Annotated in this window: 215 protein-coding genes, 5 tRNA genes, 1 other RNA gene, 3 pseudogenes and 1 riboswitch (2 of these 225 only partly in view); of the genes and pseudogenes, 127 read left to right on the forward strand and 97 right to left on the reverse strand. The window is 44.7% G+C overall.

Annotation, left to right across the window (positions count from 1 at the left end):
- Positions 1–155: the beginning of a molecular chaperone DnaJ gene (gene dnaJ / locus E3D00_RS05135; RefSeq protein WP_141460542.1), read on the reverse strand. The gene continues 982 nt to the left of window position 1, outside the view; the window shows 155 of its 1,137 coding nt (coding positions 1–155); it begins with the start codon at positions 153–155; its stop codon lies beyond the left edge, outside the window.
- A 120-nt stretch (positions 156–275) separates the two neighbouring features.
- A complete protein-coding gene (gene dnaK / locus E3D00_RS05140; protein ID WP_141460545.1) occupies positions 276–2,171 on the reverse strand; it encodes a molecular chaperone DnaK in 1,896 nt (631 codons plus the stop codon).
- 293 nt (positions 2,172–2,464) lie between these two features.
- Between dnaK and E3D00_RS05145 the strand changes: the two genes are divergently transcribed.
- The 5 genes from E3D00_RS05145 (at position 2,465) to E3D00_RS05165 (ending at position 7,746) form a co-directional block, all read left to right on the forward strand.
- On the forward strand, positions 2,465–3,550 hold the full coding sequence (locus E3D00_RS05145) for a hypothetical protein (RefSeq protein ID WP_246091360.1): 1,086 nt from the start codon (positions 2,465–2,467) through the stop codon (positions 3,548–3,550).
- Between the two features lie 135 nt (positions 3,551–3,685).
- On the forward strand, positions 3,686–4,066 hold the full coding sequence (locus E3D00_RS05150; RefSeq protein WP_141460546.1) for a glycerol dehydrogenase: 381 nt from the start codon (positions 3,686–3,688) through the stop codon (positions 4,064–4,066).
- Complete coding sequence (locus E3D00_RS05155; protein ID WP_141460548.1) at positions 4,066–6,261, forward strand: pyrroloquinoline quinone-dependent dehydrogenase; 2,196 nt, start codon at positions 4,066–4,068, stop codon at positions 6,259–6,261. The genes E3D00_RS05150 and E3D00_RS05155 overlap by 1 nt, the downstream gene beginning before the upstream one ends.
- Positions 6,262–6,389: 128 nt before the next feature.
- On the forward strand, positions 6,390–7,586 hold the full coding sequence (locus E3D00_RS05160; RefSeq protein ID WP_141460550.1) for a glycosyltransferase family 4 protein: 1,197 nt from the start codon (positions 6,390–6,392) through the stop codon (positions 7,584–7,586).
- Positions 7,567–7,746: a hypothetical protein gene (locus E3D00_RS05165; protein ID WP_141460552.1), complete on the forward strand. Its 180-nt coding sequence runs from the start codon at positions 7,567–7,569 to the stop codon at positions 7,744–7,746. The genes E3D00_RS05160 and E3D00_RS05165 overlap by 20 nt, the downstream gene beginning before the upstream one ends.
- Before the next feature lie 6 nt (positions 7,747–7,752).
- Here the strand turns inward: E3D00_RS05165 and E3D00_RS05170 are convergent, their stop codons facing one another.
- Complete coding sequence (locus E3D00_RS05170) at positions 7,753–8,538, reverse strand: alpha/beta hydrolase (RefSeq protein WP_141460554.1); 786 nt, start codon at positions 8,536–8,538, stop codon at positions 7,753–7,755.
- A gap of 195 nt (positions 8,539–8,733) precedes the next feature.
- Here E3D00_RS05170 and dcd point away from each other — a divergent pair, with 195 nt between their 5' ends.
- Both dcd and murA read left to right on the forward strand, forming a co-directional pair.
- Positions 8,734–9,285: a dCTP deaminase gene (gene dcd, locus E3D00_RS05175; protein ID WP_141460556.1), complete on the forward strand. Its 552-nt coding sequence runs from the start codon at positions 8,734–8,736 to the stop codon at positions 9,283–9,285.
- 12 nt (positions 9,286–9,297) lie between these two features.
- Positions 9,298–10,554: a UDP-N-acetylglucosamine 1-carboxyvinyltransferase gene (gene murA / locus E3D00_RS05180; RefSeq protein ID WP_141460558.1), complete on the forward strand. Its 1,257-nt coding sequence runs from the start codon at positions 9,298–9,300 to the stop codon at positions 10,552–10,554.
- 18 nt (positions 10,555–10,572) lie between these two features.
- Here murA and E3D00_RS05185 read toward each other — a convergent pair whose 3' ends face one another.
- Complete coding sequence (locus E3D00_RS05185; protein WP_141460560.1) at positions 10,573–11,319, reverse strand: dienelactone hydrolase family protein; 747 nt, start codon at positions 11,317–11,319, stop codon at positions 10,573–10,575.
- Between the two features lie 172 nt (positions 11,320–11,491).
- Here E3D00_RS05185 and E3D00_RS05190 point away from each other — a divergent pair, with 172 nt between their 5' ends.
- The 3 genes from E3D00_RS05190 to dld all read left to right on the forward strand — a co-directional run bounded on the left by E3D00_RS05190 (position 11,492) and on the right by dld (position 15,980).
- Entirely contained in the window at positions 11,492–11,887 is a 396-nt protein-coding gene (locus tag E3D00_RS05190) for a hypothetical protein (RefSeq protein ID WP_141460562.1), read from the forward strand.
- A gap of 73 nt (positions 11,888–11,960) precedes the next feature.
- The gene (locus E3D00_RS05195) at positions 11,961–14,267 is read left to right on the forward strand and encodes a TonB-dependent receptor family protein (RefSeq protein WP_141460564.1); all 2,307 of its coding nucleotides are present in this window, start codon (positions 11,961–11,963) and stop codon (positions 14,265–14,267) included.
- A gap of 12 nt (positions 14,268–14,279) precedes the next feature.
- Positions 14,280–15,980: a D-lactate dehydrogenase gene (gene dld, locus E3D00_RS05200; RefSeq protein WP_141460566.1), complete on the forward strand. Its 1,701-nt coding sequence runs from the start codon at positions 14,280–14,282 to the stop codon at positions 15,978–15,980.
- 13 nt (positions 15,981–15,993) lie between these two features.
- Here dld and E3D00_RS05205 read toward each other — a convergent pair whose 3' ends face one another.
- Positions 15,994–16,617, reverse strand: a complete 624-nt coding sequence (locus tag E3D00_RS05205) for an SCO family protein (RefSeq protein ID WP_141460568.1) — start codon at positions 16,615–16,617, stop codon at positions 15,994–15,996.
- Between the two features lie 103 nt (positions 16,618–16,720).
- Here E3D00_RS05205 and E3D00_RS05210 point away from each other — a divergent pair, with 103 nt between their 5' ends.
- Positions 16,721–17,191: a GAF domain-containing protein gene (locus E3D00_RS05210; RefSeq protein WP_141460570.1), complete on the forward strand. Its 471-nt coding sequence runs from the start codon at positions 16,721–16,723 to the stop codon at positions 17,189–17,191.
- Between the two features lie 9 nt (positions 17,192–17,200).
- Here the strand turns inward: E3D00_RS05210 and E3D00_RS05215 are convergent, their stop codons facing one another.
- From E3D00_RS05215 to dinB, 3 genes are all read right to left on the reverse strand, one after another.
- Positions 17,201–17,755, reverse strand: coding sequence for an LOG family protein (locus tag E3D00_RS05215; RefSeq protein ID WP_141460572.1), 555 nt, complete (start codon positions 17,753–17,755; stop codon positions 17,201–17,203).
- A gap of 33 nt (positions 17,756–17,788) precedes the next feature.
- On the reverse strand, positions 17,789–19,012 hold the full coding sequence (locus tag E3D00_RS05220) for an MFS transporter (protein ID WP_141460574.1): 1,224 nt from the start codon (positions 19,010–19,012) through the stop codon (positions 17,789–17,791).
- A gap of 155 nt (positions 19,013–19,167) precedes the next feature.
- The gene (gene dinB / locus E3D00_RS05225; protein ID WP_141460576.1) at positions 19,168–20,262 is read right to left on the reverse strand and encodes a DNA polymerase IV; all 1,095 of its coding nucleotides are present in this window, start codon (positions 20,260–20,262) and stop codon (positions 19,168–19,170) included.
- Between the two features lie 51 nt (positions 20,263–20,313).
- On the opposite strand from dinB, the gene E3D00_RS05230 reads away from it, so the two are divergent.
- Positions 20,314–20,880, forward strand: a complete 567-nt coding sequence (locus tag E3D00_RS05230) for an NUDIX domain-containing protein (protein ID WP_141460578.1) — start codon at positions 20,314–20,316, stop codon at positions 20,878–20,880.
- A 7-nt stretch (positions 20,881–20,887) separates the two neighbouring features.
- On the opposite strand, the gene E3D00_RS05235 is transcribed toward E3D00_RS05230, so the two are convergent.
- The gene (locus tag E3D00_RS05235; protein ID WP_181441933.1) at positions 20,888–21,181 is read right to left on the reverse strand and encodes a putative quinol monooxygenase; all 294 of its coding nucleotides are present in this window, start codon (positions 21,179–21,181) and stop codon (positions 20,888–20,890) included.
- 135 nt (positions 21,182–21,316) lie between these two features.
- Here E3D00_RS05235 and E3D00_RS05240 point away from each other — a divergent pair, with 135 nt between their 5' ends.
- The 6 genes from E3D00_RS05240 to hrpB all read left to right on the forward strand — a co-directional run bounded on the left by E3D00_RS05240 (position 21,317) and on the right by hrpB (position 27,663).
- Positions 21,317–22,009 carry a TVP38/TMEM64 family protein gene (locus E3D00_RS05240; protein ID WP_141460580.1) on the forward strand — a complete coding sequence of 231 codons (693 nt, stop codon included), beginning with the start codon at positions 21,317–21,319 and terminating at the stop codon, positions 22,007–22,009.
- A 111-nt stretch (positions 22,010–22,120) separates the two neighbouring features.
- Positions 22,121–23,362, forward strand: coding sequence for a multidrug effflux MFS transporter (locus E3D00_RS05245; RefSeq protein ID WP_141460582.1), 1,242 nt, complete (start codon positions 22,121–22,123; stop codon positions 23,360–23,362).
- 31 nt (positions 23,363–23,393) lie between these two features.
- Complete coding sequence (locus tag E3D00_RS05250) at positions 23,394–23,744, forward strand: response regulator (RefSeq protein ID WP_141460584.1); 351 nt, start codon at positions 23,394–23,396, stop codon at positions 23,742–23,744.
- Between the two features lie 59 nt (positions 23,745–23,803).
- Entirely contained in the window at positions 23,804–24,343 is a 540-nt protein-coding gene (locus tag E3D00_RS05255; RefSeq protein ID WP_141460586.1) for an adenine phosphoribosyltransferase, read from the forward strand.
- Between the two features lie 9 nt (positions 24,344–24,352).
- Positions 24,353–25,168, forward strand: coding sequence for an NADPH-dependent oxidoreductase (locus E3D00_RS05260; RefSeq protein WP_141460588.1), 816 nt, complete (start codon positions 24,353–24,355; stop codon positions 25,166–25,168).
- A 29-nt stretch (positions 25,169–25,197) separates the two neighbouring features.
- A complete protein-coding gene (gene hrpB, locus E3D00_RS05265) occupies positions 25,198–27,663 on the forward strand; it encodes an ATP-dependent helicase HrpB (RefSeq protein WP_246091361.1) in 2,466 nt (821 codons plus the stop codon).
- A gap of 49 nt (positions 27,664–27,712) precedes the next feature.
- Here the strand turns inward: hrpB and E3D00_RS05270 are convergent, their stop codons facing one another.
- Positions 27,713–28,120, reverse strand: coding sequence for a DoxX family protein (locus E3D00_RS05270; protein WP_141460590.1), 408 nt, complete (start codon positions 28,118–28,120; stop codon positions 27,713–27,715).
- Positions 28,121–28,525: 405 nt separating this feature from the next.
- Between E3D00_RS05270 and E3D00_RS05275 the strand changes: the two genes are divergently transcribed.
- The 5 genes from E3D00_RS05275 (at position 28,526) to E3D00_RS05295 (ending at position 32,884) form a co-directional block, all read left to right on the forward strand.
- Positions 28,526–29,605 (forward strand): S1C family serine protease, encoded by a 1,080-nt coding sequence (locus tag E3D00_RS05275; RefSeq protein WP_456316390.1) that lies wholly within the window; start codon positions 28,526–28,528, stop codon positions 29,603–29,605.
- Positions 29,606–29,684: 79 nt separating this feature from the next.
- Positions 29,685–30,365, forward strand: coding sequence for a winged helix-turn-helix domain-containing protein (locus E3D00_RS05280; RefSeq protein ID WP_141460594.1), 681 nt, complete (start codon positions 29,685–29,687; stop codon positions 30,363–30,365).
- 3 nt (positions 30,366–30,368) lie between these two features.
- The gene (locus tag E3D00_RS05285; RefSeq protein WP_246091362.1) at positions 30,369–31,781 is read left to right on the forward strand and encodes a sensor histidine kinase; all 1,413 of its coding nucleotides are present in this window, start codon (positions 30,369–30,371) and stop codon (positions 31,779–31,781) included.
- A gap of 93 nt (positions 31,782–31,874) precedes the next feature.
- A complete protein-coding gene (locus E3D00_RS05290) occupies positions 31,875–32,183 on the forward strand; it encodes a hypothetical protein (RefSeq protein ID WP_246091363.1) in 309 nt (102 codons plus the stop codon).
- Positions 32,180–32,884: an SIMPL domain-containing protein gene (locus E3D00_RS05295; RefSeq protein ID WP_141460598.1), complete on the forward strand. Its 705-nt coding sequence runs from the start codon at positions 32,180–32,182 to the stop codon at positions 32,882–32,884. The genes E3D00_RS05290 and E3D00_RS05295 overlap by 4 nt, the downstream gene beginning before the upstream one ends.
- A gap of 38 nt (positions 32,885–32,922) precedes the next feature.
- Here the strand turns inward: E3D00_RS05295 and putA are convergent, their stop codons facing one another.
- The 6 genes from putA to E3D00_RS05325 form a co-directional block, all read right to left on the reverse strand.
- Complete coding sequence (gene putA / locus E3D00_RS05300; RefSeq protein WP_141460600.1) at positions 32,923–36,567, reverse strand: bifunctional proline dehydrogenase/L-glutamate gamma-semialdehyde dehydrogenase PutA; 3,645 nt, start codon at positions 36,565–36,567, stop codon at positions 32,923–32,925.
- 186 nt (positions 36,568–36,753) lie between these two features.
- Positions 36,754–37,275, reverse strand: a complete 522-nt coding sequence (infC, locus tag E3D00_RS05305) for a translation initiation factor IF-3 (RefSeq protein WP_141460602.1) — start codon at positions 37,273–37,275, stop codon at positions 36,754–36,756.
- 140 nt (positions 37,276–37,415) lie between these two features.
- Positions 37,416–39,356 (reverse strand): threonine--tRNA ligase, encoded by a 1,941-nt coding sequence (thrS, locus tag E3D00_RS05310; protein WP_141460604.1) that lies wholly within the window; start codon positions 39,354–39,356, stop codon positions 37,416–37,418.
- A 120-nt stretch (positions 39,357–39,476) separates the two neighbouring features.
- Positions 39,477–40,553: a glycosyltransferase family 2 protein gene (locus E3D00_RS05315; protein WP_141460606.1), complete on the reverse strand. Its 1,077-nt coding sequence runs from the start codon at positions 40,551–40,553 to the stop codon at positions 39,477–39,479.
- The gene (locus E3D00_RS05320; protein WP_141460608.1) at positions 40,550–41,458 is read right to left on the reverse strand and encodes a glycosyltransferase family 9 protein; all 909 of its coding nucleotides are present in this window, start codon (positions 41,456–41,458) and stop codon (positions 40,550–40,552) included. Before E3D00_RS05320 ends, E3D00_RS05315 begins: the two co-directional genes overlap by 4 nt.
- A gap of 83 nt (positions 41,459–41,541) precedes the next feature.
- Positions 41,542–42,138: a nucleotide exchange factor GrpE gene (locus E3D00_RS05325; RefSeq protein WP_141460610.1), complete on the reverse strand. Its 597-nt coding sequence runs from the start codon at positions 42,136–42,138 to the stop codon at positions 41,542–41,544.
- Between the two features lie 304 nt (positions 42,139–42,442).
- On the opposite strand from E3D00_RS05325, the gene E3D00_RS05330 reads away from it, so the two are divergent.
- The 6 genes from E3D00_RS05330 (at position 42,443) to E3D00_RS05355 (ending at position 49,197) form a co-directional block, all read left to right on the forward strand.
- Complete coding sequence (locus tag E3D00_RS05330) at positions 42,443–43,090, forward strand: response regulator transcription factor (protein ID WP_246091522.1); 648 nt, start codon at positions 42,443–42,445, stop codon at positions 43,088–43,090.
- A gap of 50 nt (positions 43,091–43,140) precedes the next feature.
- Positions 43,141–44,913, forward strand: coding sequence for a stimulus-sensing domain-containing protein (locus E3D00_RS05335; RefSeq protein ID WP_141460614.1), 1,773 nt, complete (start codon positions 43,141–43,143; stop codon positions 44,911–44,913).
- 126 nt (positions 44,914–45,039) lie between these two features.
- A complete protein-coding gene (gene rapZ, locus E3D00_RS05340) occupies positions 45,040–45,960 on the forward strand; it encodes an RNase adapter RapZ (RefSeq protein ID WP_246091364.1) in 921 nt (306 codons plus the stop codon).
- 67 nt (positions 45,961–46,027) lie between these two features.
- A complete protein-coding gene (locus E3D00_RS05345) occupies positions 46,028–46,564 on the forward strand; it encodes a Fur family transcriptional regulator (protein ID WP_141460618.1) in 537 nt (178 codons plus the stop codon).
- Between the two features lie 101 nt (positions 46,565–46,665).
- Positions 46,666–47,691 (forward strand): asparaginase, encoded by a 1,026-nt coding sequence (locus tag E3D00_RS05350; protein WP_141460620.1) that lies wholly within the window; start codon positions 46,666–46,668, stop codon positions 47,689–47,691.
- Positions 47,692–47,769: 78 nt separating this feature from the next.
- On the forward strand, positions 47,770–49,197 hold the full coding sequence (locus E3D00_RS05355) for a sugar porter family MFS transporter (protein WP_141460622.1): 1,428 nt from the start codon (positions 47,770–47,772) through the stop codon (positions 49,195–49,197).
- A gap of 73 nt (positions 49,198–49,270) precedes the next feature.
- Here the strand turns inward: E3D00_RS05355 and E3D00_RS05360 are convergent, their stop codons facing one another.
- The 5 genes from E3D00_RS05360 to E3D00_RS05380 all read right to left on the reverse strand — a co-directional run bounded on the left by E3D00_RS05360 (position 49,271) and on the right by E3D00_RS05380 (position 54,864).
- Positions 49,271–49,966 (reverse strand): RluA family pseudouridine synthase, encoded by a 696-nt coding sequence (locus E3D00_RS05360; RefSeq protein WP_246091365.1) that lies wholly within the window; start codon positions 49,964–49,966, stop codon positions 49,271–49,273.
- Complete coding sequence (locus tag E3D00_RS05365) at positions 49,953–52,652, reverse strand: DNA translocase FtsK (protein ID WP_141462386.1); 2,700 nt, start codon at positions 52,650–52,652, stop codon at positions 49,953–49,955. The genes E3D00_RS05360 and E3D00_RS05365 overlap by 14 nt, the downstream gene beginning before the upstream one ends.
- A gap of 114 nt (positions 52,653–52,766) precedes the next feature.
- Positions 52,767–53,366 carry a 16S rRNA (guanine(966)-N(2))-methyltransferase RsmD gene (gene rsmD, locus E3D00_RS05370; RefSeq protein WP_141460626.1) on the reverse strand — a complete coding sequence of 200 codons (600 nt, stop codon included), beginning with the start codon at positions 53,364–53,366 and terminating at the stop codon, positions 52,767–52,769.
- A gap of 2 nt (positions 53,367–53,368) precedes the next feature.
- Positions 53,369–54,145 (reverse strand): pseudouridine synthase, encoded by a 777-nt coding sequence (locus tag E3D00_RS05375; RefSeq protein WP_141460628.1) that lies wholly within the window; start codon positions 54,143–54,145, stop codon positions 53,369–53,371.
- The gene (locus E3D00_RS05380) at positions 54,142–54,864 is read right to left on the reverse strand and encodes a gamma-glutamyl-gamma-aminobutyrate hydrolase family protein (protein ID WP_141460630.1); all 723 of its coding nucleotides are present in this window, start codon (positions 54,862–54,864) and stop codon (positions 54,142–54,144) included. Before E3D00_RS05380 ends, E3D00_RS05375 begins: the two co-directional genes overlap by 4 nt.
- A gap of 6 nt (positions 54,865–54,870) precedes the next feature.
- On the opposite strand from E3D00_RS05380, the gene E3D00_RS05385 reads away from it, so the two are divergent.
- From E3D00_RS05385 to pgm, 3 genes are all read left to right on the forward strand, one after another.
- Entirely contained in the window at positions 54,871–55,329 is a 459-nt protein-coding gene (locus E3D00_RS05385; protein WP_141460632.1) for a nucleoside deaminase, read from the forward strand.
- Positions 55,330–55,450: 121 nt separating this feature from the next.
- Complete coding sequence (locus tag E3D00_RS05390) at positions 55,451–56,980, forward strand: Do family serine endopeptidase (RefSeq protein ID WP_141460634.1); 1,530 nt, start codon at positions 55,451–55,453, stop codon at positions 56,978–56,980.
- Positions 56,981–57,158: 178 nt separating this feature from the next.
- A complete protein-coding gene (pgm, locus tag E3D00_RS05395; protein ID WP_141460636.1) occupies positions 57,159–58,805 on the forward strand; it encodes a phosphoglucomutase (alpha-D-glucose-1,6-bisphosphate-dependent) in 1,647 nt (548 codons plus the stop codon).
- A gap of 54 nt (positions 58,806–58,859) precedes the next feature.
- Here the strand turns inward: pgm and E3D00_RS05400 are convergent, their stop codons facing one another.
- Positions 58,860–60,014, reverse strand: a complete 1,155-nt coding sequence (locus E3D00_RS05400) for a threonine aldolase family protein (protein ID WP_456316388.1) — start codon at positions 60,012–60,014, stop codon at positions 58,860–58,862.
- On the opposite strand from E3D00_RS05400, the gene folD reads away from it, so the two are divergent.
- Together folD and E3D00_RS05410 are read left to right on the forward strand one after the other, a co-directional pair.
- A complete protein-coding gene (gene folD, locus E3D00_RS05405; RefSeq protein ID WP_141460640.1) occupies positions 60,007–60,897 on the forward strand; it encodes a bifunctional methylenetetrahydrofolate dehydrogenase/methenyltetrahydrofolate cyclohydrolase FolD in 891 nt (296 codons plus the stop codon). The genes E3D00_RS05400 and folD overlap by 8 nt on opposite strands.
- 17 nt (positions 60,898–60,914) lie before the next feature.
- Entirely contained in the window at positions 60,915–61,664 is a 750-nt protein-coding gene (locus E3D00_RS05410) for a methylenetetrahydrofolate reductase (protein ID WP_141460642.1), read from the forward strand.
- On the opposite strand, the gene E3D00_RS05415 is transcribed toward E3D00_RS05410, so the two are convergent.
- Both E3D00_RS05415 and E3D00_RS05420 read right to left on the reverse strand, forming a co-directional pair.
- Entirely contained in the window at positions 61,665–62,027 is a 363-nt protein-coding gene (locus E3D00_RS05415; protein ID WP_141460644.1) for a flagellar biosynthesis regulator FlaF, read from the reverse strand.
- Between the two features lie 70 nt (positions 62,028–62,097).
- Positions 62,098–63,570, reverse strand: a complete 1,473-nt coding sequence (locus E3D00_RS05420) for a flagellin N-terminal helical domain-containing protein (RefSeq protein WP_141460646.1) — start codon at positions 63,568–63,570, stop codon at positions 62,098–62,100.
- Positions 63,571–63,796: 226 nt separating this feature from the next.
- Between E3D00_RS05420 and E3D00_RS05425 the strand changes: the two genes are divergently transcribed.
- On the forward strand, positions 63,797–64,888 hold the full coding sequence (locus E3D00_RS05425; RefSeq protein WP_141460648.1) for an HlyD family secretion protein: 1,092 nt from the start codon (positions 63,797–63,799) through the stop codon (positions 64,886–64,888).
- Positions 64,885–66,465, forward strand: coding sequence for a DHA2 family efflux MFS transporter permease subunit (locus E3D00_RS05430; protein ID WP_141460650.1), 1,581 nt, complete (start codon positions 64,885–64,887; stop codon positions 66,463–66,465). The genes E3D00_RS05425 and E3D00_RS05430 overlap by 4 nt, the downstream gene beginning before the upstream one ends.
- Here E3D00_RS05430 and E3D00_RS05435 read toward each other — a convergent pair.
- Positions 66,462–67,127: a TetR/AcrR family transcriptional regulator gene (locus tag E3D00_RS05435; RefSeq protein WP_141460652.1), complete on the reverse strand. Its 666-nt coding sequence runs from the start codon at positions 67,125–67,127 to the stop codon at positions 66,462–66,464. The genes E3D00_RS05430 and E3D00_RS05435 overlap by 4 nt on opposite strands.
- A gap of 101 nt (positions 67,128–67,228) precedes the next feature.
- Here E3D00_RS05435 and E3D00_RS05440 point away from each other — a divergent pair, with 101 nt between their 5' ends.
- From E3D00_RS05440 to E3D00_RS05470, 7 genes are all read left to right on the forward strand, one after another.
- Entirely contained in the window at positions 67,229–68,788 is a 1,560-nt protein-coding gene (locus E3D00_RS05440; protein ID WP_141460653.1) for an efflux transporter outer membrane subunit, read from the forward strand.
- Between the two features lie 408 nt (positions 68,789–69,196).
- Entirely contained in the window at positions 69,197–69,955 is a 759-nt protein-coding gene (locus E3D00_RS05445; RefSeq protein ID WP_141460655.1) for a response regulator transcription factor, read from the forward strand.
- 29 nt (positions 69,956–69,984) lie between these two features.
- A complete protein-coding gene (locus tag E3D00_RS05450; protein WP_246091367.1) occupies positions 69,985–71,325 on the forward strand; it encodes an ATP-binding protein in 1,341 nt (446 codons plus the stop codon).
- Between the two features lie 98 nt (positions 71,326–71,423).
- On the forward strand, positions 71,424–71,987 hold the full coding sequence (locus E3D00_RS05455) for a NifU family protein (protein WP_141460658.1): 564 nt from the start codon (positions 71,424–71,426) through the stop codon (positions 71,985–71,987).
- Between the two features lie 8 nt (positions 71,988–71,995).
- Positions 71,996–72,622 carry a malonic semialdehyde reductase gene (locus E3D00_RS05460; RefSeq protein ID WP_141460661.1) on the forward strand — a complete coding sequence of 209 codons (627 nt, stop codon included), beginning with the start codon at positions 71,996–71,998 and terminating at the stop codon, positions 72,620–72,622.
- Entirely contained in the window at positions 72,619–73,245 is a 627-nt protein-coding gene (tsaB, locus tag E3D00_RS05465) for a tRNA (adenosine(37)-N6)-threonylcarbamoyltransferase complex dimerization subunit type 1 TsaB (RefSeq protein WP_246091368.1), read from the forward strand. The genes E3D00_RS05460 and tsaB overlap by 4 nt, the downstream gene beginning before the upstream one ends.
- Before the next feature lie 17 nt (positions 73,246–73,262).
- Positions 73,263–73,682 carry a GNAT family N-acetyltransferase gene (locus E3D00_RS05470; protein WP_246091369.1) on the forward strand — a complete coding sequence of 140 codons (420 nt, stop codon included), beginning with the start codon at positions 73,263–73,265 and terminating at the stop codon, positions 73,680–73,682.
- On the opposite strand, the gene E3D00_RS05475 is transcribed toward E3D00_RS05470, so the two are convergent.
- Positions 73,663–73,914, reverse strand: coding sequence for a sulfurtransferase TusA family protein (locus tag E3D00_RS05475; protein WP_141460667.1), 252 nt, complete (start codon positions 73,912–73,914; stop codon positions 73,663–73,665). The genes E3D00_RS05470 and E3D00_RS05475 overlap by 20 nt on opposite strands.
- 85 nt (positions 73,915–73,999) lie before the next feature.
- Between E3D00_RS05475 and E3D00_RS05480 the strand changes: the two genes are divergently transcribed.
- From E3D00_RS05480 to E3D00_RS05500, 5 genes are all read left to right on the forward strand, one after another.
- Complete coding sequence (locus E3D00_RS05480; protein ID WP_141460669.1) at positions 74,000–74,413, forward strand: MucR family transcriptional regulator; 414 nt, start codon at positions 74,000–74,002, stop codon at positions 74,411–74,413.
- Between the two features lie 106 nt (positions 74,414–74,519).
- Positions 74,520–75,047, forward strand: coding sequence for a Fur family transcriptional regulator (locus E3D00_RS05485; protein WP_141462387.1), 528 nt, complete (start codon positions 74,520–74,522; stop codon positions 75,045–75,047).
- A gap of 47 nt (positions 75,048–75,094) precedes the next feature.
- Positions 75,095–75,955, forward strand: coding sequence for a GNAT family N-acetyltransferase (locus E3D00_RS05490; RefSeq protein ID WP_141462388.1), 861 nt, complete (start codon positions 75,095–75,097; stop codon positions 75,953–75,955).
- 32 nt (positions 75,956–75,987) lie between these two features.
- Positions 75,988–77,493, forward strand: coding sequence for an apolipoprotein N-acyltransferase (lnt, locus tag E3D00_RS05495; protein ID WP_141460671.1), 1,506 nt, complete (start codon positions 75,988–75,990; stop codon positions 77,491–77,493).
- Positions 77,494–77,571: 78 nt separating this feature from the next.
- Positions 77,572–78,120, forward strand: a complete 549-nt coding sequence (locus tag E3D00_RS05500) for a helix-turn-helix domain-containing protein (protein ID WP_141460673.1) — start codon at positions 77,572–77,574, stop codon at positions 78,118–78,120.
- Position 78,121: 1 nt separating this feature from the next.
- On the opposite strand, the gene E3D00_RS05505 is transcribed toward E3D00_RS05500, so the two are convergent.
- Positions 78,122–78,784, reverse strand: coding sequence for a protein-tyrosine phosphatase family protein (locus tag E3D00_RS05505; RefSeq protein WP_141460675.1), 663 nt, complete (start codon positions 78,782–78,784; stop codon positions 78,122–78,124).
- Between the two features lie 101 nt (positions 78,785–78,885).
- Here E3D00_RS05505 and E3D00_RS05510 point away from each other — a divergent pair, with 101 nt between their 5' ends.
- Positions 78,886–79,197: a hypothetical protein gene (locus E3D00_RS05510; RefSeq protein WP_141460677.1), complete on the forward strand. Its 312-nt coding sequence runs from the start codon at positions 78,886–78,888 to the stop codon at positions 79,195–79,197.
- Between the two features lie 37 nt (positions 79,198–79,234).
- Here the strand turns inward: E3D00_RS05510 and E3D00_RS05515 are convergent, their stop codons facing one another.
- Both E3D00_RS05515 and E3D00_RS05520 read right to left on the reverse strand, forming a co-directional pair.
- Positions 79,235–79,411 carry a Trm112 family protein gene (locus E3D00_RS05515; protein ID WP_141460679.1) on the reverse strand — a complete coding sequence of 59 codons (177 nt, stop codon included), beginning with the start codon at positions 79,409–79,411 and terminating at the stop codon, positions 79,235–79,237.
- Positions 79,412–79,549: 138 nt separating this feature from the next.
- The gene (locus E3D00_RS05520; RefSeq protein WP_141460681.1) at positions 79,550–80,491 is read right to left on the reverse strand and encodes a tetratricopeptide repeat protein; all 942 of its coding nucleotides are present in this window, start codon (positions 80,489–80,491) and stop codon (positions 79,550–79,552) included.
- 169 nt (positions 80,492–80,660) lie between these two features.
- Here E3D00_RS05520 and E3D00_RS05525 point away from each other — a divergent pair.
- Positions 80,661–80,735, forward strand: a tRNA-Gly gene (locus E3D00_RS05525).
- 111 nt (positions 80,736–80,846) lie between these two features.
- Positions 80,847–80,921 (forward strand) — tRNA-Gly (locus E3D00_RS05530).
- Between the two features lie 40 nt (positions 80,922–80,961).
- On the opposite strand, the gene E3D00_RS05535 is transcribed toward E3D00_RS05530, so the two are convergent.
- Positions 80,962–82,479, reverse strand: a complete 1,518-nt coding sequence (locus E3D00_RS05535) for a carbohydrate porin (protein WP_141460683.1) — start codon at positions 82,477–82,479, stop codon at positions 80,962–80,964.
- Between the two features lie 154 nt (positions 82,480–82,633).
- On the reverse strand, positions 82,634–83,158 hold the full coding sequence (gene ppa, locus E3D00_RS05540; RefSeq protein ID WP_141460685.1) for an inorganic diphosphatase: 525 nt from the start codon (positions 83,156–83,158) through the stop codon (positions 82,634–82,636).
- 184 nt (positions 83,159–83,342) lie between these two features.
- Here ppa and E3D00_RS05545 point away from each other — a divergent pair.
- The 3 genes from E3D00_RS05545 (at position 83,343) to E3D00_RS05555 (ending at position 85,731) form a co-directional block, all read left to right on the forward strand.
- A tRNA-Ile gene (locus tag E3D00_RS05545) sits at positions 83,343–83,416 on the forward strand.
- A gap of 65 nt (positions 83,417–83,481) precedes the next feature.
- Positions 83,482–85,161 (forward strand): energy-dependent translational throttle protein EttA, encoded by a 1,680-nt coding sequence (ettA, locus tag E3D00_RS05550; protein WP_141460687.1) that lies wholly within the window; start codon positions 83,482–83,484, stop codon positions 85,159–85,161.
- A gap of 75 nt (positions 85,162–85,236) precedes the next feature.
- Positions 85,237–85,731, forward strand: coding sequence for a GNAT family N-acetyltransferase (locus E3D00_RS05555; protein ID WP_141460689.1), 495 nt, complete (start codon positions 85,237–85,239; stop codon positions 85,729–85,731).
- A 41-nt stretch (positions 85,732–85,772) separates the two neighbouring features.
- Here the strand turns inward: E3D00_RS05555 and E3D00_RS05560 are convergent, their stop codons facing one another.
- On the reverse strand, positions 85,773–86,369 hold the full coding sequence (locus E3D00_RS05560) for an MlaC/ttg2D family ABC transporter substrate-binding protein (protein ID WP_141460691.1): 597 nt from the start codon (positions 86,367–86,369) through the stop codon (positions 85,773–85,775).
- A gap of 11 nt (positions 86,370–86,380) precedes the next feature.
- On the reverse strand, positions 86,381–87,187 hold the full coding sequence (locus tag E3D00_RS05565) for an MlaA family lipoprotein (protein WP_141460693.1): 807 nt from the start codon (positions 87,185–87,187) through the stop codon (positions 86,381–86,383).
- A gap of 332 nt (positions 87,188–87,519) precedes the next feature.
- Here E3D00_RS05565 and E3D00_RS05570 point away from each other — a divergent pair, with 332 nt between their 5' ends.
- Positions 87,520–88,677: an aldose epimerase family protein gene (locus E3D00_RS05570; protein WP_141460695.1), complete on the forward strand. Its 1,158-nt coding sequence runs from the start codon at positions 87,520–87,522 to the stop codon at positions 88,675–88,677.
- A gap of 61 nt (positions 88,678–88,738) precedes the next feature.
- On the opposite strand, the gene cysE is transcribed toward E3D00_RS05570, so the two are convergent.
- Complete coding sequence (gene cysE, locus E3D00_RS05575; protein ID WP_141460697.1) at positions 88,739–89,506, reverse strand: serine O-acetyltransferase; 768 nt, start codon at positions 89,504–89,506, stop codon at positions 88,739–88,741.
- Positions 89,503–90,720, reverse strand: a complete 1,218-nt coding sequence (locus tag E3D00_RS05580; protein WP_141460699.1) for a UbiH/UbiF/VisC/COQ6 family ubiquinone biosynthesis hydroxylase — start codon at positions 90,718–90,720, stop codon at positions 89,503–89,505. The genes cysE and E3D00_RS05580 overlap by 4 nt, the downstream gene beginning before the upstream one ends.
- Before the next feature lie 168 nt (positions 90,721–90,888).
- Here E3D00_RS05580 and E3D00_RS05585 point away from each other — a divergent pair, with 168 nt between their 5' ends.
- From E3D00_RS05585 to E3D00_RS05600, 4 genes are all read left to right on the forward strand, one after another.
- On the forward strand, positions 90,889–92,109 hold the full coding sequence (locus tag E3D00_RS05585) for a mechanosensitive ion channel family protein (protein WP_141460701.1): 1,221 nt from the start codon (positions 90,889–90,891) through the stop codon (positions 92,107–92,109).
- Positions 92,110–92,285: 176 nt separating this feature from the next.
- Positions 92,286–92,624, forward strand: coding sequence for a P-II family nitrogen regulator (locus E3D00_RS05590; protein ID WP_141460703.1), 339 nt, complete (start codon positions 92,286–92,288; stop codon positions 92,622–92,624).
- Positions 92,624–93,967 carry an ammonium transporter gene (locus E3D00_RS05595; protein WP_141462389.1) on the forward strand — a complete coding sequence of 448 codons (1,344 nt, stop codon included), beginning with the start codon at positions 92,624–92,626 and terminating at the stop codon, positions 93,965–93,967. Before E3D00_RS05590 ends, E3D00_RS05595 begins: the two co-directional genes overlap by 1 nt.
- A gap of 75 nt (positions 93,968–94,042) precedes the next feature.
- On the forward strand, positions 94,043–94,591 hold the full coding sequence (locus E3D00_RS05600) for a hypothetical protein (RefSeq protein WP_181441934.1): 549 nt from the start codon (positions 94,043–94,045) through the stop codon (positions 94,589–94,591).
- A gap of 50 nt (positions 94,592–94,641) precedes the next feature.
- Here the strand turns inward: E3D00_RS05600 and E3D00_RS05605 are convergent, their stop codons facing one another.
- Both E3D00_RS05605 and E3D00_RS05610 read right to left on the reverse strand, forming a co-directional pair.
- Entirely contained in the window at positions 94,642–95,568 is a 927-nt protein-coding gene (locus E3D00_RS05605) for a retroviral-like aspartic protease family protein (RefSeq protein WP_141460707.1), read from the reverse strand.
- Positions 95,565–96,515: a tyrosine recombinase XerC gene (locus E3D00_RS05610; protein ID WP_141460709.1), complete on the reverse strand. Its 951-nt coding sequence runs from the start codon at positions 96,513–96,515 to the stop codon at positions 95,565–95,567. Before E3D00_RS05610 ends, E3D00_RS05605 begins: the two co-directional genes overlap by 4 nt.
- Positions 96,516–96,548: 33 nt before the next feature.
- Between E3D00_RS05610 and E3D00_RS05615 the strand changes: the two genes are divergently transcribed.
- On the forward strand, positions 96,549–98,786 hold the full coding sequence (locus E3D00_RS05615; RefSeq protein WP_141460711.1) for a primosomal protein N': 2,238 nt from the start codon (positions 96,549–96,551) through the stop codon (positions 98,784–98,786).
- A gap of 52 nt (positions 98,787–98,838) precedes the next feature.
- Here the strand turns inward: E3D00_RS05615 and E3D00_RS05620 are convergent, their stop codons facing one another.
- The 3 genes from E3D00_RS05620 to ykgO form a co-directional block, all read right to left on the reverse strand.
- A complete protein-coding gene (locus E3D00_RS05620) occupies positions 98,839–99,072 on the reverse strand; it encodes a hypothetical protein (RefSeq protein WP_141460713.1) in 234 nt (77 codons plus the stop codon).
- A 90-nt stretch (positions 99,073–99,162) separates the two neighbouring features.
- The gene (locus tag E3D00_RS05625) at positions 99,163–99,786 is read right to left on the reverse strand and encodes a tetratricopeptide repeat protein (protein ID WP_141460715.1); all 624 of its coding nucleotides are present in this window, start codon (positions 99,784–99,786) and stop codon (positions 99,163–99,165) included.
- Between the two features lie 5 nt (positions 99,787–99,791).
- Positions 99,792–99,917 (reverse strand): type B 50S ribosomal protein L36, encoded by a 126-nt coding sequence (gene ykgO, locus E3D00_RS05630; protein WP_003625637.1) that lies wholly within the window; start codon positions 99,915–99,917, stop codon positions 99,792–99,794.
- A gap of 218 nt (positions 99,918–100,135) precedes the next feature.
- Between ykgO and E3D00_RS05635 the strand changes: the two genes are divergently transcribed.
- From E3D00_RS05635 to E3D00_RS05650, 4 genes are all read left to right on the forward strand, one after another.
- Positions 100,136–100,546, forward strand: a complete 411-nt coding sequence (locus tag E3D00_RS05635; RefSeq protein ID WP_141460717.1) for a hypothetical protein — start codon at positions 100,136–100,138, stop codon at positions 100,544–100,546.
- 135 nt (positions 100,547–100,681) lie between these two features.
- A complete protein-coding gene (locus tag E3D00_RS05640; RefSeq protein WP_141460719.1) occupies positions 100,682–102,691 on the forward strand; it encodes an FUSC family protein in 2,010 nt (669 codons plus the stop codon).
- 68 nt (positions 102,692–102,759) lie between these two features.
- A complete protein-coding gene (locus E3D00_RS10625; RefSeq protein WP_246091525.1) occupies positions 102,760–102,885 on the forward strand; it encodes a DUF1656 domain-containing protein in 126 nt (41 codons plus the stop codon).
- Positions 102,886–102,901: 16 nt separating this feature from the next.
- Positions 102,902–103,852, forward strand: coding sequence for an efflux RND transporter periplasmic adaptor subunit (locus tag E3D00_RS05650; RefSeq protein WP_141460723.1), 951 nt, complete (start codon positions 102,902–102,904; stop codon positions 103,850–103,852).
- A gap of 107 nt (positions 103,853–103,959) precedes the next feature.
- Here the strand turns inward: E3D00_RS05650 and E3D00_RS05655 are convergent, their stop codons facing one another.
- Positions 103,960–106,062 (reverse strand): S9 family peptidase, encoded by a 2,103-nt coding sequence (locus E3D00_RS05655; RefSeq protein ID WP_141460725.1) that lies wholly within the window; start codon positions 106,060–106,062, stop codon positions 103,960–103,962.
- Positions 106,063–106,272: 210 nt separating this feature from the next.
- Here E3D00_RS05655 and E3D00_RS05660 point away from each other — a divergent pair, with 210 nt between their 5' ends.
- Entirely contained in the window at positions 106,273–106,800 is a 528-nt protein-coding gene (locus tag E3D00_RS05660; protein WP_246091370.1) for a DUF2501 domain-containing protein, read from the forward strand.
- A 53-nt stretch (positions 106,801–106,853) separates the two neighbouring features.
- On the opposite strand, the gene mdoH is transcribed toward E3D00_RS05660, so the two are convergent.
- The 7 genes from mdoH to E3D00_RS05695 all read right to left on the reverse strand — a co-directional run bounded on the left by mdoH (position 106,854) and on the right by E3D00_RS05695 (position 115,182).
- On the reverse strand, positions 106,854–109,028 hold the full coding sequence (gene mdoH, locus E3D00_RS05665) for a glucans biosynthesis glucosyltransferase MdoH (protein WP_141460727.1): 2,175 nt from the start codon (positions 109,026–109,028) through the stop codon (positions 106,854–106,856).
- Positions 109,004–110,554 carry a glucan biosynthesis protein gene (locus tag E3D00_RS05670; protein ID WP_141460729.1) on the reverse strand — a complete coding sequence of 517 codons (1,551 nt, stop codon included), beginning with the start codon at positions 110,552–110,554 and terminating at the stop codon, positions 109,004–109,006. Before E3D00_RS05670 ends, mdoH begins: the two co-directional genes overlap by 25 nt.
- 170 nt (positions 110,555–110,724) lie before the next feature.
- On the reverse strand, positions 110,725–111,357 hold the full coding sequence (gene bioD, locus E3D00_RS05675; protein ID WP_141460731.1) for a dethiobiotin synthase: 633 nt from the start codon (positions 111,355–111,357) through the stop codon (positions 110,725–110,727).
- A complete protein-coding gene (locus E3D00_RS05680; protein ID WP_141460733.1) occupies positions 111,350–112,132 on the reverse strand; it encodes a methyltransferase domain-containing protein in 783 nt (260 codons plus the stop codon). The genes bioD and E3D00_RS05680 overlap by 8 nt, the downstream gene beginning before the upstream one ends.
- A complete protein-coding gene (locus tag E3D00_RS05685; protein WP_141460735.1) occupies positions 112,113–112,754 on the reverse strand; it encodes an alpha/beta hydrolase in 642 nt (213 codons plus the stop codon). The genes E3D00_RS05680 and E3D00_RS05685 overlap by 20 nt, the downstream gene beginning before the upstream one ends.
- Entirely contained in the window at positions 112,751–113,926 is a 1,176-nt protein-coding gene (locus E3D00_RS05690; protein ID WP_141460736.1) for an aminotransferase class I/II-fold pyridoxal phosphate-dependent enzyme, read from the reverse strand. The genes E3D00_RS05685 and E3D00_RS05690 overlap by 4 nt, the downstream gene beginning before the upstream one ends.
- Complete coding sequence (locus E3D00_RS05695) at positions 113,923–115,182, reverse strand: adenosylmethionine--8-amino-7-oxononanoate transaminase (RefSeq protein WP_141460738.1); 1,260 nt, start codon at positions 115,180–115,182, stop codon at positions 113,923–113,925. The genes E3D00_RS05690 and E3D00_RS05695 overlap by 4 nt, the downstream gene beginning before the upstream one ends.
- 196 nt (positions 115,183–115,378) lie before the next feature.
- Between E3D00_RS05695 and E3D00_RS05700 the strand changes: the two genes are divergently transcribed.
- Complete coding sequence (locus E3D00_RS05700; RefSeq protein WP_141460740.1) at positions 115,379–115,582, forward strand: hypothetical protein; 204 nt, start codon at positions 115,379–115,381, stop codon at positions 115,580–115,582.
- Between the two features lie 3 nt (positions 115,583–115,585).
- Here E3D00_RS05700 and E3D00_RS05705 read toward each other — a convergent pair whose 3' ends face one another.
- Complete coding sequence (locus E3D00_RS05705; RefSeq protein ID WP_141460742.1) at positions 115,586–117,043, reverse strand: protein adenylyltransferase SelO; 1,458 nt, start codon at positions 117,041–117,043, stop codon at positions 115,586–115,588.
- 371 nt (positions 117,044–117,414) lie between these two features.
- Here E3D00_RS05705 and E3D00_RS05710 point away from each other — a divergent pair, with 371 nt between their 5' ends.
- From E3D00_RS05710 to E3D00_RS05740, 7 genes are all read left to right on the forward strand, one after another.
- Positions 117,415–119,562 carry a peptidase domain-containing ABC transporter gene (locus E3D00_RS05710; RefSeq protein ID WP_141462391.1) on the forward strand — a complete coding sequence of 716 codons (2,148 nt, stop codon included), beginning with the start codon at positions 117,415–117,417 and terminating at the stop codon, positions 119,560–119,562.
- A gap of 2 nt (positions 119,563–119,564) precedes the next feature.
- The gene (locus tag E3D00_RS05715; protein ID WP_181441935.1) at positions 119,565–121,028 is read left to right on the forward strand and encodes an HlyD family type I secretion periplasmic adaptor subunit; all 1,464 of its coding nucleotides are present in this window, start codon (positions 119,565–119,567) and stop codon (positions 121,026–121,028) included.
- A gap of 65 nt (positions 121,029–121,093) precedes the next feature.
- A complete protein-coding gene (locus E3D00_RS05720) occupies positions 121,094–122,842 on the forward strand; it encodes a tetratricopeptide repeat protein (RefSeq protein ID WP_141460744.1) in 1,749 nt (582 codons plus the stop codon).
- 24 nt (positions 122,843–122,866) lie between these two features.
- Positions 122,867–125,818, forward strand: coding sequence for a glycosyltransferase (locus E3D00_RS05725; RefSeq protein ID WP_141460746.1), 2,952 nt, complete (start codon positions 122,867–122,869; stop codon positions 125,816–125,818).
- 157 nt (positions 125,819–125,975) lie between these two features.
- The gene (locus E3D00_RS05730; protein WP_141460748.1) at positions 125,976–126,875 is read left to right on the forward strand and encodes a hypothetical protein; all 900 of its coding nucleotides are present in this window, start codon (positions 125,976–125,978) and stop codon (positions 126,873–126,875) included.
- Positions 126,876–126,975: 100 nt separating this feature from the next.
- On the forward strand, positions 126,976–128,214 hold the full coding sequence (locus E3D00_RS05735; protein ID WP_141460750.1) for a glycosyltransferase family 4 protein: 1,239 nt from the start codon (positions 126,976–126,978) through the stop codon (positions 128,212–128,214).
- A gap of 16 nt (positions 128,215–128,230) precedes the next feature.
- Positions 128,231–128,656, forward strand: a complete 426-nt coding sequence (locus E3D00_RS05740; protein WP_141460752.1) for a hypothetical protein — start codon at positions 128,231–128,233, stop codon at positions 128,654–128,656.
- Positions 128,657–128,714: 58 nt separating this feature from the next.
- On the opposite strand, the gene E3D00_RS05745 is transcribed toward E3D00_RS05740, so the two are convergent.
- Positions 128,715–131,219 carry a glycosyltransferase family 2 protein gene (locus E3D00_RS05745; protein ID WP_141460754.1) on the reverse strand — a complete coding sequence of 835 codons (2,505 nt, stop codon included), beginning with the start codon at positions 131,217–131,219 and terminating at the stop codon, positions 128,715–128,717.
- Between the two features lie 201 nt (positions 131,220–131,420).
- Between E3D00_RS05745 and pstC the strand changes: the two genes are divergently transcribed.
- The 6 genes from pstC (at position 131,421) to E3D00_RS05775 (ending at position 136,741) form a co-directional block, all read left to right on the forward strand.
- A complete protein-coding gene (gene pstC, locus E3D00_RS05750) occupies positions 131,421–132,380 on the forward strand; it encodes a phosphate ABC transporter permease subunit PstC (RefSeq protein ID WP_141460757.1) in 960 nt (319 codons plus the stop codon).
- Entirely contained in the window at positions 132,377–133,246 is an 870-nt protein-coding gene (gene pstA, locus E3D00_RS05755; protein ID WP_141460759.1) for a phosphate ABC transporter permease PstA, read from the forward strand. Before pstC ends, pstA begins: the two co-directional genes overlap by 4 nt.
- 13 nt (positions 133,247–133,259) lie before the next feature.
- Positions 133,260–134,030, forward strand: a complete 771-nt coding sequence (pstB, locus tag E3D00_RS05760; RefSeq protein WP_141460761.1) for a phosphate ABC transporter ATP-binding protein PstB — start codon at positions 133,260–133,262, stop codon at positions 134,028–134,030.
- A 4-nt stretch (positions 134,031–134,034) separates the two neighbouring features.
- The gene (gene phoU, locus E3D00_RS05765; protein ID WP_141460763.1) at positions 134,035–134,751 is read left to right on the forward strand and encodes a phosphate signaling complex protein PhoU; all 717 of its coding nucleotides are present in this window, start codon (positions 134,035–134,037) and stop codon (positions 134,749–134,751) included.
- 68 nt (positions 134,752–134,819) lie between these two features.
- A complete protein-coding gene (locus tag E3D00_RS05770; RefSeq protein WP_141462393.1) occupies positions 134,820–135,470 on the forward strand; it encodes a response regulator in 651 nt (216 codons plus the stop codon).
- Positions 135,471–135,472: 2 nt separating this feature from the next.
- Entirely contained in the window at positions 135,473–136,741 is a 1,269-nt protein-coding gene (locus tag E3D00_RS05775) for a sensor histidine kinase (RefSeq protein ID WP_141460765.1), read from the forward strand.
- 22 nt (positions 136,742–136,763) lie between these two features.
- Here the strand turns inward: E3D00_RS05775 and E3D00_RS05780 are convergent, their stop codons facing one another.
- From E3D00_RS05780 to E3D00_RS05800, 5 genes are all read right to left on the reverse strand, one after another.
- A complete protein-coding gene (locus tag E3D00_RS05780; RefSeq protein WP_141460767.1) occupies positions 136,764–137,120 on the reverse strand; it encodes a response regulator in 357 nt (118 codons plus the stop codon).
- Positions 137,113–140,514 carry a chemotaxis protein CheB gene (locus E3D00_RS05785; protein WP_141460769.1) on the reverse strand — a complete coding sequence of 1,134 codons (3,402 nt, stop codon included), beginning with the start codon at positions 140,512–140,514 and terminating at the stop codon, positions 137,113–137,115. The genes E3D00_RS05780 and E3D00_RS05785 overlap by 8 nt, the downstream gene beginning before the upstream one ends.
- 11 nt (positions 140,515–140,525) lie before the next feature.
- Positions 140,526–141,095 (reverse strand): PAS domain-containing protein, encoded by a 570-nt coding sequence (locus E3D00_RS05790; protein ID WP_220093241.1) that lies wholly within the window; start codon positions 141,093–141,095, stop codon positions 140,526–140,528.
- 236 nt (positions 141,096–141,331) lie between these two features.
- A complete protein-coding gene (locus tag E3D00_RS05795) occupies positions 141,332–142,738 on the reverse strand; it encodes an amino acid permease (protein ID WP_141460771.1) in 1,407 nt (468 codons plus the stop codon).
- 167 nt (positions 142,739–142,905) lie between these two features.
- On the reverse strand, positions 142,906–143,967 hold the full coding sequence (locus E3D00_RS05800; RefSeq protein WP_246091371.1) for a lytic transglycosylase domain-containing protein: 1,062 nt from the start codon (positions 143,965–143,967) through the stop codon (positions 142,906–142,908).
- A 171-nt stretch (positions 143,968–144,138) separates the two neighbouring features.
- Here E3D00_RS05800 and E3D00_RS05805 point away from each other — a divergent pair, with 171 nt between their 5' ends.
- The 9 genes from E3D00_RS05805 (at position 144,139) to E3D00_RS05845 (ending at position 155,332) form a co-directional block, all read left to right on the forward strand.
- Positions 144,139–144,609 carry a flagellar basal body-associated FliL family protein gene (locus E3D00_RS05805; RefSeq protein ID WP_246091372.1) on the forward strand — a complete coding sequence of 157 codons (471 nt, stop codon included), beginning with the start codon at positions 144,139–144,141 and terminating at the stop codon, positions 144,607–144,609.
- On the forward strand, positions 144,606–145,598 hold the full coding sequence (fliM, locus tag E3D00_RS05810; protein WP_141460775.1) for a flagellar motor switch protein FliM: 993 nt from the start codon (positions 144,606–144,608) through the stop codon (positions 145,596–145,598). The genes E3D00_RS05805 and fliM overlap by 4 nt, the downstream gene beginning before the upstream one ends.
- Before the next feature lie 15 nt (positions 145,599–145,613).
- Positions 145,614–146,072 carry a hypothetical protein gene (locus E3D00_RS05815; protein WP_141460777.1) on the forward strand — a complete coding sequence of 153 codons (459 nt, stop codon included), beginning with the start codon at positions 145,614–145,616 and terminating at the stop codon, positions 146,070–146,072.
- 3 nt (positions 146,073–146,075) lie between these two features.
- Complete coding sequence (locus E3D00_RS05820; protein WP_141460779.1) at positions 146,076–146,729, forward strand: MotE family protein; 654 nt, start codon at positions 146,076–146,078, stop codon at positions 146,727–146,729.
- 21 nt (positions 146,730–146,750) lie between these two features.
- A complete protein-coding gene (locus tag E3D00_RS05825) occupies positions 146,751–148,886 on the forward strand; it encodes a hypothetical protein (protein WP_141460781.1) in 2,136 nt (711 codons plus the stop codon).
- Between the two features lie 244 nt (positions 148,887–149,130).
- Positions 149,131–150,333: an efflux RND transporter periplasmic adaptor subunit gene (locus E3D00_RS05830; protein WP_141460783.1), complete on the forward strand. Its 1,203-nt coding sequence runs from the start codon at positions 149,131–149,133 to the stop codon at positions 150,331–150,333.
- A 5-nt stretch (positions 150,334–150,338) separates the two neighbouring features.
- Positions 150,339–153,515, forward strand: coding sequence for an efflux RND transporter permease subunit (locus E3D00_RS05835; protein ID WP_141460785.1), 3,177 nt, complete (start codon positions 150,339–150,341; stop codon positions 153,513–153,515).
- Positions 153,512–154,966, forward strand: a complete 1,455-nt coding sequence (locus tag E3D00_RS05840; RefSeq protein WP_141460787.1) for an efflux transporter outer membrane subunit — start codon at positions 153,512–153,514, stop codon at positions 154,964–154,966. The genes E3D00_RS05835 and E3D00_RS05840 overlap by 4 nt, the downstream gene beginning before the upstream one ends.
- A 12-nt stretch (positions 154,967–154,978) precedes the next feature.
- Complete coding sequence (locus E3D00_RS05845) at positions 154,979–155,332, forward strand: hypothetical protein (protein WP_141460789.1); 354 nt, start codon at positions 154,979–154,981, stop codon at positions 155,330–155,332.
- Here the strand turns inward: E3D00_RS05845 and pnuC are convergent.
- From pnuC to E3D00_RS05860, 3 genes are all read right to left on the reverse strand, one after another.
- Complete coding sequence (pnuC, locus tag E3D00_RS05850; protein WP_141460791.1) at positions 155,326–155,892, reverse strand: nicotinamide riboside transporter PnuC; 567 nt, start codon at positions 155,890–155,892, stop codon at positions 155,326–155,328. The genes E3D00_RS05845 and pnuC overlap by 7 nt on opposite strands.
- A complete protein-coding gene (locus tag E3D00_RS05855) occupies positions 155,879–157,033 on the reverse strand; it encodes a phosphotransferase enzyme family protein (protein ID WP_141460793.1) in 1,155 nt (384 codons plus the stop codon). The genes pnuC and E3D00_RS05855 overlap by 14 nt, the downstream gene beginning before the upstream one ends.
- 2 nt (positions 157,034–157,035) lie before the next feature.
- On the reverse strand, positions 157,036–159,429 hold the full coding sequence (locus E3D00_RS05860) for a TonB-dependent receptor (protein WP_141460795.1): 2,394 nt from the start codon (positions 159,427–159,429) through the stop codon (positions 157,036–157,038).
- Positions 159,423–159,550, reverse strand: a riboswitch (TPP riboswitch). (Overlaps the previous gene by 7 nt.)
- A gap of 101 nt (positions 159,551–159,651) precedes the next feature.
- On the opposite strand from E3D00_RS05860, the gene E3D00_RS05865 reads away from it, so the two are divergent.
- Entirely contained in the window at positions 159,652–160,209 is a 558-nt protein-coding gene (locus tag E3D00_RS05865; RefSeq protein ID WP_246091373.1) for a YdcF family protein, read from the forward strand.
- Between the two features lie 42 nt (positions 160,210–160,251).
- Here E3D00_RS05865 and E3D00_RS05870 read toward each other — a convergent pair whose 3' ends face one another.
- Positions 160,252–161,511 (reverse strand): AGE family epimerase/isomerase, encoded by a 1,260-nt coding sequence (locus E3D00_RS05870; protein ID WP_141460797.1) that lies wholly within the window; start codon positions 161,509–161,511, stop codon positions 160,252–160,254.
- Between the two features lie 161 nt (positions 161,512–161,672).
- On the opposite strand from E3D00_RS05870, the gene rpe reads away from it, so the two are divergent.
- The 4 genes from rpe to E3D00_RS05890 all read left to right on the forward strand — a co-directional run bounded on the left by rpe (position 161,673) and on the right by E3D00_RS05890 (position 166,646).
- A complete protein-coding gene (gene rpe / locus E3D00_RS05875; RefSeq protein ID WP_141460799.1) occupies positions 161,673–162,332 on the forward strand; it encodes a ribulose-phosphate 3-epimerase in 660 nt (219 codons plus the stop codon).
- A 15-nt stretch (positions 162,333–162,347) separates the two neighbouring features.
- The gene (locus E3D00_RS05880) at positions 162,348–164,012 is read left to right on the forward strand and encodes a heparinase II/III family protein (RefSeq protein ID WP_141460801.1); all 1,665 of its coding nucleotides are present in this window, start codon (positions 162,348–162,350) and stop codon (positions 164,010–164,012) included.
- A 9-nt stretch (positions 164,013–164,021) separates the two neighbouring features.
- Positions 164,022–165,140, forward strand: a complete 1,119-nt coding sequence (locus tag E3D00_RS05885; protein ID WP_141460803.1) for a glycosyltransferase family 4 protein — start codon at positions 164,022–164,024, stop codon at positions 165,138–165,140.
- 171 nt (positions 165,141–165,311) lie between these two features.
- Positions 165,312–166,646 (forward strand): retropepsin-like aspartic protease, encoded by a 1,335-nt coding sequence (locus E3D00_RS05890; protein WP_181441936.1) that lies wholly within the window; start codon positions 165,312–165,314, stop codon positions 166,644–166,646.
- 83 nt (positions 166,647–166,729) lie between these two features.
- On the opposite strand, the gene tyrS is transcribed toward E3D00_RS05890, so the two are convergent.
- Both tyrS and E3D00_RS05900 read right to left on the reverse strand, forming a co-directional pair.
- Positions 166,730–167,980 (reverse strand): tyrosine--tRNA ligase, encoded by a 1,251-nt coding sequence (tyrS, locus tag E3D00_RS05895; protein ID WP_141460814.1) that lies wholly within the window; start codon positions 167,978–167,980, stop codon positions 166,730–166,732.
- A 138-nt stretch (positions 167,981–168,118) separates the two neighbouring features.
- Positions 168,119–168,784 carry an alpha/beta hydrolase gene (locus E3D00_RS05900; protein ID WP_141460816.1) on the reverse strand — a complete coding sequence of 222 codons (666 nt, stop codon included), beginning with the start codon at positions 168,782–168,784 and terminating at the stop codon, positions 168,119–168,121.
- Between the two features lie 138 nt (positions 168,785–168,922).
- Here E3D00_RS05900 and E3D00_RS05905 point away from each other — a divergent pair, with 138 nt between their 5' ends.
- Genes E3D00_RS05905 through E3D00_RS05925 form a run of 5 tightly spaced genes read left to right on the forward strand, consistent with a single transcriptional unit; the run spans position 168,923 to position 173,235 of the window.
- Complete coding sequence (locus tag E3D00_RS05905; protein WP_141460818.1) at positions 168,923–170,020, forward strand: cysteine desulfurase family protein; 1,098 nt, start codon at positions 168,923–168,925, stop codon at positions 170,018–170,020.
- Entirely contained in the window at positions 170,017–171,150 is a 1,134-nt protein-coding gene (locus tag E3D00_RS05910; RefSeq protein WP_141460820.1) for a cysteine desulfurase family protein, read from the forward strand. Before E3D00_RS05905 ends, E3D00_RS05910 begins: the two co-directional genes overlap by 4 nt.
- Before the next feature lie 30 nt (positions 171,151–171,180).
- Complete coding sequence (locus E3D00_RS05915; RefSeq protein WP_141460821.1) at positions 171,181–171,495, forward strand: ferredoxin family 2Fe-2S iron-sulfur cluster binding protein; 315 nt, start codon at positions 171,181–171,183, stop codon at positions 171,493–171,495.
- A 2-nt stretch (positions 171,496–171,497) separates the two neighbouring features.
- Positions 171,498–172,580 carry a tRNA 2-thiouridine(34) synthase MnmA gene (mnmA, locus tag E3D00_RS05920; protein ID WP_141460823.1) on the forward strand — a complete coding sequence of 361 codons (1,083 nt, stop codon included), beginning with the start codon at positions 171,498–171,500 and terminating at the stop codon, positions 172,578–172,580.
- Positions 172,581–172,584: 4 nt separating this feature from the next.
- Entirely contained in the window at positions 172,585–173,235 is a 651-nt protein-coding gene (locus E3D00_RS05925) for a glutathione S-transferase family protein (RefSeq protein ID WP_141460825.1), read from the forward strand.
- A 12-nt stretch (positions 173,236–173,247) separates the two neighbouring features.
- Here the strand turns inward: E3D00_RS05925 and E3D00_RS05930 are convergent, their stop codons facing one another.
- The gene (locus E3D00_RS05930; protein WP_141460827.1) at positions 173,248–174,180 is read right to left on the reverse strand and encodes a hydrogen peroxide-inducible genes activator; all 933 of its coding nucleotides are present in this window, start codon (positions 174,178–174,180) and stop codon (positions 173,248–173,250) included.
- 350 nt (positions 174,181–174,530) lie between these two features.
- Positions 174,531–175,226: a LysE family translocator gene (locus E3D00_RS05935; protein WP_246091374.1), complete on the reverse strand. Its 696-nt coding sequence runs from the start codon at positions 175,224–175,226 to the stop codon at positions 174,531–174,533.
- 30 nt (positions 175,227–175,256) lie between these two features.
- Between E3D00_RS05935 and E3D00_RS05940 the strand changes: the two genes are divergently transcribed.
- The gene (locus tag E3D00_RS05940; protein ID WP_246091375.1) at positions 175,257–176,696 is read left to right on the forward strand and encodes an aminotransferase-like domain-containing protein; all 1,440 of its coding nucleotides are present in this window, start codon (positions 175,257–175,259) and stop codon (positions 176,694–176,696) included.
- A 133-nt stretch (positions 176,697–176,829) separates the two neighbouring features.
- Here E3D00_RS05940 and E3D00_RS05945 read toward each other — a convergent pair.
- The 6 genes from E3D00_RS05945 to E3D00_RS05970 all read right to left on the reverse strand — a co-directional run bounded on the left by E3D00_RS05945 (position 176,830) and on the right by E3D00_RS05970 (position 180,954).
- Positions 176,830–176,915 (reverse strand) — tRNA-Leu (locus tag E3D00_RS05945).
- A 15-nt stretch (positions 176,916–176,930) separates the two neighbouring features.
- Positions 176,931–177,617: a M48 family metallopeptidase gene (locus tag E3D00_RS05950; RefSeq protein WP_141460831.1), complete on the reverse strand. Its 687-nt coding sequence runs from the start codon at positions 177,615–177,617 to the stop codon at positions 176,931–176,933.
- Positions 177,618–177,624: 7 nt separating this feature from the next.
- The gene (locus E3D00_RS05955) at positions 177,625–178,116 is read right to left on the reverse strand and encodes a YcgN family cysteine cluster protein (protein WP_141460833.1); all 492 of its coding nucleotides are present in this window, start codon (positions 178,114–178,116) and stop codon (positions 177,625–177,627) included.
- Positions 178,113–178,541, reverse strand: coding sequence for a hypothetical protein (locus E3D00_RS05960; protein WP_141460835.1), 429 nt, complete (start codon positions 178,539–178,541; stop codon positions 178,113–178,115). The genes E3D00_RS05955 and E3D00_RS05960 overlap by 4 nt, the downstream gene beginning before the upstream one ends.
- Positions 178,541–179,632 (reverse strand): extracellular solute-binding protein, encoded by a 1,092-nt coding sequence (locus E3D00_RS05965; RefSeq protein WP_141462398.1) that lies wholly within the window; start codon positions 179,630–179,632, stop codon positions 178,541–178,543. The genes E3D00_RS05960 and E3D00_RS05965 overlap by 1 nt, the downstream gene beginning before the upstream one ends.
- Positions 179,633–179,805: 173 nt before the next feature.
- Positions 179,806–180,954 (reverse strand): ABC transporter ATP-binding protein, encoded by a 1,149-nt coding sequence (locus E3D00_RS05970; RefSeq protein ID WP_141460837.1) that lies wholly within the window; start codon positions 180,952–180,954, stop codon positions 179,806–179,808.
- Between the two features lie 81 nt (positions 180,955–181,035).
- Between E3D00_RS05970 and E3D00_RS05975 the strand changes: the two genes are divergently transcribed.
- From E3D00_RS05975 to E3D00_RS06015, 10 genes are all read left to right on the forward strand, one after another.
- Positions 181,036–181,314: a hypothetical protein gene (locus E3D00_RS05975; RefSeq protein WP_141460839.1), complete on the forward strand. Its 279-nt coding sequence runs from the start codon at positions 181,036–181,038 to the stop codon at positions 181,312–181,314.
- 80 nt (positions 181,315–181,394) lie between these two features.
- On the forward strand, positions 181,395–181,835 hold the full coding sequence (locus tag E3D00_RS05980; RefSeq protein WP_141460841.1) for a hypothetical protein: 441 nt from the start codon (positions 181,395–181,397) through the stop codon (positions 181,833–181,835).
- Between the two features lie 161 nt (positions 181,836–181,996).
- Positions 181,997–182,191 (forward strand): DUF1656 domain-containing protein, encoded by a 195-nt coding sequence (locus E3D00_RS05985; RefSeq protein ID WP_141460843.1) that lies wholly within the window; start codon positions 181,997–181,999, stop codon positions 182,189–182,191.
- A gap of 15 nt (positions 182,192–182,206) precedes the next feature.
- Complete coding sequence (locus E3D00_RS05990; protein ID WP_141460845.1) at positions 182,207–183,118, forward strand: HlyD family efflux transporter periplasmic adaptor subunit; 912 nt, start codon at positions 182,207–182,209, stop codon at positions 183,116–183,118.
- Between the two features lies 1 nt (position 183,119).
- Positions 183,120–184,625 (forward strand): efflux transporter outer membrane subunit, encoded by a 1,506-nt coding sequence (locus E3D00_RS05995; protein ID WP_141460847.1) that lies wholly within the window; start codon positions 183,120–183,122, stop codon positions 184,623–184,625.
- A 115-nt stretch (positions 184,626–184,740) separates the two neighbouring features.
- Positions 184,741–184,902, forward strand: coding sequence for a hypothetical protein (locus tag E3D00_RS10530; protein WP_181441937.1), 162 nt, complete (start codon positions 184,741–184,743; stop codon positions 184,900–184,902).
- Positions 184,899–185,831, forward strand: coding sequence for a DnaJ C-terminal domain-containing protein (locus E3D00_RS06000; protein WP_141460849.1), 933 nt, complete (start codon positions 184,899–184,901; stop codon positions 185,829–185,831). The genes E3D00_RS10530 and E3D00_RS06000 overlap by 4 nt, the downstream gene beginning before the upstream one ends.
- A 2-nt stretch (positions 185,832–185,833) precedes the next feature.
- Positions 185,834–186,025: a hypothetical protein gene (locus E3D00_RS06005; RefSeq protein WP_141460851.1), complete on the forward strand. Its 192-nt coding sequence runs from the start codon at positions 185,834–185,836 to the stop codon at positions 186,023–186,025.
- Positions 186,015–187,511, forward strand: coding sequence for a peptide MFS transporter (locus E3D00_RS06010; protein ID WP_141460853.1), 1,497 nt, complete (start codon positions 186,015–186,017; stop codon positions 187,509–187,511). Before E3D00_RS06005 ends, E3D00_RS06010 begins: the two co-directional genes overlap by 11 nt.
- A 199-nt stretch (positions 187,512–187,710) precedes the next feature.
- Entirely contained in the window at positions 187,711–189,387 is a 1,677-nt protein-coding gene (locus tag E3D00_RS06015; RefSeq protein ID WP_246091376.1) for a carbohydrate porin, read from the forward strand.
- Positions 189,388–189,457: 70 nt separating this feature from the next.
- On the opposite strand, the gene E3D00_RS06020 is transcribed toward E3D00_RS06015, so the two are convergent.
- From E3D00_RS06020 to E3D00_RS06035, 4 genes are all read right to left on the reverse strand, one after another.
- Complete coding sequence (locus tag E3D00_RS06020; protein ID WP_246091377.1) at positions 189,458–191,029, reverse strand: carbohydrate porin; 1,572 nt, start codon at positions 191,027–191,029, stop codon at positions 189,458–189,460.
- Positions 191,030–191,205: 176 nt separating this feature from the next.
- Entirely contained in the window at positions 191,206–191,763 is a 558-nt protein-coding gene (locus E3D00_RS06025) for a DUF1643 domain-containing protein (RefSeq protein WP_141460857.1), read from the reverse strand.
- 5 nt (positions 191,764–191,768) lie between these two features.
- On the reverse strand, positions 191,769–192,317 hold the full coding sequence (locus E3D00_RS06030; protein WP_246091527.1) for a peroxiredoxin: 549 nt from the start codon (positions 192,315–192,317) through the stop codon (positions 191,769–191,771).
- A 9-nt stretch (positions 192,318–192,326) separates the two neighbouring features.
- Positions 192,327–193,775 carry a lytic transglycosylase domain-containing protein gene (locus tag E3D00_RS06035; protein ID WP_141460859.1) on the reverse strand — a complete coding sequence of 483 codons (1,449 nt, stop codon included), beginning with the start codon at positions 193,773–193,775 and terminating at the stop codon, positions 192,327–192,329.
- A 195-nt stretch (positions 193,776–193,970) separates the two neighbouring features.
- Between E3D00_RS06035 and E3D00_RS06040 the strand changes: the two genes are divergently transcribed.
- The 3 genes from E3D00_RS06040 to E3D00_RS06050 all read left to right on the forward strand — a co-directional run bounded on the left by E3D00_RS06040 (position 193,971) and on the right by E3D00_RS06050 (position 195,914).
- The gene (locus E3D00_RS06040; protein ID WP_141460861.1) at positions 193,971–194,843 is read left to right on the forward strand and encodes an ABC transporter permease; all 873 of its coding nucleotides are present in this window, start codon (positions 193,971–193,973) and stop codon (positions 194,841–194,843) included.
- 1 nt (position 194,844) lies between these two features.
- Positions 194,845–195,627 (forward strand): ABC transporter ATP-binding protein, encoded by a 783-nt coding sequence (locus tag E3D00_RS06045; protein ID WP_141460863.1) that lies wholly within the window; start codon positions 194,845–194,847, stop codon positions 195,625–195,627.
- Positions 195,628–195,695: 68 nt separating this feature from the next.
- A complete protein-coding gene (locus tag E3D00_RS06050) occupies positions 195,696–195,914 on the forward strand; it encodes a hypothetical protein (RefSeq protein WP_141460865.1) in 219 nt (72 codons plus the stop codon).
- Positions 195,915–195,939: 25 nt separating this feature from the next.
- Here E3D00_RS06050 and E3D00_RS06055 read toward each other — a convergent pair whose 3' ends face one another.
- From E3D00_RS06055 to ssrA, 3 genes are all read right to left on the reverse strand, one after another.
- Complete coding sequence (locus E3D00_RS06055; protein ID WP_141460867.1) at positions 195,940–196,332, reverse strand: VOC family protein; 393 nt, start codon at positions 196,330–196,332, stop codon at positions 195,940–195,942.
- A 119-nt stretch (positions 196,333–196,451) separates the two neighbouring features.
- Positions 196,452–197,006 (reverse strand): SspB family protein, encoded by a 555-nt coding sequence (locus tag E3D00_RS06060; protein ID WP_141460869.1) that lies wholly within the window; start codon positions 197,004–197,006, stop codon positions 196,452–196,454.
- A gap of 84 nt (positions 197,007–197,090) precedes the next feature.
- Positions 197,091–197,408: a transfer-messenger RNA gene (ssrA, locus tag E3D00_RS06065) on the reverse strand.
- A gap of 46 nt (positions 197,409–197,454) precedes the next feature.
- On the opposite strand from ssrA, the gene thyX reads away from it, so the two are divergent.
- Positions 197,455–198,366, forward strand: coding sequence for an FAD-dependent thymidylate synthase (gene thyX / locus E3D00_RS06070; RefSeq protein WP_141460871.1), 912 nt, complete (start codon positions 197,455–197,457; stop codon positions 198,364–198,366).
- Positions 198,367–198,385: 19 nt separating this feature from the next.
- On the forward strand, positions 198,386–198,547 hold the full coding sequence (locus E3D00_RS10535) for a hypothetical protein (protein WP_181441938.1): 162 nt from the start codon (positions 198,386–198,388) through the stop codon (positions 198,545–198,547).
- A 300-nt stretch (positions 198,548–198,847) separates the two neighbouring features.
- Here E3D00_RS10535 and E3D00_RS06075 read toward each other — a convergent pair whose 3' ends face one another.
- From E3D00_RS06075 to E3D00_RS06105, 7 genes are all read right to left on the reverse strand, one after another.
- Positions 198,848–200,401, reverse strand: a complete 1,554-nt coding sequence (locus E3D00_RS06075) for a TolC family protein (protein ID WP_141460873.1) — start codon at positions 200,399–200,401, stop codon at positions 198,848–198,850.
- Positions 200,398–201,963, reverse strand: coding sequence for an FUSC family protein (locus E3D00_RS06080; RefSeq protein WP_181441939.1), 1,566 nt, complete (start codon positions 201,961–201,963; stop codon positions 200,398–200,400). The genes E3D00_RS06075 and E3D00_RS06080 overlap by 4 nt, the downstream gene beginning before the upstream one ends.
- A 223-nt stretch (positions 201,964–202,186) precedes the next feature.
- Positions 202,187–203,236 (reverse strand): multidrug transporter subunit MdtN, encoded by a 1,050-nt coding sequence (gene mdtN, locus E3D00_RS06085; RefSeq protein ID WP_141460877.1) that lies wholly within the window; start codon positions 203,234–203,236, stop codon positions 202,187–202,189.
- A 3-nt stretch (positions 203,237–203,239) separates the two neighbouring features.
- On the reverse strand, positions 203,240–203,491 hold the full coding sequence (locus E3D00_RS10675) for a YtcA family lipoprotein (protein ID WP_141460879.1): 252 nt from the start codon (positions 203,489–203,491) through the stop codon (positions 203,240–203,242).
- Positions 203,492–203,663: 172 nt separating this feature from the next.
- Complete coding sequence (locus tag E3D00_RS06095) at positions 203,664–206,036, reverse strand: hypothetical protein (RefSeq protein ID WP_141460881.1); 2,373 nt, start codon at positions 206,034–206,036, stop codon at positions 203,664–203,666.
- Positions 206,033–206,686, reverse strand: coding sequence for a hypothetical protein (locus tag E3D00_RS06100; protein WP_141460883.1), 654 nt, complete (start codon positions 206,684–206,686; stop codon positions 206,033–206,035). Before E3D00_RS06100 ends, E3D00_RS06095 begins: the two co-directional genes overlap by 4 nt.
- Before the next feature lie 134 nt (positions 206,687–206,820).
- Complete coding sequence (locus tag E3D00_RS06105) at positions 206,821–207,114, reverse strand: hypothetical protein (protein ID WP_141460885.1); 294 nt, start codon at positions 207,112–207,114, stop codon at positions 206,821–206,823.
- 568 nt (positions 207,115–207,682) lie between these two features.
- Between E3D00_RS06105 and E3D00_RS06110 the strand changes: the two genes are divergently transcribed.
- Positions 207,683–208,570 carry a glycosyltransferase family 2 protein gene (locus E3D00_RS06110; RefSeq protein ID WP_141460887.1) on the forward strand — a complete coding sequence of 296 codons (888 nt, stop codon included), beginning with the start codon at positions 207,683–207,685 and terminating at the stop codon, positions 208,568–208,570.
- Positions 208,571–208,574: 4 nt separating this feature from the next.
- Positions 208,575–209,927: a hypothetical protein gene (locus E3D00_RS06115; RefSeq protein WP_141460889.1), complete on the forward strand. Its 1,353-nt coding sequence runs from the start codon at positions 208,575–208,577 to the stop codon at positions 209,925–209,927.
- Between the two features lie 305 nt (positions 209,928–210,232).
- Here the strand turns inward: E3D00_RS06115 and E3D00_RS06120 are convergent, their stop codons facing one another.
- Positions 210,233–211,210, reverse strand: a complete 978-nt coding sequence (locus tag E3D00_RS06120) for an alpha/beta hydrolase (RefSeq protein WP_141460891.1) — start codon at positions 211,208–211,210, stop codon at positions 210,233–210,235.
- 29 nt (positions 211,211–211,239) lie between these two features.
- A complete protein-coding gene (locus E3D00_RS06125) occupies positions 211,240–212,157 on the reverse strand; it encodes an alpha/beta hydrolase (RefSeq protein ID WP_141460893.1) in 918 nt (305 codons plus the stop codon).
- Between the two features lie 92 nt (positions 212,158–212,249).
- Between E3D00_RS06125 and E3D00_RS06130 the strand changes: the two genes are divergently transcribed.
- The gene (locus E3D00_RS06130; RefSeq protein ID WP_141460895.1) at positions 212,250–213,140 is read left to right on the forward strand and encodes a LysR family transcriptional regulator; all 891 of its coding nucleotides are present in this window, start codon (positions 212,250–212,252) and stop codon (positions 213,138–213,140) included.
- A 496-nt stretch (positions 213,141–213,636) separates the two neighbouring features.
- On the opposite strand, the pseudogene E3D00_RS06140 reads toward E3D00_RS06130, so the two are convergent.
- Positions 213,637–214,343, reverse strand: a pseudogene (locus E3D00_RS06140) (IS6 family transposase).
- Between the two features lie 55 nt (positions 214,344–214,398).
- Between E3D00_RS06140 and E3D00_RS06145 the strand changes: the two are divergent.
- Entirely contained in the window at positions 214,399–214,644 is a 246-nt protein-coding gene (locus E3D00_RS06145; protein ID WP_141462401.1) for a type II toxin-antitoxin system Phd/YefM family antitoxin, read from the forward strand.
- Positions 214,641–215,027 carry a type II toxin-antitoxin system VapC family toxin gene (locus tag E3D00_RS06150; protein WP_141460897.1) on the forward strand — a complete coding sequence of 129 codons (387 nt, stop codon included), beginning with the start codon at positions 214,641–214,643 and terminating at the stop codon, positions 215,025–215,027. Before E3D00_RS06145 ends, E3D00_RS06150 begins: the two co-directional genes overlap by 4 nt.
- Positions 215,028–215,100: 73 nt before the next feature.
- On the opposite strand, the pseudogene E3D00_RS06155 reads toward E3D00_RS06150, so the two are convergent.
- From E3D00_RS06155 to E3D00_RS10715, 6 genes and pseudogenes are all read right to left on the reverse strand, one after another.
- A pseudogene (locus tag E3D00_RS06155) lies at positions 215,101–215,328 on the reverse strand (DDE-type integrase/transposase/recombinase); the annotation flags it as partial.
- 182 nt (positions 215,329–215,510) lie between these two features.
- Positions 215,511–215,864, reverse strand: coding sequence for a hypothetical protein (locus tag E3D00_RS06160; RefSeq protein WP_141460899.1), 354 nt, complete (start codon positions 215,862–215,864; stop codon positions 215,511–215,513).
- A gap of 25 nt (positions 215,865–215,889) precedes the next feature.
- Positions 215,890–217,200, reverse strand: coding sequence for a PAAR domain-containing protein (locus E3D00_RS06165; RefSeq protein WP_141460901.1), 1,311 nt, complete (start codon positions 217,198–217,200; stop codon positions 215,890–215,892).
- A gap of 3 nt (positions 217,201–217,203) precedes the next feature.
- Positions 217,204–217,674 carry a DcrB-related protein gene (locus tag E3D00_RS06170; protein ID WP_141460903.1) on the reverse strand — a complete coding sequence of 157 codons (471 nt, stop codon included), beginning with the start codon at positions 217,672–217,674 and terminating at the stop codon, positions 217,204–217,206.
- Positions 217,675–217,823: 149 nt separating this feature from the next.
- On the reverse strand, positions 217,824–218,519 hold the full coding sequence (locus E3D00_RS06175) for a tyrosine-type recombinase/integrase (protein ID WP_246091378.1): 696 nt from the start codon (positions 218,517–218,519) through the stop codon (positions 217,824–217,826).
- A complete protein-coding gene (locus E3D00_RS10715) occupies positions 218,516–218,782 on the reverse strand; it encodes a WGR domain-containing protein (RefSeq protein ID WP_141460905.1) in 267 nt (88 codons plus the stop codon). Before E3D00_RS10715 ends, E3D00_RS06175 begins: the two co-directional genes overlap by 4 nt.
- Positions 218,783–219,171: 389 nt before the next feature.
- Here E3D00_RS10715 and vapB point away from each other — a divergent pair, with 389 nt between their 5' ends.
- From vapB to E3D00_RS06205, 5 genes and pseudogenes are all read left to right on the forward strand, one after another.
- Positions 219,172–219,396 (forward strand): type II toxin-antitoxin system VapB family antitoxin, encoded by a 225-nt coding sequence (gene vapB / locus E3D00_RS06185; protein ID WP_141460907.1) that lies wholly within the window; start codon positions 219,172–219,174, stop codon positions 219,394–219,396.
- Positions 219,396–219,827 carry a type II toxin-antitoxin system tRNA(fMet)-specific endonuclease VapC gene (vapC, locus tag E3D00_RS06190; RefSeq protein WP_141460909.1) on the forward strand — a complete coding sequence of 144 codons (432 nt, stop codon included), beginning with the start codon at positions 219,396–219,398 and terminating at the stop codon, positions 219,825–219,827. The genes vapB and vapC overlap by 1 nt, the downstream gene beginning before the upstream one ends.
- 815 nt (positions 219,828–220,642) lie before the next feature.
- Positions 220,643–221,348: pseudogene (locus E3D00_RS06195) on the forward strand (IS6 family transposase).
- A gap of 225 nt (positions 221,349–221,573) precedes the next feature.
- Entirely contained in the window at positions 221,574–222,386 is an 813-nt protein-coding gene (locus E3D00_RS10720) for an aminoglycoside phosphotransferase family protein (protein WP_141460911.1), read from the forward strand.
- A 163-nt stretch (positions 222,387–222,549) separates the two neighbouring features.
- On the forward strand, positions 222,550–222,903 hold the full coding sequence (locus tag E3D00_RS06205; protein WP_246091529.1) for a site-specific integrase: 354 nt from the start codon (positions 222,550–222,552) through the stop codon (positions 222,901–222,903).
- A gap of 101 nt (positions 222,904–223,004) precedes the next feature.
- On the opposite strand, the gene E3D00_RS06210 is transcribed toward E3D00_RS06205, so the two are convergent.
- Together E3D00_RS06210 and E3D00_RS06215 are read right to left on the reverse strand one after the other, a co-directional pair.
- Positions 223,005–223,079, reverse strand: a tRNA-Thr gene (locus E3D00_RS06210).
- Between the two features lie 248 nt (positions 223,080–223,327).
- Positions 223,328–224,446, reverse strand: a complete 1,119-nt coding sequence (locus E3D00_RS06215; RefSeq protein WP_141460915.1) for an Mrp/NBP35 family ATP-binding protein — start codon at positions 224,444–224,446, stop codon at positions 223,328–223,330.
- Between the two features lie 137 nt (positions 224,447–224,583).
- Here E3D00_RS06215 and E3D00_RS06220 point away from each other — a divergent pair, with 137 nt between their 5' ends.
- From E3D00_RS06220 to E3D00_RS06230, 3 genes are all read left to right on the forward strand, one after another.
- Entirely contained in the window at positions 224,584–226,116 is a 1,533-nt protein-coding gene (locus E3D00_RS06220) for a Do family serine endopeptidase (protein ID WP_141462403.1), read from the forward strand.
- A 30-nt stretch (positions 226,117–226,146) separates the two neighbouring features.
- On the forward strand, positions 226,147–227,190 hold the full coding sequence (locus E3D00_RS06225; RefSeq protein WP_246091380.1) for an FUSC family protein: 1,044 nt from the start codon (positions 226,147–226,149) through the stop codon (positions 227,188–227,190).
- Between the two features lie 102 nt (positions 227,191–227,292).
- The gene (locus E3D00_RS06230) at positions 227,293–228,750 is read left to right on the forward strand and encodes a mannitol dehydrogenase family protein (RefSeq protein WP_141460919.1); all 1,458 of its coding nucleotides are present in this window, start codon (positions 227,293–227,295) and stop codon (positions 228,748–228,750) included.
- 53 nt (positions 228,751–228,803) lie between these two features.
- On the opposite strand, the gene E3D00_RS06235 is transcribed toward E3D00_RS06230, so the two are convergent.
- The 3 genes in view from E3D00_RS06235 to queG are tightly spaced (at most 51 nt apart) and all read right to left on the reverse strand, a layout consistent with a single transcriptional unit that may run on beyond the window.
- Positions 228,804–229,634: a TerB family tellurite resistance protein gene (locus tag E3D00_RS06235; protein WP_141460921.1), complete on the reverse strand. Its 831-nt coding sequence runs from the start codon at positions 229,632–229,634 to the stop codon at positions 228,804–228,806.
- A 51-nt stretch (positions 229,635–229,685) separates the two neighbouring features.
- A complete protein-coding gene (locus E3D00_RS06240) occupies positions 229,686–229,910 on the reverse strand; it encodes a ribbon-helix-helix domain-containing protein (protein ID WP_141460923.1) in 225 nt (74 codons plus the stop codon).
- Positions 229,907–230,686: the 3' portion of a tRNA epoxyqueuosine(34) reductase QueG gene (queG, locus tag E3D00_RS06245; protein ID WP_141460925.1), read on the reverse strand. It continues 276 nt past the right edge of the window; the window shows 780 of its 1,056 coding nt (coding positions 277–1,056); its start codon lies beyond the right edge, outside the window; it ends in the stop codon at positions 229,907–229,909. Before queG ends, E3D00_RS06240 begins: the two co-directional genes overlap by 4 nt.

The raw sequence follows: 230,686 nt of genomic DNA on the forward strand, positions 1-230,686 counted from the left end.
TTGATTTCTTTGAATTTTTGTTCAGCTGTTTCATCCCCTTGGTTACGGTCAGGATGATAACGCATCGCTTGCTTACGATATGCTTTTTTGAGGTCTCCTGAGGAGACTGTACGAGAAACCTCAAGGATTTCGTAATAATCAATTTTGATAGACATGTGTCGGTCCTTATCTGAGGGCCGGAAATAAAAATGGCGCCCATTCCGGATGGGAACGGGCGCCCGTTAAAGGTTACCGAGCAAGGGGCTTATGCACCTTGTTCGAAGAAGTCACCCGACTTAGTGCTTCTTATGGTCGTCAACATCTTCGAAGTCTGCATCGACGATGTCTTCTTCCTTGTGGCCGCCTTCAGAGGCTTCTGCACTAGGTTGAGCTTGTTGTTGCGCAGCTTGGCCAACCTTCATCGCAGCTTGTGTCAGTTTCTCACTCGCTGATTTGATGGCTTCAGCATTGTCGCCCGCAATCGCTTCACGTGCGGCAGAAATTGCTGCTTCAGCTTCAGATTTATCAGCAGCAGGAACCTTATCACCAGCTTCCGTTAGAGATTTCTCTGTCTGATGGATGAGGCTCTCTGTGCTGTTGCGAAGTTCAACCAGTTCACGTTTCGCTTTGTCAGCAGAAGCATTTGCTTCAGCTTCTTTAACCATACGATCAATATCAGAGTCGGATAGACCGCCAGAAGCCTGAATCTTGATCTGTTGTTCTTTGCCTGTTGCTTTGTCTTTTGCTGAAACGTTGACGATACCGTTTGCATCAATATCAAATGTAACTTCGATCTGAGGGACACCGCGTGGGGCAGGTGCAATTCCTTGCAAGTCAAAGTTACCAAGCAGCTTGTTATCCGCTGCCATCTCACGTTCACCCTGATAGACCTTAATGGTCACAGCGCTTTGGTTGTCTTCAGCAGTGGAGAATGTCTGGCTTTTCTTGGTCGGAATAGTTGTATTCCGGTCAATCAAGCGTGTGAAGACACCGCCAAGCGTTTCGATACCAAGGGAAAGTGGGGTAACGTCAAGAAGAAGAACGTCTTTAACATCACCTTGAAGAACCGCACCCTGAACAGCTGCACCAATAGCTACAACTTCGTCTGGGTTAACGTTACGAGCTGGCTCTTTACCGAAGAATTCCTTAACGGTTTCGATGACCTTTGGCATACGGGTCATACCACCAACCAAGATGACCTCATCGATCTCTTTGTTGGAAATGTCAGCATCTTTAAGAGCTGCACGACATGGGCCCAATGTGCGTTGGATCAGATCTTCGACAAGGCTTTCGAGCTTTGCGCGTGTCAATTTAACGACAAGGTGCTTTGGCCCAGAAGCGTCAGCTGTGATGAACGGCAGATTGATTTCTGTTTCCATGGAGGAAGAGAGTTCAATCTTCGCTTTTTCAGCAGCTTCTTTTAGGCGTTGCAGAGCAAGCTTGTCGCTACGTAGGTCGATGCCTTGATCTTTTTTGAATTCATCAGCGAGGTAGCCGATGATGCGGTTATCGAAGTCTTCACCACCAAGGAATGTATCACCGTTTGTGGATTTAACTTCGATCACGCCGTCAGAGATTTCAAGGATGGAAACGTCGAACGTACCACCACCCAAGTCATAAACAGCAACCGTACCAGAATCACGCTTACCAAGACCGTAAGCAAGAGCGGCTGCTGTTGGCTCATTGATAATTCTTAGAACTTCAAGACCAGCAATTTTACCAGCATCACGGGTAGCCTGACGCTGAGCATCATTGAAGTATGCTGGAACAGTGATAACAGCCTGAGTTACCTTTTCACCGAGGTAAGATTCAGCTGTTTCCTTCATTTTACCAAGAACGAAGGCAGAAATCTGGGCAGGTGAGTAATCTTTTCCGCGTGCGCGAACCCAAGCATCTCCGTTATCGCCTTTTACGATTTCGTAAGGGACCATTTTCTGGTCTTTGGCAACGGTCGGATCGTCAAAACGACGGCCAATAAGACGCTTTACTGCATAAAGTGTGTTTGTAGGGTTGGTAACAGCCTGACGTTTTGCTGCTTGCCCGACAAGGCGCTCACCGCTCTCGGTGAAAGCGACCATAGATGGCGTGGTACGTGCGCCTTCGCTGTTTTCGATAACCCGGTTTTCATCTCCTTCGCGGATCGCGACGCAGGAGTTGGTTGTACCAAGGTCAATACCAATAACTTTTGCCATAATATTATGTCCTTTTCAGCGGTTTTCTTCAGCCCTGTTAGGCACTAAACAAAACCCTTGCGACTTAAGATTTGGGAAACTTTCTTTAGAATCCCATACTCTAGGTAGCAATTTAAGCAGACTATCTTCTTCTTTCAAGGGCTTTAATTAATTTCTGCTCGAATGAAGAAGGTGTGTTGTGAAATTATAGGGAAACGATCATAAATTAAGTTCTCCAAAGCGAAGGCCCTTCATTTATCTTTATGAAAAGACACGTAATTATAATTATTAGAGCTGTGATCAGCGCTGCTATCATGAGTGCTTCAGCATGTGGGCCTATTGGCCCTTCTCATTTGCAGCATGATCCGTTGGAGTATTCCAGTGCTTTGGGGGATACGCAAAAGCACGAGATGTTACTGAATATTGTACGTATTCGTTATGCTGATCCGCCGACATTTTTGGATACGACGCAGGTTATTGCAGGGTATAGCGTTTCTAAAAGTGTAAGTGGCGGTTTTTACGCTTATCCAGCATCGGCAATAGGAAATTATTTGTTTGGTACTGGAACCGTAACAGCGGGGGAAAACCCAACTTTTACGTATCAGCCCGTGACAGGCGAGCAATATGCTGAAAATATTGTTCGGCCTATTTCGCCAACGGTCATTATGCCGTTAAGCCTTGGGGGAATGCCGATTGATACGCTTTTGCGGCTTACCGCCCAATCAATTGATGGTTTGTCGAATGTTCGTGGCTTAGGGGCAGGGCCATTTGGTGGAGGCTCTGTCCGGTTTTATTTGCTTTTGCATGATCTGCGGCAATTACAGATTGCAGGGGCGATGACTATTCGTATTACGACAGATGGGGATGATACGGGTTCCAGCTTAGGGGCATCAAAAGATGCGCATAAAGAAGATCATCACAGTGATAAGAAGGAGCGCTCCTTCCTTGTTTTATCAAGTACGTCAGATAATAACTTATTAGCTATTCAGGCGGAGGTGCGTCGCCTTCTTCATTTGGATCCACACGCAACAGAAGCAGAAATTGTGTATGGCCCGTCTCCTAAAAGGCCGGGGCAAATAGCGATCTTAACACGCTCTATGTTAGCGATGCTTACTCAGTTGGCCTATGAGGTGGAAGTTCCAGATGAAGATGTTCGAGTTGGTCGAACCCCTCCGACGATTGATCAGGTTGGAATTGAAAACAGACCAGAAGTGGTCATTCATGCAGGTAAGCGTCCCCCTACGCGTCGGTATGCTGCCGTGCGTTATAATGATGTATGGTTCTGGATTGATGAAAAAGACTTTCAGAGTAAGTTGGCCTTTACTCTTGTTCAGGTTTTAAGTGCTTTGGCGGCGACAAATCATAGCCCAGGGGCTGTTGTAACAATCCCCGCGGGCTAAAATAGAGCAGAAGTAAAAACAAAGTTTCGTGATAAAGGAACACGTTTTTTTTATCACTATACTACTATATTGTAATGGACTTTTTTGGCTGAAAAAATATAGCGTCTCTTTACTATAAAAAGAGGGGGCATTTCTATGCCAGAGAAGGGAAGTTCAAAAACACTTGGTTGGTGGCTAGTGCTACTTTTGGGTGTTTTTATTTTTGTAACAAGCGTGTTCTTTATCAGGCTAGGCGGTGAGTTAGCCTATGAGGGTGGGACAACATATTACATTATCTGCGGTGTTTTATTGCTTGTTTCATCTGTTTTGACCGTTTTAGGCCGTGTGAGCGGTGCATTATTATACTTTATAGCGCTTATTTATACATGGATATGGGCATTTTATGAGATTGGGTTGGATGCCAATCAACTCATGCCGCGTGTTTTTGGGCCTACATTAATCGGTATTCTTTTTGTGTTTGCTCTTCCCGCATTACGGCGCATGCAAGCGCGTCGTGCAGTTAAAGGGACTGTCTGATGAAACGGTTTTATCTTCTCGCAACGGTTGCTGGTCTTTCTGTTGCGTCTATGACGGGGGCGGCTTACGCACAGGTACAACCCTCTGATACTGTTCCAGATGTCAGCAATAGTGAGCCAACGGATAAAACAGATGCTCCATCTGGGAAGTTTGCTGCACCTTCTCCGTATGCTCCGCAAGCGCCCGGCGTAAATGCAGCGAATTTGCCAGATATTGATTCGATTGATCCGTCTCAGCTTCCTGCAATGGTTCCTCAGCAAAGCGCGCATCCCGCCTCAGGTGATTGGGCTGCCTATGGGCATGATGATACGCAGCAAAGATATTCATCTCTTTCTGAAATTACACCTGAGAATGTCGGCCAGTTGAAGGTTGCATTTGTTTACCATACGGGAAGTTATCCCCGCCCTGGTCAGGTGAATAAATGGGCAGCGGAAACAACTCCCATTAAGGTGGGGGATGGTCTTTATACCTGCTCTGCCATGAATGACTTGATTAAGCTGGATCCTGCAACGGGTAAGCAAATCTGGCGCAGAGATGTGGATGTGAAATATCACTCCATTCCTTATACAGCCGCCTGTAAAGGTGTAACGTATTTTACATCTTCTCAGGTTCCGGAAGGCCAGCCTTGCCACAACCGTATTATTGAGGGGACGCTGGATATGCGTCTTATTGCGGTTGATGCAGCAACGGGACAGTTCTGTCCTAATTTTGGACATAACGGCCAAGTGAACTTGATGCAGGGAATGGGTGAGTCTGTTCCCGGGTTTGTAGCAACGACAGCTCCTCCACCTGTTATTAATGGTGTGGTCGTTGTTAATCATGAAGTGTTGGATGGCCAGCGTCGTTGGGCGCCATCGGGTGTTATTCGTGGGTATGATGCTGAAACAGGCAAGTTTGTTTGGGCATGGGATGTCAATAACCCCAATGATCATAGTCAACCTACAGGGGATCATCATTACAGCCGCGGCACACCCAATTCTTGGGCGGCGATGACGGGTGATAATGAACTTGGTCTGGTTTACGTCCCTACAGGGAACTCCGCGGCGGATTATTATAGTGCATTGCGGAGCAGTGAAGAAAACAAGGTATCCTCCGCAGTTGTGGCGATTGATGTAAAAACGGGTTCACCAAGGTGGGTTTTCCAAACGACTCATAAAGATGTTTGGGATTATGATATTGGCTCTCAAGCAACTCTTATCGATATGCCGGGGCCAGACGGGAAAACAATTCCTGCTTTGATTATGCCAACCAAGCGTGGTGAGACGTTTGTTCTTGATCGCCGTACAGGCAAGCCTGTTCTTCCTGTAGAAGAGCGTAAAGCGCCATCTCCCGGTATGATCCCAGATGATCCAAGAGCGCCGACACAACCTTGGTCTGTCGCAATGCCTCAACTCAAAATGCCGGATCTGAAAGAGACGGATATGTGGGGGATGACACCGATTGATCAGTTGTTTTGTCGTGTAAAGTTCCGTCGTGCGCATTATGTGGGTGAATTCACCCCGCCGAGCCTTGATAAACCATGGATTGAATATCCAAGCTATAATGGTGGTAGCGATTGGGGGTCTATGTCTTATGATCCACAATCAGGGATCTTGATCGCCAACTGGAATAATATGGCGATGTATGATCAGTTGGTAACCAGAAAACAGGCAGATAAGCTTGGTTTGATGCCGATTGATGATCCTAACTTCAAACCCGGCGGTGGTGGTGCTGAAGGGAATGGCGCCATGGCTGATACACCTTATGCCATTGTGGTCTCACCTTTTTGGAACCAGTATACAAAAATGCTGTGCACCAAGCCTCCTTATGGGATGATCACGGCAATTGATATGAAGCATGGTCACAAGGTGTTGTGGCAACATCCGCTGGGAACAGCGCGCGCTAATGGACCATGGGGCTTGCCAACGGGTCTTCCTTGGGAAATTGGAACACCGAATAACGGTGGATCTGTTGTGACCGCTGGTGGATTGATTTTCATTGCTGCGGCAACGGATAATATGATCCGTGCTATTGATGAGAAAACAGGGAAAGTGCTTTGGAGTGCTGTGCTTCCAGGCGGCGGCCAAGCTAATCCTATGACGTATGAAGCCAATGGTCACCAATATGTAGCGATCATGGCAGGGGGGCATCACTTCATGGCTACTCCTGTAACAGATCAGTTGGTTGTTTTTGCTTTGCCTGACGCAAAGAAATAAAAGAACCTTATAAAAGAAAGCCCGTTTTTCTTAGCCAGTAAGAAAGACGGGCTTTTTTTTGTTTAGAAATCATTTTAAATGACGAAGGCTTCAGGACTCAGACCTTAACATGATTGGCCTTGTCATCAATGTTTCAACAACAAGAGACAATTCTTCAGGTTTTGCCTGCTTTGGAAACAGGAGGGCTGGAGCGTGGCGCGATAGAGATTGCTGGGGCAGTTAAACAGGCCGGTGGGAGAGCGCTTATTGCATCGCGGGGCGGCGCGCTTTTACCTCAATTAAGATATGTCGGCGGTCAACATATTCCTCTGGATTTAAAGAAAAAGTCACTTTTTTCTATTTTTCGACGAGCGCGTGATTTACAGAAAATTATACTAAAAGAGAACGTAATGTTGGTGCATGCGCGATCACGGATTCCTGCATGGTCTGCATGGTTGGCGTGTCGTCGGACGGGGGTGCCTCTTGTGACGACGTGGCATGGCGTTCATCACGCATCGTGGTGGGGAAAAAAGCTTTACAATTCATCACTTGTTAAAGGCCAGCGTGTTATAGCAATTTCAGAGTTTATTGCTGAGCGTTTGCGTAGAGAATATCATGTAAGTGAAGAGCGTTTGCGGGTTATTCCAAGAGGTGCGGATGCTTTGTATTTTAACCCAGAAGCGATTTCTGGTGAGAGAATTCAAAAGGTAGCAGAGGCGTGGTCCCTCCCTTTGGACTATCGTGTTATTTTGATGCCTGCCCGTTTGACACGATGGAAGGGGCAGGGTGTTCTGTTGGAGGCGCTTACTCTTTTAAAGAAGAAACAAGTTGATCATCCATGGATTTGTGTTTTTGTTGGTCCTGTAACAGACAAGAAATTTGCTAAGTATTTATTGCATCGTATCCGGGAGCTGGATTTAAGTAACGATGTTTATTTTGCAGGCAATTGTCAGGATATGCCTGCGGCTTATGCGTTATCTTCTGTTGTTGTTACACCGTCCTTACGACCTGAACCCTTTGGGCGAACGGTTGTTGAAGCTCAGATGATGGGCAAACCGGTGATTGGGACAGCGCAGGGAGGGATGATGGAGACCATTATTCCCGAACAGACAGGGCTGGTTGTTCCTCCGAATGATCCAGAGGCATTATCAGATGCACTTTGTGCTGTGTTGGGGCTTGGAAGTGAAAGTTCTCAACAAATATCTGAAAACGCCCGCCAAAATGCTTTGGATCATTATACAACTCAATCAATGCAGGCGATGACACTTGCTGTTTATGATGAAATATTAGGAACGCAGTTAAGCGGGACATTTCTTGGGAGGGATTATGGCAGACCAGAAGAATAAAAAGCCAGTCGTTTCAACAAAGCAGAAAGATGAGGCCTTGGCAGCTAAAGAAGCGCGTTTGGAGAGAGAGGCAAAAGCGCTTCGGGCTAATTTACTGCGTCGGAAACAGCAACAACGGGCACGCCAATCAAGCGACCCATTATCACCAAGAGAAGAATAATAGGAATTACTGCGCTGCTTGGACAGCGTTTACGGCATCCATAATCTCAGCTGCAACAGCCTCTGGATGGCTGATCATGGCGACGTGGCTGGATGGAAGGCGTAGGATATGCGCGTTGATGCGAGAAGCCATGATTTCTTGTAGCGCAGGGGAAATCATATGGTCATTTTGTGTGATGATGTCCCAAGAAGGTTTTTGTTTCCATGCGACTGCGGTCACAGGTTGAGAAAGAGTGGCAGCGGCCCAGTGCCCTTGAATTGCAGCAAGGACATCAGCTTGATCGGGAGGGATATCCCCTGCAAAATCTTGCTCTACACTTTTTTCTGTCAGTGAAAGAAAGTTCTGATTGTCTTTTTCGATCTGAGGTTTGAATTTATTTTTAGGCCCTATTTTTTCTAAATTGATAATGTTTTCACTTTTGTCTGGTGCAAAAGCTGCAACATAGACAAGAGCTTTTACTTTCGGGTCGATTCCTGCTTGAGTAATGACCATACCAGCCCAGCTATGCCCAACTAATACGACAGGCCTTTGCGCTTGAGAAATTGCATTTTGAGTGGCTGTGACATCTGCATTTAAGGATGTCAGAGGGTTTTGAACGGCTACCGTTTTAATTCCTTCTTTTTGAAGGATATGAATGACTTTGCTCCAGCTTGAGCCATCAGCAAAAGCACCGTGTACTAAAATAACGGTTGGTTTAAGAGAGTGAGGGGCTGCAGTATTTGCCGTCGCTGTAAAAGAGCAGAACAATCCTATAATCATTGCGGGATATATGAATTTTCGAAAAAGATTCATGGTGGTAACCTTGAATATCTAAAGGGAAAATCATATCAACTTAAGTTAAGAATAATGATAAACAAAAAATTTCGTGATGTTTATATTGTTCGTTATTTATTAAAAAATACGCTCTATCGGTTAACACGTTTATTGCGCGATTGATCAGCTATCGCTAGAGCTGATGAAATTCCCGAGTGTAGTAGGAGTAACGTAGTGTCTATCATGCCTGATACCTGGATCCGTCAAATGGCCAAAGAACATGGCATGATTGAACCTTTTGTTGAGAGCCAAAAGCGAGAAGGCATTATTTCTTATGGTTTATCATCCTATGGATATGATGCGCGCGTAGCAGAAGATTTCAAGATTTTTACAGACGTTGATAATGCGGTTGTTGACCCTAAAAATTTTGTTGAAAACAGCTTTGTAACGCGAACGGGTGATATTACGATCCCACCGAATAGCTTCGCTTTGGCGCATACTGTTGAATATTTTCGCATTCCGCGTGATACGCTCGTGGTTTGCTTGGGGAAATCGACATATGCGCGTTGTGGGATCATTGTGAATGTGACGCCCCTAGAGCCTGAATGGGAAGGGCAAGTTACGATTGAAATTAGTAACACCACACCATTGCCTGCTCGTATTTATGCAAATGAAGGTATTTGCCAGTTCTTGTTCTTTCAAGGGGCTGGTCCGTGTGAAGTCAGCTATGCGGATCGTGCTGGGAAATATATGCGTCAATCCGGTGTAACAACCCCTCGCCTCTAAGGAGCTTTGAACGTGGATCGCTTTATTATTCGTGGTGGCCGTCGCTTAAGTGGTGAGATTGAGATTGGGGGGGCTAAGAATTCCGGCTTGAAACTGATGGTCGCCGGGCTTCTTACGTCCGAGCGCTTGCGGCTGTCGAATGTTCCCAAGATTGCAGATATTCAGACGATGCGTGATCTTTTGTTACGTTTGGGGATCTCCGTCGATGAGGTTGATGAGCGGACATTTTCGATCGGTGGGGACATCGCTTCCATTGAGGCTCCTTACGACATCGTATCGAAAATGCGGGCCTCTATCTTGGTTTTAGGTCCTTTATTGGCGCGTGCTCGCGAAGCGAAGGTTTCTTTGCCCGGAGGTTGTGCCATTGGAACGCGACCAGTGGACATGCATCTGAAGGGGTTAGAAGCATTAGGCGCTGAGATTCGGCTGGAAAACGGCTATATTAATGCGCGGGCGCCTAATGGGTTAAAGGGTGATCGGGTTATATTACCTTTTGCAAGTGTGGGGGCGACAGAGAATTTGTTGATGGCGTCCACTTTGGCAAAAGGACGCACAGAGATTGTTAATGCCGCGCGAGAACCAGAGATTACCGATCTTGTGAATTGCTTGAATGCAATGGGTGCAAACATCACAGGGGCTGGGTCTGGGACGTTAGTCATTGAAGGTGTTGAAGCCTTACATGGTGCGGATTATGCGGTTATGCCAGATCGGATTGAGTGTGGCACGTATGCTTGCGCTGCGGCTATTACCCAAGGAGATCTGCTGTTGATTGGAGGGCAGGCCGATAGCTTGGGTTCTGTTATTCGCACACTGAACGAAACGGGTGTTGACGTTACAGAAGAGCAAAGAGGCTTACGTGTTCGTTGTTCTACAAAGCTCCGCGGTATTGATATTATGACGGAGCCTTACCCCGGCTTCCCGACGGATATGCAAGCGCAATTTATGGCGATGCTTTCTGTTGCTGAGGGTGCTTCCATGATTACGGAAACGATCTTTGAAAACCGTTTTATGCATGTCCCCGAATTGAATCGCATGGGGGCGCGCATTAATCCGCATGGGCGATCCGCTATTATCCGGGGAGTGGAAAAGCTTTCAGGTGCGCCGGTTATGGCAACAGACTTACGGGCATCTTTTTCTTTGATCTTGGCTGGGTTGGTTGCAGAAGGTGAAACCGAACTTAGCCGGATATATCATCTGGACCGCGGGTATGAAGGCGTAGACCGCAAGCTTGCTGCTTGCGGTGCTGATATTGCGCGCGTTCACGAGTAAGGTTTAGGCTTTTTGATGCTAAACTCTTGTCAGTGAGCGTTGAAAAAGGGCGTTCGTCCAACTCATCGCTTGCAGAAAGAGTGCTGCATCAAAGCGTGGGGCTCCATCGCGTAAGAAAGCATGTTGTCCATCGACTTCGTGCCATTCGAGGGTGAGGTTCGCTTTTTCTAAGCGGTCACGAATGGTACGACGGCCTTCATAAGGCACATGTGGATCTGATTGTCCCCATACCATCATAAGCTCTCCTTTAATTTCAGAAGCGCGGGCCAGAGAGTCGTCTGATTTGTCTTTTCCTAGAGACGCTGAGTGTAAATCGGTGGCGTAGAAACAAGCGGTTGCCTTGATGTCCGGATGGAGTGCTGCTCTGAACGCGAGATGCCCTCCGAGGCATACTCCAAAAGCGCCGATAGCGCCTGAGCAGGAAGGAAAGTGTTTTAACCACTCTATAAGAGCGGCTGTATCACTATCGAACGCGGCAACTGGTTTGGTATATTTTAATTCATTCCCGCGGTCTGTTCCGGCTTGGTCGTAGTGTAGAACGGTGCCTGCGGGTTCATATTCGTGATAAACTTCAGGGACGGCAACAATGTAGCCTTGTCCGGCAATCATGGCTGCTAGCCGTTCGATTGGGGCAGTAACCTGATAGATTTCAGAAAAAAGAATAATCGCTGGGAAATGACCATCTTGGGTCGGGCGTAAGAGATGTACGCGCATATCTCCTGTTGGTGTTGAAATATCAATTTTTTCATCTGTGCGAATGAGCATGGAGTAGATTGCCTTAAAGGGAAAAAGAGAACTGATATCAGGATGGCAGAAAATAACAGGGTGCGAAAAGCCAACTCACACCGTTGTGACAAGTTTTTTTAATGGAGAAAGGTATGCAGCATGCTTGAGAATATACTGGTGAAGATTTTTGTTTTGAGGTAGTTCTTCCTGCATGAGAGATCTTCGCCAGAGCAAAGGATATTGGGGTATTTTTATCCCTTTGTTTTTACTTGCTCTTGTGGTGCGTCTGTCTTTTGGAGGGCTAGTTTCTCCCCAAAGTGTTTTTGATGATCCTCTTCAAGAATTAGATCAATTAACTGTTTTCTGTGACCATGCGGTTCTTCATGGTCAGGATATACCTGTTCCCCATCATACATCACATGATGATCAAAAAGACGGTCTTTTTCTGCTGGCAGATAGCTTAGAGTTATTATCTTTAAGTGTTATTTTCGTCTTGTTCTTTGCTTATGTGGTTTTTGAGCTTTCGAGGAAATGGGTTTTTCCTACTATACGTGGGCCTCCCTTTCGGCAGAAATCGGCTTTTTGCCCGCAAGGGCCACCTGTTTAACCTGAAAAGAAAATTCAGTTTGCCTTGAGCTGAAAAGCTTAACGGCTGTTTGTTATCTTTCGGGTATGTGAAAATGATCTGTTGGTTTCATCCCACTCGTCGGGTGTGTGGGTGCATAGCTATTACGAGTGTTTTTGTATTTTATTCTGCATCTGCACAGCCAAGTCATTTGCAAGCAAAAGATTTAAAGCATCCTCTTTCGTCTCAAAAAGTTGAGAGTATTCACGTTAAGGGGCAAAGGAACCTTGGGCCAGCAACCCTGCATCCTGCTGGTCAAACTGTTTATAGTGCGCAGCGCAGCTCTTATGCGAACCATGTTGCACAATCTGTTTCAGATATGTTGGTTACCGTTCCTGGTGTGAGTTTTACGCAAGGGAATGGACCGCGAGACCCGGTTATTTCGGTTCGGGGGTCTGGGAACCGTCAGTCCTATGGGATGAAAAATTTACAAATTTTGGAGGATGGTTTTCCTCTTACCCAGCCAGACGGCATGGCGCGTGCTGATTTGATAGACCCTCATGCCTATGCGGGGGTGGATGTTTTTGAAGGGCCTGCTTCTACAGTTTATGGCAACTACGCCATTAATGGCGCAATTAGTTTTAAGACGAGAAAGGGCACAGATCTTCATGGTGTAGAGATCGGCTCAGATTTCGGCAGCTTTGGCATGTTTAATAATTATATGACGATAGGAATGGGGAACCGTCATTATGATTTTATGCTGTTTGGCAGTGATGTGCGGGGAAATGGTTATACGGCAAACAGCCGCTATAATACCTCAACAGAGAATATGAGGTTACGCGTTAATCTTACAGCAAAAGATCGTTTGGTTCTGAAGTTTATTAATAATGTAACCGACACGTTCCTGCCTTTGCGTTTATCGTATAATCAATTTCTGACGAACCCTTTTCAGCATGGATGTACCGATATAGAGCACGGAGCAGTAGGGTGTGCGTCGGTTAATATGTTGGTGAATGGGCGCTATGGTGCATCGCAGACTATTAGCCCGGAAGCGGCAGGGTTAGGGCGTTTTGACCGACGGACGTTGGTCGGTTTGCGTTGGGAGCATGATTTTAATGCGCATACCCAGTGGCGGAATCAATTTACTTACGATCAGCGCCATTTTGACCAGCCGGCTGCGGCTGTTGGATGGGTTGGACCTTATAACTCTTATACCGTGAGTAGTGATATTACGAATTATACCCATTGGGGCCGAACGCCGCTTACATCCTTTGGCGGTGTTGACTTTGGGTATATCGATTTTTCAATGCCAGTATATAATTTGATGCCGCTTGGAGGGGCAACGCGCGGGGCGTGGAATAGCTACCTTGCTGGGCATCATTGGAATTTGGGAGCTCGTTTTCAGGAAGATTGGCAGTTTCTTCCCCAATGGCATGCTGTTGTTGGATTAGGTGGTACGTATTCAGATCTGGGGGCTACGCAGAATTTATATAGCTATACAGCAACTGCCACGCAGATGAGATCAATCATGGCGCAGCGTTATTTCTTTAATCTCGCGCCAGAAGGTTCTTTGGTTTACACGCCATCTTCCGCATGGAAGCTTCATACGCGTGTAGGAACAGCTTACGCAACACCTACAGTCTCGAACCTGTTTATTACGCCCCAAGGGACTTACGGAAATAATACAGACCTGAAGAGTGAGACCAGTGTTGGTATTGATTTAGGGGCAGAGTGGCACCCATCCTCAAACGTGACGTTACAGGCGACAGGGTTTTATGAGTTTTATAAAAATGAGTTTGTTAGTCAGTCAGCGGGAGTGAATACGGTTGGGGCCTATACATTTAACGTTCCATCGTCGCAGCATCGTGGGATTATTCTTGGAGTAAACTGGCGGCCATTACCCGTGTCTTTATACGGTGCTCGCATGATGCTGAGTTATACGTATGATAATCAGATTTATACCCATTATAACGAAGCTCTTGCTAATACACAGCAGTATAAAACTTTTGATCGTTCTGGAAACAAAATCCCTGGTGTTATTCCACACTTTTTGAATGCTCGTTTTTTGTATGATCAGCCGCAAGGGATCTTAGAAGGTCTGGGGGGATATTTTGAACTGACCTGGAGAGATAAATATTGGCTTGATAATGCTAATTTCTTAAAAGCCCCTGGATATACATTGCTGAATTTGGAAGTTCACTATGATCCTCCTAAACGAATGGGTTGGGCACATCGGTTGCATTGGTACTTTGAGGTTCAGAATTTAACGAATAAAACTTACGTCGGCGGGGCTACAAATATTAGTGATAAGTTGATGATGAGTGGTCAGCAAGCAAATGCACGTGCTTTAATGAATAGTACTGGCTCCATCTATGCAGGTTCTCCACGGGCATATTTTGGAGGGGTAAAGATAAGGTTCTGAAAGTAATCTGTTATGGCTTCTATTCTGCTTGATTTAAGGAAAGTTGTTTCTTCAAAATATGTTTTAACCTCTGAGAGTGCGACATATGCTTATCGGAAAGGGTTTCGTTTTGGAGAGGGGCGCGTAGAAGCTGTTGTTCAACCGGGCTCTTTGGTTGAGTTATGGCGTGTGGCATCCATTGCAGTAAATGCAAACCGTATTGTTTTGATGCAAGCCTCTAATACAGGTTTGACAGGTGGATCATCCCCTGATGGGAATAATTACGATCGTCCGATTATTCTTATCAATACGAAAAGATTGAAAGGGATTCAGCTGTTGGGGGATGGTCGTCAGGTTGTGTGCTTGCCTGGCGCTGAACTTTATGAACTTGAAAAGATCTTATCTCCTTTGGGGCGGGAGCCACATTCTGTTATTGGATCATCGTGTATTGGGGCTTCTGTTTTAGGAGGAATTAGTAATAATTCAGGAGGAGCGTTAATTCAGCGCGGGCCTGCCTTTACTCAAATGGCCTTATTTGGTCAGGTCGATCAGAATGGCAAACTTCAACTGGTGAATCACCTTGGAATAAAGTTAAGGGGTGAACCTGAAGAGGTTTTGGAGCAACTTCAAAAAGGTCTCTACTTCTCTGATGATGTCAATTGGGCGGCTGGACAAGGCCATGATGCAGATTATGTAAATCGTATCAGAGATGTGGAAGCGCATACACCAGGACGTTACAATGCGGATCCAGAACGACTGTATGAAGCCTCAGGATGTGCCGGGAAATTGGTAGTTTTTGCTGTGCGGCTGGATACGTTTCCAGCTGCTCAAGAAACCGTCGTTTTTTATGTTGGGACGAATGAAACGCAGAAACTAGAGGAATTGCGGCGCGGGTTACTAACACAGTTTGAAGAGTTACCGATTGCTGGTGAGTACATTCATCGGGATGCATTTGCAATTGCTGATCGTTATGGGCGTGATACGGTTGCATCAATTCGTTATATGGGAACGAAAAACCTTCCTTTCTTTTTCAGAATAAAAGCGCGTATCGACCAATTTGGGCAACGTTTTTCATGGCTGCCAGAGGCTATAAGTGAGCATGCCCTTCAGTGGTTAAGTTATGTTTTGCCGTGTCAAATTCCATCACGAATTATGGATTACCATAAACGTTACGAACATCACCTTATGCTGAAAGTGACAGGGAGTATGGCTGTCAAAATACGGCCATGGCTAGAACAGTTTTTTCAAGGCGAAGCGCATAAAGGAGCATCTTTTGAATGTTCTGAGAAAGAGGGAAAACTGGCTTTTTTGCATCGTTTTGCTGCAGCCGGAGCAGCTAATAGGTATAATATAATCCATCGTAAAGAAACTGGAGGTATGCTTGCGCTGGATGTAGCTTTACGCAGGAATGATAAAGAATGGTTTGAAAGCTTACCAAAAGAAATTGATGATCAGTTGGTGGTCAAGCTCTATTATGGGCATTTTCTTTGCCATGTTCTTCATCAGGATTATGTGGTTAAGGCTGGTCTGGATCCAATGGCTGTAGAAAAAAGTATGTGGCCTGAATTGGATAAACGTGGGGCACGCTATCCTGCCGAGCATAATGTTGGGCATTTATATTATGCCCCTAAAGATATGGTAGCGCATTATCAGAAACTTGATCCATGTAATTGTATGAATCCAGGGATTGGGCATACAACGAAATCAAGAAACTGGGTTGCGGAAAGCGTTTGATATATCCGTAGTTTTACAGTTGGTTTTCTGACAGAAGGCGCTTTAACTCGGTTGAAATTTGATGGGCGCTGGAATCAACAGGGATAAGGCCAATAAGGTTGTTGTGTGGTCCCATGAGGTAAAGCAAAGAACTATGATTTAAGAGCTCTTCTTTGCTTTTTCCTAAATAGCGGTGAACTGTAACGTGGAATTCGTTCAGGACAGGTTGAATTTGTTGAGCAGACCCTGTCAGCCCAATAATGTGTGGTGAAAAATGGGAGACATATTCCTCAACATTCTCGGGTGTATCCCGCGTGGGATCAACGGAAATAAAGAGCGGGATTATGGGCGTTTTTTGTAACTCGAGCTCTTTAAGAGCTTCTGAAACGGTTGCTAATGTTAAAGGGCAAACATCAATACAATGCGTATATCCAAAATAGATTAAGGTAAAATGACCTTTAAAATTATTTTGAGTGATCAGGTTACGATGCCCATCGAGTAAAGAGTACGGGCCGCCAATTTGTCTCGTATTTTCAGCATGAAGAATGAAATTACGGAATATAATCGCCCCTATTAAGAGAAGGCAGGTAAAGACGATAATAAAAATGACAGGTGAGGTATGAGAGTTTGTTTTATGTTTTTGGGGCGATGAAGGCATAAAAACGATTTATCAAAATATGGGCGAGAAACCTAATAGATAATTCAGGATGAAAGGTGTTAGTTTTTCTGGGACGTTCAATGTGAAGGATAAGTATTTTCTGATGAGTGCTCCCCATACCCCTGTGACCCTGAATGATTTGTATTCTGCTGTTGAAGCTATCGTATCTTCAGAAAGCGATATGATTGCAAATATGGCCAATATAGCGGCTTTGATTTTTGAAGCGCTCCCACAGATAAACTGGGCTGGGTTTTATGTGTGGAAAGAAGACCAGCTTGTGTTAGGCCCTTTCCAGGGCCGAGTAGCGTGTACGCGGATCGCTTTAGGAAGAGGGGTATGTGGCACGGTTGCAAAAACGAAAGAAACTTTGGTTGTTCCGGATGTGCATTTGTTTCCGGGGCATATTGCCTGTGATGCAGCTTCTCAATCAGAAATTGTTATACCTATTTTAAAAAGAGAGAACCTGGTGGGCGTATTAGATATTGATAGCCCTGTAAAAGAGCGATTTTCTGTAGTTGAGCGTGATCTTTTACAGGGAATAGTCCGTCTTTTAGAGCAAACGTTAAGAGAGTGATCGACTTTTTTAATTAGAATCACTTTTTGTGAGATACTGCATAAGTTCTGCTACGTTTGATACGATTGTTAATAAATCAAGAGTATCTGGTGCTGCAAAGCCTTGCTCTGACGTTGTTTTAATCATGTCGATTACGGCTTGAGCCCAGTTGTTGATGTTAACAATGTAAATAGGCTTTTGATGCAGGTTGAGTTGTTTCCAAGTTAGGATTTCGATTAGCTCATCAAACGTGCCTAAGCCACCAGGAAGGGTCACATAGGCATCGGCCATTTTATACATAAGAGCTTTTCGTGTATGCATGTCAGGGGTGATTTCTAACTTTGTGACACCTTCATGCATCACTTCCCGACTATGGAGAAACTCTGGGATAATCCCTGTGACATCTCCCCCAGCTTTGAGGGCAGCATCGGCGACGGTGCCCATAAGGCCCACATCTCCGCCGCCATAGATGAGATTGATGTGATGTTCACCAAGCTTTGTTCCGAGTTCTTGGGCTGTTTTTTTGTAAAGATCAGACTTACCGAAGCGAGAGCCACAGAAGACAGCACAAGAACGAATTTTCATATGTTTTACCTCATCATGTAAAGAAAGAGATTATCAGGGCCGTGGATGTTTCTTTGTAAGGAATTGGCTAATGATAACGCCTCCCAAAGAGAAAGCCATCGTCGTTGCAAACATAATGGTATAACTTTGGGTGAGCTGAACGATTTTCCCTAAAATGACACCACTGCTTGCAATTGCGAGGTCAACACAGATGGAATAGGCGCTTAGGGCTGCACCACGGTTGCGTGGACCAACACTATTAACGGCGAGAACGCCCAGTGCAGGGAAAAGAAGAGAGAAACCCGCACCTGTAAAAGCCGCCCCTATAGTGGCAGCTAAAGAGCTTGGGAAGAACGTTAAAATCCCGAGGCCAATGGTTTCTACCGCTAAAGAGATGAGTGCCACGAAAGCCCCTCCACGTTTCTCAATTTGTGAAGAAAAGAGGAAGCGAACAATGACAAAAACAGCGCCAAAAGCAGAAAGCGCATTACCGACATTATTCCAATGATGGTAGGCATAATATAGGGGAAGGAGTGAGGATATGGCCGCAAATCCGATAGCACCGCACGCTAGTCCCCCTCCATAGGCTTTTACGAGGTTTAGAGCACGGGGGAAGGAAATCAGGTTTCCTGATGTGTTTGCTTCTTTCTCAGGCTTAATTGCTTGATAATATCCTAGCCAGCTAAACCCAAAAAGGATGCCTAAGGCAGAGAATATTAAAATACAGGCACATAGACCGATTGAGACAAGGCCATCAAAAGGATGGTGGAACCGAGAGAGTTGAACCCCAATAGGAGCTCCTAAAGCCATGCCGCCATAGGAGCAAATACCATTCCAAGAGATGGCTACGGAAGTATTTTTAGCGCCAACTTTTTCAATATTCCAGACGGTTACACTGGTAGCAGTCCAACTTTCTGCCCATCCCAAGAAAGGCCGACTAATACATAAAAGCGCAAGTGAGAGATAAGGAATATAAGTAAAAACCCCCGCCAAAGTGACGAGAATGCTTGAAATGGCACAGACTGTTAGCCCAACGATTACAATAGGTTTGGGACCAATATTATCGGTAAGGCGCCCAGCCGAAGGGCGGCCAGAGGCTGTTGCGACATATTGCAAGGCAAAGACACACCCTGCAACGGTAGCACTAAAGCCTAGAGTATTATGAACAAAAACAGTGAGAACGCCACTGAGAAGACCAATAATGATATAAACAATGAGATTAAAAAGAACTACGGGGAGAACGATGATATTGGGTGAAGTTTGAGATTTTTCTTCCATGATCCTCTCCGAGTTGCAGATATGTTTGTTGTCTGTAAACAAGTAACATGGCTTATGGTTCATGTGATACTTGTGTAGCCTTCTAAGACTAAAATCAGAATTGTAAAACGATTTTGATCGTTTGTGGCGCAGACATGTATGAGTTTTTCTCTGGATTAAAGAGATTTTAGATCAGGAAATAAAAGCATCTGGCTTTGTTGTTGATCCGACTCAGCGAGTGTTGGAATAAAATTGGATAGAGTTACCCCTAACAAACGCACTCCTTCCTGAAGAGGGAGAAGGGGTTGGAGTAAAGACTGGCACGTATCAGTAAGTATTGTCAGGGATGATATTGGCTTTAAAAGAGTATTTGCGCGCGTTATTTGTTTGAAATTAGTGTATTTTACTTTCAGTGTGATGGTACGAGCTGAAATATTCTTTTCGAGTGAAAGAAGCCAGAGCTTCTTTGTAAGGTCATGTAAAGCATTTATTGCATCATGATCTTGCTTTAAATCTGTCAGATACGTTTGTTCGGTTCCTAAAGATTTTCGTTCCCGGTGAGGGGTCACAGGTCTTTCATCAACCCCATGTGCAATATCGTGATAGAATTGTGCGGCTTTACCAAAATGGTGTTTTAATAAAGAAAAGTCTGTGTTTTTGAGGTCTTGTCCCGTCTGAATTCCTAAGGCCCGCATACGCTGGGCAGTTGCAGGACCAATTCCATGGAATTGATCGACCGTTAGATTAAGAACAAATTCAGGCCCCATGTGGGGGGGAATAACAAAGAGGCCGTCAGGTTTATTATAATCGGAGGCTAATTTAGCTAAAAATCGATTATATGAGACCCCGGCAGATGCCGTCAGGTTGGTTTGTTGCTTAATATCCTCCCGGATACTCTCGGCAATAAGAGTTGCAGAGCCGTAGGCGCCAAGGTGATCCGTAACATCTAAAAACGCTTCATCAAGAGAGAGGGGCTGTATAAGAGGCGTATACCGTGCGAAGATTTCATGGATCTGTTCTGAAACGGCACGATAAACGTGAAAGCGTGGAGGTGTAAAAATGAGTTTTGGGCAAAGCCGTTGAGCTTTTGTGGAAGGCATTGCGGAACGAACACCAAATTGGCGCGCTTCATAGCTAGCAGCGGCAACGACACCGCGTGCGGCACCACGTCCGACAGCGATCGGGCGCCCTCGGAAGGATGGATTATCGCGCTGTTCGACAGAAGCATAAAACGCATCCATGTCGATATGAACAATTCGGCGGCAATTCATTAAGCTATTGTGCGAGTTTAATAAGAACAAAACAAGATCGGAATTAAAACAATGAGCATTGAAGAAGAAAGAAAAAAAGCTGGTTTTACAACCGTTTCAACACGGATGGCGTATAGTAACCCGTGGACGGCCTTAAGAGAGGATGTGATTATCCATCCGAATGGTAAAAAAGGGCTTTATGGAATTGTGGAAAGAGGAGAGTTTGTCGTTATTCTCCCAATGCATGCCGATGGACGGATTACACTTATTCGACAGTTTCGTTACCCGGTAGGGGAGCGGTTGTGGGAATTGCCCATGGGTATGTGGGAAACCAAACCTGATGCAGATCCGATTGAGTTGGCTCTTGGAGAGTTACGCGAAGAGACGGGGTTACGTGCAGGTGAAATGATACATGTCGGAACAATGTATCAAGGAGCCGGGTATTCCAACCAGAAAGGGCATGTCTTTTTAGCAAAGAACCTGACGCGAGGGGAAAATGCGCTTGAAGAGACAGAGCAGGACATTACAACACACGACATGTCCTTAGCAGAGTTTGAGGCGCTGATCGAACAGGGCGAGATGAAATGTATGGTGTCTCTTGCGGCGTTTGGTTTAATCAGATCAAAAGGTTTGATCTGATTAAGGTTTAAATAACTTTATTTAGAAAAACGACATGGGACGCGCCACCTTCGACGAGGGTTTTAATGGCTTGGTTGAAGGTTTTCCCATGTTCTGTGCCCATGTGGGCTTTAAAAGCGGCTTCATCTTTGTAAGATTCTTCAACGTGGAACAAATTTTGATCGTTCTCGAGCGTATACACAACAAAACGTTCGCATCCGGGCTCAGCACGAACATCTGCAGCAAGTTTTGTTAGTAGTTCTTGAACCTTTGTGCGATGTTCAGGAAGAGCTTTCATTGTAGCATATAGGGATTTTGACATTTTCGATATCCAATTAAAAAAGATAGAATCTACATTTCATCAATGTTCCTATATGCTCGGCAGGGCAAGTAATTGCTTCGTGAAGGTGTGAATTGAATAAATCATTCCTGTCATATGAGGTCATCATTTAAGCCAATGGATAAAAATTATTCTTCATCCATTGGTGAGAAAATACGCGACGGATTGTATAATATTATTCCGTGGCGTGCTCTGTTGAGTGTAGTGGCCATGTTGATGATTGTTTCGGCTTTAGAGCGCCTGCCCGTTGTCCACAGAACGTTAGAAAACGCACCGCACTGGCATGAAAACCCACATGCTTATGCATGGTTTATGGTTTTTGCTGTGCCTTACTGTGCTTTTGGATTGCCGCGGCAAGCGTTGTGTATTGCGGCTGGTATGGCATTTGGTCTGTGGTCTGGTTTGAGCTTATGCTCATTAGCGTATGTGTTGGGTGCATTGTGTGCTTATGGATGGGCACGAGTATGTGCCCCGAAAAGGTTCAGAAAGAAAATATTGGATCGGTTGAATAAGAGTTATTCTTGGCTTGCTCGCATTTTACATCAAAAGCCTTTTCGAGCGGTTTTAACCTTGCGTCTTATGCCCATAGGTTCGGCTCTCTTGGTTTCTACCGCGGCAGGTTTGTTTGAATTGCCTATTCTTTCATTTGGTGTCGCAACTTTTTTGGGAGGTATTCCTCAGAACCTCGTTTTTTCCTTGATTGGTTCAGGGGTGCGCATTGGGCATATAGCGCAACTTGGACTGGCGGGATCTCTGTTTATTATATCCGGCATTTTAGGAGCCGTTCTATTACGCCGCGCTGAAGCGTAAATTAAAAAACGACGTGGTTAAAAGATCGTTTTTAAACGCAATGCCCTCTTTGTTAGTTATTGGTTACATGAGCGCAGAATAGCTCTGATAGCATATCGTAAGTGAGGATGAATGAGCAGACAAAGTGTGGCGTTTCGGCGGGGAGATGCCATTCCTGGTTGGTTGCCAATAATGCTTGGTGTTATTACTGCTGTAGGCCCTGTTTCGACGGACGTTTACCTTCCTGCTCTTCCAGAAATGGAGCAGCAGCTGCATGCTCCTATTGGTTCTGGAAGTATGACGATGTCTGCTTGGGTTATTGGTTTAGCTATCGGGCAAATCAGTATCGGGCCTTTATCGGATCGATTTGGGCGTCGCTTACCACTTCTTATCGGGATGCTTGGTTATACCATAGGTGAAATTGGGTGTGCTTTAGCACCGAATATGACCGTTTTATGTATGTGGCGTTTGTTTGCTGCGCTTATGGCATCCGCTGGTCTTGTTATTCCTAATGCATGTATTCGAGACATTACCGAAGGGGAGCAATCTTCACGTTTGATGTCTCGATTGATTGTTATTCAAGGAGTGGTGCCTATCTTGGCGCCCACGCTGGGAGGTTATGCATTACAATTTGTAGATTGGCGGATGATCTTCTGGGCGACAGCGGTATATGGCGCCCTGTGTTCTTTTTTACTCCTCACGATTTTCCCAGAAACCTTACCTTTGAATGAACGCCGTGATTTACACCCTGTCTCTATCATGCGCCGATATAGTCAGATTTTAAGAAATCGTAGCTTTATCACGAATGGGTTGGTGTGGGCTTTTCTTGGTGTGATTACGTTCACCTATTTGAGTGGCGCTCCAATGTTGTTTGAGGTTGGATTCGGCCTGTCCCCTTTTGCGTACGGAATGCTCTTTGGTCTTTTTGCGGTTTGTATGATTGGTGCATCTGCTTTGAATGGTATTTTCGTACCTAAGGTCGGTGCGTCGAAAATGTTATTTAATGCTTTGATTGTTGGTCTGCTGGGAAGCTTGGTTTTTTTAGGAATTTCAGTTGTTGCTGGTGCGTCTGTTTCTTCGTCGGGACATTTTTCACCTGCTTATTTGTGGCCATTCATCATCGCATTAATGATCACAATGTCGCCAACTGGTATCATTGGTCCGAATTCTATGGTTGGTATTCTGTCAGAACAGTCTGAACGTGCTGGATCTGCTTCTGCTTTGGCGGGAACGATGCAGTATTTGTTTGGTGCTGTTGCGAGTGCGCTGTTTGGGTTTATGCCATCGGGGACATCGGTTTATCTAGCAGGTTTTCTTGTGTTTGCTTTTGGAGCAGCTCTGATATTTGCTTTGTTGAGACCTAAAACCACCTGATTTGCAGCGCTTTAGGACGGAGAATGAAGCGATGCAAGTGTTACTTGTTGAAGATGATGTAGCCATAGCTCTGGTTGTGAAGACGGTTCTTATGCAGCAAGGGTGGTCTGTTCATCTTGAGGATAATGCAGAGAACGCATTAGAGTGGGATGGAAGACCCACCCTGTTGGTAACGGACTATAATTTGGCCGGCGTGTTAAATGGATTTATTTTAGGGCAACGTTTAAGAGAACGCTGCCCACATTTGGCAATTGTCGTGATGTCCGGTGATTTTACGGATGGTCAGATTATAGATGACAGCATGGTCGTCTTATCAAAACCGTTTCGTAAGCAGATGTTGTTGGAAAAAATATCTCAAGCCCAAAAAGTAATTCAGGCTTGAGTTTTTAAGGCTTAGTCCTCTACATGCCTCTGTATTCATTAAGATGAAAGCAGGGCGGTATGTCATTTCAGGAACCTAAGCCATTAAACCTTAAAGATTATATTCGTGAGGTCCCAGATTTTCCAAAACCAGGGATCTTGTTTTATGATATTTCAACGTTGATTCGTTCTGCAGATGCTTGGCAGGTAGCAACTGGCCGGTTGGCACGTATTATATCGGCTTGGCAGCCAGATATATTAGCGGGAATTGAAAGTCGTGGCTTTTTAACCGCAGCGCCTCTTGCTCAGCGTTTAGGGTGCGGTTTTACGATGCTGCGTAAACCTGGGAAATTACCAGGAAAAACGATTTCGTTGAAATACGGCCTTGAGTATGGTGAAGATGAGCTTCACATTCAGGAAGATGCCATTAAATCTGGGCAACGTGTTGTTGTGTTGGATGATTTGTTAGCCACTGGAGGGACATTGGCGGCTTCTGTTAATCTTTTGCGAAAGGTGGGAGCAGAGGTTGTTGGAGCGAGTGTTCTTATTGAGCTTGCGGCTTTAAAAGGGCGTGAGAAGCTTGATATTCCATTGAATTCATTAATTACATACGAAGATTAAGGAAAAAAAATGTCTGGTATTTCTTCTCTATGGCGCACACGCTACCGTCACGACGCTCCGCAAGATTTACCAGACAATCCCACGTTGCAGCTTTTGATGAAGCATCATTCTGTACGTTCTTATTTACCGGATGAGTTGCCCGCAGGTGCACTGGAAGCTGGGATAGCGGCTGCATCTTCTGCTGCGACATCCAGCAATTTGCAGGCATGGTCTGTCGTGGCTGTGCAAGATAAAGAAACACGTAAGAGGCTTGCAGAGTTAGCGGGTGGCCAAAAACACATTGAAGTGGCCCCTGTATTTTTGGCATGGATTGTTGATCTGTCTCGGTTAGAGAGAATTGCGGCTCGTCGTGGTCTTGAAAGTGAAGCTTTGGATTACGAAGAAATGTTTCTCATGGGGACGCTCGACACAGGAATTGCAGCCCAAAATGCGGTAACAGCTTTTGAATCCATGGGCTTGGGAACCGTCTATATTGGCGGCCTGCGTAACCATTCGGAAGAGGTGGCTCAGTTGTTGAAACTACCACCCAAAACTGTCGCAGTTGTGGGTTTGTGTGTTGGCCGGCCAGAGCCTTCAAAACAAAATGGGTATAAGCCTCGCTTGTCTCAAAAGGTTGTTCTGCACCGTGAAGTTTATGACACCACTCAAGAGGTTGATGGTATTGCCGAGTATGATCGTGCTGATAGTGCGTATCAGCATGAGCAGGGTTTGCCGCAGCGTGCATGGTCAGAAACGGTGGCAAAGAGAGTGGAGAGTTACCGTGGTTTAAGTGGACGGCATGTGATGAAAGCTGTCCTGAATCGGTTAGGCTTTTCACTAAAGTAATGTTGCAACATGTATCGTGAAAAAAGAGCGTGGGTCTGACATCATTGTTTTTTCCAGAACTACCAATTCAGAACGTTCTGCCATCATTTTTGCAGGCTCTTGCAGAACAGCCTAATGTTGTTCTGGTTGCGCCGCCTGGAGCAGGAAAAACCACGGTTACGCCTTTGGCTCTTTTAGATGCGGTGTGGCTACAAGCACAAAAGATCATTCTTGTAGAGCCTCGGCGTGTTGCTGTCCGTGCCGCTGCAGCGCGTATGGCGTCTTCTTTACATGAAAAAGTAGGGGAAAGAGTTGGCTTTCGAACCCGTACAGAAAGTGCGGTTTCTGATAAAACTCAGATTGAGGTTTTAACGGAAGGGCTGTTTGTTCGTAGAATATTGGCCGACCCAACCTTCGATGGAGTGGGCATTGTTCTTTTTGATGAGGTGCATGAACGCTCTTTGGATTTAGACCTTGCATTAGCTTTTTGTTTGGATGTGCAAAAAGAGTTTCGGCCCGATCTGCGTATCGTGGCTATGTCAGCAACACCAGATGGCCGTGCGTTTACAACGTTAATGAATGCTGCCTTAATCGAAAGTGAAGGGCGTCAATATCCTGTGGAAATTCGCCATGGTCGAGACATTCCGCATTTGCGGGACCTGCCGTTGGTGTGTGCGAATACAATTCGAGATGTATGGGAGCATGAGGAAGGGGATATTTTAGCGTTTTTACCTGGTGTTGGAGAGATAAAAAGAACCCAGGCTCTTTTAGAAAAAGACTACCCTGTCTTTCCGTTGCATGGAGAACAGACGGCCCAAGAGCAGGATCAAGCAATTGCCCCCTCCTCAAAGAGGCGTATTGTTTTAGCGACATCTATTGCAGAAACATCAGTTACGGTTTCGGGTGTACGCATTGTAATTGATGGAGGTGTCCGGCGGGCTCCAAGGTTGAATCCGAATACAGGATTAGCACGTCTGGAAACGATCAAAATTTCTAAAGCAACAGCAACGCAACGGGCCGGTCGAGCGGGACGCCAATCGGATGGAGTTGCAATTCGCTTGTGGTCAGAAGCAACACAACGCGCCTTACGACCGCAGGAAGAGCCTGAAATTTTAGTTGTTGAATTAGCAGAGTTTGCGCTTTTGGCTGCATCGTGGCGGGAGATAATGGGAACAGAAGTGGAAGATCTTCCGTTACTAACCGTCCCGCCCGCAGGAGTTTTGGCCGCTGGGTATGAGTTGTTACGAGAGCTGGGGGCGCTTGACCAGAATAATGAGATTACAGATCTTGGGAAGAAAATGGCAGCGCTTGGCACTCATCCAAGGCTGGCTGCCATCTTGTGTTCAGCCCAAACTCAGGAAGAGCAGGTAACGGCGGCATGCTTGGCGGCATTACTTGAAGAACGAGATCCATTACGTACGAAAACGGGTGTTCCTCGTGCAGTTGGGATTGATATTCGAAAGCGTCTTTTACTTTTTTGGCATGAGGATACATCCGCGCATAGGAGTATGTTTCATATTCGCCAAGCCGCTAAACGCTTTTTGTGGAGAATGCGGCTTAAAAATGCTTCCTTAAAACCTGAGCCATCTTACGCTGGGGCTTTGCTTGCTGCGGGTTTTCCTGATCGTGTGGCAATGGCTGCAGGAGGTATTGGACGCTTTCGATTATCAGGAGGAAGCAGTGCTCGTGTGGGAGCAGATGATCCTCTCGCACGTGAAAAACTGTTGGCTGCCGTTGCTTTTCATACGAGGACAGCAACGGAAGTTACTTTGGCGGCTCCCATTGATTTTGATAATATTCCCCAAACACTTTTAGCCCGTACGACGGAACAGGTAGAGACGAGTTTAGACCCCGTATCAGGGCGTGTTATTGCACGCAGAAGGTTACGTCTGGGTAAGTTGATTTTGCGAGATCGTAATTCAGAGGTCGCGGCAGAAGAAGTTCAGGAATTGCTTCTGAAACAGGCGATGTCTGATTTGAAACGTTTTTTAGAGTGGGGAGATGCGGTTGAGCAGTTTCAAGCACGTGTCGGTTTAGCACGACAAACCTATGCTCCTCATGTGCCAGATTTATCGATAGAGGCACTTTCAGAAGATTCTGAGTGGTTGGCACCTTATCTTGCTGGGATTAATCAGCTGCATGAACTGAAAGGGATAGATGTTCTATCCGTGCTTAAAACATTATTGACTTACGAAGATAGGCAAATTTTAGAGCAAAAACTTCCTGCCCATATTCAGTTGAAAACATCTCACCAAAAGATTGACTATACAACGCCCACCCCAACGGTTTCCGCTAAAGCACAGTTGTTTTTTGGAATGGAGCATTTACCCGTCTTGGCTGATGGCAAGCTCAAATTACAATGTGCATTATTATCCCCAGCGGGTCGCCCACAGGCAATTACGTCGGACTTGGCTGGGTTTTGGAAGGGGGGATGGCGTGAAATGCGGCGTGAAATGCGTGGGAGATACCCCAAACACCAATGGCCAGAAGACCCATCGTTAAATGATGGGTCTTAAAGTTATGAGTGGCACCATTAATGGATTTTAAGGCGCCACAAACTATGTCTTATTGACGAGATTGAACAGCGTACTTGCCTGGTCCAGCAACAGCTAGAGCAAGAAGGCCGCCTGTGATGCTGATGTTTTTGTAGAAATGGATCATCATATCATAACGCATCATGCCATCCATGGTCCAGAAATGGTGACCAATGATACCTGTGATGATGGTGTAAATGCCAAGAAGGATAGCAATTGGTTCCAAGAAAACACCAAGAACGATCGCAATTGCTGAGCCAAGCTCCACAATAATAGCAAGGATAGCAGATGCTTCTGGCACAGGAGCACCTGTTTGCTGCATGTAAGCGACTGCAGCATTAAAGCCCATAAGTTTTGTCCAGCCCATAACGAAGAAAAGAATAGACATTAAAACTCGGCTGATGAGGAGGAGCTCATGACGAGGGATGAATGAAAGCATAAAAAGTTCCCTAAATAATAAATTATTTTTGGGACCTTACAGAGGATGGGTTTTTCACACAATATGGAAAAGTGTAAAGTTCGATATCTGGCTATAATTTGCTACAATAAGAGGCATAAAAAACGCATCTCGCTCAAGATTCGAGATTATATTTTTGGGAAAGAATAGTTTTTGTGCTAGCTGCAAGAGTGTGATGTTTTTTTTAATTTGGGGCTTATGAATCGTTCTGCACAAGCTGCGGTGATTGGAGCTGGAACAGCAACAGTAGTAACAGTTGTTGTGATGCTAACACTGGGGACCCACCGGGTAGCAGTTCAAGCCCCTTCTGTGATTAAACAGTCTTCCTCCGAGGCTAATATTCAGCCGTCCAATGCCTCGCCTGTTGTTATCAAGAAACATTTCATAATGATGCCTGAGGCCCCTGTAGCGGGAGAAAGTACAGACAAGCATGGTCTCCCGATACAGCCGGCTGTTCCTGCGGCAGCACCTGCGTTGCCTCCTGTATTAGTTAAATATGGGCCTCTCACTTTTTCGCCGTTAGTGCGTCAGGTTATTCCTGCGGTGGTTAACATCGCGATTACCGAACATAGTGCATCTTCTGGCAAAGAACGTGTCCCGCCCCAAATTAAAGGTACACCATTAGAAAAACGCTACCATGATCGGATGAAACAGCGCCAAGAAGAGATGATTGGCGCTGGTTCTGGGTTTATTGTTGATCCTTCAGGAATTATCGTAACCAATCGGCACGTTGTGGGTGGCGCTGATAAGGTTGAAGTGTCTTTGTCAAATGGTCGCGAAATGCCGGCTCGTTTGCTCGGAAGTGATGAGTTGACGGATATAGCGGTAATTAAGGTTGATAGTGCTCAACCTCTCCCGCATGTAACATGGGGAAATAGCCGGCAGACTGAAATTGGGGATTGGATTTTAGTCGCTGGGAATCCATTCGGGTTTGGGTCGTCCGTAACGGCGGGTATTGTGTCCGCGGTTGGGCGAGATTTGGGAATTGGCTCTTTAGACGATTTTATTCAGTTAGATGCTCCCATTAATCCGGGAAATTCAGGAGGTCCCGCTTTTAATATGCGGGGGCAAGTGATTGCTGTGAATGCAGCCATTGTGACTCCGGCAGGAGGATCTGTCGGTATTGGGTTTGGGATTCCGTCAGAAATTGTGGCTCCTATTGTTGCTGAGATTGAAGCCACAGGGCATGCAGAGCACGGGTGGCTGGGCATTACCCTTGATGATGGTGAAACCGATATCGGGATTGCAAGTGTTGATAATGGTGGCCCAGGGCAAAAAAGTGGGTTGCGCCGTGGGGATTTAGTTAAAAAAGTAGATGATATATCGGTTACAAGTGCGCGCATGTTATTGCGTTGTATTGCCGCAGCAAAACCGGGGATGACATTAAATTTTGTTGTGCAGCGCTCAGGAAAGAACTTAACACTTCCGGTCCATATTGGTCCTAGGCCGATGGATGCAGATAATTGATAAAATGATAGGTTGTTCTTTAAGAACAACAGCGTATTTTAGACAAAATTTTCCTAAGGGGTCGTAAGGAAAGAGAACGATGAGAATCTTGTTGGTTGAAGACGATTCCACTGTACGGTCATTTATTCTCAAAGGGTTGCGTGAGGCTGGCCATGTTGTGGATGAAGCAGGCAACGGCAAAGATGGATTGTTCCTTGCTGTCAGTGAAAATTATGATGTGGTTATTTTGGACCGCATGCTCCCCGGGGGGATTGATGGCGTCCGCATTTTAGAGACTTTGCGTAGTCAACAAAATGCAACTCCCGTCTTGTTGCTTTCTGCTTTGGCAGATGTTGATGAGCGTGTTGCTGGCCTAAAAGCGGGGGGGGATGATTATATGACCAAGCCCTATGCTTTTTCGGAGCTATTAGCGCGTGTGGAAGCGTTGGGACGACGAGGACGCCCTGAGACAACGCCTCAGACAAAGCTGGCAATTGGAGATCTGGAAATGGATCTCTTATCGCGTACCGTGAAACGTGGGAATGAAAAGATAGACTTACAGCCACGTGAATTTCGTTTGTTAGAGTTTCTTATTCGGCATGCAGGGCAGGTCGTAACGCGAACAATGCTTTTGGAACGAGTCTGGGATTATCATTTTGACCCTCAGACGAATGTTATTGATGTGCATGTTTCACGGCTAAGACAAAAAGTAGATAAACCTTTTTCGACCTCTTTAATTCATACGATTCGGAATGCAGGCTATATCCTGCGGGCGGATTAACTTGTGAAGGCTAATGGATCATTCTCATTTAAAAAGGTGATGCATTGGCCTATCCGGTCGGCAGGGCTGAATTTTGCCTTTGGCTATGGTGTGGTTTTTGTTCTGTCAGCCATATTTTGTTTATCTTTTATTTGGTGGAATACGACAGGCCAGCTGGATCGATCTGTACAGGCAGCGGTTCAGATTGATGCACGCGATCTTCAACAACGTTGGCTTCATGGTGGCGTAGAGGATTTAACGATCGCAATACAAGATCGTCTGGATCAAAACGTTGAAGATGATGAATTATATTTGTTAACGGGGCCTGATGGCCGAAAATATGCAGGAAATCTACCTGGATGGCCTGTGGTTATTGGGAATACCAACAAGTTTTATGAGTTAACCATTCGACGGGACGGATTACGCTCACAGGCAAAATTGCATGCGTATCATTTGTCGGCAGGGTATCAACTCATTGTTGGGCGGGATATTAAGGGACGGCAGCTTGTTCGGCATGTTCTGACAGATACATTAATATGGGCTGGGGTGATGATCACATTGTTTGCCGTAGGGGGCGCACTGGTGATCAGGAGAATTTTTCGACAAGTTGTTCATTCTATTGTGCGCACAACCTCTGCGGTTGCTCAGGGTGATTTAGGCCAACGGATTCCTCTTGTGGGGAATGAAACAGATCTAGTGGCTCATACCATCAATACGATGTTGGAGCGTATTAATCGGTTGATGGATGGTGTGAAACAGGTGTCGAATGCCATAGCGCATGATTTAAGAACACCGATCACACGCGCTCGGACACGTTTGGAAGATGCAAGCCTGCACGCCTTCTCTGATGGAGAGTTACGAGCAGCGATTGACCGAGCAATTTCAGATCTCGATCATATAACATCAATTTTTGAAGCTTTATTAAGAATTGCCCAGCTAGAAGCCGGAGCAAGACGGTCTGCCTTTACGGTTGTAGAACTTAAACCGCTACTGGAGAATTTGTACGAATTTTATGACCTTCTGTCAGAGGAGAAAGGCATAAAACTCAATCTTCGGATAAAAGAGAATGGATGTGTAAAAGGAGACCCACAGCTTATCCAACAGGCTGTTGCGAATATGTTGGATAACGCAATAAAATTTTCGCCTTCTAATACAGAAATTACGTTAACGTCTTGGGTCGAGAGAGAAAAAGTTCGTATTGCTGTAATCGATCAAGGGGCGGGGATGCCTCCTGAAGATATCAAAAGAGCATCAGAACGTTTTTTTCGTGCAGAATCTTCCCGTCATACACAAGGGTCTGGTTTGGGGCTATCTTTGGTTCAGGCTGTTGTAAACTTACATGGTGGCACTATGGAATTAAGTAATTGCTCACCAGGTTTTCAGGTTGTTTTATCTTTTTTAGTTATGAATAAAAAAGAAAGAAAAGAAGTTGTATGACATAAAAATTATGTATTTTTTATTTTTATATAAAAATAATTGATGTATAAAAATAGAATGAGAAATTTATTTATTCTTTTTTTATGCGTTTTAATGTTAGGAATTTTTAATAATTCCAAGGCAGCAGCAATTTCTCATGAAAATACAAAAAAAAATATAGTAAATAAATCGGATGGTACGATTTCTGTAACATCTGAAAGCATGGATTATTGTCAAAAATTAGTAAAAAATGTGGATAAATATTTGATTCAGCCGCATGAAATTCCTGTGGGAGCGATGGAAGATGCTCTGCGTTTAAGACAAGAGGGCGAGAAGTTTTGTCAGCATCATCGCATTCGAGGCGGGATAGCAAGGCTTCGGCGTGCTTTGGTTTTAATTAGGTCAAGTCAGGAACATAAATGAAACGCTTATTCGGGGTGGCTGCTTCTGTCGTGGCCGTAGCGTCTTGTCTGTCAACACAGATTGCGAGAGCAGCAGACAACAATGCCTCCTCCAATACAGAATTGACTTTTTCTGTTTCTGGGGAAGTTCGCTCGGCTCCAACACTATTAACGGCTCATTTGTTTGCGCAAGCACAGCGTTTGTCTGCTGTTGATGCACAAAAAATATTGAATGCGACGATCGCCGATGCCATGAAAATGGCTTCGAAACAGGCCGGTATAGATGTTAAGGCGGGTAGCTACTCTATTTCTGACTATACCCCCGAGCATGGCCATACTCAGTGGACAGCGCGTCAAAACATTAAGCTGAGTGGGAAAGACGCTGTTTCTATTCTTGATCTATCAGGAAAGTTACAGAGCCATGGCTTAATGCTGGAGGGACTGGACTGGTCTTTAGACGCTAAAACGCGAGACACACTTACTCAGCAGGCCCGAACGCAAGCGTTGAGCAAAGTAAAAGCTCAAGCTGAAGAAAGTGCAAAAGCATTGGGACTGCACCTTATTCGGCTAGAAAAGGTGGATATTTCCTCATTTCAACCTGAACAGCCTTATGAGATGTTACAAGCACGAGTAGGCGGCTCTGCTATGGAGGCGCCTCAAAGTAGTCCAGAAAGCCAGGTTGTGAAGGTTACTGTAAACGTGAAAGCAATTTTGGCACCATAATATAAGAGGTTTCCTGAGGAGCTTTGGGCAAGAGCTCTTCAGGAAAGAGACATGGCAACAGGATCACCACAGAGGGATGCTGTATTTGTTGTTATAACACGTTCGTTAAGAAGCCATTCAGGGCGCAGGGCATCGAGCATATGAATGGGAACAATTTTCCCTTCACGAGCCGTTAAGGTGGCTGCGGCTTCAAGGGCGTATTGTGAGTTGCGTTCCATAATCATGATAGAACATTCAGGTAGAGCTCCGGGATAAATACGCTCAATACGGTCTGTTAAACTCTTTGGTAGAAGGCGGATCCATTCAAGAGCATGATCAGGTCCAAGAACTTGAACATTGTTTCCTGTGCCAAGTGCCAAGCCTACGGCTCGCAAGATTTGAGGCCAGTTATTGCCTGCACATAAAATTGGACCGGCAGGAATAAGAGTGAGGGTATTTGTCTCCCCAGAAGGGCTGGGAAGAGCCATCTTCCAATTCAGAAGCGTATGAGCGATATCTTGGCGAATTTGTCGGGCAGAGACGGCATCGCGGCTTTCAAGGAATGTAACCAAATTCTGAGCCGCACGGGAAACATTTCCTTGAGTGACGTGCTCTAGTTTGATCCATGGAAGAGGTGGCGGCCCTGCAATCATACGGCGTAAGGCAAAGGGGCCGCCTGCTTTTGCCCCACAACCAGACATGCCGTGACCACCAAAAGGTTGAGCATGTGGCAGAGTATCGATCATATTGCGGTTAATATAAATATTATCCGCTTCGATACGGTTTATGGCGCGTTCGATTGTGGAGGGAATGCGAGAATGAATACCAAAGCTTAAAGCAAAACCCATAGAATTGACCGCATCAATGACACCATCAAATTCCTGTCGTGAAAAACGACGAATATGGAGGACAGGCCCGAAAACTTCATTGGGAATATCAGCGACACGTCCAATTTCAATGAGTGTTGGTGGAAGAAAGCAACCATATCGACAGTTTTCATCCAGTTCTGGGGACCAGACGCTCCTCCCAGCACGTCTCATCATATCAAGATGATCAATGATCTCTGTCCGTGCTTCATTGGAAATAATTGGGCCGATATCGGTTTGTAAACGGGATGGATCTCCAATGATGAGATCTTGTATCGCTTTTTTTAGAAGAGTGATGATCTGATCCGCACATTCCTCTTGAATAAGAAGAATACGTAATGAGGAGCAATGTTGGCCTGCATTTGTAAATGCTGATTTTAGAATATCTTGTACGGCTTGCTCAGGGTGGGTGGAGCTATCAACAAGGAGAGCATTTTGGCCTCCTGTTCGCGCTACAAAAATAGTCGGGCTTCCCGTGCGGCCTTGTCTGTTAAATGTATGCCGTGAAATCGTTTTTCCTGTCTGTGTTGACCCCGTAAACATGACCGCATCAATACGCGGGTCAGAAACAAGTCGCTCTCCAACGGTTTCATTTCCCAGAAGAAGGTAAAGGACATTTTCAGGGACGCCGGCGGCATAGAGGAGTTGTATCGCTTTATAGGCAGAGAAAGGAACTTGCTCAGCAGGTTTGGCGATAACAATATTGCCAGCAGCTAAGGAAATAGAGATTTGATGGATGAAGGCTGCAAGAGGACTACTCCACGGGCTAATGCAGGCAATGAGCCCGAGCGGATACATATTTTTGTGGAATGGTTGATTGTTTAAGCTGCTGGCATTGTAGCGTAAAAAATTAACAGCTTGGCGCACTTCTTGTTGAGCAGAAAGAATCGTTTTTCCTGCTTCTTTTATCAGTAAGGCAATAAATTCATTGCTGTGCTCTTCAAAAAGGTCTGCTGCTTTTTTAAGCATCTCTCCACGTAAGGCGGGGGTGGTTTGTCCCCATTCTGGTAAGGCTTCCTCTGCAGATTTGATAGCATGAAGTAAAACAGCTCCATCGGCTTCAATCACTTCGCCTAATGGTTCTTGGTGGTCTGCAGGATTGTAAATAATTCGAGAAGAATTTGATGAGTTTTTTTGACGATAAGTCAGAGAAGTTGCGTGGAAAAAAGAAGGTAATGCTTGAAGACTGTCTTCAAAGTTCCGGAGAGCATGTTCAGTTGTGAAATCAAGACCAATTGAATTTTTATAAGCTGGCATAAAGAGGTCAGACGGAAGAACAACAGAAGGAGTGACATTTTCTTCTTCTGGAATTGCATCTGCTGCCGCTATGGGGTTTTCGGTTAAGGTTTCAATCGTTGTAACATTTGGGTTGTGATCTTCTTCCTGTGTAAAGGGAGAAAGAATATTGGCTTCAAGTGTTTGACGTACAAAGCGTGGTAACCACGCTTGAGCCGCTCCAATTGGCGCATGAATCCGGCATGACGATTGAAAGAGGTCTTTAAACTTTTGAGGCCACGCTAGACCCGCTGCATAAGGAAAAGAAAATTCATATTTTTCTGGTGAAGGTTTACCTGCGACAGTAAGAATATGACCGATAATGCGTGGATTTTCGGTGGCAAATTGTGTGTAGAGATGCGGGGATGTGATTAATTTTTGTGCACAGGCAAGATAGCTGATGTCTGTATGGCATCGATGTGTAAAAATAGGGAAATCAATGAGCCCTGATTGTTGGGCTTGCCGTATTTCTGAGTTCCAAGATGAGCCGTGCGTTAAGCGCACAATTATTTTGCGAGCTGTGCGGTCTGCCAGATCAGTTAGGAAATCAATTGTTTTATGCGCACGCTTATCATAAGCGTTGAGAGTAATCCCTAAACCATTCCAGTTTTGTAGTTCAGGTGTTGAGCATAAACTCTCAAACAGATCCAGAGTAGATTCAAGGTGCTGACTATTTTCAACACTAAAGATCAAGCCAATATCGAGTTGCTTTGAACGGTTGGCTAAGCGTTGCAAGGCAGGAAGTAGTTCGTTGATCAGCCTGTCACGTCGAAAGCGCCCAAAATGCGTGATAAGCGCTGGCAGGCGAACGTAAAGAAATGGCCTTTCATACAGAGAGCCCGTAATACCTGCATGTTGACCAAGGGTCTCAAGTGCATTTTCGTAGGATGTAAGGGCTTTGAAAGCTTGGTCAGCGGTAAGGGCTGTCTCAGCTTGGAGGTCATATATGTAATTAAAGTTATGTTTTTCATAACTTTTGATGGTTTTGAATGCGGCAGGTAAATGGTTACCTATAATAAAAGATTGGGCAGCGGCAAGTAAGGTTTTTTCTAACCCTTTGCGAATCATCGGTGTAGAGGTTTGGAGCGTGAGTCTTTGTAAACTAAAGCCTTTGCTCGCCTTGAGCTGTCCCATTAAGGACATATTGAGAGCAAAAGAATTGGCAAGTGACTGGTTTTGTTTCTTAATATGGCGCGCCCAATTCGTCTTATTGAATTGAGAGCGAATAAGAGCGTCTTTAGTTGTTGCGTCTGGGATACGAAGGAACGTTTCAGCGAGGGAAATAAAAGACTGCCCTTCAGGAGAAGAAAGAGGAAAAGTCTTTAAAAGCTGTTCAAGATTATTAAGAGGAGTTTTTTGCTTTGCTTCAAGAATAATGCGAGCAAACCGCTCTGTTTGCTTGTTTTGCTCAGAATTTAAACGCGCATACGGTAACAAATCTTCAATACAAACTTTTTCAGAACGAAAATGTGTGTCCGCTATCGCCTCTCGCAATTCAGATTGCGGTGCCTGAGAGAATGAAAATTTGAAAGATGACGAAGGAGGAGTGGTGAGTTGTTGCATGCTGATCTAGGAGAAAGAAAGTCCAAGAGGGCTTTAATTATGAAATGTTTCTTGCTCTTGGAAGATTTACAATAAAGACATTTTATAGTGATTATGGGAAGAGCTTTATCTTAAATATTCTCTTAAAAATAAAGAAGCCAGCCAAAATAATAATGGCTGGCTTTTTAAATGGTATAGAAATTAAACTTAGCGTGGAGCTAAAACCATCAACATTTGGCGGTTTTCCAGCTTTGGCATTTGTTCAATTTTGGCTTTTTCTTCGACTTCAGCGCGAATGCGCTCCATCATTTTGATACCAAGTTCTTGGTGAGCCATTTCACGGCCTTTGAAGCGGAGGGAAATTTTCACCTTATCACCGTCTTCTAAAAAGGACTGAATCGCTTTGAGCTTGGTTTGGAAGTCATGCTCACCTGTTCCAGGACGAACTTTAACTTCTTTAATCTCAATAACTTTTTGCTTTTTACGGGCTTCGTTCTTTTTCTTTTGCTGTTCGTATTTGAACTTGCCGTAATCTAGAATTTTGACAACGGGAGGAACAGCTGTCGGGCTAATTTCTAATAAATCAAGCCCAGCCGAGAAAGCCTTATTTAAGGCATCACGCGTTGACATGATTCCAATCATTTCACCAGCTTCGTCAATAAGACGAACTTGTGGCACACGGATTTCCTCGTTGACACGCGGCCCTTCACGAGTGGGCGCGGACGGCATCGGCGGTCTAGATATGGTCAGCTCCTGTTACAGTCTCTCAATTAGATAACATTGTCATACTCATATAATGAAATACGAATATGACGTTCTCTCTATTATGCACATAGTCCTAGAGCGGGCGATACGCAAGAGGATTTGGATCAATCCTTTGCTATCACGCGCGCTAAATCTGGAGGTGTTGCTTCTGCAGCAAGTTCCTTCACAGCTTCATCAAGGCTGAGGATTGTTTGCTGAGCTCCTCCTAAACGGCGCATAGCCACTTTGCGCTCTTCTGCTTCACGTCGTCCAACAACAAGTATAACTGGAACGCGGGCTAAACTATGCTCACGTATCTTTGCATTGATTTTATCATTTCGAACGTCCGTCTCAACTTGTAGACCTGCATCTTTAAGCTGCTTCGCTACCTCATGAGCATAATCGGCTGCGTCAGAAACAATGCTGGCCACCACAACCTGCGTTGGCGCTAACCATAAAGGGAATTTGCCAGCATATTGCTCGATCAAAATACCAATAAAGCGTTCAAAACTTCCCAAGATGGCACGATGTAGCATAACTGGGCGGTGACGTTGGCTATCTTCCCCAATATATGAGGCATCTAAACGTTCTGGTAGAACATAATCGACTTGCAGGGTACCGCATTGCCAATCACGGCCGATGGCATCTGTAAGGACAAATTCAAGCTTGGGACCATAGAACGCGCCATCACCGGGGTTGAGTTCATACTCTACACCGACAAGCTCACATGCAGTTTTTAAGGCTGTTTCAGCACGATCCCATGTTGCATCATCGCCAGCGCGTGTTTCAGGGCGATCTGAGAATTTAATTTTGAAGTTTTCAAAGCCCAGATCTTTGTAAACTTCATCCAACATACGGACAAACTTTGCCGTTTCATCCGCAATTTGTTCTTCCGTGCAGAAGATATGCGCATCGTCCTGAGTAAACCCACGAACACGCATAATGCCATGCAACGCGCCAGAAGGCTCATACCGATGGCAAGCACCAAACTCGGCCATACGCAATGGAAGTTCACGGTACGAACGTAAGCCATGACGGAAAATCTGCACATGGCACGGGCAGTTCATAGGCTTTAAGGCGAGGGTTTTATCTTCGTCTTCAACACGGGCGATAAACATGTGCTCACGATATTTGTCCCAATGTCCAGACGCTTCCCACAACGCCCGGTCAACAAGCTGAGGGGTTCGAACTTCTTCATAATTATGTTTGTTTTGGATCCGGCGCATATAATCCTGCAACACGGAATAGATGCGCCACCCTTTGCGATGCCAGAAAATCTGCCCGACTGCTTCTTCCTGCAAATGGAACAGGTCCATCTCCCGGCCAATACGCCGATGGTCGCGCTTTTCGGCTTCTTCCAGACGGAGAAGGTAGGCATCCAATTCTTTTTTATCACGCCATGCGGTGCCGTAAATACGTGTGAGCATCGGGTTACGATGGTCTCCACGCCAGTAAGCCCCAGCAACACGCATCAGTTTAAAAGCGGTACCGACGTCAGCTGTTCCACGAAGGTGAGGGCCGCGGCATAAATCCAGCCACTCTCCTTGGCGATAAATTGAAATATCCTCGCTTTCGGGGAGATCACGAATCAGTTCAGCTTTGAAGTGTTCGCCTTTTTCTTCAAAAAAGCGAATAGCTTCGTTGCGATCCCAAACTTCACGCGTGAAGGCTGCATTGCCTGCAATAATGTCACGCATTTTAGTTTCGATCGCTTCGAAGTCTTCTGGTGTGAAGGGCTTTTCCCGAGAGAAGTCGTAGTAAAAGCCGTCTTTGATGCTTGGCCCAATGGTGACTTGCGTTTCTGGCCAGAGAGTTTGCACGGCTTCTGCAAGTACATGTGCCGCATCATGGCGGATCATGGGGAGTATAGCATCATCTTTTTTGGTGATGAATTTAATGGAAGCATCCGCAGAAATTTCTGTGGCAAGGTCAACCAGCTTACCATCAATTTCCATAGCAAGGGCTGCTTTGGCGAGGCCCGGTCCAATGCTTGCTGCAATTGTCGTACCCGTCACGGCCCCGTCGAAGGTACGAACGCTTCCGTCGGGGAGGGAGATGGCGGGCATAGACACGTGCTCCTATAAAAAATTGCTCTCACAATGAGAGGGATATGATGATCCTTGTAATGACCTTAATCATACCAAGGTCGCAAGCCCTTGTAAGCAAAGTAATAGAGTTTTTTAGCGTTAAAGATCATTTTTTAGAATAAAAGATGGAATGTTGAAGGGGTTAGAAAGACGGTTTTCGTGCCACCCAGCATCCATGTAGTGCAGAATGGGCCATTTCCCATAAAATGTGTCTTTTGTCACATCTGGGTTTTCATAGGCATAAAAAAGCGGGTCGAATACGGAATATTCATGGAGTGCATCATCTTGAAGACGGCGGTGCGCTAAAAAATTATGTTGGGTTTGAATAGGAGGTTGTGGGAAAGCTTGGGTTCCTAAAATAGGAGTAGGGTCAACGCCGAGTTTTTTGAAATGCTCAGCGATAATAGGTGCATAAAGATCAGGGGTGAAACGATAACCTTGGAGAAACTCTTCTTCACTATGAAGAAAGTAATATTTGAGGTGATAGCTTTCATCGGGATTTTGAGGCGTTATCTGGCCCGGTTTTACCGCTTCTCCGGGAATAGCGCCTGCAATATGGGATATTTTTTCACGCGCGAACCGTCGGATTTCTTCGTAATTTGGTCGATTGTGAAGGTGAATATGAATAAAGGGAGTACGAATATATTTTTCGGTATGAATGGTTTGCGGGGCATGTAATCCCCGATCAAGATCAACAATCGTCTGTGATTGAAACAAGGCGCGAGGAACAGACTGAGGGCGATAATAATTGGGCGCGTTGGGAATATTGAGTAAAAGCCGATCCGTAAGAAAGGTGGCTTTGACATCTTTCATGTTTTCAAAATGGCTGCGGATTTCAACAGGGTCCACAGAAAGACGTTCTAAAAAATAAGCAATAAATTCATCGCAATCCATGGGAATGACAAAGTCATAATTTTTTTCTTTATCCCATTGTTGAATAATTTTTTTAAAAATTTGGCCTTTGTTTAAAAAGTCATCATGGGAATTATATTTTCTAATAATTTCAACGCCTTGGGATTCATAATAGGCTTGAATATTTTCCACCCTTGGGTCTGTAGAGCCATTATCAACGATGGTGAGGTTGGAAAAACCACAAATAGCACCGTGCCATAGGATCCAAGGCTCAAGAAGCTTAGATTCATTCTTTTGCATGGTGAGACAGCGAATAACCGTCATGTTGGAAGCAGTGCGGCGATTCGAGATGTCGGAAGTAATGCTAGGTCCGGCACATCAATAATGGTGGTTCGTCCAGGAGTGATCGTCAGAGGAGATGTAAGGCGAGGGTCACTATCTTGGGAAAAGAGAGCAATAATGGGGGTGTCCATAATAGCTGCTAGATGAATCGGGCCTGTATCATTTCCTATAACGACACAAGCGCGTCCCAGTACGCCAGCCAATTCTAGGAGAGAGGTTTGACCAGTTAAGTCTAGGGCGTCTGGGCATGTGTGTTGAATATATGTGGCAAGAGGGGTTTCTTCTTTTGTTCCTACGATAACAGGTCTTATTTTCTTTTCAGAAAGAAGGTTTCCAACTTCAGCGAATCTTGAAATTGGCCAACGTTTTTGGGGGCGGTGGGGAGCTGCCCCGGGGATAAGCACAGCATAACGCTCTTGTAGCGTAGGGCCGTGATCTTTGAGCCATGTTGGAACGGTTCTGTTTTGAGGTATTATTCCCGCGTGGATAAGCTGATCATCCATACGGGCGAGGGTATGCATATCATTCCGTGACGGGTTAGCATGAGGGTGGCAGCATCCTTTTGAAATGCCAGACCAATGTTTAGGGCGCCCTGCGATATGGAAGATTTTTTTTGAGCGGTTGGAGGTTTGAAGATCAAAAACGCGATCAAAATCTTTAATTTTCTGGCATGTTTTAAATAATGAAACTGGGCGTTTTAAGGTAGGCCTTGGTTGGGCGATAATCGCATCAAACCATGGCGACGCAAGAGCGAGGTCGTAAAAAGCAGGAGTCGTTAGGAGGGTGATATGAGCGTGAGGATATGCTTCTCGAATGGAGGAGAAGGCACCAAAAGATTGGATGAAATCACCCAATGCTCCAAGTTTAATAACAAGAATACGGCTCATATATTGTGTTTAGCAGGCTCTGACGGAAGTCCAAACACATAGAAGTGTGAAAAATGTTCCGTAGAACATTTTTCACGGTAAACTTAGGTTGCGCTCGGTCCTTTGGAGACAACAACCATAGCTGGCTTTAGAAGGCGTCCCTTTAGAAGCCATGCGGGTGTCCACGCTTGAATAACATGGCCACTTTCATGTTGGTCAGAAGGTTGTTCTGCCATTGCTTGGTGAAGGTTGGCGTCAAAAGGTTTGCCAGTAGGGTCTTCGCTCGTGATACCGTGGCGCTCTAAAATGTTGAGGAAAGAACGTTCAGTTCCTTCAATTCCTTCTCTCAACTTTGAAATGAGCTCATCTTCGCCGTCTGTTTTTGCAGGCAATGAAGCGAGACCGCGTTTCAGGTTTTCAGCAGCCTCAACAACGTCTTTGGCAAATTTCTGAATTGTGTATTGCCGCGCATCTTCAAGATCGCGCTTGGCACGGTTGCGAACATTCTGATTTTCGGCTTCAGAACGTACCCAGCGGTCTTTAAGATCCGCTACTTCAGCTTCGAGTGCTTTTATACGATCTTCCGCAGAAACGTTTTCAGGTGTTTCAGTATTGGATGTCTGTTCGTTCATAGCCGGATTCTCGACGCCCTGTTCAGGCGCGTCATGGGAATGCTCCGGATGTGTATTCTGGTCTGGCATATCACGACCTTATTGTTAGCAAGTGACGGGCTCTTATGTAGCCCCGTTCTCTTACACAGAGATAACGCTGATTATCTTAAAGACAAGAGGTGTGTTATGATAGAATGTCATTGAAAAGTCTATTTCATAACATAAACTTGCTTAACCTATCGGGTTTTGGCCCTTAATTTTAGCCGACGGACTGTTTATGGAGATCTCACGCTCACCCTACCAGGGGCAATCCTCAGGAACGCAGACAGGGTCTGCTGTTGCGCCAATTATTGCGCTGGTGGATGATGATCGCAATATTCTGGCATCCGTTCAAATGACTTTGGAAGCAGAAGGATTCACTGTTCATACCTACACAGACGGTGAAAGTGCTTTGCAGGGAATTATTACCCGCCCCGTTAGTTTGGCTGTTTTGGATATCAAAATGCCACGGATGGACGGCATGGAGCTTCTTCAACGTTTACGTGCGCGTTCTAATTTACCTGTTATCTTTTTAACATCCAAAGATGAAGAGCTTGATCAGTTGATGGGTCTACGCCTAGGGGCTGACGATTATATTACAAAACCTTTTTCACAACGTCTTTTAATCGAACGGATTCGGGCTTTGTTGCGTCGGCAGGATGCTAGTCGTGCAGAGGCTTCGGGTAGTACATCAGTCGGTGCCGCAATTGTGCGGGGTAAACTGTCATTGGATGAAACACGGCATCAGTGTTTGTGGGATGGTAAAGATATTCCTTTGACGGTAACGGAGTTTTTGCTTGTAAAAGCCCTAGCCATGCGTTCGGGAATGGTTAAATCACGTGATCAACTGATCGATGCTGCGTATGGGGATAATATTTATGTTGATGACCGGACGATTGATAGTCATATCAAGCGTGTAAGAAAAAAATTTAGACAAGTAGATGATACGTTTAATCAGATCGAAACATTATATGGGATTGGATATCGCTATCGTGATGAATAAACGAAAAGGCATCCGTTAAGTCTTTTTGTGCATTGGGGTAAGTATATTTTATGAAGAGAGAGAGCCTTACCCCTGCTACATCTTATAATTCGAACGCTGCTCGACTGGAGCAGGGGAGAGAAAAGAAGGGAAGAGCGGCTGTCCCTTCTCAATTTAATAAATTTTTTCGCAAACGATTAGCGTCTCCCTTACTTATTCGGATATTATTGCTGAATATTCTTCCGCTGGCTTTGCTCGCGGTGACGTTATTGTTTCTGGATCAATTTCAGAATGGTTTATTAGAAGCCGATGTAAATGCTTTACGTGAGCAAGCTCATATTTATGCTGCGGCTTTAGGCCAGTCGGCTGTTAATCCTGCACCACATTCCGTTGAGCGTGTTGTGCCGGGAGGGCAGTATGTTTTGGATGCCTTGCGGGCTCGTCCATTGTTGGGACGGTTAACAGAACCAAGCCCTAATGTGCACGCATTGTTGTTTGACCCTGATGGAAAGTTGGTCGCGGATAGTCGTTCTGAGGCGCATCGTGCGGCGTGGCATAGTCAGCATCAGGGGCATGATTATTCGTGGGTACCGCCTAGAAATAATACGGTGGAAGAGGTATATGATTGGTTGTTATCGTTATTTCCGTCAACGTCTTCCGATGGAATTGTTACATTAACAACGGATGATGCCTTTGACGGCCCTCATGATGCTCAAGTTCTTAATCCAAGAGCAGAGTTACCTCCCTTTATTCGGAGAACTAAAGATCATCAGTTGGTGATTACCGTTGTTGAACCCGTGATTCACGATGGTTTGACGGTTGGAGAAATACAGCTGACACGGCATGCGCCAGAAGTTGACCGATCTTTATTTTCTGTCCGGTCTTCTATTTTATCTCTTGTGCTTGTGGCCTTGATCGTAACCATCTTTTTGTCTTGGTATTTGTCGCTGATCATAGCGCGCCCCTTACTTACGTTAGCGAGAGCCTCCCATGAGATGAGAGAGACGGATGGGCGGGAGGATTTGGTTCCTGAACCATTATTGGCCCGTCGTGATGAGATTGGCGTATTGGCGCGATCTTTGCGAGGCAGTGCGCTCGCATTATGGGCGCGCATGGATGATATTGAGCGGTTTGCTGCGGATGTTAGCCATGAGATTAAAAATCCGCTTTCCTCGATTCGGTCGGCGATTGAAACCTTGCCAAGGATTGTTGATCCAGAAAGGCGAGAACGTCTTCTTGGGATTATGACCAATGATGTGAAGCGTTTGGATCGGTTAATCACGGATATTTCAGATGCGAGCCGAATTGATGCAGAATTATCGCGTGTGCGCCCAGAACCGGTTTCTGTTGTCGCGCTTTTATCGATTCTGGTTGAAATGCATCAAACGACACGAAAAGCAGAAGACCCCATTTTAAGGTTAGATGTAAAAGACCCCGCCGTTGCGCTATATGCTCTCGCAGTGGAAGATCGTTTGGTGCAGGTTTTACGGAATTTAATTGGAAATGCGGTGTCTTTCTCTCCTACGCGTGGGGAGATTGTGCTTCAAGCTCAATTAGCTGAAAATTTTGTAAATGGCAGAATGATGGGACATTTCATTGAAATAACCATTAGTGATCAAGGCCCCGGTATTCCTCCGGGGAAACTGGAAAGTATTTTTGATCGGTTTTATTCAGAACGTCCTCAAACCGAGCATTTTGGTCAACATTCCGGGTTGGGGCTTGCAATTAGTCGACAAATTATTCTTGCTCTAAGAGGGAGTCTTTTTGCACGGAATATTGTGGACGAAAGCGGCAAAATAGTAGGGGCGTGTTTTGTAATTCGTTTGCCTGGAGTTATGTCCTAGGACGAGAAAATATGAGTAGGAATAAAAATGAAACATTCCCCATATTATTTAAAAATGCTTAGAATAAAGATATGGTAAAATAGGAATCTACCGAGGCTGGTTTTAATACAAGAAGGAAGATCCTCTTTGAAAGTTCGGCAAGTCCTCATTGTTACAGGCCTATCTGGCGCTGGAAAATCATCGATTCTTCGAGTGTTGGAAGATTTGGGATATGAGGTGGTTGACAATCCCCCTCTTCATTTACTGGAAGCTTTAGCGTTTAAAGCAGGTGAACGCCTTGCGATTGGAATTGATGTAAGAAGCCGTGGCTTTGAAGCACATCAAGTCGTTGAAGAAACAGAAAAATTGAAAAGGTTGTCGAATATTAATCTACAGGTTTTATATGCAACAGCAGAGCCTGAGATTTTATTGAGACGCTTTACGGCGACCCGCAGACGGCACCCGTTGGTAACAAGTGGGACCATTCTTCCTGGAATTGAACAAGAAATGGCACTTCTTGTTCCTTTACGCGCATGTGCAGATTTTGTTATTGATACGTCTGATCTTCCTGCTCCAGAATTACGGCAATTGATTGAAACGCGTTTTGGGAGTGGTGCAGAAGAAGGGTTAACCGTTGCGTTAATGTCTTTCGCCTATCCTGCCGGGCTTCCTCGTGAAGCGGATATGGTCTTTGATGCACGTTTTTTGAGAAATCCGCATTACGATCCTGATTTGCAACCCATGACGGGGCTTGATCCTGCTGTGGTCAATTATGTGAAGTCAGATCCTGCTTATGATATCTTTTTTGGATATTTAACAGACATTCTTAATTTGGTTTTGCCGAGGTTTGTTGAAGAAGGTAAGAAATACGCAACCGTTGCAGTCGGGTGCAGTGGTGGAAAACACCGCTCCGTTACGATTATTGAAGAATTGGCGCGGCTACTTCCTGAAACAGCACCTGTTGGTCCAATGATGGTTCTTCATAGGGAGCTTGCAAGGAAGGGGTTCTCTTCTTGGCGCTGGGCTGTCCCTCCTCACATGGAAGGATCACACCAAGAGGATATATAGCGTGATGAAACGCAGGCTTTTGGTGTTACTGTTTTTGTAAGAAAGAAGGTTATAAAGCCTAACGAATATGCCTCAATCATCTTCTCATAATATAATTGCTAAAGAGCTGACCTTTATACCAGACATTCACAGCCGTTTAAAAAAGGTGGAACAATGGTGCAAAGAGCGAGGGCAGCGTTTAACAGAAACACGAAAACAGGTTTTGGGATTAATTTTAAATTCTGAAAAACCCATAGGGGCTTATGATCTGTTGTCTCAGATAAGGCCATTTCATCCGAATGCTGCTCCCCCTACAATCTATCGTGCGCTTGATTTTTTATTAGAGCAAGGTTTGGTGCACCGTTTGGAACGGTTGAGTGCTTTCGTTGCTTGCTCGCACGCGGTTGAATGCCATCATGGATGTGAACATGAAGAGTGGGGCGTACATCGTGCACAGTTTTTAATTTGTCGGTCTTGTGGCCGTGCATGGGAACTGGAGCAAGAGGCTATTGTTCCAGCGGTTATGTATGCCGCTAAGCGTGTGGGGTTTAAAGCAGAAGCCGCTACGGTTGAGGTGGAAGGTATATGTGCAGACTGTCAGAAAAAGAGACTTCAAGATGTTTGAGGCTTACGTTCAAAACGATTGAATAAAATAAATATTTTATACAGAGCCCTTTCGTAGTGTAAGGCAGAGCTACGATCATGAAATAAATAAGGGCAGCTATAATGACGACTGGTCCTCACGTTGGATTGTTGGCAGAAGTAACGCGCGGTAATCGTGTCGAATCACGGCATTATGGAAGAGCCGTCGTTGTCGATGCGCATGGAAAAGTTGTCTGGTCATGTGGGGCTGTGGATGAGTCTGTTTATCCTCGTTCAACTGTCAAAGCCCTTTTGGCTCTAGAGCTTGTTGCAAGCGGAGCAGCCGAGCGGTTAAATCTTTCCAATCAAGCGTTAGCTTTGGCATGTGCGTCACATGGGGGAGAACCTCAGCACGTTGAAGTTGCACAGAATATGCTCAGTAAGGTTGGTTTGGGTGTCAATGCTTTAGAGTGTGGAGCGCATTGGCCAACTTACGAGCCGGCTGCGCGTGCCTTAGCTGCACATTCACAAGAAGCCTGTGCATTTCACAATAATTGCTCCGGGAAACATGCTGGTTTGATTTGCTTGGCGTGCGATCAAGGGGTGGATATCAAAAATTATATAGATCCGTCGCATGAAATACAGCGTCGTGTAACCAATGTTCTCGAAATGATGACAAAGACCCCTCATGGTTCTGAAAATCGAGGAACAGATGGCTGTTCAATGCCGACCTATGCCGTTCCACTGACAGCATTGGCACATGCCTTTGCTCGTTTTGGAACAGGGCAAAGTATGCCAGAGCAGTATGCAAAAGCATCTGAGGTTTTGCGGGAAGCTGTGGCACAAAACCCGTTTCTAGTGGCAGGTTCGTCACGTTATGACACAATTATTATGAACAATTTCAAAACTCGCGCGTTTGTTAAAATGGGCGCCGAAGGTGTGATGGTTGCATCTCTTCCAGAGTTGGGGCTGGGAATCGCAATTAAGATTGATGATGGTGCAAATAGGGCTGCGGAAGTAGCTATGTCGAGCCTTCTGAGCCATTTTGGCGCAGAGTCTCTACGGAAGACAGCAGAAGATGATGCGGTTCTTCAGAAGACGTCTGCCCAAATCTTAAAAAACTGGCGTGGTGTAACAGTGGGAGAAATTCGACCAGCTCAATGGGTTTGATCCCTTTTATACCATAGATGGAAATTATGGTTTTTATCATAAAAATAGGAACCATTTTAAGAAGGATATCGCCATACAATGACTGAGCAAGTCAACGCTGAAAAGGCTTTGTCACAACAGAATGAAGACGAAACATCAGGGTTTGATGTTACTCGTTTTAAAATCATGGCTATAGGTTTGATTGCAGGCCTTGCAGGCTTGTTGTCTGGCCTAGACGTTGGTGTTGTGGCGGGGGCGTTAAAATTTATTGGCAAAGAATATCATGCATCAACTTTACAGCTGGGCTGGATTGTAAGTGCCATGATGGCAGGTGCATCTGTTGGTGCCCTAAGTGCTGGGTGGTTGTCTCATACCATTGGGCGTAAGCGCTCCCTGTTTTTAGGGGCTGCGGTATTTGCGATTGGGACGACAGGATGTGCTTTTGCTTGGTCTATCCCATCTCTCATGTTTTTTAGACTTTTTATGGGGTTTGCGATTGGTTTGTCGGCTTTTACAGCTCCAATTTATTTGGCTGAAATTGCGACAGAAAATACGCGTGGCGCCATGGTCTCCATTTATCAGTTGATGGTGACGATAGGCATTTTTATCGCCTTTTTATCGGATACCTATTTTTCATATAGTGGCAATTGGAGGTGGATGTTTGGCGTCGCTGCAATTCCAGCTGTTTTTTTCTTGATTGGCGTTGTTTTCGTGCCTTACAGCCCGCGTTGGCTGATTATGCAAGGACGACACAAAGAAGCACGTGAAATATTGGTTGACTTAAGAAACGACACCATGGAAGCAACGAAAGAAATTCGTGAAATCCGTAAACAGCTTGAAACCAAGCAAGAAGGGTGGAAGTTATTTAAGACCAATAATAATTTCCGTCGATCCGTTGCTTTGGGTATTATGCTGATGGTGATGCAGCAGCTCGCGGGTATTAATATTGTTATGTATTATGCCCCCAAAATTTTAGAAACAGCACATTTTGATGCGCATGCCCAAATGTGGTGCACTGCGATTATTGGTATGGTGAATATGGTGGCAACGTTTGCTGCCTTGGGTCTTGTCGATCGTTTGGGGCGTAAGCCTATTTTATATGGTGGCTTTACGGTTATGGCCATTGCGATGGGTGTATTAGGTGCGCTTTTAAATACAGGGATGACGTCTCACACATCTCAATTATTGGCTGTTGGGATGCTTTTGATCTTTTGTGCAGGCTTTGCAATGTCAGCAGGTCCACTGATGTGGGTTCTGTGTTCTGAGATTCAGCCGGTTGAAGGCCGGGATTTTGGGATTGCGATTTCAACCTTTACAAACTGGATGACGAATTTGGTAATTGGTGTTGGCTTTTTGTCAGTTTTGCAGACGCTCGGGTCAGCAAAAACGTTTTGGCTTATCGCCGGCGTTAATGCTCTTTTCATTGTGTTGACGTTCTTGTTTATTCCAGAGACAAAGGGAATGTCTTTGACTGTGATTGAAGAGCGGCTCATGAAAGGCGTGAAGTTGCGTAATCTTGGTCGTTAATTTTTCTTTTTAAATAGGTTAAACAAGATGGCGTCTGATCTTATGATCAGGCGCTTTTTTATTTAAAAGTATTTTAGGATTGAAAGCCTAGTTTAACGAAGGCTGGAAGCATATTGGGCGCTGGAGGCGCAAGCGCGGTAAGTGTTTCGGTATCAAGCGATATTTCTAGCTGCCGTGCGAGAAGGTGTAACCCAGTGGAATGTCTGTCCCCATAAACTGGGTCCCCTAAAATAGGCGTACCAAGTGCTGCGCAATGGGCACGGGCTTGATGAGTTCTGCCTGTTAAGAGCGTAAGCTCTACCCAACTAAGGTTGTTTTGAGTGTGAATAACGCGCCACTTGCTATGGGCTGGATCACCCTTGGGATGAGGGATCATTTTCCAACCTTTAGGGGTGGATTGCCTGAGGAGCGGAAGTGTTATTTCACCAGACGTTTGTGGCAGCATTCCAGAAAGAATAGCCCAATAACGCTTCGTTACTTTTCGTTTTTGAAAGGCTGTTTGCGCATCTATCAGTGCTGTCTTTCGACGCGCTATCAGGAGGCATCCAGCTGTGTCGGTATCAAGCCTATGGGCGAGCCAAGGCCCCCCTCGTGTATGAGTAATGAGACGACTTTCAACAGAATCCTGAGTGGATGGGCCCGGGTGAACCGCAAGACCAGGAGGTTTGTTAATGATTAGAAATCGTGGTGTTGTAACAAGAAGTGGAAGTTCCTGCCCCGATTTAAAGATACGTTGAGGGGCAGGAGAACCATTCCTATTCGTCGTCATAAGAAGAGGGGCGACGCATGAGTATTTCACGTTTACCAACATGATTTGCTGGTCCAATAATGCGCTCTTTCTCCATTTGGTCGATCAGCTTGGCAGCACGATTATAGCCAATTGAAAGATGGCGTTGAATAAAGCTGGTTGAGGCACGTCCTTCTGTCATGACAATCTCAACGGCCTTGTCATAGAGGTTATTTTCATTATCTCCACTGCTGTTCCCACCGTAGCTGCTACTGGAGGATGCTTTTTCTTCGTCGTCGTCAGCGGTAACGTCATCATTATAAATAGGGTCACCTTTAGAGCGCAGATCTGCCACGACAGCTTCGACCTCTTCATCAGCAACAAAAGGACCGTGAACACGGGTAATACGTCCGCCACCTTGCATGAACAACATATCGCCCTGTCCAAGAAGTTGCTCTGCTCCCTGTTCTTGTAAGATCGTACGGCTGTCAAACTTACTAATGACTTGGAAAGAAATACGGGTAGGGAAATTTGCCTTAATGGTACCCGTGATCACATCAACGGATGGACGCTGGGTCGCCATAATAACGTGGATTCCTGCTGCACGGGCTTTTTGTGCTAATCTCTGAACAGCTGTTTCAATTTCCTTACCTGCGACCATCATAAGATCAGCCATTTCGTCAATGACAACGACAATGTAAGGTAACGTTTCTAGAGGAACTTGCTGCTCATCGAAGGTAGGTTTGCCTGTTTCAGGGTCAAAACCTGTCTGCACGCGTTTGGTGACCATCTCACCAGATGCTCGAAGTTGTTTTACACGCTCGTTATAGCCGTTGATATTACGGACTTGCAGTTGTGCCATGAGCCGATATCGACGATCCATTTCCTGAACCGTCCATTTAAGTGCACTGACTGCCTTGCTCGGTTCCGTAACAACGGGTGTTAGCAGGTGCGGGATGCCATCATAAATTGAAAGTTCCAGAATTTTAGGATCAATCATGATTAAACGACACTCTTCCGGGCTTAAGCGGTAGAGGAGGGATAAAATCATGGCATTAACGCCCACAGATTTACCCGAGCCAGTGGTTCCCGCAACGAGAAGATGAGGCATCTTGGCAAGGTCTGTATAGACAGGGGTGCCAGAAATATCTTTCCCTAAAGCAATTTGTAGACGGCCCGTACCGGAGACCCATTCTGGAGAACGTAGAAGTTCTGAGAAGTAAACGGTTTCTCGTTTTGCATTGGGGACTTCAATACCAATGACATTGCGGCCTGGAACGGTAGCAATTCGAACGCTTAAAACGGATAGGGAGCGTGCAATATCATCGGAAAGACCAATAATCCGCGAAGAGCGAATTCCTGGAGCGGGTTCAAGCTCATAGAGTGTAACAACTGGGCCTGCATGAATATCCCCAATAGTTCCTTGCACTCCGTAGTCAGACAAGACCGTCTCCAAAAGTCTGGCTTTTGATTGGAGAGTTTCTTGTGAAGGCCCTGTCGAGGCATGTGGTGGCGGAGGGTTAAGGAGAGAAAGAGAGGGCAAATTCCAGCCAGCAGGTGCAGGGGGCTGTGGTTTGGGAGCCGGCCTTACCTCTTGTTGAGGAGTTGAAGGCGTTTTTAGCATACCAAAGAGACCACGTTTTTGTGGCTCTGAAGGAGGAGCGGCTAGGCTATTGGTTGGAATGACGTCATCAATATCATCTTCAATCGGTGTTTGATGTTGTGCTGCCTCTTCACGTTGGCGAGAAATCTGAGCGAGTTTTTCAGCGTAACGATTGGAAGGGGCCTCTTGCTCAGGATAATTACTATCATCATGTGCAGGGAGAGTCTCTTTAATCGGCTGAGGCGCTGGGTGCTCGTAAAGGTCTTCAGATGTTTCAACAGGCGGTTGCATCCATCCTGTATTTTGAGGAATAAAAGGTGCTGGTTGAGTGCGCGGATCACTTTTTCCGAAGTTGCGCCGTAGAAAACTAAGAGGAGTTGCATACGGTGCAGGAGCCGTGTTGAGCGATCCGGGATGAAATTCATAATCACGATGGTCAGGAGCAGGCCGATCGGACGTTTGAGGGCCATTTAAACGTCTGATTAAAAGAATGGGCTGACGACCAAGGATCAGGAAACCTTGGCCAATAGCGCGCCATTCACGCCATTGAAGTCCCATGGCTAAAGGCATTAAAATACCCATTAACAAAAGGACAAGTAAGACGGCTAAAGTGCTTCCAGCAGCTCCTGCCTCGGCATTTGCTGCATCTAAAAGGCGTTGTGCACAATTACGCCCCAGTTGCCCCCCTAGGCCACTGGCCGTAGGCCATGAGACTTGAAGCCCGGGAATAAGAAGTTCCAAAGTGCCAATAAATGTAGCGCCAGCGGGAAGAACAGCCAGTGCCGCTAGAATGCGGATAATGGGAGAAGTCATTCCATGGTAACGAACCATTCTCCAAGCCCATGCGAGCAAAACAGCAATCGGAAGACCACTTCCCAAGCCAAGCCACTGAACCAGAGCATCAGAAATTGTGGCGCCAGTCCGCCCCAGTAGATTAGTGGGTTGTGTTCCGGTGGCCGTGTTGAACGAAGGATCGTGTGGGTTAAAGCTCCATAAGGCGATTCCGATTGCAACGGCTGCAAGAAGAAAAGCGAGACCCAGCAATTCCATCAGACGTGCATGGAAGGCACTTTTGAGTTTAGGGCTTATATGCTGGGCGTGTGCCTCACGGACAATGTTGCGCACTGTACTGGTCGATCGGCTAAACACGGCCAAAATTTACCACCTTGTTAGTTTCGGATTACAGATTATGAATATCAGTGAAATAAACTGAATATCTGGTTAAATATAGCAGAAAAATTATGGAAGGGTGGAGAGGTATTTCCAAATAGTCACTTTTGCGGCCCCAAATTTACGGATTGATAAAGGTTCCAACTCTGTGCCGGGTGGAACGTTGCGCGTGTGCGGAAAAAAAGGTTTAAAATCTTCCGTTGCACCCGTTTCGGCGACAATGAGTGCATTTTCTGCGATCCACCCTGAACGGGATAATGCCGTCAAACCAGATTCGACCAATCCTTTACCATAAGGGGGGTCAAGGAAAATGAGGTTGTGCGCTTCTGACGCTTTGGGTGGGTGGGTAACGCTACAACTTAAAACACGAGAATGCTCACGTGCGTGGCATGTGTCGAGGTTCTGTCGCAGCGCCTGAAGAGCACTTCGGTCCCGTTCAATAAATGAAACACGTTGAGCGCCACGCGATAAAGCTTCTAAGCCCATTGCGCCTGTCCCAGCAAAAGCATCCAAAACAACCGCATTTTCTAAGAACTCTCGTCCATACCACGGTGCATGTGCAAGCATATCAAAAATGGCTTGTCGTGTTCGGTCAGAGGTTGGGCGTGTCCGGCCTCCTTGAGGAGCTATGAGAGTGCGGCCTTTATATTCTCCCCCGACAATACGCATTTTTAACGAGCCTTGTTTTTGGATTGCGTTGGAAAATCGGGGATTTGTTCACGGAGGATTTTTCCATTCACTTCCTCAATTTCTCTTGCTTTTAAGGACCCAAGCTGAAAAGGGCCGTATGATAAGCGGATAAGGCGGCTTACATGAAGGTTAAGCCCCCGCATGACTTTACGGATTTCACGGTTTTTGCCTTCTTTGAGGCTGACCGTTAGCCACGAATTATCGCCTTTTGTAGAGTCGAGCGCTGCTTCGATTGAACCATAGCGAACGCCTTCATACTCAAAGCCATCAATGAGAGAGGCAAGACGTTTTTCGTCAACAACACCAAAAACTCGTACTCGATAACGCCGGATCCATGCATTGCTAGGGAGCTCGAGGCGCCGAGCCAACTCTCCATCATTTGTAAGGAGGAGAAGCCCTTCGGAATTAATATCCAATCGTCCAACGCTGATGACGCGGGGCATTCCTTCAGGAAGAGATTCGAAAACAGTTTGCCTGCCTTGTGGGTCTTTGTGGGTGGTGAGTAGGCCATCGGGTTTATGATAGCGCCACACGCGTGTTCGATCTGGGTTTTCGATAAGTTTTCCATCGACTTGGATCATATCGCCAGATTGAACAAATGTTGCAGGGTGGGTCACGGGATGGCCGCCGAGTTTGATTCGCCCCTCTTCGATCATGCGTTCAATGTCACGGCGGCTAGCAACGCCTGCACGTGCAAGAAATTTGGCGATGCGCTCGCCTTTGGGTTCATCAGAGTTGGATGTGGAGTGTGTGGTCATGGGGCAGCTGCTTCTATCAGGGCCGTGTATAAACGACGGTCCCCGGGATCAAGGGTAAATTCAGGGTGCCACTGAACACCAATGGCAAAACGTTTTTCGATAAGCTCAATTGCTTCAATAGTCCCATCAGGTGCAAGGGCTGAAATACGGGCTGAACCAGAATTTTTTACAGCCTGATGATGAGATGAGTTTACACTCATTTGTGAGGATTGCACAATTTTAGATAAATATGTGTTGGGAAGAACAGAAATGGGGTGCCCCACTTCATGGCGGGGGTTAGGTTGTTCATGCCCAAGGGCAGGGTCAAGATGTTGGATGAGGGAGCCTCCAGCTTCAACGGCAAGAAGTTGCATTCCCCCGCAGATTCCTAAAATGGGAATGTCTTTGTGCAAGGCATGTTGCAACAGAGCGCGTTCAGCGGTTGTTCGTTTGGGAAAAGGTTTTGTTCGTGGATGGGGTGCTTCATTATAAAGCTGAGGGTCCACATCAAAATCGCCGCCAGTAATAATAAGCCCATCTAAATGTTGTATAATATGATTTATGTTTTTCGTGTCATATCCAAGGCAAACGGGAATGCCGCCTGCTTCAGAAACGGCTGTGAGGTAATTTTCACGTAAAGCATGATAAGGATAACGAGAGAATTTTCCTTCTCCTCCAGAATCCAGATCAAGGGTAAGGCCAATCAGGGGCGGACGTATAGCAGACATGCATCTTATCATCGCATTATGATCAAGTTTGATACAAGCCACGCTATGGAAAAAGCTTTTAAAGCCGCTCAAGAAGCCGCGTTAAAAGGTGAGGTGCCTGTTGGCGCTGTCGTGTTGTCTCCTGACGGAGAGACGCTTTCGATTGCACATAACCGCGTGGAAGAGACGTATGATGCATCAGCGCATGCGGAGTTGCTTGCGATGCGTTTAGCGGCGCAGAAGGTAGGTTCTCCGCGATTAGTGGGATGTACAGTGGTCGTGACGTTAGAGCCCTGTGCTATGTGCGCTGCTGCTATTTCTCATTTTCGGTGTGAGCGATTGGTTTTTGGAGCTTATGACCCAAAAGGGGGAGGGGTTGAGCATGGGGCACGGGTGTTTGAGAAGAGGAGCTGCTTTCATAAACCAGAAATAATTGGTGGAGTGAGAGGAAGAGAAATATCGCAGTTACTCAAGGGTTTTTTCCAACAATTGAGATAAAAACACGATAAGAATATCTCATCTTACGAATGTTTCACCTTCTCGTCAGATTGTAGAATGAAAGCATAGTTCATACTGCAAAAATTACGTAGAATCTGTTTCCTTATTATGTGGGACTTATATGACTTCACGCTTTCGTTCTGTGCTCGTTGCTTTTACGGCTGCGACAGCTCTTGCTACCGCTCCTATTGCTTGGGCAGATAATGGAGCCATTAAACCACAGACTAATGTTCAGGCTCTTCCAAATTTTGTAAATCTTGTGAAGCAGGTGAAGCCAGCTGTCGTTTCTATTACAGCGCATATAAAAGCTGATGTTGCTGAACAAGAGGAAGGTGGCCCAGAGGGAGGTGAAGGGGCGCAAGGGATGCCGTTTCCTTTCCCATTCCCGTTTCAAATGATGCCACAACAACCCGCTAACCGGACGGTGGAAGCCCGTGGGTCAGGGTTTATAATTTCGTCGGATGGTTACGTTGTAACCAACAACCATGTTGTAAATGGTGCGACAAAAGTTACCGTTACGTTGGATGATGGCACACGCTTGCCTGCCAAAGTTATAGGAAAAGACTCCAAGACAGATGTGGCTTTACTGAAGGTTAAACCGACGGGAAAGCTGCCTTTTATTGAGTTAGGTGATTCGGATGAGGTTCAGCCGGGTGAATGGGTGATCGCTGTTGGGAATCCGTATGGCCTTGGAGGAACGGTAACGGCCGGGATTGTGTCTGCTCTTGGACGTGATCTGCATTCTGGTGCGTATAACGACTTTATCCAAATTGATGCGCCAATTAATCATGGTAATTCTGGTGGACCGCTCTTTACGCAAGATGGAAAAGTTGTCGGCATTAATTCTATGATTTTCTCTCCTAATGGAGGGGGGTCAATTGGAATTGGTTTTGCCATTCCTTCGAATACAGTACGCTCTGTCGTAACCCAGTTGGAAAAAACAGGTCATGTAACGCGTGGCTATCTGGGGATTGAGGGGCAAGATATTTCATCAACGATGGCCCAAGCGCTGAACTTAAAATCTGCTGAGCCTGGAAGCCCTCCTCACGGAACGCTTGTTGCGTCAGTGGCTAAGAGTAGTCCAGCAGAAAAGGCTGGTATTAAGAGCGGGGATGTTATCCTAAAGTTAAATGGGCAACCGATTAAGAACGCTCATGATTTGGCCGTTAAGGTTGTGATGATTGCTCCGGGCGCTCAAGCAAAACTTGGTATTTTGCGGGATAGCCAGCCTTTGGATGTTCCGTTTGTTGTTGGGAACTTATCCAGTCAAGATCATGGGCATAATAAAGATGGTGGTGAAACGCCTCAGTCCTCTGGTCCTGGGAAATTAGGTGTCTCTCTTGCTTCTTTAACCCCGCGAGCACGTCAAGAACTAGGATTGGATGATACGGTACAAGGTGCCGTGGTGGCGGATGTTGCTCAAGGGTCTCCAGCTGATCAGGCTGGTATTCGTCCAGGCGATATTATTGTTGCAGTGAGTAACCACATGACCACAACACCGAAAGCGGTTGTTGCGCAAGTGAAGGATGCTCTGTCACGTAAACAGCCGCCTTTGCTGAGAATATTGAGGGATGGTCAACAGCTTTTTGTTGCGGTGTCCCCTAATGGGACGGATGATGACAATTCTGGTGATGAAGATGATATGCCTTAAGAACTAAGTGTTTAGTATGACATATTGTAAGCGAGGGAACGTTTCCCTCGCTTTTTATTTATATGGGTAGAGAAAAAGTACAACTAGACAGGAAAGTGCAGATCCGCTCTTGTGTTCTGGTGAAAGGCAATCGTTTTACGGTGGCTTATAGTACAATTGTATGAAGGATTTTGGATCAATGGCTCATATCAGTCCACTTGCTGGAAAAACATTAGATCAGTCTCAATTGACCGATATTCCAGCTCTGGTTGCTGCCTATTATGATCGTAAACCAGATGTTTCCATAGGGACGCAGCGTGTTTCATTTGGCACATCTGGGCATAGAGGTTCTTCTTTACATACAAGTTTTAATGAAGGGCATATTCTTGCGATTTGTGAAGCGATTTGTCGCCATCGCAAGGCAGAAGGTATTGATGGGCCGTTATTTATGGGGATGGACACCCATGCTTTATCCGAGCCTGCTCAGAAATCGGCTATAGAAGTTTTTGCTGCACATGGCGTTGATGTGCGGATTGATGAACATGATGGTTATACGCCAACACCTGTTATTTCACATGCTATTTTAACGTATAATAAAGGTCGTAAAACAGGTTTGGCAGATGGTGTGGTGATTACGCCTTCGCATAATCCGCCAACAGATGGTGGTTTTAAATATAACCCACCGAATGGTGGCCCAGCGGATACATCTGTTACAAAAAACATTCAGGATATGGCCAATTCATTTTTGGAAAATGGCCTGAAGGATGTGAAGCGCTTACCGTACGAAGAAGCAAAGAAAGCGCCGAACATCCATAAATATGATTTTGTAACACCCTACGTAAATGATCTTGAAAATGTGCTTGATATGCAAGCTATTCGGGATTCAGGAATTAAGATCGGAATTGATCCTTTAGGTGGAGCTGCGGTTCGGTATTGGCAGCCAATTATCGATCGTTATGGCTTGAATGCAACGGTAGTGAGTGATGCTGTTGATCTGACTTTCTCGTTCATGACGGCTGATTGGGACGGGCAAATCCGGATGGACTGTTCATCCCCCTATGCCATGGCAAGATTGATTGAGATGGGCGGGCGGTTCGATGTTGCCTTTGCCAATGATACAGATGCTGATCGGCATGGAATTGTAGCCATGCCAGATGGCTTGATGAACCCTAATCATTTTCTTGCGGTTGCCGTATCTTATTTATTTCAAAACCGTCCCCAATGGAAAGATGGCCTTGGCATTGGCAAAACGTTGGTGAGTAGTAGTTTGATTGACCGCGTTGCTAAAGAAATGGGTCGTAAACTCGTTGAAGTTCCTGTCGGTTTGAAATGGTTTGTTCCAGGGCTGATGGATGGTTCTTTGGGCTTTGGCGGAGAAGAAAGCGCTGGAGCGACGTTCTTAAGACGTGATGGCTCGGTCTGGACGACGGATAAAGATGGCATTGTTCTTGGCTTATTAGCTGCTGAAATTACGGCCAAGACAGGAAAGAACCCAAGTGCGCATTATCATGAATTGATCGGGCGTTTAGGTACGCCATATTATGAACGTATTGATGCTGCGGCGAATGCAGAACAAAAAGCAAAGCTTTCTAAGCTTGCGCCAGAACAGTTCCCGCTGGATGTTTTGGCGGGTGAGCCTATTCTTGCCAAATTAACAAAAGCACCGGGGAATGGAGCAGCCATCGGTGGTTTGAAGGTTGTGACAGAGAATGGATGGTTTGCAGCACGCCCATCCGGAACTGAAGATGTGTATAAAATTTATGCAGAAAGCTTCAAAGGCCCAGAGCATTTGAAAGCGATACAAAAAGAGGCTCAAGAAGCTATTTCTAAAGTTTTTGCATCTTAATTTTGTAGGATGTGATTTCCCCCTGCTGAGAGAGCCTCGGCAGGGGAAACGGATTTATGAAGAGATTTCAGCAAGCAATGCGTCTACATCTTCAGGGCGTGTGTAAAAGCTGGTAACAAAACGCACGAGTTGGCCTGAAACACCTTCTGGGGTAGGCCAGTGGTAGAAATGGAAACCGGCTTCTTGCAGGTTTTGCACCATAAGTTCTGGCAAAATAACGAAGACTTCATTGCTTTGGCGCTCATATGGCATTTGCGCGGCAGCATGTTTGCGGAGCCCTTCGGCTATGCGCTGGGCCATAGCGTTTGCATGTGTTGCATTTTTAATCCAGACATTATCGTGAAGCAGCGCAAGTAATTGCGTGCTAAGATAGCGATGCTTAGACCATAAGTGCCCACTGCGTTTTAGGCGGCGGCGGAAGTCTTCTATAAGGGGGCGTGTTCGCTCATTAAGAAAAAAGACGACAGCATCAGCGGCCATAGCGCCGTTTTTTGTTCCACCAAAAGAAAGAACATCTATTCCAGCTTTCCATGTAATATCAGCGGGAGAGCAATGGAGGTGGGCTAAGGCATTTCCTATTCTGGCTCCATCCATATGAACATAAGCGTTATGATCATGGCTGATTTTGGAAAGTTCAGTCAGGGTGTTTAGATCATAAACGAGCCCCCATTCATTTGCTTGAGTGATGGATAAAGCTTGAATCGGAGGTGCTAAAACGTCTTTTTGGGCATTTGATTCAAAAAGAGCAGGAAGAGCGTCGGCGGGTACTCGTCCATCTGCTGAAGGAATGCAGATGAGTTTAGCGCCATGTGTAAAAAATTCTGGGGCACCACCTTCATCTGTATGGATATGTGCACTTTGATCACACACGATGGCAGCATAAGGTTTTACAAGGGCTGATAACGCAATGCTGTTTGCTGCTGTCCCTGTAGCAATAGGGAAAACGGCAACTTCTGTTTCAAAAGTTTTTCCAAAATGGTGATCGAGAGATAAACTTAATTCATCCGCACCATAAGAAGCGACATTCTGATCGTTTGCCGCTATAATAGCAGACATCACTTCAGGACATGCAGGGGTAACATTGTCACTGGCGAAGTTCTTGCGTATTTCCTCTAACACGAAATTATCCTTATACATGCGATGATCGCGTACTGTATTAAAGCCTAACTGAAGGTTCAGTTTGTTGCCATCCGGAGAGCCCATGAGCATTTTGTCCCCAGAATTGGCTGGTAAACTCATTGACGGGAAAGGTATCGCCCGTAAATTAACTGATCATATAGGTCAGGAAGTCAGTCACTTTATTGAACAGGGTAATATTTTACCTGGTTTGGCTGTTGTGCTTGTTGGGAATGATCCTGCTTCAGAAGTATATGTAAAGAACAAAGCGATACAGACGCACCGCGCTGGGATGCGTTCTTTTATGCATATGCTGCCTCAGAGCACATCTCAAACTGAATTATTGGAATTGATAGCGCAATTAAACGAAAATTCACAAATCCACGGAATTTTGGTACAGTTACCATTACCAGAACAGATTGATCCTGTTGTGGTTACCAATGCCATTGCTCCCCATAAAGACGTAGATGGTTTGGGAGAAGTGAACGCCGGGCGCCTTGCTTTGGGTATTGATGGAATTATACCGTGCACACCCTTAGGGTGTTTAATGCTGTTGCAATCCGTTCACAAAGATATGACGGGAAAGCATGCGGTTGTTATTGGGGCCTCTAACCTTGTTGGAAAACCAATGGCACAGCTTTTATTGAAGCAAAACTGTACAGTTTCTATGGGGCATATTCATACGCGTGATACGCGAGCTCTGGCTCGGGAGGGAGATATTCTTGTTGTCGCAACAGGAAAACATGGCCTTGTAAAAGGAGATTGGATTAAGCCCGGTGCTACCGTTATTGATGTGGGGATTACACGTGTTCCAACAGATGAGGGAAAAACCCGTCTAGTGGGTGATGTCGCTTTTGATGAAGCATTGCCAATTGCGGGCCACATTACCCCTGTCCCTGGAGGTGTTGGTCCTATGACGATAGCTTGTTTGTTGCATAATACCTTACAAGCAGCGCGTCTTACACAATCTTTATAAGAGAGTAACCATCACTAATGTTAGTTTCTATCGAGCTTGTGCCCCGCTCAAAAGAAGACCTTTTACGAGACATTACGATTGTTGAGAATATTCTTCCACAGATTAATGTTTTGAATGTGCCGGACCTTTTGCGGTTTGATTTGAGAAGCTATGAAGCGGCTTCTTTTGCATATTCCGAAAAAAAAGATTTTAACGTTATTCCTCATATACGGGCCATAGATATTGCTCCGGATGCTCCATTGCCTTGTGTGGACCGACCAGAGATTAAAGAGGTTTTGGTCGTCGCGGGCGATCCTCCGCCAACAGAACAGCATGAGGTTTATCCTAATACGTCAGTTGATATTATAAAGAGATACCAGAAAGAAGCACCGCACCTTAGGGTATATGCGGTGTTTGATCCGTATCGTAGATCGCCAAAAGAAGAGTTGGAGGAATTAGAACGAAAAAAAGAGGCGGGAGCTTCAGGTTTTTTCACACAACCGATTTTTGATACAAACTTATTGCAGTTGTCGATGGATTGGTTACGTGATGAAACCGTGTTTTGGGGCATTTCTCCTGTATTGGGTGAAAAATCACGCCGATATTGGGAACGTGTGAATAATATTGTGTTTCCGAAAGAATATGATTTCTCTCTTGAGGGGAATATTCACTTTGCCCAACGTATGTTGCAGCTTGTAAAGCAGCAGAATGATAATGCATACCTGATGCCTTTACGTGTTGATTTAGGTGCTTATTTGACTGAGCTTCAGAGTTTTATAGTGTATTGATTACGAGAGTGGAGAGAGGCTTGAAGCAGATGGGGCTGAAAGGCCTGCAATCATATCATTGTTGATATCAATGAGAGGTTGTAGGCTTAAAGAGTTACTCAGAGAAAGGTTTGAGTGTTTTAAAGACCAGATTCCCAGAGAGATAATATCTTTTTTGAGTATTTCTGATAACGGACTTTGCTCGACATCTCGCAGAAGACTCGTCCATAGCTTTTTGTTGTTTGATATTGCTAGGATTCTGTCTGAAGGGCTGTTTGCATTATTCAGTAAGTTGTTGACATAGCGAAAGGCCATCGCTTCGACCTCGCGTGAGGATAAATAATTTCCTGACTGCTTTTGGTATTGTTGAGCTGCGTAACTCACATTTAATTGCTTTCATATTGAAAAGATGATTGTAAAAAAGTGCCTGCTTTTCACAGGCACTTTAGAAAAACTAGCTACGGAACAAGCTCATGATGTTTGAAGATTGTGAGTTTGCGATTGATAAAGACTGAATCGCAAGTTGTTGCTTCGTTTGAAGAGACGTTAGTTTCGCACTTTCAGCCGCTAAATCAGCATCTGTTAAAGCGCCGACACCCGTTGTTAGAGCATCTGACAAAGCGCTATTGGATGTTTGAAGCTGACTGATCGTATTGGTAGCCACACCAAGATTATCGGAAACAGAATTCATCGTGTTAATCGCTGCTTTAACTGCGAGCTGAACAACTGCTGTTCCTGATGTTGTGCTGGCTGCTACCGTGCCAGTAATGTTGGATAGGCTACTTGCTGAAACAGAAGCAGCATCTAGGTTTCCACCAGCAATTGTTAAAACGTTACTGTTGGAGCGTGAAACGCCGAAACCCGCATTGTCCATAGCATTCATGAGAGAGGAGGTTTCATCGTTTAGTTTTTGAGAGCCTGTTTCGGTAGCTGAACTACTTGTATTAACATCAACAATTTTTGTGATGTTTGTAGCATTCCCATTGCTATCAATTGCGGTGGATACGCTATAGGTCATGTTGCCACTAGCATCCGTTGAGGCAATGATATTTTTGCCACCACCAATATCATATGTGACCGTACCGTCAGAAGCTGTGCTTTGGGACTTAATGGCTGTAGATGCTAAAGATCCATCAGGGTTAACAGTAACAGTACCTTTAGTGCCTGTCGCTGCACTGACAGCTGTTCCCAGAGCTGCTGCAAGAGCGTCTGTAGATGCTAAATTTCCGCCAGTTTGATCATCCAGGACGAAGCTGCTTGTGACAGATGGATTTCCACCTGTGCCGTTACCTGATGTTGCTGAGTAGTTTTGAAGGGTAAGGGTCGTTGCTTTTGCACCAGTCGTTGTAAACGCTGTTACTTTGGAGAAATCGAGCGTAGCTCCCTTCGTCTTGGTGCTTAGGTTTTGTAAACCTAAGCCAATAGCTGTGGCATTACTTCCTGCTTGTGTGAAAAGATTGCCGTTTGCATCTTGGGCAGCAGAGATGTTGGTGTATTGGATATTGCTGTCTGTTGATCCTGCAAGAAGGTTTACACCTTGGAAGGTAGCATTTTGTGCAGATGTATTGATTTGTGTCAGATAGCTGGAAATCTGGTGATTAAGAGTGCCTTCATCTTCAGCTTTGTTTGCTGAGTTTGTAACTGTTGATGCAATATTTGCAAGAATGCTGGAGATTTGCTGGGTTTGTTTTGTCGCTGTGTTAACAACTTGTCCTGCCAATTGTAGCCCTGTGGAAACACCGGATAAAGAAGAAATATTGGCATTCATGGATTGAGAAATAGAGTAGATAGCAGGGTTGTCCGCTGCATTATTAACCTTTTTACCTGTAGAGATTGCATTTTCTGTTTTGTTAAGGGCATCTGTGGTTTGGCTTAGGGTTTGTAATGCAGCGAGTGATGCTGTGTTTGTATTGATAGACATTGTCATAATAATTTTCCCTTGGTGCATTATTGCGCTGCTACAATAGGAAAAAGAGGTTAAAGGAATTTAAATAGCCGACTCGTTGGAATGATTTTTTGTATTTTTCTTTCTTGCAGTCAGCTGAAGGGTATGCAAATTAATGACCGAACCGATCGGTCATTAATAAATATATAGATCATCTTATCCAGATGATTATAAAAAGAGCTATTAATTTAAAGTGAAAGAGAAACATATGTCGCAAGGCGACCATGAAAATGAACAGGAACAAATGATAGATAAACCCAAAAAAAGACGCAGCCCTGTTGTTAAGGTTGCTTTGTGGTTGCTCGTGATTTTAGTTGTGCTGGGTGTCGCTTCTTATATATTTCTAACCCGTAATGAGGTTGAAACGGATGATGCGTATACAACCGGACGGAAAGTGGCCATTGCGCCGCATGTAAATGGTTATGTTACCCAATTGCTCGTGAACGATAATCAGTTTGTTCACAAAGGTGATTTGCTTGTAACGATTGATGATCGTGATTATCAGGCTTCTTTAGATAAAGCGCGTGCGGATGTCAGTCAGGCAATGGCCAATATTCAGGCCTATAAATTGATGGCTGAAGTTGCCCGGAAAAATTATCCGGGGCAGCTTTTAACCGCTCAGGGAAATTTATCAGCTGCAAAAGCAGAGCTTTTTAGGTCTGAAACGGATTATAAACGCCAGCATCTTGTTGCGCGTGCTGCAACGTCACAGCAAGATATTGATTATGCCCGTGCTGCTTTGGATAGTGCGCGTGCACATGTTCTGCAGGCTCAAGGTCAGCTTGATCAGGCAGAACCTGTTCAGGCAAATATTGGAAATGCAGATACGCGTGTAAGCCAAGGGGACGCCACCCTTAAATCAGCTCAAGCTGAATTGAAGCAGGCCGAACTTAATATGGAATGGACGCAAGTGCGTGCTCCTAATGATGGTTGGATTTCACAACGTAATGTTGAGCGTGGGAATTTTGTTCAAGCCGGTCAACAGATGTTTTCGATTGTTGAGCCTGAAGTATGGGTGGTTGCGAACTATAAAGAGACGCAGCTGGCACATATGCGGCCAGGACAGAAAGTTGATTTAGAAATTGATGCATACCCTCAGTTGAAACTGAAAGGTCATATAGATTCACTTCAATTAGGTTCAGGAGAGTCATTCAGTACATTCCCTCCAGAAAATGCGACAGGGAACTTTGTAAAAACTGTTCAACGTATTCCTGTGAAAATATTGATTGATAGCGGTTTAGACCCACACGTGCCTCTTGCATTAGGTCTCTCCGTCGTTCCAACGGTTTATACGCGATGAGCGAAACAACAGATCAAGAGAAGGATTGGAAGCCCAAACATAACCCATGGCTTATTGCCATGGTGGTGACTCTTGCGGCTTTTATGGAGATTCTGGATACAACGATTGTGAATGTGGCGCTTCCCCACATTTCCGGTTCGTTGGGAAGTTCTTATGATGATGCGACTTGGGCTTTGACGTCTTATCTTGTCGCAAATGGTATTGTTTTAACGATTTCAGGATGGTTATCGCGCTTTTTCGGCCGGAAACGATATTTTCTTATTTGTATTGGCATGTTTACAGTCATGTCTTTTCTGTGTGGGTTATCTACATCTTTGCCCATGTTGGTTATCTTCCGGTGCTTGCAGGGCTTTTTTGGAGGAGGCCTACAGCCAAGCCAGCAGTCCATTATTTTAGATATCTTCCCTCCAGAAAAACGCGGGGCTGCTTTTGGAATGACGGCGATTGCCACAGTGGTTGGCCCTGTTTTGGGACCAATGCTGGGAGGGTATCTAACGGATAATTATTCTTGGCGCTGGATTTTTTACGTTAATGTCCCCTTTGGGATTATAACGGTATTTGCTGTGCTGGCTCTGCTGGAAGATCCACCATGGGAAAAACAAAAGAAAGAGAAGATAGATATTATTGGCATCAGCCTTATTACGTTAGGGTTGGGTTGCTTGGAAATTATGGCTGACCGTGGCGAAGATGATGATTGGTTTGGATCAAACTTCATCGTAACAATGGGGGTTCTCGGTGCTTTAGGTATCGTAGGAGCTATTGTCTGGTTGCTTTACGCAAAAGAGCCGCTTGTCAGATTAAGTGTATTGAAAGACCGTAACTTTGCGACTGGCATGTTTTTGATGGCTATGGTTGGTGCGGTTTTGTATGCGTCCGCGATCATTGTTCCTCAATTTGCCCAACAAGTGTTGGGATATACGGCGACAACGTCTGGTATGGTACTTGCTCCAGGTGGGGTCGCTGTTATGTGTCTCATTCCTTTTGTGGGACGTTTAATGAAGTTCATTCAACTTCGTTACCTTATAGCTTTTGGCTTTTTTATTATGGGCATGTCTATGTTTCAGGCTGCCAATTTGTATGAAGCAACAGATTTCAGGCATTTGACCTTTTATCGGGTATGTCAAACTGCGTCTTTGGCGTTTTTGTTTGTGCCAATTTCAACGATTGCCTATTCAACATTGCCTCGAAAGTTAAATTCAGATGCTTCTGCTTTATTTAGCATGGCACGGAATTATTTTGGCTCTATGGCAATTTCTTTGGCGACAGCTGCTATTATTGAAACACGGCAACGTCACCAGAACTACGTTACAGATCATATGACACCTGCGCGTCAGGAGTTCTCAAACTACATTAGTTCTGTACAAAAAACGGCACAGGCTCATGGCCTGACAACAAGTGCAGCTCATGATTTTGCTATATATCGCCTTGTGCGGGAATTTACCGTGCAGATATCGATGCTTGCTTATAATGAAGTCTTCTGTTGGTTGGGTGTAATTACTCTTTTCACGGTGCCAATCTGCTTTTTGTTATCGCCCAACGACACGAAAAATACCACACCTGCTGCTGGAGGGCATTAAGGGTGGGGAGCATATATTTTCATGAAGGCATCCGTTGTCAGACTAATCAATTGATTAATCGCTTTTTGACTATCATCGACTGGCAGCATGAAACGTTTGCGATGTACGATCCGCGCTTGGCACAGCATAAGCAGTTGCTCAGCAGCAAAAGAGGGGTCTGGAACAAAAAGATCCCCATTGTGATGTTTTTTACTCAACCATTCCGAGAGAGTGTTCAGAGTGCGTGTATATCCATAGCGCCAGAATGTGTCCGCCAGATTAGGAAACTGTGTAACCTCACTAATCAGGATGCGATACAATGCTTGGGAAATAGGCGATATCATAAGATGTATAATAGCCGCTACAAATTGAGAGATATTTTCCTGTATGCTTTTGTTGTTTTCTTTGGCCAAAGCATCAATCGTCGCGAGTTTCGTTGTGGTTTGCTCTTCAAAGAAAGCAGAAAAAAGGGAGGCTTTCCCATCGAAATGATTATAAAGCGTTCCTTTGGATACGCCCGCCTCTCGTGCAATTTGCGACATGGAGGCGCGCTCATACCCAACGGCCAGAAAAACTTTTTCAGCCCCGCGCAAAATCTGTTCTTTTTTGTTATTCATTTGGCAGGTAATGGCTTGGATTTTTTGTGGCGAAAGATGGGATCGGGCATCGATCGGTTTAATCATGGCAACGCAAAATCCTTCATAAATTTTTATTCTTTGTTTTTTTATATTTTGAACGAACTGATCTCTAACAACAAGTTTGTTTCTAATTCAGGAGTTTCTTTGTGAGCGCAACATTTTTTTCTCGCGCATTACTTAGTGGTTGCGCTCTTGTTGTTCTTTCTGGGTGCCTAAAGGTTGGCCCTAAATATCATGAGCCTCATCCATGGGCCCCGCAGCATTATGCAGACCATTCAGGTGCGCCGAACAGTGTCATTAGTGAAGAGCATTTGGCAAGCCAATGGTGGAAAATGTTTAAGGACCCAGAGCTAGCCTCTCTGGAAGACCGTATCATACAGCAGAACTTATCTTTTCGCTTGGCTACAGCTAATTTAGCGCAAAGTCGTGCGCAATTGATGATGGCAGGCGCAGAACGTTTTCCGGCTTTGAGTGCTTCTGGTTCGTATCAACGCAGTCAGCATAGTACCAAACAATTACAGGAAATTTTGGGACGTGTTGGTGGACAGGTAGGGCGTAATAACCCCGGTCTATTAGATAATGCCGAGAGCTTGGGAGGAGGAGACGTATCTGTTCCTCTTCTTAATCAGTGGAGGAATTCCATTGATGCGTCTTATGAGGTGGATTTATGGGGACGGGTGGCTCATCAATATGATGCAGCAAAAGCAGATTTGCAGGCGACAGATGAAGAGCGGCGATCTGTTTTAATTGCGCAGCAAGCCGATATGGCAAAAGGTTATTTGACGTTACGGGGAGATCAGCGTCGATTACATGTTTTGAACGATAGCCTTAATATTTTGCGGAATATTGCAGGCCTTTCCCAAGACCGTTATCGCAGCGGCCTCGTAACAGAAGTCGATGTAGACGCAGCTCAAGGGCGTGTACATGATACTGAGGCAGAAGAAGCTCAGCTTGAACAGAAAGTAGCCCAAGAAGAAAATGCCCTAGCTTTGTTGTTAGGCGCTCCTCCTAGTAGCTTGAATGATGAGCTTGAGAAGACGCAGAATAATCCAACCGTTCCACCTGTTGTCCCTGTAGGATTGCCGTCTGAATTGGCGCATCGTCGTCCAGATATTCGAGAAGCTGAGGCTAAATTAAGGGCTGCTGTTGCTGAGGTTGGTGAAGCAACGGCAGATTTTTATCCTAAGGTTACAATTAACGCTGACTTCGGATTTCAAACCTTGTCTTTTCGTGATTTAGGGTTTTGGAATGCGCGTGCTTGGAATGTGGGCCCTTCTATTTCTTTGCCGATTTTCCAAGGTGGGCGTTTGCGTGGACAGCTTGAACTGAAGAAATATGCTCAAAAAGCAGCCGCTATTTCTTATCAACAAACAGTTATTAAAGCATGGCATGATGTAGATAATGCTTTGATTGCTTATCGGGATGAGCAGTTACGCCGCCAAGGGTTAGAGAAGGGTGTTAATGACGATCGGCGGACTTTGGTCTTAGTACAGAGCCAGTATCGTAGCGGTTTAACAAATTATTTGAATGTGCTGGATGCACAATCACGACTACAAAATGATGAATTGACTTTTGTGGATAGTAACGCGGTCGTCGCGACTAATTTGGCGCGTCTATATAATGCATTAGGCGGCGGATGGGAGGAGATTCTCCCAGAAGGGGATGTGTCAAAAAAGAGTCTTTCTTCTGCAACTCCCGGGCCATAAACAATATGGTAAGAAGCAGCATTGATTTGTTATAAACCAGAAACAAAACGACATAATTAATAAAAACAATATTCCTCTATTAAATGGAGGGGTATTGTTCCTTACAAAGCACTATTTTTAGATAATGATCTAATAATTAAAAAATTATCTATGTAAATTAAAGTCAAATCAAAAAATTTGGATTGATAAGTATTTATCTTTTATAAGAGATTGTGTTTTGAGATTAATTCGAAAGAATTCGGTGTTTAAATGGTAAGATTTTTTACTGTGATGTTATTTTTAAAATAAAGAAAAAAACGTTTCTTGATAATAAGAGTTTTACCTTTTGATTATAAACACGCCATTAGATGAATGTGCAGATAGATTTGTTACTTGTCGTCATTGGCTCATTATGATTATGGGAAAGCTATGCCAAATCTTTCAGACCCTGATCTACCCGCACGTATTTTAGTTGTAGAAGATGATGCTGGAATGCGGACTCTTATTTTGCGCGCTCTACAAGGCGGTGGGTTCCGTGCTCGCGGTGTAGCCAGTGGCGAAGAAATGTGGACTGCACTGGAGGCAGCTCCTGTTGATCTTATTATTTTGGATATTATGCTCCCCGGTGTGAGTGGGGTTGAGCTGTGCCGTGCGATAAGAAGTGGACGGGGGGCTGTGCACTCAGGTGAACCCTCTCCGGCTGAGCTTCCTATTATTATGGTTTCCGCCCGTGGGGAAGAACGTGATCGTGTCACTGGGTTGGAGACTGGTGCTGATGATTATGTGCCAAAGCCCTTTGGTCAGCGTGAATTATTGGCGCGTGTGCGGGCTGTATTGCGTCGTGGAGGGGCGGCTTCAGCTGAAAAAATACGCCGTGAAAAGATACGCTTTGCAGGTTGGACATTAGATTTGCGTCGGCGAGAATTAACAGATCCTAGTGGAGCTTCTGTTGAGATTTCAGGCGCAGAACATGATTTATTAAATAGTTTTCTAGATAATCCTCAGCGTGTGATTGCGCGTGATCGTCTTTTAGAATTATCACGAACGCGTTTGGGGGATGTATCCGATCGGAGTATTGATGTCCTTGTGAGCCGATTAAGGCGTAAGCTCGGATCCGATGCAGATCAACTTATTCGGACAGTTCGTGGGTCTGGTTACATCTTTGTAGCAGAGGTAGAACGGCTCTGAATATTAAACACCATTTTTCGCTTTGGCCATTGGGACTGGTTGGGCGTATCTGTGTCGTTTTGATTGCTGCGATTACGCTTGTCTTTTTTGCAAATGCAATTTTCTACGGTGCAGCCGAGAAATATATCGTAGATGACGTGCGGATCGCTCAACTTGGTGAAGATCTTACAACGAATGTGAGGGTTCTCTCAGCGGCTCCAGTATCACAGCGTTCATTCTTGGCTGTTATGCTTTCTGGAGGTGGAATTAGTGTTGCTTGGCAGCCCCTTGCGGGATCAATGCCTGATTTGCCAAGTCAACGCTCGGCCTTATTAAGGCGATTAAAAGACAAGCTGACCAAAAATTATCCGATACTTCTGCAGGCAAAACTTGATTTATATACACTGACGCCTCGTGCGGTAGATGTCTTTGGATCAGAGTGTTTGCCTGATGGGAGTTATATCCATTTTCGTGTTCCGGATTTGTTAGGCCAGCGTCACTTCACGCGTGGTTTAGCATCCGCAGGTATTGCAGCGGCCGCGATTGTTGTTGCTGCAATTATGCTTGTCAGGGGCTTAGGGGCACCTTTAAGAGCGTTGGCAGCGGGTGCAGATCGTATTGGCTCGAATGAGGCTTGGGTCCCATTGGATGAATACGGCCCCCGAGAAGTCCGTGGAGTGGCGCGTGCTATTAATGCGGTACAATCTCGTATTCAGAATTTGCTGGATGATCGGACGCAAGCGCTGGCAGCGGTTTCTCATGATCTAAAAACACCGTTAACACGCCTGCGCTTGCGGAGTGATTTTTTAGAAGATGCAGAAACGCAAGCGGCTATAGCAACAGACCTCGATGAAATGGAAGCGATGATCACCACGCTGCTGGCATATTTTTCTGGTGTTGATGATCCGGAAAAGCCGCATGCGATTAATATTGTGGCTACATTAAACACATTAATTGATGAACAGGCCGATCGGGGAAGGGATGCTTTATATCAAGGTCCGTCTCGTTCTTTAATTTTAGTGCGCCCTGTGGCAATGAAGCGCGTTTTATCAAATTTGATCGAAAATGCTTTAAATTATGGCGGCAATGTTCGTGCGGGTTTGACTGTTTTGCCCGATGAAACGACGGAAATCATTATTGAGGATAATGGTCCTGGAATTCCGGAAAGTGCATATGAGAAAGTTTTAACACCTTTTTATCGTTTGGAAGGGTCACGCTCCAGAAGTACGGGTGGTATTGGGTTAGGGCTTGCAATCGTGCATCGTGAGATACAACGCGAAGGTGGAACTATTCGTCTGGAGCGAGGTGAGGCAGGGACAAATTATACCGGGTTAAAGGTCACGATTACGTTACCTGCTTCATGTAAGGTTTGTGATAACACGCCTTTATAAGTGTAAAAAATTAAAACTGGACTGAATTAGTCCAAACACTCTTGCATAGAAGGAAGAAGTGGCTCATTTCATGAGAATATTAGAGACGGAGTGATGCCATGTTTATTGAGACAGAAGATACACCGAACCCTGAGACACTAAAGTTTATTCCGGGACGGCCTGTTACAGGTGATGCGCGGACTGCGGATTTTGGCGAAATGAGCGCAGCTGCAGGGCGTTCAGAGTTAGCTGAGGCTTTATTTGGGCTTCCAGATGTAAAACGTGTGTTTTTGGGAGAAGATTTTGTCTCTATTACGAAGTCGTCTGACGTAACGTGGCATGCGCTTAAACCTGTTGTTCTTGGTGCGTTAACAACGTTTTTCGAAAGTGGCCGGCCAGCACTAAGTGTTGAAGTGCCTGTTCAAAAAGATGAAGTATCGCCTGAGGATACGGAAGTTGTTGAGCGTATTCGTGAGTTACTTGATACACGAGTACGCCCTGCTGTTGCAGGAGATGGTGGAGATATTGCGTTTAAGGGCTATAAAGACGGTGTTGTTTATTTGATGATGCAAGGAGCATGTTCGGGGTGTCCATCATCAAAAGCAACATTAAAGCATGGTGTTGAAAATATGCTGCGTCACTATGTGCCTGAAGTACAATCTGTTGAACAAGTTGAGGATTGAGGCCTTCTATGGAGCAAGGAGATTCTTCTTTAGATAACGAAGTAAAAGATTTTACTTCAGCTATAGAAGCAGTGTTTATACAAGGCCGAACGCCAAAGATTTTCTCTTCCAAGAAGGTAGAGGAAAGTACTTTAAAGCGTTTGTATGATCTTGTGAAACTCGGCCCAACATCTGGGAACTCCTCGCCTGGACGGTTTGTATTTTTAACCACGCAGGATGCAAAAGAACGTATCCGCCCTGCGTTGTCACCGGGAAATGTAGAGCGTGCTATGGCAGCGCCAGTATTGGCGCTTGTCTGCCATGATCCGTTATTTTTTGAGAATTTTTCAAAACTCGGGGGAGAGGAAGGTTTACGGGATTGGTTTGCGGCGGATGTAGGCTTGTCAGAAGAAACAGCTTTTCGCAACGGGACACTTCAAGGAGGATATTTTCTTTTAGCCGCTCGGATGCTGGGGATGGCTGTTTTGCCAATGTCAGGGTTTGATTCCTTCATGGTCGAAGAAGCTCTTCTTCAAAATGTCGGTTGGCGAGTGAATTTTCTGGTTGCATTAGGTTATCCAGATGCGAGCGAAGAAAAAACGCAAGTGGCGAGAGCGCCACGATTGAACTTTGAAGAGGCGTGCTTCTCTCTGTGAAAACGCTTGTTTTGAATGGTGCTGGTGCGAGTGGTTCTGATACGAATTTGGTTGCTTTAGTTGAAAGTGACCAAGTCGTTGTCCAGAAGATGTTATCAGGGCGAGGGGCATCCGAACAGTTTGCTCCAGTTGTTCTGAAACTACTGGAAGAAGCGCAATGGGCACAGCCTTTAGATCGCATTGTGGCTGTTATTGGTCCTGGGTCTTTTACAGGATTGCGTGCTTCTTTATCCTTGGCTGCCGGCCTGTCGGTAGGGTGGGAGTGCCCAACGTTTGGTGTCACACTGGGGGCTGCAATACGGGCGACATTGGAGCAAGAGAATGTAACATGTATTAGTATTGCTCGTAGAGGCCGTTACTTTGTAGATGCGCCTCACGGTGAAGTCTTTGCCGTTCAGAAAGAGAATTTAGACTTAGAACAGTATGAGTTGATTGCAGGGGATGCTTTTTCTTCCGAAGAGATGGCGGCTCATAGCGAGCGGTGGGTGAACTGCACTTCTCCTTCGGCTTTAGGAATTATCAAAGCGGCAATTTTGCAGGAGCCATCTGTTTTAGCTCCGTTATATGTTGACCCGCCAGAAGCAAAGCTTCCTGCTGCTGGCTTGCGTCCTTCTCCTTTATGAAAAAAGAATTAAAGGATTTGGCCTTTCACACCATGGGGATTGAGAGTGCTGGAGTATTGGCAATGCTTCATAGGCAGTCTTTCCCAGTGGAAGAGGTATGGGATGAACAGTCTTTCCAGTCCTTGCTGTCGATTAAAGGGACAGAATCTAAAGTTGCTTGTGTAAACTCTGACCCGGTTGGCTTTGTGTTATTTCGAACCTTTGGAGACGAGACTGAAATCTTAACGATCGGTGTGCTTCCTCATTATAGGCGTTGTGGAATAGGGCGTGCTCTTATTAGGGCTCTATTCAACAAAGGAAAGGTTATTTTGGAAGTTTCATTTAGTAATTTCTCAGCTATCTATATGTATAAATCCCTTGGTTTCTCTATAATTGGCAAAAGAAGTAATTATTATAAGGATGGTAGTGATGCGCATGTTATGTATTATGGATCTTAATTATTGATACCTGGTAGAGGTAGTCTTCTAAGTCTATTGTTTTTTCTTCAAATATTTTGAAACCGAGATATTCAACACTTTTTTTTACATTGTTTAGGGTTTCTTTTCCTCTCAAAGTAACTATTAACTTCTCTCCATTTTCCATGAAATCCAGATTGTTTCTCACATATACTGTCGTCATGGGACATACTTTGTTAGAAATATCTAGTAACAATATTTTTTTTTCTTTCATTTGATAATATTTCCTTGCTTTTTCTTGATATTACTATCATTTCGTCGGTAGAGGTAAATTATATTCTTAACGAAAGGATTTTGAAATGTCGCAAGAGACAACAATCGAACCAGATTTGCGCCATCTTACGGCTCAGATTTTGACAGCATATGTATCGAGTCATGATGTCGCTGCTGATGCTCTGCCAGGGCTGATTCGTTCTGTTCATGACACTTTAAGCAAAGTAAATGTTCAAGAAGATGCTCCATCAGAAAAACTCGTGCCGGCTGTTCCTCCACGTAAATCCGTTTTCCCGGATTATATTATTTGCTTGGAAGACGGAAAAAAATTGAAGTTATTACGTCGTCACTTGAAAACGTCTTATAACATGACCCCTGAAGAGTATCGGGAACGTTGGAACTTGCCAGCTGAATACCCGATGGTTGCTCCTAATTATGCGAATCACCGCTCTTCATTGGCTCGTAAAATTGGTCTAGGCCGTCGGAAAGAAGAGGGGTAGTTTTTAAGTAGTACCTGCTCTAATTGTGATATTTCACCAACGAGCAGGTATTTTATTTGAAAGTCTTATTGGACAAGTGGCACAGTTTTCGGCTACGCCGCAATATATGGTCGTAGATACGAAAGCCACGGACAGACATTCCCATATGCAAAGTCGGAAGCCAGCGAATTCGGCTGTTATAGAAGATTCTCCAATAGCGCGTCTCTGTATAGAGCAGGGCTTGAAAATGACGGGACAGCGTCGAGTGATTGCTCATGTTCTCTCGGAAGCAAATGATCATCCCGATGTTGAAGAGTTGTATCGGCGTGCTTCAGCTATAGATAATCGTATTTCGGTTGCGACTGTATATCGAACGGTACGTTTGCTGGAAGAAAAAGGGATTTTAGAGCGTCGTGATTTTGGTGGCGGGCGCGCTCGTTATGAAGCCAGTGATCATGGGCATCATTATCATTTGATTGATGTAAATACGGGGCGCGTGATTGAATTTGAAGATGAAGAGACTGTTCGTTTATTAACGAGTATAGCTAAACGATTGGGTTTTGATCTTGTCTCACATCGTATAGAATTGTTTGGGAATCGTATTGAGAAAAGTAATTCCAAGCAGGCTTCAGCTAAAAGTAAGAGCGAAGCATGAAGAAAGAGCCTGATATGGACATGGATTCGTTGCCGCAAACGACGCTTATGAGTAGCGAAGAAACACGTAAACAGATGGAAACACTTTCATCTCTCTCCTTAAATCGAGAGGGTGGGTTTCAAGAGTTGCGTGGTGGGGCATTAGGCGTTCGTATTGCTGAAACGGATGCTGAGCGGGAAGCAGCGCAAGCCTTACGATATCGTGTCTTCTTTGAAGAACTCGGAGCAAAGCCTGATGAGCGTACGTTCCGTACCAAGAAAGATGCAGACGAATTTGATGAGGCAGCAGATCATTTGCTTGTCATTGACCATAGCATATCCTCCGGTGCTGAAGGGGTTGTTGGAACGTATCGCTTGTTGCGTTCAGATGCGGCTCAAAAAATAGGGCGTTTTTATACGTCTTCAGAATATGATATTTCGCCGTTAACAGAGTTTCCTGGGCGCTTGCTGGAAGTTGGCCGTTCATGTGTTGCTCGTGAATATCGTGGCCGTACAGCGATGCAGCTTCTATGGCGCGGCATAGCATCTTATATCTTTTTACATCGGATTGATGTGCTTTTTGGGTGTGGAAGCCTACCAGGAACGAATCCTGATGTTTTGGCGGATCAGTTAACCTATTTGCATCATAATCATCTGGCGCCGCCAGCATTGCGGGTTAAAGCTCTGCCAGAGCGTTATGTGGAGATGTTGAGGGCAGATCCTCACACGCTTGATTATCGAGCATGCCTGAACAAATTACCTCCTCTCATTAAGGGGTATTTAAGGCTCGGGGGATATGTCGGTGATGGTGCTGTCGTGGATGAGCAGTTTAACACGACGGATGTTGCTGTTCTCGTAAAGAGCGAGTTATTGGCTGATAAGTATTATCGTCATTATGAGCGTCGTCTAAGAGACGCACTTGATTCTTAATTTTCAATATAACAAACTAAGGTAGCCCTACCATGACTTCAAAATTGCCTGTGCATGGTTGGCGGCTGGCGCTTCTTATGGTGGTGGCTGGGGCTTTAACAGCTCTATCGTTGCCGCCGTTGTATTTTTTATTTGCTCTTCCTGTTGGGTTATTCGTTCTCTATAGGGCCGCTGAAGATGCCGTATCTTGGAAGCAAGCAGCATGGTGTGGCTTCTTTTTTGGGATGGGGTTTCACACAGCAGGTCTTTATTGGCTGACGAATGCCATTCTAACACGTGTTCATGAGTTTTGGTGGGTGGTGCCTTTTGCAGCTCCTGGCGTTGCGTTGATTATTGCTCCTTTGGTTGCACTTCCCGCGGTAATGTGTCGATGGGTGCCCGCAGGTTGGCGCCGTGTGTGTATGTTTGCTGGTAGCTGGACGTTAATTGATATGTGTCGCGTCCTCATTTTTTCGGGCTTTCCGTGGAATCCACTGGGAAGTGACTTAGAGTTGCCCGGACGTATCGGCGATATATTGGTTCAGCCGGCGTCAGTATTGGGGGTTGATGGATTAACTCTTTGTCTCGTCTTGGCAGGCCTGTTTTTGTTTTCTGGTCGGCGTGCCGTGGTTTTTGTTTTGCTTGGGATATGCATGTGGATGGGAGCCGGGATGTGGCGCCTTTCTCATGAGCACGCTCTGCCGATTATAAATCCACGGGTTGTAATCGTTCAAGGGAATGTACCTGAAGATGAAATTATTAGTTATGCACAAAGAGTAGAACATTTTCGGCGTTATTTGGCGTTAACGGCAAAAGGAATGCAACGAGCGCATTTAATGGGAGATGATCGCCCGATTGTTGCGGTATGGCCTGAATCTGGCTTTCCGGGGCTGCTGGATCAAGATGGTGATGCGCGTAAGATGATTGCTCAGACTACAGGCGGGGCATCGGCTTTAATCGGATCCGATCGTGAAGAGAATGGGCATTGGTTTAATAGTTTGGAGATGGTGAATTCTGTAGGTGATATTGCCGCTATTTATGACAAAAGTCGCTTAGTGCCGTTTGGTGAATATCAACCTAGTATTATTCCATTTAATATTCTTCCCGGTGTCTTGACCCCTGGGCCGGGGCTAAAAACATGGGACTTTCCGAGTGTCGGTCGTGTGGGACCGATGGTGTGCTATGAAATTATTTTCTCGGGGTCGGTTGTTAATCGTCATCAAAGGCCAAATTGGCTTTTAACAATTTCTAATGATGCTTGGTTTGGGAATAGTGCAGGGCCACGGCAACATCTTGCTACAGGAAGAATGAGGGCCGTTGAAGAAGGGCTACCAGTTGTTTTTGCGAATAACACTGGGATTTCGGGGGTTTATGATGCTTTTGGGCATGAAGTGGTGCGTCTGGGTTGGAATAAAACAGATATTTTAGTGAGTGATGTATCTGCTCCATTACAACCAACGATATTCGCGCAGTATGGACGAATTATTCCAATAAGTTTGTCTATTTTGTGCGTTATGGTGGCCTTTCTTCCTCGTAGGAAGATAAGTTCAAGATATTAAAAATATTTTATCAAAAAAATTGACAACCTATGGTTGTGAATTTACGTTTCTTTCACAAATCTGATGGAAGAAACGATTATGAATCGCAGGAAAGGACCTGAAGACGTCAAGAATACTGCGTCGGCAAGCCCGGTCGATGTACATGTTGGTAATCGAATTCGTTTACGACGCACGCTTATGGGGCTATCTCAAGAGAAACTTGCCGAGGCGCTGGGGCTGACGTTTCAGCAGGTCCAAAAATATGAGCGCGGCGCGAATAGGGTTAGCGCCAGCCGATTGCATGATCTTTCTCATATTTTAGATGTTCCAGTGGGTTTCTTTTTTGATGATATGCAAGATAAGAAACCTACAAGTATTGAGAAAAAAGAGACGTCGATAGAGCCCATGGCTTGGAGTGGTGGTTTCGCAGAGGAGCAGGCTACGTTTAGTGGTCCTAAGCCACATAGCTCTTCATCATCTTCTTCAGTACCGCGTTTATTTGAAACGCCAGTGGATGAGGCGGCTTTATTTAGTCGGCGTGAAACCGTTGATTTGGTAAGAGCATATTATCGTATTTCAGATAAAACTGTTCGAAATAAGTTTGTTGATTTGATGAAAAGCTTAGCCTCTGATGAGGCTAAGGGGTAGTTTACTCGCGGTGTAGGATCTGGTCATTTAAAAATGAAGCTAATTTTCCTGCTTTAAAATCAGCGCGGAGACGGTCTTCATCATATTCTGTGCGAACCCAGTCGATGAAGGAAAGACGACCTTCTGCTTCGGTTTGATAACGCAAAAAGAATGCATCAAGGATCCCGGTGCGTGATCGGTTGAAATGCCCAAAACGCCAATGCAGTTGGTTAAGAGCTTCTGTTGACGTGCCTCCTTCGAATAACAAAACCAGTCCAGATGCTAAACCAGCTCTATCTGCGCCAGATTTGCAATGCATAAGCATAGGGAACTGTAAAGTTCTATACATGTCATAGAAGCGTAGGATACGGTCTTTATGAGGGGCCCCACGGCTTTCGAATGCCATATCCAAATGGGTTAGATTAAGGCGGTGGCTTGCTTTGCGGGACAAAGCATCCGAACCGCATTGACGTTTTCCTCGTAAATTTACAAGAGTGTGGAGGTTTAAACGACGTTTGAGGCTGCGTAAACGCGATGGGGTTGGATGGTTGCAGCGCCACACTTTTCCCGGAACAACCTCTGAAAGGTTGGTCCAGATCAATCTAAAAATAGAGTGGTCTACAAAGAGGCTATCCCACCATGCACGTCTTAAGTCCGAATTAGACTTGATTGAGCCTTCAAACATATCAACGGTCCTTAAGATTTAATGTTAGCAGTGTAATGCACAAGCTGTGTCCCATCTTGATGTGGGATGCGTCAACTCTAGAAAGAAGTGTCGATTAATCTATGCGTAGTATTTCTTGTATTTTCTTATTTTCGTGTGCTGTTTTGACGGGATGCGGAAGTTCTAAAGCAGATATGACGGTAGGAGGGTCAGGGGATGATGTTCCGAAGAGGCATCATTCATCTGTTATGGCGAACTCAGAGTATCTACCGTCTACTCCATCTTATGCAGACGGAGGAGCTAGCAATGGCGAAGGAACTTCGCGTGGCTCAGGGACATTGGGGATGAGCACGACAGGTGCAGATGGAGACTCCGTAGATGTCACGCCTCATCCGGCTATCCCTGATACAGAAGTATCTTACGGGAAGAAGTAGTTCCCATGCGGGCTCCCATATAAAAGGAAGTATTTATCTAGTGTAGTGCGCGTGCTTCTTCTGGGAGCATAATGGGGATGCCATCTCGAATAGGGAAAGCAAGCTTTGCACGAGGGCTGATTAGTTCTTGTTTTTCTCGATCATAGGTGAGGGGGCCTTTTGTCAGGGGGCATACCAAGAGAGAAAGAAGGCGAGGGTCAAGTTCTGTGTTCATATGTCACTCCATACCTTGATTGGATCGTTCAGACGTATGCTCAAGGATTAGTTGTATTTTTTTCGATGTTACCTGTTTTAGCGTAGATAAAAAAGGGATGAAGAGAAGAAGCCTCGTATGGAACCGAGGCTTGAGTATTTATGAGAATAATAGAGACGATAATTTTCGTCTTGCAGAAAGTGTGGTTGGATCTGTGACACCCCAAGCTTCAAAGAAACGTAAAAGCTCCGTTTTAGCTGCGCCTTCATTCCACTCCCGATCTTGTTTGATCATATCAAGTAAAACATCAGCAGCTTCTGAACGATTCCCCGCACCATTGAGGGATAGAGCAAGCTTGAGGCGAAGGTCAAAATTGTTGGGGTTTTGTGCAACCTCCTGTTGGAGGGTTGTTAATTCAGACGCTGCTTGTTCTCCTTCTTTCCGAAGGCTTAATGCTGCACGTGCTCCTGTGACGTCAGGATGATTTTTGAGCTTCTCTGGAATTTGCTCAGAAGCTTCTTCTGCAGATTCGATTTCATTTAAATTTAAAAGAGCACGAACCATGCCTCCCCATGCTTCGGCGGATTCTGGTTCTATATCTAGAACTTGCGCATATGCATCAGCCGCTTCCGCAGGGTTGTTGGTTAAGGATTCTTTTGCTGATTTTAAAAGATCTTCTGTCGGTAGAGAGCTTCCGGCAGTTTTTAAAAGAGCTTCGATAAAGCGTTTAATTTCGCTAGCCGGTTGTGCGCCTTGGAAGAGGTCAACCACTTGGCCTTTCCAGAAAGCAACAACGAGAGGGATGGATTGTAACGGCAAACCCATTTGGCTGAGTTGTGCTGCAAGAGCTTCGTTGGCTTCAACATCCAGTTTTGCCAGTCGAACACGCCCCTCTGCGGATTTAACAGCCTGTTCAAGGATAGGGGTGAGTTGGCGGCAAGGCCCACACCAAGGTGCCCAGAAATCAACTAAAACGGGTGTGGTTTTACTGGTTTCAATGACCTCTTTCATAAAAGAGGCTTGATCAACATCAATGATCATCGACGTATTATTCGAAGACGTGGATTGACCGATTAAGGGTTCGTTTAAGCTGTTGTCCATCGGATTACTTTATCGCTCTTATTATGGAGTCTGTTATGAATGAAGATTGTCTTTGTTGTGTTTGAGTGCAAGTGGGCAGTTTTTTGAGGATATATTATAAAAAGAAACAAAAATTTTAAAATCCTCTTGTCTTTACGTTCGATTTCGTTTTATAAGCGCCACATGGAATGCGGGTGTAGCTCAGGGGTAGAGCACAACCTTGCCAAGGTTGGGGTCGTGGGTTCGAATCCCATCACCCGCTCCAGTTAAAAAGGACGCTTTAGGCGTCTTTTTTTGTATTTGAAGATAATTGCATGTGAATGATTATTTTAGCTTGTCGGTTAAAATATTTTCGTTCATAAGCGGCATACGGAATGCGGGTGTAGCTCAGGGGTAGAGCACAACCTTGCCAAGGTTGGGGTCGTGGGTTCGAATCCCATCACCCGCTCCAGTTAAAAAAGACGCTTTAGGCGTCTTTTTCTATTTTAGCCTTAAAAGAACTGAATATGGCTTCTAAAGCCTAGCATTGCCGCGTCACGTAGTGTTTTTTGTGCGCCTGGTCTAAAATAATATTGGAAATCAGGATAAAATGTGACCCCGCGCATAACGTGGATCATATAAGCAGCTTCCAAAACTTCTCCTGTTGTTTGAATACCGTAGGAGCCATTCAGCAAAGGCATTTTGTTTTGAAGCTGTAGCCGTTGGGTATCTGTGACGTTTTTTGCGACGCGAACAACACTGAAATTGATGCCAAAGCCATCCAGAGGCCGTGCTTTCCAAAACCCACTATCTAGAATGCCGATGGAATATTGCTGTGCGCGTGTTTGAGTTCTGGGGCTATTAGCGTAAAATCCGGCAATCATCGTAAAGCCGGCAGCCGGGTTTTGATGGTTCCCATGATGGCGAAAAAGCATTTGATCAGCGAGTACCCACGTTGACCATGAGTTATGAAGTTTGCGTGGCTGTAGCCCTGACAAAACGTATGGTTGGCTGTTTACATCATAGTAATTGTCTGTGTGAGGGGCTGTATCGACGGCATAGCCCACTTTGTAATGACCGGGTAAGTGATCAGGCCCAAAGACTGGCTCCCACCCAGCTTCCATTGGAATAGCTTCCCCGTGAATGTCGGATCCGTTCCATTTGAAGCCCGTTCGGTACTGAACGTTATTGTAAATTCCAGCTTGAGCGAAATAAACACCAGTTTGAATATACGTTGATTTTGTAGGACGAACACGGATACGGGCTGCCCAACTGGCATCTGGGTAAGATGAGTGTGTTGTATTATCTGAGGAGGCTTTTGGGTTTCCGCAAAAAGCATTGTTCATAAAGTTACAGTAAAGTGGGCTTTGGGAGAAGTCACTTAAGAGAGGGATACGCCCAGCCGCCATATCAACCCGTCCATGAGCGAGGGTTTCTTCCCCGTATAAATACACAAAGTGCACGACAACATTACCGCCCCCACCATAAATTTCGGTGCTGGGGTTAAGGTTGTCGCCAAACATACGACTAGCTGGGATTCCATAACGGCCAACAACGACACCATGAGTAGAGAAGCCTGTAATCCCGGCTAGTTTTTCCCAATCGATATCATTTTCAAGGCTGTATTGGCCTGCGTTGCTGCTGCCTTGGCGGAGACCATATCCAGGCGTTGGTTTGGTAATAGCGCCAGTAAACTCGTTGGTTGTGTCCATCAAGACCGCTATTCCGCGGTGTCGTAGCCATGATTTCCACCCGAAAGGATCTGTCAGCAAGGCTTCAGGTTGAGGCAAAGGAGGCGTTTGTTCTTTGTGGAAGTTTACTTCACCTAAAGGCGTATCTACGCGGACAGCCGGATTTATGGCGTTTTGATCCAACCAAGGAACAGAATCCTCTGAATTACTGCTCCTCCAAATATCTCCCAGTGTAGAGATTTTTGGTGGGGTATAGGGGGGGATTGCTGTTTTTGCTATGGCGCAAAAAGGAGTTATCGAGGCAACACAAAATGTTGCGTAAGCAAAAAATCGAGACAACGGAGCCGTTCCTTTACTAAAAGGAAAGCAGACGCAACCATTTTGCGTAGCTCGATATTAATAAACTTTATTTTAAAATAAAAATAATAAAATAATTGCGAATTGAAGCTCAAGGTTTCTGGTATCTCTTATGTAGAGATACCAGAAATTCAAATTATTTTTTTGCAGCCTCAAGAGATGCTTCAATTACTTTTTCAGCTTCTTCTTTTGAAGCCCATCCTGTGACTTTAACCCATTTATTAGGCTCAAGGTCTTTATAGCGCTCAAAGAAATGTTCGATCGCTTTGCGAGTAATTTCTGGCAAATCATCAATGGAGTGTACGTTTGTGAATTGCGGATGAATTTTATCGTTAGGAACACAGATAATTTTTTCGTCCTGTCCGCTTTCATCTTCCATTTTCAACATGCCAATGGGACGGGAGCGAATAACGGCACCAGGGACAACAGCCGCAGGAGCAAGAACCAGAGCGTCCGCTGGATCACCATCAGCGGCTAGGGTGCCGGGGATGAAGCCGTATGCAGCAGGGTAGGCCATTGGCGTAAAAAGGAAGCGGTCAACAAAAATAGCACCACTTTCTTTATCGACTTCGTACTTTACCTGTGAGCCTTGAGGGATTTCGATAACGACATTGATATCGCTCGGAACCTTTTTTCCTGCGGCAATTTTTGAAACGTCCATGATTTTACCCTTCAGATAGTGGATGGTGGTGAGATACTATCTTTTAAGGGGCTTTCTGCACAGTCTGGATAAGCAGGAATGAGTTTAAAATCAAAAAGAAAATAAAATTATCATGATAAGTCATATTTTTTCATGTTTGCTCTTGCAAAAATATAGGAATTACGTAATTCGTGGGGCCAACCGCGCGCCTGTAGCTCAATTGGTTAGAGCCATCCGCTCATAACGGATTGGTTGGGGGTTCAAGTCCCTCCGGGCGCACGGTTCGTTTTTTGCGCGCATGTGCCGCTTTTATTTCACGCCTTTTCCGTTCCAGGAGACCTGTTATGGCCGCCTATCAGTATGTCTACGTCATGAAAGATTTGACGAAAGCTTATCCCGGTGGGCGGGAAGTCTTTAAAGGGATCACCCTTTCTTTTCTTCCAGGCGTCAAGATTGGTGTCTTAGGTGTTAACGGTGCCGGTAAATCAACCTTGCTTAAGGTAATGGCGGGGATTGAAAAAGAGTTCGGCGGTGAAGCTTGGGCGGCTGATGGCGTAAAAATTGGTTATTTGGAACAAGAACCAAAGCTTGATGAAAGCTTGACCGTTGGCGAGAATGTTGCCCAAGGCTTTGGTGAGTTAAAGACGGCAGTAGATCGCTTTAACGAAATTTCCATGAAATTTGCAGAGCCAATGTCAGATGATGAAATGACAGCGCTTCTTGCAGAACAGGCCGAATTACAAGAAAAAATAGATGCTGGAGATGGTTGGGAGCTTGATCGTAAGCTAGAGATCGCTCTGGATGCGTTGCGTTGCCCGCCAGCGGATAGTGCTGTTACGCAGCTTTCTGGGGGTGAAAAGCGCCGTGTTGCTTTGTGCCGTCTATTGCTTGAAAAACCAGATATTTTGCTGCTCGATGAGCCGACAAACCATTTGGATGCAGAAAGTGTTGCGTGGTTAGAAAAGACACTGCGTGATTATACGGGAACGGTTATGGTTATCACCCATGATCGTTACTTCCTTGATAATGTCACAAACTGGATTCTTGAGCTTGAAAGAGGCCGTGGTTATCCGTTTGAAGGAAATTATTCCTCATGGCTAACACAAAAACGTAAACGTTTGGCTCAGGAAGAGAAAGAAGAAAGTGCTCGTCAGCGTGCATTGGCCGCTGAGCAGGAGTGGATTAACAGTTCACCAAAAGCACGTCAGGCGAAGAGTAAAGCACGTATTACAAAATACGAAGAAATGCTGGCAGCAAATTCTGAAAGAGCCGGCGGCACTGCTGATATCGTGATTACACCGGGCCCTCGCTTGGGAAGCACGGTTATTGAAGCCGAAAATCTAAGCAAAGGCTTTGGCGATCAACTCCTGATTGAGAATTTGAACTTCAAGCTGCCGCCTGGTGGTATTGTGGGCGTTATTGGGCCAAATGGTGCTGGTAAATCAACACTCTTTAAAATGATTACCGGTATGGAAAAACCTGACGGTGGTTCTTTGAAGATTGGTGATACGGTAAAGCTTGGCTATGTCGATCAGTCTCGTAACACCTTGGATGATAATAAAACTGTCTGGGAAGAGATTTCTGGCGGAACAGATGTGATCCAATTAGGAAAGCGTACGGTTCCTTCTCGTGCATATGTTGGAGCGTTTAACTTCAAAGGCTCAGATCAACAAAAACGTGTCGGTGTTCTTTCAGGTGGTGAGCGTAATCGTGTGCATCTTGCGAAGATGTTAAAGCAAGATAGTAACGTTATTCTTCTCGACGAACCAACAAACGACTTGGATGTTGATACTCTACGTGCGTTGGAAGATGCTTTGGCTGAATTCGCAGGCTGTGCTGTGGTCATCTCCCATGATCGTTGGTTCCTTGATCGTCTGGCCACACATATTCTTGCTTTTGAAGGGGATAGCCACGTTGAGTGGTTTGAAGGTAACTTCCAAGCCTATGAAGAAGATAAAAGACGTCGTCTTGGCCCAGATGCTACCGAACCAAGCCGGATTAAATATCGTCCTTTAGCACGTTAATTTGTAATTTCTGGTTTACTTCCTGAGAGCAGTATGGTTTTCGGGAAGTATAAAAGAGAAGAGGCGTGTAATTAATTGTTAGGGCGGGGAATACGAACAACTCGTCTTTCTCTAAAGCCTGTTGAATGGCAGGATTTAGAGGATATGATTGCCTTAAAAACAAATGCTGGTGCATTTGGTCGCATGTTGGGCGGAGTGCGGAGCCGTCACACTGTTGAGAAAGAAATGGCAGAAGATATTTCTTTCTGGGCAGAACGAAAAATTGGTATCTTTACAATTAGAGAGAATGACCAGTTTGTTGGTATGACAGGCGTTCACGAGCGACCTGATGGTCGTGGCCTTGGGCTTCGTTTTTCAATTTTTCCATGGGCATCTGGGCGTGGAATTGCACGCGAAGCGGCTAATGCAGCCGTTCAATATGTATTTAATACGGGGGAAAAGCGAATTATTGCTGTTGCAAGAGAGGATAATCTTGCATCGCGGATTGTTTTAGGTGGAATTGGTTTCCATCAGATTGATACATTCGAGCGCGATGGATATGTAATGTATCTTTATGAAATTATTGCGTAAAAAAACGAGAGTAAATGTACTCTCGTTTTTTTATTAAGGTATTAGTGGTGGCCGTTAACTTGGCGTTCTAGTGCAGAAATAAGTGAATCTACATTTCCACCATGATGAGCAAGGTAAGAGCTGTAGTCACCGCGTTGGTTCATGCGTAGGCTAGCACCTTCACCATACATATCGATGATTTTTGGTGGCTGACCGTTTACGATAAGTTGTAGAGTAACCGTTGGCTGATTAGGGCGGTCAATAACGGTGTCAACGCGCTCACCATCAGGTGTCTGTACAGAACCAGTGACGTGGAATTTGACGCCTTGGTAATTGCCAATTTGCCCTGTTACTGTGTTCATAAGAACTTGACTGAAAAGGCCAACATATTTTTGGCGTTGTTCAGGAGTAGCGGTACGCCAGTAACGGCCGAGGCAGTAACGAGCAATTCCTTGAATATCAACGTTAGACTGTAAAAGTGGAAGAACAGCCTGCTGTTTTGCCTCAAGTGATTGTGAGGAGTTAACGATATTGAGAAGTTTGCTTCCGAAAGAATTTACAAAGTCAGTAGCTGGGGATGCTTGAGCAACACCAGAGCCAAAAGCAAGTGAAAGGGTGAATGCACCGAGAAGAGCGCGGCGCGAAAAAACTTTAATCATTTCGTGTATCCTTAGTTGTACCAATCAGGGGTCGTTGCTCGGTGATCTGCTTTTAGGGCGTCTATCTGGCTCTGGCGGCTTTGCTGCCAAGCACTACGAATATAAGAATATGGATCTAAGCTAGAATGCTCCAGCTGATCTATTTGGTCAACGCTATCTGCAAAACCATTTAAAGTGCCGAGAATATTGTAAGCCCAGTTGAAGGTGAGCAAACCATACCCGCGTGGAACATAGTTAAGCGGTAGCATTGCCTGACCTATAGCATATCCAGCCGTATCACGGAAGTTGCTTGGGCCAAGGAAGGGGAGGAAGAGGTAAGGACCACTTTTAACGCCCCATGAGCCCATGGTCATTCCTGGGTCGGTTTCATGCTGTTTGTAGCCGACTAAGCTTGCTACATCAAAAAGACCACCGACACCTGCGCTCATATTGATGACGAAGCGCATGAAGGTATCGCCTGCTCGGCGTGGTTTGCCGGCCCCTACGTCTGAGAAGAAGACAATAGGCTCACGCCATGTTTCGTTCAGGTTTGAGATAGAATGTCTGACAGGTTGTGGAACCGCCCATATCCAAGCTTTTCCAATCGGACGTAGGGCATGTTTGTATGCCCACATCTGAACGTTATACATTTTCCTGTTGAGTGGTTCGTAAGGATCGTTAGCAGCTTTGTAGTCAGCAAGATCATCTGGATCTTTTGGCGGTGGATTACGTAAAGAGCTACAAGCGCCAAGCATCAACAAAGCCAAAACGCCGGCCGTGGCTCTGTAGCGGCGTGAGTATACTACGCCGGAATTGTTCTTATCCTGCTGAGAGTTCATAACCAATCCTCAAAAACCCCTTTTCGCATATATCTTTCACGAAAACGTTACAGCGCTGATGAGATGAACTCGACAGCAACAACCTCGCTACGGTTTAGGCGAATAAGGCCGTAAGTCAATCTTACGCCAAAAACTGCGAAATTAAATTAATCATAGCCTATTCTTTCCTTTCCTGCACCCCTCTGAATCATTTCTTTGAAAAGTAGATTTTATAGCAGAAAAGATGAGAATATGAGGGAATAAGTGATGTTTAGTTTCAAAATATACTTTGACTTGATCAATATTTCTGTAGCACTGTGATGAAAATTCAACACTAAGGGAATTATCCAGCGATGAAGTTATTTACTCGCAAAGCATCACTTTTGGCGACTGTGGGATTAATTAGTTTGTCATTGGGTGTTGCTCAAGCCCGACCAACCGTTTTGTCTCAGCCTTGGGGCGCTACTCCTGATGGCCAAGCGGTACGTATTGTCACGTTAAAGAATGACCATAACGTTACAGCACGTGTGATTACATATGGTGGAATTATTCAGTCTGTAGAGACCCCGAACCGAGAAGGTAAATTACAAGACGTTGTTTTGGGCTTTAATAATTTAAACGGATATACTCAGGATAGCGCCAAGGGTGGGCTTTATTTTGGTGCAATCATTGGTCGTTATGCAAACCGTATTGCTAAAGGAACCTATTCTATAGACGGAAAGGTTTATCACGCAGCTATTACGGCCGGCCCGAATGCGATGCACGGTGGTAAAAAAGGGTTTGATAAAAACGTTTGGACTATTGAAAAAACGGGTGTTACGGAAGATGGCGCTTTCGTAACATTAAAGCTTGTTAGCCCAAATGGCGATCAGGGCTTCCCTGGTACACTGACAACGCATGTCACATATAGTCTTAATAATGATAATGCATTTTCGCTTCATTATGTTGCGACAACTGATGCTCCGACCGTTCTTAATTTGACCAATCATAGTTATTGGAACTTAAACGGTGAAGGTTCTGGTACGATTGAGCCAGAAATTCTTCAGGTTAATGCCGATAGATTTACGCCCACAGACAGCACATCTATTCCGACTGGTGAAATTGCACCGGTGGCTGGAACCCCGCTCGACTTTACGAAGCCAACAGCTATTGGCGATCGTTTGCGTAGTAATAACCAGCAGATGCTTTATGCCCGTGGGTATGACATGAACTGGGTAGTCAATGGTGAGTATGGTAAAGAACCACGCTTGGCAGGTAAGGTCTACGACCCACGTTCAGGCCGTGGAATGGAGATCTTAACAAACCAACCTGGCTTGCAAGTTTACACATCAAACTCTTTAGATGGTACATATGCAGGTGTCTCAGGACATACATACCGCCAGACGGATGCTGTTGCATTCGAGGCAGAGCATTATCCTGACAGCCCTAACCACCCATCATTCCCAACAACAGAGCTTAAACCTGGTCAGACATTTGACTATACGACGACCTATCGTTTCACAAATAAATAAGTTGATGGGTTTATAATAAAAAGGGCGGCTTATGTGCCGCCCTTTTTTGTGACCGCATATTTTATATGTCAATTCTTTCTTTGTTATTTTCATTCGGCAGGATAATTCTGGCTGGATTTCCAACTGCCGTAGCCCCATCGGGCACATCTGATAAAATAACAGAACCTGCACCAATTCGTGCTTTTTTACCGACTGTCAGTCGGCCCAACACTTTTGCCCCTGCGCCAACCATAGCGCCTTGACGTAAAATCGGGTGCCTCTCCCCGGATAGTTTACCCGTTCCTCCAAGCGTTACGCCTTGGAAGAGAGAAACATCATCTTCAATGATGCATGTTTCACCAATAACAATACCTGTTCCGTGATCAAGACTAATACGCTTGCCGATTTGAGCTGCCGGGTGGATATCAATTGAAAAAAGCTCATTCATGCGGCTTTGAATGTGGTATGCGAGCTGCCGCCTGTTATGATGCCATAGTGAATGGGCCACACGATAGGCCTGTAAAGCCTGCCAACCTTTAAAAAAAAGAAATGGTGTGACGAGATCAGGGCATGCTGGGTCTCGGTCATAGATGGCTAGAATATCTTCAGCTGCTGCTTCTGCGACATGCGGATTTTTTGTTAATATATCTGTAACCAACCGTGTGATAGATGTTGCAGATATGGCTCTATCCGTGAGTTTTGTCCCCATGAGAGAGGCAAGGGCAGACGAAAAAGTAGGATGATCTCCAATATTGGTAGCAAAAACATCCTGTATCAGTGGGTCGTGGCAGCTGCATGCTTGAGATTTTAAGGTGTTCCAGAAAGTATCGGAGTGTAGGGAAAGACTCATAGACCCATAGCTCGTTTTACAAAGGCACGGCGGAGAGGTGGAAGGCGATGTACACCGGCTATTCCGAGATCGCGAATACGACGTAGGATAGGGTTATCGTTTCCAAACAGGCGTTCAAGAGTATCTGTTGCGGCTAACATAGCCATATTGGATGGCCGTGTTTGACGTTGATACTGAGTAAGGAGCGTTTTATCTCCAAAATCTTTGTGCTGAGTGTGTGCTTGGATCAGAATGTTGGACAAAACGGCGATATCTCTAAAGCCAATATTCAGTCCTTGTCCGGCAATAGGGTGTATGCCGTGCGCAGAATCTCCTGCTAGAGCAAGACGGTGGGAGATGTAGGTTTGAGCATATTGGGCTGAGAGAGGATAAACCCACCGTCTTCCAATAGGGGTGATTTCGCCTAAATCTTCATCGCCCATGCGTGCGCGGATTTCACGGGCAAAAATATGGTCAGGAAGGTCATAAAAGCGATGCGCCCTGCCGGTTCCTTCGGCCCAAACAATAGCAGAGCGATGTGGGTGTTCTGGTGTTCCCGGCATAGGGAGGCGAGCGAAAGGACCTTCTGGAAGGAAATGTTCAAGTGCTACGCCGTCATGGGGGCGCTCATGCGCGATAGTAGCGACGATTCCAAATTGATTATAAGGGATTTTGGTAATACCAATTCTGGCTTGGTCGCGTAAGGGCGAGCGACGGCCTTCAGCCGCCACGACGAGCTGGGCCGTTGCGGTTTTTCCTGATTTAAGATGAATGGCGACATGATCCGGGTGGAAAGTAAATTCTCCCATATCAGGCGCGTGAATATCGAGTGTTTTATAGTGGTGAAGGGTGGTGTTGATAGCAAGCCGTAGATCACGTGCTTCTACCATCCAACCAAAGTTCTGTCCTTGTGGAGCATCTTCAGATTCAAAATGAAGAAAGAGGGGGGACGCTGCTTCATGAGGGCGCCCATCCGAAACTCTGATTTCACGGATCCCTTGGGGTGAGGCTGGTAAGTTATCCCATATACCCGCAGCGACAAGAAGTCTTTTAGACCCTTCTGAAATAGCATAAGCGCGCCCATCGAGGGAAGGGTCTTCCATAACAGGGAGTGCAGCTTTATCGACGAGGAGAACGCGTATTCCAGCTGCCGCAAGTCGGCATGCAAGAGTAGCACCAACAGGCCCGGCTCCATTGATGCATAGATCATAGTGTGTCGTTTTCATCGCGCTCATCTCCTTAAATAGTCCCTACTCCTGTCGAGGTGTGAGTGGAAGGGGGCAAGAAAAAAAACCCCTTTAAACCGTGAGAAATACAAAATGCGGAAACAAATATTGATAAAAATATTCTTCAATGTCAGTTTGATAGTAACTGTTGTTATTCTTTGTTAGGATTTGAAGGATATGCCAGATAAATATTATGTCAGAAAGACCGTTTCTGGGATGTCAAATTATTTTAGTTGGCTTCCTGCTCCGTTGGGGTCAATTATAATTATCCTAATTGCGGCTTTAATCGCGCAGTTATTTAGCCGTGTTATTACGGCAAGCTTACTGAGACTCCCATGGATGCGCAAAATCCAGTGGATTCATGGGATAGTCGAACGGCTTGAATGGAATATCCGTTATTTTTTAATGTTATTGGCAGCAATGATTGTTCTGCCTGCAACGAATGGCTTCGAACATAGTACGGAGCAATTCTTAGAACATCTTCTTGCATGCTTTTTCATATTAAATGTTGGGTTCAGTATAATCCGCATTTTTCATTTCATGACGGATAAATATTTAACGAAGCTGACTTTCCAAGATAATATTGATAATATTACGGTTCGTTCTCACCAAACACAGATCCGGGTTCTGCGCCGTCTGGCAGAAATTTCGTTTGGTGTTTTCACGGTTGCCGCCGGGCTGATGACCTTTAATGCGGTTCAGCAGTTCGGGATTTCGCTTTTTGCCTCAGCGGGTGCTGCTTCGCTGGTGGTTGGTTTGTCTGCAAAGCCTGCTATTTCGAATTTGATTGCGGGGATTCAAATCGCGATTACACAACCTATCCGTATGGAAGATATGCTCATCTTGAATGGGGATTGGGTATATGTTGAAGAAATTAATGCAACATATGTTGTGTTGAGAACATGGGATAGACGCCGTTATATTGTGCCGATTACGTACTTCCTTGAAAACCCGTTTCAAAATTGGACGCACAGTTCTCCCGCTCTAACCGGATCAGTTTTTTTGTGGCTTGATTACAGAACGCCTGTAGCCAAGGTTAGAGAGATGTATTTTGAGGAACTGGCTAAGTGTTCGCAATGGGATGGTGACAAGAAGGCAACGGGGTTTCAGGTCGTTGATAGCGACATGAATGTCATCAAACTTCGTATGATTGCAGGTGCGATTAATGCGGATGAAATGTGGGATTTGTGTTGTAATGTGAGAGAGAGGATGTTGCAGCGGATACAGGCAGAGCTTCCTGAATGTCTTCCACGTGGCCGTACTGCGATTGTACCAGATGCACCACAAGAACCCGCTTGGCCTGAAGCTTTGATGTCTCCTCCTATTAATCGTCCGGCTCCGGGGGTGAGTTATAATGGGCCGGATATTCCGTCCAAACCGACGGAGACTCAGTCCTAAGTTGTTTTGAAATAAAGCCATCGTAACAATCGATGGCTTTATTTTTTTTAGGTCTGATTTTCCCTGTATGATTTGGGGTTTAAAAAAAATCTTGGTTGCGGCGTATAGATTGTTGCTAAACTGGCACGATTTAAGCATATTGAAATTAATTGATTTCTGATGAGGATGCGCCGTCCGTGAAACTCATTACTGCTATTATAAAACCTTTTAAGCTGGATGATGTCCGAGAAGCTCTGACCCCTTTAGGTGTGCAAGGTTTGACTGTAACCGAAGTGAAAGGCTTTGGTCGTCAGAAAGGTCAAACAGAGATTTATCGAGGGGCTGAATATCGTGTCAGCTTTATTCCTAAAATAAAAATTGAAGTCGTGGTTGGGGATGCAATTGCTGATGAAGTGATTGAAACAATTATGAATTCAGCACGGACCGGTAAAATCGGAGACGGCAAGATCATGGTTTCTAATCTGGACCAACTTATTCGTATCCGCACAGGAGAGACAGGAGAAGGGGCGTTATGATGAAGCGTTATTCTCTTTTGGGGCTTTTATTTGGTGTTGGTGCACCTTTAAGTGCCATTGCTGCGGATAAGCCAGCTCCTATTGATACGGGCGATACGGCTTGGATGCTTGTCAGTACAGCTCTGGTTTTGATGATGACCATTCCGGGGTTAGCTCTTTTCTATGGTGGGATGGTTCGTAAGAAAAACGTTCTTGCGACTTTAATCCAATCCTTTGCGATTTGTTGTATCGTGAGCCTTCTGTGGATGGGGGTTGGATATAGCCTTGCATTCTCAAATGGGAATCAATGGATAGGAGATTTATCGCGGGCTTTTCTAAATGGCGTTGCTGCGAATTTTCATAAGGGTGTAGATTCGGCGTTCACCTTAGGGGCGGGAACATCGGCCGCAGTACCGATGACCATTCCTGAGAGCGTCTACATTATGTATCAGATGACGTTTGCAATCATTACCCCAGCTTTGATTGCGGGTGCATTTGCTGAACGAATGAAGTTTTCTTCAATGTGCGTGTTTACGGTTTTATGGGTGCTGTTTGTTTATGCGCCTATCGCACATTGGGTATGGAGCCCAACAGGATGGGTTGCAGCTTTAGGCGCGGTTGATTTTGCAGGCGGTACGGTTGTTCATATTAATTCAGGCGTTGCAGGTTTGGTCTGTGCTCTTGTTTTGGGAAAACGCCGCGGTGTTGGAACAGATGATTTAGCTCCTTTCAATTTGACGTATGCTATCGTTGGGGCGTCTTTGCTTTGGGTCGGCTGGTTTGGGTTTAATGCGGGCTCTGCTCTTGGTGCAAATGGCCGGGCAGGAATGGCCATGTTGACGACACAACTTGCAGCCGCCATGGGCGGGTTAGCTTGGATGGTTATGGAATGGTGGCGGACAGGAAAGCCAACGGCATTAGGAATTATTTCGGGTGCTGTAGCAGGTCTCGTTGCCATTACACCAGCAGCGGGTTTTGTTTTGCCTGGAGGGGCAGTGCTTATTGGCTTGGCGGCTGGAGTGGGCTGCTTCTGGAGCTCCACATGGCTAAAACATAAGCTGGGTTATGATGACAGCTTGGACGCGTTTGGTGTCCATGGAACAGGGGGTATTATTGGTGCCTTACTGACAGGTGTTTTGGCTTTTGGCCCTTTATCCGCAACGGATGCGAACCCAGTTGGAGTGGTAGGGAGTTTGCCCCAATTACTCTCTCAAACTGAGGCTGTTGGCGTCACCATTGTGTGGTGTGTTGTTGTAACCTTTGTTATTTTGAAGGTTCTTGATTTGGTTATGGGACTACGTGTTTCAGCAGAAGAGGAACTTGAAGGGCTTGATATGGTTTTACATGGTGAACGTATCAATTAGTTTACGAATAGCGGGTATATTTTCATAATGAAGTGCCGGCTGTCGTACGCTGAGCCAGATTAAAGGATGGTTTTGATGTTATTTCATCGTTCGTTTTTCACGTTATCTTTAGCGGCTGTTATGGCTGCTGGTGTTTCTATTGCTCCAGCACAGGCTATGACCGGTAAAGAATGCCACGCTGCATTTCTTTCTGCTAAAAAAGGCGGAACGCTGAATGGGCAGAATTATACAGCTTTTAAAGCTGCAAACTGCGCAAAAGATGCAAAGACAGCTAAGGCTACAGACGTGACCACGGCATCGACAGCGTCTTCTCCATCAGCTGCCAAAACAATTGATTCAAAGGTAGAAAATAATAAGACTAATCCTGAAACGCCAAATACGGCTACTCAAGCATTAACACCTGTTTCAAAAACAGCATCTTCTCCTGTAACAAGCGGAAATGTAGTTTTTCCTAAAGCTGTTGCTCCAGAATTTGCAAAATTATCAGCAGGAAAAGCACGTATGAAGACGTGTGTTGCGCAATATAATGCGAATAAAGAGAATGGTGGGAATGGTAATTTGAAGTGGATTCAGAAAGGTGGCGGGTATTGGTCTCAGTGCAATAGCCGTTTAAAAGCAAACTAATGATTTGAGTTTGGGGCCTTCAATGTGAATTGAAGGCCTTTTTTAATGCTTCATTGAACAAAAACCTGTCCTGAACTGTAAGACAACCAGATATCGTGTTTGGAAAACCAATCTGAACCGAGAAGCATATCCGCTTGATCATGAACTGGCGCAACTGTGAGAACTGGGTTGAGCCATACCGTGCCTCCCATCGTAAAACGGTGGAAACGATGCCAATGGTAGCGACGTTGATGTAAGTCTACCCCTGCAGAGACCCCTCCCGGATCAAGCGCTAACAGCTCATCATTTAATCCAAGGCGGTAGGTGAATGCCGTATTGATAATATGAGAACGTGCTCCACTATCAAGCAGTGCAATGCCACGAGTGCCGTCAAGAATGAAAGGCACCATTAATCGGCCATCTGTTTCGCGCGCAAGAATAGTGTTCCACTTGCCTTTCCACAAAGGGCGAATAGTACAAGCTGGAGAAGAGGGTGTGGCTTTCCAAAAGGTGAGTTGATGATGTGGAATATTAAATTCCAGATCATATCCATCAATGGCATCAGCTCCTAACAGCCCAAGGATCGGGGGGTGAAGGATAGGGGCTCCAGGCAGGTTACCGGTTGGCATAGATCCGGGTCCTAAATTCAAATGGCCAAAGCTTAGATTATGAATGCTGATATTCGGGACAAGGCGAGGAGTTCCATTAGGGCCTTGCATGATGGTGTGATGATTAGGGTCGGTTGGAAGATGTAATAAATGAACACCCTCAGGGGTCATTAAGCTGCCTTGGGATCCAGTATCAATAATCATGGATACTTCAGACCCATTAATTTTGACAGGGATGCTTAAATATCCCCCCGTATCCTTAATGGATAATGTGATGGCACGTTTGAGGGTACATGGCGCTGCTAGGGCGTGTGTGCCGAGTAGTAGGGTATAGGTGAGCAAGAGGCATGCACATACAAAGAAGCCATTATATATTTTTGCGAATGTCATTTTTTATCAGCCCTTGGATGTGCTTTGCGCCATACATCCAGCAAATACTTTTCATCGGCAAGTGTATAAATCTGTGTGGAGGACAGGCTGGCATGTCCCATAAGCTCTTGGATGGCGCGTAAGTCAGCACCAGATTCCATCATATGGGTAGCAAAAGAGTGCCGTAAGGCATGAGGGGTGGCAGAGGCAGGTAGACCTTCTCCTTTGCGCCATTCACGCATGGCTTTTTGAGCAACCGCGGGGTTAAGCCGCCCTCCGCGGGCTCCACAAAAAAGAGGTGCATCAGGTGTGGGAGCGGGGTGAGATTTTTGCCATGCTTCGAGAGCTGTTAGAACCGCGGGGAGTAAAGGGACTAAGCGTTCTTTCCCCCCTTTTCCTGTTACGCGGAGCATGTGATCGCCTGCTTGGCTTAAGTCTCGAATATTAAGCGAGAGCGCTTCACCAATTCGCAAGCCAGTGCCGTAGAGGAGTGTGAATAAGGCTTTATCCCGAATGGCAGCTTTATGCGTTATGGCATCATCTGCAATGCCTTCGGGCGCTAGAATGGCATCTTCTCGAGCAAGGGGGCGAGGGAGTCTTTTCTTTAAACGAGGAGTGGAAAGAAGTTTGGGAGCTGGGTTTGATAGATTAAACTTTAAGCCCAGAAAGTGATAAAAAGAGCGTAATGCCGAAACGCGGCGTGCCCGTGAACGTGCGCGCGCATCATTATTGCTTTGACGGCGTGTTGGTTTTTCCCCTCGGGCTGTTTCATGGGCAACCCATGCGCGTAAATCGGCTAAAGAGAGTTCTTTAAGAGTATTGAGGGTGACTTCATTTCCAAAATGTTTTTCAAAAAACGAAATTGCGAGGACAAGGTCATGACGATAAGCTTCGATTGTTCTGGGACTGGAGCGTTTTTCATGTTCCAACCAGTTGATCCATTCGCGTAAAGCGTCATAAGCAATCATAGTATTTCGGGCCGAGGAAAGTTAGAACCTGTCATGACGACTCATACTCTAACCAATCCGAAAGATAATGGGAAATCTTCTTCAGGGCATCGGGTTTCTGTCCTTGTTCCTCTGCCATTTCCGGGACCACTTGATTATTTATCACATGAAGCATTATCGCCCGGAGAACTTGTTGCTGTCCCTTTGGGTAAAAGAGAAGTGGTGGGATGTGTGTGGGAGGCGACGACACACCTTCCACCAGACTTTCAGCGCCCTGTCGGAAAAACTGTCCCTTTATCTCGTTTGCGAACGATAGGGCACAAGTTAGAGGTGCAGCCTTTACCGCCAAGTTTACGGCATTTTATTGATTGGGTAGCCGCTTATACGTTAACCCCGCCGGGCTTGGTTTTGGCCATGGCGATGCGTGTGCATCTTGGGGATACACCCAAACCTGCTTTGGGCTGGGTGAGGACGCAAAAACCGGAAGAAAAAATACGGATTACACCTTCTAGGCGTGCGGTATTGGATGCTGCTTCTCATATTCCAATGACCACATCGGACTTAGCTGAAGCGAGTAGTACAAGCTCTGCTGTTGTTCGGGGCTTAGCGACGGCTGGTTTGTTAGAACAGGTTGTAATATCAGCCTCATCGCCGTTTCATCCTCCAAACCCTGATTATGGGACGCCACGTCTTTCAGAAGAACAAGAAGAAGTTTCTAAAAAACTAACCAATTTAGTGGAAGCGCATCATTTTGATGTATTGCTTTTGGAAGGGGTAACGGGCTCTGGAAAAACAGAGGTCTATTTTGAAGCGATAGCAGCCTGTTTGCGTCAACAGAAGCAAGTGTTGGTTTTGTTGCCAGAAATAGCACTTTCCACTCAATGGACGGATCGATTTGCGCGTCGTTTTGGAGTGGAGCCCGCAATATGGCATTCTGATTTGGGAGCAAAGCGCCGCCGCGAAACATGGCATGCCGTGGCTAAAGGAGAGGCTCAGGTGGTGGTAGGGGCGCGTTCAGCTCTCTTTTTACCTTTTGAAACGCTTGGTTTAATTATTGTTGATGAAGAGCATGAGAGCGCCTTTAAGCAGGAAGAAGGCGTGATGTATCATGGCCGTGATATGGCTATTGTACGGGGGAGATTGGTTAACGCTCCGGTTATTCTTGTTTCAGCAACCCCCTCTCTTGAGACGCTGGCCAATGTTGAGAGTGGTCGATACCAGCATGAGCTGTTAACAAGCCGGCACGGGGGCGCAACAATGCCGTCCGTTTCCTTGGTGGATATGAAAGAGAATTCGCCGGAGAGAGGTTTTTTCCTTTCTCCAAAGTTATGTACAGCGATTGATGAAACCTTGGCGAATGGTGAGCAGGCGATGCTTTTCCTGAATAGGAGAGGTTATGCTCCGCTCACTCTTTGTCGTGCGTGTGGTTATAGAGCCCAGTGTCCGAATTGTTCTGCTTGGCTTGTGGAACATAGGGCTAGAGGTGTTTTAACATGCCACCATTGTGGGCATATTGAACGTATTCCCAAAGAATGCCCTCAGTGCCATGCGGAAAATTCATTGGTGCCAATTGGACCTGGGATTGAGCGCATTACAGAAGAGGCAAAACAGCGTTTTCTGGATGCAAAAATTTTAGTGATGTCTTCTGATACGTTGGCTTCTCCTTCTGCGACAGCCGAGGCCATAAGGCAGATAGCAGATGAGGAGGTAAACCTGATTATTGGAACGCAGATTGTTGCAAAAGGATGGCATTTCCCCAAACTCACATTGGTTGGTGTTGTAGATGCTGATTTGGGACTGGGAGGGGGAGATTTAAGAGCGGCGGAGAGGACTGTGCAGCTTCTTCATCAAGTGGCTGGCCGTGCGGGAAGAGCCGCCCACGCCGGGCAAGTATATTTGCAGAGTTATGTGGGTGAGCACCCTGTTATGAAAGCCTTGATCGCGAATGATTTCCAATCTTTTATGGAGCAGGAAGCAGCACAGAGACGACCTTCATTTTGGCCTCCATATGGACGGCTGGCAGCGCTTATCATTAGTGCTGCTACGGCAGAGGCCGCAGATGCATTGGCAAAAGAAATAGCGCTCTATGCGCCTGAGCGTGAAGGGGTTCAGATCCTCGGCCCTGCTCCAGCGCCTTTGGCGGTATTACGAGGCCGTCATCGCAGGCGTTTGTTATTACGAACAATGCGCGGAATTGCCGTTCAACCTATTTTGAGGGATTGGTTGAAAGATATAAAAGTAAAAGGGACAACTAAAATCGAAATAGATATTGATCCAATTTCTTTCTTATAGATCATTGGATCAAATAAACCCCATAATGTGAATATGAGGTTTATTATGCGTATTATTTTTTTCTACGGCTACGGAAGAACTCAATGCTTGCTGTTGCAACCGTAATCACAGAAAGAATTTGTTGAAAGTGTGGACGAAAGCGCTTTGGCCCAAACGTTGCTAGACCTGTCAAAATGGCAAGCCCAACTTCGCGAGAGCGTTGCGCTTTTTGAACGCCAGATTTAATTTTGCCACAACATCCAATTTTTTTTTCAGTTTTTTCTACCGCTTCAACTTTGTTTTTCATGTTCCGTCTCCGATATCTTGATAAGTACTCAACGTATTCAATGTAATTAAGTTGAGGCAATATAAAAGATAGAGATTAGATTAAAGGACTTTAATCTTCTTGCCCGGCTTTTGCTTTCTCAAACTTTTTCAGATTTTCTTTTGCTTGAGGCGTATAGGGGTTTAAGGAGATGACTTTTTGATACGCCCGCAAAGCAGCGTCTGGTTCATGGCGGAGTTGCTCTGCTTGAGCCAATACTCCCCACGCAATAGGGTCCTGCGGGTCAGATTGAAGTTCAACCCCTAAATCAGCGATAGCGCCATCCATGTCGCCTGCGGCAAGGCGTATTTCTGCACGGTCTCGTCTTAAAATCGCTTTGTCTGGCTGAAGGGTGAGTGCTGAGGTAATATCGTCTACGGCAGTTTGGAAATCATGTTTAGAGAGAGCATCCTGCGAATCACGGAGGAGTAGTTTGGTTGCGCCTGTTAAACCACGGATACGTAAATTTTCAGCGGCATTTGTAAGCTCTTGAGCTTTTTGCTCATTCCCAGCAAGGGCAAGAGCCTTTTCAAGCTGTAATAAGCGCTCTTGTACTGTCTTGTGAGGAGGGTGTTTTGCCGTGCTTGGTAAGTGAGCAGACTGATCTGGTGCAGGGGCAGAAAATGCAGGTATAGAAAGAAAAAAGGCGCCAATCGTGAGAAGATGGCGCCATAGAACTGCTTTTCTGCTCGTCAAAGGGATTAGCCCTGACGTGCTTTCATGCGAGGATTCTTTTTGTTAATGACGTAAACGCGACCACGACGGCGTACAACGCGGCAGTCTTTATCGCGAACCTTTGCAGACTTTAAGCTATTGCGGATCTTCATGATAGTTCCAGGCTCTCTATATGGTGTGTTCCCGTTAAGGAACGGTAGAACGGGCCCGAATGCCCGCGAAAGATGATTTCGCTTAACGGGATGCAGGTTTTGAGTCAAGGTCAAACAGCGCTTTTATGCGAATAAAGAGGAGGAAAATCGTTCATTAGACCAGTATGCGATACTAAAAAGACTTGTTTTATCATGAATTTTTTTCAATCATGCTGAGTATGATGAAACTGTTCATACGTGCTAGTTTGACGCTGGCTTTTTGTGCTGGGTTTGTGACGCCTCTTTATGCCAATGATGGAGGGGCAAAGACAAACGATGAAGACCCAATGATCAATGCCCAAGGGTTGGTCGTTAATAATGTGCTTAAGGTGCTGCAAATTCACCCTGATGCAGCGGGCGATTCGTGTGTGAATGCTTTAAAAGAAATGCACAAAGCACAAGACCAGCTGACTAAAGAAGAAGAAAGCGACGAGACGCAGGATCTTGGGGTGGCTAGAGATGTTGTTTCATCATCGATGGAAGATGTAACAACCATCTGTGGTGCGGATGCTCATTCATTGTGTCGGCAGAGCGCTGCTTCTAATCCAAAGCTTCAGGCCGCTTGTAAAGCACTTCCATTGAATGATTAGTCACATATTGGTGAAATCCAGAGAGAGATCTAATCTTTAAATTTAATTTAGAGTAATCCTATTGGGGTAAATTATGACCCGACGAAAATAGGATACGAAGCAATGATAGGCTTGTTGATCGAAAGGGAAATATAGGTGTCCCTTTCATGGCAAGCTATACTGCGGCCGGGTTGGGTGTCTTTTACCCTTCGGACGTGGGTGGCCTTTGTATTAGCGCTTCTTATTGCTTTTTGGGCCCAAGTTGATTCTCCTGCTGGCGCAGGGGTAACGGTGATGATTTTGGCGCAGCCCTTGCGCGGTCAGGCCTTATCTAAGGCTTTCTATAGAATGTTGGGCACTCTCATTGGGGTGGGTGTTTCAATTGTTCTCGTGGCTTTGTTTAATCAAAACAGACGTCTATTTTTGGGAACAACTGCGCTCTGGTTGGGGGCGTGTGCTTTTGTCGGGACGTTAGAGCGCAACTTTAGAGCGTATGCAGCCTTGCTTGCCGGGTATGTAGTAGCCTTGGTTGCGGTTGCCACTATTGATGCCCCACAAAATGTATTTCAGGTTGGTATTGCCCGCGCTACAACAGTTACAATAGGCATCGCTGCAGTTGCGATCGTGAACCTCATGTCTGGATCGCCACAGGCGTGGCGTAGTCTTGCGCGGGGGTTGCAGTATTCTGGGCAAAGAATACGCCAAATTAGTCAGGCGGCTTTGATGGGAGACATCATTCCCTCTAACGAAGAACTGACAGCCATTAGCACTGAAATTTTATCGTTGGTTACGCATATTAGCTATGCGCGAACTGAGTTGTCATATGGGCGTCGGCGGATGGCAGGGGCACGTCTCAGTCTTGTGGGAATGCTTACGGTTTTAACGTGCAGTCGTTCTATCGCAGTTCTTTTAAAAGAAGGAGATATTTCTGATATCGTCATTCGTCATGTGCGGTCATGGCATGAACGTGTGGTGGATGGTTCTAACCGGCATGAAACTATGAGGGAAATTCTGTCGGGGATTAATGAAGAAGATCCAGACTATATTGTTTCGCCTCGGGATGCGTGGTTTTTAGAACGCGCTTCTACATTAATTAGTAATCGGCTGCATATTCGAACCGGATTAAACACGCTCCTGAAGGCGGCTCCAGCAGGAGAAGCTTTAAAGTTAGCAAAGCTGGCCGATAACCCAGATTATATTACAGCATTTATTAATGCTATGCGTGTCATTCTGGGGTTCAGCATTGTTGCGGCTGTTTGCATCGGAACGGGGATTCCTGCTTCGTCTATTATTTTGTCTCAGTCAGCACTTGTTTTAACGTTGGCGACTGTCACTCTGGATTTAGCTCAGTTTGGTAAAGGGGTGATAATCGGAACGCCATTAGGGATTCTTGCCGCTGCTATAATGTCTTTTGGAGTGTTGCCATGGGTTTACACACCTCAGACATTAGCACTTGTGATGTTGCCACAAACAATTATCGCATGTCTTCTTATCATGAACCCGAAGACAAGTGCTATCGGGTTTCATTACGGCACTTTTTTTCTCGTATTTATGAATTTAGGGAACCCTCATGTGTATGATGTAGGGTCTTTTATAACGAGAAATGTATTCTATCTGGCTGCAGCCGCGCTTTCTTTCGTACTTCTTGTTTTAGTATGGCCCCCCACTGTCCGGAGATATCGGTTTCGCTTAGCGGTCGGTATTGCTCGTGACTTGGAAAGACAGCTTGATGGACATGGTGAAGCTATGGGGCCAGCATTGCTAAGTCGAAAATATGATCGGCTTAGCCAGTTCCTGCTTTTAACCCGAAAGTTGGACTCTGCCGGTAAGGTAACATTGAATGTTTTTGAACGGTTTGTTGGTTTAGAGGATCTGGCGAGTACAATTGCCCGGGTGAGGTTGTATCTGAGACAAGCTTCAAAGGTTGCTGCGTTGAGGGAATATACAAGCCCTGCTCAGAAGGCTTTGTCTCAAGATAATTTAACAGTCGTTGAGCAGGATTTAGATCAGTTAAATCAACGTTTTCTAGAGCGTTTTCAAAAAGATATAGCTGGTGAGGATGTTTTCATTCTCAATTGTGTTGCCGGCCTGGAAGCTGTGCGTGTGATGCTTCTTCGGAATAAGACGGCGATTCACCATTATGGAATTGGGCGCAGAAGATGGTGATACGGCAGGTTATAGATATAGACGGGTTGCTCGTCTCGGCTTTTGTTATTGATGTGGCCTTGTCGTTGATGACGCTAGGGCTGGTGAGATGGCTGTTCGGTGTTCTGAATTTATGGCGATATGTCTGGAACCCGCCTTTGGCACAATTTGGGCTTTTGGTCTGTTTCCTTGGAATTTACACATTATTTCTGTGACATAAGGTTTTTGGCAGTGCTGGATAACGCTCATCGTTTAATACGAATTTTGATTACCGCTTCGATCCTGATTGTCGCGGCTATTGTGATGATTATTTTGTGGGATTATTACACGGCTTCACCATGGACACGGAATGGGCAGGTCCGTGTTCAGGTGGCGAATATAGCCCCTCGTGTTTCCGGGCAGATTATTGATGTAAAAGTGACGGATAACCAAAAGGTTCATAAAGGCGATATTTTGTACGTCATCGATCCGTTTGATTTTCAGGTTGCGGTTGATATGGCAAAGGCGAATGTATCACAGCGCAAAGCGGACCTTGATTTTAAAAATAACCAAGCAGAATGGAGGCGCGTGATTCCGGGTGTTGCCGTGTCGAAAGAGGAAAAGCGGCAATATGTTGCTTTGGCTCAGCAGGCTCAAGCCGCGTATGACTCGGCACAGGCACAACTTCATCAAGCTGAGATTAATTTACAGCGGACCCAAATTAGAAGTTCTATTGATGGGACGGTTACAAATCTGATTATGAGACCGGGGGATTATGCATCCGCTGGTGTGGTGAATATGCATGTTATTGATACCCATTCTTTTTGGGTAGATGGGTATTTTGAAGAAACAAAAATACATGATCTTGATCTTGGAGATTATGTTCGGATGGATTTGATGGGATATCATCAACCTTTATTTGGACATGTTCAAAGTATTACACGAGGAATTGCCAGTAATAATGCCCTCGTTAATGAGCAAGGGCTTCCTGTTGTTGACCCGGTTTATACATGGGTGCGTTTGGCGCAACGTATTCCTGTTCGGGTGAGTATTGATAAAATACCAGATGATTTGACATTAGCTGCGGGGATGACTGTTACCGTTACGATTGTCTCGGAAAGAGGTAATCGTCAACATCGTTCTCCGTATGATGCGTTACAGCATTTTGGAGATGATATGCGGCATCTTTTTGGATATAAATAGTTTGATTTGTTAAGTGGTTTTTCTAAAAATATGCGTTGAAAACTCCCCAATTCTCACATTTGGTGCCGTGCTCTAGGGGATGGATTTAAAAGAGCACGGCATGGAGTTTAGTTCGTTTTTGCTTTTTGAATAGACCAAAGAGCAAAAGCCTGAACAAGCGCGACTTCTTCTAGGCGTTTGAAACGCCCTGATGACCCGCCGTGTCCTGCATCCATATTAATGCGGCAAAGGAAAGGGCCTCCAGAAGCAATTTCTCTAAGTTTGGCAATCCACTTGGCTGGTTCCCAATAGGTTACACGGGGGTCTGAAAGGCCACCCATGGCCAGAATAGGGGGATATGGGCAAGCCTGAATATTATCGTATGGGGAATAACTTTCAATTAAATCGTACGCTTCAGGATCTTCCAGTGGGTTTCCCCATTCGGGCCATTCTGGTGGGGTTAAAGGGAGGGATACGTCAGACATGGTGTTTAACATATCAACAAACGGGACCTGAGCAGCAATACCTGCGAAGAGGTCTGGTGCCATATTGGCAATCGCTCCCATAAGGAGGCCGCCGGCTGACCCGCCATGAGCAACGATATGGCCGGCTCGTGTATAGCCCTGAGAAATCAGATAATGTGCAGATGCGATAAAGTCCGTAAAAGTATTGGGTTTTGTTTTGCCGCGGCCTTGTAAAAACCAGTTCCAGCCTTTCTCGGTTCCCCCTCGGATGTGGGCGATGGCATAAATCCACCCTCGGTCAACCAAACTGAAAGCTGTGGTTGAGAAACTGGCATCCATGGGAATACCATAAGAGCCATATCCATAAAGAAGTAAGGGAGCGGTTGAGTTAAGGGGCTGTCCTTTTTTCATCAGAACTGTGATGGGGATTGTTTCTCCATTCGTAGCTGTCGCAAAAAGACGGCGTGTTTCATATTGATCAGGATTATGACCAGATGGAACCTCACGAACTTTCATTAATTGGCGCGTGTTGTTGGACAGGTCGTAATCATACCAGTGAGCGGGTGTTGTAGGAGACTGATAGACGTAACGCAGGATGGGCGAGTTATACTCAAGCATTCCAAGCAGCGTTAGATCATAGGCAGGTTCGTCCATTGCAATGGTGGTAGCTTGAGAGCGAATGTCCCCTGTGACTCCAAACTTTGTAACCCGAATATGAATGTTCCCGTCTTTACGTTCAGCCCATGCAAAATAATCACGGGAGGCTGTGGCATCTAATAGGAAGTGGCCTTCTTTGTAAGGAAGAAACGCTTTCCAATGCTCCCGTCCCGTTTGGTGATCTGGAGTTTGCATGAACTGGAAGTCGATAGCACCATTGATATTGGTCAGAATAATGAAACGATCGTTCCAGTGCGTAAGGGAGTAACGTTCACCACGGACAAGAGGTGCTGCGACAAAAGGTATCGCTGTGGGGTTGGATGCGGGAATGAGAAGTGTTTCATTTGTATCATGATCACCTCGTTCAATCATGATCCATTTACGTGAGGCGGACGTTGTAATGCTTAGAAAAAATCCTGGATCAGTCTCGTCAAAAACAAGAACGTCTTCCCCTCCGGTTAATGGTCTGCGGTAAATACGAGATGGGCGGCCATTATCATCACGGTAAATCCAGAACAGCCATTCGCTGTCAGGAGAGATTGTAAAGCTACCGGTTGTACTCTCGACAGGAGAGGGGCACAGGGCACCTGTTTTGAGATCTTTGACTTGGATACGATAGATCTCTGAGCCTTGAACGTCTTCTGAATATATAAAGTAGTTATGATTGGCTGAGTGAGCGGTATGGCCAAGGGCATAATATTCAAAATTCTTCGCGAGAGCATCTACGTCCAGAAGAATTTCTTCTTGCCCTTCGGTGCGTAGCCGCCGTGCGTATAGTGGGTGTTGGGCTTTTTCTTTAAAACGTGTGTAGTAATCCCATGGGCCGTCTGGAACAGGAACAGACTCCTCAGCGGGAGGGATCCGCCCGATCATTTCCTTGAGGAGTTCTGCCTGAAGGGGAGCCACCTCAGCAAGGACGGCTTCAGCGTATGAGTTTTCTTCTTTGAGATGCGTTGCAATATCAGACCGTAAGGTGGCAGGGTTACGTAGGACCTGTTGCCAGTTCTCATCCTTCATCCAAGCATAAGAATCTGAACGAGTGCGCCCAAGCTGGGTGATCGTGATGGGTTCTTGACGAGGATTAGGGGGTAAAATTTTTGTATAAGACATATTAAGAGCATGGTTCAGAAAAGGAATTATTTCAATCCTGTTCAGTAATTTGAAGAGGTAACAGGAAATTGATCAAATATTTTTGAATTGTAAGAAAACTTATTGTTGAATTATACTTTTAATGCAGAGGGGTGTCTTGCGTTTAGCAGGTTTATGCTTTGCTTATTGCTAAAACTCTTTAGGCACCCATGTAATTGGAGAATTATTCTTATGAATAAGTATTATGCTCTTGTAGCCGCTCTTGGATTTGCTGTTTCTGGTGCAGCATATGCTCAGACAGCTTCTGTGCCAGCTGGAGTTGTACAGAAAACTGTAAATGGGAATGGACCAGCAATTCTTGTTCCTGAAACAGGACATGTTGTTGCGGCTGGTTCTCAGGCTGTTGTTAATGGCCAACAAAAAGTACAAGCTGTTTCTATTAATGGTGTAGCAACAGCAGCAACACCAGGTGCTTTAGGGAATGATGGTCTTCCATCAATTGCAAATGCACAAGTTGGTAACGTTGCAGGTCTGACAGCATACTGTGTCCACAAGAAATTGGTACATGGTACAGCTCCACGCGTTGCATCTCGTAAGCTTGCCCATCGCCCAGATGTTATTGCTGATCAGTACTACTCTCTTGGTGGTCGTGGTCTTCTTCAGACAGCAACGAACACACCTTTTGATATCTCAAGCTTGCCAAAAGACAAAAAAGTTCTTCTTTGCGTAAGCTTAGTTCAGAAAGCACAAGGTCTTTAATTCTCTTAGAGAATGAAGACAAGAGCCCCGCCCTTTAAGGAGCGGGGCTTTTTTTATTTATGGAACTGTTTAAGAAGAGATATGCCTTCGGCTGTTTCTAGAACAGCTGATTTTTCTTGGCGTGTTAAAGAGCTGATCGCTTGTTGAAGCGAGGAGGCTTCCTTTAGTTTTAATAACCCTACAAGTTGATGAGAATTAATTTCTTCACCTGCTTTGCGAGCCGGTGGGAGAGCTGCAGTGTGCGCTTCGACCAGTTCATCACTTTCGAGCAATATTTTAAACGCTTCGCTGGGTTTGTGTGGAGCTGCGTGTTGTGCTTTTCGACGAAGACGATCATTCGTTGCGGCAAGTTGTAAAATCGGCGGAGGAGAGGTTTCTTCTGGAATCAAAAGAAGCCCAGCTTTCCGTAAGGCTAAACCAACATCTCGGCTCGCGGTAAGAGCCGCAAGAGGAATAGCGAGCGCTAAACCGATAAGAACAGGTGTCATCCATAGGAAAAGAGCTTTAGAAACAGACCAAGCTGCAATGGCAAGTAGAATACCAAAAACGGTATATAGCCAGTATCCATGGACAACTTCTTTTAAAGAAACACGTCCATCCTCACGGTTCTGAGCGTTCCAGCCAGAGTCTCTGCCAAGCAAGATGGACAGAACGCCAGAGGTTTGGATGAGCATGGCGATCGGCGCAATCAGGCCGCCGATAATGGTTTCAATGATAATGGAAAGGAATAAGCGGATGACACCGCCTGTTCCCTTTAATGTTTCCCGATTGAAGAGGGCTGCAATAAAAGAAAGCAGTTTGGGGGCTAAAAGAATAGCCATTGTTCCTATGAAGACGTGTTTCGCTCCAATGGGATCCACTTTCGGCCAATGAGGGAAAAGTGTTGGTGTCGATCCAAAATATTCAGGGTGATAAAAGCGTGCTTGTAGAGAAATCAATATCCCAAAAAGAAGGAAAAGCAGCCATAGAGGTGACATGACATAGGAGCCAATGCCCATGAGCATGTGAACGCGGCTAACCCAGTGCATTCCTTTAGTATTTAAAATCTTGGCATGTTGGAGGTTACCTTGGCTCCAACGACGGTCCCGAATAGCTACATCTGTTAGGGAAGGGGGGCTTTCCTCGTAAGAACCGAAGAGGCCAGGGATCATATGGACAGCCCATCCACCCCGTCGAATAAGCGCTGCTTCGACAAAGTCATGGCTAAGAATATGCCCACCAAAAGGAGGTTTTCCTTTGAGGTGAGGCAGGCCGGCTTGTTCAGCAAACGCGCGGGTTCGTATAACGGCGTTATGGCCCCAATAATTCCCTTCTGAACCATGCCACCAAGCAACCCCATGAGCAATGAGAGGGCCATATACACGCCCTGCAAATTGTTGCATGCGAGCAAATAAGGTTTTCCCATCGATGATGACGGGGAGTGTTTGTATGAGACCAACACCAGCATGATTTTCCATCGCCGAGACGACGCGAATAATCAGGTTTCCATCCATAACGCTGTCTGCATCAAGCGTGAGCATTTGCTCATAGGCTGCACCAAAGCGCTTCACCCATTCACCTAGATTTCCAGCTTTTCGATCTATATTTTTGTGGCGTCTACGGTAGAAAATGCGGGTTGTATCTTGAGTGCTTTGACGAAAAGCAAGAAAAGCACGTTCTTCTTGGATCCATACATCAGGGTTCGTGGTGTCAGATAGAATAAAGAAGTCAAAGGCATCAATTTGCCCTGTTTGTAAAATGCTATCGTAAATGGCTTTTAAGCCAGCCAATACCCGCTCTGGATCCTCATTATATGTGGGCATCAAGACGGCTGTTTTAGTTTTTAGCTGTGGTAGAGGACCCGAGCGATGGACGCCGAGGCCTAATCCACCACGAAAAAGAAGTGAAAAAAAGCCACCGATAGAGGATGTAAAAGAGAGAGCAATCCAAAAAGCAAGAATTGCAAATAAGATAAGGATAATAACACCCAGCGTGGACACACCCAGTGAGTTAAAAACCTTATTGATGCGATAGACACCAAAAACAGTTAGTAAAAGAGCTGACCCGAAAACGAATAACCGTCTTAACCATAACGTTGATGGTGTCGTTGGCAAAATACGAAAAGGCCGCCCATGCCGATCTGGCATATGGTGTAAACGCTGAGGCTCCATTTTAAGGGGAGCATCAGCTGGTAGAAAGGGGGCTTGAGAAGAGAACGTGTCTTTCATGGCGTCCAACGGTACATCCATTTTTCAGAAATTGCGCCTTGATCATTTGTAAGCTGGGCTTGCAGTTCAGCTATTTTTGCATCGCCGGGAGAGAATTTGAAAGTAGCTCTCCAACCTTTGATGCTTGGATTGTCTTGAATTACGACATCTTGAATTGTGCCTTGAGAGACTTGTGTCATCAGGTGAAGCTGGTTGTTTTGAGGAGGCTTCTGAACGGAATCCCCTGAGAAATCAATCACAAAGAAACGTTGATCCGAATGATCAGGTACGGCCCCAATACGCGTTGCACTCACACGCGCAAGTTCTGTTGGCCACGGCGTATCCCATCCCCAATACATACGATAAACGAAGTTATATTCTTTACCTGCTTGGAGAGAGGCCTGAGGTCGCCAGAATGCAATGATGTTATCATTAACCTCGTTTGGTGTGGGTATTTCAACAAGATCAATACTGCCATTGCCCCAATTCCCTATGGGCTCAATCCATAAGGAAGGGCGTTTTTCGTAATGTAGAGATAAATCCTGATAATTTTGAAAATTGCGTTTACGCTGCATAAGACCGAAGCCGTGAGGACTATCGTCAACAAAAGCAGAGAATTGCAAGTCTGTTGGATTTACAAGCGGACGATAAAGCTGTTGGCCAGAGCCCGTCCATACTTGGAGTGCCTCACTATCGTGTGCTGCTGGGCGCCAATCATCGACGTGATTACGTTCGTTCGTATCAAAGAAGAACATTCCAGCTAATGCGGCAATTCCAGCCTGATGGATTTCCTCACGTGGAAAGAGAGAGGACTGGACATCAAAAATAGTCGTATCGCCCGGACGGATGGTAAAGCGGAAAGCCCCCGTGACGGAAGGGCTGTCCAAGAGGGCATGAATAACGATTGTTTCGACGCCTAAGGCAGGTTTTTCAAGCCAGAATTCGCGGAATATTGCGAATTCTTCTCCCTTGGGGTCGCCTGTGCCGTTAGAGAAGCCTCGTGCAGAAAGGCCATATGTTTGGCCCTTGGCAACGGCTTTAAAGTAAGATGCACCTAAGAAGACGGCGCATTCTTCCATGATACCAGGAGTATTGATGGAGTAGCGAAGGCGTAAGCCTCCAAATCCCAAGTCATCGGATACGCGGAACACCGGGTTAGTATAGGAGAACAAATCTGCATTATAATTAATGCGCGAAGAGTGACCGTCTACAACTTCATTCATTTCGATACGGGGTTTATATAGGAACCCCCGTGGGAAAAATTCGACATCGAAAGAAAGATTTTGCCCATGCCACAAAGCATAATCAGAATTGTAGGTAATACCTTTATACTGATCCGCATCAAGATTGGCGATTTCAGAGGGTAAGCTCTGGGGAGGGGCATTATAGGGTGATTTTGCTAGTTTTTGCGCAATCAAACGTACCGTATTGTTATCAAAAGGTGTCGGTGAAGACGTTTGGGGCATAGAGGGTGCAGGTGTGGATTGAGCGAGTGCAACCCGGGCAGAACTTCCTAATAAGGACAATCCTGCTCCAAGCTTCACTAAATCACGACGCCGTACGCTCATACTGTTTCCTATAATCTAAAAAAATCGTCACTGATTATGCCAACAAAGAAGGTAAAGAATATGGCACATTAAACTTTATTAATAGCATAGAAATTATTTATGCAGAAAAAATAATTAATAATATTGGCAATCACGTAAAAAAAATAAATCTCACGAAGGTTTGTTGTTTGTTAAATATCCCGTAGATCAGGGACTTCTTGTGCAAGAGATGTAACAATTGTTGGATTAACTACGTCCAGATGAGGAATTTGCAAGATAACTTTCGTGTTTCCGAACTCTTCAATGGTTTTTTTATTTTCTGTATTTAACGGGCCACTCAACACTACGCCAAGAATATGAATATTGCGTCTGGTGAGAGCTTCTAGGCTGAGTAATGTGTGGTTGATGGTTCCAAGACCACTTCGTGCAACGAGTATCGTGGGAAGATCAAGCTTATTAATGAGGTCAATCATTAAAAGGTCTTTACGGATAGGAACCATGAGGCCCCCCGCGCCTTCGACAAGAATGGGGTTTGACAGTTGAGGCAGAACCAGCCGGCCGGGGTTAATGGTTGTATGTTCTTTGGAGGCTGCCGCCATAGGCGATAAGGGAGCTTTGAAAGAGTAAGCTGGAGGAATAATTTTCTTGGGAGGGAGTTGAGCAAGGGAGGCCACGGTTGGGCTATCTCCTTGCTCGGTTTCAAGTCCTGTTTGGAGAGGTTTCCAGTAATATGTATTCCATGCTTTGGTTAAGATGGCCGATGTAAGAGTTTTGCCAATTTCTGTGTCTGTTCCAGTAATAAACACACCACGTGAATTAGTCATGAGAGTGCTTCCTAAAAATCCCTAAGCCAATGTGATATGTGACTTTCGTATAGTGCTGATCAAAGTAACGCATAGCACGCCTTAAGGTCGCAGCTGATGTGGGAGCGCTTCCTGAGTGAGGAAGAGAAGCGCCGATGCTGTGTAGATTACGAAGGAAAGAGAGCGAATTAGGAACAGGGTCATAGAGAGGTATCTCCAACCATGCTCCTTGCCCATTTAAAGGCCACTCAGACTGGATGGTGGTTACGGTAGGGTAGAGGGGAACTCCACAAGGGACATTTTCGTGTACGCATGATTCTTGCCATTCGTGTAGAGTGTTGCGTAGCAGTGTTGTGAAAATGAGATAACCGCCTGAGGCAAGTTTATGAGAAAGCTCTTCTAATGCTTTGGTACGGTTTTCAATCCACTGGAAGCATAAATTAGATGTGATGAGATCAAACATACCGGTGGGAGAAGGGTTTTCGGCATCCATCAGGTCAAAAGAAACATTCTTGTAAGAAGAAAGCTTCGCTTGAGACTGAGCAACCATATTGGGGGCTATATCTGTTGCAAGAAGAGGGGTGTGGGGAAAAGAAGAGGCGATATTTTGGGTCATGTACCCGGTGCCACACCCAAATTCGAGGATAGAAGTTGGATGGTAGGATGAGTATTGTTCTCGGATATGTTTCATTAACACATCAGCAGTTTGACGCTGAATTGAAGCAGCGGCGTCATAGTGATGAGCTGCATTATTAAATCGTGCAGAAATAAGCTTTTTACGGGATGTTTGGGTCATTATTAGCAATAACGTTGCGGATAAAGGACGCGCATAATTCAGGGCGTTCGAGAGGCAGAAGATGTCCTCCTTCTACGATTTTTCCTGCTTTTGTGAAACTGTTTTGTGTGACGCTAAAAGGATCATCTTTTCCAGTCATCCAATGAGTTTTGTCGAGCCAATGTTCTGCTTGAGGGCGGTAATCTTTTTCGGCGAGATCTGCCAGACCTTGGGAGAGATTATGGACATTTAGCGTTGGAGGGATGGCTGTATGATCTCCACAGCGTTGACGAAAGCTGTGTAAAACTTCTTGTGGGTTGTGTAGAAGCTGCTTTTGCATGCGTGTTAAAACACGAGGTGAAACCCCGTGTGGGAAGGTGCCATCGGATGAAAAACGGCTGAATCCATTGAAAAGAATAATGCCCGCACATTGAGGGGGGATATGTTCAAAAAGGAAAAAGCTTCCCGCAGAGTGACCAATTGCGAAGAATACCTCATCTGGAAAAGCTGGATATTCCTTGGAGGATTTAAAATACCCTTCGTCTGTATATAAAGCTGAAAAATCAGAAAGGTGTTTCATTACAGGGTGCCAGAAACTGGCCTCAAAGCTCCAACCATGAGCAAAGTATAGTTTTGGCGTCATGATTTTTTTTCCGTCATAAGCTGAATAATGGCGTGAGCTAATTGAGTGATGTTATTTTCTGTTAGGTTGGAGTGTAGAGCAAGGCGCAAACGTGCTGTCCCAGTTGGAACGGTAGGGGGACGAATGGCAATACTCATGAAGCCTTTTTGGTGAAGACCGCGGGCAACCGAGAGAGCATGCTCAGAGTCCCCAATGATGACAGGAACAATTTGCGTTGTTGAAAGGCCTGTTGATATATCAGCTTCGTTAAGAAGGCGTCTTAATAAGTCTGCATTTTTATGAAGGTTATGACGTTCTTTATGCATATGGGGGATAAGATCAAGTGCTGCATCGATAGCGCCTAAAAGAGCGGGCGGAACGGCAGTGCTGTAGATAAACCCAGATGCATAATTAATAATATAATCACATAAGAGCTTTGAGCCGGCAATATAAGCTCCCATACTTCCCAAAGCCTTACTAAATGTTCCCATTGTGAGATCGGCAACACCTTGAGAGAGGCCCGCGCCATTTTCTCCTAATACTCCTGTCGCATGTGCTTCATCTAAATAGAGAAATGCCTGATAGTCATGTGCAATTTTGCGCAGTGCGAGAATGTCTGCCCGGTCGCCATCCATAGAGAAAACGCTCTCGGTAATGATCATGCGTAATCCCGGTTTGGAGGCTTCTCTTTTGAGAAGGCTTTCTAGGTGGGATAAATCATTATGTCGAAAACGAATTTGCCGCACGCCAGCGGCGGCACATCCATGGTGAATGCTGGCATGGTTCAATTTGTCTGAAAAAACCAGCATAGGCGCGTGTGTTTGAGTTAAAGAGAGTTTGCATAAGGCGGGTATCACAGAAGCATTGGCCTGCCACCCAGAAGCGAAAAGAAGAGCAGCTTCATGCTTTTTGAAAAGTGCTATTTTGGCTTCAATATTTTGATGTTGAATGAGTGTGCCGCTTACAAGCCTGGAAGAACGCGCACCGGCGCCATATTTAAGCGCCCATTCAGAAGCCCGTTGTTTTAAAAGAGGGTGACAAGAGAGGTTCAGATAATCATTGGAAGAGACATCAATGAAGGGGGTGGCCTGTTTGTCTGCACTATGATTGTGTGTGGAGTGGAGGGTTCTAAGCGTTCCCTCTTGAGATCGTTTTTGGAGTATTTCTGCGAAGTAGGAATCAAATAAAGTCATATGTTGTTTCGGCAGACATCCACAATCGCGGAGGTAAGAAGAGAAAGGTCAGATGGAGTAATTGTAAAAGCGGGTGTTAAGTAAATAATATTGCGGAAAGGTCGTATCCAGACACCTTTATCAATAAAGAGACGGCGTAAAGTATCTGGGTCTTTTATTTTGTCTAATTCAACAACTCCAATGGCCCCTAAAACACGGACATCTTTTACGCCAGAGAAAGAACGGCAGGGTTCAAGTTCTTTTTGGAGTTGTCGTTCGATATTTTGAACTTGTTCTAGGCGGGGGAGTTGCTCAAAAAGGTCCAATGATGCGTTGGCGACCGCACAAGCGAGGGGATTAGCCATAAAGGTTGGTCCGTGCATTAAGGCTTTTTCTGCTGTATTGGAGAGGAAAGCATTAAAGATACTTTCTCTAGCAACGGTGGCAGCTAACGGCATGGTTCCGCCGGTGAGGGCTTTGGAGAGAGCAATAATATCCGGTGTTATATTAGCCTGCTCGCAGGCAAACATCGTACCGGTTCGTCCGAACCCTGTAAAAATCTCATCCATAATAAAGAGTATATTATATTTGTCGCATAACGACCGTAGTGTTTTTAAAATATTTGCTGAATGGAAAAGCATCCCTCCTGCACCTTGAACAAGAGGCTCGGTTACGAGTGCTGCAATAGATTGATGGTGCTGTTCCAGAATCTGCTCGAGTTGTTGTGTGCTTTTTTCGTCAATTGGTAGGTCAGCTAATATTTGGGGGGGAAGAATATCTGCAAAGAGATGATGCATACCTTCTTCAGGGTCACAAATAGACATCATACCCAAGGTGTCACCATGATACCCCCCACGGAAAGAGAGAATTTTGGTGCGCCCTTGATGGCCGATATTGAGATGATATTGGATGGCGATCTTAACCGCGACTTCCATAGCAACGGAGCCGGAATCAGTAAAAAAGACTCGATTCAAATTATCTGGAAGGAGCTGGGCTAGCCGCGATGCTAATTTTTGAGCCGGGTCATGCACCATGCCGCCAAACATAACATGGGGCATGGTTTTTGCTTGATGAATGAGAGCTTCCAATATGTGAGGGTGATTATACCCATGGCAAGCCGTCCACCATGCCGCAACACCATCGATTAAGGTTCTGCGATCTTCCAGAGTAATGCGGCTTCCTGAAGTTTCTATGGCTTTAATAGGGTAGGGAGCCGTTTTCATTTGAGTATAGGGTAACCAGATATGCGCTAAATCTGCTGCTGTGTGGGCTGTCATGGTATTGTTCTTATGAATTTAGAGTGAATGATTGGTAATGTTAAAAAGATGATACGTTAATATCATAAAAAGGTCATGATTTCTTATGAAGTATTGTGTCATAGAGTGCCACTATACCTTTGTGGACACACTTTTTTAGGAACTATGTGAGATAGAGTGTGCTTCTAAAGGATAGGAACCGTTTGAGGTTATAAAGATGTTAAAGTCTAAGGTTATTCATATTGATGGTGTGTTTTTGGGCACCGCCATCGAAGGGGCGAATGAACAGGCTATTCGTTTCTACGCAGCGCATGAAAGTGTGAAGGCTCTTCACAATACATATATGCCTGATCTGCTTGCTCTATATTGCCAAGTGAAACTTCTGTTCAAAAGGAGCCAAAAATTCTTGGCTCCCGTTTAAGGACTATGTGCCACAAAAAGTGTTTTGTACTGTCTCTTCGTATGTGGGAGGCGCTTCGAGTTCATCCTCTGGCTCCTCGGAGAAAGGAGAAGACAGTTTGTCGCGCATAACGTTGAAGGGGTGGTAGTCGCCTTTGAGGGCAGATGATATCATTTCTTCAATCTTGTGGTTGCGTGGAATAATACGAGGGTTGCTCTTCAACATTACGTCATAACGGTGAGATTCGGATAGTTCATCCTCTGCGCAGCGCTGTCTCCAGTCAGACAACCATGATTGGATGTGGTCTGGAGTTTTAAAAAGACTAACAAAACCCTGAGTGCGATCTGTATGAGCCAGTGTGGATAGTCTTCTAAAGGTTAATGTAAAGTCCGCCTCGTTTTGATACATAAGCGTAAGCAGCGCTGAGATAAGCTTGGGATCTGATGGGTTATGTGAGGAAAGGCCCAACTTCCTCTTCCACCCGCTCAGATAGGTTTGAGAAAAAAGAGTATTGAAATTTTCAAGGCTTTTGGTTGCAAGTGTAATAGCGGTGTTGGTGTCAGGATCAATGAGGGGCAGAAGAGCCTCGGCTAAGCGTTGTAAATTCCACAAAGCTATATTGGGCTGCTGGTCATAAGCATAGCGCCCATTTTTATCGATAAAACTGAATGTTTTGTCGGGATTATATTCATCCAGAAAGGCGCAAGGCCCAAAGTCGAGCGTTTCACCCGCGATTGAAGTATTATCCGTGTTCATCACGCCATGAATAAAACCAACATGCATCCATTGGGCGATGAGTTTGGCTTGTCGAGCGATCACATTATCGAGAAGGGTTAGGGCTGGGTTTTGGGTGTCGCTATGCTCTGGGTACAAACGGTGCAGAGTATACTGCATGAGTTTCTTTAGACTTGTGAGGTCTTTTTGAGCCGCGAAATATTGAAATGTCCCTACCCGTATGTGGCTTAACGAGATACGTGCTAATACCGCACCTGGCATAGGTGCTTCGCGGTATACCTTCTCACCTGTTGTGATGGCAGCAAGAGAGCGAGTGGTTGGAATGCCTAAGGCATGCATTGCTTCACTTATAATATATTCTCGTAGTACAGGACCTAAAGCGGCTAGGCCGTCTCCGTGTCGAGAAAAAGGCGTAGGGCCAGAGCCTTTGAGGTGCAGATCATATAAGACACCATTCGTATCTTTTAACTCACCGACCAACATGGCGCGGCCATCTCCCAAACTTGGGACAAAATGACCAAATTGATGCCCGGCATAGGCCATTGCGACAGGTGGGTCTCCATCTTGTCGTTGTCCGTGCGAAAGCATTTGTAAGCCGGGTTCGCTTTTTAGCCACTCAGGATCGAGATTGAAATTTTTTACTAAGGATGTGTTGAGGGCAAGGAGGTGGGGAGCGTGGAACGGTTTTGGCTGTAGGGGCTGTGTGAAAGTATCATGATGTGAGGCGTATTCGTGCAGAAGGAACATTAATTGAGGCTCGTTGGAGGTTTAGAGATGTTTATTTAAATGGTGTTTTGGGATGATAATGGAAGAAAGAATTTTATGATGAAAGGGCAGAATATAATGGTTGAATAAACCTCACGTAAATATTCTATAGACAGATGTGAACAAAAAGGCAGTTTAATCGTTTTGTAGACAAAGTTTTTATCTTCGCGTGATTAGATAGGTGACGTTAAGGAAACTATTCTTTATTAGAGGCTTATAAGAAGGCATTCCGCTCGTACGATGTAAGCCAGTGTAGAACAACACAGTAAAAAGGACATTTCGTGGAGAATACCCAGCGCGTGTCTGGCCCCGGGGAGAAAGTAAGCCCGGCAGTCATCCGACTTTATGCCGCAATGGCTGCCGCCCGTTTTCACGGGGTGGAGCTTGATATTCGTGACTTTGCAGCAGAACCCAATGAAGAAACACCTTCCCCAGCAACGCTTGCACGTTGGCTAAACGAGCAAGGTGCTGTTGCAAAGGGAATGCGCTTAAAGTGGCGTTATCTGATTCGGATGCATAATACGCCACCGATCGTTCTTATGTTTAAGGACGGTTCAGCAGGTCTGATGGTGGCTGCAAATGCAGATAAAGGGATTGTTTGGCTCCGTGATCCCCTTGGAGGCGAGGGGGACCCTCCTGTTCCTGTTGATGAGCTTCGCCTTTCACAGGTTTGGACAGGCGATGTGTTGTTGGTTAAGCGTCGTCGTGATGAATCGGAAGCAGACGCGCGTTTTGACATGCTCTGGTTTGTCAAAATGGTGGGAAGAGAAGGTAAGATCTTAAGAGATATTGCCTTTGCATCTCTTGTATTAAGTATTCTACAGATTTTCCCTGCTTTAATTGTGATGCAGGTTTTGGATAGGGTCGTAAACTATCACTCCATGGCCACTCTGGTGACCATGACGTCCTTTGTAGTCATCTTCTCTTTCTATGAAATTCTTTTGACTTACGCGCGTCGCGAGTTGTCTCTGATTTTGTCAACGCGGTTAGATGCACGTATTTCGATGCATGCCTTCAACCGCTTGTTGGCGCTCCCTCTTGAGTTTTATGAGCGGGAACAGACGGGTGAGGTTCTCGGACGGTTTTTAGCGATTTTTAAGGTCCGCGACTTCCTTACCGGCCAATTGATGACGACAATGTTAGATTTATTTACGCTTGTCGTTGTGTTACCCGTCCTGTTTTTAATGAGCCCCACTCTTGCGTGGATGACGTTGGCGAGTGCTGGGTGTATCGGTTTGATCGTTGTTATTTTCTTGCCTGCAGTGACCCGTACGATGGGAAAACAGATTCAAGCGGAAATGCGCCGTAGTTCTGTTTTGTATGAGACCGTTGCCGGGATTAGGACTGTTAAAACATTGGCTTTAGAGCCAACGCGCCGTGAAGAGTGGGACCAAAAAACAGCCGAGGTGGTGCGCTGGAAACTAGCTGCAGGCCGTATGGCAAATTGGCCTCAAACGTTAGTGATGCCATTTGATGCGTTTATTAATCGAGGCATTATTTTGGTAGGTGCCTATCTTGTGTTGACGAGTTCGAGCCACCTGCAGGCGGGAGCTCTCGCTGGATTTATGATGTTGGGTGGGCGTGTAGCTAGTCCTCTTGTTGGGTTGGCTCGGCTTATGGAAAGCTTTAATGAAGTAACCGTGTCATTATCAGAGGCGGGGATGGTTCTGAACCAACCGACAGAAACTAAAGCCATGACCACGGGTATGCGCCCTGTCATTAAAGGGGCTTTGTCATTTAATAGCGTTAACTTTGTTTATCCAGGTGGAACCACAAAAGCATTGAATGATGTGAATTTTGATGTTCCAGCTGGAACAATGTTAGGCCTTGTTGGTCGTTCAGGATCTGGAAAGTCTACCGTTACTCGATTGTTGCAAGGTGTTAGCCGTAATTATTCTGGTTATTTGCGTTTAGATGGTGTTGACCTTCGTGAGATCAACTTAACTCATTTAAGACGCTCTTTCGGTGTTGTTCTACAGGATAACTTCTTATTTCGAGGGACTGTGCAGGATAACATTACGGCTGGTCGCCCGGGGTATACAATTGATGATGTTGTGCGCGCGGCTCGTTTGGCTGGTGCGGAAGAGTTTATTGAGCGGATGCCAGCAGGCTACGATACGTGGATTGAAGAAGGGTCAACGAATATCTCTGGTGGGCAAAGGCAGCGTCTTGCGATTGCTCGTGCGGTGATTAGTGATCCGAAGTTAATGATTTTGGATGAAGCAACCTCTGCTCTTGATCCTGAATCAGAAGCCTTGGTGAATGCGAATCTTCAAAGAATTGGTAAGGGGCGGACGATGGTGATCGTTTCTCACCGATTGTCATCTCTTGTTGATTGTCATCAGATTGCTGTTATGGATCAAGGTAAACTGATTGATATTGCTCCCCATCCTATTTTGCTAGAGCGATGCGAGATTTATCGCACATTGTGGTTGCAGCAGAATCGACACATGCAGTCTTCCGGCGCGTCTGATGCCGGTCAATTGAGTGAAGGAGAGTAATCATGAGCTCTTCCGGTATTGTTCCTCAGGGCGATCATAATCAATCTTCTGAAAATGAAGATATCGAGAACGCAAATGGACATGTTATTCGTCCTGCGACGGACCCCTATGCTCCGCAGGGGATGCCTATTGCGCTGTTGGAGTTTCATTCTCCGACTACGGCGATGGTTAATTTGCCCGCAACAGCTTCGGCGCGTTACGTTATATGGGTTATTGGTTGTCTGTTTCTCGCTTGTTTGGCTGGGATGACCTTCTTCCCTTTAAACCGAGTTGTCAGCACAACAGGGCGTTTAGTTTCTACTCAACCGAATTTGATCGTTCAGCCTTTAGAAACGTCCATAGTCCGCTCGATCGATGTGCATGTTGGTGATTTTGTAAAAAAAGGTCAGGTGTTGGCTCATCTGGATCCAACGATTACAGAAGCCGATATTACCAATATGAAATTGCAACGGAATGGTTACCAAGCACAGGTTGATCGGTTGAGGGCGGAAGCGGCTAATCAAGAGTATCGTGCCAATACGAAAAATCCGGCGTCTGTTGAACAAGCAGCTGCATTTTTGCGTCGTCGGAGTGAGTACCGTGCCCGCTTGCAAAATTATGATCAGCAGATAGCGGCTTTGAAGAATGATATTCAAGGCTATCGTGCAAATGCGGCAATGTATGCTGGGAAAATGCGTGTTGCGTCTGAGGTGTTGAAAATGCGTCAACGTGAGCAGGCTGACCAGATTGGTTCGCGTTTGTCTACGCTCGCGGCTCAGAATGATTTAATGGAAACAGAAAGATCAGAAATTTCTTCTCAGCAAAGCGCTAATTCAGCAGTTAATAAGTTGGCCGCAATGCAAGCTGAACGGCAAAGCTATATTGAAAATTGGCAAAGTAAAATTTATTCAGAATTAACAGAGACACAACATCATCTAGATGAGTACCGTAGTTCATATGCTAAGGCTCAATTGCGTCAGGATTTAATTATTCTGAGGGCACCTGAAGATGGTATTGTATTAACAATCGCGAAGGCTTCGATTGGGTCCGTTATTCCGTCCGCAACACAGTTTATGACATTGGTTCCAACCGGATATGGTGTTGAAATGGAAGCTGTGATGCGTGCGAGTGATGCCGCTTTTGTGAAAATGGGAGATCATGCTTTAGTTAAGTTTGTGGCTTTCCCCTACACACAATATGGTGGTGCAGAAGGAACAGTTCGTGTGATTAGTGCTGACTCGTTCTCTAAGGCTGCAGGTGCTGCCGATGCAGATGGTAGCGCGGCGGCACCAGGGAATATTGATGGGCTTTATTACCGTGTCCGTGTGCGGATAGACCGTTATACGTTGCATGGGCAGCCTTCCTTCTTCCACCCAGCTCCTGGTGTTCCGACGCAGGCCGATATTGATGTGGGTCAGAGAACGATTATGCAGTATTTCTTTAGCCGGATTACCCCCACCCTTTCAGAGGGTATGAGAGAGCCATAAGGGAAAGGAAACGCTCGGTTCGTCCGGGCGTTTTTTCTTTGGAGTCCGTTCAAGGTTTTGAGATTATGACATTTAAGCGCCGTGTTACGTCTCTTGTTTCTTCAAAAGGGAAGCTAGAGCAAGCAATTCACTATATGGAAACAGGTGAAGCTGTTCGCGGCTTTGCTATATTGAGTCGTCTCGCTGCGCAGGGGGATAAGGAAGCTCAGTTTCGGGTTGGGCGTGCATATTTAAATGGCCAAGGAGTACCGCCAAGCCTAGAGGATGGAGCCCGGTGGTTGTTTACCGCTGCTGAAAAGCACCACCGAGAGGCTATGTTTGTCTTGGCAACTTTGTATGTTGTCGGGCTTCCGGAAGATTTTGAAATAAAAACGATGGATGCAGGGTTAGACCTTGCGCCGAAACCTGTGAGCGGGCCCCGCAAACCCGATTTTCATCAAGGCTTACATTGGGCTAAGATTGCTGCCGACCATGGCTCAGCTGATGCACAGGCTCTTTTAGGGTATATTTTAACAAATGGCCCAGAAGATATAAAAAATATTGAGCAAGCGCGTTATTGGTATGAAAAATCTGCGGCAGCCGACTGTTCTCAAGGGCATTTGGGGGTCGCTTTAGATCTGTTGCAAAACAACCCGACGGATGAGCAAGGTAAAATAGCAGCGGACCATCTCAAAAAAGCAACGGAAGGTGGTTTGGGAACGGCGTTTGAATTGCTTGGGCGGATGAGTGAAAATGGGATTATTTTACCGCATGATATGAAGGCGGCAGCACATTATTATCATGAAGCCGCTGAAAGAAATGTTGTTTTTGCTCAAGCTCGCTATGGACTGATGCTGTTAGAAGGTGTCGGTGTTGAGCAGCATTATGGGCGTGCGGAAACATGGTTAAGGCGAGCAGCCCTCAACGCAGATGCAGAATCGGCAGCACTTCTTGGAGACCTTTATGCCAATGGAGGAGAGCTGCCACCTAATATCGTAGAGGCCGCGAAATGGTATCGCTTAGCCGCAGAACAAAATCATAGTGGTGCTGCACGTGCTTTGGGTATTTTATTTTTGACAGGCAAGGGTGTCCATCGTGACCCTGACGCAGCGACACATTGGTTTCAAGTGGCGGCTGCAGCAGGAGATGTAAAGGCTGCTGCTGATTTTGGTAATTTATTGTTAACGGGCGCAGGGGCGTCTGAGGAAGAAAAAAATGCTTTAAAGAAAAGTTTTGAAGAAGCTGCTGCCAAAGGAGATTTGGTTGGCGCTTTTAATTTGGGTGTTTGTCTTTCTGAGGGGGTTGGTAGCTCGTCAGATGAGCGTGAAGCCGTTGAGTGGATGAAAAAAGCTGCTGAAGGGGTTGTGAATGCTCAATACTGGTATGGCCGCATGTTGCTTGAAGGACGCGGGGTAGAACCTGACCCGAAAGAGGCCTTTCTGTGGATCGAAAAGGCTGCAGAAGCCGGTATGGACGAAGCGCAGGTGGCTCTTGCACAACTGTTGGTTACAGGACAGGTGGATGGAATTAAGGATCATGTGCGTGCGTTTGGTTATTACAGGCGTGCAGCGGAAGTCGGTAATGTAAACGCGATGTTCTCTTTGGCGGCGATGTACGGTGGAGGCCATGAAGTGCCAGAAAATCGTATAGAAGCTCAAAAATGGTTTCGTAAGGCTGCTGAGGAAGGCCATAGTTTATCACAATTGATGCTTGGGCGATATTTGGTCCGAGGGTTAGCCGGCGTTACAGATAAGGCCGAAGGGCGGAAATGGCTTTTGCTTGCCAAGGAGCAGGGTATAGAGGATGGCGAGATAGATTTAGACACCCTCAATTGAAGGCTGAGTTGAAGAAGAGAGTGAATGAGAGAAAAAGGATCTGATCAACCAGACCTGACGGGAACAACTTCTCGCGTTAATTTTAGTGGGTATGGCCATAAGGTTACGGATGCCGACAGAGCGCAGTGGCGCGATGTAATGAATGCTCGTGCTCAAGAGGCATTTCATCGAGGGCAGGAGTTTGTAAAAAAAGGGAACTTAGAAGACGGTATTTTTTGGTTAGAGCGTGCTCATCGTATGGCGCGTAAAAGTCCCAATGTAACATGGGCCTTAGCCTTAGCGTATTTGAGCGCAGGTCATTTAGATGAAAGCTTAGTAAAGCTAGAGAGCCTTCACCAACAGTATGATTTACGAGAAGCCGCTTTTTTGGAAGCGGTTTGTTTAGTAAATATAAACCAAAAAAAGGAAGCATTAAACCGTTTGGGCTGTGCTTTAGGGCGTTTTCATGTTGTCCCGGAAATGACGTCACTTATTGAGGATTTAGTTAAACAGTTTAAGCGTGATGGATGGTGCACGCTTTCGAATAGCGGGGTCTTAGCGATCCATACACAAAAAGATATTCAGATTATATGTGATGGTAAGGAGGTTTTCTCCGGTAAAGCTGATGGATTATACTCTTTGCCGAAAGGCTGGAGTTCTGCACGTTGTTTGGAAGTAAAAAGAGGGCAGAAGCATCTTTTAGGAAGTCCTATAAATATAGCTTCAATTACGCGCTGTGAATCTTTGGTTCGGGCGACGGCCTCTGGTTTAGAGGGGTGGTTGTGGTATCCTGCTGACCCAGATCATGTACCAACAATTCACATTGGACCACAAGAAACACCACAGATTGTGTCAGAGTATGCGAAAGATGTTGATAGCGATCAACCTTTGCCGCGACCTCGGATATTTCGTATTGAATTAAGAAAAATCCCAGCACGAACTAAGCAGGTTATGATACGGGACGAGCATGGTCGCCCGCTGGTCGGTGCGCCTCTTAATCCAGATATTGGAGCCTTATTTAGTCGCAAGCGAAAAACACCCGCTTATCTCAGGCCACAGCCTGTTGAGGAATGGCCTGTGCGGCCCGCTATAGATCGTAAAAGCCGCGGTTGGGCCGTTATTATTCCAGTTTATAAAGACGAAGTAAAAACCTTGGCCTGCCTAAGGAGTGTTTTTGCAACGGTCGGGCCAGATGTTTCGATTATTGTTATAGATGATGCAACCCCTGAGCCGGCTTTGGCAAAAAAGTTGGATGATCTAAGGGTAGAAAAACGTATCACCTTAATAAGACATAAGGAAAATTTAGGATATCCGGCTTCAGTTAATGACGGTTTGCGTTTGGCAAAAGGTCGAGATGTTGTTTTGTTAAATAGTGATACTTTGGTTTTTCCCAAGTGGTTAGAACGCTTGGAAAAGCGCATGAAGACGACCGATGTGGGAACGTTAACGCCGTTTTCCAATGACGCCAGTATTCTTTCATATCCATCTGTGAAAGAGAGAAATCCTATTCCTTCTTCTAAGCAAGCTAAAGCTATAGATCGGCTTTGCTCTCGGTTATTTAAAAGCGAAGAGGCGAGGATAGAACTGCCAACAGCCAATGGTTTTTGTATGGCGATTTCAGCGGAGTGCTTGGAAGAAACGGGGCTTTTTCGAGAGGATGTTTTTAGCCTTGGATACGGAGAAGAAAATGATTTTTGCTTGCGAGCATCTGCCTTAGGGTTCCGACACTATCCTGCACCGGATGTATTTGTTGCTCATTTTGGGTCTGTTTCTTTTGGGAGTAGCCGCAAGGCACTCATCACGCGCAATTTGTCAGTTTTGGAGGCGTTGCATCCCGGTTACCATGCTCTTGTGGGACGTTTTATTCGTTCAGATGCCTTGGGAGGTTTAAGAAGAGCAATAGATGCCGCCAGAGTAGAAAAGCTAAGGGGGTCTCGTCCGTCTATTTTGTTGATTCAGCATGATGCTGGAGGCGGAGTGGGGAAAGCTGTCTCTGAAAGAGCTGCGGATTGGGAAGAAAAAGGTTATTTTGTATTATCGTTGCGTCCGACTGAAGATGGGTGTTGGATTGAACCGTTACAAAAAGAGAGTTCTTCAACGCCCAATATGACTTTTGTTTTGCCGCAAGAAACATCAACGTTTGTTGCCTTATTAAAAGATTTAAAACTAGCTCAAATAGAATGGCATCATTTAGTGGGCCATGCGCCTATGATTAGACAGCTCCATGAGAAAGTTGGTGTTCCGTATAGTGTATTTGTCCATGATTATATGTCTTTTTGCCCGCGGATATCTTTGTTGAATGGTGAAGGGCATTATTGTGGTGAGCCAGAACTTTCTGAATGTGAGAATTGTATTAACACGTCGGGAAGTTATTTGGATGAATCGATAACGGTTTCTAAATTGTTGGATCGCTCTCAAAAGGAATTTCAAAAAGCAAAGAATATTATGGTGCCGTCCAATGATACGGCACGTCGCATGAAGCGGCATTTCCCTTTTATTGAGCCTGAAGTTCACTTTTTAGAACAGGATATTCTTGAAAAGAATAGGGCGGGAGAAAAGGGACAGTTAGGGGCAGATGGTATTTTGCGGATTTGTGTTGTCGGAGGAATAAGCCGTTGGAAAGGGTATGATGTTCTTTTGCAGATGGCTTCTGAAATAAAAAAACACTCCTTGCCAATTGAAATTGTTCTTGTGGGGCATACACCAGATGATGAAGGTCTTATTGCGCAAGGAGTAAAAGTAACAGGGCATTACCAAGAGGAAGAAGCGGTTTCTTTAATCAAACAACAAAAGGCAACGATTGGCTTTATACCATCCATTTCTCCAGAAACATGGTGCTACGCTTTAACATTATTATGGAAAAGTGACTTGAGAGTGTTGTGTTTTAATATTGGAGCACAAGCAGAACGTATCCAGAGAACAGGACGGGGGATGGTTTTGCCGTTAGGAATGCCGATAGAAATGCTGCTTAGGTTTCTTTTAAGAGAAATCAATTAAATATTTTTGATAGTTATAGAAAGAAACTCTTATGCTTCTTATTGGTTTGTGTTGTGTCTGAATGCTTAATGATTGAAAACTAGGCAATTTTCAGCATTGATGGTAGAGTTGCTAAAGTTATTTATTTGATTTTTTTGAAGTAAAGCGGGAGTAGGGAATGGAAAAGAAGTCAGAAGAGTCGGCACAGCAGACCCGTATTATAGATTTAAAAGCTGGGGCTCATATGATGGTGTTAGATGCAGGTGTTTTCTGCATTTTCCATACTTTGGGTCAGCAGCCTCCTGGACCAGCAGGTCTGCCTGGAGTTCGTATTTCAAAAGCGCCTGGTACGCCACCTGGTATCGTGAGTGTCAGTACATTTGAAGAAGATGGTTGGATCGGCGGTATTAACGGAGCAGCTCTGGTTCGAGTTCTTCGTGGTCCGGCAGCTATTTTGGTAACAACCTATCAAGAGCCAGACAGCACCCATGAAGCTCCGAAGCTTCAAGTCGCTCAGCTTGCGGGGCCTGCTGTTGCACCATCACAACCAGCATCTTCACAGTCTAGCGGTGAAGTTGTTAGTGCTGAAGATATTGAAATCTCAGCTCATATTCAGCGTCTGGGTGATGTTGGTGGTGTTATTGGTAAATGGATGGGTGAGCCAGGAAGCCAAGCGTGGATTGAAGGCTTTAGTATTGAATCTAAAAACTCAGTACCATCAGAAGATATTGAATATCAGGCTGTACTCGGAAAAGGTTGGCTTTCTCCTTGGGCTGAAGGCGGGCAGTATTGCGGATCTCGTGGAATGGCTCTGCCTATCCTCGGTTTGCGTGTCCGTTTGAAGGGGGAAGCTGAAAAGACGCATAAAATACGTTTGACGGCATCATTTACAGATGGCACCCGTTTAGGACCAGTTGATGGCTCTGAGGCTTTAGAAGCAGAAAGTCTTGCTCCATTAGAGGCATTCTTGCTTGAGGTTGTTGATCAGTCTGAAGCTGGTGAGACAACAAAAACAACAAAAAAGCCTGCACGTAGTAAAACAACAAAGACGACTACTAAGCGTAAAGCTGCAGAGTAATATGAAGTGTGTGCCCAGTCCTATATATGGGGCTGGGTATATTTCCTGATAAGAATTGTTGTCAGGGTTGGTTGTTCTCTTTTAGATGCCGGGATTTGGTGTGCGTTATCTATTTGTTCATCAGAATTTTCCGGGACAATTTTTACATTTTGTCCGATATTTACACGAGCAAGGTGGACACGAAATTGTTTTCATCTCAGAAGCTAATGAAGGGAATATACCCGGGGTAAGACGTGTTATTTACCGTGTTCCCCGTCTTCCTTCGACCGCGACACATCCTCATGTACGTGAATTTGAATATGGCATTTTGCGTGCAGAAGCTGTGGCTACAGCAGCAAAAACTCTTAAAAATTTAGGTTATGAACCAGATATTATCATCGGCCACCATGGGTGGGGTGAATTATTGAATTTGGTTGATGTGTTTCCGACTTGTCCTATTTTAGGATATTATGAATTCTTTTATCACACCAATCAAAATGATGTTGGGTTTGACCCAGAATTTCCATTGCGGCCAGACTTTACGCCTGTCATCCGCACAAAAAACGCGATTAACCTTCAAGCGCTTTGTTTAGAGCGTGGTTACGGGCAAACCCCTACCGAGTTTCAAAAGTCAACATATCCAGATTGGGCTCAAAGGAAAATTTCTCTTTTGCGAGAAGGAGTTAATCTCGATCTTTGCAAGCCTGATGCTAAGGCGCATAAACGTAATTTGGTAATTAATGGTGTTAAAATCACACCTAAAGATGCTTTGATTACGTATGTTGCGCGTAATCTGGAGCCATATCGTGGCTTCCATAGCATGATGCGTGCTCTACCTAAAATTTTAGATGAAAGAAAAGACGCTCAGGTTATTTTAGTGGGCGGCGATAAAGTAAGCTATGGGTCCCCTCCTGCAAAGCATGGAAGCTGGAGTAATTTCATGCTTGAAGAATTAAAAGGTAAATTGGATTTAGATCGTGTTCATTTGGTGGGTAAAGTCGCATATGATGATTTTAGAGCGCTTTTAAAAAGATCTGATGTGCATGTTTATTTGAGCTATCCTTTTGTCGCTTCGTGGTCCTTGCGTGAAGCTATGGCAACGGGGTGTACGATTGTTGGAAGCGATACAGCATCCGTTGAAGAGTTTATCCATGACCGTTCGACAGGGCGTATAGTTCCGTTTTTACAGCCTGATAAAATCGCAGATACGATTTTGGAACTTCTGGAAGATCGGAAGCAAGCTCGTCATTTGGGGCAAAAAGCTCGACGATATGCTGAAAAAGAACTTGATCTCCAAGAGTATTTAAGAAGATATGATGACCTTGTTCAGAATGTAATTGAGAAGAATTCGTTCAAATAATTAAAGGGGCATTGGCATGACGAGTAAAATTCTTCCCGGATTTGATAGCATCGTTCATGAATGGGTTGTAAAAAAAAGCTCAGCAGAACGTCCAATGCGTTTGAACGAACAAGAGATCGAGGATTTAGCCAAAGCCTCGCTTGAGGCTCTTAAACATCGTGTTTTTGGAACAGGGTGGGGGCGGCTGCAGGAATTAACTGCTGGCTGGGTTGTTCAAAAGCAACAAGGCATTATGCCTCAACCTTTGCACGAAGAGGATTTGCAGGTATTCGCTAGCTTTGCTTTGGAGTCCTTGACGCGTAGCCCTTATGCATTGCAGGAGGGAAATACTCCATTGCAAAATAACAATGAAGTTGAGAGTGTTGCAGAGGAGCTGGAAGCCCCCAATAATGAAGGTGATATTTATAAATATGCACGTGCTCATTTAGCTTCTTGCTTATAACTGCAATAAACGAGCGCTCTATTTTCGTGTTTCTGTGACGGCTCTTTAATAGAGCCGTTTAAAGTTTTTCAGGGTCAATCAAGTCAAAAAAAGGCTGCTGGTCTACTGTGAAGTAGCGCGGATAAGCAGGGTCTCTCTCGAAGAGAGGGTTATTGCTCCACCGAGTGAGCATGGTTTGTGTTTCGTGGAAGAAGCGGGTTTCGTGCTCTGGCCGATCATCGCTACCACGGGAAAGGCTTTCATGGTGGTAGGCGATGACTTCAGCACTAAAAATAATTCGATAGCCAGCGCTCCGGATTTTTAAACAGAGATCGACGTCATTATAGGCAACGGTGAGTTCTTGTTCGTCAAATCCTCCCACCTCGTGAAAGACACTAGATTTAACAAGCATAGCCGCAGCAGTGACGGCTGTAACATCATGCGTGAGCATTGTACGACCAATATAGCCATATTCTGATAACGGATCTCCCCGATGCACGTGAGCGCCAATACCTGCGGGGCCAACGGCTACGCCTGCGTGTTGGATTGTATCATTCGGATAAAGAAGTTTTGCTCCGACAGCTGCAACATCTGGGGCTGCTAATGCCTCACCTATCGCAATATTCAGCCAATCATTATGTGAAACGAAGACATCGTTATTCATAAAGAAGAGATAATCGGCCTTTGTAGAAGCGGCGGCTAGGTTGTTGAGGCGGGAATAATTGAAAGGCTCTTCAACCGTAAGGACTGAAACTTTTGGATGCTTTTCAATGTCTTTAATAAAGGAAAGAGTTTCTTCTTCTATCGACCAATTATTGACCAGTAAGATATCAAAGGCTTTATATTTGGTTCTCTCAAAAAGAGTCTCAACGCATTGGCGTGTAGTATCAACCTGATCTTTAAAAGGAATAATAATGGTTACTTTAGGCGTTTTACGCGTGAGCCATTGCACGCCGTAAAGAGTTAAGCCTCGAATGGATGAGACTTTTGATTTAACTTTGCAACGATCTAAATGGTCCTGAACACAGCGAATACCGGCTTCAATAGCATATGTTTTATTTGAAACATTTACGGCAGTGGAATTAGGTGTCTTGCGCCAGTGATAGAGAATTTCTGGAACGTGATGGATTTCTTCAGGTTTTAGAATTTCAACAGCACGCAACACAAAATCATGGTCTTGAGCACCATCATATTTAGATCTCAGGCTACCAATTTGGCGCATAAGCTTTGTTTCAACCATGGTAATGTGACAAATATAATTGCAACCCAGCAGGTAACGATAATTATAGTCTGGTTTTAAATTGGGCTCGAGAAAGTAACCTGCTTGATCAATTTTATCTTCATCGGAATACAGCAACTTAGCGCCGGTTTCGAGAGCCGCATTCACCATTGTTTCTAGCGCGACATCCACGAGAAGGTCATCATGATCGAAGAAGACAACATAATCACCTTTGGCTGCATCCATGCCTGCGTTGGTTGCGCCTGAAATTCCCTCATTTTTTTCTAAGATAATGGCACGGATACGTTTGTCTTCTTTAGTGAATTTTTTGATAATATCTGTAGTTTCTTTGCTTTTGCCTGCATCATCAATGATGATGAGCTCCCAGTTCGTATATGTTTGAGAAACAACAGAGTTGATAGCCGCAATAAAATCACTGCTAAGAGGCCTATAGGTAGGGCAGAGAACAGAAACGAGAGGGGTTTTCTGAGAAGAATTGAGTTGGCGCTTTTTAATCGTCCGTTCACGTAAGAGGGGATAATATTTACGTGCCCAACGATCATAATCACCCAGATTATGTCCACGCTGAGGGATGAGGTCTTTTACTTCGCGTCGTAATGTTGTGATTTGTTTATGAAGGCCATCAATGACGTCAAGCAAATCAACAAGTCGGCTCTCTAAAGCATCATCGGCGAGAGTCGTCGTGAAAGGGCTACCATTGAGCTCTTCTTTATCAGGGAGAGCAACAACATTAAAAGTATGAGGTCTGTTCCCCCGTAAGTGCTGAGGGATGGGAACTTCAAAACCGCAGTTTGGATCATGGCCTGTTGCAGCGGCGACATCTCCCCGGTACCGATCAGCACGGCTTTGAGTGAGGCGAACACCATTAACCGTTATGGCAATCGTACACTTACCGACAAAATCATGCCCTGGCCCAGCAGAACGTAAAACCCAGCCTCTTAAGGCTCCTTGTTTGATTCCATCTATGAAGCTTTTATATTGTGGCCGGATTGTTCCTTGGAAGGGAATAACAGGAAGAACATTCTCTGGATTATCAAGATCTGTAAACGGTAGAACCGAACGATCCGGAAAGCGGAGAGAAAGTTGATGCTGTTTTCCGTCGAAAAACTTTTCAGGAATAAAAGCATTAAAACCGACTTTATTATGAGATAGTTTTAAGTTGTCTTGAACATCTGGCCGTTCACCGTCACAAACGATCTGTAAGACTTCTTGTTGATCGATAAGAAGGTGCAGAGTAACCGGCTCCGAATGATAGAGGCTCAGTGCCCACCCACTAATTTTTCCGTTTGAAAAATCGTCAAAGAAACCAATAAAAGCTCTTGGGGCAGGTTGATTATTCGTCACTGGATAAAAGCTCTCTTAGTCGGGTTAATGAAATGTCTCGCTTTGTTATAATGGAGTGACATAAATCTTTCATGATTTGTAGTCTCCTCCATTCAAGAGTGTCGTGATATAGAAAAATTATACCTTATACTATTAGGTGGTGATCATAATGGGCAAGGTAAAGAACGTAGTGGTTTATAAATAGTTTTTGAGCGTGCATCTATGAAACATCTTCCTGCTGAGCCGCTCGTTCAAAAGCAGAATAAACAAAAATGGCCTCTCGCAGATTGTTTGTTTTATGTTTTAGTTGCTAGCTGCGCAGCTATTGTCTTAAGCGTATTAGGTAGTCTTGTCGTTTTATTGGGTGTGGGGGCTCAACAGGCTTTCCATCATTTTGGGTTTCAGTTTTTCATAAAGAATATCTGGAACCCCGTGTCTAACCAGTACGGTGCTGGAGCTCCGTTTTTTGGTACACTTGTGAGTACATTCATTGGTGTATTAATCGCTCTTCCTCTCGCTTTTGGAACGGCGTTTTGGTTGACAGATATTGCCCCTAAAAGAATATCTGCCGTGGTAGGAGAGGCGGTGCAGCTTTTATCGGCCGTGCCGTCTATTATTTTTGGGATGTGGGGGTTTTTTAACATAGTCCCCTTTATGGCTCGCCATGTTCAGCCTTTTTTGATGCACCATTTTCGACATGTCCCGGGGATTAAATTTATTATTCATGGCGCCCCTTTTGGAACGGGGTTGATGACGGCTGGGCTCGTTCTTGCCGTGATGATTGCTCCCTTTATGACAGCCATCATGAAAGATGTTTTTAATGCCGTTCCCCCCATGTTGCGTGAGAGTGCTTATGGTTTGGGAAGTACGCGATGGGACGTCATGTGGAAAATAGTTGTTCCATGGTCACGAACAGGGATTATTGGCGCTATTGTTTTGGGGATGGGGCGCGCATTAGGTGAAACCATGGCTGTGACCTTCGTCATTGGGAACGTCACGGATGTAGGTTGGTCTTTATTCGCCCCACGGAGCACGGTGGCTTCATTAATCGCCTTGCAATTTCCGGAAAGTCCAGAAGGCTCTCTGCGGTTATCTTCCCTTTTAGGGCTCGGTTTTATTTTGATGCTTCTTTCTTTTGTGACGCTGTCACTGGCTCGTTTTTTGCGAGGTGATACGAAATGAGCAATGGGAAGGTTTATAGCGGTTGGCAGACAGATCGATATGGCGCAAGGCGTAGGTGCATAGACCGTTTGGTGACGGGACTGAGCCTTATCGCAGCAAGCTGTCTTGTTTTGGTCTTGGCCTCTATTCTTTGGACTTTGCTTTCTAAGGGATTGTCTGGTTTAACTTTTGCAGCAGTTTCCAAGTCTATGGGGCCTCCCGGTTCAGGAGGAGGTTTTGCGAATGCGATTATAGGAAGCGTGATTCAAACTGCTTTGGCATTAGTTATGGCGACACCTTTAGGGATGGGCTGTGGGATTTATCTGTCAGAGTATGGTTCGAAGAGGAACCATTTTGCTTTAATCGTGCGTTTTGTTTCTGATGTTTTGATGTCGGTACCATCCATTTTGGTTGGATTATTTGTGTATGAGGTTTGGGTTGCGCCGGTAGGCCATTTCTCAGCATTTTCAGGATCGGTTGCGCTGGCAATTTTAGCTGTCCCGATTATCGTCAGAACAACAGAAGATATGTTGCGGTTGGTTCCTCTGGCGTTGAGGGAAGCTGGCGCTGCCTTGGGAGCTGCGCGTTGGAAGGTAACACTTTCTATTTGCTTACGGTCAGCAAAAGCAGGCATCGTGACAGGAGTCTTATTAGCCCTAGCACGTGTGAGTGGAGAGACAGCACCTCTGCTTTTCACATCTTTAGGAAATCAGAATTGGTCTTTAAACCTTAACAAGCCAATGGCGAGCCTTCCGATGACAATTTATCAATATGCTGGTGCCTCTTATGAGGACTGGGTACAGCTGGCGTGGGCCGCCGCATTGTTTGTGACACTGGGTGTTTTAACCATCAATATCGTCGTTCGTTTCTCTGCTCGGCGTGGATAAGACGTGAGTTCTTATGAGTACTGTTAAATCTCAATCTACTCTTACGACGCAGAGTTTGAATTTTTATTATGGAGAGCATCACGTTCTGCATGATATTAATATTGAATTTCCTGCGCAGAATGTAACAGCTTTGATTGGGCCAAGTGGATGCGGAAAGTCTACATTACTGCGAATATTCAACCGTATGTATGATTTATATCCAGAGCAAAGAGCCACAGGAGAAGTCGTCTTTGATGGACGTAATATCCTTGATACTGGATTGGATGTTAATGTGTTGCGTTCTCGGATAGGAATGGTTTTTCAAAAGCCAACGCCATTTCCCATGTCGATTTATGATAATATCGCTTTTGGCATTCGTTTGCATGAAAAGTTAAAAAAATCTGAAATGGATGAGCGAGTGCGAGACGCTCTTACGCGTGTAGCATTATGGAGCGAAGTGCAGGATCGCTTACACTCCCCAGCAATGGGGTTGTCAGGAGGGCAACAGCAAAGATTGTGTATTGCACGTTCTATTGCCACGCGTCCTGAGGTTTTGTTGTTGGATGAACCAACATCTGCACTTGACCCAATCTCAACAGCAAGAATTGAAGAATTGCTGGATGAGCTCAAGCAAGATTTTACGATCGTGATGGTGACGCATAATATGCAGCAGGCTGCAAGAAGTGCGGATCAGGTCGCTTTTTTCTATCTCGGACGTTTAATAGAAATGGATACGTCCGATCGTTTGTTTACCAATCCGCGTCAGCAACAGACCCAAGATTACATCACGGGAAGGTTTGGATAAAAACATGGCCGATAAACCGCATATTGTGAAAAGTTTTGAGCAGGAATTGGGGCAGTTACGCTCCATGATGGCTCAGATGGGTGGAATTGTTGAAAATCAGGTTGCTTTGGCTTTGGCGGCCATTGCAGACCGTGATGAAGAAGCGGCCAGTTCTGCCTATCAGCAGGATCTGGAAGTTGATCAGCTTGAGCGAGATGTTGAAGGGTTGGCCATACGTCTTCTGGCATTACGTGGTCCGATGGCGAGTGATTTGCGAGAAATTGTCGCAGCTCTTAAAATAACGGGTGATTTGGAGCGGATCGGGGACTATGCGGCTTCCATCGCACGAAAATCTTTGCGCATACAAACAGGAGAGGGGCAGATTTCTCTTTCTGGTTTGAGAAGTATGGGGCGGTTGGTTCAAGATAACTTAAGACGTTCTATTGATGCAATGACACAACGTGACGCTAACCGTGCGACAGAAGTATGGCATGCTGATCGAGCGGTAGATGAATATTATACGGCGTTATTCCGTGAGTTGGTAACGTATATGCTTGAAGATCCGCGGAATATCCGGTCCTGCACAGAGCTTTTGTTTATAGCAAAAAATCTGGAGCGGATTGGTGATCATGCAACGAACATTGTGGAACGTGTTTATTACGCTGTAACGGGCGAAAATTTACCACCTTTCCGGCCAAGAGGTGGGATAGAAATATCTGATCAGGAGTGGGACGCACGGTGAAAAAAACAGGGCCGACGAGAGCGAAAGGGTTTATTTTACTGGTTGAAGATGACCCTGCTTTATCTTTAATGATGCGACACAATTTGGAGCAGCGGGGATATCGTATTGAAACAGTACCGGATGGAGAAACTGCGTTAGAGTTTCTTGAGACGGTTCGGCCTGACGCTGCTGTATTAGATTGGATGTTGCCGGGTTTATCTGGTGTGGATTTAAGCCGTCGCATTCGCAATAATGTTGAGTTGCGTGATCTTCCATTGATTTTATTAACAGCGCGTTCTGATGAGCACGATACTATCCGTGCTTTAGACGCGGGGGCTGATGATTATTTGGTTAAGCCTTGCAGCATAGATACATTGGATGCGCGCTTGCGTGCGTTATTGCGTCGTCATCAGTCTTCTTATGACGTGCTGTCATTTGCGGATATAACTTTAGACCCGGAAACCCATCGGGTAGAGCGCGCTGGGCGTCTTTTATCGTTAGGGCCAACAGAATATAAAATTTTGGATCTTTTAATACGGAATCCAAGAAAGGTTTTCTCACGGGAAGATCTGTTGTTAAGGATATGGGGCAAAAATATCCATGTCGAAATAAGAACGATAGATGTTCATATTAGACGTTTACGTAGAGCGATTAACGGTAAAGATGAAATAGACTTGGTGCGTACGGTAAGAGCCGCAGGCTATGCTTTGGACGATGCTCCACAAGTAAGTGGTGATTAAAGATGATGAGCCAAAGGGTAGCAGGTTTTCATCATTATAACGGTCTGCCACTTTGGTTTAATCTTGTTCTTATTGCTATGGCACTCAGTGGATGGTGTGCTTTCTTCGTTTACAAATATTATAATCGCCATCGCGCTGTTTTTCCAGAACAGACGAAAATAGAGCACTTAATAACGAAAGAGCATATATCGATTGATCCCTTTCCGGGCAGCATTTTGCTAGTTGATCAGTGGGGGGCTGTTTTAAAGGCTAATCAACAGGCATTGGCGCAGTTTGGGGAGAGCATCCATGCTGTTATGCGTCATCCATCTGTAAGATCTGTGTTGTCTGCTACTCTTCAGGATAAAACAAATTATCCGGCAGAGGAACAGAACTTAGCTTATGAGACAACTTTTACCTTGGATGTTCCTGTTCGACGAACCTTGCATGTTATTTTGAAGAAGGTGCGAGGGACAGAAAGTGCAGAGGCCAGCGTAGAAGCATGTGTAGAGACATGTGTATTAGTATCCCTTTCTGACCGTAGCGAAGCACAGGCCGTTGATCGGATGCGCATGGATTTTGTAGCGCATGCCAGCCACGAGTTGCGAACACCATTGGCCTCATTAAGTGGGTTTATTGATGCTCTTCATCATGGGGAGGATGGCATGTCCCCGATGGTTCGCAAACAGTTTTTGGCAGTCATGTCTCAGCAAACAGATCGGCTTAAACGGTTAATTGATCGTTTGTTGTATCTTTCCCGTGTGCAGGCACATGAACATCAAAAGCCTCAAAAAATTGTTGAAGTGAGTGATGTGATGGCTTCTGTTTTGGATGAAATTGTTCCGCGCTTTCAAGAAAAAGAAAACGTATTAAATTTTAGGATAGATGATGAGCTCTATATCCGTGCTGATGAAGATGAAATGATCCAAGTGATGTTAAACTTGGTTGAAAATGCATTGCGTTATGCTCGAAAAGGACAAGAAGACATATTAACGGTGACTGTTTTTGCCTGCAAAGCAACAGAGGATGAGGAGCAGTGGCCTATGATTGGTGGCCTCATTATTGGGGTGGAAGATGATGGGAAAGGGATAGAAGCGCATCACCTTCCAAGATTAACCGAGAGATTTTATCGTTTAAATGAGGAAGATCGTTCTCAGCAGCCAGGTACGGGCTTAGGGCTGTCCATTGTCCGTCATATTATTGATCGGCATGAGGGGCGTTTAAGGATTAAAAGTGTTCCTAATAAAGGAACACGATGCATGGTGTGGCTCCCCCCTGTGAAGGGTCTGTAAGGTCTTAGCCAAACAACTGGGTTTATTGATATTGAGATAAAATTTGTTTCAACACAGCTTCATTGCTTGGTTTTTCAAGAAAGCTAGCGTTAGGGTATTGTTCTTTTAGCTTATGATCTGTTTTATTACCTGAGTGGAATATAATAGGGACACCTTCATCCCGTAGTTTGTTGGCAATAGTAAAGATATTTCCGTCTGCTAATTGGATATCAAGTATAGCGCAGGCGAGGGTACTCAGAGAAAGATGAGAGAGTGCTCTTTCGGTATCGATCAATGATCCATATGGCCCATTGATCGATAACCCTACTTCTTCAACCGTCATCTGAAGGTCAAGCGCAACGATCAATTCATCTTCAACGAGGAGAACTGTTTTATTCATTCGAAAAACACATTCTAGGTAAAGTTATTTTCATCTCAAATCTTAAAGGTGTAGTATGCCGTTCTATGGTTGCTTTAAGTTGTCGTAAAGCTGTTTGTTCAAGCTGCTCGCCGAAACCTGAAGATCCCGTAAACGTGATCTCATTTTTTTTCTGTTCTTTCCAGTAAATAATGAGATTATCATGCTGTTCTCGCCAAGAAATATGAAGTGTCCCTTCACTGTTAATATTGAGAGCGCCGTATTTTACGGAGTTGGTTGCCCATTCGTGTAGCAAGAGAGCTAAGGGCGAGAGGTTTTTATAGTTGATCAGGACAGGGGGGCCAAAAATTTTGATGTTGTTGTCATGTTGATAAGGCGCCAACGTGTCTTTGATCAGATGTTGAATATTTGTGCCCTTATCAAAGCCGTTTTGTGCCGCGCAAGAATGGGCAATTCCTAAGGCGACGATACGTGTTCTCATGTCTTTAGCAAAAACACGGACATTATTATGACGATGAGCTGCGATAGAGATCATACTACTGATAACAGCGAATAAGTTTTTAACACGATGGTTCATTTCACGAACCATCAGTTCACGCGTTTCGACAACTTCGTGTTCAGGGGTTACGTCGATGGAGACGCCAATGAGAGTAGGCGGCGAGCTATTGGCGATAAAATGCCCACTTGCACGAACCCAGCGTGTTTCACCGTTGCTTTGATGAACACTGAAGTTAATATCAAAAGGCTCTCCACTTTCTAAAGCATTATCAAATGTCTGGGTAATAATGGAGCGCTCTTGTGAACTAATCCAGGCGTGTGACTCTGAGTGGAAGGTTGAGATGTCCACAAGTGTTTGGTTGCCAACATCAAGAACAGTTTTTTTCTTCTGAGGTGAATATTCCCATACCCCGATGCGTGCAGCTCGAATGGCGAGCTCAAGTCTTTCACGTTCTGATGCTAATTGTCTTTCTAAATAAAGGGCATCTGTAATATCTGTGAAAACTAAGGTTGCTCCATTAATACTTTCTCCTTGTGTGCGATACGGCATAATACGCAAAGAATAGATGTGCTTTTTATTAATGCCAATGACACGCTTACTAATGACTTCGCCATTTTTTGTGACATTGATAGTATCTTGCAAATAATCATTTAGTTCAATTTGGCCAGATACATCCGCAAAAGGCCGCCCCTTATCACCCGGTTTAAGTGGGAATAGGAAAGTGGCTGCTTCTGTGTAGTTACGAATACAGAGGTTTTCGTCAACGACGACGACCGCTGCATTTGTAGAATCGAAAAAGTTTTTAAGGTCTGAGTTGGCAACAGTTAGCTGAGTGATTTTTGTTTTTAACTCGTCATTGACAGTCGACAGTTCTTCATTGGCAGATTGAAGTTCTTCATTCATCGACATCATTTCTTCATTGGAACTCTTTAGCTCTTCATTGGCTGTTTCAAGTTCTTCAATGGTGAGACGAAGCCTGTGGCGCATTAAGCGCAGTTCATCTTCTAAGATTTCAACATGGTTATTGTTGGTTTGAAATTCTTCAATGTCTTGGTTGCTAATCGGTTTTGCAGGGCTTTTATTTTGGAAGACAAGAAGAAAAGCATCTTCCCCAAGAGGGTCGCAAATGACATCCGTCTTTTGAGATGTAAACTCGCTGAGAACGTCAACATCTCGGATGATTGTTCGTTTAAGGGCTTGTTGTGTTTGCCTTAAAAGCTGTCCAATGACCCCTCGTAAACCGGGGCGGGCTAGTGTAAAAATACTGGAACCTCCCGTGCGGGTTACAGGGAAGTCAAAATAAATTCCAAGCTTACCAAAAGCGGAAATAATTTCTCCATCTTTGTTAACGACGAGGCTTGGAGGAGTATATAATTCCAGTAAGCGCTGGCTGGCAGCCGTATCGCTTTGAATTTTTCGGTCGCTATTAAACAGCTCTGAAGGACGCGTGGTTGGATTGGCATATTGCTGAGTAGGTAAAGCTATTGGGTGACTGGTGCCACCGTGTAGCTTTTCAAAAATTCGGGCCTGTTGATGTGCAACACTGAAAAACCCTTCAAAGCGACCGATACTATCGGATGGCCCCAAGAAGAGGTATCCATTCGGCCGAACAGCATAGTGTAGGATAGGAACAATAGCTTTTTGTAAGTTTTCCTCAAAATAAATGAGCAAATTACGGCAAGAAAGAAGATCGACTTTAGAAAAAGGCGGGTCTTTTAAAAGGCTATGATTGGAAAACCGAACCATATTACGCACATGATTACTAATTTTGAAGCGATCTGCGACAGGGACGGTATAGCGCTCACGTAAATGTTCTGGAATATCAATAAGAGCGGCATTGGGATAAGTTGCTGCACGGGCAATGCTTAACATTTGCTCATCAATATCAGAGGCAAATATTTGTACATTGTGTGAGCATTCATGGATACGTAGCGCTTCGGCAAAGAGGATTGCTATACTATAGGCTTCTTCACCACTGGAACACCCCGCAACCCAGACGCGAATATCATCATGTAAGCCGCGATTAAGAACAAGGGGTTCTATAACTTTTAGTCTTAGTTGTTCAAAAGCATCTGTATCGCGAAAGAATTTGGTGACGTTAATCAGAAGGTCTCGAAAGAGAGCTTGCGCTTCGGAATGGTCTTTTTGCATCCGAAGAAGATATTCATGTGGGGAGTCTATACCGACAACATGCATGCGTCGTGCAATGCGCCGGATTAGGGTGGAGTGTTTATAACCTGAAAAATCATGACCCACGACCATGCGGAGTTCACGACAGACAGCATCTAGATTATTGGCTAAAACATCAGAATCTGCATCGGTAAAACGTAGAGTTCGTCGGTCAAGGAAGTCTTTCAGGCAAGCAAAAATTTCTTCGGGAGGTTTAACAAAATCAACCAACCCTGTACCAACGGCGGAGAGGGGCATACCGTCATACCGGGCGGTATCTGGTTGTTGGACGATACAAACACCACCATTTTCTTTGATGGCTCGAACGCCTGTTGTTCCATCTGCACCTGTTCCCGAAAGAATAACACAGGCTGCATTACTTTGCTGGTCATTGGCAAGAGAAACAAAGAAATCGTCAATGGGTCGTCTTAAGCCACGAGGGCGCGTAAAGTCAGTCAGTTTAAGAATACTATTTTGTATTTTCAGACCATGTCCGGGTGGAATAATATAAACATGATCAGCTTGTAGGAGCTCGCCTCCTTCACTTTGTAAAACAGTGAGTTCGGTATAACGTTCTAACAGCTGAGCTAAGAGACTATTATGATGAGGGTCAAGGTGTTGTACGACCACAAAAGCCATTTTTGTGGGCTTTTTGATAGAAGACAGCATAAGGCGCAAAGCTTCTAAGCCTCCAGCTGAAGCGCCTACACCTACAACAAGAGGAAGGTTATTTTGAATAGTGTTCATTGAAATAACCTTTAAAAAGAGTTCATATTTTTTTCAAGATCATCAAGTAGAAGCTTCGCTTGGGCAATTGATTTAGAAGTATTTGCAATTGCGATTAATGATCCTTCTGACATAATATTACTTTCAGATAGAATTGGATTAATATCACGGAGTGTTTGTCTTAATTCATTGTTATAATCGTCTAACAAATGAGATTGAGAGTTACTAATTTCAAATTGAGAAGCAAAAATAAACTTTAGCTCTCCGCTCGAAGAGGTTAGCTTTGACATGAATAATAAGTTGATAAAGGGTGTTTTATCTTTTCTATAATTTACGAGAGAGGTTCTAATATTGTTAATCTCTGGGGTGCTTAAAAACTCGTGAATGGCTTGTCTTGATTTTGTATTATGCTCATGTGAGGCAGAACCTTGAAGAAGACGGCAGTTAACGCCTATGAGTTCTTGAGAGGAGTATTGAGTTAAAAGCTCGAATTTTTTGTTGATAAAAACTAAAGGGTGGTCGTTTTGAGCGTGAGCGACAGAAAGAGCAATGTTGGCATTCATGCAGTATTGTTTTAAATGCTGGGGAATGTCAGAGGTCATGCGGGGCTCAAATGTGAAGGTGAGATAATATTTTAAGAATAAATAAAACAAATTGAATATACGGTAAAGTATTTTTTAAAAATATTTAAGGCTATAGAGCTTCAAAGTTAGTAAAAATAGAATATTTTACTATTTAAAAAAGGTATTACATAAATATTTATAATTTAAATGAAAAGTAGTTTTGTTTCTATTTTTTGTTTTTGAGTGCTAAATTGCTTTAGCACTCATTAATAGATTTATTTTGATCTTTTAAGTAAAAACCACCCAATAACTAAAATGCCAGCAATTAAAGGGATAGAGCCTATTGTAATAGTGCCTTCAGGATAATCAAAAGCCATCATTACGAGAACAAAGGCTAAGAAGCCAAGCGTTGCCCATGTCGTGTAGGGGGCGCCTGGCATTGCAAACGTTGTTGCAGGGATTTCGCCACGATTAATCGCGGAGCGCAGTCGTAATTGGCAAAAAAGAATGGTGGCCCATGTGGAGATAATCCCCAAAGAAGCAAAGTTAAGAACGATCTCAAAAACTTTGGAAGGAATTAAGTAATTTAAACCCACGCCAACGAGATAAATCCCTAAAGTCGTTAAAATTCCAATATGAGGAACAGAACTGCTATTCATTTTTGCAAGAGCTTTTGGAGCAGAACCGCCCAAGGCAAGTGCTCTTAAAATACGCCCGGTTGAATAAAGACCGGAGTTTAAGCTGGATAAGGCGGCACTCAGAACAACGATATTCATAATTGTGCCAATTCCAGGAACGCCAAGTTTCTGAAAGAACGTCACAAAAGGACTTACTCCAGCATGATAAGCTGTCCATGGTAGTAAGCAGACGAGCAAAACAACTGAACCAACATAGAAAAGAGCAATACGCCAGATCACACTATTGACGGCACCGGGTATAATCTTACGTGCTTCATGAGATTCTCCGGCTGCTGTTCCTATTAATTCAATAGCAGAGTAAGCGAAGACAACGCCTTGCATTAATAGAAGTGCAGGGACAATTCCATGTGGGAAGAAACCACCATTTTCAGTGATAAGATGTATTCCCGTTGAATGACCATCAATCGGCATGCGGCTCCCGAGTATAATTGTTGCGGCAATTAGAAAAATAGCAAGAGCAACAACTTTGATCAGGGAGAACCAGAACTCCATTTCACCAAAATAACGTACGCCGATCATATTCATGGTGCCGACGACACCCAAAGCGCCAAGTGCAAAGACCCACTGAGGCACATTCACAAAAACAGCCCAATAGTGCATATACAAGGCTACGGCAGTAATATCGACGATCCCGGTCATCGCCCAGTTGAGGAATGAAAGCCAACCAGCGGTATAGGCGGCTTTTTCGCCTAAAAACTCACGTGCATATGTGACGAAGCTGCCGCTCGTCGGTTTGTACATTACGAGCTCACCAAGAGCACGGAGAATGAGAAAGCAAAAAACACCACAAATGGTGTAGATTAAAGCGAGTGATGGTCCGGCGAACTGTAAACGAGAACCTGCGCCGAGAAAAAGACCTGTCCCAATCGCCCCGCCGATAGCAATCATCTGGACGTGGCGACGGTCAAGATCTTTACTATACCCTTCTCCTGTAATGATCTCTTCCGAAGAGGTAGATTGACCGTGAGTAGGGCCTGTTTTCATCTGCCGTATCCTGATGCCGAGAGTAAGTGTTGAAGATATTTTGACTGTATCATGGGCTAATTATGAAAACTATTAGCTATGCTCAATCTGCATGGGAGCATAGAACAAAATACATAGATTGCCAACGGACACTTTTTCTCACTTTGTAAATATTTTAGCCATTTATATTAATGCCCGGGCGGAACGGTGAAGCATGTAATTCCTTTTGAAGAGAGGTTTGAGCATGCTTGGAAAGCTCCGCTTTTATCAAGGCCGATTAAGCGTGCACGCCAAAATTGGGTTCCATGAGCTATTGTGGGTTCAACATTTATGGTCGTGTTTTGTAAGAGCCCGCTCGTCTTTAGACGTGCAAAAGAGGCGGCTGATCGTGCTTGTTGGGCGTTTGTAAATGCACCAACTTGAACACCCCAATTGGTCGTTCTTAGAGTGGGAGCCGTATAATATGCAGGCGTGGTCGTATAGGTGCGTCTTGGTGGGGTTGGAATGATGGGCGGCGGTGGGCGGGGACTATTGTCTGTTTGATACGGCGTGGAAGATGAAGGGGAGGGGCTGCAGGGTGTATCTGGATCATAGGCCGCATTTGGGTTGCATGGCTCAAGGGGGGAGAGTGCTGGAGGAGTAGGGTCAGATGGCACAGACGTTATCTGGCGATTAGACCATGCTTGAGCAACATTGCTTGGAGAGTCGGATGATATGCTAGTAGTTGCGTATTCTGGTGAAGAAGCGGTTTGAGGCGAGTATGTTTGGTCCGTACCGGCATAGGCGGCAAGTGGGCCCGTTAGAGCAATTTCATTCCCCAAATTAGGTGTGATGTTTGCGACATAATTTACTGTTTCTTCAGGGAGGGGCCGTCCTGAATAAAGGTAATCCTCTAAGCGTTGAGGTCCGGCATTATAAGCCACAAGGAAAGCAGGAGCCCCATATTTTCGGTAGAGGATTTTGATGTAACCTGTTCCTGCTAAGATATTATCGTGTGGATCGTAAGGGTCAGACCCTAATCCATATGTGTTTTGCATGTCAGAATAAGTTTCGGGCATAAGTTGCATTAAACCCATAGCCCCTGCGCTTGAGGTGATGGGCTGACCATCCAAATATTCGTGTCCCCCAGATTCTTGATGAATAACAGCTCGAATCCACGCTTCAGGGATAGAAAAACGTTGAGCCGCTTCTTGAATATATGGTTTCCACGGATCTGATGCAGGCCCGGGAGCAGGATAATTTTCCCTCATTGAATACTGATTATAGTGAGTGGGCGCTTGAGATGAGCAGCCTGCAAGCAAAAATATAAAGCAAGAAATGCTTCCAGCGCGCAGCAAAGAAGGCTTTTTACGGTAGGATATAAACTTGATATTAACTTTTTGGCTGGATGATGCCCCCTTCAAGAGCACAAGGGGTTGTAGGTGGTGGAGACAAAGATAGAAGAGGGAGAAGAGCCTAAAAAAGGTAACAAAAAACGCTCCCTTATTTTTTTGATAGCGGCTTTGTGTGTGTTGGCAGCAGGAGGTGGAGCTTGGAAGCATTTTTATCACTCCGTGTCTTCAGCAAAAACTAAAACTCTGGTGGATGAACAGAAGAAAGTCATTGTTATACCTGCAGTGATGTCAAATTTGGATTCAAGCGATGGATATACGCACTATGTGAGAGTTAGTGCGCGTTTGTTGGTTCCGGAGAGAATAAATACAGCAGACGTTGAGGCGTATATGCCACAGATACAGGATTTATTTCAGATGTATTTGCATAGCACTCGTTTGCAAGAGCTCTCTGGGGAAGGGATATATCGCTTGCGAGAGAGTATGCTTCAACAAATTCAAAATACGCTTGCGCCTATACCTGTTGAGGATTTGTTTTTTGTGGAAGTTATCGTCCAATGACATCTACGAAACTTCATGAAAATAATACTGATGATGCAAACAAAATGTCCGAATTATTACAGCCCGAGAAAAAATTTAATGTTTTAGAGACGCGTAAAAATTTAACTCAACAGAAAAAAATTGAAAAACTGATTGGAACAGCGCCAACTTCATATGAGCGCTTACCGATGTTGGAAGTTGTTTTTGATCGGTTTGTAAGGAGATTAACAACGACTTTAAGAAACCGAATTACTGATAGTGTTGTAATCTCTATTAGAGAAATATTCTCTCAACGATGGGAGGAATACTTACAAAACGATGCAAAAAAATCATTATACGTAGTATTCAAAGCGGATGAGTGGAATGGTTCTGGCGTCTTAGTTTTGGAGTCTAAGCTATTTTATAGTCTTATTGATTCTTTATTAGGCGGTAGAAAGGAGAAAAATGCCTTCTTGTCGAATAGAGATCATTATACGGAAATAGAAAAAGCTTTAATTAAACCAATTTTACATGAAATATTAACAAGCTTTGCAGAGAGTTTTTACCCTCTGTGTAAGGTTGATTTTGCCTTTGAGCGATTGGAAACGAACACACGTTTTGTCGCTGTTTCTCGACCGATGGATGGGGTTGTAAGGCTATCGTTTAATATTCAGATTGAAGAAAATATAGGGAAAGCAGATTTTATTTTGCCATATGCAATGTTGGAGCCCATACGAGATACTTTATTACAGCAGTATATGGGAGAGAAACTTGGACATGATACCGTGTGGGAAAATCATTTAGTTCAGGAGTTGTGGAAAACCCATATTAATATTGATGTTGTTCTTGGTGAGCAAGAAATAGATTTTAATAAAATTACTAATTTCTCTCCAGGAGATAAGATTTTTTTACGGAGACTAAGTGAAAACTTTGTTTCAGTTCGGTCTGGAGGGAAAGATTTATTTACAGCAAAAATGGGCCAAAGGCGCGGAGGGGTAGCAATATCAATAGAAAATTCATTTATAGAATAAGGGTGGATTATTATAATGGAAAAAATACAAATAGCCCTAGAAATATTTCTGAGTGTTATTTTGATAATAACATTGTTTTATGGGTTAACCGTTCGGAAGGCACTCTTCTTTTTAAAAAAAGATAAGAGAAACTTTGATGCAATGATTGCAAAATTAGAAAATAATTTGGATAATATTCATCATAATATCAATAATATAAAGAAGACATCTAATGAACTGGAAGTAAAATTATTAAAATCAATAAATGAGGGATTTTTCTTGAAAGAAGAGTTAGAGAAAATTTATAAAAAATCAGAAAAATTTATGTTGAATAGTAATATAATTTCATCTGAAGGAAATATAAATTTAAGGAAAAACACCCGTCTATCAAATGACGATGATGATATAAATAGAAAAAAATTTTCATTTGTTAATCAAGGAAAAAGCCAAGCAGAAAAGCAGCTGATTGAAGCGCTTCGCCGAAAGAAAGTATAAAAAATGCTGTATAGAATCATTGGGGTTTTTTGTGTTTTTTGTTGCTTATTGATTGGAGTAAATGCTTTTAATTTAATTGGTTTTATTTATGATGGTGAGAGTATTACCTCCGTTTCTTATGCATCGCCAAGTGATGATTTTAATAAAAGTCAATCGTCAAAAAATATAAATCCAATAGAAAAGAAGCAAGTGAAAAACATTTGTGATCAAGGAGGTTGTAATAACGACCACCCCTTTCAAAAAGAGATTAGAAAATTTAATAGTGAGACGAAAATTTCTTATGATTTGGATAAAAAGCAAAATGAATTAAATAAAAAAGAAGAAATATTGAATAACAAAGAGAATATTTTGAATATGACTCAAAAAGAAATTCAAATTCAAATGAACGATTTAGAAAAAATAAAAAATAATTTTGCAAAACAAGAAGATAATGCTGATAAAATATTAGAGAATGACTCAGATAAACTAGTGAAGATATATGAAGCTATGCGTCCAGGAGACGCAGCATTAATTTTTAATGTCTTGGATTTGCGGATAGGAGTTAGGTTGTTAAGCCAAATGTCACCGCGTAAGTCTTCTGCAATCATGGCGCTAATGTCACCAGAAAGAGTGGTTTTAATAACCCAGCTTCTTTCTAAAATACATTCGCACATATAGTCTTTTTAGAAAGAGCAAGTAATGAAAAGGCTAGTAATTGGAATATATATATCTTTATTTATGTCTCCTGCTTATGCCGGCGATATAAAGAGTGTGGCCAATGTATTGCCCCAAGGTTGGATGATTTTGAATCAGAGTAAAGTATCTTTAAAGCAAACAGTTAATGGCCAAGATAATACACTTTCAAAAGGTTTAACTGTAAATCATGATACTCCAACGGTTACCGGATTTTTGATACCTCTACAAAAAGAAACACCATTAGCTGCTTATGTGCGTGGGCAAGAACTTATTATTTTTCTAGATGGCAATATATTTTTAGATGAGAAAGAAATTAAAAAATTAATTTCTTCGTATGGATTTTCATTTAAAGTCGTAAATAACACAACAATTGTTATAATGAAAATTCCAGACCAAAAAAAAGTAAGTCTTGAATATATAGGAGGTGGTTTAGAAATATTATTTTCTCCTAATCTAGGAAATACAAAAGAATTTAAGATTGATGTTTTGAAAGAAAAAATCAGTTTTTCCACTGTGATTTGGAGGGGGGGTGAAAAAGTTATATCGCTCCCAGATCCCATAACAGGAAGACGTCTTTTATTAGGTTTATCTTATGAAGGGAAGGTTGTTCGAGGCATTAATCAACCTCTGTTAGGATTTAATGTATGGCCTAGTTTGAGGGGAGTAGTTGTCTCAAGCGATACAGATAAAGCAGATTTAAGTTTGGGACAAAATAGTTTTGTTTTTAAAATAAACAATTTAAAACATGGAGATGTAACACCTAATTCGTTTTTAAAGAGTTTGGGGGAAGAAGACCGTCAAAATATAAAAGCAAAAGCTTATCAAGACTGGATTAAAGTTATAGGTGCGACGTTAGGGCAGAAATTAAATGCTCGATTGAATTTAGCTCAAGTTGTAGCGCAAATGGCGAATGCTCCTTTATTGGTGAGTCTTTTAAAAACGGCAATCAATGATGAGCCAGAGAGTACTTCGCGGTTAGACGTGCAATATCTACAGAAAATAGCAAATGTTTTAAGTAGGAAAATAATTTTTCCAGAAGACCCTAATTTTTTTACTAATTCATCGAGTATTCAACTTTGGGTTGATATGGAGAAAGCTATTGTAGCTGAGGGTGCTGGGGATGAAAATAATAGGCAAAAAAAAGAAATTGCTCATGCGTTAGCTAAAAATATTCAGGAAATTAATCGTTATTCAGATTCTATAAAGAGAAATATTGTACCCTTTTTAGCGCGTTGGATTGCGCAGTACGGGGATGCAGAAGATGTTAAAAACTTATCTCAGTTGCCGCCATATCAGTCTGCCCTTCTTTTTAAGAGTATGACTGGCGATAACCGTAAAGAGATTAAAGATAATATACATAAACTCACTTATAGTAATTCGCCTGTAATATGGCCGATTGCTCGGGAAGAAGAATTGCGGATGAATTTAAAAGAGGGAAAAATATCGGGGGAAGAAGTTGTTGATAAATTAAATAAAATCACTCCAGCACTAAGAATTGCAGGAGAAGAGGAAAGAGCTGATATTTTAAAAATCGATGCTCTAATAAAAGATAAAGATTTTAGCGGAGCACTACAAAATACGTTAGAAGGGCAAAGTTTGTTTCATGATAAGTATTTTCCAAGTAAGGATCGATTATTAAGTGTATGTAACGGTATGGAAAAAGAGTTATTAAAGAGCAGTCAAAAGGTTATACTTGAAATCGATAATTTAAAACAATTATTGTCGCAGACTGCGGTTACGGATGAATGGCGAGAGAATATATTGAAAGCTTTGACGGCAAGGTATGATTTTTTGGGAATGGATCAGGAGAAAGAGGAAGTTAATCAACAGCTACAGCCGCTTCATCAGGATAATGATATAAAGCCGATAGACAATGAATTATTAGAGAATAAATTGAATAAAAATAATATTGATTATAATTTTGAAAAGCAGCTGTTATTAGAGAAAATACATAAGATAATGCTTTCTTCCAATAAAGAATTATCTCCTGAAGAAGAGGATTTAGTATTAAAATATACAGCATCCGTTCTGAAAAATGAGGATAAAAGTGAATTGGCAGAATTAAGTAAACTGAGTGATAGATTTTCTTCGTCTTCTTCTAGAGATTTATTTGTATTTTTAACACATAAGCAAAAATAGGAAGTATAATATAGGAAGTATAATATTGGTCATATAAAAATATAGGAAAGTGCTTTTAATCATATGAGGATAATAAATCCTATAACATTTAAACGATTTGTAAATGTATATTTATTGTGAGTATATTTCTTGTTGGTTGAGTTTGCATAGGAGCAATCTATTTCTTGAATTGACGGAGAGGGTAAAAAACGGTTAACTTCGACGATCAAGAAAATGTGAATTCCAACCGAGGATAGGCGCGTTTATGCCCTTTTTCCAAAGAAAAATACTAGATTTTGTAGAGGATGGGGCAAAAAAGAGCCGCTCTTTGGATGTTATGAAAAGGAGTGCTGTGCTCGGGGCTCTCCCTATCGTTTTATTAGGCTGCCATAAAAAAGTAGAAACCCCTAAGCCTCAGCCACAACCTGTTGATATTATTACATTACATACTCAAGCTGTTGGTTTAGAGACATCCTTGCCAGGGCGAATTGAAGCCTATGAGCAAGCGCAGATTAGGCCTCAAGTAAGCGGCGTAATTGTTTCTCGTGATTTTGAACAAGGAGCCGATGTTAAAGCAGGTCAGCAGCTTTACCAGATTTATATAGCCCCTTATCAAGCAGCTTACGATCAGGCGAAGGCACAATTAATGAATGCCCAAGCATCTGCTGTACGCGCAAGAGCCCAATTAAGACGCTATGGTCCTCTCGTTAAGGCGCATGCTGTTAGTTCTCAGGACTATGACAATACGTTAGCAGCGGCTCGACAAGCTGATGCACAGGTTGCTCAAGCAAAAGCAAGCGTTGAAGCGGCGACGGTTAATCTGAATTATACACATGTGCGCGCTCCTATTTCGGGGCGAATTGGTCGGACTTTATACACGGCCGGTGCATTGGTAACAGCTAATCAAACGCAGCCTGTTGCAGTCGTAACGCGTTTGGACCCTGTGTATGTAGACGTAAATTTAGCGGCTTCTGACATGCTGAGATTAAAGCGTGAATTAGCGAGCGGTCAGATCGAAAGAAAGGGTACAGATGCTGCCGCAGTTGGTTTGCGTCTGGAAGATAACTCTGAATACCCTCAGTATGGAAAGTTAGAACTCTCTGAGGTGACTGTTGATCCGTCTACAGGAACATTGGTCATTCGTGCTGTTTTCGAAAACCCTGATCATATTTTGCTACCGGGTATGTTTGTTCATGCCTATGTCCGTGAGGGTATTGACCCCAAGGGTATTTTAGTACCGCAAGAGGCCGTTCAAAGAGACTTCAAAGGGGCTCCCTTTGTGATGGTGATGGATAACGATCATAAAGTTCATCAACGTTCTATAGAAACAGTACGGACGATTGATTCCTCATGGCTTGTTAATAAAGGCGTACAAGCTGGAGAGAAGATTGTTGTGAACGGGCTACAGAAAATCTTGCCAGGTGCGGAAGTCTCTCCACGAGAAGTTTCTTCTGGGAAAGCAGAGTAAACGGTATGTCAATTTCACGGTTTTTTATTGATAGGCCTATTTTTGCTTGGGTAATTGGCTTGGTGATTATGCTGATTGGTGGGGTAACCATCACCCGCATGCCAATAGCTCAATACCCGAGTATTGCTCCCCCTCAGATTGCTATTTCAGTGATGTATCCTGGTGCTTCGGCTGAAACGGTAAATAACACAGTTGTTCGGCCGATTTTACAGCAAATGTACGGACTGGACCATCTTGAGTATTTATCAGCTTCTTCTTACGCAAGCGGTCAGATGGAGATTGATCTGACATTTGCGCAGGGGACTAACCCAGATATTGCTCAAGTGCAGGTGCAAAACAAACTACAACTTGCACAGCCTCGATTACCCACAGAGGTAACGGCTCAAGGGATAAGCGTCACAAAAGCGACTAAAAACTTTATGATGGTTGTAGGCTTCATCTCAACAGACGGGAGTATGTCTGGTGCAGATGTTGCTGATTATGTGGCTTCCAATATTTCTGATCCTCTTTCCCGTGTCAGTGGTGTTGGTGATCATACTTTGTTTGGTTCTGAATATGCGATGCGTATTTGGTTAGACCCAACCAAACTTTATAATTATAATCTGGCCATTTCTGACGTTCAAAGTGCGATTCAAACACAAAATATTCAGGTTTCCTCTGGTGAGCTTGGGGGGCTCCCCGCAAAGAAGGGAATTGGTTTTGATGCAACAGTGATAGGGCCAACGCGTCTCAGCTCACCAGAGCAGTTTGAAAATATTCTGATTAAAGTCCAGCAAGACGGCAGTCAGGTGCGGCTGAAAGATATTGCCCGTGTTGAGCTTGGTGCTCAAAGTTATGCTTTGTCTTCAATGTATAATAATCAGCCGGCTGCTGCTATGGCTATTAAACTGGCTCCTGGCGCTAATCAGTTGGAAACAGAAGCAGCTTTACGGGCAAAGATTGCTCAGCTTGAGCATTTTTATCCTCCAGGTTTGAAAACAATTTACCCATTGGATACAGAGCCTTTTATTACTCTTTCGATTCAAGAGGTAGTTGAAACGCTTCTGGAAGCTATTGCTCTTGTTTTCATTGTAATGCTGGTCTTCCTGCAAAACTTTCGAGCAACACTTATCCCAACGATTGCTGTTCCCATTGTTCTTTTGGGGACTTTCGGCATTATCCATGCGCTAGGCTACACGATTAATACATTGACAATGTTGGCGATGGTGTTGGCTGTTGGCTTGTTGGTTGATGATGCTATCGTTGTTGTTGAAAACGTTGAGCGGCTTATGTCGGAGAAGCAGCTTTCACCTAAAGAAGCTTCTCGTCAGTCAATGGATGAAATTTCTGGAGCATTGATTGGTATTGTTCTGGTCTTGACGGCCGTGTTCTTACCAATGGCTGCATTTAATGGCTCAACTGGTGTTATTTATCGTCAGTTTTCGATCACGATTGTTACGGCGATGTGGCTGTCGGTAGTCGTGGCTATGATTATGACGCCAGCTTTATGTGGTTCTATGTTAAAGCCGACGTCAGAGAAAAAGCGAGGCCCTGCTGCATGGTTTAACCGTAACTTTGACCGGATGACCAATGGTTATTTGAGTGGCGTTAAGTGGTTGGTAAATGGTCGAGTAGTCAGTGGTATTATCTATATCGCGTTAACGGCTGTTGTTGTGGTGCTATTTTTACGTATTCCAGGTGGGTTTCTACCTGATGAAGACCAAGGGTTGATCTTTGGTCAGGTCACGATGCGTAATAATGCGACAAGACAGCAGGCTGCCGCAGTAAATAAAAAAATCACTGATTATGTTTTAAAAACATATAGCCAGGATGTTGCTTCTGTTTTTACAATGACAGGGTTTAGTTTTGCGGGCCAAGGGCAAACGACGGCGGCGTTCTTCGTTCGTATGAAGCCATGGGATCAACGGCATGGGTTCGCTCATACAACCATGGCCATTTCGCGTAAGATTATGCAGCATTTCTGGACAGACCCAGATGCGCAGATTTTTGCTGTGAACCCTCCTGCTGTTCTGGAGCTCGGGAATGCAACAGGGTTCGATTTGGAGTTGGAAGATGTCGGGCACTTAGGGCATGCTGCTCTTTTGGCTGCACGTAATCAGGTTCTGGCAGATGCAGCAAAGGATCCTCTCCTGCAAGCTGTTCGGCCTCTTGGAATGGAAGATGCTCCTCAGTTTGTTCTGGATATCAACCGTGAAAGAGCAAATGCGCTCAGTATTAATAATGCTGATATTAATACCACTATTCAAGGCGTACTGGGGTCTATTTACGTTAACCAGTTTATGCGGAATGACCGTGTAAAACAGGTATATATCCAAGGTGATGCTTGGGCGCGTATGACCCCAGAGAATCTGAACTTATGGTATATTCGTAATAGCTTGGGTTCTTTGGTGCCATTTAATGCCTTTGCTTCAGGGCATTGGAGCAGTGGGGCACAGAAGGTTGAAAACTATAACGGTTCAAACTCCTATGAAATACAGGGCCAACCTGTAACAGGGTCTAGCTCCGGTGAAGCAATGGATGAGATGCGTAAAATTCTCAGTAAATTGCCGCAAGGCGTAGGATATGAGTGGACTGGCTTGTCTTATGAGCAGATTGCATCGAGTGGTTCTACAGGTCCTCTTTATGCGCTAGCCGGGATTATCATTCTGTTTTGCTTGGCCGCTTTATACGAAAGCTGGGCAATCCCGCTTGCCGTTATGCTTGTGCTCCCACTTGGTGTTTTGGGGGCTGTGATTGCGACGCTGACCCGAGGGCTTGATAATGACGTTTACTTCCAAGTGGGGCTGCTTACGACAATAGGTTTGTCTGTTAAAAATGCGATCTTGATTGTTGAGTTTGCCAAAGCCTTCTTTGAAGCAGGAAAATCATTAGAAGAGTCCGTACTTGAGGCGGCACGCGAACGTTTGCGTCCTATTTTAATGACATCGATTGCATTTGTATGTGGTGTGTTTCCTTTGGCGATTGCAACTGGGGCAGGGTCTGCTGCTCGTGTTGCCATTGGGACATGTGTCGTCGGTGGTATGTTTACAGCAACATTGCTCGCTGTTTATTTCGTACCGGTTTTTTTCGTCATGACTCTGCGCTTGTTTCGTGTGCAGCGTATTCGTGATCGTAAAGATCCATATGCTTATTTGGATGAAAAAAATCAGACATCCGATAAGCAGGGAGAACAAGGCGTATGAAGTTCCGTTTAAGTCTTGCGGCTTTTCTGATGCTTTCTGGTTGTAATCTTGCACCAAAGTATCAGCGCCCGACACAGCCCGTGCAGAATAGTTACCCAGATAATACGGGAGCCAAAAATGTTCCTGCTGCACAAAAGGCAGGCAATTTGGGGTGGGAGGATTTCTTTACAGATCCTCGGTTAAAAGCCCTGATTGAGTTGGCATTGAAAAATAATCGGGATATTGCCGCACAGGCTGCCGCCATTATGCAAGCAAGGGGGCAGTATGAAGTTCAGCATGCGTCTTTGTTCCCGACAATCTCTGCGGGGGGAGCAGGAATGTTCTTGTCTCCGTCTGATACGGGCGGATTTTCATTTGCTCCAGGGATGGGAAGCAGTGTTTCGACGCTGCGTTTTTATCAAACGTCTATTGGCTTTTCTTCTTACGAGATTGATTTATGGGGACGCATTCGTAACCTCTCTCGTGAGCAATCAGAAAATATTTTGAGTAGCTTGGAGAATGCTCGAAATGTTTTGATTACGACGGTGTCTCAAATTGCGAGTACCTATATTCAATGGCTCGCTGACCGTGAGGAGTTGCGTGTTACGAACGCAACATTGAAGTCCCAGAGTGATACATTACGCCTTGTTCAGCTTTCTTATGATAATGGCGAGACAGATGCGCTTACCTTGGCGCAGGTAAAAACACAGGTTGAGCAGGCCTCAGCCAATGCGGCTCAATATACACGGGCTGTTGCAGAAGATGAACATGCTTTGCAACTTCTTGTGGGTACGCCATTACCGGCTGATCTTCCACCTGCTGCACCGTTTGGACGACAAACGATGATTGCTGATTTACCAGCAGGTCTGCCGTCTGACTTGTTGGAGCAACGGCCTGATGTGTTGGCGGCTGAACATACTCTTGAAGGGGCGAATGCAAATGTAGGGGCTGCACGGGCAGCATTCTTTCCGCGCGTAACCTTGACGGCATCTGAGGGGACAAGCTCTCTACAGTTTAGGCATTTGTTTACGCCAGGTGCTGAAACGTGGTCTGTATCACCTTCGATTAGCCTCCCTATTTTTACGTGGGGCCAAAATGAAGGGAACTTGCACATTTCAAAAGCTAAGAGACTGCAAGACATTGCTCTTTATGAAAAGACAATGCAGACGGCCTTTAAGGAGGTGTCCGACGCGCTCACTGCTCGTGAGACCTATAAAGTTCAAGAGCAGCACATGGGAGAGCTCGTTACGCAGTCTCAAAAAGCATATGACTTAGCGAAGATGCGTTATAATGCGGGGATTGACAGTTATTTGACAACGTTGGAGCAACAACGCTCGTTGTATCAATCTCAACAGAGTGCCATTATGATACAAGCGGCCGGGTTCCAAAACTTAGTCACATTATATCGTGCTTTAGGTGGTGGGTGGAGCCAGAAAACAGTTGTGCCTAAAACTGGCAAGAATATGCCGTAAGGAGAGTATGTTATGCGTAAAGGTCTAATCTTTGCGATAGGTATGCTGGTTATTGCTGGAAGAGCCTTTGCGCAGGATGCGGGTGGAGGTGATGGTGACGACGCCAAGAAACCCAACATGCATGAACTGTTTAGAAACTCTGCAGTGCCAAAAAGCCATGCTGATTTTAGTCGGTTTAAATATCGCCCCATTGGGGACACGGTGATTGAGCAGCCTGATGCTTTTCGTTTGCTCTTCCGTACTCCTGATGGGCAGCCAGATGGCTATGCGGAACGTCGTGGCATGTCGGTGTTTTATTATGACCGTCATGGGAATATGACACATATACAGCCATTGCCAGAAGATGCTTTTTCCTCTCCTCAATAAAGAGAAGAGGCCTTGGCTCGCTGCCATTTTTTGTAGCCGACACAAGCCAGTAGTACGAAACACGCATACAGCAAACTGGTGATATAGAGGTTACGACTAAAGAAAAGTATGCTGTATGCTGTGTCAATTAAGATCCAAGCAAGCCAGTTGATGGTATACCGTTTGGCAGCCCAGAGTTGGGCTGTAATGCTGTAGCTGCTTAGGAGAGCGTCTGTAACAGGGGTGGGATCGTCTGTATAAGATGCGAGGTAGGCACTCCAGAAAGCCCCTATTATAAGAGTTGTAATATTTCCATAAATAAAACTCGATAAAGAAATTGATTTCACGTGGATAAGAAGGTGAGTATTTTTCTCTTCCTTCCAGTTGTACCACCCATACATAATCAGGATACAGAATATAATTTGTAAAAGGGTGTCTGCGTAGAGATGAATATTAAAAAATATCCCCCCATAGAGCACGGCAGCACAAAATGAGACGGGCCAACACAAGATTGAGCGTTTTGAGGTGAGCCATACGCCTAAAGCACTGAGAAAAGCAGCACAAATTTCAGTCCAAGACATGTTGAGATCCTGTGATAAGGATGTTTTTTAATTCTTCTAGAAAAGCTTGTCCCGTTGAGGAAGAAAACCACTCACCATGCCCTAAAAGATAATCATAATAAGCACTATCTGCGGAGAGGGAGTCTAACACGAGCTGGTCGTAATAGCTGACTTCGGACAAGGCAAATTCGAGATGTACGAGAGGCAGGAAATGAATAAGAAGGTGACACTCTGCCGGAGAGAGAGAGCGTTTAGACTGATAGCCTTTTAAGAAAGACTGGAGGCGATCCCAAGTGATAGTGTAAGTAGAACTGAGCCACGAAATCATTGTACGCTCAAGTGCGACGGCAAGATCATAAACAGTACATGTTTGATTGGACATTCCAAAGTCAAAAATCCCCGAGATAGAGGATGACGGTTGATTATTTTGCCAAAATAGGTTGGAGGGATGCCAGTCTCCATGCCCCCAGCATGATTGTATCGATGAGAGATACGGTTTGAGCTGATGGTGGAAAGGAAAGAAAAGAGCGATATCTTTACGCCAAGGATAACGTTTGAGAGTATCAGATAAGCCGGGTTGTGTCGGGATCCATTGCTGAAGCCCCGTCAAAAGGTCTGGCTGGGTAATGACATCAAAACACGAGAGAAGAAGCTGACCTGTTCGTTTAGGAGCGTGATATGTTTCAGAGGCTAAATGCAGTTTTGCAAGTTCTTTTCCTGCGGTGAAAGCATGCTCAACATTCAAATATGGCTCCCACGATTGAACGTTTCGATATAGATCCAATCCAGCAATGGGGCGGAAGATTTCATATGTCGAATGGTCAGATGAAACCGTTCTTGTGTGGTCACGTGTTAAAAGTGGTAAGTTTATAGGAAGATGGTGGCCTGCGAGGTGATGCATGAAGTGGTGTTCACTGCTCAGTGCGTTTTGATTTCTTAAATGGTTTGAATGTCTTTTGATAAAGAACGTGGATTGATCGGTTGTTTTTAGGAGCGCTGTTGCCGAAAAAGGCCTTTGACCATGCCACAGAATGTGATCAGGTGAGGTTGTAACGGAAGCAAAATGAGAAAGAACCGTTTGGGCCTCCTGAAGGGTGATTGCAGGCCAGTGTCGTTCTGATTGAATGCCTTTGACGCCAAACTGCCCTAAATGCGACGACATATTTAAAAGCCGGTTGAGGCTGTAAAGAGTGTCGCAAATCCACCTCCGATATAATAAGTCGGGGCATTGCCACTAAGGGTTGAGCCATAAATGCCCGTGGTCGTACGTGCGTTGAGTGTTGTGCTGGCAACGCCTGACAGGGAGTGTTGATTGGTAATATTTACAAAATTCAAGCGGAAGGTTGGTTTTTGTAGATGATACATATCCCCTAAACGGTATCCAATCGAAAGGTCTCCTGTTGTTCGGTCAGGCATACGCTCATCATTCATGAAGGATGAGAATTGATGAGCGGTATAATGGAGCGTTGCCATACCAAAGAGATGACCGTCATCATAGCTAAGCCCTACTGCGGCTTGAAGCGGAGGGCTCCGAACGGCTGTTTTTCCTTTTGTAGGAAGTAGATCTCCGTTGCTGGCAAGGTTATTATCAATGGTGGCATGTAGGTACTCCCCTGAAATATAAGGGCTGAAGTGATGCCATGGACGCAAGCCAATCTCGATGTCGACACCACGGGATGTTTGCCCCCCAGCATTGATTGTGGATTGAATGGGGGAGCCGTTTTGGTAAATTGTGGTGGAGATTTGACGGTTGGTGAAATTGTAATTGAAGAGTGTTAGGCTGCCAATAATCAAATTTCCTGTGCGGCGGTATCCTAGTTCTTCAGAAATAGAATATTCGTTCTTTATGCGTGATGATCCTGTTGTTTGTGTACTCCCCGAACTCGGGTCATAGGTATTATAGAGGGCGTTTTGGTCTGGTGCCCGAAAGTTGGTGGTTGCATTCAAGAAAATCTGATTATGAGAATCAATCCGCCAACGCATGCCCAGCCTTGGAAGAGGTTCCATGCTGTTTGAACCAACATTATATTGAGGGCCGGGCAGCTTGTTGGTGCCGTATCGGCTCATCATAACAGCTTTAAATCCTGCTTCGATGACGAGACGGTTGTGTAATAAAGAGGCCCGATCAGCAATGTAGATTGCGTTGGTCTGAGAGATCGTGTGGAAATTGCCTCCCAGTAGTCTCATGCCGTTTGATAAATGAATAATATCGTGGTGGTTTTCAGCCCATATGTCAGGCGAATATCCTGTTGTGGAAATTGGAGAAAAGGACTGCTGCTCATTATCATCTCCATAATCATACCAGTAACCTAAAATAGCTTCGTTCCATTTGGTTTTATAATGAAGGGATGTGTTGAAGCCGGAACGATAGCTGCGTTGTGTATAATTAGCGCGAACAAGTGCCGTGCCATCTTGCGCATTCGGTAGATCAAGATTGTCGGAAATGGGTTGTGTCCCGTAATAAAGCCCGGATTCCGATAAGGTTGAGCCAGCAGGAACGTTCCCATAAGCCATCTGGCTGTAAGGCGTTGCATTTAAACTAAGGTGGTTTGTTAAGGTGAAATGAACGGGAGCTCCAACATAGAGTGTCCGCTCAGGGGCGCGATATAAGCGCCAATAGTTTGTGGCTTGGCTCGGGTTGGAAGGATCAAAGGTTGCAGAAAGATTATTGCTTCCATGGATGGAATTCGCTTTCCAGCTTTGCATGGAGACAAGGCTGTAATAGCTGGTAATGGCCGTATTAAAGGAGCCTAAAAGACTGGCGTGATTTCCGTTTCCCCATTCTTTTAGAAATTTGAAGTCAACATGTTGTCGGTGGTCACGCCCAGGCCCTCGCCAGTTGTCACTTGCTGCTTGAGAGTAGGATATGAACCCTCTTACTCCGCTCTGCCCGATATTACCGGTATTAAGGCGTATAAATTCTCGGTTGGTATTATAGGAGCCATAAGAGGCACTGGCATATCCGCCTGCATGTTTACTTGGATTGAGGAAGGTTAAGCTCATAAGGCCGCCTGCGGCGTTTAGAACTGGACTATCAAGGTCGGCAGATCCTTGTGCGAGAGCGACTTGGCTATAGTTTTCAGTGTCGGCAAACTGGTTAGGGTAGCCAGAATAATAAGCAACATCATTTAAAGGCATGCCTTCCAAGACATACCCAATAGAATCATTATTGAGGCCACGGACGGTTAGGTTTGTGTTGGGAGAAAACCCAAAAGGATCTGATGTTGCGACATTCGCACCCGGCAGCATCGCAGCAAGTTGGTAAGCTGTCGCCATAGGAGGTTGTTTATCCATATAATCACGGCTGACAGTACTGACAGAGCGTACGCCATTCTCAATTTTAATGAGACCTCCCCCTGGCTGATGGCCGGGTGCTCGATCTGATGTGCCATGAACGGAAATATGCTCTTCTTTGGGAGGAGCAGAAGATGTGTTGTGTGTGGGCACGGTATTGGCAAAAGAAGAGGTGCCACCGAGCAGAATAGTTAAAAGCGTTATATGGCTTTTATGGACATGAAGTGAGCGTATAAAAAAGTGATAATAACGATGATCTGACATTCTTTTCCCATCCCTCCGCCAGTATGATCTGGATCAGGTTCTATGGGTCGCTGCGCTAAGTATCGATGAGTATACTTCAGCAAGCTCTCAGTCTCTTGTCGAGACGCCCCAAGGTTGTTGTGTCCTTTTCATAAGAAAGGTTGTATTGTCAATATTATGTCTCTGAAATGCGTTTGATTTATTTGTATAAGAACGTTGATCATATCATTGTTGGGAAGCAGCGTGCGTTACGGCCTATATATTTGTTTATTGAGTTTTTCTATACTTGCGACGTGGATGGCTGTTATTGCTGTTAAAGATATAAGAACAACTCCTGAGCTTTCTGATGTGGCTGTAATTTTTGGCACAGCCGTAACCGCAGAAGGGGAGCCACGCTGGGCGTTGCGTGAACGTTTAAAGACCGGGCTTTCTTTATGGAAGAATAAAAAAGCTACGGTGCTCATGGTGAGTGGGGCGATTGAAAAAAAGAATCATAACCAAGACGAAGCGCAGATTATGGCGCATTGGCTTGAAAAAGAAGGCGTTCCAGCACAAGCTATTATGATCGACTCACACGGCAATAACACATGGTGTACAGCACAAAACACAGCTCGGTTTTTTCCTCACAGGCGTCTCATTGTTGTAACACAATGGTTTCATGTTGCTCGAGCACGATGGGCTTTGTCACAGTTTGACTTTCAGCATATCTCAGCAGCTTATCCGCGACATTTTAAGATAATTGAAATATGGTATTTATTTCGTGAGGCAATTGCTTGGCCTGCCTACATGCTTTTGAAATAAAAGGGGCACTACCCTAGTGGGAATAGGGCAGTGTATTTGGTTTTAAAACTGAACGCCAATTTGTTTTATAGCAGTTGCAAGAGAAGGCGCTAAAGGCATTAAAGGAGCTATGGTTGCTTGATATGCGTGATAGAGATCCGCTTTGCCTTTATAGATTTTTTCAGACGGTTTCCCACTAGGAGAAACTTCGTTAAACCAGCTCCCATATTCTCGGTCGACTAAAGTTGTATCAATATAATCCCAGAATGTACGGTACCAGTATTCATATTTGATATTTCCGGTGCGTTTGAACAGGTTGATAGCAGCAGTTAATGCCTCGGCCTCAACCCAATGGGCGCGCTCTGTGACATGGGGTTTATGTTTCCAATCAACCGTGTAAACAATCCCGGGTTTTCCATCTGCGGACCAGCCAGCGTTAATACCCGTTTCAAATAAGGATTGCGCATCATGGAGCATCCATTCAGGAGCTTTTTCACCGCGTCTTAATAAAGCAGCTTCCAGTTTAAGGGTAAGATGAGCCCATTCAAAAAAGTGCCCAGGCGTCATGCCATATGGGCGCAAACTGTCATAAGGTTCGTCTTTATTATAATCTTTTAACAGTTTCCATTGGCGATCGAAGTGTTCAGGCATGGCAAAGCCTTGCTGAGAGGCTAATTCATGAACAAAACGAGTGACAATTCTGAGAGCGCGGTGTAGCCATTTGACATCACCTGTTACATCCGCCAGCGCCATGAACGCTTCTGTGGAATGCATGTTACTATTTGCGCCTCTATAATTTTCTTCATCCGACCAATCAGCGGCAAAGCTTTCACGCATCACACCTTCTTCATCTGACCAGAAGTGTGTTTCAATTTGATCAATGGCATCACGGAGAAGCTCGTCTGCTCCATCAATGTCAATAAGAGTAGCAGATGAAGCCCCAAGAGCCACGAACGCATGCAAATAGGCTTGTTTTCGATCTTTGGGTTTATTGGCAAAATGTTTCCACCCGCCATTTTTTGTATCTTTCAGACTTGTCCGGAGAGCCTCAACGCCATGAGATGCAAGCGAATGACTTCCCGGAATACCCTGTAAAGCAGCTACAGAATAAATATGTATGGCACGTGCAGTGAGGGTCGCTTCACCTCTTGCTTTGCTGGGAAGTTCACCTTTCAGGCTTAATCCAGAAAACCCGTCGTTTACTTTGGCTTTTTTATCAAAATTTAGGAGCTTACGGCCCATATTGGAAAGCCATAAGCGATGAGAGGCATGGCGAATATAAGCTTCATGGCTTAAAAGGGTAGGCGAAAGACGATCGGACATTTTCCCTCGGGAGAAAAATAAAAATTATGGAAATAATTATAAAAAGAAGTCGTTATAGCCAGAGAAGTTTTTCACATCACTAAGAGTTGTTTTCTCAAGAAGCCGCGTAAAGTGAGAGTAACGTCTTGCGTAATGTTCAGAGTTTGCGGATACTTCAATTTATGACAGAAAAACCATCCATCATTGTAGCCCCTAGCTTATTAGCTGCTGACTTTGCTCGTTTGAAAGACGAGGTTGAATCTGTTTCACGGGCCCCGTGGCTGCATCTGGATGTAATGGATGGCCATTTTGTGCCCAATATCTCATTTGGCCCGTCTGTTATTGCCGCGTTACGCAAGCACACAAAAGCCAAGTTTGATGTGCACCTTATGATTGCTCCGGTTGACCCTTATCTGGAGGCAACAGCAAAAGCGGGTGCAGATCATATAACAGTTCATGTCGAAAATGCTCCCCATGTTCATAGAACATTGCAAACTATTCGGTCGCTTGGATGCAAAGCAGGCATAGCGTTATGTCCTGCAACTCCACCTGAGGCGATTTCAGAAGTTATGGATCTGGTGGATATTATTTTGGTGATGACGGTAAACCCGGGCTTTGGAGGACAAAGTTTTCTTGCAAGCCAGTTACCAAAAATTAAGAAAATATCGCAGATGATAAAAGAAAGTGGTCGAGATATTGTTCTGGCTGTTGATGGTGGTATAGACCCCAAGACAGCTCCGTTAACGGTAGAGGCTGGTGCACGTATGTTGGTTGCCGGTTCTGCTATTTATGGGCAATCAGATCGAGATGCTGCTATTCGAGCCCTTCAAGGGGCAGACTGAGGAAATTAGAGCCGAATGCCGATAACACGCTGGATCAGAGGAGCTAAATTATCTTTTGCGCGCCTTCCTATAAGAGGAGGAGCGCCATCTGAACCGGCGTATATATATCGTGATCCGTGGAAGGGAGACGCTGAGCAAGGGGCTAGAATAGTTTCTGGCCGTTTCTTGTTTGAACGGCAGGAATATTCCTTTCCATCGGGGCGGTGGGACCAAGGGACGTGGCCTGAGCCGGCCCAAGAGTGGCTACACAGTTTTTGCTGGCTGCGTGATTTGCGTGCCCTTGGGAGTGATGAAGCACGTTTAACGGCGCGTGCGTTAGTCAGCCATTGGCTTTCTTATCCTCCGACTGATCTTTTGGTGAAAAACGCAAGTGTAACTGGGGCAAGGCTTGCTGCTTGGATTGCCAATCACGAGTTTGCACTTGCGTCGGCTGATCGTCGGATTCAGCAGAAATTTATGGAGCGTCTGCTACAGGAAGGAAGAACAATTGCTGCGTTTCTTCCTTTGCCGGCTCAGGGGTGGAAAGGGTTAAAGGCTTTAAAGGGCTTGCTGGCGGTGGCATTGGCCATTCCCGAACAAACAGGGTTTATGAGCCGTTTTTTGAGGTATCTTCCCGCAGAAATTGAACGGCTTATTCTTGCTGATGGTATGGTAGCTGAACGCTCCCCAGAAGCTCAGTTCCAAGCCGCGCGTGAACTAACTGAAATGTCCATTATGTTTCGGACGGCTCATTCAAGTGTGCCTCCCATTTTGGAAACATCGTTAGATAAAGTCTGTCCAGTTCTGCGTGCTATGCGTCATGGAGATGGAGCGTTAGCCGTATTTAACGGGTCCCGTGAATTATATAGTTCTGTGATTGATGAGGTTTTGGCACAAGGGGCGCGTCAAAAATTACTGGCACCGTCTATGTCGCAAGGTTTGTTTACACGCTTGGCCTTGGGAAAAGCCTTGTTGATTATGGACAATGGGCCTCCAGCCGCAGAAGGGTTTGATAAAAGGGCGCATGCAGGGACGCTTTCTTTTGAGTTTTCTTATCAGCGGCATCGTCTTTTTGTAAATTGTGGAAGTGCTGAAGTTGGAGCTTGGAATAAAGCGTTGAGAGCTAGTCCAGCTCATACGGTTTTGGTTGCTGATGGTCTTTCATCGTCAGATTTTAATGCAGAAGGGCGAGTGGTACGTCGTCCTGCCCATGTAATGTGTGAACACCAGACGGATGGGACTGCGCATTGGTTAGAGACATCCCATGATGGGTATTATCCTCCTCTTGGGTTGAAATGGACGCGGAATCTTTATCTTGGAGGAGAGGGGGAAGATTTACGTGGACAGGAAATTGTTGAAGGGGAACGTGCAACTCCGTTTGCTTTGAGATTTCATATTCACCCAGATGTTACAGTTATTCGGGATGATGAAGATATTATTTTAAAGGTTGGTGGAATGGTTTGGCGCTTCCGTCAAAAAGGAGGTCAAATTAATTTAGAAAATGATATTTATGTTGCGCGTGGTCGTGTTGAAAAAACACAGCAAATAGTTGTTGAATCGATACAATATAAAATATCCAGCGAAGATAATAAGCTGCAAGAATCTGACGAGGCCTCTTCAAAAGATTCTTTGAGTGAGAACAAAGAAAAGAAAAAGTTTTCTCAAACGGTGACCTGGCTGCTTGAGCGTATCCCAGAATAGGGAATTCAGATGAAAATTCTCGAAATTACAAATGTGGATTTTGCGTTAAAACAGTTCCTGTTTCCGCTGATGAAAGCATTGCGTGATGCTGGTCATGAGGTGCAAGGCGTTTGTGCGGAAGGCCCTCATTTAGCTGCTGTGCGCGAGGCTGGGTTTGTTGTTCATGCCGTTCCTATGGCCCGAACATTATCACCTATAGCCCAGCTACGGGCTTTTTATTCTTTAGTCAAACTGATCCGTCAGGAGAAACCAGATATCGTGCACGGCCATATGCCTATCAGTGGTATTTTGGCTCGTTTTGCAGCGCGTATTTGTGGTGTTCCTGTTGTCGCATATACGTGCCATGGTTTTTTGTTTAACCAGCCGAGTTCCTTCTTTCGACGTGCTTTATCTTTGATATTGGAGTGGATGGCGGGGCGGATAACAAACCTCTATATGACAGTTTCTGTAGAAGAAGCACGTGATGCTCGGCGGCTTCATTTGAATGCTCATCCAATAGCGATTGGTAATGGGCGTGATCCGCAAAAATATAAAGCGAACCCTCAAAAACGACATGAAATAAGGCAAGCGTTAGGTGTGTCTGAAGATCAAGTTGTTATTATTATTATTTCCCGTTTGGTGAGGCATAAGGGGTATCCAGAGCTTTTACATGCTATGGAGCATGTTCCTCACGCGGAGTTATGGGTTGTAGGAGAGCGTTTACCTTCAGATCATGGAGATCATCTTGATATTATTTTTGATGAGGCGAAAAGTAAGCTAGGCACTCGTTTACGTATGTTGGGATATCGTGACGATATTCCTGATCTTTTGTCTGCGGCAGATATTTTTGTTTTGCCTAGTCATTTTGAAGGGCTGCCAATGTCGATTATTGAGGCGATGCTGACAGAACTTCCTGTTGTTGCTACCGATATTCGTGGCTCACGAGAGCAGGTCATTCATGGAGAAACAGGGTTTTTAGTGCCAGCGGGAGTATCAACCCCCTTAAGCTGTGCGTTGAATGCACTGACGAATAATAGAGAGCTTGCCCGTCAGATGGGGGAGCGAGGTCGTCAACATGCCGTTTCTAAATATAACGAGAAACGAATAGTTGAGACGACGGTTAAGTTGATTGAACAGGAAATTAGATAGGTAAAGAAAGTAGTTTTTTGTAATTTTTATAATGTGCTCTAAATTGTATAGGCAATAAATATATTTCCCTCTATGGAAGACCTATCTTTAATATGAGGGTCAGTGATGCTGCTCAACGTTTTTAAAAAAAGAAATTTTTTCCTACTAATTCCTTTATGTGCAAGCGTAATAATGGGGTCGCTTCCAAAAGAAGGGTACGCAGAAGAAAAACGTATTTTAGTGTTTGATCCTGAGTTGGTTAACCAAGATCGATCGGGTCCACCATATATTGCTGTGAGGGATAGTAAGGGTATTCTCGAAGCCATGGAACGCGGAGATGATACGGCACTCTTGATTTTGCGTGATAGGCTGGCTCAAGATTATAGAAAAGATGCAGATTATGCGTCCCAGTTTATGTTGAGTTTGTGTGATGCATCTTTGGCTCGTTTGCATGGGAACTATGCCCGGAGTAATCAAATTTTAATGCAAGCACGTCAGGATTTGGGGCCGTTAAAGAATACAATTAATCCATTTATTTACATCATAGATCAAATGCGGAGTGGCAACCTTTTCTTGCAAGGAAAAATAAAAGATTGGGCGAATATGCAAGAATGGTTAGCGCAAGAGTATTATGTTCCGTTACGTCAACATTATCATATTTCGAATTTAGAGTTTCGGAATGATGATGTTATTACTTTGACAGTACCTGCGAGCCAAATTCCACAAGATGAAGTGATAGAAGCTTCTGAGAATAGAATTCCGTTTAATGGATATACAGCTGCGTTGGATGATCATGGTCTGATTGAAGCAAAGGGTCCTATTACGATTAATGGAGAAGTCGTTTCTGCTGTTCTGGACACAGGAACTTTTGCAAGTTCCCTCCCTCGATCGTATGTTGAGAAACATCCGTCGTTAAAAGTAGTTGGTGTCTCCCACGATATATCTTCTGGCAACAGAAGGCGTCATACAGAGTATTATGTCCTTATTGATACTCTGAAGCTGGGCGGAACGACATTTCACAATCAGATGTTTTCTATTTCGAAAGATGAGGAGATCATGATCGGGTTACAGCAGCTCAGTCAGTTACGTCATGTTACGATCGGGCGTAAAGGGGCAACTTTTGGGATTAATGCTCCTTTTTCATGTAAAAATGAATTGGTCATGAGTTCGTTCAGGGGAGGCTATTCGGCTAAATGGCTTTTACCTGTTGAGCTGAATAGAGATTCTGTCATGGCTATTGTGAATACAGGGGATGATAGTCCTGAGGTTGTGATCAAAAAGGTAGGGGAGTTGCCTTCATCTATTCATGCGCGGTCAGTAGAAGAATATGGTTATAATAATGACGGATTTTATACAGAAAGTGTTGCGTCTAAAAGAATGAATATAAAGCTTGGGGATGTCTCGATTGAGGACTACTTAAAATATCGAGAAGAGCCAAGTGACCTTCCTGCTATGCTATCAACGGCTGCATTGCGGTATGGAAGTTATTCATTTGATTGGCCGACGCAAAAGGCATGTTTCCAATAGCTGCATGCTTTGTACGTTTTACGCTTATGAAGAAAAAGCGGAGAGGCCATTTAGGAAGGCCTCTCCTCTAGAGTTGCTAGACGTTATACTGGAACTAAAAGCACATGCTTTTTCTTACCAGAAGAGACTTTTAAAGACCCATCCTTGATATCCTTAGAAGAAAAAACCTGATTTTCGTCTGATATGACAATATCATTGATGCGTCCGCCTCCACCACGGATGAGGCGGCGCGCTTCTCCGCCGCTTGCGGCTAATTTTGCTTCTTGAAAAATTCTAAATGCGGGGATGCCTTCAGTTAAGAGAGCAGACGGAATGTCGATTGTTGGAAGAGCGGCCTGAGAAGAACCTTGCTCAAAAACGCGACGTGCTGTTTCCGCTGCTTCTTCTGCTGCGCTACGGCCATGACAGATTGCGGTCGCTTCGGTGGCAAGGATCTTTTTGGCGTCGTTAATCTCTGCTCCTTGCAAGGCGCCCAAGCGTTCACATTCTTCAACAGGAAGGTCTGTGAAGAGTTTTAAGAAGCGCCCAACATCTGCGTCTTCTGTATTGCGCCAGAATTGCCAATATTCAAAGACGGGAAGTTTTTCGGCTCTAACCCAAGTTGCACCATTGGCTGATTTGCCCATTTTCGCACCAGATGATGTTGTGACCAGTGGTGTAGTAAGGCCAAAAACCTGCTTTCCATCAGTACGGCGCGTTAAATCGATCCCGGAAACGATATTTCCCCATTGATCTGACCCTCCCATTTGGAGGACGGCACCATGTTGGCGATGAAGTTCTCGGAAATCGTAAGATTGCAAGATGGAATAATTGAATTCCAAAAAGGTCAGACCTTGTTCACGGTCAAGGCGTTGTTTAACGCTTTCAAATGAAAGCATACGATTAACAGAAAAATGGATACCCGCATCTTGCAGAAGGTTGATGTAGGATAATTTATCGAGCCAGTCTGCATTATTGACGAGGATCGCTCCATCGGGAGTTTGCTCGTCAGAAAAATGGATAAATTGACGAAGAGACTTTTCAATGCCTGCAATATTATGAGCAATCGTCTCATTGGTCATCAGCTTACGAGCTTCATCACGAAAGGATGGGTCTCCGATTTTGGCTGTACCGCCTCCCATAAGAGCAATAGGACGATGGCCATGTTTTTGAAGCAGACGAAGCGCCATAATTGAGAGCGCGTTTCCGACATGCAATGAATCTGCAGTCGGGTCGAAGCCAACATAAGCTGTGATTGGCCCAGCGGACATAACCTCATCAAGTGCATCAAGGTCAGTACATTGGAAGATCAGGCCGCGTGCTTGAGCTTCGATCAGAAACGGGCTTTTGGGCATTGATAAATCTTGCTTGGTTAGTGGTAAAGAATGAAGGGCAGAAATTATAACAGCTTTTACAGAGATAGGAAAACGGCAATAAAAAAACCCGCCTTGAGAGAAAGGCAGGTTTTTTAAAATCTGGATTGAATGCAACGGTTAGTCTGCAACCATAGCAAGTGCTTTTAACCCACGTTTTGTCATAACATGATCCTCAAGTGCCTCTGCAACTTGATCAGCATGTTTTGCAAAAATATGGTCGGCACCTTCGAAGATACGATAGTCGACAGTGACATTCTTTTGGGTATTTAGTTTTTCGACCAGCTTATTAATTCCTGGTTCAGGCGCCATTTCATCTTTACTGCCGGCAATCATGAGGCCACCACAAGGGCATGGCGCCAAGAAGCCAAAGTCATAATCATTAGCGGGTGGAGCAACGCTAATCCAACCGCTAATTTCTGGGCGGCGCATGAGCAACTGCATGCCCACAAAAGCACCAAATGAATAGCCAGAAATCCAAAGCTCGGTTGAGTTTGGATTGACCATTTGCATCCAATCTAATGCGGCAGCAGCGTCAGAAATTTCGCCAATACCGCCGTCATATCGCCCTTGAGATCGGCCTACGCCCCGTGAATTATATCGCATAACGGAGAAGCCCATCTTCTCAAAACTACGATACATTGTATAAGTAATGCGGTTATTCATTGTTCCGCCATGAAGCGGATGAGGGTGCAAGACAAGGGCGAGTGGAGCGTTAGGCTCGCTGGAATGGTGGTAACGACCTTCAAGCCGACCGTCTGGGCCGGCGAACATCACTTCAGGCATGAATACTCTCACTCTGTGTCGGGTAGAATTAATGGACCTACCGTCCGGTGTGGCCTTGTATATAGGGTTGACAGTCCTAATTTCCACCAAAATCGACTTAGGATTGCGATTCGTGTTAATTTATATGAATTATAAAGAATGATAGCAGCTTCTTCCCCAATCTATTTAGATGCGAATGCAACAGAACCTTTGCGGCCATCGGCCCGTGATGCGGCGGTTGATGGGATGATGCTTCTTGGCAATCCTTCATCTGTTCATGCGCAAGGCCGTGAAGCACGGCGTTTTCTGGAAGATGCTCGTAAGGTGCTGTCGGATGGTTTTGAACGTGATGCAGGGACGTGCGTCTTTACCGCAGGTGGCACAGAGGCCGATGCAATGGCTGTTCATGCATTTCGTAAAAATAGGCCTGTTTTGATTGGGGCGACGGAGCATGATGCTATTCGTAAGGCCGCATTAGATGCTGAATATATCCCCGTTAATGAACACGGTATTTTAGATATTGAGTATGTGCGAAAGCGTTTGCTTGAAAGTGGCCCAGCACTTGTTTGTGTGATGTCAGCTAATAATGAAACAGGTGTTTTGTCTCCGTTAGAAGATGTTGCTTCTTTATGTCATGAAACAGGTTCGCACTTACATGTTGATGCCGTGCAAAGTGCAGGCCGTCTTCCATTTAAAATATCAAATTGTAGTGTCGCCTTATCAGGGCATAAAATGGGTGGGCCCAAAGGAGCAGGGGCTTTGTTGTTGCCTAATGATGAACCGATGGATGCCTTGGTGCTGGGCGGTGGTCAGGAACGTGGAAGGCGGGGTGGAACGCAGCCCTTGCCAGCTATTTTAGGAATGACGGCTGCTTTTCAGGAGGCACAACAGCAGAAGTGGGATGATATTCGAGCGTTAAGAAACAGACTCGAAGAAAAAGTGAGTGAAGCTGGAGCTGATGTCGTTGGGAAGAGTGTGCCGCGGCTTCCAAACACGAGTTGTTTGATCTTGGAAGGAGTGTCTTCTCAAGTGCAACTTATGACCTTGGATTTGGAAGGATTTAGTGTTTCGGCGGGTTCGGCTTGTTCTTCTGGAAAGGTCGCAGCCTCGCATGTCCTGACGGCAATGGGGAAACAAGCAAGCGCTACACAAGCTATTCGTGTTTCATTGCCGTGGAATGTTAAGAAAGAACATGTAGACGCGTTTGGAGATGCTTACGTTCGGATGGCATCTCGGCTGAGAAAGAAGACGGTATGATTTATCTGGATTATTTTTCCACAACTCCGTGCGATAAGGTTGTTCTGGAAAAGATGATCCCGTGGTTTTCGGAAGATTATGGAAACCCACATAGTGTGCATGCCTTTGGGCAAAAAGCATCAGACGCGGTGGAACATGCTCGTCAGCAAATTGCGACACTGATTGGTGCAGAATCACGAGAAGTGATTTTTACGTCCGGGGCAACGGAGGCCAATAACCTCGCGATAAAAGGGGCTGCGCGTTATTTTAAGAAAATAGGCGATGAGCGCAGGCGTATTGTAACGGTTGCCACCGAGCACAAATGCGTTCTTGAATCGGTACGCTCATTAGAAGAAGAGGGGTTTGAGCCTGTTATTTTGGGAGTGGATCAGTTCGGACGGCTTGATCCAGAGACATTAAAAGAAGCCCTCCAAGCGCCGACATTGCTGGTGAGCATTATGGGAGCCAATAATGAGACGGGTGTTTTGCAAAATCTCCCTGTATTATCAAAAATTGTGAAAGAAGCTGGCGCGTTATTGCATGTGGATATGGCGCAGCTTGCGGGGAAATTACCTGTAACATTAGAGCGTGTGGATTTAGCTTCGTTATCGTCTCATAAGATGTATGGGCCTAAAGGAATCGGCGCTTTATATGTTCGGCGGCGCCCACGAGTAAGGTTGCTTCCGTTGTTTTCAGGGGGCGGACAGGAACGGGGCCTGCGTTCTGGAACGCTGCCTACGCCACTCGTTGTTGGTTTTGGAGAAGCTGCGGAGCAAGCTGCCAAGCGGTTACATACGGATATAGAATATATTTCTGGGTTAAGAGATGATCTTTGGGGAAAGCTTAAAGTTCTATTCCCAGGAATAGAATTAAATGGCGCAGAAGCTGAACGTTTGCCCGGAGCGTTGAATGTGTGTTTGCCAGAAGGGATAAGGGCTTTGGAAGTAATGGCTAAAGCTCCTGAACTCGCCGTATCAACAGGATCTGCTTGTACGGCTGCGGATGTAACCCCTTCATATGTGTTGACGGCGATGGGTTTTTCTGACGAGAAAGCATCTCGGTGCTTGCGTCTATCCGTTGGACGATTTACCTCCAAGTCTGATATTGATCGTGCGGTGACTTTGTTGGAAGAAGCGGTTCGCGCGCTCTAACGTTTGTGGAATAGAAAAGACAAATAGCCTATGCCTAAAATGACCTTTATCGAACGTGATGGTTCTCGTCGTGAAGTGGATGCTCCTGTCGGATTATCCGTGCTGGAAATTGCTCATAAATATGACCTTGACCTAGAAGGAGCGTGTGAAGGTTCCTTGGCTTGTGCGACATGCCATGTGATCGTGGATCCACAATGGGCTGAGAAGCTTAGCTCACCAACGGATGACGAAGAAGATATGCTTGATCTGGCATTCGGCTTAGAGCCAACCTCACGTTTGGGATGCCAGATTGTTATGACAGAAGCTCTTGATGGGCTCGTTGTTCGACTACCGAAAGCAGGCTGATTATGCGTATACTCGTTGCCATGTCAGGGGGCGTGGATAGTTCCGTTGTGGCCGCGCTCTTAAAACGTCAAGGCCACGAGGTAATTGGCGCAACTTTGCAACTCTATGATCATGGTCAGGCTGCGAAGCCGGGGGCGTGTTGCGCTGGGCGTGATATTATGGATGCCCGTTCTGTTGCAGATAAGCTGGACTTTCCGCACTATGTTATTGATGCGGAAAGCCGTTTTCGTGACAGTGTGATTGAAAGCTTTGCGGACTCGTATGCTCGGGGTGAGACGCCTGTGCCATGTGTTGCATGTAACCAAGGAGTCAAATTTACGGATTTGCTTGGTATGGCGCGGGATCTTGGGTGCGAGGCCATGGCAACGGGGCATTATGTTCGCCGGGTTGAAGGGGATCATGGGGTGGAAATGCACCGTCCCGTAGATGCCGAGCGCGATCAGACATGGTTTTTATTTGCGACCACAAAAGAACAGCTCGATTATCTTCGTTTCCCGCTTGGTGAAATGCCAGATAAAGCGCATGTGCGTGCATTAGCCCAAGAGTTGGGGTTAGATATTGCCTCAAAGCCAGATAGCCAAGATATCTGCTTTGTTCCGAGTGGGTCTTATGTGGAGGTGGTTGAAAAACTTCGTCCTGAAATACAAGGCCCCGGTGAAATTGTAGATGAAAAAGGAAATGTCTTAGGGCGTCATGAAGGTGTGGCGCGTTATACCGTTGGGCAGAGTAAACGGTTAGGTGATATTCATACGGCGATTGGCGAGCGTCAAATGGTGACGCAAATTGATGTGCCAAAGCGTCGTATTGTTGTAGGCCCTCGTGTTCAAGCTACGGAGAGTGATGCGCGTCGCACGGTTCATCTGCGTGATATGAACTGGCTAATTGATGCCTCTCCGGAAGGGGTTGAGTGTGGCGTACAAATCAGAGCGCGAGAAAAGCTCCGTAAAGCGCGTGTAAAACCACTTGTTGGGGGAAAGGCGCTTGTTGAATTTGAAGAGCCTGCAATGCCTGCCCCAGGGCAAGCGTGTGTTTTATATGATGGGACACGCGTTTTAGGGGGCGGCTTTATTCTGGCGGGAGAATAACGGCGTGACAGGTACTCTTTATTTAGGCTCTCGGCGTTATTCATCATGGTCTTTACGAGGGTGGTTGGCTATTCGGCTTGCGGGTATCGATGTTGTTGAGCGTGTTATCCCGTTAAAAGGTCAAGGGCGCACAACAGAAATTCATGCTCTTTCTCCTAATAAATTGGTACCATATCTTCAGCATGAGGGGGCTGATATTTGGGAAAGTCTGGCTATTTGTGAATATGCGGCTGAGTATAAACCGTCTCTATGGCCAGAAGAACGAGGTGCACGGGCGCATGCGAGAAGTGTGAGTGCACAAATGCATGCAGGCTTTCGGGTTGTTCGTCAAACATGCCCTATGGATTTGGAGCGCAAGTCTAAACCGTTAGTGGATATGGCAGCAGATTTGTTGGCCGATGTGGAATTGCTCAAGAGAACATTAGAAAATGCCCTTATGAGAACAGGGGAGCAGACACGTTATTTGTTTGGTTCAGACCTTACGATTGCTGACTGCATGTATGCTCCGATTGCTATTCGGGTAATGAATTATCAACTCCCCGTAGGAGCCATCGTCATGGCATGGTGTGAGACAATGCTAGACCACCCATTGATGAGGGAGTGGGCTAATCTGGCTTATCAAGAGCCAGATGAATGGCGTTTGTTTTACTCGTAGGAATGAGTACGATTACACTTCACACGTAATACAACCATCGGGGGTTATTTCTTTTAAGCAATTAGCAAATTCTTTAAAAGAAGCTGCGCGAGGGTCAGAGGCGCGCCAGACTAGCCCAATGGTGCGGCTAGCCTCTGGCTCGTGTAAAGACCGGATTGCAACAAGGTTCTCAAAGTCAGATCGATTTTTGAGAGCGAGTTGAGGGATAAGGGAAAAACCTTCTCCTGCTCCAATCATATGCCATAACATTTCTAGACTGGTGGCTAATCGAGGGTCTCTTTTGCGAGGCAGGGTAGGGCAGATGGATAAAGCTTGCTCACGTAGGCAGTGTCCATCTTCAAGGAGCAATAAGTCTTCTCTGCTCAACTGGGACAAAGTGATTTTTTTAAGTCGTGCCAGCTCGTGTGAAGCTGGAAATACCCCTAAAAAAGGCTCTGTGAAGAGCTCAATAGCGCCTAAAGAATCACTCGCAGTCGGCACGGCTAATAGTGCCAAATCAAGCTCACTGTTGCGAAGGGCTCGAACGAGACTATCCGTCATACCCTCAGTCAATCGCAAGTTTAAATGCGGGTATTTTTGACGAATATGAGGTAATAATCCCGGGATATAATACGGCCCTAGGGTTGGGATAACACCAAGGCGTAGCACCCCATCAAGAGGGCTGGTGCGTGCGCGTGCGACTTCCAGAAGAGAGCGAGCAGACGCAAGAACCTCTCGCCCAAGAGCGATGAGCTGCTCTCCATCAGGCGTTGGAGCGACGTGTCTACGAGAACGTTCAAAGAGTGTAACGTCCAGAAGGATTTCTAATTTTCGAACTTGCTCTGACAAGCCAGCTTGACTAACACCACAGCGTTCTGCTGCACGGGAGAAGTTGCGTAAGTCATCAACTGCCACAACATATTCTATGTCTCGTAAAGACAAGCCGGAAAGAGGGACGTAGCTCATATGTCTCATTATAATCGAAAATGCTTATATAGAATACTGGTTTTACCTGTAATTAAAATGATTTTTTAAGGTTGTGCGATGAAGACACACTTTTTGTAATGTATTCTGTAATAAAAGGGGTGTTTCTTATGTTTTTTGAAATAAAATGTAATAAAACACTTTGTCATTAATCATTCCCTTCTAATGGAAATCAAGCAAACAACGGAATGTATTAATTTTTTGATAAAATTTATTAAAGCTTTGTTGTTTAATAGAAGGGGACGGCGGGCAGGACGCTATTGCTCGGGGTGTTCATGAAAACGGGCCACCTTAAAAATAAGGTGGCAGCCATATGTGGTGAGCAGGGTGTTTTACTGTGGTATGCTTTCCTGAAGGAGGGGATAGAGAGAAGCAATAAGCAGCAAGGCCATACCAACATTAAAACCGCGTAGAACTGCGGGGTGTGTGAGCCACCGCTTCATAGCAGCGCCAAATCCCACCCAAAGACTCACACTTGGAAGATTGACTGCCCCACAAATCAGACAGGCAATGAGCAGGTTAAACAGAAAGTTCTGTCGCGGCGTATAAGCAGAAATCACGCTGATTGTCATGATCCATACTTTTGGGTTGACCCATTGAAAGCCGAGAGCTTGAAGAAAGCCAAGAGGGCGTGCGTGGCTAGTGGATGCGTTATTCATACTGGATGTTGCAATTTTCCAAGCAAGCCACAGTAAGTAGGCGACACTCATATATTTTAATAAGGCATAGAGCCAAGGTAAGCGATTGAAGATATTTCCAAGTCCAATCCCGACGAGCACGACCATCACAGCAAACCCGACACTCACCCCTAATATATGGGGAATAGTTCGCCGAAAACCATAATTAAGGCCCGATGCTGTCAGCATAGTGTTATTCGGTCCTGGCGTAATTGATGTGACGAGTGCAAATACAGCCAGAGGTCCTAGACTGCTCCAGAGGGATGTCATTGGTAAAACTCCATTTACATCTGAGGAAGTCTCTGCATTATTGATGAAGAAAGCAGAACAGAACCGATACAGTTTGATCAATCTCTTTCAAACTGTTCTGGAGAATTAACCGTGACAGTTAACCGTATGCAAGACTCACTAACGCTGCGCTGGCAGCCTGTGCGTGGCGGAGATCGCACACTGGTTACTCAGCTTGAAGATGAAATCGCAGGGCGTATTGCGGATCATATTTTAAGGCCAGGTAGTCGCCTGCCGTCTGTGCGACGTATGGCAGAAGCAGCAGGAGTTAGTCGCTTCACGGTTATTGAGGCCTATGAGCGATTGGTGGCGCGCGGACTTATAGAGCCTCGGCAGGGAGCCGGTTATTTTGTTCGATCGTTTATAGAAATGCCGATAGTGGCAGATACAGCATCTGTAGCGTCCCCACCCCCTTCTCGTTTAGATGTGGGTTGGCTTCTTCGTAGTACTTTCGGGAATGGCGCTTCAGTGGAAGTTGAAGCGGGAGCAGGGCTTCTGCCAAAGAGTTGGTTAGATGCTGAGCTGGTTAATGCTGCTATTCGTGCTGTCGGGCGTAAAATGGATGGTCAGTTGCTTAGCTACGGGCATCCGCGTGGGTATTCGTTATTACGCGCTCAGCAGGCCTCTTTGCTTCAAAGCCAAGGGATAGTCGCCCATCCAGATCAACATCTATTGACGACGGCAGGCGTCACGCAAGCATTGGATCTTATTTTGCGTTTGCTTGTTCAGTCCGGTGATACGGTTTTGGTGGAAGACCCGGGTTGGTTCCTGATTTTTGGACGGCTTGCAGCTTATGGTACGCGGATTATCGGTGTTCCACGTGGTCCAGAAGGGCCGGACTTGGAGGCTTTGGAGCGACTGGCGGCTGCTTATCGCCCTAAATTATTTCTCATTAATAGTGCGGTGCATAATCCCACCGGTTTTACAGTAACCGCTTCAGCGGCATATGACGTGCTTCGGATAGCAGAGAAATATGATTTCCGTATCGTAGAAGATGATACCTATGCTGATTTTCACCCTGGGACACCGATTAGGCTTGCATCCCTTGATGGGCTTCGGCGTGTTATTCTTGTGAGTGGGTATGCCAAAACATTAGCAGCTGGGCTACGAGTTGGCATATTGGCTGCAGAGTCAGATCTCATTATGCGATTAACGGACCTGAAGCTTTTAATGGGGCTCACGACCTCTAATTTAGGTGAAAATGTTGTAAACCATTTATTACATGAAGGGCATTATAAGCGACACGTATCGCGCATTCGTCGAAGAGTTGATAAGGCCCGGCATCGTTGTATAGAGGCATTAACAGAATGTGGCTTGCAGCTACCTCACTTGCCTTACGCAGGTATTTTTGTTTGGGCGGACTGTGGGCAAGATTCTGAGAGTGTGGCGCGTCGAGCGTCTGAGCATGGGGTATTACTGGCCCCAGGGTCACTTTTTTCTCCGGATCAAGCCCCATCGACTATGTTGCGTTTTATGGTGAGTATAGCAGATAATCCAAAAATCTGGCCTGTTTTACGAACACTTTTAACTTAAGAGATTTATGCTTGAGTTTGCAATTTATAAAACGGGAGTATCCATGGTCCAGCCCGAATTTTACAATAGAAGTTACCAAGGCAAGTTTAGGTTTATGCGAACCTAAAAACGTTATAATTTTAATGAATTAAAGTGGTGCGAACTGCGGGACTTGAACCCGCACGCCCTTACGGACCCAAGATTTTAAGTCTTGTGCGTCTACCATTCCGCCAAGCTCGCACGTCCTTTTAATGATCATGCCGATCTTAAAAGGCGTGCCCCGTTATTACTCAACCAGCGCTCGGCTGCAAGACGTTTTCTTCCATCTTTTTCATAATTTTTTTCAACAAGGGTCCAAAAATCTTTTCCATGGTCAAAAAATTTAAGATGTGAGAGTTCGTGGATGACAACATAAGTGCTAATTTCTGGGGGAGCCATGATGAGGCGCCAGTTCAGCATAATGCGTCCTTGGCGTGTGCAGCTGCCCCATCGGGAGCGTGTATCACGGAAATCAAGCCGAGAGGGGTAAAGCTCCATTTGCTCACTATAATGCCGGATGGATTTTGTGAGTTGAATGCGCGCCAAGGTTTTCAAAAACTCTTTTACACGTCGTTCTGTATGCGCAGCGTCCCCACTGACATATAAATTGTTTTGTTCAATCCAACATCCTCTGTGAGCATGAGGCATATGATGTATAGTATGGTCTACCCCTTCAATAGGAACGGAATAACCATCCGTTAAAGGTGTTTTTTGCGGAAGAGCTGCAAAATTCCTTTCAATCCATTCTATGTTTTCTTGTAAAAAACCCATCCCTTGTTTTTGTGACATTCGATAAGGGAGGGTAATAACGACCGCTCCTTTAACGGGGTCGATGCGGAGTGAGAGACGTCTGGCCCGTTTAGAAGGGTTCCAGATAATTGGGATGGTCGGAGGCGAAGGCAAGCGTTAATCAGGTTTTTTTCAGGAAGAAAGATAAAGGGGCTTTTTCAGGCCATTCTCCAGGCCAGTCAACAATATAATCTTCCAATGGACCAGCCTGACGTTCACTAATGCAGCGTCCACCCGCAGAGGCTCCTACTTTTTGAACACTTTCAGAGGTTCCTGTGCGTAGAGGATGCCACTCCGGAAGGTCATACCCATCTCGTAACAGACGATATGAGCAGCTGGGTGGAAGCCAGTCAATGTCTGTCAGAAGTTCAGGAGTAAGAGTTACGCAATCTGGGACTTTACGATGCCGTTTAAGATAATCTGTGCAACGGCAGCTTTCTGTATCCAGCAACCGACATGAAACAGAGGTATAGATGACTTCTTCCGTTTCATCATCTCGTAGCTTGTTAAGGCAGCAGCGACCACAACCATCACAAAGAGATTCCCATTGTTCACGAGACATTTTGTGAAGAGGGGTTGTGTGCCAGAAAGGGCGTTCAGAAGATTTTGTCATGGACGATCAAGTATGATGCAGATAAAGGAAAAAGCAAATGCGATGAAAAGCGACAAAAAAGCGGAAGGGAAAAGTACTGGTATCCAGATTAAGCGTAAGCGCGTGTAAAAGTTTGCACCAAGGCTTTTGGCTGTTCGGTTCGTTCCTGCTGGGAGTTGGAGAAGCGTTGCTCCAAGAGGGAATATAATGGTGGGTGAAATGAATATTCCTTGAAAAAAGGCAAATTGAGTTCTGGTAATATTAATTCCATTTTGGTGCCAAAAGGGAAAGAAGAATGCCATTAAAGGGCTGGAAAAAAGAAGCAAAAGGCCCAGTAAGCGTGTGGAAGAGTAGGGAAGAAGCTTGATACCCAAACCACACAGGGAAAGGCCAGATATAAGCCCTAAGAATAGAAAGGGAGAGTACGTATAAAAAGCAAAAGTCATTAGAGCCTTCCGTTTTTATACCAAGTTTGAAATTGCTTTTCGAGCTCGTCTGAATGTTCAGCCCAGAAGCTTTCATTTATGGGCAAAATAGTATCGTGCGAGTTAACATTTTCATTAATGACATCGTCAATATGCGGATTAATTGATCTTAAATCTCCGAGAGTTTTTTGGGCTATATGAAGCGGTACATTTTTAGGAATAGCCCAAAACATTTCAGTCCGAAGAATATTATTATGTTGCGCAATAAAGATGGACGAAGCGAGCCCCGCTTTGACCTTTGTGCTGACACTTGCAATCTCGGTCATGGGAGCGCTGGTCATAAGAGCGCTGCTTTGCGCCATAATATTTGCAGCATCTGCCGGTGTTTTCCACCAAACAATATAAGGGCGCAGCAGGTCAAGTTGATGAAAAGCCCTTTGTACCCCCGCTTCTGTAGAAAGAGCAGTATAGATATCCTGTGGGTCCACGCCATCAGCGAGGAGTGCGATTTCCAGAGTTGTGCGTGCCCCTAAATGTAACCCTCGACGGCCGGGTAAGCGGGCAACGTTCCAAAAATCAACCCAGTTGGGAGGGCTCTCTAAATGTGAGCGATCCCAAGCAAGGGCAAGATCGCTCGTTCCTCCCGTAACGCCGCATGTTGTTGATTCGTTGTCGATGTTTAAACTTTGTATCCAACCATTATTACACGCTAATTTAAGTTGGTAACCATTTAAAAGCACCGCCGCCCATTTCGGTTTTTCAGCATTGGTAGCGGACATTAATGTGTCAATTTGTTCATCCCATTCAACAAGCTTAAGGGATGTTACTGGCGTTTGGAGGGCTGAGGAGGCAATCGTTCCTTGAGGCACAGCCCATCCTAATTTTGTTAGGTATGTTGCGGAGGAGCGGTGTGGTTTAGGAAGGTGCTTTTTCTTTTTTGCATGTTTATGCATGTGTGAGGCAGGAGCTGCAAGAGCAGATGGAGCTAGAATAAGTGGAGCAATATGCGCTGTTACGAACGAAATGAGGTTCTGAGAGGAGGTTGTTTGGGCCGCTTGGCCGGAGAAGGGGGTGTTGGGAATAAGTTGGGCACATAAAATTGAAACGAACATAGTATAACGTGCCACACGTTGCATTCCATTCGCTCGAATGAATGGTGCAAGGGAATGTCCCGCAGAATTTTGGCGCCGGTCTAAAATGGAAACCTCGTAAAAAACAGAAAACGTATAGAATAAAAACGTGCAGCGCGTGCACGCTAACACAATAATGGAGTAACGTCCTTAACTTATGGCGGAAAAGCAGTCGCATTACCAGCCATCCATGCTAATTGAACAGAAGAGCCGTTTGAAGGGATCTGCTGTGATTGAATGGGAGGGCGGTGTAAGTCAATTTCCGTACCGTCAGGAGTACGTACTCGCATTTTAATATGATCTCCTAAATGGATACTCTCTATCAAAACCCCATTTACTGGAGAAGATGTGTCTTCGTCAAAGTTAAGGGGCCTTGATCCAAAGAAAGGTGATATTTGATCAGGGCGAATACATACGATGCATTCATCGCCTTTATGTAAACGTTCGGATGATACAAAAGCTTCAACTACTCCACCACAAGCAAGCTGGATTGAGGCAATATCATCCCCAATACCCAATATTTGCCCTGTGAGAGCGTTTGCTTCTCCAAAAATTGTTGCGATTTCAATAGCCGCTGGGCGGTCATACAAAACTGCCGCCGTATCATGTTGGAGAAGAGCTTCATGGTTGAAGAAGGCAATTTTCCCTCCCGCTCTTAGCGCATCTTCTCGGTGAGACGTTGTTTGTACGATGGTGAGGTCAAGCGCACGGGAAAGCTTTATAAGGAGAGAGGTGAATTGGCGCGTGGTGTGTAAGGGTAAAGAAAAATAAGGGTCGTCAATGAGAAGAAGTTTAGGAGAACACGCAAGCGCGCGGGCTAAGAGGGTACGAAGTGTCTCTTCTGAAGAGAGAGATTTTGTATGTGCGTGGCCGTGTCCATCTAAGCCTACAAGAGATAACATTCGGTTGGCAGCATCGAATGCTTCAGATTTATTTTGTCCCGTCGCCTGAAAAGCAAAAGCAATGTTTTCATGAACATTCATATGTGGGAATAGGGGAGTGTGTTGATTTATAAGGCCGATTTTTCTTTTCCCTAGCGGGAGAGAGGAGACATCCTCATCGTGAAGAAATATTTTCCCGTCAATAAGAGGTGCAAATCCGGCCAACTGTTCAAGAAAAGTTGATAAAACAAAAGGTGTCGTCCCAAATGCTGTAAGGATTTCACCTTTTGTAAGGGTTAAATCAAAGGGGACGCTTTCTACAGTGAGGCGAAGACCTTCAATCTTTAGAGAGGGGGGTGTTCTTTCTGCCCGAAGACGTTTTTTATTAAGGGCATAGAGGGATGTGTTAGGTGAGAGAGACATGCAACCTCTATGAATATGTTTGCGTTTTAACTAGAGGGCCTAATTTGAGGCTCTTGTAAGATTTGAAGAAGGTTTCAGCAAATGAGCCGTAATGACGTCAAGAAAAACATCGATGAAGCAGTTGAAAAAGGTCAAGATCAAGTTCAAGATCTTCGTAGCCAAATAGAGCAGATTTTGAACGAACGGGTTAGCCCTGTTTTGCAACGCGCTGTGAGCCGGACCGACCAAGTGGTTGCTAATGTGCGACATGGCGACCATGAACTTCAAGAAGTTGTAACGGAACATGTAAAGTCTCGTCCAATTGCAGCAATTCTTATTTCAGCCGCGATCGGTTTTGTGTTAGGTCGTTTTTCAAAATAAAAATTTTGGTATAATTTGGGTACAAGGGCGATTATTTATAATATAATTGTCCTTCCCATTAGAAAAGGCAATGACACTCCATGAAGCCCCTCGAACTTGGTCAGGAAGTTCTGTCCGCGCAAGGCACAATTGTAAAACGTTCGGCAACACGTATTGGTCGAAGAATTGCATGTGCGTTGGTTGCTGCTGTATTCTTGATGTTTGCAGCTATCTCCTTTCATGGCTTTATGTGGGCCTTTTTCATGAGCGTGATGGGATTGAGCTGTGTTAAAGCCTCTCTTTGTGTGATTGCGGTTGATTTATTCTTTGTTATTATATTTGGTATTTGTGCGGCATGGTCTATTCCTGACCCAGTAGAAATTGAAGCCAAGATTCGCCGTGATCGTAAACTGGTTGAGTTGCGGCAGGCTTTTGCTTTGTCAACGATGATGACAATTTTATTTAGCCCTCTTGGACGCACAGCAGGGAAAAAGACATTTTCCCTTTTGTTCGGAATGTTTAAGCGTTCAAAAAAAGGTTAGTTATATAACTGCGTGAATTTAGACTAGTTTTTTAGTGTAAATTCACGTATTTGATTGCCTCGTACTACGACTTCCTTATGTAGGGATGCGTGGGATAGCGAGGTTTTTTTTGTGTGGTATTTAAAGAAATATTTTATTCCTTTCTGTAAGGCATATGCATAATGCTTACAGAAGTTAATGTGTTCGGTATATTTGTTTCCCCTTTTTCAATTTATGCGGTATCAGCCGTTTTTATAACTTTATTGTTAAGAAATATTCTTTGGAGAACAGGGGCGCTGAATTGGTTTTGGCATGTCGCCCTATTTGAGATAGCGCTTTATGTTTGTATTTTGTGTCTTCTTATTTTGTATGTGTAGTCGTAAGAGGCGGGAATGAATTGGGCCCAACGTCTTGTAAGAATTATTCTTACATCTATTGTTTTGCTACTGGCCGTTGGTCTTGGTTTGACGCTTTGGGATATTTATGTTCTGGCTCCATGGACACGCGATGGCCGCGTGCGGGTATACGTCGTAGATAATGCCCCAGAAGTGTCGGGAACAGTTGTTTCTGTGCCTGTTGTTGATAATCAGTTTGTACATAAAGGGGATCCATTATTTGTATTGGATCCTGTACGTTTCCGATTGGATATTGATGCCGCGCGTGCGCGTTTGGCTGGTTTTGAAGAAGATTTGAAATTAAAAAAATCTGATGCCCATCGACGCATGGGGCTCGGTGGTATCGTTTCTGCTGAAGAGCAGGAAGATTTTAATTCTAATGTTGAAACGCAAAGAGCCAAAGTAAATGCAGCAAAAGCTGAACTGAATACAGCACGGCTCAATTTGCAACGCTCGACGGTTTATTCTCCTGTGGATGGATACGTTACAAATCTCAATTTAAGGGTGGGTGATTATGCTCACGCCGGCCAGCCAGGCATGGCTGTAATTGATGCTCATAGTTATTGGTTAAATGGTTATTTTGAAGAAACCAAAATGAGTGGCGTTCATATTGGGGACAAGGCCCGTGTGAAGCTGATGGGGTACAAGCAAATTATTCCCGCACATGTTGTGAGTATAGGCCGCGGTATTAATGATCAGAACGGCGTGTCAGACCGGTTGGGCCTTCCTGATGTTAATCCTATTTTTACATGGGTGCGATTAGCGCAGCGTATTCCGGTGCGTTTAGAGTTTGATTATGTTCCACCAGAAATAACTTTGGCAGCAGGAATGACGGCAACCGTTACAATCGGGGATGAGAGCCCGGGGGCGCGGGGTAAGTTAACGACGTGGCTACAGAATCATTTATAAAATGTTACGAAATCTTTTTAAACTTACGCTCTGTAGTGGTTTACTTTTAAGTGCCTGCACTGTCGGGCCTAATTTTAAGCCCGACAAGATGAAAATTCCCGATTCTTTTGTTGAACAGCCTCAGGTTGCAACTCTTCAAGAGGTGCAAAAAACAGAGGCTGATATGAAAGATTGGTGGGCGCAGTTCCATGATCCTATGCTCAATCAGCTTATTGAGGAAGCGATAAAGGGGAATTACGACCTACAAATTGCATCCCAGCATATTATTGCAGAGCGTGCTGTTCGGCGGCAGGCACAAGCGGCATGGTATCCGCAACTTGACGCAGCAATGGGCGGGGGGGACGATCGTTATTCTATTAATGTTGATAATTGGCCTATACGCCCCGGAAACCCATCGAATCATCCAGAAGCATCGGTTCTAACATATGGAGCGCGAGCAAGCTGGGAAATTGATTTGTTTGGGCATATCTCGCGTCAAGTAGAAGAGCGTAAGCGCATTGTTGAAGAATCTATTGAGAGTAGAAGGGCGGTTCTTCTTTCATTACTTTCTGAAGTAGCGGCAGATTATATTACTTTAAGGGGTGTTCAGGAGCGTTTAACAGTTACAGAGCAAAGTATTGATGTTGCGCAAAAATCTCGCCTTCTCACTGAAAAATTATATATTCATGGTCTAGGGAATACGCTTGCGGTTGCGCAGGCACAAACAGAAGAACATTTGGAAAGGTCTCGTTTAGCGCCTCTTCATTCACAAGAAGAGCGGCTTATGCACGCTATTTCTGTTTTGTTGGGCCAAATGCCGGGACAGTTAGAGGAGGAACTTCAAGTTCGCCGGCCTCTACCTTCTTTACCGAGTTTCCCAACCACTTTGCCCTCAATTGTCTTGGCAAACCGTCCTGATATTCGTGCGGCAGAGGCTCAATATGCGGCTGATACAGCAGAAGTCGGGGTGGCCGTCTCTAACTTATATCCGAAGTTTTCTATTCCACTCACATTTAATCCAAATGCGTCCGCTTTGTATCAGGCTTTTCAAGTGGGGGGGATGAGCTGGAGTTTCATGATGATGGCCACTTTGCCCATCATTCATGGAGGGCGATATACAGCACAAATTGCTCAAGCCCGTGCGGAAGCTGAAGCGAGTCGGTTAGGGTATCGGAAGACGGTTTTGAAAGCGTTTCAAGAGGTTGAGGATGCTTTGGGCGATTGGCGGCATGATGATGAGTTGGTTAAAGAGTTGGATCAGGCCGCTATTGATTCAGGCTTGGCACGAGATAGGGCAGCAAAATTATTTCAAGCTGGTCTTGCTGGATATCTGAATGTGTTAACGACGGAACAGACGGCATTATCTGCGAGGGACCAAGCTGTTGTGGGGCGTATAGCGCGATTGAGAAATGCGATATCACTTTATATCGCCATGGGAGCAGGATGGCAGGGACGCCAATTAACAGATACGCGCTTACCTATTGAAGTAAAAAAGCAAAATGCCTTGGCCCGTGCTATTACTCGATAAGTTAAAGTGCTTCGTGGCAGGAGTTTATTAATTTTGGTAAAAATAGTTTCATTAAGGTCATTGACCAAGATTAATTGACAGCACACATTTGTAAATAACTAAAGGATGTAAGTATATGCCACAAGATGGACACCCAGCAGAGGACTTCCTGAAACCGAAATTACAAAATCTTATAGAAGGTGCTGTAAAAGCTGGCTTTTCTAAAGATGTTATTTTGGCGGTTTTAATAGATCTTTTGGATGATGGTGATGTTGCAACGAATGCGGAGGTGAAATGAAAGATCCTTATTCCGTACTTGGAGTTTCAAAAAACGCAACGGATAAAGAAATTCGGAGTGCCTATCGTAAATTAGCTAAAAAATATCACCCTGATCATAATCCTGACAGCAAGGAAGCTGAAGAACAGTTTAAAGCTGTGGGTCAAGCCTATAATATTATTGGTGATAAGGAAAAACGCGCACGTTTTGATCGTGGTGAGATCGATGGCGAAGGCCAGGAGCGTGGTCCTTTTGGAGGCGGCGGCTTTGGCGGTGGTGGCTTTGGCGGTGGTGGCTTTGGAGGCGGCGCTGGTGCACATGGCTTCCAAGGCAATTTTAGCCAAGAAGACTTGGGTGCGTTTTTCTCGGATATGTTTGGCGGTGGTGGTTTTAGTGGAGACTTCCGTCCAGGCGGTGCTGGTGGACGTCGTGCTGCTAAGGGGGCGGACCGACGGTATTCCGTAACTATTCCCTTTGTGCAGGCTATTTTAGGGACTTCTTTAGAGCTTAATCTTGGAGAAGGTAACCATACAGAGGTCCGTATTCCAGCTGGGGTAGAGGATGGTCAAACTCTACGTGTTCGCGGCAAAGGAGCGCCGGGTCGGCCGGGTATGGATGGACAGCCCGGTGTTGCGGGTGATGCCCTGATTACGGTTTCGGTTACCCCAGATAAGCGTTATGTCCGTGAAGGCCGCAATGTGCGGATGACGCAGAATATTGATTTAAAAATTGCCGTTTTGGGTGGGAAAGTAACGGTTCAAACTCCGAGAGGGGATGTTGCAGTAAAAGTCCCTAAACACTCAGATAGCGGTAAGGTCTTACGGCTGGGAGGCCGTGGCGTTGGTGCAAATAAAAAAGAAGAAGCTGGAGATTTGCTCGTAACGCTTCAAATTCAGTTAGGGCACGTTACGCCAGAGCTTGAGGCTTTTTTTGAGAAACAGGAGAGCTAATCATGGGTATGGCCAGACGTGTGAAAGCATATATTCCACACTGGCCATGGCATGAAATATTTGGTTTTTGTGTTGCTATTCTGTTTGTCGTTATTCTGTCTGTTATTGGCATAAAGGCTTTAATTCTCGCTGGTAAAGCGCATTTGCCGCAAAAAGAGCTATCATCATTGTTACAGATTTTGCATGCCCTTTAATCCATCCCCCCCCTCTGTTCCTGTAGTAGGCGTAAAAAGACGTAAAGCTTTTGCAGTGGTGTTAGCCATCGAACTATGGGAGCGGTTCGGGTATTACGGAATGCAGGCCGTCCTGACGCTGTTTATGATTCAGCAACTGCATATGGCAGATTCTGCGGCTAATTTGATGTTGGGTGCATTTGCTGTTTTAACATATACATCGCCAGTAATCGGTGGGTTACTTGGTGATCGTGTTATTGGAACGCGGCGCACGATGGTGAGTGGCGCTGTATTGCTTGCCATTGGTTATGCACTCTTATCCATTTCATTGCATTCGCAATCATTATTACTCTTTGCTATGGCATTGATTGCAACAGGGAACGGACTGTTTAAACCGAATGCAGGCAATCTTGTAAGGCGTATCTACGAGGGTGATAATGCGGCTTTAGACGCAGCTTTTACTCTGTACTATATGGCTGTTAATGTTGGCTCGACTGTCTCGATGTTATTAACACCATGGTTGCAGCTTCGTTATGGTGCGTCTGTTGCTTTTGCAACGAGTTCTATAGGGCTAGTTGTTGGCTTAATTTACTATGTATTAAAATCACATAGGCTAAATTATATTTCCAGTGCTTTAGAACGAAGACCTATTTCTTTAGGGCGTATTGGACTGATCTGTTTAGGGCTTTTGTTCCTAACCTGTTTAAATGCACTGGTTTTAGGGAGTAATGGATTAGCGAAGATTTGTATTTTTGTCTCTGGTCTGTCTTTAATATTTTCGTGGATTTTTTTGTATTTTCGTTCTGAGGAAAAAGAACGGGCAGGCTTACTTCTGACGTACTTATTATGCCTGCAGGGGACTATTTATCTAGTATTTTATCAGCAAATGATCACATCGCTGACCCTATTTGCGCTGCGTGATGTGGATGGTGATTTTAGAATAGGTGGCTTCACGTTATGGCACTTGTCTGCCGGCCAGTTTCAAGCCCTTAATCCAATTTGGATTATGGTTCTGAGCCCTCTATTAGCAAAGCTATATAATAAACAAGGCCGTAATGGCACGGATTTTTCATTAGCCCGTAAGATGTTGATTGGGTATGTCTGTGTTGCATGTTCATTTGCAATCTGGTGGTGGGCTGCTGCAACAACTCATGATTTGGTTTCTTCATGGGTTATGCTGGTAGGATATGGTTTTTTATCCTTTGCTGAGCTTTTAACGAACGGCTTGGGTTTAGCGATAGTCGCACGTTATACTCCAGCTCGTTTGAGTGGCTTTATGATGGGTGCACTTTACCTGCTTTGGGGTATTGCGATGTATACAGGAAGTATTATCGCCAATCATGCGGCTATGACCAATGATGCGTCTCTTTCTATAGGCCGGGCGCTTTATACAGGTCTTTTTCGTGGCTTGTGTGAAGCAGCAGTCGGTATTGTGTTTGTTCTTTTATGCTTAGAGCCTTTAACGCGGCGCTGGGATCGTTTGCATACGATGTTATCTAAAAGTTAAGTGGGCTATGAAGTGTGTCCTTTTGGTAATAAATTGGACAGGAAAATCGCGAAAAAGAGATAATTTGTTGTAAAATTCCTCTAGTTTATATTAGAAAATATCCATCTTTCTTACGGTCTCAGTTGGGAATGAAAGCGTTCCTTGATTGAGAAAATTTAATGAATTATAACGATGATGAGCCTAGAGGATAAAAATATTCATGCCGAAATTGAATAGTGCCGGGCTAAAGTTACTTAGCATTCTCCTTATGAGTACGACACTTTCTGAAGGTCATCATGCATATGCTCAAGTTTTGTCGGGAGCGCAGGATTCTTCTTCTGGGCAGAATGCATCTATGTATAAACAATACATGGACCGGTTGCCGATAGGGAACCGTCAGTCAGGTGTCCGTTTAAAGCCGCTGCAAGGCGAAACGTTTGAAGCTGAAAAAATAAAGGCGATGGATGATGCTGAATATCATCTTTACGAACGCAAATTATACACGGTCGGAAGCCCGGTTATTCGGACACAGTCTCAGCCTGATGTGCTAGGCGTTGTTAAAAAAAATCAAGCTCAACAAGCAAGCCTCATTTCAGATACAACCGAAAAACACTTCTTTCCTGCAAGTTTTCATGACTGGCTCACTCAAAGCACCATGACAGGAGATTGGGGTGGTTTGAGAACACGTCTGACAGATATGGGTATTAATATTGGTGGACGTTTCTTGCAGGATACCTCAGGAAATCCGCGGGGCGGAAAAGCAAAAACGACGCGTTATGCTGATGAATTTGGTTTGAACATTGATTTTGATTTGAAAAAACTAACCGGTTATAAAATTGGTTATATCCATTTCTCTAGTACATCCCGTCAGGGACTGGGTATTGGAGCTAAGTTACCTGCTCTTGATAGCCCTCAGGAAATCTTTGGTTCAGGTGAGACGGTGCGTTTGACACGTCTTTCTTGGGAAATGAAGTGGAACCAATACGTTGCAACCGAGGTTGGTGAAATCAATACAGAAAATGATTTTGAACAAGGATCAACCTACTGGGGAATGAACGCGTACTGTCAATTCCAGTCTAACGCCATTTGCGGTATGCCCCAATCAATCGCGATGAACTCAGGGTATGGATATTATCCAACGGCTCACCCTGGAGCATGGGTAAAGTTTTACCCTGCCGGGAATGATCATTATCTGGTTCAGTTTGGTGTTTACTCGGTCGATCCTACAATTTCCAACACGCATAATGGTTGGAAAATGAATCTTCACGGCACAACGGGAACATATCTTCCATTCCAGTTAGGCTGGCACCAAGGCGGCGCGAATGACTATAGCGGTCCTTTGCAGACGAATATTAAGGTTGGTGGATATTGGGACACGTCAGAAGTTAAAGATGTTTATTCCCAGTTAGGGACGTTCGAAGTTCCTCAGCAATATTTGGTGTCGGCTCCATCTCAAAAAGTAAGAGGCCGTTTTGGTGGATGGGTTCAGGCTGATCGCATGTTAGAACGCGATAAGAGAGATCCAAGCCGTGGAACTTCTGTTTTTGGTTCTTTTACGTGGGGAGACCCACGTACGTCTGTCGCTCCGTATTTTATTACTTGGGGGGTAACGCGGAAGGGGACTTTTGCGTCCCGTCCTAATGATACTTTTAGTATTGGTATGAAAATGTTGTGGGTGAATCCAAAGTTAACCATTTGGGCACGCCAAATGCAGGAGGCCGGTGCAAAAGGTCTTTACAAACCTTCAGGAGAGCATGCGCTGGAAATGAATTATGGTTGGCGTCCTACTCCATGGCTGATGGTTAGACCTGGGGTGCAGTATATTTGGAATACTGGGGGAACCAAAAAATATAATAACCCTGTGATATTAGATTTAGAAACAGGGATTACGTTCTAATCCGGTAGATATAAAGGTAATAAAAAAGGCGGCATATAAGCCGCCTTTTTTATTAGGAAGAATAATAAACTTAAAGAACGACAGACAACTGAACGCCAAGAACAGCGGCATCTTTAAATGTTGTGGTTGCGCTTGGACGTTGGATATATTGAAAGTCTGGTTGAATATTCAACGCACGGGCTACATGGGCGCTATAGAAAAGCTCGTAAACGTTCTCGTGGCTCTGCACACCGTATACGCTACCCCATTGGTTGTTTTGGAAGGGGAGATGAAGAGCAAGAGAAGATTCTTGTTGAAGAGCAGCGGTTCGGCTCATATCGAAATGTTGCCACATCATACCAACTGTATCGAGGGGGCGTCCCCAATCGGTACCCGTATCAAGTAAGCCAACCCACGTGTGATCTCGCATCGCAACGGTTTTTCCGTCGCTATACATGGCTCCAGCAAGGGCAATGAGACCGTTTGTATCTCCTGCACCATGACGCCAGATCATTTGGTCCATAATGAGCCAAGTACTATTCATTCCTGCTTGATAACGCTGTGCAAGGCCTGTTGCTTGCCAAGAGTTGCCGTTAATATCTTCGTAAAGGTTGGGATAGCTGGAATTGTCGTAGGAATAGCCTAATTTGTAATGGCCAATAAGTTTCTTTTTCCCAAAAGAAGGGATCCAGCCAATTTCTACCGGAGTAGAAAACTTGCCAAGGCCAGATTGCGCCCATGACCATCCTGAAATGCCACCAGTATATTCATGAGGGCTTACTGCAAAAAGACCACTCATAATGTAAGTATTATGGGTAGGCATAACACGCGCAACGGCGCCCAAGTTACCAGAAGGCCAGTCTTTATTTCCTGAAGTGTATTTATTGGGAGCAGGGTTTCCGCAAATAGCCACGTTCATAAAGTCACAGAACATGGGGGAGGAGGCAAAGAACGTTCCAACAGGGATCCAGCCTGCGTTAAGATCTAGTCGATTATGGAAAAAACTTTTTTCAGCATACATGGCGACAAGATGGGCAATGACGTTGCCTCGGGCACCATAAATTTCTTGTGTGGCGGCAAGAGAGTCCCCAAATTGTTGAGAAACGCTCCGTCCATGCCCGTTAACGATAATCGTGTGGGTCCAGAAATCCTTAATACCAGCCAATTTATTCCAGTCGAGATCAAGCTCTAACCCAACTTGCCCGGTATTCGTATAAGTCCGTTGTCTGCCGCCTGTAATATTTCCAGCAAATTCTTCGTTAATCGAAAGGAGTAATTGTATGCCGTGTTTCATAAGCCACGGTTGAACGCCTCCCCAGTTTCCAAAGAAATGTTGAGATTCCAGAGAGGGAGCCGCGGTGGTTTGATCGAGCAGCTTATCTGTAGAGGCGGAACTATGTACTGAGTTAATATTATTAATAGCAATGGGTGTAGGCGCAGCAATCAGGTGAGCAGGAGTATGCCTCACAAGAGGAGACGATAAAGAGCGTGATTTAATATGGTGGATTAAAGGTTGATGATTAATTGGATGAGAATAAGTCCGTGTAGGTGTTTTGATTTTGGAGTGGGGCGTAGAATGCGGAGAAGTACGGATTGTTGCTCCATAAGCATAACTTGAAGAAAGAACGGACGCATAGAGGAGACTTAAGATAGCTTTGCGCAAGTTTTTATTTTTGAGCCTGTGTGTCATTGAGGAACTGAACCATGGGATTTTATGAGAGATATTAACGAAGTTGGTTGTTTTTATTTTATAAAATCAGGATAAAAATGGGAAGTAATAAATTTCAGAAAGTTAATATTTTGGAAATATATAAATAATAATGAACGCAGGGGTTTAATTTAAAGGAAAAGAGACGTTATGTCGTGAGGGGCAAGGGTAAATGGTAGATAAAGAGGGTGTTCAGGTCTTCCATGTTTACTTAGTCTTAGAGTGCTAACGCTTATATTATGCTTTACAAGCATAGATGCTACAGATGGCCCGCGGCTATGAAGTACTTTTGCTTGAGGGGATCCGTACGCTAAAATGACTAAATTGGCTTCTTGAGCCATTTTTAGAATATGTTTGTCATTATCTGGCCCGATTGGGTCATTTACTTCAAGCAAACGTTTTTGATCCGTGCAGCGATAAGCAAAACTATTGCCAATTAAGATACTGCCAAACCCCCATGATCGAGCATATCTTTGACATTTTGCGACCGTTCGATCATCCCCAAATTCAGTCGCTACCGATGGGTTCATCATGAGCCACATTACCGTTGGTTGAGAGGGATCCCACACGCGATGAAGACGGTAGCGGTAGCAATCATTTGTCCCTCCATAAATGGCGGTACTTTGCACGTCCTCCGATAACTGTAAGGGACGAGCTTCTCCGACATTATGTGGAGGTGAGGAACCCATAGTGTTTAGTGTTTATGCTCGAGCGATTTAAGGGCTTGGAGTATTTTTTCAACATGCTCATCGGGGGACATCGCAGCATAGGAAAAAGCAATCCGACCATTAGGCATAATAATATAGGACGTGCGGCTTGAAGTATTCTGTAACGGTTGCTTCGCCTTGTAAGCGTTTGTGATCTTGCCGTTTGGATCAGCTGCAACAGCAAAAGCATTCCGGCATTCACTCACGGAAAAACGCACCAGTTTCGACAGCGGGTCCATGGAGATGCCGATCACCGTTGCGTTTAAGGCCTTAAAATCAGGAATCGCGCCAGCAAATTCATGGGCCTCAATAGTGCATCCCGGAGTGAAAGCAGCAGGATAGAAATATAGGACAACAGGGCCCTTTTTAAGAGCGCTTGCTAAATGGTATGAAAAAACATGTCCACCGAGGCTTGCTTGCGCTGTAAAGTCAGGCGCTTTTGCACCATTATCAAGCGCAGCAAAAGCTGGCGTGTTCAGGGAGAAAATACACCCTAAAAATAAAGCCGATAAAACAGAACGTATGTTGGTTTTCACGATCAAAGTTTATTCAGCTCCTGGAGGAACAACAATGCAGGGCGAGCCATGCGCTAAGTGACGGCAGGCCGCGACAGCATTTTCGTGGGAAAGGCCAGATAAACGTGCACGGTAAAGATGATTTTTACCAACACGAACATTAACAATCTGTGCTCGAGAAGAGGCGAGTAGGCTGCCTCCATGTGCATGTGCGGAAGAGGCAGCACTCGCTGCTTGGCGTGCATTTGAGAAAGCCCCAACCTGAATAGCCCAGTTATGTGGCTCTGATGAGACGGGGGAGCTAACCCTCTGCCGTGCAACAGGAGTTGGCATTCTATATTCGACATGCCTTGAGGCAGGGGCAAGAGCCATAATGGGTTGCGGTTTTAGGTGATGCCCGATTGGAATTTCTTGCGCTGTAACATTGTTATCTTCGTCATTAAAACTAGCGGCTTCTTCTGGAATGGGTTGTGAGGTTGTATCAGCGGAGGGCTGAATTCCTCGTGCTGCCCAAGCAGAACTCACATTGCTTGGGGTAGTAACAGCCGGTGTTGGGGAAACTAAGCCTCGGGAGGCCCAAGCAGAACTGACGCTGCTCTTACTTGAAGCGATAGGAGTAGATGATGCTATCCCCCTTGAAGCCCACGCAGAGCTGACAGAACTTGGGGAAGGGGAGTAATTATCGTCACTGACGGCTTCTGCGGGAGGTGTATAGCTACTGGAAGCTGTTTTTTGAGCCCAAGCAGAACTAACAGAGTTGTTGCCATAGCTTACAGGCGTCGAGTTGTCTGCAAGCTGGACTTGAGCGTTAGGATCATGCTGTGAAACAAGCAGGTCCGCATCTGAGCGGTTATGAGGATAGTAACCAACAATATGTGGCCCAATAGCAGCAACATAGCGTCTGGTTTCGCGTGGAAGGGGACGTCCACGACGTAAATAACTATCAAGACTGCCAGGGCCATCGTTATAGGCGGCTAAGAACCCTGGAGAGCCGTATATATTATACATTTGGCGGATATACGCGGTGCCCGCGAGAATATTGTCATGCGGATCATAAGGATCATCGCCAAGGTTATATTGCTGGCGCATATCGTCATATGTAGGGGGCATAAGCTGAAGTAGCCCCATAGCTCCGGGAACGGATGTAATAAAATTACCGTCTCGATCGAACAAATGACCGCCCGATTCTTGTCTCATGACGGCCCTGATCCATTGAGTAGGAACATCAAAGCGGTCAGAAGCTTCTTGTATATATGGTCCCCATGGATCTTCAGGTGGACCAGGAGGGGCATAATATGATTTTGCGTGCGCGCGATAATTCGCAGCTTCTTGTGTAACTGGTACCTGAGAGTAACTTCCGCCTTGTCCAGGGGTACTGGCACAGGCTGCAAGAAGACCAATAAGACCCAACGCACAACTGGAACGCAAAAGAGCGAAAGAACGGAGGGAAGATTGGAGAGGAGCAGCAATACAAGACATTAAAGGAAGATACCTGCAAGAGAAGACTATCGCAATCATAAAAATATATATAATGATTGAGGCAAAACTAGGAAAAATCTTTATTTTATTCAGGTGTACAGACCAACATTCCATAATTTTACAAACTCTTAAAACGTTGAAAACGTAAGAGGTTGCAACGGTTAGCGATGAAGGTTGGGGGTAGAACGGGTGAATATGTTGTCTTCTGATTCCATGCAAAGAAATTCAAATATTCAACCTGATCCTGTTTTTAAAACACAATCCAAGCAAGTTCATATAAGCGCGACAAAGCGAGCATTGGATGATTGTCGTGAAGCGTTAAAGCTGTGGCGTTTAGGTTTTTTGTTGGGGTGGCTTGATATAAAACTACGCTATCGAGGATCGGCTTTGGGGCCTTTTTGGCTAACCATTACATCTGCCATGATGGTTGGTTCTATGGGTATTTTATATGGCCGCTTATTTGGGCAGGACTTAAGGTCTTACTTGCCGTTTCTTGCTCTGTCTTTAACCTGTTGGCAGGCGGGGATAGCAAGCATGATTCATGAATCATGTAATTGCTTCTTGGAGGCTGACAGTATGATTCGCTCTAGTCGTTTGCCTTTTATGTTACAGGCCATACGAACAGTGGTAAGAAATGCGATTGTTTTTGGGCATAATATTATTGTGCCGATTGTGGTTTTTTTAATTTATGGTGTCTGGCCTGGACTAACAGCATTATGGGCAATTCCGGGATTGTTGCTTTGGGTTGTTTTAGGGGGGGCGTGTTGTATGCTCTTGGGGGTTGTCTGTGCTCGATTTAGAGATGTCCCTCCCATTGTCGGTGCGTTATTACAGGTTATTTTTTATATTACCCCTGTAATTTGGATGCCTGCCCAATTGCAGGGAAAAGCACATTGGCTGCTTTTTAATCCGTTTTATGCTTTGCTAGAAATTGTAAGAGCCCCTCTTTTGGGTGAAACTCCATCACTTGATGTGTGGCTCATTTCGTTGGGTGTCGGTTTGGTATTTTGTGTGATGGCAGCCGCTGTATTCGTGCGTACTCGTGCGCGTCTAGTTTTTTGGATTTGAGATGACGTTAGTTCATTTAGAAGATGTATATCTTTCTTTTCCAGTCTTTCATGGCGCCTCCCGCTCTTTAAAAAAAACACTGTTTTCGCGCGCAAAAAATGCTGTTGTGGCCCCTTCTAAGGTCGGGGGGAATATGACTGTTGCAGATAGTTCTTCAGGCTTGGTCCTTGTCGAGGCTCTGTCTGGAGTGACGTTTGATATCCATAAAGGCGAGCGTGTCGGCTTGGTCGGACATAATGGCGCTGGAAAATCTACCCTATTAAGAGTGCTTGGGGGGATTTACGAAACAGGAAGGGGAGTTGCTCAGATTGAAGGCGACTGTCATGCACTAATTGATCCACAATCCGGTATGAACCCTGAACTAACCGGGCGTGAAAATCTTTATTTATTTGCATATCGTTTGGGACTCCCAAAAGAAAAAATCCCTGTGCTTGAAAAAGAAGTGGAAGAATTTGCAGAACTGGGTCCTTTTTTTGACCTTCCATTGCGCCTTTATTCGTCGGGAATGGGAATCCGGTTGGGGTTTGCGCTGGCAACCATTCCGCGGCCACAAATTTTATTAATGGATGAGTGGTTTATGGCAGGAGATCAGCGTTTTCAGGATAAGGCGAGGCAGCGGTTGGAGGGGATGGTTGGTAGTGCAGATATTCTTGTCATTACCTCTCATACCCTTTCTATTTTGAGGGAGTGGTGCACGCGCATTTTATGGATGGAAGCGGGTAAGATTCGAATGGATGGAAAGGTGGATGACGTTCTCGATGCGTATGAAGCGTCATTGGGGTAGGATTTGGGTTGGTTGAATAAGGTTGGTGCGATAGAGTATAGGTCGATTAATAATGTAGGAGTGTAATTATGTCATATGCTGCAATTGATGCTCGTCGGGTTGCTAAAGCAGCTAAAGCAGCGTTGAGTATGTTAGAGACCGCTCATGAGCAGTCTGAGGCGCATCAACGTAAAACAATCATGGTGGAGCGTATTGAAGCTCTTGCTCAAGCTGCGGCTGATACAAAAGATTCAAACCTGATTACACTTACCTCTGAAGAATTTTGGTTAATTTCTAAAAATTGGTAATCATAAAGAGACCAAGGGTGATAAATCACCCTTGGTACGATGCTATTTCAATTAAATTGCCATCCGGATCACGGCAGTAAATGGATGTTACAGGGCCTAAAGCGCCAATACGAGGAACTGGACCCTCGGTAATTTCTACCTTACATGCTGTCAGGTGTTTGACGATATCATGACATTGAAGAGCTGTTGTAAAGCAGAGGTCGGATGTTCCAGGTTGAGCGCCTTCCGCTGAGGTCCAGCCATTTTCTGTTTCGGGGCGCAAGTTGATTTTTTGCCCGCCAAAGGAGAGAGCAATCCGGTTGTTGCGGCCATACTCTTCAATATCCATTCCCAAAACACGTTGATACCATGAAGCAGACAAGGTGGTATTTCGAACGGTTAGGACGAGGTGGTCTAAGCGGTCTACTGTAAAGCGCATATAGTCCCTCAAAAATATTTTATATATGGTTTTCGATAGAAATAAGCGTTGGTTATTTCAACAGATCTTATGGGTAATAAAGAGATCTGTTGAAAGTGTATAGTTCGAGATGACTTGATTTAGTTTTTAGGACGATTACGGAAAGCGTCTAAACTTACAACATCTGCTGGTTTCTTGTTCTGATCATCGGCAGACTCGGTTGCTTCGGCTGATTTTTCGAGAGTTGTTTCTTCAGTAGAATGCTCTTCTTCAGACATCTCGTTTGCTGAGACATTTAAGAAGCGTAGAGCTAAACGCATATGTGGATCTGCAAAAGCCGTGATAGCCGATATTGGGATGGATAGGATGCTCCCGACGCCACCAAAAGAGAGCCCTACAGAGACAGTCTCTTTATCTCTGTTAACGGCAAGATCCCAAAACTGATGCTGGAGAACGATGGTCATTTCTTCAGGGTACTGGGCGCGCAGACGGTCAGGGATGATGACATCAGGGCGGTCTGTACGGAACGTAATATAGAAATGATGGTCCCCAGGAAGTCCTTCTTCTGCAACATGCTCAATGGCACGTAGCATAACTTCACGGTAAGCATCTTCAATCCATTGATCGTAGGGAAGAAGGCTTTCAGGGAGTTCGTGATCAAAACCATCCTGATCATTGTGATCATCGTTGCTCATAATGTTTCCGCCTGACTTTTCAAACAATGATTAAGGTCTGCGATAGACGCGAGAAAAAGACAAGAGGTTTTACAGAATATGAGGTGGGAGGGCTTCTGTTGCCCGGTGCCCTCCCGAACCGCGCTTATCGCTTATGCAGCAACAGCGAGCACCTCAGAGTTATCGTTGGCACTTGTAAGTTTAGCCCGATGACGGTGGTACAATGCCGGGCAAAAGATAAGTCTTTACCATGCGTGTCGAGCCTGTTTCGTCCCCATAAGACCTTGAAAGGTTTTTCTGGTGGAGACGCCGGGCACTGCCCCCGGGTCCACAACACTTATTTCACTTACCGTTTATCGCCATAGCTAGAGCGAACTCCAAGCACTTCTATAGATAGGTAAGAAAGGTATTTTCTGCAAGAGGAAATGAGGGGGTGAGCAAATGTTGTTTGTGTGCTAGAGCGTAATCTATGGCACTGACATCTGAACAGCGTGCTGAGATTGCAGCACAACGAAACGAACCTCAACTCACCAGCCGTCCAACGGTAAAGGCGATGGAGGAGCTCTTATTCACACCGATAGAGGTGTTGGATCATGGCTTTTTGCGCGTTGTTGACTATATGGGCGACGATAGTGCGATTGTTCAGGCTGCGCGTGTGTCTTATGGTCGGGGAACCAAGAAGGTTTCTGAAGATGCAGGGCTGATTCGCTATTTAATGCGGCACCGCCATTCATCTCCGTTTGAAATGTGTGAAATTAAGTTTCACGTAAAGCTTCCTGTTTTTGTCGCGCGTCAATGGATTCGTCATCGTATGGCGAGTGTGAATGAGTATTCTGCTCGATATTCTATTTTGGATAGAGAGTTTTACCTGCCAGCATTAGATCAGGTTGCGGCTCAAAGCCGAGACAACAGGCAAGGGCGTAGCGATGCTCTAGACCCAGAAACGGCGCATAAAGTCCTCGACATTTTACGGCATGATGCGAGCCGTTGTTATGATGATTATGAAACCTTGCTAGATCCTGATGGGATTGGTTTAGCGCGTGAGTTGGCGCGTATGAATTTGACTCTCAACACCTATACACAATGGTATTGGAAAATTGACTTACATAATCTGATGCATTTCCTCTCATTGAGAGCAGATTCGCACTCTCAATATGAGATACGAGTCTATGCAGAAAAAATGATTGATGTGCTTAAAGCATGGGTGCCCGCAACAGCATCTGCGTTTGAAGAATATCGTCGTGGGGCATATACGTTTTCTGCGGGAATGCTAAAGGTTATACGGCGTCGCCTAAGTGGTGAAAACGTAACGCAAGAAACATCGGGGCTTTCCAAGCGTGAATGGTTGGAAATGAATTCTATTTTGGAAACGCAATCGTAAGAAAGCGATGTAGACGTTTATGAGCGATTTGGATGAGTTGTTAAAAAAAGCGCGTGAAGTTAAAGCCGAGCGTTCTTTGGAGCCTTATCCAAAACCTCCTCAGTTTTGGCCGTGGGCTGTTGTTGCTGTTCTACTTATTGGGCTTTCTTTAGGGATTCACTTTTTCTGGCCAGCACATTAAATTCAATAAGAAATTTTTTCATATTCCAGAAATAGTTAACAAATTTATCCACAAGTTCAATAAGATAGAACAACTACCTGATTTTGAATTATATTAATTTGATCAGTTTAATAATGGCCGTATTTCAAGGTTTTTTCGACGGTTATGTGTGAATTTTTTAAGTCTTTTGTGTAAATAAAATAATTTTCTTATCCCACTAAAGAGAAAAATCCACAGAGTCCAGTCTTGACTTTTAGAATGGTTGATTTTGCCTCCAATTTTATAAAAAAGGAGACAACCCGAAAGAGAAGAGGCCTCGAGTCAGAGCCCTTTGGGAGGAAGATTCTTGTCTATAGGCTGATCGTTCGTGAGTGAACCACTCGCAAATGCTAAATCGGTCGCTGCAATTAATGAGGCGTAATAAGCATCTGATTCATTCATTTCAGCATCAATTAAACTATTTTGAGCCATGGCGAGTTGAACAATGGATCCAATATTATTTTGATAAGATATAAGAGAAGCATCAAAACTTGATAAACTGGTTTTTTCGAGTTTTTCTGAAGCTGAATAGGCACTTAAACTCGTACTAAGAGAGTTTTCAGATACAATAATTTGCTTAACAGAGTTATCGACCGTTTGTTGTAAACTCGCTTCTGAACTATCAGACATGTTTTTAGCTTGTTTTAATGTCGCAGATCTTAACCCTCCATCAAATATTGGCACAGTAACCCCACCGAGGATTATTCCGCTAAAGCTATTGGTCGAGAGATTGTAGGTTGGAGAACTATTACTCCCAACGCTAGGAGCAGAGGAAAGGCCTAGTCGACCTGTTGAATAAGCCATATTTCCAGATAAAAAGATTTTGGGAAGAAACTCTTTTTGAGCTGCTTTAACACGGCTCTGCGCAGATTTAACTTTGGCATAGGCCGCCAGAACATCGGGGCGTTGTTCAAGATATTCTTGTATAATATTATCAGTTAAATGAATTGTGTGAGTATCAAGATCATGTTTTTGAATATCCTCAATAGCGATATGGGATTTTGGTGAAATACCGATATTATTAATGAGGGTTATATATGCATTGTTTAACGCTCCTTGAGCTTGCACAAGGCGAACTTCAGATTGTGCAATAAGTTGTTGTGATTGCAGGAGGTCTGTTATTGTTCCTTGGCCATATTTTAGTTTTGCTTGAGCGGCTTTTTCTATTTTTTTTGCATTATTGAGGGCTGTTTGAAGTAAAGCAATATGTGCTTTATTTGATAAATAGCTATAAAAAGACACAGTAACATTATAGATAATTTTTTGATGTTCTTGTGTGAACATAATGTTACTAGCAATTTGATCTTCTCGTGCAGCTTTTATGAGGGCCTCTTTTCTCCCAAAGTCAAATAAAAGCCACTGCATACCTAAAGTTTGGATTTCTCCATGAGCAGATGCACTCGTAATTGAATTGCCTTGATTTTTGCGATGAGTGTAGCCGCCAACGATTGTTGCTGTCAGTTGTGGAAGATATGTACTCTTTGTAATTCCAACGCTTAACGCTGCGTTTTTGGCTTCTTCCCACGCTATTTTTGTTTGTGGGTTATTGGACTGCGCTAAGTCAATGAGTTCAGGAAGAGTAAAATTATGTGCATTTTCTACAGCAGAGGCAGGCCGTATCTGGATATCTTTATTAGCCGGTAAGGAATATTCCTGAGGCATCAAAAGTGTATGCTGACGTGAATGTTGTGGAATAATCACATTTTGAGCGTTTACCGTTGGTTGCCATGCTTGGTCTGAACGTTGTGGAGCTGTTCTTAACTCTTGCGATGCGCAGCTACTGAGAAAAAATAAGCTACAAAGTTTACTGAAACAGGCAAGTTGGCGGTTCTTCATTGGAGATGAGACTCTAGCTTTTCGATTTCTTGTTTTGCTTCATTTAAATTGATGTTCCCAATGAGTAAACGGTAACTTAACTTTTCTGCCTGTCTGAGAGAGTAGAATTTGTCTGTGAAACAAATATCTTTCGAGTAAGAATGGTAAGGTTCGAACTGAACAAATTCAAGGTTAAGTTTACCTGCTTCAATAGCGGATTGGGTGCTAGCAAAAGCTTCTTCTTTTTCTTGAATTGTTGTGCTCTGAAGTTGTTTTTGTAGCATTTGAGAGATGGTAGTGATTTTTTTTGCAAGCGTCTCAAAGGAGCTTTTAGGCCATATACTCGAAAAAACAGCATACGTAACGAGGTTACCAATTAAGACACCTACAATTCTATCTCTCGCTGTTGTCATGTCCGTTGTTGGACCAAAGTCTTTTAATATACAAAGGAAAAACGTAAGGCCTAGTTGGAAGCCCCCATACGAAATTCTACTATCTCCAGCTTTAAGCCAACCAGAGAGTAGAGACATTATAAATATAATAATTGATAAAAGAGTTATTTCGTCCATATGAGGGAATAAATAGATTATACTTAAAATACTGACCCCTCCTCCGATAAGAGACCCAATAAAGCGCATTAGTTCTTTAGAAATCATTTCTCCAACGCGGGGTAATGCAACTAAAAAACATGTGATGATACAGGTATGGATACCTGGCCAATCAAGCGCTTTAAAAATAAGATAGCTTATGAAAACAGCTGCTGTTCCTTTAAGAGCAAACCCAACATAGGTAGGGTTCGTGAACGCATCACTTACAAAAAACCCTTGTTTTTTCTGGGGCGGTTTTTCTGTTACTTTAGATGGAGATATCTCGTTGGGAGGAGTAGTAAAATTGACGAGTATGTCCGGAATGGTACGTAATGGTAATTGGTCGGATTGAATGTGGACGTGCGGAATATCAATAGGATAATTACCTTTAGAAAAGATGGTATATATTTCTTCTAAAGAATTGATCAGATCTTCTGGGGATTCGTCAGAGTAATGTTTGCTAATATCTAACGAGACGGATAATAAAGAAAGGCTGGAGATTGCGGCTTGTTTTAAAGCAATAAGGTCTTTTTCATCCCACATTCTTTCTGAAGAAGCGAGATGAACATATTTCAACATCTCTTCAGGGCCACTGTGGATCAGATATAATGCAGTTTTTTCATGAGATGTGTTTTTGTTTTTTAATAATGAAATACTAAGCTTAATATTATATGCAATTTGATCTGTTAGAAGTTTTTTAGGGGAAGGGCTTATAATGACACCCAAGGTCATCATAAGAGTTGCAGGAATAGACATAAAAAGATTTGAATACAGAATAGACCGCGTAATCTTTTCGCCGATAGGATAATCCACAAACGTAATAAAAAGATAAACAGTTAGCATCCCGCCTATACTAGCGAGTGGCCCTAATTTTGTAGCTGCTGATAAAAAGAAAAAAACAAAAGAGAGTATAGCAACAAACAAAGCTATTAAAAAAATATGATCTAAGCAAAAAAGAACACATAAATATATTGATATCATAATGGATATTATCAATACATGTAGGACTATTCCACTCTTTACATTAGAAACGCGGTCCTTCTGCCAGAGAGCAAGCGAGATGAGAGGAAGCAAATCCAGTCCGGGTATTTGCCATATTTCCCCTATCAAAACGTTTATTGTGCAGCTTGCAGCAATACACAAAGCATACTGTAAGCGGTCAGAGGTCCTTACACACGCTAAGAACCATAAACGTTTAAAGGGTAGGTAGTAGAGTGAATTAATGGCAGGCCGCGCCATAACCAATCTCTACAGTAGACGTTGTACCAAGGCGTAAAAGTCTAGGGTCAGCCCCTTCTAAGCGAATACGAACAGGAAATCTTTGGGCGACATGCACCCAGTCCATCTGACGGGCTACCGTAGGAAGTTCACGCCCGGGCGTTGAGCTGTCAGATGTAGCCACTCCCCAGCCAATACTATCAACATATCCTTTAATCGGAATTTTACGATTAATCATAGAATATACTGTCGCACATTCATGTAAGTGAATAGGAAACAGATGAACTTCACGAATATTGGCAATAGAAAACCATTCATCATCGACAATAAGCGTGAAGAGTACTTGGGAAGCTGTGAGAACTTCCCCCTTCTTAATGTTTAAACTAGAAATATAACCATCTGCAGGGGCTGTCACAACGGTTTGCCGAAGTTCATATTTGGCATGTTCTAAAGCCGCTTTGCTGGCTTCTTGAGAAGCTAGAGCTGTTTTTAGATCACCAATCGCGATTTCGGCTGCGTTGTTCTGTTGTTGGGCTTGTGTGTATGCCAGTTCTGCATTGTGCAAAGATGTGCGAGACTGGTCGAATTCTTGCCAAGGGATATAAGCCTGCTCAGCTAAAGGGTGTAAGCGAGCTGTTGTTCGAGCTGCAATATCTCGTTCATTTTTGGCTTTTGCAACTTGGGATTTAGCGACTTCAGCATTTCTGGTTTTGACGGCAACGGAACGTTTATCATCATCTACTTTTGCCGTAGCAATATCTAAATTAGCTTGCGCCTGAGCCACTGCGATCTGATAAGGTTCGGGGTCTATTCTGTATAATAGGTCCCCTTTTTTGACGTGCTGATTAACTTTCACCCGCAAATCAATTAAACGACCGCCAACTGTCGATGCCACATGAACAAGGTCGGCGTCGAGTTCTGCTGTTTCTGAACTGGGGTGTAGATTATCCTCCCGGTTCATGTACCACCCTATAATAGCAGCTATGAGAATAACTAAAATTGCTATAATAACGCCGATGGAGCTTTTCTTTTCAGTGACAACAGTTTTCATAGTTTATGGACCAAAAAAAGTTCCCCAGATGAGTAATGCAGCAATAGTTCCTAAAGCTGTGTAAGTAAATAAATGGTATCTTAATAGGTTGTTAATATTTAGAAGAATAAAAATATAGCGTAGAGTAAATGTAATAATAATACCTAAAAAACCACAGAGCATCCATGCAGGAAAGTAAGCACCAACGATAGGGAATGAAGGTGCTGAAGTACAGGATGATAGCAGTAAAAAAACGAATATTAGTGGCACGCGCATTACAGAGCGAAAAAGAGAGTAAAGTTTTTCATATCTTGCGCTTATCTTTTTTTTAAGGATTTGGCAACTAGTTCTTCCGGGCGCAGAACGGCGTTAACAGATAGATTAAAGTGGCTTTGTTAAAAATGTGATTTATCAAGCCCCCCGAAGGTGGGCTTGATAAATTTAAAAATCAAAAATCACTTAATGCGATACGTTTCCAGTGATTGTTTGATACACAAACATAATGATATTTTGTATCATCTGAAAATTCACCAGCGCTACATGAAGCAGAGCTTGAGGGCGGAGTATAAAGGGCCTCTTTAAAACGCCCTAGCGCATTAACATTCCATGCTTTTATTGATGAGATATTACCAGCATTTGTCGTGGCATAAAGTGTTGTAGCATCTAGGGCTTCTAGCATAGGAATCTGCCCTGATAACCAGTTTACATATTTAAACGCTAATCCTTGACCTTTTCCAATCACTCCTCCTTCTTCAAAAGAACTTTCCCCGAGGATAGTCATATTTCTAGAAATAGTAGAATCACCGTCAACATTTAGCAAACCAACGGTTAATCCTCCTTCTGTTCCGGAGGTATTTCTTAAAGAGATATGATTGTTGTCAGCTGCGTAGAGATAAGGATGTCCATGTGTATCTCCATTCTGAGGGACAAAACCTAAGCTACTTCCGTTAGTCGTTGTGGCCCCATTAGGAAGAGATACACTACCATCCTGATCCACATATAACCCGTAATGAGGTTGTTGAAGGCTTCCTCCAGCGCCTAACCCTAGGGCATATTCGTGATTAGGGGGGTTATAAACAATTTGTCCGCCAGGGGTGCCGCTTTCATCAGCAGGATTTTTGGATGCATCAGCTCTCCATTGTAGGTGTAAAGAAACTTTTTGTTGTGCTGCAGGGTTGTTCTCACCTGTGATGGGCTTCGAATCACGATATTGAATAAGGCGGAGTGTTGATGTGTTTACTCCTCCGGTCCCAAGTTCAGTCCCCCATGTTTGCGCAAGACTTGTGTCTCCAATGTTTGCACCAAGAGTGTATGGTGCATAAAAATTAGAACTTGTGATCGACCCGTCCCCCATAGCTTGGTAAGCGACAGAACCAGATAGGAGATTACGCACGTGATAACCCAGTGGAAGTGCATGGCCACCGTCGATTGTCCAGCCATAACTATCTTTTGTTAGCTTCCCTCCTCCGCTGTTATTTACAGCGAGAGTATAGCCATGGAGAGAGTTAAGATAATCGGCTGGATCATGGTTCCACATATCTACTTCATGATCACATTCATGAACCAGACTTCCTATACTGCCATTCGGGTTATTAAGATCGCCGTGTTTGCTTTGTGGCTCAAGGTCACATAATTCGTATTGCGTAAATGCTTTAGTATACATCCCAAATAGAATTGCGGGAGCTTTGATTTGTGTAAATTGAGTGTCCAGTGCAGGCTTGGAGCCATCTAATGTGTCTCTCCCTGGAACTTTCTTCCAATCTGATCCAAATCCATAAGTGTTTTGTTGAGGAACGACCCATCCATCAACGGTAATATTTGGAATTGTTCCATCAGGATTTTTGGTCCATGCAACGATAGTTCCAAAATAGGTATTAAATGATCGTCTAAATTTTTTATGTGCCTCCCAAGGCATATTCCAGTTGGATGTTGGGATTTTTTCGTTAGCAACGCCAATTTCATTTGTCGCAACATTCATCCCATCGTGAATCAGATTGCCCCAATATGCGGGTAGTGCAGGAGAAAATGTTGCGCCGGCAGGAGTAAATGTAACGGTGTGTGTAATACCGTCAGGGTCTTTGATAGCCCCTGATGCAATAAATTTTGGTGGAGTTGATCCAGTTCTGGTCCCGCGGACAACGGCATCATAGTTCATATAATTGAGCATGACGCCAAACTGTCCCGCAGAGACACCAGTTCCTTGTCCGCTTGACATGCCGTTCATGGCGACAAAGTCAACGACTGCACCAAGATTAGTACTATCCGGTTGACCAAAAATCCATTCGAACGCTTTTGCGTCTGGGCGTTGACCTCCTAAAATGAGGGCTTTGTCCGTTGGAATACCGGGCATTCCTGGCGTATCAAAATATGAATTATCCGCAGCTTTACCTGTAAAAAAACTGCCTAACGGAGAAGGTGGTTGATATCCCGCATAACTATTCCCGCCGGAATATGTTCCAACACGCAAGAAACTGCTGGCATCGAGTTTTTGTGTGTTGATAGGGGCAGTTATATTACCCGTTTTGTCTAACCCAGCTACTTTTGTGCCAATATCTGTTTGCTGAACAGAGTTGTCAGCATAAGTTGCGATATCACCTAGGTTTGCAGACCAAGGTAGGCCAGAAATAACGTTCTTATCTGACAATCCTCCCGGAGCGAGAGTAGGGGAGGTTTTTGTCTCTGAGCTCCCAATGCGATCCATGAGAGCATTATTGGGAGCTTTTAAAGGGTGCTGGATATGGTTGGGAATAATCTGGCTAGCAGCATAGCTGGTTGAGAATGAAACATAGGAAATGGCTGCAAGTATAAGAAATTTATTCATTTGGCTTCTCCTGTGGAGATCATAATATATTGACCGTTGTTCCATAACGCACCTGGTACAAGTGGGTCTTGTGTAGGGATATCAATTGAGAGGAGCAAGTGACCATCATCACTTACTCCTATAGTTGAAAAACCATTCAGCGAGAGGTGCTTATTTTCTGAAAGACCTGCGACCCCGCCAGGACTGTTTTTTTGAGCATTAATTGCGGTGTTAATATTAACGATGGTTGTATTAGAGGCATCATAAACTGCTTTTTCTGTAGTAGCTTTGATTTCACTTAAGATTTCATCTGCTTGATGAGACGATGTCGCTGCATTATGCTCACTAATTGCTGCAGCATTTTGTGAAGCAGTTGCTTGTGTGGCACTTACAGACGCGAGAGATGCACTATCTTTGGCCTCGGCAATGAGGGAAGGTAGATTTGTTTGTGATAAAATACTTTGGATTTTTTTCTGCACTGCGTCGCTATTAACAGCTTCGTTAAGAGTACTGGCTGTTAATGTATTAAAAAAGGGGCTAGCGACAACACTTTGAACGAGAAAATTTAAACTATTTAGAAGAATGTTTTCTGGAGTGTTTGTATTTGTGTTGCTTAATACTGAGGGAGGTTTGTCGCTCGGAGCGCAAGTGGTGCTATCTGTTACAGGCATAGGAATTCCATGATGATTGGGACGTCCATCCCAGTTGTTAAAATGCTTTAAAAAGAAGAGAGTAATTTTTAATTGTTTCTTATTTTTTTTTGTAAGTCGAACTGATCGTGTAACTCATTATTGTTGAGTATATCCTAGACTGATAAAGGAAACGTCGGAGTTGTGGCCGTCTTCCCTTTGAGGGCGATTTTGATGTTCGCTAAACCGTCTTCAACTTCGATTGCACCAGCTTCAATTTTGCTGATACCAGCCAGAAGTGCGCTCACGTCATAATGTTCTTCTAAAAGAGGAGCGAGATCATCACTTAGATTACCAATTATAGCAGCGGTTGCTTCAAGTTTCGCTTTTTGTGAGGGTTTGATCTCTTCGTCAGCAGCATTTTCAATGATGGTGACGAGTTGTTTTGTAATGTCAGATGCAGTTGCCATTATATGTTTTCCTATAAAAAAGCTCCCCAGAGGGAGCGTTGAAAAGATCGTTCAGTCTGGTAGTCTTGGCTTTCCCTAGGGTTGAGTTGGAAGCACAATTCAGACCTATTACGACATATAACTGTCGTATAAAGTTGGCCCGAGACAAGTTATGTAGTAAATAGCTTATCAAGGGGGTTTGCCCAGATCAGGTTTCGTGAAAGGTGCTAGACCTGCTAAAATCGACAGCTACGTCTGTGTTATTTTTTGTTAATAAGTCAGTATATTTGCTTTCAACGGATCCATATACTGGTAATCAGGTTCAGGTATGCAGCTACCTAGTAAATTAAGGGGGCGAAAGATCGTAATGACTCATCCACGATTTATTTATGTCAGATCAATACCGCGCGCAGCAAGGGATAATTGTAACGAGCGCTTATAATCGCGTGTAGTGAAAACCGACAACAGTTTTATTTTTTTATGTTGGGAAAAGTATTTGGGTTGAATGGTTTGAATTAATTTTTGGAATGAAACTTTTATTTTACACAAGCTTTCTTTACCATTACTAATTTATATTATAGGAGTTTTTATGCAAACCCATATAGTTGCTTGTGCGAGAAATGAAAAAGAAAATATAGTAGAGTGGATTCTATACTATAAATATATTGGCGTAAATAAAATTTGGTTGTATTGCAATGATGATGATCCGATTCCTTTGTATAAAGCAGTATACCCTTTTACACAGGGACCTAATCCACTTGTCAACTTTATACATTATATTGGCGAAGGAGAACAAAAAAAAATGTATAAAGACTACATAAATAATTACATGGATAGAAATATATGGGTCGGCTTCATAGATATTGATGAGTTTGTGACGATAAGAGAAAAATTATCAATCAATGATGTTCTTGCTAAATTTACACAATACGATGCAGTACATGTCAATTGGTTCAATTTTGGTCCTGGCGATAATATATTTAATTCTAATGGTTTAGTAACAAAAAACCTTATACATCGTAATAAATTTCCCAACCAGCATGGAAAAGTATTTGTAAAAACTTCGTGTATAGATGAGGATTGGATGAATAATGATTTAGGAACGTTTTTCCATGGGTTTGGAGCAAATTACAAACATAAGCCTTTTTCAGATGGAATTGCTAATATTGCGACAACATGGGGAGAGAATTTTTATGATTTATTTGAAAATGATTTTCAAAACTATGCAGTAAATAATTCTGATAACATATTATCTACATTTTATATAAGTCATTTTCAAATGCGTTCTTTTGAACACTTGGTGTCTAGATCTAAAAGAAAAATGGCAGCAGATTTTTTGGATCAAAATAGATGGCGCAATATATTGTTCGAGAACACATTTTGGCAAGTAATAGAGGCCGATAATGAGGTGGAAGACACTTTTTTGAGGGATAATGTGCCGTTAGAATTTTCTTTTGAAACAAAAGTAGGAGGGTGAAATTATGTCGTATGCTGTTTTGTTTAAATGCTATGATTGGAATGTCAATATAGAAAAGCAGTTTATGCGCGTTAAGGAGAATTGCGACTTTGGAGATGTTTTTATAGTTTTTGATGTCGATCAGGGTAATTTGAATAAAGTACCCTCTCAGTACCAAGTGTTTTGTGTTAGTGAAAGAGATTTATCGGATGTAGGGCTTGCTCGAACAGGGGGAATTTGGCTTTATTCTGAATATTTGATTATTTTGTTTTGGTTAAAAAACATCCACTATGATTACTATATTTCACTAGATTCTAGCGTGGGAGTTTACTCAAATTTGGATTTTATTATTCAAAAAATGGAAGAGAATAATATTGATTCATTATCTCACGATATAGATACGGATATAGGACATTGGCCTCACCTTGGGTCATCGATAGATTATTATGACTTTAAAGATATAGATCCGAAACTCTTTTTTATTTCATTTTTTTCAAGAGCCGCTATATCGACAATTTATACAAAAAGACTGATTCAAAAAAAGAAAAAAGTAGAACAAAATAATAATACTTTTCCTGTGAGTGAGGTTGTTTTGGGCTCTGAAATTAAAATTATGGGATTAAAAGAAGATAAACTGATTAATTATTGTGACAATTTAGAAAATTATCATTGGAATAGAGGGATTCCTATTCAATATGCTGATGAGTTTGCTGAGGGACAAACTTTTATTTACCCATTGCTTTCAGAGGATGGGGTTATATCTTCCAATACAACTCCTGATATTAAAAAAATTGATGATGTAATCATCAAAAAAGCTATCTTGTTGAATAGTACGTATTTTTATATTAAAATTTATAATTTAAAGGATAATACTGAAGAAGACAAAAATTATATATTAGATACTATAAAGAATAATCTAAAAGAAGATAGTAGTAACGGATATTTCTTCAAGGAAAAAATACTCGATGGTTTTGTGGTCAGGCAAAGTTCTAGATCAGAATATTCAGATCCATATAGTAGTGAGAAAGATGTAATATCTTCAGTCCCAAAAGGTCGATATAATCATCATACGAATGAAGAAACCAATCCATTTATTGAGGTAGAGTTTTTTAACGCAAATGATGTCTCTGAAATATACCTATATGATAGGCCAGATATTATAAGGGAGTATTTATATAAAATTGACTATATCTGCGAAAATGGCTTCATCATTACAGCCTACCAGAGCTCACATATAGAAAGGCTTGGAGATATAGTATCAGGCCCGAAGGTTATAAATATAAATGAAAAAATACGGTCAATTAGAATATCTATTATTGGAAAAGGTATGCTGCACCTTGATTCAATCATCATATGCAGGAGAACTGAAACTGATTGAATTTGACTAATTTTAGGTGATTTGAGAAATTAAAGTTTTTCACTGAGTAGAAAGCTTGGATACGTTGGATGTATCAAGCTATAGCACTACCATTAGGAACAAGAGGAACGTAGTGCTAACCTCCTGTACGGGACTGCTGTTGATGGCAAGTCTCGTATTGGTTCTGGCGTGTCGTTGATAAAGACGGTTATATCCTGTGATGAAACTATTACGAATGTGACGCAAAGCGCGTTTAAATCTCGTAAAAAACGATGTCGCACTCTCTCTGCAAATTTTACAACAGGCCTACATAAATATGATAGACATCACTTTATGTTAGTGTAATCAGATTCATTCTGTATCGATGCATTTTTTCCAAGATGCATCTTAAAAAACGGGAAGATTTTGTTCAGTGCCAGTTCTACGGCCTCTGGTTTGTCATACAAATCGTAATGAGAACTGTTCTCCAATGAAACGATCTGTCGATCTTTAGAGGTGGTAGCCCGACTATAAACTTCTATGCCGTCTCGATAAGCCCCAAATGCGCCAATTTTTTCTCCTACTACAACCATGACAGGCTGGGTCAGTAGGGTTTCTGCAAAAGCAAATGCATCCCATGACAAAATTTTCTGTGCATGACTAAACAACATTCGTGTCCAGCCACCAGGTTTTTGGCCACGGGGTGTTTTATAGTAGTCCGTAGCCTCTAAAACATCTCGATCTGTCAATCCATTTGTACGAGCGGTCTCGATGTTTTGTGGTAACAGTTCATTGACTTGAAGTTCTTCTCCTCGCGCTTCTTTCGTACGTTGCGTTGACATGGCCTCTAGTGTACCGAGAGGATTAAATTCGCTGAAGCCTTCGCGGAACAGGCGACCGAGATTGATCGGTGTAATAGCGGCAACAGCCTTAATCCGCTTTTCTGTCAGCGCAGCGTTGATAACATACCCCCCGCCGGCACAGACACCAATTACACCGATACGATCTGCATCGACATAAGATAGTGTCACCGCATAATCGATTACATGACTAATATCTTCGACCCTCTGGGATGGACTTTCAATCCAACGAGGCGCGCCTCCACTTTCCCCTTGATAGGAGGCATCATAGGTAATGACGACAAAGCCTTCTTTAGCCAACGCGTTGCCGTAAACATTCCCTGAGGTCTGCTCCTTACAGCTTCCAAAAGGATGAACACTGACGATGGTCGGGTAAGTCCGGCTTTCATCAAATCCGGGTGGAAATAAGATATTGGCCGCAATCGACCATGGCATATCACTATTTTGGATTTGGACTGATTTCATCTGAATAATCCTTATTTTTGTGTGGTTTGTTAGGATAGTTTGGCGTGAAAGAATGGAGCCAGCACAGAAACGGCTTCGGTCACAAAATTCTCTCTATCGTAGAGATCCATGTGGCTGGCTCCCTTTATGATATGGACTGACTTGTCCGTACTAGCTGCGCGATTATAAAGGTCGTCGCTCATCCATTTGCTACCTGCATCACTCCCTACGACGATCTGGATCGGCTGCGTCAGATAAGTTTCGGCCATGTGATAAGCATCATAGGTGATAATTTGGTTTAGACTACGCAGCGTTGCAAAACCGGGAGCAGTTTTATATTCAGCGCGCGGCGTATGGTAATATTCCCACGCTTGGCGTAATTCTTCATTCGGCGCATCTTTCTCCGTTAATGGCGCCAAAGGCATGGTAACATAGTTGTTTCCTGTGGCGTCTGTAGTGCGAGCGTTTGCCCCAGCTTCAATAAGAGGGAGGGCATCAATTGAGCGGACAGAATTGTCCCAGCCATTGCGGAACATGGATCCGATGTTGACTGCACTGACAGTACCAATTGCTTTGATGCGATGATCCTGAATGGCCGCATTGGCCGTGTAGCCGGCTCCAGCACAAATGCCCATCGCACCGATCCGGTTTGGGTCGATATATGACAGCGTTGTCAGGTGGTCGATAACGGCGCTGACATCTTCTGTGCTGATATAGGGGTTTTCAAGCTGACGTGGCTCACCGCCGCTTGCACCTTGATAGGAGCGGTCGAATGCAATTGTCACAAAGCCTTCTTTGGCTAGTTTTTGGGCATAGGTGCCAGCTGTTTGTTCCTTTACACCTCCGCCGGGATGGGAGACGACAATGACCGGCCATTTCTTGGTTTCGTCGAAGCCTTCAGGGAAATTCATGATGGCTGACAAGGTAATCGCAGGATTGTTAGTATTTATAAAACTAATATTGCGCATGGTTTATCTCCTGTTGATGCAATTAGGATAGGATAAATCCATTACATAGATTATACAGATAATCTGTCATGGCCTTATCACTGGAATGATAAATGCGGCGGGATGAAATTGCCGATTTAATAGCATTTGTAACAGTTGCCGAAGAAGGTAGTTTTACCAAAGCAGCCCGCAGGTTAGGTATCGCGCAGTCTGGCCTCAGTCAGATTGTGCGACGTATTGAAGAGCGGTTAGGCATGCGGTTGCTGTCACGAACCACGCGTAGCGTGGCACCTACGGAGGCAGGAGAAAGGCTGCTTGCTACACTTGGTCATGTGCTACATGATTTGGATGTGGCGGTTGCATCTCTAGGCGATTTACGAGATCGCCCTTCGGGAACGATTCGTGTTACGGCCGTGGAGCATGCCGCAACAACTATCCTTCTTCCCAAAATAAAACAGCTTCTGTGGGATAATCCTGATATTCGGGTAGAAATAATCATCGATTATGGGTTGGCAGATGTGGTGAAAGACCGTTTCGATGCCGGAGTTCGACTGGGTGGCGAGATTGCGAAAGATATGATTGCCGTACGGATCGGCCCAGATATCCCCATGGCTATAGTTGGCTCACCGGACTATTTTCGCACGCACTCAATGCCAATATCTCCAGCACAGTTAGTTGAACATAGGGCTATTAATTTGCGTCTCCCGACATCGCAAACGGTTAATGGCTGGCGGGTGATGCAGGGGGGACGCGAAACGCGGATAAAACTGGAAGGGCAGATGATCCTCAACAGTCTTGATTTAATTCGGGATGCTGCCTTAAACGGGCATGGACTAGCTTATCTGCCTTTGGACATGGTTCAGAACTCTATTGAACATGATCAATTGGTGAGGGTGCTAGCCAAATTCACGCCCGACCTGCCCGGGTATCATCTTTATTACCCCAACCGACGGCAGGCCCCTCTAGCATTTAGGTTATTCGTCAAGGCCTTGCGGTATTCGTAGTAAGGCGGGAAATGATGGAAGATATGGCTTTGTTGCAAAGCTGAGAGAAGCTGATGAGGGCCTGGTTTACAGGCTTTTTAGAATGTGTAGATCTCGAACTGCCTTTCCAATCAGGCGCACGTCTCCCAGTTTTTTAGTTCGTTCACAGATTTGCCTAGAAACCGTTTGGTAGCTTTGGTATTTCGGGTTGGCCAGAGATGGAAATCATTCATGCTAACCGTTCCATCTCAAAGCCAATAAAGGTTTCAGGCAGGAGCTAGAACTTGGCAACAGAGCCATTTACAGCAGCCATTCACGAATGATTTTCCCAGCTTTCTCGATAGGTTCATTGCTGTTGAGGCCACTTGCACTACTCAGATGCGGTATCACTACGAGTGGCGTTTCGCCCCGATACAGTCTTATACGCTTCGTATATCTTCCAACTTTAAACTCAGCACATTCACAGGGGATGTCACGTTAACTTATGGAAGTTGAGAGAAGCATTTCCGCGTGGCTTTCATGCAACGAGAGAGGCTGCGACCTTCCATTGAGCAAATGCTTGGATGCGATGATTATGTCGTGTGAGAGCGTTGGTGTTAGCAGCGGGTGGAAGGAAGAGATTACGGACGGTAGAGAAGACGGAGACGAACTTCTGACATCCGCGGGGAGAATGAAATTGTTGCATGACCCGTTCCCGTTTTCGCAGCGGTAAATGGCTGTTTTCCACTCGATTGTTTAGCCCTTTGTGAGACAGGTGTCGAACAGACAGGCGAAGTTTACGTTTCTCGGCCCCATAGGATTTTAGCTTATCCGTCATCATCTGCCGTGGACACGCTCCTTGCTTACGCAAAAGACGGGTCAATAAACGCTGAGCAGCTTTAGTATTGCGTCGTGTCTGTAAGATTTCAACAAGGATATAACCATCTTGGTCTACAGCACGCCACAACCAGTGCGCCTTACCACCGATGACGATCCTCACTTCATCGAGGTGCCATACATCGCCAGGCTTGGCAGCTTTACGCCGTAAACGACGAGCATAAGCCATACCAAATTTCAGGTTCCAGCGACGGATCGTTTCATATGACACCATAATTCCACGTTCGAAAAGCATCTCTTCAATCAGGCGGAAGCTCTCAATGGGAAACGGAAATACAGCCATACCACGTGCGCAATTAACTCACGTAGAAAGCGGTGCCTTTTGTAACTCACAGGAGGCGTTTTCATGCACTCCATCTAACACGACGAACTTAACGTGACAGCACCGCCTTATTCGCATTTCATGCGCATCGTTAATATTCACGAAGCCAAAACCCATCTGTCTCGGCTGATTGAGGCCGCCATGAAAGGCGAAAGCTTCATCATCGCCAAAGCTGGTCGGCCAATGGTGCGTGTCAGTCCGGTCACAGCTCCCGAAGAGCATGAGAAACGACGTTTGGGATTTTTAGTCGGACAGATACGGCTTCCAGAGGATTTTGATCGTATGAGCGAGGAAGTCATTATTTCTCTCTTCGACGGTCCGGCATGAAGCTGCTTCTGGATACTCATCTTCTGCTCTGGGCTGCCGGAGATCCTGACCGGCTGTCAATGCGCGCAAGGTCCCTGATGGAAGATCAAAATCATGACCTGATGTTCAGTGCTGCCAGTATTTGGGAAGTGACCATAAAAGTCGGACTGGGACGTGCAGACTTCCAGATTGATCCCCACCTGTTACGTCGTGGCCTGATCGAGAACGGTTACGAAGAACTGGCCATTACCGGTCAGCATGCCCTAGCAGTTGGGCTGCTTCCCGATGTGCATCGGGATCCTTTTGAACGTATCCTCGTGGCTCAGGCGACGGTGGAGGGGATCCGTCTGGTAACCCATGATCCGCTCGTACAGGCCTACCCCGGCCCGATCATCGCCGTTTGATTAGACCCATAATAACATAACGGGCCCTGTTGCAAAGTTTGGAACGGTTTATACGGACTTAATTTCCGGTTTTTTAGAATACGTAGATCCCAAACTGTCTTTCAATTAGACGCAGTTCTCCCATGATACCGTCTTGGAACTGGAAGAATTTGCCCTGTCCTTTTTTCAAGGCGCGCACGGGCCTGATCAGTTGCTTAAGCTTGCCGTGATCGGCTTCGATCACATTATTCAGATATTTCACCTATCGGTGCTGTATTGTGCCCGGCAGTTTGCCTGCATGTTTTAGTTCTTTGATCGCGATGCGGTGCTGTCACGTTAAGTTCATCGTGTTAGACCGCGCGCATGAACAAGGCCCCAGTGAGTTATAAGGTGCCAATTTTACGTGAGTTAATAGCCCATACGGTATGGCTTTATTTTCGCTTTCCTTTGAGCTTTCGCCTGATTGAAGAAATACTTCTCTAAAGTAACATCTCCAAGCTACATTCAGTCATGTTGTTCAGCATTTTTCTTTGCAGCCTCTTCTGCTAGAATTTTTTTCTTATTTTCCTCCAGAAATGCAAATATTTCTTTTAAATCTTCTGTCATTCCCCCTGTTATCTGTATATTAAATTTTGCATATGCATCTTCTAATTCACGATAGTCCTGCAAGCCTAATTCAGGAAAAAAATAAAATCCTGGAAGACGGTCTGTTGGTACAGTAATTTGACCAGCTTGAGCTTTTCGAATAATCGGCATTAACATGCTTTTTAACTCTGCTGCATATTTATTAAGCGGAGCATATTTCTCTAAGGTCGCTTCCAATTTATCGGCTGTTTCTTTTATTAATTTCTGATCCATAATTGTACCCTTTCTTTTTTCTAGGTTAATTTTTAACTTGGCCAATTTTCACAGGTTCATTCCACTCGCCTCTGTTTAAAATTAACGTTTGTTCTCCACCCCCTTCTCGTATAACTATTCCCCCAAGATCAGACGCTGGAGCTATTTTACTGCTCCATACCGTGGCTGAGCTACGAGGTGTGACTTCATAAACATCATATGTTCCACGCTCGCTTTTAACAGGAAGACCAAAATAATCTCCTAAATTTTTGCCTGATTTTTGTGCCGCTTCAAGTTCCTCTTTCTTCATAAAATAAGGAGAATATGCGGTAACTCCCTCTTCAGGAGGAACGATTTTATATAAGGGAGAGGATGCTTCTTCTGATTTTGGCAACGTAGAACCTGATTGTATATTTCCTACAGCTCTATCAGTGATACTCTCTAAAGAAGCATTAGGATCCGCTTTTTGCATTTTATCAATATACTTCCTACCTTCTTCTGTATTCAAATATTTTTTTGCCTCTTCATAACTTACTCCATGAGTTTTAAAATTAGCCTTCGTATCTGCAATTTCAGCAGCATGATGCTCTTTTAAATATTTAGTTTTATAAAAATTCTGCCCTTTGGCACCAATCGCTCTTCTTTCCATAGCCCGCGCTACGGCTTTTCCACCCGCTTTCGCTGCACCGACTAGGCCTTTCTCAGCAACAGCTTTTATAGCAGCTCCTGCAAGTCTATAAGCTCCCCTAGCTACTCCAGGCAGAAAAGAGGCCACGAAAGCAGCCGTACGCACCCAATGGGGGACTTCAGGATTAACACTCAACACACGCTTGGTCGGTGAGCCTATAATAACATTGGAAGATCCCGCCATGATCTTCCCACCACACACAACCTGATCCCCCACGCGTCCTGCAGGTTGGCCATTAATGAAAACGGTTGAAGCCCCTTCAGCCACCATATCTCCAGAAGGATGGCCTATTTTAGAACAGACCACCTTTTTGGTAACAAAGGCTGCGGGTTTACCGTTAATAAAAACATTCGAAGACCCTTCCACCACCAGACCCGTGGAGGCCTGCATTTTAGAGCCAATGTTTTCACCAATATTTTCGGTTTTGGAACTCAGATAACTGCCCACAGCACCAGAAACGACGATTTCCCCAACCGTTGCCGCTACTCCAGCAACAAGAGGAGTGGCTAATCCCGCTGTTACAACCTCAGCGGCAACGGCACCGGCAACCATTGTGGCAGCTATCGCAACGCCCGTCGCAAAAACCAAACCTGTGACCGCCCCAGCCACAAATCCCGTTAGAGCTTTACTATGCCCAATCGGATCACCAAGGCGAGCAGCTGCGGGCATGATTTAACCTATTTGTTCAGAGGAACGTGGACGAAAACCATTGATGATCCTCATAACCGTACGATATGTCCCGCTTGGCATGGGTGTGACGTGAGTGGCGGTAAAAATGAGAATTTTTCGATCCGAAACAAGACGACACGCCATCACCTGATCGATACTCCCTTCTTCAGATAGCCAACGCGTGAGCAGTGCTTCTCCGGGTCCATCAGCCCAATCAACCGGAAGTCTCGCTTTGAGTTCAAAGTCCTGAAGAGTTTCTTTTAACCGGATAATCTCATTTTCTATATAATCCGGTAATTCAACACCGACAGGAAGCGTATCTCTTGAAATCACCAGACTAGCGGCATGTGCTTCATCCCCTTTGATACGAAGCACGTTAAGCGTTTGATCATCCCATGTTCCAGGAACATCTGCTGGAACAGACCCTTCATTAAATACGTAAAGGGGTGTTGAATTATCGTTTATGGCAGACATGAAGTGAACAATTATCCTTTAACAATCATGATAGTATTATACGATCTCTTAAAAAGATCGATATCAAAAGCCAGTTATTAAAATGTTATATATTTCATAACGGAAAGTCTTTTAGACCGTGTCATTTATTCGAGATGTTCTATTTTCTTTCACCCCCACAATCTCTGAGCGATGTGGTGCTCTTCCTGACCTGACGCATTGGCATAAATAGCGGTGGTGGACAGCTGAGCATGCCCCAGCCATTTCTGAATGAGATTAAGCGGGATCCCTTTCGAGACTGCGGCGACACCAAACGCATGCCGTAAGCCTTTAGGCGATGCAGCAGGACCTGAGAGCCCTGCCTCTTGCATGACCCGATGCACCATGCGCCAACCCGTCATGCGCGCCACAGGCCATAACCGAAGCGATTGCCCTCGATCGCGCTTCTTCTGCACCTGACGAACCCCATGCACGAGATCCAGTGTTTCCAAAACCACAGGCGGCACGGGCACGGCCCGATAAATCCCGGCCTGACGTTTCTTTAAACTCTCAAAGATCACGACCCCTGCAACCAGATCCACCCGATCGGCCGTTAAAGCAAGCGCTTCTGATAAGCGACATCCCGACCAGGCCAGTAACAAACACAAGCTCCGCACCTCCCGCGGGAAATGCTCCGCGGCTTTTAAAAAACCAGCCCGCTCTGATTCAGTCAGATATTTCCGTGCCCCTGACGGATCAAAGAGCTGCATGCCGGTTAAAGATGTCGTCCCATCCGCATGAACAGATCGAGAAGCGGATAATACTTTTCGCGTTTTCAAACCTGGACTAGGCAATGAACCGCGTTGAGACGAACGAGAAGAGGTCATGGTTTGTCTTTCAGCTGGTAGCCTCGACGTTGCTTCTTCTGCACCCAGTGCTTTAGGGCTTCTTGTGCCTTGTCAGGTTCCTCAAAGATTTCAGAACGTTCTTGCCCAGTTGTTCCAATGCGCCCCCAGGACCGGGTCAAACAAGAATGACCCAAGAGATCGATCCCCACCTCCAATTGGTAAAAGCGCCAACAGTGTCGCGACGGCTCAATGCGTTCCAATCGAACCGGAGCTGAAAAGGGGGAAAAGGGCGTTTTGGTCATGATCTCACGAGTAATGTAACACAAAGAGGGAAGAAGACCAAAGCCGGATGGGAGAAACCGGGATGGGTTTGAATGGAGAGAAGGGAGGGTGTGTTACACTATAAACTATAACGTAACACACCTTGTTCATTCTTCCTCGCATCTTTCGTCCCCATCCCCGCCGCACCAGGGGTGCAATGGTGTATGAAGAAATCAAAAAATACTGAGATAAGGTGAGATGAGATAGGCTGCTATAAGGCTTAAAAAGCCATTTCAATTTTGCCCCTCTGTCAACACAAAAATAATAAATTCCTCTTTATTTTCAGAGAGATATCCTCCGGCTTATGTTTTTTAATTGTCTCGACTAGACCATATGGATATACTACTTGAATATACATAAAGGATTTAAGATGCTGACCCGCACGACACTCTTCTTGTCGAACCGTTCTCAAGCGGTGCGTCTTCCTAAAGCTGTTTCTTTTGCGTCCGAGCTAAAGGAGGTGGTCATCATTCCCGATGGTGCACGCCGGATCATTGCGCCAGCCGATGCAGCTTGGGATGACTTCTTTACGTCACCCGGTATTGAACTAGCCCCCCGCAATCAGCCCGAAATACAGGAGCGTGAAAGCTTTTGATGCTCCGCTACGCACTCGACACGAATTTCTGTATTCGGGTATTGCGCGATCGACCTCAGGCCTTGAGAGAACGCTTTAACGAGAATGCGGATGCGCTCTGCATTTCTGATGTTGTCTTGTATGAACTCCTCTACGGTGCAGAAAAATCTCAGGATCCGGTAAAACATCGACGACAAGTCGAGCTTTTTGCTGCACGCTTAACGATCTTGCCCTTTGATGATGCCGCAGCTGCCCATACGGCAGAAATCCGGGCTGTTTTAGAAAACAAAGGCTGCGTCATAGGTCCTTATGATCTTATGATAGCTGGACATGCTCGCAGCCGGGGCCTCATCGTCGTAACTGGAAACCTTCGTGAATTTACGAGAGTAGACGGTCTTCGTTCCGAAGACTGGCTGCCAAAATATGGCCCTTGGAGGAGCAAACCTCAATAGTTCATCTGGCGGTCTTGTCACATTAACTTATAACATCGTGGGAAAGTCTTTTTTACTTTTAGAAAAATTTTGTTCGTTGGTAGACATATAGAATTAAGAAAATGAATATATTATTAGTAAATATTATTTTTTCATTAAGTATTATATGTTCTTTTTCATCCAAAAAAGGACATGTTGAAGTTTTTGAAGTTTTGAATTTTTTATCATATGTGTTTATTATTTCGCATATTTACAAAAATTCTTATATTTTTAATAAAAATCACAAATTTTTACTATTTTTCTTATTTTTGTTTTATCCACTTTCTTTTTCTTATTTTTCGCTCATAAATATTACGGACCTTATAAATATTAACAGTACTTTTCTACTTTTTATTTTGGGAATATCAAATCCATTTGTATCTATAATTACAGCAATGAGTATTTTTATGGGAGTCCCTTTAGGGTCTCCCTATTTATTAGCATCTATTTTAGATTGGACCTATATACTTATTATGTTGTTTATTAATATCTATAAGATATTTTTTGTTCCTTTTTTTCTTTTTTCTCTTTTCTTTAAAAACTTTAAAAAATTATCGCTTTTTTACAAAATAAATTTCTTTATTGTTATTATAGCAATCATATATAATATATTGGGATTAAATATTTATATGCTAGGTAATTTGAGGCTGTCACATTGACTGGCCCTGTTGCAAACCACTGCCGGTGTTAGCGGCGGGTGGCACGAAGAGATTACGGACGGTCGAGAAGACGGAGACGAACCTCTGACATCCGCTTGGTGATCTGAATTTTGCAGGTGCTGTCACGTTAAGTTCAGCATGTTAGATGGAGCGGATGAACACGCCCCCAGTGAGTTACAAAAGGCACCGCTTTCCACGTGAATTAATTGCTCACGCGGTATGGCTGTATTTCCGTTTTCCACTGAGCTTTCGCTTGATTGAAGAAATGCTTTTCGAACGTGGGATTGTGGTGTCGTATGAAACGATCCGTCGTTGGAGCCTGAAATTTGGTATGGCTTATGCTCGTCGTTTACGGCGTAAAGCTGCCAAGCCTGGCGATGTATGGCACCTCGATGAAGTGAGGATTGTAAGTAAAGGAAAGCCTCATTGGCTATGGCGTTCTGTAGACCAAGATGGTTATATCCTTGATGAAATCTTACAGACACGACGCAATACTAAAACTGCTAAGCGTTTACTAACCCGCCTTTTGCGCAAGCAAGGCGTACGTCCACGGCAGATGATTACAGATAAGCTAAAGTCTTATGGAGCCGCAAAGCGGAAACTCCACCTATCTGTCCGACATCTTTCCCATAAAGGCTTGAATAACCGCGCTGAAAATAGTCATTTACCGCTCCGAAAGCGTGAACGGGTGATGTAAAAGTTCAGATTACCAAGCGGATGTCAGAGGTTCGTCTCTATCTTCTCTGCTGTTCGTAATCTCTTTGTTCTACCTGCCGTTAACACCAACGCTCTCACACGACACAGTCATCGTATCCAAGCCTTTGCACAATGGAAAACTGCATAGCCAGTAATGGTTTCAGGTAAGAGTTGAAACTTTGCAACAGAGCCTCATTACTGGCTAGATGATCCGACAAATGGAGGCGGAAATTTTGAATAACATAGCGTGGCCATCGATTCTTGAGAAAATTGGAGCAAATAGGTCCAATGAAATCGCCTTGGTTGATGGTGGCCTCTTTAATAAAGTTTACCGCGTAGTAGACAATGGTCGGGTCATATTCGTAAAAGTGATATGCGATCATGCCCGGTTGTCAGGTTTCCCCCTCTACCGACTACATCGAGGCAGCGATTCACCGTAGCAACATGCGTTCATCTTCATGCACACACAAGTAGGCATCAGGCCTCTCTTGTCAACGTTCCCGCCCTCCTCGCTTTCGACGAAAAAGATTACTCGATTGCCATGGAGAACGCCCCTGGAAGGCCGTTGCACGAGCTGTTGATCAGCCGTGAATATTTCGATCGCGCGTTCAAGATAGGTCTCCGCGTAGTTGCATGGCTACGGAATTTTCATCTCACACCATGTTCTGACCATGATCTTATTATGGAGTCGAGCCAGCCCTTCAAGGCTTACAAGGCGGACTTGCAATACACGAGGTTATTTGAGTACCTTAGTCCTCCCCAAGTAGATGTAGCGGAACGTTTCCTGCATAGGCAGATTAAAAATACTAAGTCAGTTCTTCATGGCGATCTAAACTCTCGTAACATACTGGTCGATGACGAAAATCGTATTAACGTTATTGACTTTGAACAAGGGCAGGTTGGGAACGGCATTCACGACGTAGCCTACCTCGTGTCGGAGTTCGTTATATATTCGTTCTTCCAAAATTCCGATCCCGAAGAACAAATTAAAAGATTCTGGAGAGAATACGACTGGGAGTTTCGGAATCGCTTGCGTTGGGAAGAATACCGCCAACACCTTGCATTCCAGGTTCTCTATCGTCTTAAGGGGCCCTCACGACAAGTTTGGGCGGGACATCTTGACGAACCGACAAGACGCCAAATCGAGGATTGGAGCTTGCGCCAATTCGCAGAATGGCTTCTGTAGCAACCTACATAATTAGGTTTATATGCAGAAATGATGGCCAGTTATAAAGTACCCCGAGTGCTGTCACGTTAACTCTGTCGTGCTAGACGGAGCGGATGAACTTAACGTGACAGCACCGGCAGCCTCTTTAGAATGGAAACAGATTAATTTCAGAACCATTCCTGTGACATGCACGCTTATAAAAACGAAAACTCGATCTCCGAGAGAGATCAATCTTTCCGAGCGAGTAGTCCATGATTTAAAGCGTTTGCATCAAGGAAGGGGAAAATCAAAGTACGTTTTTATTTCTCCGTTAGGGGAGAGGTACACGAATGTTTCAGGACGCTTCCGCATTTTGACGTCGAAAGCCATGTTAGATAAAGGGCGGCATTTCCGATGCCATGATTTAAGGCATACGCATGCTATTCGTGCCCTGCAATCAGGAGCATTCATATATGATGTGGCGAGAGCGTTAGGACATTCCAGCGTTAAAACAACAGAAGTTTACACGGCATGGCTGACACGAATCGCACGTTAAAAAGCCGGATTTTTATCCGGCTTTTTATCCGACATTGTGTGCGCTATATGCGCTGTGTGCGCCGTATGCGTTTTTAAGAATGGCTATTTTCTGGGAATTTATGGTGCCGGGTGAGGGATTTGAACCCCCGACCTTCGGTTTACAAAACCGCTGCACTACCACTGTGCTAACCCGGCAATCGGTAGAGCAGCTTTTCACATAAAATGTGATGATGGGTCAAGTGATTAAATAGCAATTTTATCGAAATTAATTCTTTTTTTGTTTTTGCATCAAGTCTTCAGGGGGAGGAAGCGCTGTCGACTCTTTAGAAAAGCCATATCCATCTTTTGAGAGACCATGGTGTATGACTTTATGGTTTGTGCTGCAGCCACTCATAAAAAGAAGAGAGAGGCTTATGATAATATATCGCATCTATAGTCACCGATTAATTTGAAAATTGTAGAGATTGGCTCAGAGTGAGAGATAGCTTTTGGTAAGCTTGGGCCGCAGCGCTATCCGGTGTTGAAAGTATAATAGGCGTACCTGCATCAGCGCTACTTCGAATTTCTGCAAGCAGAGGAACTTCTCCTAAGAAAGGAACATGTAATTTATCCGCCTCTGCTTTGGCGCCTCCGTGGCCAAATAATTCAGTGCGATGATTGCAGTTAGGGCAGCAAAAATAGGACATATTTTCGACGAGTCCTAGTATTGGTGTTCCCATACGTTCAAAGAGGCTGACCCCGCGCCGAGCATCAAGCAATGCAATATCTTGAGGGGTAGATACAATCACAGCGCCCCCACGTTTAAGATGAGTATTTAGTTTTTGCGTTAAGGTTAGTTGCGCGTCTCCTGTCCCTGGAGGCATATCAATCACTAAAACGTCTAACTCTCCCCACTCAACCTCACCAAGAAACTGCGTTAGAGCTCCCATGACCATCGGGCCACGCCAGATCATCGCTTGTTCTTCATCGACGAGATAGCCAATGGACATGGTTTTTATATTCCATGCATCAATCGGATAAATACGTCCGTCTTTGACTTCCGGTCTTACATTTTTTCCTAACATATGAGGTAAAGATGGGCCGTAAATATCAGCATCAAGGAGCCCTGTTTTGAGGCCTAATTGGGATAAACCTACGGCTAAATTAACGGCTGTGGTTGATTTTCCAACTCCTCCTTTGCCAGAAGCAACAGCAATAACTGCTTTGACATGAGGAAGAAGGGGCATCGAATTAGAGGAAGATTTACGGCTGCCACCTAATGGACGATGACCTGTGTTCGTCGTTTGGGCGGAGGAGTTAGGGGCGGTTCTGTGAGACGTGAAGGTGATGGTTGCTTTTTCTAAGCCTGCGATCTTGGCAATAGATTGCTCAGCTATAGAACGTATTTTATCAATTTGATCAGCTTTAGTTTTAGATGTTGTGAGCGAAATATTAGCGTGCCCGTTTTGTATGGAAATATTTTCTAATGTTGAAAAAGAAAGAATGTTTGAGTCTGAGCCTGAAAAATCCTTTTTTAGAATTTCAATAATGTCTTGTTTAAGAGAAAGGTCTGGTTTGTTCATAAAGGGGTTCTCTTAGAATGGCCAAATTTGAAGAAAAATTTCATTGGATTTTTGAACTTTATCACAGATTAGATATGAACTGCACCCAGAACTCCGAAAGGGTGGCAGGAAAAGATTATCTAGGCTAGCGTATCATGATGACCAGATTCACGACTAAACTTATTTTGTCATGTGCTCTTTGCTACATATCTCCAGTGACAAAAGTATATGCACAAAATGTTGCCCCGACCGTTCCCATTACACCAACGCCGCGTTCTGTTCCTTCCAGCTTTGCGGATCTTGCCAATCGCCTTTTGCCGTCTGTGGTTAACGTTTCAACCTCAGCCGTCCTAAAGCCAGAAAAGCAGGACGATCAGGGGCCTGATTCTAGCAATCCAGATGGTCCACAGGTGCCAGAGTTTCCTCCAGGCTCTCCGCTGGAAAAATTTTATCATGATTATATGAACCATAAACCTGCTCCCAATCGCCCTCCAAGGCGGATGCAGGCATTAGGTTCTGGTTTTATTATAGACCCAGCTGGCATTATTGTGACGAATAATCACGTTATTGAAGATGCTGACCAAATAACGGTTACTCTACATGACGGAACGGAAATGCCTGCGCGTATCGTTGGGCGTGATAGTCAGGTGGACTTGGCCGTTTTAGAAGTGAAGCCACCTCATCCGTTGCCGGCGGTTTCTTTAAGTAATAGTGATGCTGCCCGGATTGGTGACTGGGTTCTTGCAATCGGTAACCCGCTAGGATTGAACGGAACCGTTACCGCGGGGATTATTTCGTCTCGTGGCCGAAATGTCGATCATGGGCTGTATGATGATTATATTCAAACGGATGCAGCAATTAACCGAGGGAATTCCGGTGGCCCGTTATTTAATTTAGCGGGAGAAGTGATCGGAATAAATACCCTGATTTACGGTGGTTCAGGAGGGGGGTCAATTGGGATTGGTTTTGCTATCCCTGCGAATGATGCACGCAATATTATCGATCAGTTGAGAAAGACAGGCCATGTTTCCAGAGGGTGGCTTGGCTTAAAATTTCAAGATGTTTCCTATGATATTGCTCAGGATCTGGATTTCCACAAGGCGGATGGCTCAAGAGGAAAGGGATCTTTAGTTTCAGACGTGTCGCCTAAAGGGCCTGCGGCAAAAGCGGGTTTGCAAGTGGGGGATATTATTACACGAGTAGGCGATCAAGAGGTAACGGGGCAAACAATGCCACGCATTGTTGCTGCTATTGCCCCTGGGACAAAGACAGATCTTACCATTTGGCGTAAGGGCAAGATACAGACGATAGCGATTACGCTTGGACAATCCCCCACGCCCCCCGATATGCCTCCCTCTGATACACACCAGCCTCTGCATATGAAGGCAATGTTGCAAGGTTTAGGCTTAACGGTTCGATCGATTGATGCTGATATTCGGACACAATATGCTTTGTCTGATGATCAGAGAGGGGTCTTGGTGGAGCAGGTTACCGCTCAAGGCCGTGCTGCGTCTCGGGGAATTGTAGCTGGCAATGTCATTACGCAAGTAGGGCAAGAGCAGGTTAATACCCCAGATGACTTTAAAAGGTTGGTTCAGCGTATGCTCGACCAGAAGAAGAAGGAGGTCCTTCTCTTGGTTCAGGATGATAGCGGTTTGCGTTGGGTTCCTGTTCCCTTCGCCGAGAATTAAAAGGTTTTGAACAAGATCATAAGAACATTTTTGCAGAGGTTTCGTGTTTCAGCGTTTCAGGAGCGCTGGCACGAAGTATTATATCCAGCGACACGGCATGCTGTTCGTTTGTTGATCTCCATTGCGTCGGCGTGGGGTGTTAGCCTGATATTTCATTTGCAGGAAACAACGTGGGCGCTGGTTACTGCGCTAATTGTAACGCAGACAAATATAACAGATGTTGTTCTAACGGCCCGAGATCAGATTGTGGGGACAATTCTTGGGGCGTTTGCCAGTACAATTGCTATTACACTTGAAATGTGGACCGAGATGAAATGGCTTCCATTTTGGCTCGTACTTATACCCTTGGCCTTTCTGGCCTCTGTCAAAAAGCGTTTGCGTTTTGCATGTGTTACTTTGATGATTGTGTATCTGTTTCCATCTTATGGAAATCCGTTCTCTCCTATGATCGCCCGTTTAACAGCGATTATGGTAGGGGTTATCGTATCTTTAATTGTTTCTTATCTGGTTTTTCATCGTAGTGCGCGTCGGCAGGCATTTAGTATGTCGTCTTGTATTTTGAGGCGCTTAGCACAGCTGCTCAAGTTTGCTCTGGATGCTGAAGTAAGCTGGTATCATGTGGAGCGACGTGCTGAGGCGTGTATTCCGCTGATTATACAATTGGAGCAGGCTGTTGAAGATGCAAAAAGAGAGCATTTTATCGCGTTAGAAAAGCGTGACCCTGTGTTGGTTACTCTTCCTAAAATCATGAGAAGACTTCTCAATGATACGATGCTGGTTGCACGTGCACTTTCAAATAGGGCGTCAGCTGAAACTGCAGATATATTGTTTTTGTACAAAGGTCTGAGCCATACTTTAAGGGTAATGGCGTATAGCTGTGATCAACGTTTTGTGCACAAACCAAATCGTTATTTTAAAAAATTAAAAGATAAAGATATCTTAACAGAGCTTTCAAAACTTGAAGAACAAAACAAGGCTGAGGTTCGCTTTGCGATGTCTTTATTTAAAGAGGATTTGGAGCGGGCTTTAAGAATAATCGTTCATAACGATGTTAATGCAGTGCAAGAGCTGTGAGAAATATGTGAACCTTTGGGCGCATGCTCGCGTTTTGAAAGTGAGACTTAAAATTGAGTAAATAGCCTCCGAGAGGGGGCTTCATATGGAGTGGAGAATTTTATGATCACACGTGAAACCCTGAAATCTCTTCCATCAGGCGTAAAAGCTCCTCCTTATAATGTAGCGGATGTAAAGCCTGGAATTGTTCATTTTGGTGTTGGTAACTTTTTCCGCGCTCATCAGGCATTTTATATTGATAAAATTCTGAAAGATGATCCAAATTGGGGCATTGTAGGTGTTGGTTTAACAGACGGTGAGCGCTCTGAGAAAAAAGCCAAGCAGTTTAAAGAGCAAGATTGTTTGTATTCTTTAACTGAAACGGCTCCTTCAGGAGAAAGTGAAGTCCGTATTATCGGGGCTTTGCGTGACTATCTTTTGGCCCCCGCAGATCCAGAGGCGGTATTAAAGCGTCTTGCTGATCCATCTATTCGTATTGTTTCCATGACAATTACAGAAGGTGGTTATAATATTGATGAATCAACAGGTGAGTTTGACCTGAAAAACCCTGCTGTTCAGAAAGACCTCAAAAATCCAGAGAAGCCATCTACTGTTTTTGGTTACGTTGTAGAAGGTCTACGCCGTCGCCGGGATGCAGGAGTTAAGGCATTTACGGTTATGTCTTGCGATAATTTAAGACATAATGGTCATGTCGCTCATAAGGCATTTTTAGGCTATGCGAAGGCGCGTGATCCTGAGTTGGCAAAATGGATCGAAGAGAATGCAGCCTTCCCTAACGGGATGGTAGATCGTATTACACCAAGCGTTTCGGCTTCTGCCCATAAGAAACTCAATGAAGACAGTGGTTTGGATGATGATCTTCCACTTGTTGCAGAAGATTTTACGCAATGGGTATTAGAAGATAATTTTGCTGATGGCCGTCCTCCTCTCGAAAAAGCTGGGGTACAGCTCGTTGATGATGTGACGGATTACGAACATGTAAAAATCCGTATGTTGAACGCATCACATATTACCGTCTGCTTCCCAGGTATTCTGGTTGGGCATGAATATGTTGATGAAGCTGTTAATGATAAAGAATTACGTTCTAACCTTGAGAATTATCTCAACAAGGATGTTATTCCAACTTTGAAAGCTCCTCCTGGCATGACGTTGGAAGGGTATCGTGATAGTGTTATCAGCCGTTTCTCTAACCGTGCTATGGGAGATCAGGTTCTTCGTGTTGCGGGAGATGGTAGTTCAAAAATTCAGGTTTTCTGGACAGAAACTGTTCGTCAGGCTCTGGAGAAGAAAAATGATATCTCACGGATTGCTTTCGGAATAGCAGCTTATTTAGAGATGCTTCGCGGCAAGAACGAAAAAGGTGAGACTTACGAACCTAATGAGCCAACCTTTGGCGATAAGCAGTGGGAACTAGCTCACAAGGATGATTTTGAAAGCGCTTTGAAACTTCCATCATTTGATAGCTGGCGTGATCTGGATACGTCAGAATTGAATGCGAAAGTCGTTGAAATGCGTAAAATCATTCGCGAAAAAGGCGTAAAAGCAGCACTTCCTAAATAGGATAACTGCAAAAGGCTCTCTGAGATAGAGAGCCTTTTTTATAGAGTTGAAAGTTAAAGCTGACGATCGCGTTTAATACGATCCCACGCAGCATTAATTCGAGCGACGCGCTCTAACGCGCGCTGGCGTTCAATGTCGCTTAAATTCTTTTGTGCCAAAACATCCGGATGATATTCACGCACGAGAGTGCGCCAGCGAATACGGACTTCTTGATCCGTTGCTGTATAAGAGATGCCAAGAACGCGATAAGCATCTGGCTCCCCGGTATTTGACGCACGCGTATTGCCGTTTTCTGCTCTTTCCCAAGCGCCGGGTGGTAACCCAAAGGCATGATGAACGCGCTTTAAGAAATCTAATTCTTTAGGGTGTAATTTTTTGTCGGAGCCAGTATCAGCACGGGCAATACGAAAAAGAGCAGCCATTAAATTTTCAAGAGGCGCTTTATCGCTGCTGTAAGCCTTACCCATCTCTAAAGCGTACATTTCAAAATCATCCGTACGCTCGCGAGCACGGTCAAAAAGCATTCCAACTTCTTTGGTGTTATCAGGTGGAAATTGAAAGCAGGCTTTAAAGGCATTGATTTCTGCTCGATTAACAGGCGCATCAATTTTGGCAAGCTTTGCACATAAAGCAACAAGGCCAATAGCATAAAGCTGGTCTTTTTTGCCTAACGCGGCAGCAACTTTAGCCGCGCCAAAAAATGCTGCACTATGAGGATCTGGCCGGCCACGGCTCGGAAAACGCTCACTCCAGCCCCCCGTAGAAGGGTTTAGGAGCGCACCATTGTCCGCAGCATGCCCCAGAGCTGCTCCCATAAGAGCACCAAAAGGGCCGCCAACGGCAAAGCCTGCAACGCCCCCAAACATTTTTCCCCAAATACCCATAGATTTAATTTAGCATTCTCTTAAGAGGTCGCAAAGGAGGAATAGTTAAAGTTACTCTTCCTGAAAAGTTTTATTGGCATGAAGAGCCGCAATACGTAAAGCAGAAGAAAGAGGACGATGTGGTGGGCGGCTAGCATCAATGGACGTGACGAATGCGGCAAAACTCATTTTCTGGTGTTGTGCTAATTTATCTAAAACTTCCCAGAATTCCGGCTCTAAAGCAATGGATGTACGATGACCTGCAAGTGAGATGCTGCGCTTGATAAGAAACGTCATGAAAGTTGCTCCAAAGCCCATTGAGCCGTTTCTCTAATATCTGCATCAGGGTCTGTTAAGTGTCGTTGGGCAGAAGGAATAAGCGTTATATCTTTTGAATTGCCAATAGCAATTAGCACATTACGTATAAAGCGATTGCGACCAATGCGCTTAACAGGAGAGCCAGAGAACATTTTGCGGAATTCTTGATCGTTTAACTGAGCAAGCTCTGCTAATGGAGGTTCGATAAGATCAGAACGCGCGCGTAGCTTTAGGTGTGAAGCTGTTTGAGCAAAGCGATTCCATGGGCAAGCCATAATACAATCATCACATCCATAAATTCTGTTCCCGATTTGGGTTCTAAACTCGTGTGGAATAGGGCCCTTATGTTCGATAGTTAGATATGAAATGCACCGTCTGGCATCCATGCGGTAAGGCCCAATAAAAGCATTTGTTGGACACGCTGTGAGACATCGTGAGCAGCTTCCGCATTTTCCGCCTTGGGGAGAGGAGGGGGTTAATTCCAAAGTCGTATAAATCTCACCCAGTAAGAGCCATGATCCATGATGTCTGGAAACAAGGCACGTATGTTTGCCCTGCCATCCTAAATGAGCTTGCTCAGCGAGAGCACGTTCCGAAACAGGAGCAGTATCTACAAATACTTTAACCTGAGTTTGTTCCCCGCCTTGTTTTACAACAAACTGTGCCAGTTGCTTCAGCATCCCTTTGATAACATCGTGATAATCTCGATTTCGGGCATACACAGAGATATTGCCACAGCTTGGATTTTTTAACGT

Origin of the sequence: Swingsia samuiensis (assembly GCF_006542355.1) — a bacterium.
Classification (GTDB): domain Bacteria; phylum Pseudomonadota; class Alphaproteobacteria; order Acetobacterales; family Acetobacteraceae; genus Gluconobacter; species Gluconobacter samuiensis.

What these genes read in the sequence shown, in the direction of transcription:
- E3D00_RS05825 (WP_141460781.1), top strand. Translation starts at nt 146,751, where the DNA reads ATGAAAAGGCTAGTAATTGGAATATATATATCTTTATTTATGTCTCCT.
- E3D00_RS05290 (WP_246091363.1), top strand. Translation starts at nt 31,875, where the DNA reads ATGTTAGGAATTTTTAATAATTCCAAGGCAGCAGCAATTTCTCATGAA.
- E3D00_RS05690 (WP_141460736.1), bottom strand. Translation starts at nt 113,926, where the DNA reads ATGACTTTATTTGATTCCTACTTCGCAGAAATACTCCAAAAACGATCT.
- E3D00_RS10675 (WP_141460879.1), bottom strand. Translation starts at nt 203,491, where the DNA reads ATGCGCGTGCCACTAATATTCGTTTTTTTACTGCTATCATCCTGTACT.
- E3D00_RS06005 (WP_141460851.1), top strand. Translation starts at nt 185,834, where the DNA reads ATGGGTATGGCCAGACGTGTGAAAGCATATATTCCACACTGGCCATGG.
- E3D00_RS05240 (WP_141460580.1), top strand. Translation starts at nt 21,317, where the DNA reads ATGGATAAAAATTATTCTTCATCCATTGGTGAGAAAATACGCGACGGA.
- E3D00_RS05820 (WP_141460779.1), top strand. Translation starts at nt 146,076, where the DNA reads ATGCTGTATAGAATCATTGGGGTTTTTTGTGTTTTTTGTTGCTTATTG.
- rpe (WP_141460799.1), top strand. Translation starts at nt 161,673, where the DNA reads ATGACAGAAAAACCATCCATCATTGTAGCCCCTAGCTTATTAGCTGCT.
- pstB (WP_141460761.1), top strand. Translation starts at nt 133,260, where the DNA reads ATGAGTACTGTTAAATCTCAATCTACTCTTACGACGCAGAGTTTGAAT.
- E3D00_RS05615 (WP_141460711.1), top strand. Translation starts at nt 96,549, where the DNA reads ATGACGACTCATACTCTAACCAATCCGAAAGATAATGGGAAATCTTCT.
- E3D00_RS06015 (WP_246091376.1), top strand. Translation starts at nt 187,711, where the DNA reads ATGCCGAAATTGAATAGTGCCGGGCTAAAGTTACTTAGCATTCTCCTT.
- E3D00_RS05880 (WP_141460801.1), top strand. Translation starts at nt 162,348, where the DNA reads ATGCCGATAACACGCTGGATCAGAGGAGCTAAATTATCTTTTGCGCGC.
- E3D00_RS05170 (WP_141460554.1), bottom strand. Translation starts at nt 8,538, where the DNA reads ATGAATCTTTTTCGAAAATTCATATATCCCGCAATGATTATAGGATTG.
- E3D00_RS06000 (WP_141460849.1), top strand. Translation starts at nt 184,899, where the DNA reads ATGAAAGATCCTTATTCCGTACTTGGAGTTTCAAAAAACGCAACGGAT.
- E3D00_RS05990 (WP_141460845.1), top strand. Translation starts at nt 182,207, where the DNA reads ATGAATTGGGCCCAACGTCTTGTAAGAATTATTCTTACATCTATTGTT.
- E3D00_RS05215 (WP_141460572.1), bottom strand. Translation starts at nt 17,755, where the DNA reads ATGAAAATTCGTTCTTGTGCTGTCTTCTGTGGCTCTCGCTTCGGTAAG.
- E3D00_RS05315 (WP_141460606.1), bottom strand. Translation starts at nt 40,553, where the DNA reads ATGACGGTTATTCGCTGTCTCACCATGCAAAAGAATGAATCTAAGCTT.
- E3D00_RS06010 (WP_141460853.1), top strand. Translation starts at nt 186,015, where the DNA reads ATGCCCTTTAATCCATCCCCCCCCTCTGTTCCTGTAGTAGGCGTAAAA.
- E3D00_RS05585 (WP_141460701.1), top strand. Translation starts at nt 90,889, where the DNA reads ATGCCAGATAAATATTATGTCAGAAAGACCGTTTCTGGGATGTCAAAT.
- E3D00_RS10625 (WP_246091525.1), top strand. Translation starts at nt 102,760, where the DNA reads ATGACGCTAGGGCTGGTGAGATGGCTGTTCGGTGTTCTGAATTTATGG.
- E3D00_RS06110 (WP_141460887.1), top strand. Translation starts at nt 207,683, where the DNA reads ATGCAAACCCATATAGTTGCTTGTGCGAGAAATGAAAAAGAAAATATA.
- E3D00_RS05680 (WP_141460733.1), bottom strand. Translation starts at nt 112,132, where the DNA reads ATGACCCAAACATCCCGTAAAAAGCTTATTTCTGCACGATTTAATAAT.
- E3D00_RS06230 (WP_141460919.1), top strand. Translation starts at nt 227,293, where the DNA reads ATGATCACACGTGAAACCCTGAAATCTCTTCCATCAGGCGTAAAAGCT.
- lnt (WP_141460671.1), top strand. Translation starts at nt 75,988, where the DNA reads ATGACTTCAAAATTGCCTGTGCATGGTTGGCGGCTGGCGCTTCTTATG.
- E3D00_RS10535 (WP_181441938.1), top strand. Translation starts at nt 198,386, where the DNA reads ATGAGCGATTTGGATGAGTTGTTAAAAAAAGCGCGTGAAGTTAAAGCC.
- E3D00_RS05570 (WP_141460695.1), top strand. Translation starts at nt 87,520, where the DNA reads ATGAAGTTATTTACTCGCAAAGCATCACTTTTGGCGACTGTGGGATTA.
- E3D00_RS05955 (WP_141460833.1), bottom strand. Translation starts at nt 178,116, where the DNA reads ATGACAAAATCTTCTGAACGCCCTTTCTGGCACACAACCCCTCTTCAC.
- folD (WP_141460640.1), top strand. Translation starts at nt 60,007, where the DNA reads ATGAGCATTTTGTCCCCAGAATTGGCTGGTAAACTCATTGACGGGAAA.
- dinB (WP_141460576.1), bottom strand. Translation starts at nt 20,262, where the DNA reads ATGAATTGCCGCCGAATTGTTCATATCGACATGGATGCGTTTTATGCT.
- E3D00_RS06050 (WP_141460865.1), top strand. Translation starts at nt 195,696, where the DNA reads ATGTCATATGCTGCAATTGATGCTCGTCGGGTTGCTAAAGCAGCTAAA.
- E3D00_RS05435 (WP_141460652.1), bottom strand. Translation starts at nt 67,127, where the DNA reads ATGATTAAACCGATCGATGCCCGATCCCATCTTTCGCCACAAAAAATC.
- E3D00_RS05390 (WP_141460634.1), top strand. Translation starts at nt 55,451, where the DNA reads ATGACTTCACGCTTTCGTTCTGTGCTCGTTGCTTTTACGGCTGCGACA.
- E3D00_RS05995 (WP_141460847.1), top strand. Translation starts at nt 183,120, where the DNA reads ATGTTACGAAATCTTTTTAAACTTACGCTCTGTAGTGGTTTACTTTTA.
- phoU (WP_141460763.1), top strand. Translation starts at nt 134,035, where the DNA reads ATGGCCGATAAACCGCATATTGTGAAAAGTTTTGAGCAGGAATTGGGG.
- E3D00_RS06235 (WP_141460921.1), bottom strand. Translation starts at nt 229,634, where the DNA reads ATGGGTATTTGGGGAAAAATGTTTGGGGGCGTTGCAGGCTTTGCCGTT.
- E3D00_RS05505 (WP_141460675.1), bottom strand. Translation starts at nt 78,784, where the DNA reads ATGTTTGAAGGCTCAATCAAGTCTAATTCGGACTTAAGACGTGCATGG.
- ppa (WP_141460685.1), bottom strand. Translation starts at nt 83,158, where the DNA reads ATGGACGTTTCAAAAATTGCCGCAGGAAAAAAGGTTCCGAGCGATATC.
- E3D00_RS05890 (WP_181441936.1), top strand. Translation starts at nt 165,312, where the DNA reads ATGGGGTCGCTTCCAAAAGAAGGGTACGCAGAAGAAAAACGTATTTTA.
- E3D00_RS05515 (WP_141460679.1), bottom strand. Translation starts at nt 79,411, where the DNA reads ATGAACACAGAACTTGACCCTCGCCTTCTTTCTCTCTTGGTATGCCCC.
- E3D00_RS05420 (WP_141460646.1), bottom strand. Translation starts at nt 63,570, where the DNA reads ATGACAATGTCTATCAATACAAACACAGCATCACTCGCTGCATTACAA.
- E3D00_RS05695 (WP_141460738.1), bottom strand. Translation starts at nt 115,182, where the DNA reads ATGACAGCCCACACAGCAGCAGATTTAGCGCATATCTGGTTACCCTAT.
- E3D00_RS05830 (WP_141460783.1), top strand. Translation starts at nt 149,131, where the DNA reads ATGCCCTTTTTCCAAAGAAAAATACTAGATTTTGTAGAGGATGGGGCA.
- E3D00_RS06055 (WP_141460867.1), bottom strand. Translation starts at nt 196,332, where the DNA reads ATGCGCTTTACAGTAGACCGCTTAGACCACCTCGTCCTAACCGTTCGA.
- E3D00_RS05295 (WP_141460598.1), top strand. Translation starts at nt 32,180, where the DNA reads ATGAAACGCTTATTCGGGGTGGCTGCTTCTGTCGTGGCCGTAGCGTCT.
- E3D00_RS05500 (WP_141460673.1), top strand. Translation starts at nt 77,572, where the DNA reads ATGAATCGCAGGAAAGGACCTGAAGACGTCAAGAATACTGCGTCGGCA.
- E3D00_RS06040 (WP_141460861.1), top strand. Translation starts at nt 193,971, where the DNA reads ATGTTGTCTTCTGATTCCATGCAAAGAAATTCAAATATTCAACCTGAT.
- E3D00_RS06115 (WP_141460889.1), top strand. Translation starts at nt 208,575, where the DNA reads ATGTCGTATGCTGTTTTGTTTAAATGCTATGATTGGAATGTCAATATA.
- E3D00_RS06175 (WP_246091378.1), bottom strand. Translation starts at nt 218,519, where the DNA reads ATGACCTCTTCTCGTTCGTCTCAACGCGGTTCATTGCCTAGTCCAGGT.
- E3D00_RS05355 (WP_141460622.1), top strand. Translation starts at nt 47,770, where the DNA reads ATGACTGAGCAAGTCAACGCTGAAAAGGCTTTGTCACAACAGAATGAA.
- E3D00_RS05660 (WP_246091370.1), top strand. Translation starts at nt 106,273, where the DNA reads ATGAATAAGTATTATGCTCTTGTAGCCGCTCTTGGATTTGCTGTTTCT.
- E3D00_RS05605 (WP_141460707.1), bottom strand. Translation starts at nt 95,568, where the DNA reads ATGACATTCGCAAAAATATATAATGGCTTCTTTGTATGTGCATGCCTC.
- putA (WP_141460600.1), bottom strand. Translation starts at nt 36,567, where the DNA reads ATGCAACAACTCACCACTCCTCCTTCGTCATCTTTCAAATTTTCATTC.
- E3D00_RS05230 (WP_141460578.1), top strand. Translation starts at nt 20,314, where the DNA reads ATGAGCATTGAAGAAGAAAGAAAAAAAGCTGGTTTTACAACCGTTTCA.
- E3D00_RS05905 (WP_141460818.1), top strand. Translation starts at nt 168,923, where the DNA reads ATGATAGCAGCTTCTTCCCCAATCTATTTAGATGCGAATGCAACAGAA.
- pgm (WP_141460636.1), top strand. Translation starts at nt 57,159, where the DNA reads ATGGCTCATATCAGTCCACTTGCTGGAAAAACATTAGATCAGTCTCAA.
- infC (WP_141460602.1), bottom strand. Translation starts at nt 37,275, where the DNA reads ATGCCGTCCGCGCCCACTCGTGAAGGGCCGCGTGTCAACGAGGAAATC.
- E3D00_RS05900 (WP_141460816.1), bottom strand. Translation starts at nt 168,784, where the DNA reads ATGCCTGAAGTGATGTTCGCCGGCCCAGACGGTCGGCTTGAAGGTCGT.
- E3D00_RS05610 (WP_141460709.1), bottom strand. Translation starts at nt 96,515, where the DNA reads ATGATTGCTTATGACGCTTTACGCGAATGGATCAACTGGTTGGAACAT.
- E3D00_RS05985 (WP_141460843.1), top strand. Translation starts at nt 181,997, where the DNA reads ATGCTTACAGAAGTTAATGTGTTCGGTATATTTGTTTCCCCTTTTTCA.
- E3D00_RS10530 (WP_181441937.1), top strand. Translation starts at nt 184,741, where the DNA reads ATGCCACAAGATGGACACCCAGCAGAGGACTTCCTGAAACCGAAATTA.
- ettA (WP_141460687.1), top strand. Translation starts at nt 83,482, where the DNA reads ATGGCCGCCTATCAGTATGTCTACGTCATGAAAGATTTGACGAAAGCT.
- E3D00_RS05350 (WP_141460620.1), top strand. Translation starts at nt 46,666, where the DNA reads ATGACGACTGGTCCTCACGTTGGATTGTTGGCAGAAGTAACGCGCGGT.
- E3D00_RS05975 (WP_141460839.1), top strand. Translation starts at nt 181,036, where the DNA reads ATGAGCCGTAATGACGTCAAGAAAAACATCGATGAAGCAGTTGAAAAA.
- pstA (WP_141460759.1), top strand. Translation starts at nt 132,377, where the DNA reads ATGAGCAATGGGAAGGTTTATAGCGGTTGGCAGACAGATCGATATGGC.
- E3D00_RS05845 (WP_141460789.1), top strand. Translation starts at nt 154,979, where the DNA reads ATGCGTAAAGGTCTAATCTTTGCGATAGGTATGCTGGTTATTGCTGGA.
- E3D00_RS06100 (WP_141460883.1), bottom strand. Translation starts at nt 206,686, where the DNA reads ATGCCTGTAACAGATAGCACCACTTGCGCTCCGAGCGACAAACCTCCC.
- E3D00_RS05795 (WP_141460771.1), bottom strand. Translation starts at nt 142,738, where the DNA reads ATGAAAACAGGCCCTACTCACGGTCAATCTACCTCTTCGGAAGAGATC.
- thyX (WP_141460871.1), top strand. Translation starts at nt 197,455, where the DNA reads ATGGCACTGACATCTGAACAGCGTGCTGAGATTGCAGCACAACGAAAC.
- mdoH (WP_141460727.1), bottom strand. Translation starts at nt 109,028, where the DNA reads ATGGATGTACCGTTGGACGCCATGAAAGACACGTTCTCTTCTCAAGCC.
- E3D00_RS05385 (WP_141460632.1), top strand. Translation starts at nt 54,871, where the DNA reads ATGATCAAGTTTGATACAAGCCACGCTATGGAAAAAGCTTTTAAAGCC.
- E3D00_RS05870 (WP_141460797.1), bottom strand. Translation starts at nt 161,511, where the DNA reads ATGTCCGATCGTCTTTCGCCTACCCTTTTAAGCCATGAAGCTTATATT.
- E3D00_RS06075 (WP_141460873.1), bottom strand. Translation starts at nt 200,401, where the DNA reads ATGAAGAACCGCCAACTTGCCTGTTTCAGTAAACTTTGTAGCTTATTT.
- E3D00_RS10720 (WP_141460911.1), top strand. Translation starts at nt 221,574, where the DNA reads ATGCGATCATGCCCGGTTGTCAGGTTTCCCCCTCTACCGACTACATCG.
- E3D00_RS06150 (WP_141460897.1), top strand. Translation starts at nt 214,641, where the DNA reads ATGAAGCTGCTTCTGGATACTCATCTTCTGCTCTGGGCTGCCGGAGAT.
- E3D00_RS06105 (WP_141460885.1), bottom strand. Translation starts at nt 207,114, where the DNA reads ATGGCAACTGCATCTGACATTACAAAACAACTCGTCACCATCATTGAA.
- E3D00_RS05740 (WP_141460752.1), top strand. Translation starts at nt 128,231, where the DNA reads ATGACGAGTAAAATTCTTCCCGGATTTGATAGCATCGTTCATGAATGG.
- E3D00_RS05235 (WP_181441933.1), bottom strand. Translation starts at nt 21,181, where the DNA reads ATGTCAAAATCCCTATATGCTACAATGAAAGCTCTTCCTGAACATCGC.
- E3D00_RS06130 (WP_141460895.1), top strand. Translation starts at nt 212,250, where the DNA reads ATGCGGCGGGATGAAATTGCCGATTTAATAGCATTTGTAACAGTTGCC.
- E3D00_RS05375 (WP_141460628.1), bottom strand. Translation starts at nt 54,145, where the DNA reads ATGACCACACACTCCACATCCAACTCTGATGAACCCAAAGGCGAGCGC.
- E3D00_RS05245 (WP_141460582.1), top strand. Translation starts at nt 22,121, where the DNA reads ATGAGCAGACAAAGTGTGGCGTTTCGGCGGGGAGATGCCATTCCTGGT.
- E3D00_RS05155 (WP_141460548.1), top strand. Translation starts at nt 4,066, where the DNA reads ATGAAACGGTTTTATCTTCTCGCAACGGTTGCTGGTCTTTCTGTTGCG.
- E3D00_RS05425 (WP_141460648.1), top strand. Translation starts at nt 63,797, where the DNA reads ATGTCGCAAGGCGACCATGAAAATGAACAGGAACAAATGATAGATAAA.
- fliM (WP_141460775.1), top strand. Translation starts at nt 144,606, where the DNA reads ATGACATCTACGAAACTTCATGAAAATAATACTGATGATGCAAACAAA.
- dld (WP_141460566.1), top strand. Translation starts at nt 14,280, where the DNA reads ATGGCTTCTATTCTGCTTGATTTAAGGAAAGTTGTTTCTTCAAAATAT.
- vapB (WP_141460907.1), top strand. Translation starts at nt 219,172, where the DNA reads ATGCTGACCCGCACGACACTCTTCTTGTCGAACCGTTCTCAAGCGGTG.
- E3D00_RS05185 (WP_141460560.1), bottom strand. Translation starts at nt 11,319, where the DNA reads ATGCTCATTCGCACAGATGAAAAAATTGATATTTCAACACCAACAGGA.
- E3D00_RS06025 (WP_141460857.1), bottom strand. Translation starts at nt 191,763, where the DNA reads ATGGGTTCCTCACCTCCACATAATGTCGGAGAAGCTCGTCCCTTACAG.
- E3D00_RS05840 (WP_141460787.1), top strand. Translation starts at nt 153,512, where the DNA reads ATGAAGTTCCGTTTAAGTCTTGCGGCTTTTCTGATGCTTTCTGGTTGT.
- E3D00_RS05885 (WP_141460803.1), top strand. Translation starts at nt 164,022, where the DNA reads ATGAAAATTCTCGAAATTACAAATGTGGATTTTGCGTTAAAACAGTTC.
- E3D00_RS05980 (WP_141460841.1), top strand. Translation starts at nt 181,395, where the DNA reads ATGAAGCCCCTCGAACTTGGTCAGGAAGTTCTGTCCGCGCAAGGCACA.
- E3D00_RS05400 (WP_456316388.1), bottom strand. Translation starts at nt 60,014, where the DNA reads ATGCTCATGGGCTCTCCGGATGGCAACAAACTGAACCTTCAGTTAGGC.
- E3D00_RS05270 (WP_141460590.1), bottom strand. Translation starts at nt 28,120, where the DNA reads ATGCTTTCATTCATCCCTCGTCATGAGCTCCTCCTCATCAGCCGAGTT.
- E3D00_RS05725 (WP_141460746.1), top strand. Translation starts at nt 122,867, where the DNA reads ATGAGAGAAAAAGGATCTGATCAACCAGACCTGACGGGAACAACTTCT.
- E3D00_RS05480 (WP_141460669.1), top strand. Translation starts at nt 74,000, where the DNA reads ATGTCGCAAGAGACAACAATCGAACCAGATTTGCGCCATCTTACGGCT.
- E3D00_RS05930 (WP_141460827.1), bottom strand. Translation starts at nt 174,180, where the DNA reads ATGAGCTACGTCCCTCTTTCCGGCTTGTCTTTACGAGACATAGAATAT.
- E3D00_RS05785 (WP_141460769.1), bottom strand. Translation starts at nt 140,514, where the DNA reads ATGAACACTATTCAAAATAACCTTCCTCTTGTTGTAGGTGTAGGCGCT.
- E3D00_RS05510 (WP_141460677.1), top strand. Translation starts at nt 78,886, where the DNA reads ATGCGTAGTATTTCTTGTATTTTCTTATTTTCGTGTGCTGTTTTGACG.
- pstC (WP_141460757.1), top strand. Translation starts at nt 131,421, where the DNA reads ATGAAACATCTTCCTGCTGAGCCGCTCGTTCAAAAGCAGAATAAACAA.
- E3D00_RS06060 (WP_141460869.1), bottom strand. Translation starts at nt 197,006, where the DNA reads ATGAGCAACGATGATCACAATGATCAGGATGGTTTTGATCACGAACTC.
- E3D00_RS05275 (WP_456316390.1), top strand. Translation starts at nt 28,526, where the DNA reads ATGATGCCTGAGGCCCCTGTAGCGGGAGAAAGTACAGACAAGCATGGT.
- E3D00_RS05250 (WP_141460584.1), top strand. Translation starts at nt 23,394, where the DNA reads ATGCAAGTGTTACTTGTTGAAGATGATGTAGCCATAGCTCTGGTTGTG.
- vapC (WP_141460909.1), top strand. Translation starts at nt 219,396, where the DNA reads ATGCTCCGCTACGCACTCGACACGAATTTCTGTATTCGGGTATTGCGC.
- E3D00_RS06240 (WP_141460923.1), bottom strand. Translation starts at nt 229,910, where the DNA reads ATGACGTTTCTTATCAAGCGCAGCATCTCACTTGCAGGTCATCGTACA.
- E3D00_RS05790 (WP_220093241.1), bottom strand. Translation starts at nt 141,095, where the DNA reads ATGACCTCTGACATTCCCCAGCATTTAAAACAATACTGCATGAATGCC.
- E3D00_RS06170 (WP_141460903.1), bottom strand. Translation starts at nt 217,674, where the DNA reads ATGTCTGCCATAAACGATAATTCAACACCCCTTTACGTATTTAATGAA.
- rsmD (WP_141460626.1), bottom strand. Translation starts at nt 53,366, where the DNA reads ATGCGTATTGTCGGGGGAGAATATAAAGGCCGCACTCTCATAGCTCCT.
- E3D00_RS05910 (WP_141460820.1), top strand. Translation starts at nt 170,017, where the DNA reads ATGATTTATCTGGATTATTTTTCCACAACTCCGTGCGATAAGGTTGTT.
- thrS (WP_141460604.1), bottom strand. Translation starts at nt 39,356, where the DNA reads ATGCCCGCCATCTCCCTCCCCGACGGAAGCGTTCGTACCTTCGACGGG.
- E3D00_RS05220 (WP_141460574.1), bottom strand. Translation starts at nt 19,012, where the DNA reads ATGGAAGAAAAATCTCAAACTTCACCCAATATCATCGTTCTCCCCGTA.
- E3D00_RS05770 (WP_141462393.1), top strand. Translation starts at nt 134,820, where the DNA reads ATGATGCGACACAATTTGGAGCAGCGGGGATATCGTATTGAAACAGTA.
- E3D00_RS05780 (WP_141460767.1), bottom strand. Translation starts at nt 137,120, where the DNA reads ATGAATAAAACAGTTCTCCTCGTTGAAGATGAATTGATCGTTGCGCTT.
- E3D00_RS05145 (WP_246091360.1), top strand. Translation starts at nt 2,465, where the DNA reads ATGAGTGCTTCAGCATGTGGGCCTATTGGCCCTTCTCATTTGCAGCAT.
- E3D00_RS05320 (WP_141460608.1), bottom strand. Translation starts at nt 41,458, where the DNA reads ATGAGCCGTATTCTTGTTATTAAACTTGGAGCATTGGGTGATTTCATC.
- E3D00_RS05710 (WP_141462391.1), top strand. Translation starts at nt 117,415, where the DNA reads ATGGCTGCCGCCCGTTTTCACGGGGTGGAGCTTGATATTCGTGACTTT.
- E3D00_RS05195 (WP_141460564.1), top strand. Translation starts at nt 11,961, where the DNA reads ATGATCTGTTGGTTTCATCCCACTCGTCGGGTGTGTGGGTGCATAGCT.
- E3D00_RS06215 (WP_141460915.1), bottom strand. Translation starts at nt 224,446, where the DNA reads ATGAACAAACCAGACCTTTCTCTTAAACAAGACATTATTGAAATTCTA.
- E3D00_RS10715 (WP_141460905.1), bottom strand. Translation starts at nt 218,782, where the DNA reads ATGACCAAAACGCCCTTTTCCCCCTTTTCAGCTCCGGTTCGATTGGAA.
- E3D00_RS05720 (WP_141460744.1), top strand. Translation starts at nt 121,094, where the DNA reads ATGACATTTAAGCGCCGTGTTACGTCTCTTGTTTCTTCAAAAGGGAAG.
- E3D00_RS05800 (WP_246091371.1), bottom strand. Translation starts at nt 143,967, where the DNA reads ATGAGGGAAAATTATCCTGCTCCCGGGCCTGCATCAGATCCGTGGAAA.
- E3D00_RS05730 (WP_141460748.1), top strand. Translation starts at nt 125,976, where the DNA reads ATGGAAAAGAAGTCAGAAGAGTCGGCACAGCAGACCCGTATTATAGAT.
- E3D00_RS05700 (WP_141460740.1), top strand. Translation starts at nt 115,379, where the DNA reads ATGTTAAAGTCTAAGGTTATTCATATTGATGGTGTGTTTTTGGGCACC.
- E3D00_RS05970 (WP_141460837.1), bottom strand. Translation starts at nt 180,954, where the DNA reads ATGTCTCTCTCACCTAACACATCCCTCTATGCCCTTAATAAAAAACGT.
- E3D00_RS06095 (WP_141460881.1), bottom strand. Translation starts at nt 206,036, where the DNA reads ATGAATAAATTTCTTATACTTGCAGCCATTTCCTATGTTTCATTCTCA.
- E3D00_RS05595 (WP_141462389.1), top strand. Translation starts at nt 92,624, where the DNA reads ATGAAGCGTTATTCTCTTTTGGGGCTTTTATTTGGTGTTGGTGCACCT.
- E3D00_RS05455 (WP_141460658.1), top strand. Translation starts at nt 71,424, where the DNA reads ATGTTTATTGAGACAGAAGATACACCGAACCCTGAGACACTAAAGTTT.
- E3D00_RS05210 (WP_141460570.1), top strand. Translation starts at nt 16,721, where the DNA reads ATGAGTGCTCCCCATACCCCTGTGACCCTGAATGATTTGTATTCTGCT.
- E3D00_RS06165 (WP_141460901.1), bottom strand. Translation starts at nt 217,200, where the DNA reads ATGCCCGCAGCTGCTCGCCTTGGTGATCCGATTGGGCATAGTAAAGCT.
- pnuC (WP_141460791.1), bottom strand. Translation starts at nt 155,892, where the DNA reads ATGTCTTGGACTGAAATTTGTGCTGCTTTTCTCAGTGCTTTAGGCGTA.
- E3D00_RS05520 (WP_141460681.1), bottom strand. Translation starts at nt 80,491, where the DNA reads ATGGACAACAGCTTAAACGAACCCTTAATCGGTCAATCCACGTCTTCG.
- tyrS (WP_141460814.1), bottom strand. Translation starts at nt 167,980, where the DNA reads ATGCCCAAAAGCCCGTTTCTGATCGAAGCTCAAGCACGCGGCCTGATC.
- E3D00_RS05960 (WP_141460835.1), bottom strand. Translation starts at nt 178,541, where the DNA reads ATGACTTTTGCTTTTTATACGTACTCTCCCTTTCTATTCTTAGGGCTT.
- E3D00_RS05260 (WP_141460588.1), top strand. Translation starts at nt 24,353, where the DNA reads ATGTCTGGTATTTCTTCTCTATGGCGCACACGCTACCGTCACGACGCT.
- E3D00_RS05325 (WP_141460610.1), bottom strand. Translation starts at nt 42,138, where the DNA reads ATGCCAGACCAGAATACACATCCGGAGCATTCCCATGACGCGCCTGAA.
- E3D00_RS05445 (WP_141460655.1), top strand. Translation starts at nt 69,197, where the DNA reads ATGCCAAATCTTTCAGACCCTGATCTACCCGCACGTATTTTAGTTGTA.
- E3D00_RS05655 (WP_141460725.1), bottom strand. Translation starts at nt 106,062, where the DNA reads ATGTCTTATACAAAAATTTTACCCCCTAATCCTCGTCAAGAACCCATC.
- E3D00_RS05855 (WP_141460793.1), bottom strand. Translation starts at nt 157,033, where the DNA reads ATGTCGTCGCATTTAGGGCAGTTTGGCGTCAAAGGCATTCAATCAGAA.
- E3D00_RS05160 (WP_141460550.1), top strand. Translation starts at nt 6,390, where the DNA reads ATGTTTCAACAACAAGAGACAATTCTTCAGGTTTTGCCTGCTTTGGAA.
- E3D00_RS05430 (WP_141460650.1), top strand. Translation starts at nt 64,885, where the DNA reads ATGAGCGAAACAACAGATCAAGAGAAGGATTGGAAGCCCAAACATAAC.
- E3D00_RS05190 (WP_141460562.1), top strand. Translation starts at nt 11,492, where the DNA reads ATGAGAGATCTTCGCCAGAGCAAAGGATATTGGGGTATTTTTATCCCT.
- E3D00_RS06125 (WP_141460893.1), bottom strand. Translation starts at nt 212,157, where the DNA reads ATGCGCAATATTAGTTTTATAAATACTAACAATCCTGCGATTACCTTG.
- E3D00_RS05150 (WP_141460546.1), top strand. Translation starts at nt 3,686, where the DNA reads ATGCCAGAGAAGGGAAGTTCAAAAACACTTGGTTGGTGGCTAGTGCTA.
- cysE (WP_141460697.1), bottom strand. Translation starts at nt 89,506, where the DNA reads ATGAGTCTTTCCCTACACTCCGATACTTTCTGGAACACCTTAAAATCT.
- E3D00_RS05815 (WP_141460777.1), top strand. Translation starts at nt 145,614, where the DNA reads ATGGAAAAAATACAAATAGCCCTAGAAATATTTCTGAGTGTTATTTTG.
- E3D00_RS05255 (WP_141460586.1), top strand. Translation starts at nt 23,804, where the DNA reads ATGTCATTTCAGGAACCTAAGCCATTAAACCTTAAAGATTATATTCGT.
- E3D00_RS05165 (WP_141460552.1), top strand. Translation starts at nt 7,567, where the DNA reads ATGGCAGACCAGAAGAATAAAAAGCCAGTCGTTTCAACAAAGCAGAAA.
- E3D00_RS05565 (WP_141460693.1), bottom strand. Translation starts at nt 87,187, where the DNA reads ATGAACTCTCAGCAGGATAAGAACAATTCCGGCGTAGTATACTCACGC.
- dnaK (WP_141460545.1), bottom strand. Translation starts at nt 2,171, where the DNA reads ATGGCAAAAGTTATTGGTATTGACCTTGGTACAACCAACTCCTGCGTC.
- E3D00_RS05475 (WP_141460667.1), bottom strand. Translation starts at nt 73,914, where the DNA reads ATGAAAGAAAAAAAAATATTGTTACTAGATATTTCTAACAAAGTATGT.
- E3D00_RS05460 (WP_141460661.1), top strand. Translation starts at nt 71,996, where the DNA reads ATGGAGCAAGGAGATTCTTCTTTAGATAACGAAGTAAAAGATTTTACT.
- E3D00_RS05775 (WP_141460765.1), top strand. Translation starts at nt 135,473, where the DNA reads ATGATGAGCCAAAGGGTAGCAGGTTTTCATCATTATAACGGTCTGCCA.
- E3D00_RS05380 (WP_141460630.1), bottom strand. Translation starts at nt 54,864, where the DNA reads ATGATAAGATGCATGTCTGCTATACGTCCGCCCCTGATTGGCCTTACC.
- E3D00_RS05360 (WP_246091365.1), bottom strand. Translation starts at nt 49,966, where the DNA reads ATGACGACGAATAGGAATGGTTCTCCTGCCCCTCAACGTATCTTTAAA.
- E3D00_RS06035 (WP_141460859.1), bottom strand. Translation starts at nt 193,775, where the DNA reads ATGTCTTGTATTGCTGCTCCTCTCCAATCTTCCCTCCGTTCTTTCGCT.
- E3D00_RS05330 (WP_246091522.1), top strand. Translation starts at nt 42,443, where the DNA reads ATGACTTTGGAAGCAGAAGGATTCACTGTTCATACCTACACAGACGGT.
- ykgO (WP_003625637.1), bottom strand. Translation starts at nt 99,917, where the DNA reads ATGAAGATCCGCAATAGCTTAAAGTCTGCAAAGGTTCGCGATAAAGAC.
- E3D00_RS05705 (WP_141460742.1), bottom strand. Translation starts at nt 117,043, where the DNA reads ATGTTCCTTCTGCACGAATACGCCTCACATCATGATACTTTCACACAG.
- E3D00_RS06160 (WP_141460899.1), bottom strand. Translation starts at nt 215,864, where the DNA reads ATGGATCAGAAATTAATAAAAGAAACAGCCGATAAATTGGAAGCGACC.
- E3D00_RS05560 (WP_141460691.1), bottom strand. Translation starts at nt 86,369, where the DNA reads ATGATTAAAGTTTTTTCGCGCCGCGCTCTTCTCGGTGCATTCACCCTT.
- E3D00_RS05335 (WP_141460614.1), top strand. Translation starts at nt 43,141, where the DNA reads ATGAAGAGAGAGAGCCTTACCCCTGCTACATCTTATAATTCGAACGCT.
- mdtN (WP_141460877.1), bottom strand. Translation starts at nt 203,236, where the DNA reads ATGAAAACTGTTGTCACTGAAAAGAAAAGCTCCATCGGCGTTATTATA.
- E3D00_RS05280 (WP_141460594.1), top strand. Translation starts at nt 29,685, where the DNA reads ATGAGAATCTTGTTGGTTGAAGACGATTCCACTGTACGGTCATTTATT.
- E3D00_RS05620 (WP_141460713.1), bottom strand. Translation starts at nt 99,072, where the DNA reads ATGAAAAACAAAGTTGAAGCGGTAGAAAAAACTGAAAAAAAAATTGGA.
- E3D00_RS05965 (WP_141462398.1), bottom strand. Translation starts at nt 179,632, where the DNA reads ATGTTCGTTTCAATTTTATGTGCCCAACTTATTCCCAACACCCCCTTC.
- E3D00_RS05670 (WP_141460729.1), bottom strand. Translation starts at nt 110,554, where the DNA reads ATGAGCGTACGGCGTCGTGATTTAGTGAAGCTTGGAGCAGGATTGTCC.
- mnmA (WP_141460823.1), top strand. Translation starts at nt 171,498, where the DNA reads ATGCGTATACTCGTTGCCATGTCAGGGGGCGTGGATAGTTCCGTTGTG.
- E3D00_RS05410 (WP_141460642.1), top strand. Translation starts at nt 60,915, where the DNA reads ATGTTAGTTTCTATCGAGCTTGTGCCCCGCTCAAAAGAAGACCTTTTA.
- E3D00_RS05485 (WP_141462387.1), top strand. Translation starts at nt 74,520, where the DNA reads ATGGTCGTAGATACGAAAGCCACGGACAGACATTCCCATATGCAAAGT.
- E3D00_RS05600 (WP_181441934.1), top strand. Translation starts at nt 94,043, where the DNA reads ATGTTATTTCATCGTTCGTTTTTCACGTTATCTTTAGCGGCTGTTATG.
- E3D00_RS05580 (WP_141460699.1), bottom strand. Translation starts at nt 90,720, where the DNA reads ATGAGCGCGATGAAAACGACACACTATGATCTATGCATCAATGGAGCC.
- E3D00_RS05205 (WP_141460568.1), bottom strand. Translation starts at nt 16,617, where the DNA reads ATGCCTTCATCGCCCCAAAAACATAAAACAAACTCTCATACCTCACCT.
- E3D00_RS06145 (WP_141462401.1), top strand. Translation starts at nt 214,399, where the DNA reads ATGCGCATCGTTAATATTCACGAAGCCAAAACCCATCTGTCTCGGCTG.
- E3D00_RS05635 (WP_141460717.1), top strand. Translation starts at nt 100,136, where the DNA reads ATGATGAAACTGTTCATACGTGCTAGTTTGACGCTGGCTTTTTGTGCT.
- E3D00_RS05345 (WP_141460618.1), top strand. Translation starts at nt 46,028, where the DNA reads ATGCCTCAATCATCTTCTCATAATATAATTGCTAAAGAGCTGACCTTT.
- bioD (WP_141460731.1), bottom strand. Translation starts at nt 111,357, where the DNA reads ATGACTAATTCACGTGGTGTGTTTATTACTGGAACAGACACAGAAATT.
- E3D00_RS06120 (WP_141460891.1), bottom strand. Translation starts at nt 211,210, where the DNA reads ATGAAATCAGTCCAAATCCAAAATAGTGATATGCCATGGTCGATTGCG.
- E3D00_RS06045 (WP_141460863.1), top strand. Translation starts at nt 194,845, where the DNA reads ATGACGTTAGTTCATTTAGAAGATGTATATCTTTCTTTTCCAGTCTTT.
- E3D00_RS05715 (WP_181441935.1), top strand. Translation starts at nt 119,565, where the DNA reads ATGAGCTCTTCCGGTATTGTTCCTCAGGGCGATCATAATCAATCTTCT.
- E3D00_RS05915 (WP_141460821.1), top strand. Translation starts at nt 171,181, where the DNA reads ATGCCTAAAATGACCTTTATCGAACGTGATGGTTCTCGTCGTGAAGTG.
- E3D00_RS05490 (WP_141462388.1), top strand. Translation starts at nt 75,095, where the DNA reads ATGAGTAGCGAAGAAACACGTAAACAGATGGAAACACTTTCATCTCTC.
- E3D00_RS05685 (WP_141460735.1), bottom strand. Translation starts at nt 112,754, where the DNA reads ATGACGCCAAAACTATACTTTGCTCATGGTTGGAGCTTTGAGGCCAGT.
- E3D00_RS05860 (WP_141460795.1), bottom strand. Translation starts at nt 159,429, where the DNA reads ATGTCAGATCATCGTTATTATCACTTTTTTATACGCTCACTTCATGTC.
- E3D00_RS06220 (WP_141462403.1), top strand. Translation starts at nt 224,584, where the DNA reads ATGACCAGATTCACGACTAAACTTATTTTGTCATGTGCTCTTTGCTAC.
- E3D00_RS05835 (WP_141460785.1), top strand. Translation starts at nt 150,339, where the DNA reads ATGTCAATTTCACGGTTTTTTATTGATAGGCCTATTTTTGCTTGGGTA.